We start from the raw sequence: 230,686 nt of genomic DNA, 5'->3' as shown, positions 1-230,686 counted from the left end.
CCACCGCCACGCGACGCGGGTTGGACAGGTGCGAGGTATCCACCAGCGCCTGCAGCTCCACCAGCAGCGGCCGGGTACCTTCCCAGACCACCATCACCACGCTGCCGGCACTGGGCTCGGCGCCGCGGCTGAGGAAGATCGAGCTGGGGTTTTTCACCTCTTTCAGGCCCGCTTCCATCATCGCAAACACACCCAGCTCGTTGACCGCACCGAAGCGGTTCTTGTGGCTGCGCAGGGTACGGAAACGGCTGTCGGAGGAGCCCTCAAGCTGCAGCGAGCAGTCGATCATATGCTCCAGCACCTTGGGACCCGCCAGGGAGCCATCCTTGGTGACATGCCCCACCAGGAACAGCACCGTGCCGGTCTGCTTGGCGTAACGGGTCAGAAAGGCCGCGCTTTCACGCACCTGGGACACCGAGCCCGGCGCCGACTGCACATCGGAGACGTGCATCACCTGGATGGAATCGATCACCAGGATCTTCGGCTTCAGCGTGTCGGCCACATCGCAGATCGTCTCCACCGATGTTTCCGACAGCATCTTCAGCTGGTCCGCCTTCAGCCCCAGTCGGGACGCACGCATCGCCACCTGTTGCAGGGATTCCTCACCGGTGACATAGAGTGCCGGCATCTGCGCCGCCAGATAACAGGTGGTCTGCAGCAGCAGGGTACTCTTGCCGGCGCCGGGATGACCGCCGATAAGCACCGCCGACCCTGGCACCAGACCACCGCCGAGCACCCGATCCAGCTCGCCGACGCTGGTGGGAATGCGCGGCATCTCCTCCAGATTCACATCACTGAGACTGACCACCCGATCCTTGCCGGCGCCACCGGCATAGCCTTCAAACCGGGCGTTACGCACACCCGCCTGGGCGCCACCGGCCGGGGCCTGGGAGATACGTACCTCGGTAATCGTGTTCCAGGCCTTGCACGCGGTGCACTGCCCCTGCCACTTGCTGTAGTCGGCGCCGCAGTCATTGCAGACATAGGCGGTTTTTGCCTTGGCCATAAACTCTCCTGATTTCGCTGAGGCGATTGTAACGGAAACCGGCGCCCCACCGAACCAGACATGATTGCTGCATCCTGATGACACATATTGCCGAAGCCCTGTCACCCAGTGCCAAGCCTGGCGCGAAAACGGAGTAGTTAAATGAAGTTGTCTTTCAATTACGAACCCAACACTCAGACATTCGATCGAGGGATACTGATGCCCACTCAGGAATACGACTACATTATCGCGGGAGCAGGCTCGGCTGGCTGTGTCGTCGCCGCCCGTTTGATTGAAAACGGCGCCGGAAGCGTGCTGCTGCTTGAGGCCGGCAGCAAGGACTCAAGCATGTTCCATAAGATACCGGCCACCGTGGTCAAGGTGTTCCAGCAGAAGTCCTGGCCCTATATGACCCTGCCGCAGAAAGAGGCGAACAACCGCTCCATGCTGATCGCCCAGGGTAAGGTCCTCGGCGGCGGCAGCTCCGTAAACGGCATGATCTATATCCGCGGCCAGCACCAGGACTATGACGACTGGAAAGAGAAATGGGGCTGCGAGGGCTGGGGCTACGAAGACGTACTGCCCTTTTTCCGCCGCGCCGAATCCAATGAAAGCCTCGGCGACCGCTACCACGGTGAAGATGGCCCGGTACCGGTGGGCGAGAACCGTTTCCGCCACCCGCTGACCCAGGCCTGCATCCGCGCCTGTGAACAGATGGGCCTGCCTTACACCAACGATTTCAACGGCGCCACTCAGGAGGGCACCGGCTTCTACCAGACCACCATCCATAAGGGTGAACGTGCCAGCACCTCGCAGACCTACCTGAAAAGCGTGGCCGGCGATTCGCGCCTGACCGTGATGACTGACGCCCTGGTGCACCGGGTGGAGGTCGACGGCAACCGTGCCACCGGCGTCACCTACTCGGTCAAGGGCGGCGCTCCCGTCACTGCAAAGGCGCGCAAGGAAGTGGTCGTCAGTTCCGGCACCTTCGGTTCGGCCAAGATCCTGATGCTCTCCGGTATCGGTCCGAAAGCGCACCTGGAATCCCTGGGCGTCAAAACCAAGCTGGATCTGCCGGTGGGCAAGAACTTCCACGACCACCTGCACATGTCTATTAACGCCACAATTAACGAAGATATCAGCATTTTTGAAGAGGATAAGGGTCTCAGCGCGGTCAAGCATATGCTGCAGTGGCAGCTGTTCCGCTCTGGCCTGATGACCAGCAACATCCTTGAGGGCGGGGCCTTTATCGACAGCGAGGGCGTGGGCCGCCCCGATATCCAGTTCCACTTCCTGCCGCTGCTGGACAACTTCGACAACACCCCGGGTGAAAAGCCGGAGGCAGAAGCCCATGGCGTCTCGATCAAGGTCGGCCACCTGCGCTCCAAATCCCGCGGAGAAGTACGTCTGAAGAGCAGCGACCCCTCCGAGTTGGTCGAAATCGATGCCAACTTCCTCTCCGACCCCGAAGACCTGGAAAACCAGATCCGCGCCGTTCAGACCGGCCTGAAGGCGTTGGAGATGCCGGCGCTGAAGCGGATCGTCAAGCGCGTGATCGAACCGGACAACATCGCCATCGATGACAAAGAGGGGCTGGAAGCGTTCGTGCGCCAGAACATCAAGACCGTCTATCACCCGGGCGGCACCTGCAAGCTGGGCAGCTCCAGCGAAGACTCGGTGGTCGATCTCGATCTGCGCGTTCACGGTGTGGATAACCTGCGCGTGGTGGATATGTCGATCTGCCCACAGGTCCCCAGCGGCAACACCAACGCCGTCGCCATGATGATCGGCGAGCGCGGTGCCGACCTGATGCTGCAAGCCCAGTAATCGCTCCGGTTCAAACTAATAAGCAACGAATTCGAGAGAGAAAACGGATATGCCACAGATAGAGATTCTCGACAGCGTCAAAGCCTACCTGCAGCGTGAACACGGACAGTTCATCGCCGGGGAAGCCAGCCGCAACAACGATACCGCCAGGATCGAATTGATCGATCCCGCCACCGAACAGCCGCTGGCCCAGGTGGCCAGCGCCAGCGCCGAAGAGCTGGATGCCGCCGTCAGCACCGCCAAACGCGCCTTCAAGGGTGACTGGGCGCAGAAGACCCCGTACGAGCGTGCCCAGCTGATCAACCGCTTTGCCGATCTGATCGAAGCCAATGGCGAAGAGCTGGCCCAGCTTGAAACCCTCTGCAGCGGTAAATCGATCCACCTGTCGCGTATGCTCGACGTGCAGCAGAGCGCCATGTCGCTGCGCTACTACGCCGGCTGGGCGACCAAGATCGCCGGTGAAACCCTCACCCCCTCCTTCCCGTCGATGCAAGGCGAGCGCTACAGCGCCATGACCCGCCGTGAACCGGTGGGCGTGGTCGCAGGCATCATTCCTTGGAACTTCTCGGTAATGATCGCCATCTGGAAGATCGGTGCGGCGCTGGCCACCGGCTGCACCATCGTGCTCAAGCCCAGCGAGTTCACCCCGCTGACGCTGCTGCGCCTGGCGGAACTGGCCATCGAAGCGGGCCTGCCCGCCGGCGTGATCAACGTGGTTAACGGTGAAGGTGCTGTGGGTCAGCAGCTGATCGAACACCCGGATGTGGCCAAAGTGTCCTTCACCGGCTCAGCACCCACCGGCATGAAGGTGGGCCAGAGCGCCATGGCTGCCAACCTGACCCGTTGTACCCTGGAACTGGGCGGCAAGAACGCCGCGGCGCTGCTGGCCGATGCGGATATCGACCGCGCCGTCGGCGGCCTGCTACAGACCGGTTACGTGCACCAGGGCCAGGTCTGTGCGGCCCCTGAACGAGTCTTCGTGCACCGCTCCCGTATCGATGAGCTGACCAGCAAGCTGGCCGCGGGCCTGGGCCAGGCAAAGATCGGCTCACCGCTGGATGAATCGGTGATGTTCGGCCCGGTTTCCAACAAACCACAGTTCGACAGGGTCTGCCACTACCTGGAGCAAGCGAAGCGGGAGAGCCGCATAGTCTGCGGTGGTAACGCCCTGGACGGCGCCGGCTACTTCGTGGAACCCACCATCGTTCAGGCCAGCTCGCCCAGCGAGACCCTGATGCGGGAAGAGACCTTCGGCCCGGTGATCTCGTTCATGCCCTACGACGATGAAAGCGAGCTGCTGAGCCTGATCAACGACTCCCCCTTTGGCCTCAGCGCCAGCGTCTGGACCAACAATCTGAGCAAGGCGATGCGGATGATCCCGGAGATCGAAGCGGGCACCGTCTGGGTCAACATGCACACTTTCGTCGATCCCGCCGTGCCCTTTGGCGGCCTGAAAAGCTCAGGCCTGGGCCGCGAGTTCGGCAGCGCCTTCATCGAGGACTACACCGAGCTGAAATCGGTCATGCTCTGCTACTGATATCGGACCGATAGCGCCAGCGATGACGCTATCACTCCCTGCCGAGGCGTCTCGGAAGCTCAGAGCCGGAGGCGGGTCGAACTGGAATAATAATTGCTTATTCAAGTGAATATTACTCCAATATTTCGACCAGTTTCCGGCCTTCTGCCGGCCAAGCAGGGAGATTTACCCGATGTCGATCAATACTGATCTCCATCAGTGGGACCATGCTGTACGGGAGATCTGCGGTGACTTCACCACCACGCCCAACCCTTCCGCACCGTTTATCGGCCAGATCAAACTGAAAAACCTCGGTGGCCTTGGCGTTGCCCATATCGAAACCAACGCCCAGCGTGTCGAGCGCCGTATCAGCGACCGACAGAACGACGAGCACTGTTTTTTAATCCTTCAAACTCAGGGAGTTATGGGGTTCGATAACAAGCACGACTCTGAGTTCGAACTGCACCCCGGCGAGATGGCGCTGATGGACTCAGCCCTGGCGTTCGATATGATTCCCCGCGGCCTGGTGCGCCAGATCTCCGTTCACCTCTCCCGCGACAGACTGCAGCAAAGCCTTGGCAGGCTCGCCAGTTTCGGCAAGATCTCCCAGAGCAGCCTCAGTGGTCAGCTGCTACACAATATGCTGCTGCAGTTAAGCTTCGAAAATGCACCATTTAGTGCGAGTACGCCTGATGGCTGTGCACTGCAGGAGGCGATCACCGCACTGCTGAAACCGGCGCTGGAAAACCAGGATGCGGATGCGGCCGAACTGCCGCTGAGGCTGCTGGCAGAGCGCTATATCCGCCGCTATCTGAATGATTATCGCCTGTCCCCGGAGTTCCTCGCCAGGGAGATGAATATCTCCAAGCGCAAGCTGTACCGGGCGTTTGAACATAACGGCGAGAGCGTGGCCCGCTACATTCTCAACCTGAGACTGAAGCAGAGCAGAATGGACCTGATAAGAACCGATCAGGAGCCGCAAACCATTACGGATATTGCGTTCAAGTGGGGCTTTTCGGATGTGTCCCAGTACTCCCGGGCATTCAAGCGCCAGACGGGACTATCTCCCAGTGAGTACCGCCAATCCCGCGAGTACCGGCTCTAGGCGGCCGGCACTCGGGATCAATCGAGCTCAGAGAGTTCAGACCGAGGCCAGAACGCCCTCAAACCAGCGGGCCAGCGCCAGCAGACTATCGTCATCGTGGGCACGCCCGATCAACTGCACACCCAGCGGCAGCCCTGCTTCATCGACCAGGCCCGGCAGCGAAATCACCGGCAGACCCATCGCCTGCCAGGGGCGGCTCATATGCGGCGCGCCGGTCTTCTCATGACCCAGGGGCGCCACACCGGGAGCCGCTGGCGCCAGAATCGCGTCTACATCCGCATAGCGCTGCCAGAGTTTTTCGCCACCGACTGCAGCTGCGTTGAGGGATTCAAGATAGAGCGCACGATCCATCTCCAAACCTGAGCTGATAAGCTCCTGTAGCGGTTCGCTAAGCAGCTCCGACTGCTGGGACTCAACGACCAGATTGCGGGCCACTTCGTAACCCATAATCTGCTGGTGGTGCTGCACCATCTGTGGCAGAAACTCGCCATCGTCAAACTGCACAACTTCAACGCCCTGAGCCTCCAGCAGCACTGCGGCCTGATTGATAGCCGCCGCCATGGCAGGATCGGTTTCACCCACCTTTTCTCCCTGACAGATCAGCACCCTGCGGGGCTTCACCGCTTCGGCCTGCGCCAGTGGATCGCTCTGACGCAGCAGAACAGCGCGCAGCAGCTCAATATCCTCGACCGAGCGCGACAGCAGCCCCAGCGAATCCAGCGACTGCGCCAGCGGCTGAGCACCGCGCAGGGAAAACTCACCGCGACTGCCCACATAACCCACCGCGCCGCAGTAGGCCGCCGGGCGAATCACTGAAGCCGCCGTCTGGGAGCCCAGCGCCAGCGGCACCATGGCATCAGCCACCGCCGCGGCGGAACCGCTGGAAGAACCACCGGGAGTACGCTCAAGATCCGCCGGGTTTTTGGTTTTACCCGGTTTGAAGTAGGCAAACTCGGTGGTGACGGTTTTGCCCAGCACTATACCGCCGGCTGCACGGATCAGGGTGACGCAGCTGGCGTCATCCGCAGGCATACGCCCCTTGTGGATAGGCGAGCCCATTTCGGTGGGCATATCCTTGGTGTCGATAATGTCCTTGATCCCCACCGGCAGGCCTTTCAGCGGACTCTGCTGATAGAACGCCTCATTGCTCAGGTACTGATCGAGAAAGGCCTCACGGCTCAGGCTGTATTGCCAGGCGCCGACTTGCTGCTCGCGCGCCTCGATACGGTCAAAGCAGGCGTTAATCACATCGACGGCCGTGCATTCACCATTTTCTATCGCCAGCAACGACTGACGCAGGCCCAAGGTATTCAGGTTAGGGTTGGGTTTAGGAGTAGCCATAATCACCTTCTCATTAAAGCTCAGCGGCCCCGGCGCTATAAGCCCAATCGGAGCCTGTTCAATTCGTTGCTGTGGAACCTGTCAGATGCGCGGGGTATGTTGCTCGTCCAGCAGCCACTCAGGCCCCAGATCATCGATACCGGGGCAGCCCATCAGGTTGAGACAGCGCTTGAGCTCCTCGTCGAGGATATCCAGCACCCGTGCCGCACCCTGACTGCCGCCAGCGGCAACGCCATAGAGCGTGGAGCGGCCCAGCAGCACGCCGTTGGCACCCAGCGCCAGTGCCTTGACCACGTCGGAGCCGCGACGGATGCCGCTATCCATCAGCAGTTCGATGCGCCCGTTCACCCGCCCGGCGATACGTGCCAGCGCCTGCAGACCGGACATGGCGCCATCCAGCTGACGCCCGCCGTGGTTGGTCACCACCAGTGCATCGATTCCGAGGCTGATAGCACGTTCGGCATCATCGGGGTGCAGTACGCCCTTGAGCACCAACCTGCCGGACCATTGGTCGCGGATCCGCGCCAGCTTGTCCCAGTCGAGCAGGGTGTCCATCTGTTCAGCGATAAACTTCATCGACCCCAGCGCACTGCGCTCGGACTCGGGAATATAGGGTCCGAGGTTGCCCATCATCGGCAGGCCCGAGGGGATCATCACCCGACGGATCCAGCCCGGATGGCGCAGCACATCGAGCTTGTTGCGCAAGCTAAGCTGACGTGGCCTGGCAAAGTTTCGCCTGTCCCATTCACGGTTACCCAGCAACGTGGCATCACTGGTCACCAGCAGCGCAGACGCTTCAACCGCCTGTGCCCGTCTGATCAGATCTTCCTGCACCTGAGCGTCGCGCATGGGGTAAAGCTGAAACCAGAACGCCAGATCCGGCGCTGCGGCACGCACCTGCTCCATGGTCGCGTTGGAGACGGTACTCAGGGCAAGTGGAATGCCCTTGCGGGCTGCCGCCCTGGCCAGTTCAAGATCAGCCTGTGGATAAAGCATGGCGTTAAAACCGGTGGGCGCTATCGCCAGGGGCAGCGAGGATGAGCAACCCAGCAGCTGCCGCGATACCGCTGGCGGATGACAGGGCTGCAGCGTTTTTACCTCGAGCCCATAGCGGTCGAAGACGGTGCGGTTGGCGGCCAGCGTAATCTCGTTTTCGGCGCCTCCAGCCAGATACTCCCAGGCAAAATGGGGCAGCTTACGCTGCGCCAGAGCCGCCATCTCCGCAACGCTTTGAACCCGCTCCATATCGCCGCCGCTGTAGAATCGACGCATGCCTTACTCCTGTGACTGAAACGCAAAAAGGGAGAGCCGGGCTCTCCCAAGAAAACTGCCGCTGTTCAAAATAGAAGGGGGGATATTCTTCCACGGCAGTTTCAGTGGCTTCAATGCGCCGTTCGTGCCGCTCCGGGCGGAAACAAACGCCAGCATCGAAGCCGGGAGCCAGCCAGAAATCAGCCGGCCCGGGGTTTAACAAAAGTTTTAAAAATTGAACGCGTAGGTAGTGATGAAACGGTATTCCTCGTAATCATCGGTCCAGCTACGGTCGATGGAGATGTTGCGCAGGTCGAACTTCAGCCCTTTCAGCGCTTTGTTCTGCATCTCGTAGCTCAGGTAGATATCACGCTCGGACTGCTCTTCATCGGAGCCGCCGGCGATATCGATATCGGTACCCTTGATGTAACGGGTGAACAGCTTCATGCCCGGCAGGCCCAGATCCTTGAAGTTGTACCCGTAACGCACACCCCAGGAGCGCTCATCGGGCATGATGAAGGCGGCAGATGACCAGTGCACGGTGTACGGCTGCGGCACATAGCCGTTCAGCGTCGGCACCGGGCGGTCGCCCTTCACGTTCTGGTAGCTCAGCGCAAACATGTGGTTGCCGGACAGCAGCGTGGCCATGGTGCTGACCACATCCACATCCATGTCACCCTGATACTCCTTGCCCTCGCTTTCGTAATCGAAGTAGCGCAGGTCGGTCTTCAGCTTCATACCGTTATCGAAGCCTGCCAGGTGCTCCAGCCCGTAGTAGTGCTGATCGTAGAAGTCGTTCAGGCGACCGAAGAAGTAGGTTCCCTTGATGTTCTTCGGGAAGGCGTAGGTCGCACCGGCAAAGTCCAGGCCGTCGGAGCGGTTTTCATCCTGGCCGCGGTAGATGTAGAACTTCTCCTTGTCGCTGGAATCACGGGTCACCGCTTCCCAGTAACGACCGGCGGTGAATTCCAGGTTCTTGATCGCTGTCGAGTGCAGCACCGCACCCTCGTAGATGGTGTCGAGCACGCGACTGGTGTCGTCCCAGGCCACCGGCAGATGCGGACGGTGGTCACCGATGGTCAGTTCGGTTTCGCCATATTTGAACTTCAGCGTAGCGCCGGCACGGCCGTAGCTTTCAGTGGTTTCATCTGCAACGGGGTCATACGGCAGGGAGCCGTCGTTGCTCTCGGAGTCGAATACGTAGGCACCGGTTGCAGACATATCGACCCCGAACTGGATCGGCGTATCCGTATAACCGGAGAAGAACTGCAGGTCCGCAGCCTGTGACCAGTTTCCCGCATCCGGGGTATTGCCATCGTAGTTACGGTCCAGGTAGAAGTTACGCAGATCCAGCCTAACCTTGCTGTCCTCCACAAAGCCTGCCTGAGCAGCCAGAGGAGACAGCAGCGCTGCCGCTACCGCCAGGGAGATCCCGGTCTTTCGCGAGTGATGCTTCAACATGTTCTAATCCTTCGATATATGTCGATGCGCTTTGCGCATTCATTGGGTTACAACTTTTAACCACCCATCAGATGGATTTAAAAAGCCGACATCGGCATTTCTCGACACGTTGGGGCGCTGCGCATGCGGTTGAGCAAGCAGCGTTTTTATAGGTATGTTGAATCTTTAACCGGATCAGCCAGCGGCGACGGAACGCTCGCCCAGGCAGTGATAGGCGCGGTTGAAATAGACCAGCGCTTCATCGCTGCCACTCTGACGGGCATCGACGATCTGGCAGTAAAACACCGTGTGGGAACCCACCTCGTGCATGTCGGCGATACGACAGTCGAAGTTCACCAGCGCCTCATCCAGTGCCGGTGAGCCGGTGGTCAGGTTGGTCCAGCCGTGGCTGGAGAAGCGTTCTTCGCTGGTCAGCTTCGGGTTGGCAAAATCGCCGGACAGCTTCTGCTGATTGCCCGAGAGCACGTTGACGCAGAGCACCCCGTTTTTCTTGAAATGCTCATTTGCGTAGGAGTTACGGTTCATGCAGACCAGCAGCGTCGGCGGCTCAGCTGTAACACTGGTGACGGCGGTAGCGGTAAAACCGAACTTACCGGCCTCTCCGTCGGTGGAAATAACCGATACAGCACCGCCGAGCAGCGCCATACCGTTACGGAATGCTTCGAGATCAATCATTGCTCTCTCCTAAATTCGATTGCGGGTGGTTTAAAGGTCCAGCACCAGACGCGGGGTTTTCGCCCGTGAACAGCAGATCAGCATCTGATCGTTGTCCTCTTTCTCCTCCTCGGTGAGAAAGACATCGCGATGATCGGGAATGCCCTCGTTCACATCGCACAGGCAGGTGCCGCAGGTCCCCTGTTCGCAAGACACCTTGATCTTCATTCCGGCCCGGTTCAGCGCCTGGGCGATGCTCTCGTCCGGCTGCACGGTCACGGTGACGTCGCTAATCTCGGCATAAACCTCGAACGCCTCGCCGCCGGTCTCGACCTCCACCTGGAAGAACTCCTTGTGGATATGGTCTTCGGCAAATCCCTTGTCGCGGGCACTCTGCATCACCCACTCCATGAAGCCGTTGGGGCCGCAGGTGTACATATGGGTGTTGTCATCGGCGCCATCGAAAGCGCTGTCCAGATCGATGCGCCCGCCATCCTGCTCATCGTCGAAGTGAAACTGCACCTGCCCGGCAAAGGCACTGGCGGCCAGATCATCGACAAAGGCGCAGGTGGAGCGCGAGCGACCGCAGTAATGCAGCTCGAACGCCTTGCCTGCCGCATGCAGCGCATACGCCATGGCGATCATCGGTGTGATACCGATACCGCCGCCGATCAGGATGGAGCGTTCGGCCGTTTCGGACAGCGGGAACAGGTTGCGCGGTGCGCTGATTTGCAGCTCGGTGCCTTCGTGCAGTTTTTCGTGCACCGCCACAGAACCACCACGGGAGTTGGGATCACGCAGGATACCGACACGATAGGCGCTGGTGTCGGCCGGATCGTTGCACAGGGAGTACTGACGGATCATCTCGTCGCCGAGATGCAGATCGATATGAGCCCCCGCCTCGAAGGCAGGCAGCGCTTTACCGCTGGGATCCACCAGCTCCAGAGCCACTATCCCTTCGGCCTGCGTTTCACGTTTGCGGACTACCACACTCAGCAGCTCGTCAGTCATCATCTCTCTCCACCCGACACCCTTGGTCGGCACATCCATCGCGCGGCTCAGCCACTCGCGATACGGTTTTTCAATTGTTTCCAGACGGGCTTTCAGCGCCTCAGCGCATAAACAGACCGCCGTTCACATCCCAGGTGGTACCGGTGGTGAAATAGGCTTCCGGACGCGCCAGCTGCACCACCATGTCACCGATAAAGTCGGCATCACCGAGACGCCCGGCAGGAATAGCCGAGAGCAGCGTGGGCAGGCGCTCTTCCGGCACCAGCGCTTTCACCATCGGCGAGTCGATCGGCCCCGGCGCGATGGCGTTCACGGTGACACCGTCGCTGGCCAGCTCTTTCGCAAACACCTTGGTCAGCGTCAGGATGCCGCCCTTGGACGCCGCATAATGCGCACCGGTCGAAGTACCGCCATTCTGGCCCGCCAGGGACGCCATGTTGATGATGCGGCCGTAGCCCTTGGAGGCCAGATAACCACCAATCACCTGACAGCCGGCGAAGATGCCGCCCAGGTTGATATTCACCACCTCGTTGAACTCTTCGAGGGAGATCTTCATCACCGGCGTGGCGCGGGTTACGGCGGCGTTGTTCACCAGCACATGCAGCTCGCCCCAACGTTCCAACACCGCAGCCAGCGCTGTTTCGTAATCGGTTTTGCTGGCCACGTTGAGCGCAACCGCCATGGCGCTTTCACCACTGGCATCCAGCTGATCGGCCGCTTTCTGGGCCGCTTCGACGTTGATATCGCTGACCACTACTTTGTAGCCGGCCAGATGCAAACGCTGAGCGATGTGGAAACCCACTCCCTGGGCGGCGCCGGTCACCAGCGCCACCTGTGCTTGTGCTGTAGACATAAACGCCCCTTAGAAGATGAAACTGACGGTACGCAGGAAGCCATCGGCGTGCAGCAGCTTCACCACCTTGCGATCCAGCTTGAAGCCGCCATCGACCGGCTTCAGGGTGTATTCCACGTTGGCCGGGTAGGTCACCAGCTTGCCGTGACGCAGTTCGTTCAGGGTCATGGCGCAACGAGCGATCACGACATCGTCACCGGCTTCCAGCACGCGAATGCGGGACATCATGCGCACGGTGCTGCCCACGGAGTTAGCGGACACGGACTCGCCGTTTTCCAGGCGGGCCACACGCATGCGGCGCATATCGGCATCGTCCAGCGCCAGGTTCACGGTGTTCAGGTAGTCGGTTTCATTCAGGTCGGTCGGCACTATATACAGGCCGCCATCGGTCCACAGAGACAGCCAGTCCTGGTAGCCCTTGTGGTCCAGCAGGTCGGCTTCGTAGCCGATGAACTCGGTGACCTGAGCGAGCAGTTGGGTATTGGATTTCATGCTTACTTCTCCTCGGCGTTAGCAGCGGCGGCCATAACCTGCTTGTACTTACTGTAGGCGCCGCGCATACCGGTTTCGGAACACACCGCACCCTGGGGATTGCCATCTTCAGAGGTGCGCAGCTTGGTCATGCCGCGGTTGACCAGAATCCAGCCATCCTTGCCAGCCATGGAGCCTTTCTGAACGCGTTCCCAGGCTTCGCCGTCATCCGGCGTACCGAAGCCCATCGGGCCCTGGAAGTGCTCGTGCAGACGCATACGCTTCTGGTTGAACGCCGCCGGCGCACCGTCGCCACCCAGTGCCACGTGCTGGATCTCGGTTTCGTTAACCGATACCGGACGCAGAACACGGAAGAACGCCATGGAGCAGGACACGTTCGGGAACAGGTTGAGGTTGAAGCCTGTACCGTGGGCGGCACGCACCAGTTTCTTCACTTCGTCTTCGTCTTTGCCCTCGTCACGCAGCGCCTGGGCCAGTTCGTTGAAACGCTCGGGGATCGGCTGATCCAGATCCGCTTCCAGATCTACCAGCTCCGGGATCATCACCATGACGCTGTGACCGTGACCCAGGTCTTCGACAAAGCCTTCGCCATCGAGGAAGTCGAAGATGTCAGCAGTGGCTTCGTCCAAAGAGGTCACAAAGGACTTGTGCACGATCGGGAAGTGGTAGGCGTCGGTGGTGTTCTCGAGCTGGATCTTCCAGTTCCCCGGGAAGTTAAAGCGATGCTCGCCCAGTACCTTCACCGGGTAACCACCGCCCTGCTTCATGAACAGGTCGATCCACTTCTTGGCACCGCCGAGGAACTCTTCCAGCGGTTCGATATCGTCGTTGAAGGTGGCGAACACCATGCCCTGGTAGGATTCCCAGCGCAGGCTTTCCAGCGGCATCTCTTCCTTGTCGAAGACGTTGTCATACTCTTCCGGCTTCGGCAGCGCACGCAGGGAACCATCCAGGCCGTAACCCCAGCCGTGGTAAGGACAGGTGAACGCCTTGGTCTTGCCCTTGCGGCCTTCACAGACGGTAGCGCCACGGTGGCGGCAGCGGTTCTGCAGCACGTGGATGTTCATCTTGCGGTCACGGCTCAGGATCACCGGATGACGACCCACCCAGCTGGTTTTGAAGCTACCCTTCTCCGGCACTTCACTCTCATGGCCAACAAAGACCCAGGTCTTGTTGAACACCAGATCCAGCTCTTCCTCGAAGATCTCCGGATCTGAGTAGAGAGCTTTCTTAACGCGGCCGTTTTCTTCATCAACCATGTCGGCTGCGCGCTGACCGATGCATACGGCATCGACGTCTTTCATATCAATCAGGTCACTCATCGATCTGTCTCACGTTAAATTCGGGTTGTCTGTCCGGGATGGGTGCCGGCCTATTTTTCCGGTACCGGCAGATGCGCTTCACTGTTCCAGTGGTCCACCGGACGGCTGAACAGGTTTTCGGTCTGGAAGTGCGCCATGCGCCACACCTCGCCCCGCGGTCCCTGTTGCCTGCGAAAATCGATCTCCAGTCGGGCGCTGTTCAGGTGCGAACCACCGGCACTGAAGGTGGATACCTGCAGCATGTTCCAGCTGCCGTGGGCGCTGTCGCCATCTACCGCGATCACTTCAGAGGTCAGGTAGTGGACGTTCACCGCGAAATGGGCGGGCTCTACACAGTACTTGCCCAGCATCGCCACGATGGCGTCACGCCCCTGGTGACCGCCAAAGCTGTCGGCATAGCGGGCGCCCTTGCCTTCCCACACCGCGTCCTCGGTAAACAGGCCACCCAGCTCATCCATCGGCGTACTGGCGTCCAGGTGATCGCACAGATCCATGTAGCGGTTGATGCAGCGGCGGATCGCATTTTCGCTTTCCAGTGCATCCAGACGCTTCAACATCTCTGCCAGCTGCTTGGTATCTATCTCGCTCATACCGACCTGCCTCAGGCGCGCTGAACGATCAGTTCACGCCCGATGCGGGCTTCCACCTTGGCGTAGCGCCACAGCTTGTAGGGGGTCTCACCCACCGCAGTGCTGCGGAACAGGTTGCAGCAGGCAACCACGGTGTCGTAATCAGCCACGTCGGCCAGCAGGTAGGTGGTCCAGGGGTAACCGGGGGACGGACCGACCATGCTCTGATCGTCATCCATGTTGCCGATTACGCTGACGCCTTCCATGTCGTGGATGCCGTTCCACATTTCGCCAAAGGCAGCCCAGACATCGAGCTGCTCTTCGCGGGCTGCGTCCATGAAATTCTGGTTGATGCCCATACAGAACAGGACTCGCAGGGGTTTCTTCTCGCTCATGTGTGTATCTCCTGTTAATTGATTCGAAACCGACTGTTAGAGGTAACCGGGCAGTGGGTCGTGGCCGAAAAACATCGCACCGGCATTTTTCAGCGTGATGCGGCCCATAAAGGCGTGTTGGGTCACCATGCTGGCGTCGCGCAAAATGCGGGACAGCGGGTGGCTGCTGAAGGCACCGGTCATGCCGGTGACCTCGTAGGTGAGGCGGATCGCCTCGGCACATTCGTGTGCCAGGTTTGTGGTCGCCAGGCGCACCAGGTTGATCTGCTCGGGGGTCGGCTTGCCGCCGGCCAGCACCGCCTCCCAGGCCTCTTCGGTACTCTGGTAGAAGAAGGCACGGGAAGAGCGCAGCTTGGCTTCCGCCTGGGCGATCTCGATCTGGACATATTCACGCTCACCCAGGTTGGGTGCCCCGGTGACCGACTTACGGCCAGCCGCTTCGCCCTGAACCACATCCAGCGCTTCACGGGCCAGGCCCGCCGCAGTGATCGCCAGTACCTGAGCCGCGAACGAGAGGCTCGGGTAGCGGAAGAAATCGGAATCCAGGTTGGGCTCGCCGCCGCGTACAAAGGTCCACTCCTCCGGCACGAACTGATTTTCCACCACCAGATCGTGGGAGCCGGTACCGACCATGCCGATCACATCCCAGTTGGGTTTGATGCTGACTTTTTCAGCCGGCAGCACCGCCATACGCGGCAACTTCTCGTTTTCATCCTTGATACCCACACCGATCAGCGACGCACCCATGCTGCCGCTGCCAAATTTCCAGGTACCGCTGACCATGAAGCCGCCTTCGACACGTTCGGCCTGCTGCGGCGGGAAGATTCCTCCGGCGAATACCACATCGGGACCCTTGGCCCAGACCTTGTCGATGGTTTCTAGCGGCAGCGCTGCCAGGTAGGCCGGGTTCATGCCGAAACTGGCCACCCAACCGGCAGAACCATCCGCCGCAGCGATCGCTTCGACCATTTGCAGGAACTCCATCGGGCTACGCTCATCACCGCCCAACGCTTTCGGAACCATGGCGCGATAAACACCGATCTTCCGAAAACGTTCAATGATGTCTTGGGAAATATACTGTTGATCTTCAAATTCCTGACGGCGCTTGCGCACCTCTGCAAGCAGGTCATCGAACTCTGATCCACCCCAGAGCGATTTATCGATCTGATATCCAGACATGGTCTCTGGTCTCCTGTTACTCATCTTCTGTTCTGGTACTGATCCGGCTGGCTATTGCGGACGCCACTGCACACAGCAGTTCATCGGCACCTCGTGCCGCTACCAGCTGAAGCCCTACGGGCAAGCCCGCAGCACTGACCAGAGGAATGGTGATGGCCGGATGGCCGCTAAGATTGAAAGGTCGAACAAACCGGGTCATGCCCAGCAAGGCGCAGGTATCACCCGCTTCGGAAAGCTGTGCCGGATAATCCGGCATGGTTGGCAACGCCAGCACTTCACAGTCCTGCAGGACGGTATCCACCTCAGCGCTAAACGCCTGGCGTACCGCTTCCGCCTGCTGCAGTTCTTCGTCGGTGGTCTGGCTGGCTGCCAGCAGGCGCTGAGCCACATCCTCAGCCACAAGACCTGTGTCGACGCAGTCACGATTGGCGTTCCAGGACTCGCGGTTGATCACCGTCATACCGGCATCGTAAGCGACCTCCATTGTCCGAAGATCAACGCTTTTAATACCCATATCGACACATGAAATCGCATTTTCCAAGGTAGCCAACACTTCCGGATTGACCCCTTCCGGGGCGACGTTGACGACACCGATGCGAGCATTTTCGACGGCGGGCAACTCCCCAAAATCGCTACAGAGCACTCGCATAACGTTGACCAGTGTCCCCATGTCGCGGGCAAAAGGACCGACACAATCAAGACTGGTCTGCGCCGGCATCACACCCTCGCGGCTGACACGACCAAAGCTGGGCTTGAGGCCAAACACACCGCAGCAGGCCGCCGGGGTACGGATCGAGCCGCCGGTATCGGTACCGAGCGCAGCGCGACAGAGCCCTGCTGCAACAGCAGCGGCAGAGCCACTGGACGAGCCGCCCGGAACACGGCCGGGATAGTTAGGATTTTCCGGCGTTCCGGTCCAGTTGTTGATACCGGTAGTACCGAAGGCAAGCTCATGCAGGTTGGTCTTGCCGTTGATATGCCAACCGGCATCCAACAGCCGACGCACAACCGCGGCATGGGACTGAGCCGGCTCTACCTGGTCCAGCGCCCGGCTACCGGCACGGGTCTGATAGCCAGCCACATCAATGGTGTCTTTCACCATGATGTCTGGACCTTCACCACCTAATGCCAGGGACTGAACCACGATAGTCATCGACTTACCTGTAACTAGAATCTCGAATTAAAAGCCTCTGCGTCAGAGCCTTTTTCCTGAAGCGCAATACCCTGCGCTCTTTTCTAAAATCCTAATTATTACTTGAATTGTCAATTGATTAATCCAAAAAAATAAAGGCATCCTTTCGGTGCAAAAAAACTTAAATCGCCCGTGTTTGGTGCACTACAAATACACCTTAGAACACCCAAAAAACCTGCTTTAAATGTCTGTTTTTATTTAGTTATTTAAATTTTTATAGGCATATACAGGGAGAAAAACAAAGACAGAAAGATGATTCGGACAGGAAAAAACAAAGACAAAAACAAACTATTTTTTTGGAGTTTCAATAGGATTTTTTTGGCACAAAATAACGCTTATAAAACCTCTAAGAACAGGCAAAATCCGCAATCTCAGTAGGTTGATTTTTCAACCAAAAATCGGTTTTTTTAGCGTCATAAAACGGCAACAGGAACTACTTCCCCGGGAAACTTTTACAACCATATTTCAAGCACCCTTACGATGATCCAGATCTGGTGCATGCCACGCTTCTGGCACGACACCTGCTAAGTCACTGATGTCAGGCACGAAAACAGGCCGGACCAAAACCAAGTTGTTTTACCCCCCTGGAGAACGTCATGCTGTTGAAGAAAACTCTATCTGCACTGATACTCGGATCCGCTTTGACCGCCACTGCCGCCCAGGCAGAGATCAAGGTCGGCGTCGTCACTTCATCGACCGGTCCCATCGCCCTGGTGGGTATTCCGCAGAAGAACAGTGTTCCTCTACTCCCCACGTCTGTGGGCGGCGAAACCATCAGTTATATCTCTCTGGATGACAGCAGCGACCCGACTGCGGCCGCCAAGGCGTTCAAAAAGCTGATCGATGAAGAACAGGTGGATGCCATCATTGGCCCGAGTGGCTCCGGCGCGGCAATGGGCGTCATCCAGTATGCTGCGGAGTCCGGCACTCCCATGCTTGCTCCGGTTGGCACGGCTGCCGTCATCCTGCCGATGACGGAGCAGAAGAAGTGGGTCTTCAAGACCACTCAGAACGACGATCTGATCGCATCGGCCCTGGTTGATCACATGAAGGACGCCGGGGTGAAAACCGTCGGGCTGATCGGCACAGCAGATCCTTACGGGGAAAACTGGGCAAAAGTGATGGCCGAGCTGACCGAAAAGGCCGGCATCGAAATCGTCGCCTCGGAAAGCTTCCAGCGCCAGGACACCTCTATCACCGGACAGAGTCTCAAGGTGATGATGTCCAGTCCGGATGCCGTACTGATTGCAGCGCCAGGCTCATCTTCGGTGATGCCGCAGACCACCCTGAAAGAGCAGGGCTACGCCGGCCAGATCTACCAGACTCACGGCGCTGCGCTTGATCCCTTCCTGAAGCTTGGCGGCAAAGCCGTTGAAGGCACTATTCTCGCGGCCAGCCTGATGCTGGTACTGGATGAAGTCCCCGATAGCCCGTCCAAGCAGATCGCCACCGACTACGTGAACGCTTACAAAGAAAAGTATGGCGAAACGCCCGCCACCTTCGGCGGTAATGTTTACGATGCCGGCCTGCTGCTCAATAACGCGATTCCGGCCGCTCTGGAAAAAGCCAAGCCTGGTACAGCCGAGTTTCGCGCTGCGCTGCGTGATGCTATCGAACAGACCACTGAGATGCCTGGCACCCAGGGCGTTTACAACATGACTCCAGCAGACCACAGCGGTTTCGATGAGCGTGGTCGTGAACTGATCAAGGTTGAAAACGGCGCCTGGACGCTGCTGAAGTAATTCGGACCTGAGCCGGGCGGAACCCGCGCCCGGCTGCCGTTCGAACAACAGCCCGTCGAACATACACGTAGCCACCCAACACCCAAAAACACCCGTGCGCACCAAGAAACGGGGACAGGTTCGACCGTGGCTGGGCGACAATGTTGAGGACATCGCACAATGAATTTTCAAATAGCCATGCTGCTGGGCCAGGATGGCATTACCAACGGCGCCATTTACGCGTTACTGGCGCTGTCGATCATCCTGGTGTTTACCGTCACCCGTATTCTGCTGATCCCGCTGGGAGAGTTTGTTACCTTCGGCGCACTGACCATGTACGCCTTCCAATCCGGTCAGGACAGCTCCATCGTCTGGCTGCTGATGGGCATGATGGCACTCGACGTCGGCCTGGACCTGAAACAGCTGGTCAGCAATGGCGTGGAGGCACGCAAGGCGCAGTGGATGGGTCTTAAGCTCGCCTATGCACTGATCATGGTTATCCTGATTGAAACCCTGCCGATGCAGGAGATACATATGGCGGGCCAGGTGCTGCTGACTCTGCTTATTCTGGTGCCGCTAGGTCCCATCATGTATCGAATCTTTTTCCAGCCTATCGCCTCGGCACAACCGCTGGTGCTGCTGATCGTATCGATCGCCGTACACGTGGCCATGGTCGGCGTAGGCCTGTTGATGTTCGGGCCGGAGGGCGGCCGCACCGCACCGTTCAGCGATGCCACCTTCCAGATCGGCAACGTCATGTTCAAGAGCCAGACCCTCTGGGTGATCCTGGTGTCTATCTTCCTGATCGTATCCCTGTTCCTGGCGTTTGAACGCACCCTTTATGGCAAAGCGCTGCGCGCTACCGCGGTTAACCGCATGGGCGCCCGACTGATGGGTATCTCGCCCGATTTCGCCGGCAAGGCGACCTTTGCCCTAGCCGCCTTTATCGGTGTGGCCTCCGGCATTCTGATCGCGCCGATCACCACGCTCTACTACGACTCAGGCTTCATTATCAGCCTTAAAGGCTTTGTCGGCGCCATCATCGGCGGCCTGATCAGCTACCCGCTGGCGGCAATAGGTGCAGTGGCAGTCGGGCTGATCGAGGCCTTCTCCATGTTCTGGGCCAGCAACTACAAGGAGATCATCGTTTTCACGCTGATTATTCCTTTCCTGCTGTGGCGCTCTCTTAAAAGCAACCATGTGGAGGACGAAGAATGAAATCTCGTCACGTCCTGACCATTTTTGTGGTGCTGGTCGCACTGGCTCCACTGGTTTTACCGACCTTTCAGGTCACCCTGTTGAACTATATCGGCCTGTATGCCCTGGTAGTGCTGGGGCTGGTGCTTCTCACCGGTGTCGGCGGCATGACCAGCTTCGGGCAGGCCGCCTTTGTGGGCCTGGGTTCCTATACCAGCGCTTACCTGACCGCTACCCAGCAACTGCCCTCCTGGCTTGAATGGGCTGCCGGTTCTCCCTGGCTCTCACTGCTGATCGGCGTACTGCTGACCGCTGCCGTCGCACTGATTCTGGGTGCTTTGACACTGCGCCTGTCCGGTCACTACCTGCCACTGGGTACCATCGCCTGGGGTATCTCGCTGTACTACCTGTTCGGCACGGTAAAAAGCCTGGGCGGACATTCCGGTATCAGCGGTCTGCCACCGATCGAGATTTTCGGCTTTTCACTGGATAAGGGTGAGAAGATGTTCTATCTCATCTGGGCGATTCTGCTGGTGGCCATGCTGGTGACGCAGAACCTGCTTAACTCCCGTGAAGGTCGTGCTATCCGTGCGCTGAAAGGCGGACAGCTGATGGCGGAATCCATGGGCGTCAACACCTTCCGCTCCAAGCTCGTGGTGTTCCTGATTTCTGCCCTGTTTGCCGCCGTATCCGGTTGGCTCTACGCGCACAACCAGCGTTTTGTCAGCCCTACCCCCTTCGGTCTGAGCATGGGCATCGACTACCTGTTTATGGCGCTGATCGGCGGTGTCGCCAATGTCTGGGGCGCGCTGTTGGGAGCCGGCATTCTGACCATGGCCAAGCAATGGTTCCAGGACTGGCTGCCGATCCTGTTCGGTAACGACGGTAACTACGAGCACATCGTATTCGGCCTGCTGATCATCCTGATCATGCACAAAGCGCCGGGCGGCCTCTGGCCGCTGCTGATGAAGGCCGTTCCTGCCCGCCTGCGCCAGCGCAAGAAACTGATCCCGGAATCAGCTGGCCCCAGCGCTCCCGAGCTGCCGCGTCGACAGCTCCCGGAGAAAGGTGAACTGATCCTGGAAGCCAGGGAAGTCACCCGCAAATTCGGTGGACTGGTCGCCAACAAGGAGATGAACCTGCAGGTCCATGCCGGTGAAATCCTGGCCCTGATCGGCCCCAACGGCGCCGGCAAGAGCACCATGTTTAACCAGCTGTCGGCCGTGGATACCCCGACTTCCGGTGAAGTGCTGTTCCGCGGTGAAAGCCTGAAAGGCAAAAGCTCCCGAGCCGTTGCCACCCTGGGCATGAGCCGTACCTTCCAGCACGTAAAGCTACTGCCCACCATGACCGTCCTTGAGAATGTGGCGATCGGCGCTCACCTGCGCGGCAGCAAGGGCGTGATCAGCTCGGCACTGCACCTGGAGCGCCTGGAGGAAACCAGCCTGCTGGAAGAGGCCGCCCGCCAGCTGCACCGCGTTGGCCTCGGTGATTATCTCTACGAGGAGGCAGGCAGCCTGGCACTTGGCCAGCAGCGCATCCTCGAGATCGCCCGCGCACTCTGCGCCGATCCCTGCCTGCTGCTGCTGGACGAACCGGCCGCCGGTCTGCGTCATAAAGAGAAACAGGCGCTGGCGGACCTGCTTAACAAGCTGCGCAGCGAAGGCATGGCGATTCTGCTGGTCGAGCACGACATGGACTTCGTCATGGGGCTGGTGGATCGCATCGTGGTGATGGAGTTCGGTGAAAAGATCGCCGAGGGCCTGCCGGAGGAGATCCAGACCAACCCGGCCGTACTTGAAGCCTACCTGGGAGGTGCCGACTGATGAGCAATACTGCAACCAACGCAAAAACCAGCTCCGACGAGCTGCTGCTGGACGTAAAACAGCTGCACGTCTCCTACGGCATGGTCGAGGCCGTCACAGGTATCGACCTGCAGGTGCGCGAAGGTCAGATCGTCACCGTAATCGGCCCCAACGGGGCCGGTAAAACCACCCTGCTGTCCGCCATTATCGGCATGCTGAAATCGAAAGGCGACGTCCACTTCGATGGCAACTTCTACAAGGTGCCGGATGTGGAAAAAATGGTTGGCAAAGGTCTCGGCCTGGTACCGGAAAAACGCGAGCTGTTTACCAGCATGAGCGTTGAGGACAACCTTCAGCTGGGCGCCTTCCAGCGCTATCGCAGCGGCGACCGCGGCTATGAGACTACCCTGGCCGAGGTGTACAGCCTGTTCCCGAGACTCTGGGAGCGGCGCAAGCAGATGGCAGGCACCCTTTCAGGGGGTGAACGTCAGATGCTGGCCATCGGCCGCGCCCTGATGGGCAAGCCGCGTCTGCTGATGCTCGATGAGCCAAGCCTGGGTCTGGCACCGCTGATCACCCGCGAGATCTTCCGTATCTTCGCCGATCTGCGCCGCCAGGGGGTATCTATCCTGCTGGTCGAGCAGAACGCGCGCGCGGCGCTGAAAGTGGCCGACTACGCCTATGTGCTCGAGGGGGGACAGGTCGCCATGCAGGGCGAAGCTGCCGATTTGGCCAATGATCCGCGTGTGATCGAGGCCTACCTGGGCCTGGCCAGCAAGCACCAGGACCTGCTCTCCAGCTAAACAACCGGCGCCCCTGCTTCGGGGGCGCCTCTATTGGAAACACTCGATGGAAAAGATTGGAATGCGCATCTGTATCGCCGGTGCCGGCGCGATCGGCTGTACACTCGCAGCCCGTCTGGCCGCTTCGGGACAGAGCGTGAGTGTGCTGGCTCGGGGTGAAACCCTGAACAGCCTGCAACGGGACGGTGTCTGTCTCATCGATCTGGAGGGCGAACACCGGGCCTCGGTGAACGCCAGCGATTCAGCCGAGGCACTCGGCCCCCAGGATCTGATCTTCGTCTGCACCAAGGTGCCCGCGCTGACCAGTATTCTGCAGCAGATCCAGCCAATGCTGCATGAAGAAACCGTCGTGATCCCGGTGGTGAACGGTGTGCCCTGGTGGTATTTCCAGGGTGCCGAAGGCCGCTTTGCAGATACTCGGGTAAAAGCCGTTGATCCGGATGGCGAACTGTCGCGTCTGATTCCGGCGCAACACCTGATCGGCGCGGTGGTGTTTATCACTGCCGTACGCAAAGCGCCGGGCGTGGTGGAATCCACCAACCCGCACCTGATCATTCTCGGTGAGATCAACAACCAGCTCACCGAGCGGCTGGAACAGATTCGCGGCCTCATCGAGAGCAGCGGCATTGAAGCACGCGCCAGCGACTATATCCGCGATCAGATCTGGACCAAGATCACCGCCAACCTGACCTCGAATCCGCTTTCTGTGGTGACCGAGGCCACACTGGAGCAGATCTACAGCGACGCTCGCCTGAGCCCGCTGGTGCGGCAGATTTTCGACGAGGTTATCCAGGTCGCCGCCGCCCATGGCGCCCGCATCCGCTTTGATCCGCAAACCTTTATGGAGCTCGGCGCCGGTATGGGTGCCGTGAAAACATCGATGCTGCAGGACCACGAGCAGGGCAGCCCGTTGGAACTCGCGGCTATTGGCCATGCCGTTCTTGAGCTGGCCGCGCTGGTGGGGCTTAACATGCCGACCACCCGCCACGTACTGGCGCTGACCGATTTTCTGGCGAGCAAACGCCGGTCGGCACAGGCCGCCTGATCAGCCACCTATCGATAAGTGATATAGCCTTACTAAACAAGGAGATAACCGTGAGCGAGTCAATTACCCGTCCAGAGCATATCAGCGAAACTGAGTGGGAACTGCGCGTCAAACTGGCCCATTGCTACCACCTGGTGGATTACTTCGGCTGGACCGAGACCATTTTCAACCATATTTCCGCTCGCCTGATGGATCAGGAAGGCTGCTATCTGGTCAACCCTTTCGGCCTCAACTACACCGAAATCACCCCCGCCAACCTGATCAAGGTGGACGTTGATGGCAACAAGCTGGATGACTCCCCCTATGACGGTAACCCGGCGGGGTTTGCCCTGCACGGCGCAATCCACGCCGCTCGTGACGACATCCATTGTGTGATTCACACTCACACCAATGCAGTGTCTGCCGTCGCAGCCAAGAAAGATGGCTTCAGCCTGAACAACTTCTACGGTGCGCAGATGTATGGCCGCGTCGGTTTCCACGCATTCGAAGGTATCACCCTGTTCCAGGACGAAAAGAGCCGCATGCTGGAAAGCCTGGGTGACAAGCACGTGCTGATTCTGCGCAACCACGGTATCGCTGTGGGTGAAATGGACATCGAGCGCACCTTCTTCCTGCTGTGGACCGCACAGCGCGCCGCTGAAATCCAGGTCGCAGCTGGTGCCGCTGGCGGTGAAGACGTGATTATGGATGAGGCGATCGGCCAGAAGTGCGCTGACCTGACGCAGATGCTGATCAAGGAAAGCGGCTTTGCCGACAAGTTCTTTAATGCCATGGTACGCAAGATGGAAGCGGAACGCGGCGCCAGCTGGTGATCCAACGGCCCGGGCGCGAAAGGGCCCACACCGCCCTCGCTACCCGGGCTGGATCCCGGTTTATTTGCCCCCTACACCGGGTTTCCCTATAGTCTAGGCTTCAAGAGAGTTATCCAGTCACCATGAGAGCTTCAGGTTCCCGCTTGCGTCGCTACAACCCAACCAGTGACGATTTCAAAAAAGAGGAATTCCCCCTTTATTGGCTTGCCCGAGTACATGGACGCTACACCCTGGCCATGGAAAAGACGCTGAAAAAGATCGGAATGGATATCCCTCGCTACCGCATCCTGTTCATCCTCAAAGAACAGGGGATGTCGAGCATCTCCGAAATTGCGGAGCATGCCGTGGCCAAGCTGCCCACCATCACCAAGACCATCTACCGGATGAAAGATGATGGTCTGGTGGATACAGCCCCGAGTCCCGACGACGGCCGCGTCACCCAGGTCACCCTGACCGCCAAGGGACAGGAAGCGATTATCGATATCGAGGCAGCCACCACCAAGCTCTTCAACCAGAGTTTCAAGGGGATGACCGAAGCCCAGCTCAAGCGCCTAAACCGGATGCTGGAGACGATCTTCAACAACCTTCCCGAACACTGACCGGCATTATCAGAGCTTCAGCCTGAACATCCACTGACCTTCGTCTGCTACCGCTTTAACTCCGGGGTGCTAGACTCAGCTGCTACCCCTACAGCGTTTTATAACGCTCTGATAACAACAGCAGACAGGATGTTCTCATGAAGCTCGAAACCCTCGCGGTCCACGCCGGTTACAGCCCCGATCCCACCACCAAGGCGGTGGCGGTGCCGATCTACCAGACCACCTCCTACGCCTTTGACGATGCCCAGCACGGTGCCGACCTGTTCGATCTGAAGGTAGCGGGCAATATCTACACCCGCATCATGAACCCCACCAACGATGTGCTGGAGCAGCGCATGGCGGCGCTGGAAGGCGGTATCGCAGGACTCGCGGTGGCTTCCGGCATGGCGGCGATCACCTATGCGATCCAGACGCTGTGTGAGACCGGCGATAACATCATCTCCACCAGTGAGCTTTATGGCGGCACCTACAACCTGTTTGCCCACACCCTGCCGCGCCAGGGAATCGAGGTGCGGTTTGTTAACAAGCACGACCTGGCTCAGATCGAGTCATTGATCGACGACCGCACCAAGGCGGTGTTCTGTGAAACCGTGGGCAACCCCTCCGGCGGCATTATCGATATGGAGAAGGTGGCCGAACTAGCCCACCGCCACGGCGTGCCGGTGATCGCCGATAACACCGTGCCGAGCCCGGTGCTCTGGCGCCCCATCGAGCAGGGCGCCGATATCGTCGTGATCTCGGCCACCAAGTACGCCGGCGGCCACGGTAACTCGGTGGGCGGCGTGATTGTCGATTCCGGCAAATTCCCCTGGGATCAGCATAAACAGCGCTTTGCCCTGCTGAACCAGCCGGACCCCTCCTACCACGGCGTGGTCTATACCGAAGCGTTCGGACCCGCCGCATTTATCGGCCGCGCCCGCGTGGTGCCGCTGCGTAACATGGGCGCGGCGATCTCGCCGATGAACGTGTTCCTGATTCTGCAGGGGATCGAAACCCTGCCGCTGCGGATGGAGCGGATCTGCGACAGCACCCAGGCGATCGCCGAGTACCTGGAAAACCATCCCGCCGTCACCTGGGTGAAGTATGCGGGCCTCAAAAGCCACCCGGATTATCACCTGGCGCAGAAATACATGAACGGCAAAGCCTCCGGCATTCTCAGCTTTGGCCTGAAGAGCGGCCGCGAGGGCACCCGCCGCTTCTACGATGCGCTGGAGGTGTTCACCCGTCTGGTGAATATCGGCGACTGCAAGTCTCTGGCGGCGATCCCGGCGGAAACCACTCATCGTCAGCTCAACGACGAGGAGCTGGCCTCCGCCGGCGTCTCACCGGAGATGGTGCGCCTGTCGATCGGTATCGAGCATATCGACGACCTGATTGCCGACCTGGATCAGGCCCTGGCCAAGGCCTGACAAACTCAGGCGCTGCCGGCGGACTCCTGTTCCGCGAAGCGCCGGCAGCGCTCGACAAACTGCCTTAGCGGTGCCGTAAGGCGTCGCTGGCGGTGCTCAACGATATAGAACCAGCGCTCGATGCGGTACTCGGGTGCCAGCTCCACCAGCTCACCGCTGGCCAGCGCGCGAGCCACCACCTGCCGCGACAGACAACTCACCCCCAGCCCCGCCAGCAGCGCACTGCGGATCGCCTCCGAACTGCCCAGTTCCAGCGCGATATTGACCCGGTCCAGTCCGGCCAGCAGCTGCTGCTCCACCACGCTGCGGGTACCCGAGCCGGACTCACGCATGATCCAGGGCAGGGTCGCCAGCAGATCCTCATCCATCGCCAGGCGCGCCCAGGGCGAATCGCTGGCGGTAACAATCAGCATCTCGTCACGGCACCAGGGCGATACGCTCAGCTCGGTGTGCTGCACGCCGCCCTCCACCAGCCCCAGTTCGAGCTCACAACGGGCCACCTGTTCGGCGATCTCATGGGTGTTGGCAATCCCCACATGCGCCCTGACCCGCGCTCCGGGTAGCTGCGCCAGCAGCCGCGGCAGCAAGTAGTTGCCGATGGTGGTACTGGCGCCGATCTGCAGCCGGCTGCCGCCTGCATCGAACAGCTTCTCCATCTGCTCCGCCTGAGCCAGCAGTTGTCGCGCCTCCGGATAGAAACGGCGGCCATTGCCGTTGAGTACCAAGCGACGGCCGACACGGTCGAACAGCTCGACGCCCAGACGCTGTTCCAGCTCCTGCAGCGCGGCGCTGGTGGCCGATTGCGAAAGCGCTATAGCCTCTCCCGCTGCTGAGGTGGAGCCCTGACTCGCCACCGCCAGAAACACCTGAACCTGACGCAATGAAATCAACTTTTCATCCTTCTAGCTTCCATCCTCTATTCACTACACTCATCCGGCCATCCTATGCCTGCTAAGAGTTACCTGTTTTTCAGGTTATTTGTACTTATTTAAACTGTTTTACCACTTATAGACCATTCCCTAGACTCGCTCTCATGCCATCGAACGGACGGGAGAGCTCCATGAACCTTCAACTGACGCAGCCCTACCGGATCCGCCGCAGCCTCAGTATTAGCGGCGGCCTTCTGCCCGGCCTGCTGCTCAGTGCAGGTATTGCGGCGCTGGCGATGCTTATCTCCCGCCTGCCCCTGCCTCTGCTCGCCACCCTGGGGCCGCTGACCCTGGCTATGCTGCTGGGTTTGCTGCTCGGCCAACGCCTGCCGGTTTCTGTAAGCAATCACAGTGCCGCCGGCACGACGCTGGCCCGTACCCGTCTGCTGCGCCTGGGGATCATTCTGTACGGCCTGCGGATCAGCTTTGCCGACCTGCTCAATGTGGGCGCGGCCGCACTGGTGATCGATCTCTGCGTGGTGGTCGGTATTTTTTTGCTGGCAGGCTGGGTCGGCACCCGCTTTCTCAAGCTGGAAGCGAAAACCGCCTTGCTGGTTGGCGCCGGCAGTGCGGTTTGCGGTGCCGCGGCGATACTGGCGATAGCGCCGGCACTGCGGGCCCGCGCCCAGGACATCCCGGTGGCGATCGCCACGGTGGTGCTCTTCGGCACCGCCTCGATGCTGCTCTATCCCTGGCTGTGGACACTGCCGGCGGTACAGCAGCTGTTTGGCGGCTCGGAGCTGGACTTTGGCCGCTATCTTGGCGCGACGGTTCACGAGGTTGCCCAGGTTGCTGCCGCAGCCGGCGCCCTGAACGATGAAGCCGGTCAGGCGGCGGTGATCACCAAGCTGATCCGCGTGATGCTGCTGGTGCCGCTGATTCTGGTGGTTTCCAGTTATTTCAGCCGAAAGGAGAATGATGCCGATGGCGAAAAAGCGAAGGTAAGCCTGCCCTGGTTTGCGCTGATCTTTCTGCTGATGCCGCTGGTGAACGCCAGTGGTGTGTTGAGCGCGGAGCTGCTGGCGCAGATCGAGCAGATCGATACCTTTATTCTGGCGATGGCGATGGCGGCACTGGGCGTAGAAACCCGGTTTGCGGCACTGAAAAGCAGCGGCACGCGGCCACTGCTTCTCGGCGGGATACTCTTTGTCGTGCTGATCGCCGGCGGTGCGGCGATCAGTGTCATCAGCGGCTACTACTTCTGAGACAGGCCCCGAACACGGGCCACCGCCGCTTCCTGCTGGGCATCTATCCCGTCAGCTCCTTCCCGACCACTGACACAGAAATCCAGATCGGTGAGCTGGCCGTTGGTCAGACTGTAGACCCAACCATGCACGGTCAGCGGCTGGCCACGATCCCAGGCATCCTGCACGATGGTGGTATTGCAGACGTTGTGTGCCTGATCGACCACGTTGAGCTCACACAGACGGTCGTTCTGCTCAACAGTATCCTGCCAGGGCCCCACCAGATCACGATAGGTGTCATACACGTCACGAATATGGCTGAGCCAGTTATCGATCAGTCCGTGGCGGGTGCTGTCCATCGCCGCGCGCACACCACCGCAGCCGTAGTGGCCGACTACCATGATGTGCTTGACCTTGAGCACCTCCACCGCGAACTGCAGCACGGAGAGGCAGTTCATATCGGAGTGCACCACCAGGTTGGAGACGTTACGGTGAACGAACAGCTCGCCCGGCAGCAGATCGACGATCTCATTGGCCGGTACGCGACTGTCGGAGCAGCCGATCCAGAGATACTCCGGCGCCTGCTGGGCTGCCAAAGTGGGAAAGAAATCGGGATCCTGTTCGCTGATTCGCTCCGACCAGCTGCGGTTCTTTTCAAACAGATCAGTGAGTCTGTTCATAGGCGTTCAGGGTATTCCTGTGGCGGGTTTGACAGATAGCGACCCCGGCGACACTGCCGCCGGGATCAGCCGCTTCAGTAAGAAGCATATAACAAGATATTACTTATGGTAGGGAACACTCAGTTCGTGCACTGCGTCGACAAAGACACCGGCCTGCTCGGGATCGACAAACTGGTGGATACCGTGGCCCAGGTTGAAGACATGGCCGTTACCTGCGCCAAAGCTTGCCAGAATACGTGAAACCTCGTCACGGATACGGTCGGCCGGCGCATACAGGACGCTGGGGTCCATGTTGCCCTGCAGCGCCACACGATCACCCACACGACGACGCGCATCGCCGATATCGGTGGTCCAGTCCAGACCCAGCGCATCGGCATCCGCTTCCAGCATGGTTTCCAGCCACTGGCCGCCATTCTTGGTGAACAGAATCACCGGCACACGACGTCCGTCATATTCGCGAATCAGGCCGGAGACGATCTGTTTCATATAGGCCAGGGAGAATTCGGCATACATCGGGCCGCTCAGCGCACCGCCCCAGGTATCGAAGATCTGCACGGCCTGGGCGCCGGCGCGGATCTGTTCGTTCAGGTAGACGGTGACCGCGTCCGCCAGTTTGCCCAGCAGCGCATGCATCACCTCCGGACGGGCGTACATCATCTCCTTGATATGGCGGAAATCCTTGCTGGAGCCGCCCTCAACCATGTAGGTCGCCAGGGTCCAGGGGCTGCCGGAGAAGCCGATCAACGGTACCCGGCCGGCCAGCGCCGAGCGGATCTCGCGCACCGCATCCATAACGTAATCCAGATCGGTCGCCGCATCCGGTACCGGCAGTGCCGCCACATCATCCGCGGTGCGGACAATCTTCTTGAAGCGCGGACCCTCACCGGCTTCAAAGTAGAGGCCCAGGCCCATGGCATCCGGGATGGTGAGGATATCGGAGAACAGGATCGCCGCGTCCAGGTCATAGCGCTCCAGCGGCTGCAGGGTGACCTCACAGGCCAGTTTCGGGTTTTTGCAGAGACTCATGAAGTCCCCCGCCTGGGCGCGTGTTGCCCGGTATTCCGGCAGGTAACGCCCCGCCTGACGCATCATCCACACCGGAGTGCAGTCCACCGGCTCGCGCAGCAGCGCGCGCAGAAAGCGGTCGTTCTTCAGCTCAGCCATATCGATATCCTGTAGTAGCTGTATATAAATGGGTAGCCGTAAAATCAGTGGGCGACATTGTACCGGTTTAACCGGGGCGGGCGTACACCCGTATGTATACTATCCGAGTGCGGGCATCGCTGGGTATTTGACCTACAGCAGTCAACCCTGTGCTATGCTTGCTCCCTTACACCCGATAAAGACTCAACCTAAGACCTCTAACCTTGGCTATGCGCAAAGAGACCAGCGTCATCTCTCTGCCCGACCGTGCGGACCAGCATGATCACGGCTATCACCAGATGGTATTCGGCCTGGAAGGCGACACCGAATTCGACCTGGCGGGATACTGCCGTCCGGTGCATTTCGGCTGGGGCTGCCTGATGCCCTCTGCTACCGGGCATGCCTTCCACGGCCTGGGTGAAAACCGCATTGTTGTGGTCAACCTGCCAACGGCCAGCGATGACCCGCAGCTTCAGGAGCGGGTCGAGTCCCTGTTCATCCGTGCAGACTATTTTACCTGCACGCCGCAGATGCAGATGCTGGTCCAGGCTTTGAGCCACGAGATGCAGCAAAACCCTGGGGATACCCTGCTGCAGGAGGCCTGCGCCAGTACGCTGACCTGCGCACTGCAGCGCCAGCAGCAACACCGACGCCAGAGTCCCCGCCGCTTCGGGCAGATCAACATGGAGCTGCTCGACGCCTACATCGACGCCCATATCCAGCGCCGCATCAACGTCTCGGAACTGGCCGGCCATGCCTGCCTCAGTGACAGCCAGTTCTACAACCTGTTCAGGGATCAGACCGGGCAGACACCCCAGCGCTATGTCATGGAACGCCGTCTGCAGGCCGTGGCCTGTGCACTGACCCGCTCCGACCAGCCGATCTCCGATCTGGCCTCCGCCTTCGGCTTTGCCAGCCAGAGCGCCCTGACCCGCGCTTTCACCCGCCGCTTCGAACTGCCGCCGGCACGCTATCGTGCCGTCAACCAGCACTGATCAGCACGACCCTGCCGGATCTGGGCAGATCGGAGAAAATGACAAAAAACCCGGAGTCTCGGGCAAGACCTGCTACATCCTCTGTCTCTAATCTGCAGCTAGGCTGGGTAGCTTCTACAGTGTAACCAGGGCCTCCCATTCTCAGCGCCAATCAGGAGACCGATATGTTCAGGGCGATCGACGTACTCGAGCCGGACTTTATCCGGCAACCGCTGGCCAATATCTGGCAACTGATTAAACCGCTGTATGCAATGGATAAGGACAGGGGCCTGCGTGCGCTGATGCCACTGGCCGAGTGCGACCCGGCGGGCTGCTCAACCCTGCTGCAGCCGGCCCCTACCCACCGTTTCGTGTCAGGGAAAGCACGCACCATCAACACCACGGCTGTCGGCAGCAATGCCAGGCTGCTGGAGCTGGGTAGCGCTGAGCGCTAAAAGCTCCCCTACCCAGGCAAACCCAACAAGAAAGAGACATGAGCATATGAACGATAGCAACCTGGCCATATACGGCACCTTTATCGTCTACCTGATACTGATGCTGGCGATCGGCTACTACGCCTATATTCGCACGGTAAACTCGTCGGACTATTTTCTTGGCGGCCGCTCCCTGGGCCCCTGGCCCGCCGCCCTATCCGCCGGTGCCTCCGATATGAGTGGCTGGCTGCTGCTCGGTCTGCCCGGCTATGCCTACGCCGCCGGGCTTGAGTCCATCTGGCTTGGGGGTGGCCTGCTGCTGGGCACCTGGGCGAACTGGCTGATCACCGCCAAGCGCCTGCGCACCTACAGTATCGTCGCCAATGACTCGCTGACCCTGCCGGAGTTCTTTGCCAACCGCTTCAAGGACAACTCCCGCCTGCTGCAGGTGATCTCGGCGTTTTTCATCCTGCTGTTCTTCCTGTTCTACACCAGCTCCGGCCTGGTGGCTGGCGGCAAGCTGTTTGAAGAGGTGTTCGGTCTGAACTATCAGTATGCCGTGATCATCGGCACTGTCTGCGTGGTCTCTTACACCCTGTTCGGCGGCTTCCTGGCCGTCTCCTGGACCGACCTGGTACAAGGGCTGCTGATGGCCGCAGCGCTGCTGATCGTGCCGGTTATCGTCATGCAGGTAGATGGCGGCTGGGGCTCGATGTTCGACTCCATCCGGGATATGAACCCGGAGCTACTGACCATCTTCAGGGACACCAATGGTGAAGCGCTTAGCCTGATCTCTATCGTTTCCCTGGCTGCCTGGGGCCTGGGCTACTTTGGTCAGCCGCACATTCTGGCCCGTTTCAAGGCGTCGCGCAGCAATGAGGATATTCCCACCGCCCGTCGCATCGCGGTGATCTGGAGCGGCCTGTCCATGGCCGGTGCCATCTTTGTCGGCTTGGCCGGCCTGGTCTACGTCAGCGGCCATATGCCGGGCGACGTGGCCGACGGCGAGAAGATCTTCATGGTACTGGTGAACGCCGTGTTCCACCCGGTCATTGCCGGCATCCTGCTGGCCGCAATCCTGGCCGCAATCATGAGTACGGCAGACTCTCAGCTGCTGGTATCGTCTTCCGCGCTGGCAGAGGACTTCTACAAGAAACTGTTCCGCCCGGATGCCAGTGCCAAAGAGATTGTGATGGTGGGTCGTATCGCGGTCCTGGCGCTGTCGTTCGTCGCCCTGCTGCTGGCGTTCAACCCGGATTCCACCGTCCTTGGGCTGGTGTCCTACGCCTGGGCGGGCTTTGGTGCCGCGTTCGGTCCAGCCCTGCTGTTCAGCCTGTACTGGTCGCGCATGAACCGTAACGGCGCGCTGGCCGGTATCCTGGTAGGTGCCATCACCGTCGTGGTCTGGAAACAGCTCTCCGGCGGTATTTTCGATCTGTACGAGATCGTTCCGGGTATCATCTTCGCCACGATCGCCATCCTGGTGGTGACCCTGATGGGTAGCGAGCCCGGTGATGAGCTCAAGGCCCAGCATCAGGAGATGCTGAACAAGCTCTGATCCCACCCAGCCTACAGGGCTCAACCCGTCGCCACCGCCCTGCTGCGGTGGCGCCTCCATTCGATGAACTCCGATTACAGCGCCGGTCGTCCGGCGCTTTTTTTGGCCTGCTCATTTGCCACCTGAGCCACCGCGGCATCAATCTGTGGTTTTAGACCAGCCAAACTGTCAACCTTGGGTTTGCCGCTATGATGGTGGTTATTTTTAACACAAGGGAAAGGCTGACATGTGTGAAGCAAACGCAAACTCCACCGCTATCGCCCAGATCGATGTGGATAACGACGATGTGCGGGTCACCCGCTGGAGTTTTGAGCCCGGTACAGAAACCGGTCATCACCGCCACGAATACGATTATGTGATTACCCCGATCACCAACAGCACCATGCAGATCGAGGACGCCGAAGGCAGCCGCCAGGTCGATATCAAGGCCGGTGTCAGCTATTACCGCCAGGCGGGCGTGGAGCACAATGTGACCAATGTCAGCGACACACCGATGATCTTTGTGGAGACCGAGATCAAGCGCTGACTGACCTTTCCGATAACCGGGATTCAGATAATGGGAACAAAGGGCACGCAGCCAGCGATCAGCGCCGTGGCGGCCAGTGCCAGAAAGAGTTTCATTAGTTCAGGTCCACTGTTGCAAACTAAAAAGGCCACCGCTATGGGTGGCCTTTTACGATAACCCCTTGAGGTTACACCTCGAGGAAATCCAGAATGCCTTCGGCAGCTTCACGACCCTCGTAGATCGCGGTAACCACCAGGTCGGAGCCGCGCACCATATCGCCACCGGCAAAGACCTTGTCGTTGCTGGTCTGGAACGGGAAGCGGCCCGCTTCCGGCTCTTTGGAGGCGATCACGCGACCGTCCTTGTGCAGGTCGATCTTAAACGGTTCAAACCAGGGTGCCGGGCTCGGACGGAAACCGAAAGCGACCAGCACGACGTCGGCGTCGATCACTTCTTCGGAGCCTTCAACCACTTCGGCACGGCGGCGGCCGTTTTCGTCCGGCTCACCCATGCGGGTGGTCACCAGCTTCAGACCGGTAACGCGACCTTCTTCACCGACCACTTCCACAGGCTGGCGGTTGAACAGGAACTGCACACCCTCTTCACGGGCGTTCTCCACCTCACGCTTGGAGCCAGGCATATTGGCTTCGTCACGACGGTAGGCGCAGGTCACGCTGTCGGCGTTCTGACGGATAGAGGTACGGTTACAGTCCATCGCGGTATCACCACCACCGAGCACGACAACTTTCTTGCCGGCCACGCTGATGAAATCCTCCGCTGCCTGGTCGTAGCCAAGGCAATGGTTCACGTTGGAGATCAGGAACGGCAGTGCGTCGTAGACACCGTCCAGGTCTTCACCGGGGAAGCCACCTTTCATGTAGGTGTAGGTACCCATGCCGAGGAAGATCGCATCGTATTCCTTGTCCAGCTCTTCGATGCTGATGTCCTTGCCCACCTCGGTGTTGAGGCGGAACTCGACGCCCATCTCTTCAAAGATCGCGCGGCGTTTAACCATCACGTCCTTCTCAAGCTTGAACTCGGGGATACCGAAGGTCAGCAGACCACCGATCTCCGGATTACGGTCGAACACTACCGGCTTGACGCCGTTACGTACCAGGATATCGGCACAACCGAGGCCCGCGGGACCGGCACCGATGACGGCAACTTTCTTGTCGGTCCAGACCACCTTGGACATGTCCGGCTTCCAGCCCATGGCGAAAGCGGTGTCGCTGATATATTTCTCAACCGGACCGATGGTGACGGCTCCGAAGCCATCGTTCAGCGTACAGGCGCCTTCACAGAGGCGGTCCTGCGGACAAACGCGGCCGCAGACTTCCGGCAGGGAATTGGTCTGGTGGCTCAGTTCGGCAGCTTCGAGGATGTTGCCTTCGGAAACGAGCTGCAGCCAGTTCGGAATATGGTTGTGCACCGGGCACTTCCAGGAGCAGTAAGGGTTACCGCAGTCGAGACAGCGGTGCGCCTGCTCGGAGGCATCTTCGGAGCGAAACGGTTCATAGATTTCGGCAAATTCGCGCTTGCGCACTTCAGCCTGGATTTTGCTCGGCCCTTCACGGGACACATCGAGGAACTGAAAATCGTTACTCGGACGGTTAGGCATAGTCCCACCTCTTTCGGGTCACCCGGGCCTCGGCCCGGGCGATCAATATTACGGAAAACCAGATCGTTACAGCGCCGGCACTTATTCCGGACGCTTACGCATGCTGTCGAGCAGCTGATTCAGGCTCGCGGCCTTGGGTTTGACCAGCCAGAACAGACCGATGTAATCGATAAAGTTCTCGACCAGCTCCTGTCCCCAGGCACTGCCAGTTTCCCGGGTATACTCAATGATCACCGACCGCAGATGGTTCTTGTACTGCTCCATCTGTTCCGTATGGATGCGGTGGATCTCGACCAGCTCGTGGTTGTAGCGATCCACGAAGGTCCGATCCAGATCGAGTACGTAAGCGAAACCACCGGTCATACCAGCACCGAAGTTGTAACCGGTCTCACCCAGCACAGTGACCAGACCGCCGGTCATGTATTCACAGCAGTGGTCGCCAGCACCTTCGATGACCGCATGTACACCGGAGTTACGTACACCGAAACGCTCGCCGGCACGGCCTGCAGCGAACAGCTTGCCGCCGGTGGCCCCGTACAGACAGGTGTTACCGATGATCGCTGTCTCGTTGGACTTGAAGGTGACCTCCTTGAACGGGCGGATCACGATCTTGCCGCCGGCCATGCCCTTACCGACATAGTCGTTGGCGTCGCCTTCGAGATAGAGGTTCTGACCACCAGCGTTCCAGACACCGAAGGACTGACCGGCGTGACCGCGGAAGTTGAACTCCAGCGGCGTATCGATCATGCCCAGGTTGCCATGTACCTTGGCAATGGCACCTGAGGTACGTGCACCCACGGAACGGTCACAGTTACCGATCTCCAGCTCCCAGCTACCGCCGGACTTGTGCTGGATGGCGTCGCCGACCAGTTCGATCATGCGGCTGTTAAGCGCGCCCGGATCGTAGGGTTCGTTGCGGTGCTGCTGCACGGTCTGCGGGTATTCCGCCGGGATACCGGCGTCGCTGATCAGACCGGACAGGTCCAGACCTTTCTGGCGCTCGGTCTGGCCTTCGATCGCTTCCAGCAGATCAACGCGACCCACCAGCTCTTCCAGCGTGCGCACGCCGAGCTTGGCCATCCATTCGCGGGTTTCTTCAGCCACGAAGCGGAAGTAATTCTTGACCATTTCCACGGTACCGCGGAAGTGGTCACGACGCAGGTCGTCATTCTGGGTAGCGACACCGGTGGCACAGTTGTTCAGGTGACAGATACGCAGGTATTTACAGCCCAGCGCCACCATCGGCATGGTACCGAAGCCGAAGCTCTCCGCACCCAGGATCGCCGCCTTGACCACGTCCAGACCGGTCTTCAGACCGCCGTCTGTCTGCAGGCGGATCTTGCCGCGCAGGTGGTTGGCACGCAGTGACTGGTGCGCATCCACCAGGCCCAGCTCCCAGGGGGAACCCGCATAGTGAATAGAGGTCATCGGCGATGCAGCTGTACCGCCATCGTAACCGGAGATGGTGATCAGGTCGGCATAAGCCTTGGCCACACCACAGGCGATGGTGCCAACGCCAGGACGCGATACCAGCTTCACCGATACCTGACCTTCAGGGTTAACCTGCTTAAGGTCGAAGATCAGCTGCGCCAGGTCCTCGATAGAGTAGATATCGTGGTGCGGCGGCGGTGAAATCAGGGTCACGCCGGGTACGGAGTAACGCAGGCGGGCGATCAGGTCATTGACCTTGCCACCCGGCAGCTGGCCACCCTCACCGGGCTTGGCGCCCTGAGCGACCTTGATCTGCATGACATCGGCGTTGACCAGGTATTCCGGCGTGACACCGAAACGACCGGAGGCGACCTGCTTGATCTTGGAACGCTTGTTGGTGCCGTGACGGGCCGGATCTTCACCGCCCTCGCCGGAGTTGGAACGTCCGCCCAGCTCGTTCATCGCCATCGCCAGCGCTTCGTGCGCCTCCGGTGACAGTGCGCCGAGAGACATCGCCGCCGAGTCAAAGCGCGGGAACAGTGCGTCTGCCGGTTCCACCTCATCGATGGAGATCGACTTAACATCCTTACGCAGCGCAAGCATGTCACGCAGGGTAGCGATACCACGGTTGTTCACCAGTTCGGCGTAGCGGTTGTAGGCGCTCTTGTCGCCGGTGGTGACCGCCTCATGGATCGTCTTGACCACATCCGGGTTGTAGGCGTGGTATTCGCCCTCAAACTTGTACTTCAGCAGGCCACCCGGGCGGATCGACTTGCGCGCGCTCCAGGCTTCTTTCGCCAGTACTTCCTGCTCGCTCTGGAAGTGCTCGAAACGGGCACCTTCGATACGGCTGGTGACGCCCTTGAAGCAGAGATCAACGATCTCGGTGCTCAGGCCGACTGCTTCGAACAGCTGCGCGCCACGGTATGAAGTGATCGCCGAGATCCCCATTTTGGAGAGGATCTTGAACAGGCCCTTGTCGATGCCCTTGCGGTACTTCTCATGGCTTTCCAGCGGTGCCGACTGGATCTCGCCGCTAGCACAGAGATCGTTGAGAACGCGGTACGCTAGGTACGGATAAACAGCCGTGGCACCGAAGCCGAACAGAACCGCGAAGTGGTGCGGATCGCGCGCGGTGCCGGTTTCAACAATGATGTTGGCATCGGTACGCAGACCCTTTTCGATCAAGTAGTGGTGTACCGCGCCAGTCGCCATGGCCGCATGAATGGGCACTAAGCCCTGACGGATATTGGCATCTGACAGGATGATCAGAACCTTGCCGTCTCGCACTGCTGACTCAACGGTGCTGCACAGGGCCTCGATCGCCTGTTTCAGCGAAACGCTGCTCGGATCGTAATTCAGATCCAGCACGATCGGCTCGAACCCTTCTTCGGTGTTGTCACGCAGGCGGTTGAACTTGCTCGCAGACAGCACCGGCATGGTCAGGATTACGCGGCGCGCGTGTTCCGGCGTCTCCTCGAAGACGTTGCGTTCACGGCCGATACAGGTTTCCAGCGACATGACTATCGATTCACGCAGCGGATCGATCGGCGGGTTGGTCACCTGCGCGAACTGCTGACGGAAGTAGTCATACGGGGAACGGATCTGCTTCGACAGCACCGCCATCGGCTTGTCGTCGCCCATGGAACCGACCGCTTCCATACCGGACTCGCCCAGCGGACGAATAATCTGCTCACGTTCCTCGTAGGTGACGTTGAACATCTTCATATGAGTGCGAACTTCATCAGCACTCATTTCCGGGAAGGAGCGGGACTCCTCGGTCAGGTTCATGGTGTTCTCAAGGCGAAGTGCGTTCTCCTTGAGCCAAGTTTTATAGGGCTTCGCCTTCTTCAGGCGGTTATCCACATCGGCGGTGTGCATCACTTCGCCGGTATCGGTGTCGATCGCCAGAATCTGGCCCGGTCCGACACGGCCCTGGGCGACGATATCCGCCGGCTGGTAGTCGAACACTCCGATCTCGGATGCCGTGCAGATCATGTTGTCGCGGGTCATCACCCAACGGGACGGACGCAGACCGTTGCGGTCGAGCATGCACACAGCATAACGACCATCGGTCATGACCATGCCGGCCGGACCGTCCCACGGCTCCATGTGCATGGAGTTGTATTCGTAGAACGCGCGCAGTTCTGAGTCCATGGTATCCACGTTCTGCCAGGCCGGCGGAACGATCATGCGCACGGCACGGTACAGATCCATACCGCCCACCAGCAGGAACTCCAGCATGTTATCCATGCTGGACGAGTCGGAACCGGTGGTGTTGACGATCGGCTGCAGCTCATTCAGGTGCGGCAGCTCAGGCGTCACGAACTTGGGCGCACGGGCGCGGGCCCAGTTGCGGTTACCCTCGATCGTATTGATCTCACCGTTATGCGCCAGGAAGCGGAACGGCTGAGCCAGCGGCCAGCGCGGCGCGGTATTGGTGGAGAAACGCTGATGGTAGGTACACACCGCTGTTTCAAGACGCGGGTCAGCCAGATCCTTGAAGAAGACCGGCAGATCCACCGGCATGGTCAGACCCTTGTAGCTGACTACGCGGTGAGACAGTGTACAGATATAGAAATCAGGATCGGCCTGGAGCGCCAGTTCTGCTTTCCGACGCGCAGTGAACAGCGCTACAGCAAGCTCGCGCTCGGTCTGGCTGGGTGCGTTGATGATAACCTGCTCGATCTGCGGCAGGGTATCACGCGCGATCGGGCCGAGACAGGAGGGATCGGTAGGCACGACTCGCCAGCCAACCACATCAAGTCCCTGAGCCTTCAGCTCGGCATCCAGAGTGTCGCGGGCAGCCTGCGCGGCGCTCGCCTCTCTAGACAGAAATACCATGCCCACTGCAAAGTTTTCTGCCAATTCTGCGCCCAGCTCGTCGCGGACAACCTCCCGCATGAAGCCTTTAGGCATCTGCATCAGCAGACCACAACCATCTCCGGTTTTACCGTCGGCAGCGATGCCGCCGCGGTGAGTCATGCAGGCGAGCGCCTCTATGGCTTTTTCAAGCACGCTGTGGCTCGCTTCACCCTGCATGTGCGCCATCAGGCCAAAGCCACAGTTGTCCTTGAATTCACCGGGGCGGTACAGACCTTTGCTCATAAGCCAATCCCACTAAAAACGAATTAAATCAATAATTTAAACTATATCTCTTTTCCCGACTTGAGGTTTTGCGGACGAAAAGGGACAGCAATATTACACTTCGCCCCCCGTCGGGACAAATTGTGAACAAACCGCAGGAAAACATAAGCTCCGGAATAACCGAGCTCAAAAGGGGTATTTTATTGTAGAAGCGCGCGAATTCAGCGATTTTCTATTGATTACCGAAAATAAACCGTCCTTTACTCTTTGGACAAATGTTATTTCTGAATATCTGATTTCACACCTGCAATGGAACGCGCCCAAGGCCTCAACTTACGCAGTGCTTGAGGCAGGGTTTCGACAGCAGCCATGGCAGAGCCCCGACTGGCAAACTGCCCATAGACCACTACATGCCAGGGCGCGCCTTTATACATGGTGCGGAAATAGTAGAACCGCTCAGGCTGCGCCTGTGCGTTGATAAAGCGCTCTACACTATCCACCGAACGCGCACCCAACAATTGCAGAGTATAGCCCTCATCCGGCCATTCGAGCAGCTCGTCGGCACGAAGTAATGAATGAGATTCTTTCACTGAAGCCTTTACCGGTTCCTGCTGTACTTCATTGACCTCAGGCTTATCAGCCTCTGCCACCTGGGTTTTAACGCTTTCCGCCTCAGTGGTGGCTATCTCGCCAGCCGCATCGCTCTGCTCCGCTATCGCGTCAGTGGAGGCCTGAGGTTCTACCTCCTGCGCTACTGCAGGTTCCGTCGTTAGCTCAGCCTCGGAAGGTTCCGGTGCGTTAACCCCGGCCTCTTCCGGTTGAGGTTCTACTGCAACCTCTGCCGTCGCCGGACTGCTTTCGGCAGGAGCGGCAGCGACCTCAGGCTCACCCAACCGGGCTTCCTGCTCTGCCAGACGCTGCTGCAGCTCGGAGCGCACTTCGATAACCTCGGGCTCTTCATCCTGATTGGCCGCGGTAATATTGAGCGGCAGTTCAACCCTTGCGACCTCTTCAACTTGATCAGTTTCCGTGTCGGAATCCGGCATAAACAACCACAAAGCACCACCGAAAATAACCAGCAGCACTGCACCAATAGCCAACAGATGGGTAAACGGAAATGGGAAAGCGCGACGCGATGCACGTTGCACCTTGCCGTCACGAAGCTCACTTTGCACCAGGGCATATAAGCGCCCCGGGTAAGCATCGCTTTGCTCGATTAACACTTTCATTCGGCGAGGTAACAGCACCGCCCCTTTGGGCAGCAGGGACTCGATAAATTCTTCAGCCTCATCCTCCTCGAAACTACCGAGAAGCTGCACATGCAGGCGGCCATCCAGCAATTGATCCAGCTCGTTGGCAAGGAAACGCTGTTCAAACTCAGGTGTGCCTGTCAGCACCACCCGCGGAGCGGCATCCTCCAGGAGTGCAAAGTTGGTGAGCAGTTCCAGCGCGTTATTGGTGAGGTAATCGGCATCATCGATAAGCAAAACCAGCGGAATGCCCGACTCGTGCAAGGTGCGGCTCAACAGATGCAGCTCTTTCAACCGCTGCCGGTTGTCCGCATCGGCAGGGCAATCGATATCTAAGGCATCAACAAGCAACTGCAGCAGACGGGTCACATCCACCGTTGCGTCACACTGAAGCACCCCCTGCCTGATCTCACCTTCCTGAGACGACACCTCCAGCTGATTCAAAACGGTGCTGCGACCGCTGCCATCCTCCCCGACGATCAGCATCATCAGATCGGAAAAGCGCAGAAGGTGACGCAGTTTGGATGCGAGCTGTACCCGGGAGGCTGGTTCGAAATAGCGTGTATCGGTATCCATTGACGGGTGCAGCTCCTTAGTCTCTAGATCAGCCCAAGTTTCGATCCTGCGATGAGGGTATGGTTCAACAGGTTGGGGTCGATCTGATCAGTGACCACCGCCTCACCAATCGATTTCATCAGCACCAGTCTCAACTGGCCATCAAGCACTTTCTTATCAACAGCCATCAGGCTGATAAATTCGTCAGGCGTCATGGACTCCGGAGCCACCACAGGCAGCCCTGCAGCGATAAGCAGCTTGCGTATTCTTTCAAGATCAGAGGTTTCGATCCATCCCATACGGGCCGACAGATCCGCCGCCATCAACATACCTGTCCCCACTGCTTCGCCATGCAGCCAGGTGCCGTAACCCTGAGAGGTTTCAATGGCATGACCAAAGGTATGTCCCAGGTTCAGCAACGCCCGAATACCGGATTCACGTTCATCCTGGGCGACAACTTCAGCCTTGATTTCACAGGACCGGTAAATCGCATAACTCAAGGCGTCACTGTCCCGTTGGCGGAGGGCATCGATATTGTTTTCCAGCCAATCGAAAAACGCCCGATCATAGATAAGGCCGTACTTGATCACTTCCGCCAGACCGGCCGACAACTCCCTTTCCGGCAGGGTCAACAGCGCATCGGTATCGGCGACCACCGCGACAGGCTGATGGAAGGCACCGATCATATTCTTGCCAAGCCGGTGATTGACGCCGGTCTTGCCACCGACCGACGAATCAACCTGGGACAGCAACGTAGTCGGCACCTGAATAAAGCTGACACCGCGCTGATAGCAGGCTGCGGCGAAACCCGTCATATCACCGACAACGCCTCCACCCAGCGCGATCAGCGTTGTCGTGCGGTTGTGGCGCTTTTCCAGCAGCGCATCGAAAATCAGATTGAGATGTTCCAGATCCTTGAACCGTTCGCCATCCGGCAGCACGACAACATCGGCAGCGGCCTCAAACTGAGACACCAGCCGCTCCAGATACAGGGGGGCAACCGTTTCGTTGCTGACGATCATGACCTGCCGCCCCTTGAGGTGTTTCTCCAACAGCGGCTGTTCAATCAGCTTTTTACCGATATAGATCGGATAACTGCGGTCACCTAAGTCAACGGTCAACATCTGCATGAAGGATACTCTCGGGGAAATGCGATTAGACAGGGTTCGATAACGAACTCTGCTTTTTCAAATTACGGACGATCTCTGCAACGACGCTGCGAGGGTGGCGCCGGTCAGTCTTGACCAGAAGATCACAACAGTCGCGGTAAAGTGGGTCCCGTTCCGCCATCAGTTTGGCCAGAACCCCTTGAGGGTCGTCATTTTGCAATAATGGCCGGTTCTTATCCCGGGCGGTTCTTTCCATCTGCTGTTCCACTGAGGTTTTCAGATAAACAACAAAGCCCCGGGCCTGAAGGTGGGCACGATTCTCTTGCCTTAATACCGCTCCACCACCTGTAGCCAGAACGATATTTTCCCGTTGTGTGAGCTGATCGATCACCGCCTCTTCCCGACTACGGAAGCCCGCCTCACCCTCGACATCAAAAATCCAGGGAATATTGGCGCCAGCACGCTCTTCGATCTCTCGATCAGAGTCAATAAACTCCTGACCCAGTTCACCAGAAAGCAAACGCCCTATGGTGCTCTTTCCAGAGCCCATAGGGCCAATTAAAAACACGTTCAACGACAGTTTTACCTTAGTACTACCTGACTGTCAGAGATTCACGTACCAGTTTTGGAGTAATGAATATCAGCAGCTCTTGCTTATCTTGCGAGGTCCGACGCGACTTGAACAAGTTACCCAGCACCGGGATATCACCCAACACCGGCGTCTTGTTCTCAGAATTTATATCTGAGGTAACGAAGATACCACCAAGCACTACTGTTTCGCCATCCGGTACGCTGATAGACGTCTGCAAAGAATTGGTATCGATAATCAACTCGCCATTCGGAGCTGCTCCCGCTACGGAGTCTTTGTTGATATCGATATCCAGACTGATGCGATCCCCTGGGTTGATCTGCGGCGTAACACTCAGGCTCAATTCAACATCTTCAAACTCGGTATCAGACCCTCCATCACCGTCTGTTGTCTGGTATGGAACCCTCTGACCTGAGGAGATCTCCGCCGGACTGCCGTTGGTGGTAATCACCTTGGGCTGGGATACGATATTGGCTCGACCATCACTCTCCAGTGCCGATAGTTCAGCCGCCAGAAGCACACTGCTGCTGGCATAACCGATCGCCAGAGTAGTTGATGTATCCACGCCGTAATCAATGGCAAGCGCAGTGTCGAACGGGTTGCCGTTTATACTGCCGGAATCGTCAGCGTTACTTAAGCCCCAACGAATTCCAAGTTCACGGCTATCCGTCTCGGACGCCTCGACGATGCGGGCCTCAATCAGGATCTGCGCGACCTCGACATCGAACTGGCGCAAAGTCCGGCGGATGTCCTCGATCTGACTTGCCGTCTCACGAATCATCAGCACGTTGGTCTGATCGTCGGCCAGGACAAAACCGCGCTCGGATATCAGCTGCGCTTCTTCAATATGAGTTTTCAGGTCTGAGGCACGGCGAAAGTCGATCTGGACAAACTCAGTTACCAGGGGCGCCAGCTCTTCTACCTGCTTCTGGCTCTCGAGTTCCTGCTGTTCGCGCTGAGCGATCTCCTGGGCAGTGCCGATCATCAGCACGTTACCCACTTCGCGCTTATCCAGGCCCTTGGTTTTGAGGATGATATCCAGCGCCTGATCCCAGGGCACATTTTTCAGACGCAGGGTGATATTGCCCGCGCTGCTGTCGACCAGATCACTGATCACCAGGTTCATCTCCGCCACTTCAGCAATAATCTGCAGGATTGAACGGACAGACACATCCTGGAAGTTCAGGTCGATTTTTTCACCGTTGTACGGAAAGGCGTCACGCGCATTTTTCTCTTCTTCAGCGGCTATCGGCTTGAAATCCACATAAAGCTGATTGCCGGTCTGGTAAGCCATGTAGTCATACGGCTCAGCAGACGGCTTGATCAGAAGAGATGTATTTTGACCGTTAACCATAGTGTCGATGAACATCACCGGAGTGGCAAAGTCCTGAACATCCAGACGCTGCTCCAGATTCGGGGCAACACCCGCACCGATCAGGTTAACAACGACGTTGTTACCCTCTTCGATGATATCGAGACCAGCCTCGTCGTCGCTCAGGGTCACGACCACACGCCCCTCTCCACCGGCGACACGCTCGAAATCGATACCCTGAACGCGGGTACGATCATCGCGGGCAACTGGCATGGCGGATGAGTAGGTCTGGGACGTTTTGGCTATCGGCTGCTTGGCTGCCGCCGCTGAAGAACCTGAAGTACCGGAAAACTCGACAAACAGACTGTTATCTTCGCTGTATGTCCGGTATTCAACCGGCTCGTTAAGATTGGCTACGATACGCAGGCGACCTTCCGCCTGAGCAAAGTTGAGGCTGTCTACCTGACCTGTCTCTATATCCTGAAGACGGGTACCGATTTCATTACTAACGCCCCAGAAGTCCATCACCAAACGGGGCGGGCTGTCGATCATATACGCCTTAGGCGCAGGAGGAGCCGCATCGAAGTCCAGACGAATTTCGATTTTACCGCCGGGCAAAGCGACGAATGACGAATCGGTCAACCGGGCATCCTGCGCGGAAGCCTGAATGGAAAATGACAACGCCAGGATCCCAAAGACAAAACCTTTGAGCCAAGTGCCAGCTCCAGAAAGCAACCGACTTTTGTAATTACCTTTAATTCTATTCACAGTCAGCATCCTTCGTTATTCCTGCTCCGGCAAGGCCAGGTTTCGCGGCCGTTTCATCCAGCCTCCCCGCCCGTTCGATATAATCTCGATCAGTTTCACGGTCTGGTCGTTAACCTCGACCACTTCACCGTAATCCAGCCCCATGTGATCTCCGACGGTCACACGATGGATCTCACCCTGGTTATCCCGCACCAGCGCGTACAGCCCGCCCATGTCCAAGGGGGTAATCGTCCCAACCATCCTCAGCTGATCAATGGCAAAGCTTTCCAGATAGTCCTTGGGCCGCTCTTCATCCGGTTTGATACCGGAGTCTGGCCCGGCCACCTCATCCGCCTCAGAGGTCGGCAGCAGTGGCTGGAACGGGTCACGAAGGCTGGAGCCTTCATAGACAAAACTCTCGTAGGGCTTGAACTCCGGCAGAGGCTCTATCTTCCCTCCCGGTTTAGCCATGGTGGTCGAGACGAACTGACGCAGATCAGTCGTATCCTCTACCCACAGGCAACCCGTGCTCATAATCGTCGCCAGGGACAAGACAAGCCAAGTTCGGCGCGGCGCTCCCTGTGCGCTAACTGTTTCAGTTCTCATCATCATAGCGATAGGTCTTGGCACTGATAGACATAGACAGCTGGTTGCCGCCCCCCGGTCGAATCGAATAATCATGCAACGTCACGATACGCTTGATAGCTGCAACGCCGCTGACGAACTCGCCCATCTGGTGATAAGTCCCTGCCACCTGAATGCTAATGGGCAACTCGACATAGAACTGGGATTTACGCTCTGCCTGCAAGGCGATGCTGTTGATATCCAGCCCGGCGTTCTTGCCGATGGCAGTGATATCCTCAAGCAGACCAGGCACCTCTTTATCCGTCGGCAACTGACGCAGCAATTCTGCGAAGCGCCCTTCCACATCCGCCATCTGCTTGCGCAACGCGGGTAGGTTAGCCACCTGAAAAGCTTTGGATTCGAACTGCTGCTTCAGGTCGGTCTCGTTCCTGATTTCCCGCTCAACAGCCTTGTGCTTGTCAACGATCAGGAAATAGATACCGGCACCAACAATCGCCGAAAACAGCAGGAGATAGACAATCGCCTTGATTCCCACCGGCCAGGTGCCGGCGGAGTTGATATCCAGGTTATTCGGGTCAAACCCTCGAAAGGCGTTTTTCAACCCATCAAGACTCGTACTCACTTGCTGGCCTCCTCTGCCTTGGGTTTGGTCAGCGGCACCGACAGATTGAAATTACGCATCTGATTGGCCGCCTGCACTCTGGAGAGGCTTGGCTCACCGAACCAGATTGAGCTTTGCAGATTACGCATCAGGCTGGAAACATCGTTATTGTTCCCGGCCAGGCCATTGATGCTGATCCGGTCTCCCTTGCGGCTGATCGCGCTATAGTAGAGATCGTCAGGCAGCACCCTGACCAGCTCGTCGAAGTTCCGTACGATAACCGGGCGGTTACCCTGTAGTTCCTGGATCGCATTAAGGCGCTCCAGCAGACGCTCACGCTTGCGTCGCAACTCACGGATTTCGGCAATTTTCTTATCGAGCTTGGAGATTTCGGTGCGCAGGTAATTATTACGAGCCTGCTGCCGGTCCATCTGCATATCGTAGTAGTAGCTGATCGCAAAGACCGTTAACGCCCCGAGTACTGCGGCCGCAACCAGGTTGCCCAGAAACCGCTTCTGCAGAAGGGCGTTGCGTTCCTCTCGCCAGGGTCTGAGGTTAATACGCGCCATAATTTATATCCCTATCTGTCAAAGCTTCTCAGGGCCAAACCGCAGGCCTTGGCCAGCATTGGCGCATCTTTCATCAGCCGATCCCGATTCAGGCGAGAGCCGATACGAATATGTTCGAAGGGGTTCAATACTCTAGAGGGCACTCCGATCTCCTCTTGCATCAACTCAACCAGCCCATCGATTCCGGCCGTTCCGCCAGCCACATAGAGTTCAGCAAGCTGGCTCTGAGCCCCAGACGAGTAGAAAAACTGCAATGCGCGGGAAACTTGCTGAACCACAGACTGTCTGAAGGGCATGACCAGCATTTCGATGATCTCTTCATCCAGTCCGCCGCCACGCAGTTTCTGCTCGATGTCGGATATTTCGAGCCCATACTGCTGGTGGATTGCGTTGCTCAGCTCATTGCCACCAAACGCCTGTTCGCGGTTGTAAATGATTTTGCCATCGCGAAACACATTGAGGGTAAGGGTTGCAGCACCGATATCGACCATGCCAACCAGCGCTCCAGGATCGGCAGCGTCGAGAACAGACAGGAGCCGTTCAACGGCAAAGGTATCAACATCGACGATATCGCAATTCAGCTGTGCAGCGTTGACCGCATCTTCACGATTGGAGACGTCATCACGCCGGCAGGCGACAAGAAGAATTTCGTTCAGATTGGGATGATTATCGACAGGACCGAGAACTTCAAAGTCCAGCGCGACCTCGTCGAGAGCATAGGGAATAAACTGGTCCGCTTCGATCTTGACCTGTTCTTCAAGCTCCATCTCGGCGAACGCGTTACTGATTTCGAGGCGTTTGGTAATGACCGCTGAAGAAGGTACGGCGACCACGGCATGCTTGAGTTTGGAACCACAGATTTTGAGCCCGCGCTCAATCGCCTCCGAAACCTCCGCCTGATTTTCCACGCTGCCATCAACGACAGCCGAGGGTGGCAAAGAAACAATCGCGTAGGAGTCGACCTGGCAGTCGCGCCCCTGCTGCGAGAGGGAGACCAGCTTGACGGATGAGGAGCCTATATCCACTCCCACCCAGCCAGCATTTTTGTTACCGAACAAGCTGACCACGACATCTTCCTTATATCTCTGAGTAACAATCCAAGTGTCACTATCTGTGTCACTTTAGTCTCAATGATGCAGAATTTAAACTGTTGTTCACTAGAGGCCAAGCTTTAGGTGCCGATATAATGCTCAGGCTCAAATTTTACTTCACGCATCAGGGGTAGCATGCGAATTTTTTACAAACTATTCAAATGGCTGTGCGTACTTGCTCTTACAGGCATAGTAGCCGGTGTTATCGCAGCAGCAAGCATCTACTACTATTTTTCTCCGCAGCTGCCCGATGTCGAAACACTGCGGGAAGTTCGCTTCCAGACCCCTCTCAGGGTCTATTCAGCGGACAAAAAACTGATCGCCGAGTTTGGCGAAAAGCGCCGCACGCCCGTCAATTACGAACAGATTCCTACGGACTTTGTGCACGCCCTTCAGGCTGCCGAAGACTCTCGTTTCTTTGAACATTTCGGTATAGATATCAAGGGCTTAACCCGCGCCGCCTACCAGCTCGCCAGCACTGGCCACATCCAGAGCGGCGGCTCCACCATCACCATGCAGGTGGCGAAAAACTTCTTCCTCACCCGTGAACGCACCTTCTCCCGCAAGTTCATGGAGATCCTGCTAGCACTGCGTATCGAACGCGCGCTAAGCAAGGAGGAGATCCTCGAACTCTATGTCAACAAGATCTACCTCGGGCATCGCTCCTACGGAATTCAGGCAGCCTCTACCGTATATTACGGCCAGTCCATTGAAGACTTGAGCCTCGCTCAACTGGCGATGATCGCCGGCCTGCCAAAAGCGCCGTCGGCCAATAACCCGATCTCCAACCCGGAAAACGCCATGCACCGCCGCAACTGGATCCTCGGCCGCATGCTTGATCTGGGTTACATTACCGAGACCCGTTACGACGACGCGGTGAGCCAGCCGATCACGGCACGCTATCACGGCAGCGACATTGAACTATCAGCCCCTTATATCGCGGAGATGGTCCGCGCCGACCTGTACGCACAGTATGGCGATGACCTGTACACCGAGGGCCTGAAGGTCTATACCACTATCGACAGCCGCCTGCAGCAGAGCGCAGACCGCTCCCTGCGCACCGGACTGCTGGCATACACCGAGCGCCACGGCTACCGCGGCCCGGAACAGCAGCTGGACCTCGACAGCCTGTCTGAGCAGGAACTGCTCGAACAGCTGGACGACATGCCGGCATTTGGTGACCTCATTCCCGCCATTGTCACTGAGACAGGTGACAAAAGCGCGAAGCTGATAACCGCCGATCATGGCAATATCGAGCTGAACTGGGATGGCATCAGCTGGGCCAAGCCTTTCAAAACCGTTAACTACACCGGTCCCGCACCCAAAACCGCTGCCGACGTGCTCAACAAAGGCGATCTGGTACGTATAACCCAGGACGAAGAAGGCAACTGGATGCTGCGCCAGATCCCGAAGGTACAGGGCGCCATCGTCTCGCTTAATCCCAAAGATGGTGCGATCCGGGCATTAAGCGGTGGTTTCAGCTTCACCCTGAACAAATTCAACCGCGTCACTCAGGCATACCGCCAGCCGGGCTCCAACATCAAGCCGTTCCTGTACACAGCGGCACTGGAGAACGGTTTTACACCCGCCTCAATCATCAATGATGCGCCGGTGGTGTTCCATGACGTCAGCCTGGAGAGCAACTGGCGCCCCGAAAACGACAACGGCAAATTCGGCGGCCCAACCCGACTCCGCGAAGCGCTTTACCGCTCACGCAACCTGGTATCGATCCGCCTGATGCGCTCACTGGGTATCGAAACAGCCCGCGACTTCATGCTCCAGTTCGGCTTCGAACCCGAGCGCTTCCCCGCCAACCTGTCGCTGGCACTGGGCAGCGCCGACGTAACGCCGCTGCAGATTGTCTCCGGCTACGCCACATTTGCGAATGGCGGCTTCAAGATCTCACCTTACCTGATCTCCCGTATTGAAACGGCCAGCGGAGACCCCGTATTCGAAGCCAGACCGAAACAAGCCTGCCCGGTATGCGAGATCGCTGAAGACAGCTCTCCTGCCAATGACGGCGAGGAAACCGGTGCCAGCGAGGCGTCCTATGCCGCACCGCGCATCATTTCACCGGATGGCGCTTTCCTGATCTATAACGTCATGCAGGATGTGATCAAGCGCGGTACGGGGCGTCGCGCACTGGTGCTTAATCGCGGTGATATCGCTGGCAAAACCGGTACCACCAACGACCAGAAGGACTCCTGGTTCAGCGGCTTCAACCAGGAAGTCGTTACCACGGCCTGGGTAGGTTACGACCAGCCGACAACGCTTGGCCGCCGTGAATACGGCAGCACAGCGGCGCTGCCGATCTGGATCGATTTCATGCGCGACGCACTCGAGGGCACCCCGGAAAGCGCGCCCAGCGCCCCCCGAGGGCGTCACCAGTGCGCTGATTGATCCGGGCACCGGAAAACTGGCCTATCCCAATCAATCCAACGCCATTCGCGAGTACTTCCGCCAGGACCAACTACCCAAGGAGCATGCGCGCAGCCCTGAGGAACAGATGGCCCCGCCGACAACGGAGCAGATTTTCGGCTTCGGTAATTAAAAACAGACAAAAAAAGCGGGCTTAAAAGCCCGCTTTTTTATCGACCGATAGCTGTTGATAGCTATTAGCCCTTGTACTTCTCCGGCAGCGGCAGGCGCGCAACACCGGTATCTACCGCCGCATTGGCAACCGCACTTGCGATTGCATTCAGCAGACGGGAATCGGTGGCTTTCGGCAGGATGTATTCGCGACCGAACTCCAGGGAGTCCAGACCGTAAGCATCCAGCACCTCCTGGGTGACCGGCTGTTTGGCCAGCTCAGCCAGGGCGATAACCGCAGCGGCCTTCATCTCTTCGTTGATCGCGGTAGCACGGACATCCAGAGCGCCACGGAAGATGAACGGGAAGCCCAGCACGTTGTTGACCTGGTTCGGGAAGTCGGAACGGCCGGTCGCCATGATCACGTCGGAGCGTGTTTCACGGGCCAGGTCCGGCAGGATTTCCGGATCCGGGTTGGCGCAGGCGAAGACAACCGGGCTCTCTGCCATTTTCAGCAGATTTTCCGGAGACAGCAGGTTCGGGCCAGACAGGCCGACAAACACATCGGCGCCTTCGATAGCATCTTCCAGAGTGCGCTTCTCGGTTTCGGTGGCGAAAGCCGCCTTTTCCGGGGTCAGATCATCGCGACCGGAGTGAATCACACCCTTACGGTCGAGCATGAAGATGTTTTCCACCTTCGCGCCCATGTTGATCAGCAGCTTCATGCAGGCGCTGGCAGCAGCACCGGCACCCAGACATACGATCTGCGCTTCTTCCAGCTTCTTGCCGGCCAGTTCAAGAGCGTTGATCATGCCTGCCGCGGTTACGATCGCAGTACCGTGCTGGTCATCGTGGAAGACCGGAATTTCGCAGCGCTCAATCAGCGCACGCTCGATTTCGAAGCACTCGGGCGCCTTGATATCTTCCAGATTGATACCACCAAAGGTATCGGCGATACGGGCGACAGTATCGATAAATGCCTGCGGGCTTTCCGCATCAACTTCGATGTCGATGGAGTCGATACCGGCGAATCGCTTGAACAGCAGCGCCTTGCCTTCCATAACCGGCTTCGAAGCCAGCGGGCCCAGGTCACCCAGACCCAGGATCGCGCTACCATTGGAAATGACCGCAACCAGGTTGCCCTTGGCTGTGTAACGGTATGCGGCATCCGGATCTTTTGCTATTTCACGAACGGGTTCTGCGACACCTGGAGAGTAGGCCAAAGAAAGATCTTTTGAGGTCTCAGCGGGAGTCGTCAGTTCAACACTGATCTTACCGGGGCGAGGAAACTCATGGTAATCCAGTGCAGCTTGTTTGAAGTCTTGAGACATTATTGATTTATCCGACTAAGGTTGCATATGGAGAAATTGCATCATATAGAATGCTCAGAAGAGCCACAACTGCGGCCCCGATCGTCAATTCGAGGGGAACCGAAGGTGCCGCCAGTCAGAAAGACTGATCAACCAGCGCTTTCGCCCCGGTTGGCTAATACTGCCGCGATCAACAATCCAGCCGCGAATTTGCACCCTTTTACCTGCCAACCTTTCCAGTTCAACGCCAGTCCTGGCAAGGCCATGGCTGACCCTCAGAACCAGATGATCATCTATCTCTACATAGGCTGCCCGTCGGGTCTGATCCACCCTTGTGACCCGGCCTTCCAGTAGCGCGAAACCACTTTTGCGCACCTGAGCAGCGGCCTGCACCGGCCCCCGCTGCCATAGCCCAATCTCCCTGGCGCTGGCCCTCTGCTCCGCCGCAAAAAAGCAATCCGACAGGCGGATATTCGGCGGCACCGCGACAGCGAACCCCAGCCCCCGCGCCAGCAGATGCTCACTGACAGACTCCCCATCCACGAAAAGATGCGCCAGCCGCCGCCCATAGCGGTCACGGGATTCCAGACCCGGTATCAGCTCAACACGGCGCCCCTCCAGCCAGCGTCTCAGATAGCGCGCAGCGGCCCGGGCGCCCGGCTCGTCGGCGACGCCATCCCGGCCCACTTCCGGTGTATTGATACCGATAAGCCTTACCGATTCGCCACTGGCCAGCCTCAGGGTATCGCCATCGACTACCCGGACCACACGCACATGGCTGCCGGTTTCGGCTAAAGAGCAGGCCGCATGAACTGCGCCCCCAGGCAAACAGGCAATAAAAAAGGCACCCCAATGGAGTGCCTTTCTTAGCGTGCGACGCATCACGTCCAGAAGAATTACTTCTTCAGGGAACGCGCACCGAAACGCTTGTTGAAGCGGTCTACGCGACCACCGGACTGAGCTTCTTTCTGCTTACCGGTGTAGAACGGGTGGCACTGGCTGCAAACGTCGACCAGCATATCTGCGTCACCCAGGGTAGAGCGGGTGTTCATCACGTTACCGCAGGAACAGGTAACTTTGATCTCATTGTATTCCGGATGGATACCAGCTTTCATGTCAAACCTCGAATCGTTGTTTAATGTGCCGCCACCCGTCACGTCTATCTTTCAACAACCGATAGCGCCGGGCACCGCACGTTCGACAAAAGCAGCGTCGTAGCGACTGTCAGGATGACGTGCTGCTCAAGTAGTAAAATCTAGCCTGATCTGCAACGCAGATAGGATAAGGCGGCGAATTATACGCACCGACAGAAACCACGGCAAGCAACTTTCATACTTTACCCACCTATATATAGTTTAATCCCTATACAAACTTCCCTAGACTAGAGCGTTCTGCCACGTCGACCCGCTGGATCCGAATCCCTTGATAGTTCGTGCCGCCCTGCCCACGCCATTGCACCGTCTGTTCGACTACCTGCTGCCGCTGAGCGAGCCGGAGCCGCAACCGGGCTGCCGCGTGCGCGTACCCTTTGGCAATCGGGAACTGGTTGGACTGGTCATTGAGGTCAGCGAAACCAGCGATCTGCCGCGTAACAAGCTCAAACCGTTACTCGAGATTCTCGATCGCAAGCCGGTGTTAGACCCCGGCATGTTCAAACTCGGGCAGTGGGCGGCGCGCTACTATCAGCATCCGGTGGGCGACGCACTCAGCCACCTGCTGCCGGTGCTACTGCGCCAGGGTAAAGCGGCAGAGTTCGCCCACGCAGAGCTCTGGCGCGCGACAGAGGGAGCGTCTGTGGATAGACTCAGCAGCAGCGCCCATCGCCAGCGCGAACTGCTCGAACTGTTGCTGCAACACCCGACTGGCATCAGCGCCGATGCCCTGAGAGCCGAAGGCGGGCAGACCCAGCTACTCAAGACACTGGCCGAGAAAAGCCTGGCCGAATCCTTTGAGCACCGACCGACGCCCCTGCATGCCGACCTCACCGAGGATCTGCTAAACGAGCCGGCACTGCCGGTGCACGGCGAACAGGCCGCCGCGCTGGATGCGATCCATGCCGCCAGTGGATTTACACCCTTCCTTCTATACGGCGTCACCGGTTCGGGCAAAACCGAGATTTATCTCCAAGCCATCGAAAAGACCCTGGCCGCCGGCAAACAGGCCCTGGTACTGGTGCCGGAAATCGGCCTGACACCACAGACACTGGGACGTTTCCGTGCCCGCTTCCGGGTGCCTGTGCATGCACTGCACTCCAACCTCAGCGACCGTGAACGCCTGGATACCTGGCTGCATGCCCGCGCCGGCAGCGCCCGCATCATCATCGGCACCCGCTCGGCAATCTTCACGCCGATGAAAACCCCCGGGCTGATCATCGTCGATGAGGAACACGACGGCTCGTTCAAGCAGCAGGACGGCTTCCGTTACCACGCCCGCGATCTGGCCCTGGTGCGCGCCAGCCGCGAAAATGTGCCGGTTATTCTCGGCAGTGCCACTCCAGCGCTGGAATCCCTGCACAACGCAACCCTCGGGCGTTACCAGTTGCTGAAACTGACCCGACGCGCAGGTAATGCCCAGACACCCCGCTTCGAACTGCTCGATATCCGCCAGCAGCCGCTGGATGCGGGTCTCTCCGATGAACTGATCCGGCGTATCCATCAGCATCTCGGCTGCGGCACCCAGGTGATGCTGTTCCTGAACCGGCGCGGCTTTTCGCCTTCGCTGATCTGTAACAACTGCGGCGGCGTGGTCGATTGCACCCGCTGCGATGCGCATATGACGCTACACCGTAATCCGCCGCATCTGCACTGCCACCACTGCGACCGCCAGACACCGATTCCCCGCGCCTGCAGCCACTGCGGCAGCACGGAGCTCAAACCCCTGGGAATTGGCACCGAGCGCGCCGAAGACGCATTGCAGAAACACTTCCCGGATGTGCCGATCCTGCGCGTCGACCGCGACAGCACCTCACGTAAAAGCGCGCTGGAAAAGATGATGCGCGTGGTGCACAGCGGCGAGCCCTGCATCCTGGTGGGCACCCAAATGCTGGCCAAGGGGCACCACTTTCCCAAGGTGACGCTGGTAGCGATTCTCGATGCCGATGCGGGCCTGTTCAGCGCCGATTTCCGCGGCATGGAGAAAACTGCCCAGCTGATTCTGCAGGTGGCGGGCCGCGCCGGTCGTGCAGATCATCCCGGCGAAGTGGTACTGCAGACCCTGCATGCCGAACACCCGATGCTGCAGACCCTGATCGGCAGCGATTATCTGCACTTTGCCCGACAAGAGATGGGCCTGCGTCAGGCTGCTGCCCTGCCACCCTTTGCCCATCACGCCATCGTACGCGGCGAAGCTTCGCGCCAGGGTTGGGCCGAGCAGTTCCTGCAGGCGCTTAACGAGAGCGCCCGCGCCCAGGTACAACTGCCAGAAGGGGTTCAGGTGATCGGGCCTTTTCCCTCACCGATGGAAAAACGCGGCGGCCTGTTTCGCGCCCAGCTACTGATCTCAGCCAGGAGCCGTCCCGCCCTGCACGCCTGGCTCGACGCACTGATCCGCCAGGCCGAGGCCGATCCGCAGGGGCGCAGAGTGCGCTGGACCCTGGATGTGGACCCGATCGACAACTATTGATTTCCGCGGCCGAGGACCTGACCCAGTACCTGATAACGGCACCTGATCAGCTCTTCTGATAAAGCAGCGCCTGATCGATTGGCAATCAACCCGTATCGGGCGATATAATGCCCGGTTTCTCAAAGCCTCGGCCTTCTGAAAGCGGATTCCACTTCGTTCCCTCGCCGGGCAATACGCACATTCACCCTCAGGGTAGGTTAATGAAAGAACTTATCGCACAGCTGATCGACTCTGCGCTGCAGACACTGGTCGCCGACGGTACGCTGCCGGCGGACATTCAACCGAAAATCATGGTTGAGAACACCCGCGACAAAGCGCACGGCGACTTCGCCTCCAACATCGCCCTGACTTTGGCGAAGCCGGCCCGATGCAATCCGCGTGAACTGGCGCAAAAGCTGTGCGACGCCCTGCCCGCTTCCGACAATCTGGAAAAAACCGAGATTGCAGGCCCCGGCTTTATCAACTTTTTCATCACCCAGGCCTCCGCCTACGCCGTGATCGGCGACATCCTGGAGCAGGGCGAGCAGTTTGGCCGCGCTGAAGCCGGCAAGGGCCCGCGCGTCCAGGTGGAGTTTGTCTCCGCCAACCCCACCGGCCCGCTGCACGTGGGTCACGGTCGCGGTGCAGCCTACGGCGCCACCGTGTCTGACCTGCTCGAAGCCGCCGGTGTTAACGTGGAGCGTGAATACTACGTCAACGACGCCGGCCGTCAGATGAACATCCTCGCGGTCAGCGTCTGGCTGCGCTACCTGGAGCTGGTCAACGGCGAGCTGACCTTCCCGGCTAACGGTTACCAGGGCTACTACATCCGCGATATCGCCCACGACCTGGAGAAGAGCCATGGCGATCGCCTGCAGCGCCCGGTGGCAGAGGTTTTCGCCGACATCCCGGCCGACGAACCCGCCGGTGGTGACAAAGAGAAGCATATCGACGCTCTGATCGATCGCGCCCGCGAACTGCTGGGCGACGATTACAACCTGGTGTTCGATGCCGGCCTCAACGCCATCCTCAGTGATATCCGCGAAGATCTGGGCGAATTCGGCGCTGATTACCAGGAGTGGTTCTCCGAGCGCTCCCTGACCAGCAACGGCGACGTGGAAAAAGCGCTGCAGATGCTGGAGGAGAAAGGCTTCCTGTACGAGCAGGAGGGCAACATCTGGTTCCGCTCCACCGAATTCGGCGATGACAAGGACCGCGTGGTCAAGCGTGCCAACGGCCAGACCACCTACTTCGCCTCCGATATCGCCTACCACATGAACAAGTTCGAGCGTGGCTTCGAGCAGGTGATCAACATCTGGGGCGCCGACCACCACGGCTACATCACCCGCGTCAAAGCGGCGATCCAGGCCCTGGGTTACGACCCGGAGCGCCTGATCGTCAAGCTGGTGCAGTTCGCGATCCTGTATCGCGGCGGCGAGCGCGTGCAGATGTCCACCCGTTCCGGCTCCTTCGTCACCCTGCGCGAGCTGCGTGAAGAGGTGGGCGCCGACGCCTGCCGTTTCTTCTACGTCACCCGCAAGGCCGACCAGCACATGGATTTCGACCTGGATCTGGCCAAGTCCGAAACCAAGGACAACCCGGTGTTCTACATCCAGTACGCCCACGCCCGTGTCTGTTCGGTGCTGCGCAAGCTGGAGGAACAGGGCAGCGCCTGGATTCCAGATGCTGGTCTGAAGAACCTGACCCGCCTGGATACCGAAGCGGAGAAGGATCTGGTCACCACGCTGGGCAAGTACCCCGAACTGCTGCAGAACGCCGCCCTGAACTACGAGCCGCACGTGCTGGCCAATTACCTGCGCGATCTGGCCGGTGACTTCCACACCTACTACAACGCCCACAAGATGCTGATCGACGATGCCGAGCTGCGTAATGCCCGCCTGACCCTGAGCGCTGCCGTGCGCCAGGTGCTGGCCAACGGCCTCAAGCTACTTGGCGTCAGCGCACCGGAGCAGATGTAACGCGTTATGGCACGACAGGACTACGCGCAGAAACGCCGCGGTAACAACTCGGCCAGCCGCAAACCGGCGCCACGCAAGAAAGCGGCGCCACCGCCTCCGCCGCGCCGCCCCTGGGGGCTGGCGCTGCTGTCGCTGATCGGTCTCGGCGGTCTGGGTGTGCTGATCTTTCTGCTGGTGCAAAACCCGGCCGGTGCGCCCAGGGACAGTAAACCGGCGCCGGCGCCCACCGCCCAGGTGGAAAAGCCGACACCGGCCAAGCCCGCACCGGCACCGGCGCCAACGCCGGACACGGAGAAGGACCGCTTCGAGTTCTACGAGATGCTGCCCAAGAGCAAGGTGGAGCCGCCGGAGGAATCCGCCTACCACTCGACGCCGAAGACGGCCAAGCTGGAGACCCGGATTCTGCTTCAGGCCGGTTCCTTCCGTAGCGCTCAGGATGCCGAAAAGATGCGCGCCGAGATGATCCTGGCCGGTCTGCCCAACGTCAAAACCAGCCGTACCGAAGGCAGCAACGGCACCTGGTATCGCGTGCGTACCGGTCCCTTCGAAACCCGCGCCGATGTCAACGCCGCGTCCAACAAGCTCTACAAGCTGAACATCAACCCGCTGGAGATCCGGCTGAAATAAAGCCGGACCGCCCAGCGGGGGCTTTTCCCCGCCCAATCGCCCCTGCCGCCCTTGAAATCCCCGCCGCCAGAACCATATCTAGGGGAACTATGAACTACCTTCATGTCACGCTGAGACGCTACACAGCCTCCCTAGTGGCAATACAAACTGGCAAACAGGGTATCCTCTGTCATGACAACAATCGTTTCTGTTCGCCGCGGCGATCAAGTCGTCGTCGGCGGCGACGGCCAGGTGTCTTTGGGCAACACTGTAATGAAGGGCAGCGCCCGCAAGGTCAACGTCCTGCCCAAGCACAAAGTTATCACCGGTTTTGCCGGCAGCACCGCCGATGCCATCACCCTGCGCGACCTGTTCGAACAGCAGCTGGACAAACACCAGGGCAACATCGTTACTTCCGTTATCCAGCTCGCCCGCGAGTGGCGCTCCGACCGGGTTCTGCGTCGCCTCGAAGCACTGATGCTGGTGGCCAACCGCGAAAAGACCTTCCTGATCTCCGGCAGTGGCGACATCATCGAGCCGGAAGACGGCGTGATCGCCATCGGTTCCGGCGGCAACTATGCGCTGTCCGCCGCCCGCGCCCTGGTCGACAACACCGACCTCAGCGCCCGTGATATCGTCGAGAAAAGCCTGAACATTGCGGCAGGCATCTGCGTATTTACCAACGACAACCTGACCATCGAACAGCTCGAATCCGTCAGCTGAGGAGCGCTCCATGTCCAACATGACACCCCGCGAAATCGTACACGAGCTGAACCGCCATATCGTCGGTCAGGATGAAGCCAAGAAATCGGTGGCCAACGCCCTGCGCAACCGCTGGCGCCGCATGCAGATCGATGAAGAGCTGCGCGCCGAAGTCACGCCGAAAAACATTCTGATGATCGGTCCCACCGGTGTCGGTAAAACCGAGATCGCCCGCCGTCTGGCCAAGCTGGCCAACGCCCCGTTCATCAAGGTGGAAGCGACCAAGTTCACCGAAGTGGGCTATGTCGGCCGCGATGTGGAAACCATCATCCGCGACCTGATCGAGATGTCGCTGAAGATGGTGCGCGAACAGGCGATGGAACAACACCGTTTCCGTGCCGAAGAACTGGCCGAAGAGCGCATCCTCGATGCCCTGCTGCCCCAGGCCCGCTCAAGCGGTTTCGAGCAGGAGGCTCCGAGCAAGAGCGACTCCGCCACCCGCCAGATCTTCCGCAAGAAACTGCGTGAAGGCCAGCTGGATGACAAGGAGATCGATATCGAACTGGCCGAGCCGCAGATGGGCGTTGAGATCATGTCCCCGCCCGGTATGGAGGAGATGACCAGCCAGTTGCAGAACCTGTTCTCCAACATGGGTCAGAACAAGAAAAAGTCGCGCCGTATCAAGGTGAAAGAAGCGTTTAAGCTGCTCACCGACGAAGAAGCCGCGGGCCTCGTTAAAGAGGACGAGATCAAGCAGCAGGCGGTTGAGCGTGTCGAGCAGAACGGTATCGTCTTCCTCGACGAGATCGACAAGGTCTGCAAGCGCGCAGACAACACCGGCGGTGACGTTTCCCGCGAAGGTGTACAGCGCGACCTGCTGCCGCTGATCGAGGGCTGCAGTGTCAGCACCAAGTACGGCGTGGTCCGCACCGATCACATCCTGTTTATCGCCTCCGGGGCCTTCCACCTGGCACGTCCGTCAGACCTGATCCCTGAACTCCAGGGCCGTCTGCCGATCCGTGTCGAGCTGCAGGCACTGACACCGGACGATTTCCGCCGCATACTGACCGAGCCCAAGGCGTCACTGACCGAGCAGTACCGCGCCCTTCTGGCGACCGAAGGTGTTGATGTCACGTTCACTGAAGAGGGGATCAGCCGCATTGCGGAACTGGCCTACCAGGTCAACGAGACCACCGAGAATATCGGTGCCCGTCGCCTGCACACCATGATGGAGCGCCTGCTGGAGGAGCTCTCCTTCTCCGCTGCCGACCGCAGCGGCGATACCATCAGCATCGACCGTGCCTTCGTCGATGAGCAGCTCGGCGAAGTCAGCCGCGACGAGGATCTGAGTCACTACATCCTCTGATCGAATCCGCGCCGGCAGCGTTCAGCTTCGCCGGCGTTTTTACACAGGAGGGGCCGAGATGGCCGACGAAGTACCTCTACCGACGGATATCCGTCTGCATATGAAATCGCGCACCCTGGAGCTGGTATACGCCGATGGCAGCTTCGAGCTCACCGCCGAGTTCCTGCGTGTCCACTCGCCATCCGCCGAAGTGCGCGGCCACGGCATCGGCCAGGGCGTACTGCAGACCGGCAAGAAGCACGTCGGCATCAAGGGCGTGGAGCCCTCGGGCAACTACGCGCTGAAGATCATCTTCGATGACGGCCACGATTCCGGCCTCTACACCTGGGAGTACCTGCACGACCTGGCCCACGACCAGAAAACCTACTGGGACAAATACCTGGCCGAACTCGAAGCGGCAGGCGCCAGCCGCGATGGCGGTCTTATCGCCCGGGGCTGAGGTCACTCAGCCCCTTGATCAGCCCCGTCGCATCGAACGGGACAAACGCCCCCGCCGGGCGCTACAATGCAGCCATCTTTCACTGGGCGATTGAGCGGACGATGAGCGAGAAAAAGCAGGGCACCACCGATTTCGGTTATCAGGAAGTACCCGTAGATGAGAAGGTCAAACGGGTTGCCGACGTATTTCACTCGGTAGCAGGCAAGTATGACCTGATGAACGACCTGATGTCCGGCGGCATCCATCGCCTATGGAAGCGCCTGACCATCGAGCAGAGCGGCGCCCGCGCCGGTATGAAGGTGCTCGATATCGCCGGTGGTACCGGTGATCTGACACTGAAATTTTCCCGCATCGTCGGTCCCACCGGCGGCGTCGTGCTGGCTGATATCAACGATTCGATGCTCAAGGTTGGCCGCGACAAACTGATCAACCTGGGCGCCGCCGGCAACATCGAATATGTGCAGGCCAATGCGGAATGCCTGCCGTTCGAAGACAACACCTTCGATATCATCACCATCGCCTTCGGCCTGCGTAACGTCACCGACAAGGACGCGGCGCTGGCATCGATGAACCGGGTACTCAAGCCGGGCGGCAAACTGATGGTGCTGGAGTTCTCCAAGACCAATAACCCGCTGATGACCAAGGCCTACGACTTCTATTCGTTCAACATCCTGCCGCAGATGGGCCGCCTGATCGCCAACGATGCCGAGAGCTACCGCTACCTGGCGGAATCGATCCGTATGCACCCGGACCAGGAAACCCTGAAGCAGATGATGGCCAACGCAGGCTTCGTCAACTGCCGCTACCAGAACATGACCGGCGGGGTCGTCGCCCTGCACACCGGCATCAAGCCCTGATTACCAGGGCGCGGAGGAGATCATGCCGTTCGAGTTGCTAAGCGCCAGCTTCCTCTCCCTGGCTGAGCCTAGTCTCAACCGCATACTGGCGCTGGACCCGGCCACGCTGAACCGTCTCGGCGAACTGACCGGCAAGGTGATCGCCATCGAATCCACCTCGCCCCACTTTCAGCTCTACCTGGTCCCCCATGGCGCAGGTATCGACCTGCTACATCACTACGACGGCTCCGCCGATGTCACCATCAGTGGCAGCGCCCTGCTGCTGGGGCGCCTGCCGCTGGCCGGTAACGCGGTATTGTTTGGCAAGGGCGTGAACCTGCGCGGTGACTCCGCCATCGCGCACCGTCTGCAGGCGATACTGGCGGATACCCGCATCGACTGGGAAGCCTGGCTTGGCGACCTGATCGGTGACGCTGCCGGTCATGAAGCGGCGAAGTTCCTGCGCACTATCGGCGGCTACAGCCGGGATACCGCAAGCTCATTCACGCTCAGCACCCGCGAGTACCTGCAGGAGGAAGCCCGCATGCTGCCTACACGGGTGGAGATCGAGATTTTCATGGATGAGGTGGATGAGCTGCGCGAGCGCGCCGAACGCCTCGAAGCGCGGGTTCGGCAGCTCGGTTAGCAGCCTGATTTAGAAAGGTTTAACGACTACAAAGATCAGAATCGGAATAAAAATCAGCAGCGGCACTTCGTTGAAAAGCCGGAAAAAGCGCCCGCTGCGATTCAACTCACCGCGCTGCATCCGCTTCAGATAGATCCAGCAGGCGTGGTGATAACCAAGCAGCAGCACCACGAACAGCAGCTTCGCGTGCAGCCAGCCACCACTGATTCCCCAGCCGAACCAGAGCCAGAGCCCGAACCCCAGGGTGAACAGCGCCATAATGGTCATGAAGCCGAACAGTTTGCGCGCCATGATCTCCAGCCGGGTCACATCCTGACCGGCAGCACGCCCTTCCACGTAATGCACATAAATACGCGGCAGGTAGAAAATCCCCGCCATCCAGCTGGTCATTGCCAGGATATGAAACACCTTGACCCAGAGCATCGCCTCTCCTTGTGGATAATTCAGTGAAACCGCCGGCAGTATGCCAGCATCGGACTCAGTAGCCCATCAATCGATACATGGCGCCCTCACGCACCTTTGCATCGGCAGTATCGACCACGCCGGCGTCGATCAGTTCTGTCAAAACCTTTCCCGCCCGCGAACGAAGCTCTGCCGGTCCAATTCCCGGCGCGAGCCTGGGGTCGTAAAGCAGACGCAGCAGTACCAGGTCCAGCCCGCTCAGCAGTTGATCGGTGGATTTGTCATTGAAGATAGAGGGAAAGACCTTTTCGGAATCGTTGGGCAGGCCGAGAATCTGCGTCAGCTCCTCAACGATACAGCTGACAAGCCGACCCCGTTCCCGCGCACGATCCACCGGAATCGCGATCAGCGCCCGCCGGATGCGGCCGCCATCATCGGACCAGATCCGCGCGACGCAGAGCGCACCGCGAGGCACCGTCCCGACGGCCTGGTGTCGCCAGAAACCGTCGAGCACCTGCTGTTGCAGCAGCACCAGCTCCACGTTGGCGCTGGCGGCCGCATTAACCCGGCTGATCGGATGGCCGGTGATATCGGCCAGCTGGGACAGTTGTGCATCCACAAGCTCGTTATGCAGCCTCGGATCACCGACCCGATGATCGACGTGGACCCTTACGGGATCGATCCACTTGCGCAGTTGCATCGGGTCGCGGCCGTGCTCGGAACGCAGCGCGATCTCTACCAGGCTGTCGATAATAAACGCCGGCCGCTGCCACTCCTGGGCCAGTGCCAGCAGCGGGCAGAACAGCAGAGCCAGCAGCCAGCCGCCGCGCCGGCTCATTTGGCTTCGGTATCGATCCGCAGCAGGTCGACGATCTCGACACTGAGTTTGTTACCGGCCTTGAGCTCGCCCACACCGGCCGGGGTACCGGTCAGTACCACGTCGCCCGGCTCCAGGGTAAACCAGTGGCTGATATGACTGATCAGCTTAAGGACAGGGGTCAGCATCTGCGAGGAATTACCCTCCTGGCGTACCTCGCCATCCACCGTGAGACGGATCTGCACGTCATTAAGATCCCCAACGCTGGCCGGCGTCAGGAAAGGCGACAGCGGGCAGGAACCATCAAACGCCTTGGCCCGCTCCCAGGGATGACCCTTGGCTTTGAGCTCGCTCTGCAGGTCGCGCAGAGTCAGATCCAGCGCCAGGCCGATACCCGCGATGCCGTGCTGGGCCGCCTGCTCATCCACCTGCGTCATCCGATCACCGATCAGAATCGCCAGCTCGGTTTCAAAGTGCACCTGACCACGGTCACGCGGCACCAAAACCGGCTCGTCCATCGCGACCAGGGCGCTGGCCGGCTTGATGAACAGCAGCGGCTCGGTGGGCACCTCGTTGTTCAGCTCCTTCGCATGCTCGGCATAGTTGCGACCGATGCAGACGACCTTACCCACTGGGAGGCTCAGGGCAGAGCCGTCCACCAGGCTATGTTGATAACTCATTAACTGCTCCCGTCAGAACGTGATCTGTTCGCGCATCATACTCCAGAATCAGGCCGCGGCCAGCACCGGGCGACGGCGGGTCGCCAGCCAGCAGGCGCAGGCCAGAGTAACAGCCAGCACCAACAGCGACCCGAACACGACCCCTGACCAGCCCGCACGCTCCCAGAAGGGGTGCAGATAAAAGCCGCCGCTGCTCGCCCCGATATAATAGAACACCAGGTAGAGCGACGAGGCACTGGCCTTGGCGTGAGTTGCATTATGGCTGACCCAGCTGCTGGCACTGGAGTGGGCAAAGAAAAAACCGAAGCTGTTGATAAAGAACCCCGCAATAATCAGTTCGATGCTGTGCGACAGCGTCAGCAGGGAGCCGGCGATCAGAATCAGAATGCCCAGCGCCATGCACCAGGGCTGGGCCAGCTTCATCGCCACCCTGCCGGAGATCGCCGAACCGAAGGTGCCCGTCAGGTAGGTCAGGAACAGCAAACCGAGAAACGCTGTGGACAGGTTATAGGGCGCCTCGGACAGCACGAAAGTGATGTAGCTGTACTGGTTCACGAAGATAAAAAAGTTGAGACCGCCGATAATATAGGCCACCACCAGCAGCGGATTGCGCAGATGCGCCCCCAGATCACGCAGCATACGGGCCGGATGCAGGCTTTGCGCCTTGAAATGCTCGGACTTCGGCAACGCCAGCGCGAATACCACCAGGCAGACCAGACTGACCCCGCTCATCACCGCAAAGGCGCTGCTCCAGCCCATCCACTCACCGACGAAACCACCGATCAGACGTCCGCCTATGCCGCCCAGGCTGTTGCCCGAGATATAAAGACCTACGGCCACCGCCACCGCTTTACGGCTGAACTCGTCGCCCATGTAGGCGATGGCGATGGCCGGCAGGCCGCCCAGGAAAAACCCCTGCACCGCCCGGAGGATCACCAGCGTCGTAAAGTTATCCACAAATGCCAGGGCAGTGGTGGTCAGGGTGGTACCGGCCATGGTCAGCAACATTATGCCGCGACGTCCGAGCGCATCGGAGAGCGGGCCGTAGAGCAGCAGCGACAACCCCAGTGTCAGCGTGGTCACCGTGAAACTCCACCCTGCCTGCAGCGCCGAGACCTGAAAATCCTGCGCCAGCATCGGCAGCAGCGGCTGAGTCACATAGACGTTGGCGAAAATCATGAACGAGCCTAAGCAGAGTGCCAGCGTAGCGCGCCAGAATGTGGGATGGCCCAGATCGATCATGCGGGTACCTCGGGAAGAGTGAGTAACCAGAGGAATGATAGGGAGGCCAGATCAATAATAGAAATATATAATTATTATTGTATTCATAAGGACTCGTTATGCTTGACATCAAAGCGCTGCGCTACTTTCTCGCCGTCGTCGACACCCAGGGGTTTACCGCCGCAGCGCGCCGGCTGCACGTGGCTCAACCCGCCGTCAGCATGGCGATCCGCAAGCTTGAGCAAAACCTGGAGCTGGAACTCTTCCATCGCCGCGACCGGGGTATCGAGCTCACCGACGAGGGCCGGGTACTGCTGCAGCACGCCCGCCGCATCGTCCAGGCCACCTCGGATGCGGAGCTGGAGATGCGGGAGATCCACGGCCTGCGCCGGGGCGAAGTGCGTATCGGCGTACCCAGCATGCTCGGCTCCTACTATTTCCCGCCGATCCTGATGGCGTTTCGCCACCGCCACCCGAACCTGCAACTGACAGTGGTGGAATCCGGCACCCGCAAGATCCAGCAGATGCTTTCCGAAGGAGAAATCGACATGGGCGTAATCGTCAGCGATACGCCCCCGGCCGATCTGGCCACCCATGTTTTTCTGCGCGAGCAGATGATGGCCATTCTTCCGGCCGACCACCCACTGGCGGCACAGGATCACATCACCTACGACCAGTTTTTCAATGAAGATCTGGTGGTGTTCAAGGAGGGGTACTTTCACCGCGAGGTGCTGGACAAGCTCGCGGCCGAATCCGACTACCGCTTGAAAATCGGTTTCGAGACCAATCTGCTGCCGCTGATCAAGCAGATCATCCGCCAGGGGTTTGCGATCTCCACGCTGCTTGAGATGGCGATCTCGGACGCCACCGACCTGGTCGCCCGGCCATTCGAGGACCCGGTCTGGCTCGACCTTTCTATCGCCTGGCGCCGCGAGGGTTACCTCTCCCGCGCCAACCGTGCCTTCGTCGATTTCCTGATCGAGCAGTCAAAGACATGACATGCGCCCGTTATCACTCTATGATGCCTTTTTTTTCAGGAGATAGCGGCAATGCTGAGTGTAAACGAGTATTTCGACGGCAAGGTTAAGTCGATCGCATTTGAAGGCCCGGATGGCCCGGTTACTTCCGGTGTGATGGCACCCGGAGAATACACGTTCGGCACCAGCCAGAACGAACTGATGAAAGTCAGCTGCGGTGAAATGGTCGTGCGCCTGCCCGGCAGCACTGACTGGCAGTCTTTCCCGGCCGGCACCGAGTTCAGCATCGCGGCCGATCAGTCCTTCGACGTCAAGGTCAGCAAGACCACTGCCTACCTCTGCTTCTACAGCTGATTGCCCGGGCCGGCGTTCAGGCGCCGGCCTCCCCTCTGTAATATCCTTCAAGACCAGCTGAGAAATTTTCCGCAACACTGCCTTGCCTATACCACCTATATTCAAGGGCTTGTGTTACAATGCGACGCATTCTTGCCACCGGCCGACATGCTCGGCGAAAGTTAGGAACCCGTTGCAGATGATGAGCAAACCCACCTCCCTCGATAAAAGCAAGATCAAAATCCTGCTGCTAGAGGGCGTGCACCAGTCCGCGGTCGATACACTCAATGCCCAGGGCTACACCAACATCGAGTTTCACACCGGCTCGCTGCCCGAAGAAGAACTGCTGGAACGTATCAAGGATGTCCATTTCATCGGCATCCGTTCACGCACCCAGCTGACCGAAAAAATCTTTCAGGCTGCTGAGAAACTGGTCGCCGTCGGCTGCTTCTGCATCGGTACCAACCAGGTGGATCTGGATGCGGCTACCCGCTGCGGTATCGCCGTATTCAACGCGCCCTACTCCAACACCCGCTCAGTAGCCGAGCTGGTGCTTGCCGAGGCGATCATCCTGCTGCGTGGCGTCGCTGAAAAAAGCGCCAAAGCTCACCGTGGCGTCTGGCAGAAAAGCGCGAAGAACTCCTTCGAAATCCGCGGCAAGAAGCTGGGTATCGTCGGCTACGGCAGCATCGGCTCCCAGTTGAGTGTCCTCGCTGAAGGCCTGGGCATGCATGTTTACTTCTACGACGTCATCACCAAGCTGCCGCTCGGTAACGCCACCCAGGTCAGCTCCATGGCCGAGCTGCTGGGCATGTGCGATGTCATCACCCTGCATGTGCCGGAAACCGCCGCCACCAAGGATATGATGAGCCAGGTGCAGTTCGACCAGATGAAAGATGGCGCGGTATTCCTCAACGCCGCCCGCGGCACCGTGGTCGACATCGATGCGCTCTGCAACGCTCTCTCCAGCGGCAAACTGCTGGGTGCCGCCGTGGATGTATTCCCGGTTGAACCGCGCAGCAACGATGACGAGTTCATCAGCCCGCTGCGCGAATTCGACAATGTCATTCTGACTCCGCATGTGGGCGGCTCCACCATGGAAGCCCAGGAAAACATCGGTTATGAAGTGGCAGAAAAGCTGGCCAAGTACAGCGACAACGGCTCTTCCATCACCTCCGTCAACTTCCCGGAGGTTGCGCTGCCGGAGCACCCCAATGCGCACCGACTGCTGCACGTTCACAAAAACGTTCCGGGCGTACTTTCGAAGATCAACAACATCTTCTCCGAGAACGATATCAACATCTCCGGTCAGTACCTGCAGACCAACGAGAGCGTGGGTTATGTAGTGATCGATGTGGATGCCGATTACTCTCACCTGGCGCTGGAAAAACTGAGCCAGATCGACGGTACCATCCGCTGCCGCCGACTGTTCTGATCCGCCAGCTCCAGTAAGCAAACGCCCGGCCTGAATGCTTAACAGGCCGGGCGTTTTACGTTTCAGACGCCAGTAACGCCTCTATCTGCTGAAACACCTGCTCCCGCCAATAGGGCGCCTCATTGACCAGGTTGTGGCGTGCTTCGTCGATAACCCGCTGCTCTCCGTGAGGAAACAGCCGGGCCAGTACCGCCAGGTTATGCCGCCACTCCACGGTGTCATCCTCACTGCCCTGAATCACCAATGGACGCCAGTCACCGGGGCGCTGCTGTTCAATCCAGTCGATCCAGGTAAGCATCGCGCCCACCCAGCGCACCGACAGCCAGGGGTGCTGCAGCGGATCAACCTGTTGTACAAACCTGAGGAACTCCGGGTCATGGGAGTTACTCTTATAGAATCGCTTAACACGTTTGAGCCAGCGCCTGAGCCAACGGTATTTGAAACGGATACTGCGCCAGTGGGTCGGTCTGACCAGCGGTGCGAGCAGTATCGGGCGCGCCAGATCGGCTGCGCTGAAGGCGGTTTCACGCAACAGCAGCGTGGTGATAATTGCGCCACCGGTACTGTGACCGATCAGTGTCAGCGGTTGCGAAAGGCCGGCACGCAGTTGCCGCACCAGAGCGGTCAGCTGATCGGTATAGCGAAAAAAATCATCCACATCATGGGGCTCACCTGCGGAGAGACCATGTCCGGGAAGATCGTAGATCACCACGCTCCAGCCCCGCTCGAACAACCACTCCACCAGAGGCCGTGTCAGCCCGGCATGATCCGTATAACCGTGTACCAGCAGCGCGGTCCCGGCGCTGGCATCAGGCTGAGCAAACTGCTGTACCACCAGATCGACCCCGGCCAGCTCAAGGCAGGCAAGGCTGTATTCAGCCCGTGCAGCCAGCTTGGTAAAGCCGTAGCAGGCCAGGTACGCCGCCAGCGACTCATTGACCGGCACGGGATCGCTCAGCTTCTGCGGCAACTGACGTCTAAGCCCGGCGGCATCAAAACCCGGCACCGGGATATTCCGGCTATAGTCGCTCATGGCTACTTCCCAATCCCTAAAGGTTTAACCACAATATACAACGGTACTCTTCTGGTACGGCGTCTCAAGGGAGCTCTTACTCATATGGTTAACTCTTCACGCCCCGGCCACGGGCTTGCACTGCTGCTCGGGCTATTGCTGTTCACCCTTGCCGGCACCAACAGCGCTGTCCAGGCTGCACTTCCCGCCAGCGGTGCTATCGCCTCCCAGCTGGAGAAGCTGAACCCGGATGATACCAGCCCCGCCACCCAGGCTCTGCGTGAAGCCTATGAAAAAACCCAGAGCGCGCTGGAGTCACTAACTAACCTGGAGCAGCGCACCCAGACACTCAATGAGCAGATCGCCCGCCAGCCGGAACAGCTGCAACAGCTGCGTGACCAGCTGGCCCTGCCGCCGCAAGAGCTCGATATCAGCGCAGCGATCAATGATATAGACCGGCTTGAACAGCAGGTTACCCAGACCAAGGCGGAACTGGTTCAGCAGGAACAGCTGCGCGATGAGCTGGACAAGGCCGTACAGAAGAACGACGAGCAACTGATCAACCTGCGTGCCGAACTGGCACACCTGAAGCAGAGCCCCCCACCCTCGGAAAACCTGGGTTCAGACCTGCCGGATAACCTGCGCGAAGCGCGCCGCACTCTGGAGGAGGTGCTCACTCAGGAGCAGGCCCGTCGCGCCCAGACGCTTGAGCTGGAGCTGCTGGTCCTGCCCGGCGAGAACGAGCTGAGCCAGCTCAGGCTGGCCCTGGCGCGACGTAAAGTCAGCCAGCTTTCCAGCGCCCTCGACGAGATGCAGAGCGTCCTGGGTAAGCAGAGACGCAGTGAACTGGAAAGCACGCTGGCCAGCGTTCAGCCGGCACCGGATAACCTGCCGAAGCCACTGGCGACGGTCAGCGACCAGAACCGCACCGACAGTGACACGCTGCGTCAGCTGGTGCGCGAGCTTGAAACGAGCAACAACCGCCAGCGGGAGCTGGAAAACCGGCTGTCACAGATTGGCGAGCGCTACCGGCTGGTCAAACAGCAGCTGGAGCTGGATATCCCTCAGCTCAGTGCCGATCTGCACCGTTTTGCGCGCCAGTTGATCCGCCCCATCGATCTGGAGAAAACCCGCGCCGATATCAGCCGCCTGCGACTGGCCAAGCTGAACGACGACCGCGATCTGCTTAACACCAAACAACTCAAGGCCGACCCGCCCGTCGAGGTCAAAGCGCTGGGCCAGGATGCACTGGATCAGTATGACCAGATCATGGAAAACCGCGTACGTCTGCTGGAGCAGATTCAGCAGACGCGCCAGCAACTGATCAACCTGCGCTCGCAGATGCTCAGCACCCAGCAGCAGATCAACGAGCAGCTGCAGCAGGCGCGCGCACTGGTGGACCAGCACCTGCTCTGGCAACCCACCATTGCACCGATCAGTACCCAGTGGCCGAGCGACCTGATTGAAGGCCTGAGCCACCTCAGCGACCGACTGCACGACTTCAACACTGATACCTCCCTGCTGCGCGGTCAGATCCCGCTGTGGATGATTATCGCCGTAACCCTTCTGTTCACAGCCCTGTCGGTGTCACTGCGCCGCCACCTCAAGGCGAACCGTGAGCGCTGGCATGAAAGCATCGGCCGTGTCACCCAGGACCGCTTCAGCCGCACCCTGAAACTGCTGGTCGGCGCGCCGATCATTGCCGCACCGATCCCGGTGCTGGCGCTGCTGCTGGAGCACGATCTCAACCCCGCGCACCCTTTGCACGACCCGTTAAGCCCGCTGCTCTTCCTGATCGCATCCTTTGTGTTTATCGCCCAGTCCATTCGCGGCTGGCTGGTCACGCCGTACGGGCTGCTTAGCGGCCACCTGGAGCTGCCAGCCAGACTCTGCCACATACTTAACCGGGAACTGCAGATACTCTGCTTCGTCAGTGTCCCGCTGCTGGCCGGCCTGATTATTGCCGATGGCATCGAGGAACAGGCTCTGCTCTCCTCCGGTGGCCGCCTGCTGTTTCTGCTGCTGACCCTGGCGCTGACAAGGTTCTGGTGGGTGATGTGGAAAACCAGCAGCGCTTTCAACCAACTCTCGGCGGAACCCAGGTGGTGGCAGGATTCGCGCCTCTGGATCGGCAGCATGATCGGCTTCAACCTGGTGATGTTCGGCCTGGGACTCGCCGGCTTCCTGTTTGGCGCCCTGTTCCTGATGTTGATCTTCGCAGCCGTCATTTTGCAGATCGCCCTGGTCTTTATGTTCTACCGCCTCGGTGTGCGCTGGCTGCAGATCGAAGAGCGCCAGCTGGCATTTAAACAGGCGCTGGAAAAACGCGCCGAGCTGCTGGCGGCACGGGAAAATCCGGAGGAGGAAACCCCGGTCGAGGAGAACTACTACGACCTCAAGACCATCTCGCTGCAAACCCGTACGCTGTTGAAAATCAGCAGCATCGCCCTGCTGGTTCTCGGCCTCTGGCTAACCATGGGCGATTTCCTGCCCACGCTGCATATTCTCGATCGAGTGCCGCTGTGGAACACCTACCAGAGCACGCCGGATGGCCAGGTGCTTGAAGCGATCACCCTGGCCGATATTGCCGGCGGTCTGCTGATACTCGGCCTGACCCTGCTTGCCGCCTACAACCTGCCAGGCCTGGTCGAGCTGCTGATACTGCGCCATATCAACCTGACCCCCGGCAGTAACTTCGCCATCACCACGCTGTTGAAATACTCGTTGATACTGTTCGGCACCATGTCCGGCGTAAGCCAATTCGGCCTGGAGTGGAGCAAACTGCAGTGGCTGGTCGCTGCCCTGGGTGTAGGTCTTGGCTTTGGTCTGCAGGAGATCGTGGCGAACTTCGTTTCCGGCATCATCCTGCTGTTCGAAAAGCCGATCCGAATCGGTGATACAGTCACCATCGGTGATGTCACCGGCAATGTCTCGCGCATCCAGATCCGTGCTACCACGCTGGTAGACTGGGACAACAAGGAAGTGATCATCCCCAACAAGACCTTTATCACCGAGCGGCTGATCAACTGGTCACTGACCGACGCCACTACCCGTATCGTCCTGACGGTGGGCGCCGCCTACGGCAGCGATACCGAAAAGGTGAAAGAGCTGCTGGTACAGGCCGCTGAAGAACACCCGGATGTGCTGGACGAGCCCGCGCCCAGCGCCTATTTCCGCGCCTTTGGCGCAAGTTCACTGGACTTTGACCTGCGTGTTTATGTCAGCCGCATGGAGGACCGGATCCCGGTGACAGACGGCCTCAACCACCGCATCGACCGGCTGTTCAAGGACGCAGGTATAGAGATCGCTTTCCCTCAGCTGGATGTGCACCTGTTCTCCAACCCGAAGCAACCGCCTGAAGCGCCGGAGCAACGCTGATCATCGCCGCCGGCGCCGCGCCAGAGTGCCGGCCCGGCTCGCGTCGAAAACAGCCGCAGAACAGCTGGGGGTGTTGCTTAATACGAAAATGAATCATTTGTTTCAGGAATGCATTTATAGGATTATATGGAACACCACCTCCCGCTATCGAGGCTGAACAGCGGCTTCCCCCTAGTAAAAAAACAACAAAAACACGCGCTAAAATCTGAAAAAAGCTGGTAATCGTGTTGCCAAATAACACGAAAATACTTCTTTTTCATACTTTAGGCCAAGAGGGGTTACATCTGCGCTGAATTGCGCTATTTTCGCATTGCACAATGCAAACGCGCATTGCTAACCCAAAGTTCTGGCCACGCAGCCTCGCAGGAGCCGGGAGACAAAAACACGAAAAAGAGGCAGTCCTCATGAGTCAACGCGTACAGGTTGGCGGCCTTCAGGTCGCTGAAGATCTTTATAACTTCATCAACAATGAAGCCCTGCCGGGCACAGGCGTGGATGTGGACGCCTATTGGGCCGCATTCGATGCCATCGTGCATGACATGGCGCCGCGTAACCGTGAGCTGCTGGCCAAACGCGACGAGCTCCAGGCCAAGATCGATGACTGGCACCGCCAGAATCGCGGTGAGTTCGATTTCACCGCCTACACCCGTTTTCTGACCGAGATCGGCTACCTGCTGCCGGAAGGTGAAGACTTCAAGGCCACCACCAGCAACGTGGATCCGGAGATGGCGACCATGGCCGGCCCACAGCTGGTGGTGCCGGTGATGAACGCCCGTTACGCGCTGAACGCCGCCAACGCCCGCTGGGGCAGCCTCTACAACGCCCTGTACGGCACCGATGCCATCGCCAATGATGGTGGCGCTGAAGCCGGCAAGGAGTACAACCCGGTACGCGGCGCCAAGGTTATCGCCTTTGCGCGCAAATTCCTCGACGATTACGCTCCGCTGGAACAGGGCTCCCACAAGGATTCTACCGGCTACAGTATCGAGAACGGCAAACTGAGCGTCAGCCTGGCTGACGGCAGCGCATCCGGGCTGAAAGATCCGTCACAACTGTTTGGCTTCAACGGCGATGCCGCCCGTCCCAGCGCCATCGCGCTGGAGCATAACGGTCTGCACTTTGAAATTCAGATCGACGCCGACGACATGATCGGCAAGACCGACGCGGCCAACGTCAAGGATATCCTGATGGAATCCGCGCTCAGCACCATCATGGACTGCGAAGACTCCATCGCTGCCGTCGATGCCGAAGACAAGGTACTGGTTTACCGCAACTGGCTCGGCCTGATGAAGGGCGACCTGACCGAAGAGGTCAGCAAGGGCGGCAAGACCTTCACCCGCCGCATGAACCCGGACCGCACCTACGCCGCGCCGCACGGTGGCGAAGTGGCGCTGAAGGGGCGCAGCCTGATGTTCGTGCGTAACGTGGGTCACCTGATGACCAACCCGGCGATCCTCGACAAAGAGGGCAACGAGATTCCGGAAGGGATCATGGACGGCCTGGTCACCACCCTGATCTCGGTCCACGACCTGAAGGCCAACGGCCCGTTCCGCAACACCGTCACCGGCTCCATCTACATCGTCAAGCCGAAGATGCACGGTCCGGAAGAGGTCGCCTTCACCAACGAACTGTTCGAACGTATCGAAGATGCGCTGAGCCTTGATCGCTACACCATGAAGGTGGGCATCATGGACGAGGAGCGCCGTACCACGGTAAACCTGAAAGAGTGTATCCGTGCCGCCAAGGAGCGCGTGGTGTTCATCAACACCGGCTTCCTCGACCGCACCGGCGACGAGATCCACACCTCCATGGAAGCGGGCCCGATGATCCGCAAGGGTGACATGAAAGGCGCCGCCTGGATCAAGGCTTACGAAGACTGGAACGTGGACACCGGCCTCGCCTGCAACCTCAGCGGCCGCGCCCAGATCGGCAAGGGCATGTGGGCGATGCCGGACCTGATGGCCGGCATGCTGGAAGCCAAGATCGGCCACCCGCTGGCTGGTGCCAACACCGCCTGGGTACCCTCACCGACCGCCGCCACCCTGCACGCGCTGCACTACCACAAGGTGGATGTGTTCGCCCGTCAGGAGGAGCTCAAGTCCCGTCCGCGCGCGGCACTGGAAGATATCCTCACCATTCCGGTGGCGCAGAACCCGGACTGGAGTGCCGAGCAGATCCAGGAAGAGCTCGACAACAACGCCCAGGGTATCCTCGGCTATGTCGTGCGCTGGATCGACCAGGGCGTAGGCTGCTCCAAGGTACCGGATATCAACGATATCGGCCTGATGGAAGACCGCGCCACCCTGCGTATCTCCAGCCAGCACCTCGCCAACTGGCTCTACCACGGCGTCTGCTCCGAGGCACAGGTGATGGAAACCATGCAGCGCATGGCCGCGGTGGTGGACCGTCAGAACGAGGGCGATCCGGAATACCGCCCGATGGCTGCGGACTTCGACGGTTCCGTCGCTTTCCAGGCCGCCTGCGACCTGGTCTTCAAGGGCCGCGAGCAGCCCAACGGCTACACCGAACCGGTACTGCATCGCCGTCGTCGCGAAGCCAAAGAGAAGTACGGCGCCTGATCACTGAATCAGCCGCGTAAACGAAGGCCCCTTCCTGATCCGGACGGGGCCTTTTTTCTTCAACTCCCGCATTGATGACGCCCCTCTCCCTCGCTGCCTCCATACGTCATGGCAAGGGCTCGCGGCTGCCATCCTTCATCCATAGCAGGGCGCCAAACCCCGCAAACGCCGCCAACGCCAGCAATCCCGCCGGTGCAGACGACAGCCCGGTCTGATGGATCAGCCAGGTGGCGGTCATCGGCGTCAGCCCGCCTATCACACCCAGCCCGAGGTTATATGCCACCGAGTAACCGGAAAGACGGTCACTGGCCGGGAACAGCTCCACAAACATCGCCGGCGCCGATCCCAGCGGCACCGCAATCAACGCCACCAGACTCACCTGCACCAGCAGCGCACGCCAGATATCACCGCTGCCAAGCAGTTCATACAGCGGGATCGCAGCCAGCGCCATCACCAGCATCGCCGCGGCAATAAAGTGGGTCCGTCGGATGTAGCGATCGCCCAGCCAGCCGCTCAGCGGGATCAGCGCCAGCAGCAGCGCGGTCGCGCCGGTATTGATCATCAACGCCAGATGCCGCGGCATGCCGGTCTGACTGTGCAGCCACTCAGGCAGATACACCAGCGGCAGGTAGAACACCACGCCATAGGCGGAGGCAAACAGAATCGCCTGAAACATCTCCCGGCGGTTAGTTGCAAACGCCTGCAACAGCGGGGAGGTTTCACAGCGCTCACGATGGTGACGCTTAAAGTGCTCAGAATGTGGCAGGTTGCGGCGCAGCAGGATCGAAATGCCGCCAATTACGCCACCCAGCAGAAAAGGCAGCCGCCAGCCCCAGGCATCCAGCGATTGAGGATCCAGCAGACTGGTCGTGGCAGCTGCAGCGCCCGAGCCCAGCAGCATACCCACAATGCTGCCGGTATTGGCCCAGCTACCGGATATTCCGCGTCGCTTATCCTCCGCGGTCTCGACCAGATAGGTGACCGAACTGCTGAACTCGCCACCCACCGACAGTCCCTGCACCAGCCGTATCGCCACCAGCAGGACCGGCGCCCAGATCCCGATGGTATCGTAGGTGGGCAGACACCCCAGCAATACCGTGGGCAGCGCCATCAGCGTCACCGAGATCAGCATGGTCGTGCTGCGCCCGATCGTATCGCCAAGCCAGCCAAACACCCCGGAGCCCAGTGGCCGCATCAGGAAACCGGCGGCAAATACGCCGTAGGTTGCGATCAGTGAAGCGGTACTGTCTTCACCGGGAAAAAACAGGCCGGACAGAACGCCGGCCATGTAACCGTAAAGGGCAAAGTCGTACCACTCCACCACATTGCCGATAAATCCGGCCAGCAGCGCCGTGTGCCTTTTACTTACATCCATCCCGAACCATCCATTCATCAACGCAGACAGGCCCGCTCCCGTACAGGGCAAGGCGCGTCAGCACCTTCAGTCTAGACAAGGAAACAGTCAGGCTGGGGAATACCGGGAAAACCGTTCAACATCCCGTTCGATGCCATCATTTAGCGACAAAAATGAGATTAGGCACTTAAGGTTCATTTAAGCCTGCCCGCCTACATTGGTTCCCTGAAATCACCTCAACAGCATAGGAACACGCAATGAAAAAATTCCTCGCTTTATCCGCTATCGCCTTTGGCGCCGTTTCAGGTACCGCCTTCGCCGAGGATCTCTGCAATGTCCCTGAAGAGCAGTGGCAGAGCATGGACGCCTTTGAACAGGCGATCACCGACAAGGGCTGGAAGATCAAGAAAACCAAGGTCGACGACGGCTGCTACGAAGTTTACGGCTGGAATGAAGAGGGTGAAAAAGTAGAAGCCTACTTCAATCCGAAAACCTTCGAACTGGTGAAAATGGACGACTAAACAGAGGCGTTACGCATGAAAACCACCGTTAAAGTCTGGGATCCGCTGGTCCGCATCTTTCACTGGTCACTGGTGACCTGCTTTGCGGTGGCCTGGCTCAGTGCGGATGAATGGCAGGACCTGCATGAAGTGGCCGGCTACAGCGTGATGGGCCTGCTCGCCTTCCGCATACTCTGGGGGCTGGCGGGACCCCGCTACGCGCGGTTCCGGCATTTCCTGCGCTCACCGTCCCAGGTGATCGATTATCTCAGGGATATCTGGCAAGGGCGTGAAGCTCGCCATATCGGCCATAACCCGGCCGGCGGCATGATGGTGCTGGCATTGATACTGGGCTTGTCACTGCTGACCTTTACCGGCTGGCTCTACACCACCGACCAGTTCTGGGGCGAAGATTGGGTGGAAGAAACCCACGAGCTCCTCGCCAACCTGCTGCTGATGCTGGTGGGCCTGCACCTGGCCGGCGTCATACTGGCAAGCCTCAGACACAGGGAAAGCCTGGTCAAGGCGATGCTGACCGGCCGAAAGCGGGCGCCTTCAGAGCACGATATCAGCTGACACCCGGCAGGTTCCGGCTTGGCCAATCCAGGCCGGCCTGTTTACACTCGGGGATCAGATTTCTGGATGGATCCCCGACGTGAAAATCACCTTCCTGGGCACCTCGTCCGGCGCACCGACCAAACAACGCAACCTGAGCGCCACCGCCGTACAGCCGGAAAAGGGCAAACCCTGGATACTGATCGATTGCGGCGAGGCCACCCAGCACCAGCTGCTGCGCACCCCGCTGTCAGCGCAGAAGCTTGAAGCGATCCTGATCACCCATATCCATGGCGATCACTGTTATGGTCTGCCGGGCCTGCTCGCCTCCTGCCAGCTTGGTGGACGCAAGCAGCCGCTGACCCTGGTTGGGCCTGCGGCCGTGCGTGATTTTATCGAGGCGGTCATCAGCACGACGCAGCTGTACCTGGAGTATCCGCTCCACTTTATCGAAGTATCACAAGAGCTGTCGGTCAGCGCAGCGGGATTTGCTATCAGCGCCGTCCCACTGAGTCATCGCACAGAGTGCTGGGGCTACCGTATTGAGGAACAGGATGTGCCACTCCAGCTCGATGTGGAGCGCTTGCGCCGGGAAGGTATCGAGGCTGGCCCGACCTACGCCCGCCTGCAGAGTGGGCAGGATGTCCAGCTGGCCGATGGTCGGCTGTTACGCAGCGGCGATTACACCCAGCTATCGCGCAAGCCCCGTGTGGCCGTTATTGCCGGCGATAACGACACGCCTGAGTGTCTGGCGGCCGCCTGCGAGCGCGCGGACCTGCTGGTCCATGAAGCCACCTATACCGAAGCCGTACTCAAGCAGGTGGGACCCGAGCCTCAGCACTCCAGCGCCGCCCGGGTCGCCCGTTTTGCCGAACAGGCCGGTATCCCGAACCTGATTCTGACCCATTTCAGCCCCCGCTACGCCCGCACGACCAGGCGCCCGGGCGATCACAGCATCCGCGAGATCCACGATGAAGCCGGCCAGTATTATTCAGGGCAACTGGCACTGGCCGAGGATCTCGGAGGCTGGCTGCTGAGTCGTCAGGGGCTGCTGTTGCCGCTGTAACAAGGCTCAGATCGCCCGATCGAAGTAGAGGTCCAGCCGGGTCAGATCAGCCACCTCGTTGAGATAGTTCTGTACCTGTTCCGGCCACACCAGGCCCTTTATCAAGGTCAGGCTGCGCAGCGTCGGAAAGACCTGCACGTCATCCCAGCTCAGTTTGCCCGCACGTTCGGACGGCAACGTCAGTGCGGGCAGCTGAGCCAGCGCTTCATTCACAGCGGGCAGGTACTCTTCAGTTCTGGCGAGGGCCGCGTCGAAACTCTCGTCGATGATCGCCTCTTTCTTGCCACGGAAGTATTCCCGTGCGCTTTCGGTGGCAAACTCTGGCAGACCTAGACGCGTGATCCGGGCAAAGTTGAGCGCCAGCCGGGCATGCTGTGTCGGCGCGAGAATCTCCGCCACCTGTGCCGCCAGCCCCGTTTCGGGCAGTATTTCCTGTTCAGGCTTACCGATCTCATCCAGCTTGCGACAGATATCCAGGCTTTCCCCGATCACCAGACCGTCTTGCTGCAGCACCGGCAGCATCTTTTTGCCGATCAGGTCGAAGCAGCTTTTTTCATCATCGTTGAGCAGTACCACCCGCTCAAAGGCCACTCTTTTGTAGCCGGCGACCATCGTCGCACGCACACAGAAGGGACAGTGGTCATAGATGTAGATTCGGGTCATGACACATCCTTTTTTTGATAATGACTATTACACTCATTCTAAACACGACCGCAGCCGCGGTTTCCAGTGGTACCAGGGCTGCAAACAAAATCTGTAAGAAAAAATCCAAATCCGGTCTGTTAAAGTAAAACCATAAAGCCGCCCAGCCGGAGGAATCAGAGTGAGCAAGTCAGCGCAGGCCCTGTTCGAATTTATTCAGCAGCATCCCCGGTTGCTGGTGCTGACCGGCGCCGGTATCAGCACCGATTCAGGCATCCCCGATTACCGCGATCGCAACGGCGAGTGGAAGCGCAAGCAGCCGGTGCAGCATGGCGAGTTTATGCACAGCCACACCACCCGGCAGCGCTACTGGGGGCGCAGCCTGATCGGCTGGCCGGTGATCCAGCAAGCCCGCCCCAACAATGCCCACCACGCGCTGTCAGCGCTGGAGCAGCGCGGTCACATCGAGCTGCTGGTAACCCAGAACGTGGACGGCCTGCACCAGCGTGCTGGCTCCAGCGCCGTCATCGACCTGCACGGCCGCGCCGGCGATGTGATCTGCATGAGCTGCGACTACCGCTGCAGCCGCGATGACGTGCACCGTCGCTCGGCGCTAATGAACCCGGCATTCATGCAGTACACGGCGACCTCGGCACCGGATGGCGATGCCGATCTGGAGGTGGATTTCAGCCACTTCGAGGTACCCGGGTGCCCCGGCTGCGGCGGCATCCTCAAACCCGATGTGGTGTTCTTCGGCGATAACGTACCGAAAACCCGGGTCCAGGAAGCCCTGGGCGCATTGGCACGGGCTGATGCCCTGCTGGTGATCGGCTCGTCACTGATGGTTTACTCCGGCTTTCGTTTCTGTCGCCGGGCAAAGGAGCAGAACAAACCGATGGCCGCACTGACCCTGGGCCGCACCCGCGCCGATGAACTGCTGGACCTGAAGCTCGATGATCCGATTGCGCCGACACTGGAGCAGTTGTTGCTGCTACTGGGTCCATTGACACCTCAGAGCTGCCCCTGCACAGGAACCATGCTGGCCAAGTAACTATTGGAGATCAGGGTTGCGGGCGTGACCTGCTTTAGCGCTGAAGCCCGAACCCCGGTCCTGGGATCAGGACGAAGAACAGGTTGCACTGCAGGTTCAGAGAACTCGGTATCAGTGCCGGATCGGCGTAGCAGGCCAGGGCCATTGTGACCCAGGCCTTAACGACCAGCCAGACAGTCGGCAGCAGGGGCGGACAGCAGGTGCAGACCCGAGCATCCACACCTTAACGCCCTCCTCCCTCAGCGACGAACGCGATGCCCGGTGCTGAACATGCGGGATAACCCGCCGTTTAAAGCTGCGGGGTCCAGGTCAACGACAGCAGCGCTGTGCGGCCAGGTTCGTTGTACGGATAGTTCGAGACTGTCCAGTCCGGGTTGTAGACGCTGTACAGCGCTGTCGCGTACTCCCGATCCAGCAGGTTATCCACCTTCAGTGCCAGTTTCAGATCGGGACGCACCTGCCAGCTGGAGCGCAGGTTGACGATACCGTGACCATCGATCTCCTGGGTGTTGGCAGCATCATTCCAGGCCCGGCTCACCAGCAGCCAGTTACCCCCAACGGAGAATTCGCCGAACTGGCGGTCCAGATCCAGGCTCAGCGTGCGCTTGGCGCGACGTGCCAGTGTGGCGCCGGTATCACGATCTTCCGGATCGATAAGGCTCAATGCCAGGCTGGCGTCCCAGCCCTGCCATTGCTGCTGCAATGCCAGTTCAAAACCATCGATACGGGCAGACCCGATGTTCTGTGGCGTGTAGCTGGCATCGAGGACAATGGCGTCATCGAGATCGGTACGGAACAGCGACGCCTGCAACTGAGTCGACGGCGTCAGTTCACTACGCCACTTCAGCTCATAGCTCTGTGAGGTTTCCGGCTGAAGGTCCGGGTTGTCATAGCCCGGATAGTAGAGGTCGACAAAGCTCGGCGCGCGGAACCCTTCACTATAGGATAGGGTTAGCGCATTGCGGGTAGTAACCGGCAACGTCAGCGCCGCACTCCAGCTGTCCTCGCTGCCGTAGATTTCGTTATCGTCCACGCGCACACCGACTTCGGTACTGAACTGCTCGCCTTCATAACGGTGCTGGATGAAGCCAGCCCGGTTCCAGCGTGATGTTTTTGCGAAGCTGTCGTCGTAGCCGTTTAGGCGCTCATCGTACCAGTCCGCACCCAACGTCAGTTGCTGACTATCGCTGAGCTCAATGCGGTTGATCGACGCCAGCGAATCGCGATAGGTGTTGAACGCACTGCTGCCAGGCACATCATCGAATTTGGAGAAGCGGCGGTTTTCGGCATGGCCCAGTTCCAGGCGGCTGTGCCAGCGCTCTGTCACCTGGGCGTTCACAAAACCCGACAGGGTGCTGAGCTGGAACTCGTCGTAGGGATAGGCACCGAGCCAGCCCTGATCGTATTCACTCTCGCCCTGCTGATCGAGCAGGCTGACGCCCGCTTCGACCCGATCGTTAAAGCGGTGGCTCAGGCTCGCGCTGAGAGCATTGTTGCGATAAGCATCCTTATCGCTATCAGCCGGATTCGCCGGCACGGTGGAACGGTCAGTGTCCTGAGTTTCATCAGAACTCAGGTTCAGGCTGAAACGGGTGGCATCGTTACCACCGGACAACCCCAGGCTGCGCTCCCAGGTACCATAGTTGCCGTACCCCAGATGCACACGCCCCTGCAGACCTGGACCATGACTGCGACGGGTAAAGATCTGCACCACACCACCAATGGCGTCGGAGCCATAGATCACCGAACGGGCCCCGCGCAGCACTTCGACACGTTCGACCTGGTCCACGCTCAGAGCTTCCAGCGCGGCGGTGCCACTGTCAGCGCCATTGATACGCACCCCGTCGATCAGAACCAGGGTCTGTGCGGATTTGGTGCCACGGATAAACAGGCCACTGAGGCTGCCACGGCCACCGGACTGGTTGACCTGCACGCCGGGAACGCGCTGGAACAGCTCCTGTACGCTGGAAGGCTGCAGGCGATCGATATCAGCACGGGTAAATACAGTAGTGGTGGAGGTTTCCTGCGCTTCCGGCTGTACCTGCCGTGAAGAGGTCACCACGATGGTCGTCAATTTCAACTGTTCGTCGAAGGTTTCGCTTTCAGCAGCAAAAACGGATACGGGCGCCAGCGCTACGGCCACCGCCAATGGAGTCAGTTTGTTCATGTGTCGAGTTCCTTGACGTGCCGCCCGCACGCTTACAGGGTTGGGTGGATTCTGGCCGGTCTCCGGACTCGCAGGTGAGAGCATGAACTCCCTAACACGACGCCTTCCCATGCCTGGGCACAGTGGCTGCCTGCCGTGTATCGCCTGCTTACCGTTGCGGGGGCAGTGTCGGGTTTGTCTGCAGCGGGGATTACCGCTCGACGCACCGACTTCCCGTTTAAATCCATGCGCCGTCAGCGCTGGATACCAGATGCTGGCGGCGATTCTACGCAGCCGCTACCAAGGGGGCAACCCGGGCGCTAACCGGGACGAGCGCAAAGCGTTGATTGCCAACACCCTGTGAATAGATCCATTACCAAGGGGGGCCGCTGCTGAACTGATCCACCAGGTAATCACACAAGAGTTTCAGACGCGGCAGCTGCTGGCGTACCTTGGGATAGACCAGCCAGACACCGGAGTGGCGGTAACGGTTGTTCTCCAGCAGCGGCAGCAACTCGCCACTCTTCAGCAGCGGCGCCACGTAATAGTCCGGCAACTGGGCGATACCGAGCCCCGCCCGCGCTGCGGCCAGCACCGCGGGGCCGGAGTTACTGTGCCAGTTGCCGCTGACCCGCAGCTCACGCCGCTGGCCCCGGTCCTGGAACAGCCAGGTGGAGTTGGTGCCCTGCAGACAGTTGTGGTGCGCCAGCTCACTGAGCGTATGCGGCGCACCGTAGCGCTCCAGATAATCCGGCGAGGCGCAGAGATACTCGCGGCGATCGCAGAGACGGCGTGCCAGCAGGCTGGAATCCTCCAGCGTGCCCAGACGGATCGCAAGGTCAAAGCCTTCCCTGATCAGGTCTACCCGGCGGTTACTCAGGTGAAGATCGATTTCCAGGCGCGGATAGCGACGCATAAAGGTGGGCAATAGCGGCGCGATGAAGCGTTCACCGAAGGTGGCAGCACAGGTCAGCTTAAGACGGCCGCTGGGCTCCTCCTGCTGGCGGCTGATCTGCTCCTCGGCGCTGATAAAGCCTTCCAGCAGGCGGTGGCACTCCTCGAAATACTGTTCCCCGGCCTCACTAAGCCGAATCGAGCGTGTGGTGCGGTAGATCAGCGGCGTGCCCAGGTGGTTTTCAAGCTCCGCCACACGGCGGCTGATATGGGATGCGGATACGCCGAGGCGCTCCGCCGCCGCCGAAAAACTGCCCTCACGTACCACCGCCACAAAGGCTTCAACCGCATCCCAACGCCGCACCGCCTGCCCCTCTCTCTAGTGCCTGGAAATCTGTGTGCCAGCATTATTGTTACACAGCAAAAATCATTTGCCATCTGTGCAGGGATGAAATCACCGCGCTGAACTACACTAGCGTCTGTTATCAACCCATCCTGAACAGGAGTTAATCATGAAATCACGCGCTGCCGTGGCCTGGAAAGCAGGCGACCCGCTTACTATCGAAGAAGTAGATGTTCAGGGCCCGAAGGCCGGTGAAGTACTGGTCCGCATCGTTGCGACCGGTGTCTGCCACACTGACGCTTTCACACTGTCCGGCGCTGACCCGGAAGGTATTTTCCCGTCGATCCTGGGCCACGAAGGCGCGGGTATCGTTGAAGAAGTCGGCCCTGGCGTTACGACCCTGAAGCCGGGCGACCACGTTATTCCTCTGTACACCGCCGAGTGCGGCAAGTGTAAGTTCTGCCTGTCTGGCAAAACCAACCTGTGTCAGGCGGTTCGCGCGACTCAGGGCAAGGGCCTGATGCCGGATGGCACCAGCCGCTTCTCCCTGAACGGCGAAACCATCTACCACTACATGGGTACTTCCACTTTCTCCGAGTACACCGTTGTTCCGGAGATCTCCCTGGCGAAGATCCAGATCGATGCGCCGCTGGAAAAGGTCTGCCTGCTGGGTTGTGGTATCACCACCGGTATCGGTGCGGTACTGAACACCGCCAAGGTTGAGCCGGGCTCCACCGTTGCCATCTTCGGTATGGGCGGCATCGGCCTGTCCTGCATCCAGGGTGCGCGCATGGCCGGTGCCGAGCGCATCATCGCCATCGACATCAACGAAGAGAAGTTCGAGATGGCACGCCAGTTCGGTGCTACCGACTGCATCAACCCGAAAGACTTCTCCGACCCGATCCAGCAGGTGATCGTCGACATGACCGACGGCGGTGTTGATTACTCCTTCGAGTGTATCGGCAACGTAGACGTTATGCGTTCTGCACTGGAGTGCTGCCACAAGGGCTGGGGTGAGTCTGTCATCATCGGTGTTGCCGGTGCCGGTCAGGAGATCTCTACCCGTCCGTTCCAGCTGGTTACCGGTCGCGTCTGGAAAGGCTCCGCTTTCGGTGGCGTCAAGGGCCGCAGCCAGCTGCCGGGCTACGTTGAAGACTACATGAACGGCAAGATCGAAATCGATCCGTTCATCACCCACACCATGGGTCTGGAAGACATCAACAAGGCGTTCGATCTGATGCACGAAGGCAAGAGCATCCGCTCCGTCATCCTGTTCTGATCCCCTGCCCCCGTCCGTCGGGCGGGGGCTTCGCCTTATCTGGCATGAACCCGTTTCATACCCGAGATCTGGGAGTCTTTCTCCATGTCCGAGTTATCCACAACACCCGAACTGATCGCCAGCAACAAATGCTTCGGCGGTTGGCTCAAGCGCTACAAGCACCAGTCTGCCAGCACAGGCACCGAGATGGTGTTTGCGATCTACCTGCCGCCGCAGGCACAGAGCAAGCCGGTGCCGGTGCTTTACTGGCTGTCGGGCCTGACCTGCACCGACGAGAACTTCACCCAGAAAGCGGGCGCCCAGCGTCTGGCCGCCGAGCTGGGTATGGCGATCGTCTGCCCGGATACGAGCCCCCGCGGCACCAACCATCCCGGCGAACATGACAGCTACGACTTCGGGTCCGCCGCTGGTTTCTACGTCAATGCCACCCAGGCACCCTGGGCCGAAAACTACCGCATGTACGACTATGTGGTGGACGAGCTGCCGGCACTGATCGAGGAAAACTTCCCGGTCACCGACCAGCGCTCCATCAGCGGCCACTCCATGGGCGGCCACGGCGCACTGATCTGTGCACTGAAGAACCCGGGCCGGTACCAGTCCGTTTCCGCCTTCGCGCCGATCAGCAACCCGATCAACTGCCCCTGGGGCGAGAAAGCCCTGGGTGGTTACCTGGGTAACGACCGTGAAAGCTGGAAGGCCTGGGACAGCTGCGAACTGATCGCCACTGCCGAGGAGCGTCTGCCGCTGCTGGTTGATCAGGGCGAAGCCGATAACTTCCTTAGCGAACAGCTGAAACCGGAAGCGCTGCAGCAGGCCTGCGAGTCTGCCGGTCACCCGCTGGAGCTGCGCATGCAGCCGGGCTACGACCACAGCTACTTCTTTATCGCCACCTTTATCGGCGATCACCTTGAGCACCACGCCAAGGCGTTAGGCCTTAAATAAAGAGCCGTTGGGCCTCAAGTAAGCGACGAGAAGCCTAAACGCAAAAAGGGCGGGAAAAACACCCGCCCTTTTCTGTATCTGGCGCTGCTTTATCTAGCCAGCGCGACCTGAACTGCTTAGAGCGCAGCCAGGATGGTCTCTGCACTGCTCTTGTCGATACCCTTGTCATCGATATTCAGCAATTCAACGGTACCGTCGTTGACGATCATCGCGTAACGCTTGCTGCGCATGCCAAGACCGCCAGCAGTCAGATCCAGCTCCAGACCGGTCGCCTTGGCGAACTCGCCGCTACCGTCACCGGCCATGATGATCTCTTCAGCGTTCTGCGCCTTACCCCAGGCATCCATAACGAAGGCATCGTTCACCGCGGTGCAGATAATGCTGTCCACGCCCTTGGCCTTGATCTCGTCCGCCTTGACGACGAAACCCGGCAGGTGAGTCATGGAGCAGCCCGGCGTAAACGCGCCCGGTACCGCAAATAAAACCACCTTCTTGCCTGCAAACAGATCATCGGTGCTGAAAGACTCGGGGCCCTTTTCACCCATCACCTTGAATTCAACGGATGGAAGCTTGTCACCAACCTGAATAGCCATGCTTTTTCTCCCTGTCGTCGATCGAATGGTTGACCATATTACTCAGGATTCTAGCACTGCCGGATTGAAACTGTATATCGGGGAAGGAAAGGAGGACGGGAACAGAGAAACTCAGCTTTCGGCGGCCGGCGCCTGCCAGGTGATGGTGACTTCGCGCACTCCCCAGTTCAGGGCGGCTTCCACATTTTCACCCATGTAGATATCGATCTTGCGGGACCAGCGCTTATTCATCTTGTCCATCACCACGTAGCGTCCCTTCAGGCCCTCGATTCTGACCTCGGTACCATAGGTCAGCCCGTGGTGGCGCAGCAGATCGCGGGAGACAGCCACCACTTTCATGCCCGGACGCAACTCGTCACCCCAGGCGGCGATGGAAGGCTGGTCGTTGGTCTGTTCCGGCACCGAGTTATACGCCGAAGCTTTGACCTGCAACTTAACCTGGCCGGACTCAGTGCTGTGCGCAGGCGAAGACGCCAGCAGCCACGTAAGTGACACTGCACAAGCAAGCCTGACTAGAACCGAATTCTTGATAACCTGTCTCCGGACATGGCGAATAATTGATCAAATGATACCCAACAGATGCGGGGTTAATCAATCTCTGAATTTCGCCATTTTTAGTGCCCAATAACAACATTTACCGTGACTAAGAACGAAAATCGGTTTATATAGTGGCTCCCCTTCCGGAGAACCCCGATGACCAGCATTCTGACCGCAGCCACCGAAGCGACTTTCGACCGCATCGCCGATGCTCTGGTGGAAGAGGGTTATATACTGCTCAGCGACGGGCCGGACGCTGCGATTACCCGGGCGCTCTTCGAGCGCACCCAGGAACTGACACACGCTTTCCGCCGCGCCGGCGTGGGCAGAGAACAGAATCAACATCTTAACAGTCAGATACGGCAGGATGAGATCCACTGGCTGAGTCTCAGCGACGCCACCGAGACCGCCTACCTGGAGTGGATGGAAGCCCTGCGCGAAGCGATCAACCGCCGCCTGTTCATGGGGCTGTTCGACTACGAATGTCACTTTGCCCATTACGCGCCGGGGGCCTTCTACAAGCGCCACCTGGACGCCTTTCGCGGCCAGACCAACCGCGTTCTGACCACGGTGTATTACCTGAATGAGGGGTGGAAACAGGATGATGGTGGCGAGCTGCTGATCTATCCCGAGTCCGGCGACGAGCCGATCGAGAAGGTCGCCCCGGAAGCGGGCACGCTGGTGATCTTTCTCAGCGACCGCTTTCCCCATGAGGTATTGCCGGCGAAGGCGGATCGTTACAGCATCGCTGGCTGGTTCCGCGTTAACGCCAGCCTTGGCAACCAGATCGACCCACCCCGCTAAAACGGCGTTTAATCCCGGGCACGGTACTCGTCGTGGCAGCTTTTGCAGCTTTTCGCCAGCTGCCCGAAGGCAGGTCTCAGCGCCTCGCGATCCTTGCCTTCTCCGACCTGGCGTGAGAAATCCTCGGCTTTCTCGATCATCTGTGTCATCAGTTTGTTGAAGTGATCCTGCTGATACCAGTATTCGTCCCGCAAACGGGTATCGAAACCGTCTTGTATCCCCGTGCCCTCGACAAACCCTTCCGGCGCCATGCTTGCCAGCAGCGCCACGCGCTCTGCACCTTGGGCAAAGGCCTCGGCATCGAAGGGTTTGCGGCCCTGAATCATCGCCCCCATCGGGCCGAAGTTCCATCCCATGGCACGAAACACGCCCTGGCGAAACGCCACCGCGTCTTCCGGATCGGCGGCATGCAACAGCGGTGAAGCGCTGCCGAGCAGCAGCGTAACGGCCAACAGGTACTTTTTCATCGATGACTCCTTACTGCCTGAAAAAGCGATTACCTTAGCACGGAGATCGGCGCTAAAGGACAGGTTCAACGGGACAGCGGGTTGTCTGAATCGCGCCCTTGCTCTGCTATACTGGCCGCTTTCAACTCGTAATTTCGCCAACCTCATCCCCCGACGGACCCGCCCGTGACCGATACCCGTTTCAGCAGCCTCAGCCTGCCCAAAGCGCAGCTCAATAACCTTGCCAGCATCGGCTACGCCGAGATGACACCGATTCAGGCCCTGAGCCTGCCGGTGGCACTGAACGGCCAGGACCTGATCGCCCAGGCGAAAACCGGCAGCGGCAAGACCGCCGCCTTCGGCATCGGCCTGCTGAACAAACTCAAGCCGCGGCTTTTCGCCGTGCAGGGCCTGGTGCTCTGCCCCACGCGGGAGCTGGCCACCCAGGTTGCCAAGGAACTGCGTCGGCTGGCCCGCTACCAGGACAACATCAAGATCATCACCCTGTGTGGCGGCACACCGATCGGACCGCAGATCGGCTCGCTGGAACACGGCGCCCATGTGGTGGTTGGTACCCCCGGCCGGATCAAGGATCACCTGCGCAAGCGCACACTGACGCTGGATAGGGTTGAAACCCTGGTGCTGGATGAGGCGGACCGGATGCTCGATATGGGCTTTGCCGAGGATATCGGCGCGATCATCGACACTACACCGGACAGCCGCCAGACCCTGCTGTTCTCCGCCACCTATCCGAAGGATATCGAGCAGCTCTCGTCAAAATACCAGCGCACTCCGGCACGGGTGACGGCACCGGATCGCGAAGCGCCAGCGGATATCACCCAGCGCGCCTACCTGTGCGACGAACCACTTAAGGCCAATACGCTGATCGCCCTGCTGCAACAGCAGACCCCTGATGCGGCGGTGATCTTCTGCAACACCCGCGCCCGCTGCGAAGAGTACGCCCAGGCAGTGAAAAGCGCCGGTTACTCCGTTGGCGTGCTGCACGGCGATATGGAACAGCGGGAACGCGACCAGCGCATCACCCTGTTCAGCAACCGCAGCCTGACGCTGCTGGTCGCCACCGACGTGGCCGCTCGTGGTCTGGATATCGATGCCGTGGACATGGTTATCAACATCGACCTGCCGCGTGATCCTGCCGTCTATACCCACCGTATCGGACGCACCGGCCGCGCCGGCCGCAGCGGCACGGCACTGAGCCTGGTCGGCCCGAAAGAGACACTCAAGCTGGAGCGGGTCAACAGCGACCAGCACAGGCCGATCGAGGTGATCGAGCAGCTGCCCACGCCCAACCCGTCTATCAAACCGCCGCGGGCACCGATGCGCACCCTGGCGATCGCCGGCGGTCGCAAGAACAAGCTGCGTCCGGGCGATATCGTTGGCACCCTGACCGCCGGTGGTCAGCTGAAAGGTGATGACATAGGTGATATCGAGGTGCACGATTTCGTGACCTATGTCGCGGTGAAGCGTGAGGTTTCAGAAATCGCTCTGGAGAAGATCAAATCGCGCACCATCAAGGGCAAGAACTACCGCGTGCGCAAACTTTAAAACGTCTCGGCACCGGGCGGCACTGAAACGCGAAAACCGATCCTGCGCCAGCACAGGCTCCCGTGACAGCGCTGCTCCGGACACTATTTCAACAACGACCCCAACAGGCCGCGCAGTAATCGACGCCCGACGGAACTGCCGGCGCTGCGCGCCAGACTTTTCAAAAACGCCTCGCCCGCCGATTCCCTGCTACGGCCAGTTCTGCCAGCCGCGCTGTTCCGCCTGCGGGACTCCTCTGCCTGGACCCTCTGCTCGTTTTGCTCCTGCCGCTCTACCCGGCGCAGCAACTCTTCGTGTGCCGATTCGGGATCGAAGCTTTCTCCGTAGCGTCGCTGCAAAGGGCTATCACCCAGCACCTGATCACGCTCCTGCTGCTGGGCGGGGCCGATCCGGGATGCCGGTGGCGCGATCAACAGGCGCTGAACAGGAGTAGGCACGCCGCCCTCGGACAACACCGAGACCAGCGCTTCGCCGACACCAAGCACGGAGATCGCCGCTTCCGTATCCAGCTCAGGGTTGGGCCGGAACGACTGGGCCGCCACCCTGACCGCCTTCTGTTCCTTCGGCGTATAGGCGCGCAGGGCGTGTTGAATCCTGTTGCCAAGCTGGCCCAGCACGCTGTCCGGAATATCCGCCGGCGATTGGGTGATGAAGTAGACGCCCACCCCCTTGGATCGGATCAGCCTGACCAACTGCTCGATCTTTTCCAGCAGCGCTTTCGGCGCACTGTTGAACAACAGATGCGCCTCGTCGAAGAAGAACACCAGCTCCGGCTGTTCCGGATCACCAATCTCCGGCAGTTGCTCGAACAACTCAGACAACAGCCAGAGCAGGAAGGTGGAATAGAGACGGGGGGACTGGATCAGGCGTTCGGCACTGAGAATATTGATCACGCCACGCCCCTGTCGATCGGTTCGCAGCAGATCATTCAACGACAGCGCCGGTTCGCCGAAGAACAGATCGCCGCCCTCGCGCTCGATCATCAGCAGACGGCGCAGAATCGCATTCACCGACGCCTTTGAAACCGCAAACTGGGAGCCCAGCTCACGTCCATGCTCCGCCAGGTAGCTGAGCGTGGTGCGCAGGTCGTTGAGATCGACCAGCAGCAGGCCCTCATCATCGGCAAATTCGAACGCCAGTATGAGGATGCTCTCCTGGGTTTCGTTCAGCTCAAGCAGGGCCGCCAGCAGCTGCGGCCCCATCTCAGAGATCGTGCTGCGCACCGGGATGCCACGCTCACCAAACAGATCCCAGAATGCCACCGGGCTCGAGGCCTGCTGGAAGTCAGTAATGCCGATACTCTGCAGCCGCTCGTCGATCTTGTGGTGGGGAGTGCCGGCGCAGCAAAGACCGGAGAGATCGCCCTTCACATCGGCCAGGAACACCGGCACACCCAGGCGTGAGAAGCCCTCTGCCAACACCTGCAGGGTAACGGTTTTACCGGTCCCGGTGGCGCCGGCAATCAGCCCGTGGCGATTGGCATAGCCCGCCTTCAGTGACAGTTGCTGACCCGCTGTGCCACCAATCAAGATATCGCCTGACATCCTTCCTCCTTGTGACGCTGCCTGTGTCCATGATGGTGGCCGCCACTTCAACTTGATTGGGCTAAACCGCCGATGATCGCTCTAGAGCAACTCTAGCACCGGCTCGCGCAACTTGGCGAACTGCTCGCGCAGCTGCAGCAGGTGTTCACCCCAGTAGCGCTCGGTATTGAACCAGGAGAAGTTGTGCGGAAACGCCGGGTCGTCCCAGCGGCGGCCCAGCCAGGCACTGTAGTGCAGCATCCGCAGCGTGCGCAGCGCCTCCACCAGGTGCAGCTCGCGCGGATCGAATTCGGCAAACTCGTTGTAGCCCTCGACGATCTCGTTCAGTTGCAGCTGTAGCTCATTGCGGTCATCGCCGGTGAGCAGCATCCACAGATCCTGAATCGCCGGCGCCATGCGTGAGTCGTCGAAGTCGACGAAGTTGGGGGTATCGTCACGCCAGAGAATGTTACCGCCGTGGCAGTCACCATGAGCCCGGATCATCCGCACCTTACCAGCCTGCTTGAAGGCAGCCTCCACCTCCTGCAGCAGGTCCCGGGTCAGGCTGGTGTATGCCTCTTTCAGCGCGGCCGGGATAAACGACGCCGCGATCAGCTCAACGCTGTCATATCCGTAGCTCTGGATCGTCAGCGCCGGGCGGTACTGAAAATCCCTGGCAGCACCGATCAGGTGAATCCGCCCCAGTGTCTGCCCGAGTCGGTAGAGATGGTCCGGGTCAGACAGTTCCGGCGCTCGCCCGCCACGACGGGGATAAAGTGAAAAGCGGTAATCACCGAAGCGAAACAGGCTGTCGCCGTTATCATCCCGCAGCGGTGCCACCACCGGCAGCTCCTGCTCCGCCATCTCGAAGCAGAACTCATGCTCCTCAAGAATCTGCTCATCGCTCCAGCGCGCCGGGCGATAAAACTTGGCGATCAGCGGCTCCGCTTCATCGATGCCGACCTGGTATACGCGGTTCTCGTAGCTGTTTAGCGCAAGTATGCGGCCGTCACTGAGATAACCACGGGATTCCACCGCATCGATCACGGTATCGGGCATTAGCTGATAAAAGGGCTGGCTGAGATTCTCTGTCATAACACATCGCTGCTTGGATTCAGCAGGCATTGTAGCGCCTGGCATCACACCCAAGCGAGAGATACCCGTGTGCAACGGACACAGACGCTGCGACAGCGCCTGGTTAACGGCTGATGCAATGCCAACCCGCGTCTGACCGCCTATGCTTTTTGTCCAACAGGAGTGACTATTTTATGCACAGCGACCAAAACCGATGCTTTTGGCGCAAATAGGCAGGTTATAACCGGAGACAGACAGATGTAGCGCGAGTAAATAGTTTTTCCTATACGTATATTCCAAGTACCACCTACCTTCCAAGCTCCGATAACCTGATCAGGAGATCCAAATGTCGAACACCTACAAAATTCTGGCTGCCGCTTCACTGGGCGTATCCATGCTCGGCAACGCCGCAACCCTGGACTTTTCCAACGAGTACAACGACAAATCGATCCATGCTCAGGGTGATGCCTACTTCATCGACCAGGTCAACGAGCTGACCGGTGGCAGCGTCGATATCGCGCTGCATACCAGCGGTTCCCTGGGCTTCAAGTCTGCCGACCACTTCTACGCGGTGGCCGATAACGCCGTACAGATCGCCGATACCCTGGCCGGCACCATCGGCGGTATCGACCCGATCTTCCTGCTCTCATCACTGCCTTTTGTGGCCGACAGTGTCGATGAAGCGCAGAAGCTGTACGAAATTGCCCGCCCGGAATACGCGAAGGTCTTTGAGGAGAACGATCAGATTCTGCTCTACGCCTCTCCCTGGCCGGCCAGTGGTATCTGGTCCGAAGAGATGGTCAACTCCACCGATGCTCTGACCAACCTGAAGATCCGCACCTACGACAAAAACGGCACCATCGCCTTCAAGGAAGCGGGCGCTGCGCCGGTACTGCTCTCCTGGGCGGACGTGGTGCCACAGCTCTCCACCGGCGGTATCTCCGCGGTGCTGACCTCCGCTGAATCCGGCGCCAACGGCAGCTTCTGGGAACATCTGAACCATTACACCGAGATCCGCTACGCGGTGCCGCTGAACATGGTCCATATGAACCGCGATGCGTTTGAAGACCTCTCCGAAGAGGAGCAGGCAGCGATCCTGGAAGCTGCCAAGCGCACCGACGCCCACAACTGGGAAACCGTGCGCTCACGCCTGGAACAGAACTACGCCGAGCTGCAGAGCCACGACGTCAACATCTACACCGATGTTGACCCGGACATGGCTGCCGCGCTGAAAGCCGCTGCAGAACCGGCCGTGCAGGAGTGGCTGGAAAACACCGGCAGCACCGGTCAGGAGATTCTCGACGCACTGAAGGCGGAATAAGCCGATGCTGTTGGCCCGTCTCTATATTGGGTTGGTCAAACGTCTGAATCAGGGGGCCGGCATTCTCTGCGGCACCCTGATCGTCTACATGGCGGCCCATATTCTGCTCGAGATCCTGTTGCGCCTGTTCAACACCTCCACCTACGTGCTCAACGAGTTCATCGGCTACGCCGTCGCCACCACGACCTTTATGGGTCTGGGCTTTGCCCTGGAGCGAGGCGGCCTGATCCGCGTCGGCCTGGTGATCAACCGGCTCAGCAAGAATGCGGCGATGATTCTGGACCTGGCGATATCAAGTGTCATGTTCGCCCTGTTTGGCTGGCTCAGCTGGTACTGGGGTATCAACGTCAGCCGCAGCTACTCCCGCGGCATCACCAGCGAATCCCTGGCCGATACACCGCTGTGGATACCCGAGGGCGCAGTGCTGCTGGGCCTGGTGCTGCTTTGCCTGACTCTCTCCTCGCGGGTGTTGAGTCTTATTGTTTTTCGTAAAACCCCGATCGATCTGGAGCCGCGCTGATGGAGATCCTGTTAACGACCCTCGGCGTCATCGCGATGGTGTTTATCGTGCTGGGGCTTGGCACCTGGGTGTTTGCCGGCCTGGTCACCGTGTCCGTGCTGTCGCTGCTGCTGATGGCGGACTTCAGCCTGCATCGCGTTGGCGTGACCCTGAGCCGGATTCTGTTTCGTGCCGGCAGCTCCTGGGAGCTTTCCGCGATACCGATGTTTATCCTGATGGGGGAGATGATTTTCCGCTCGGATATATCGGAACGCCTGTTCCGTGGCCTGGAGCCGATCACCGCGCGCATTCCCGGCGGCATCCTGCACACCAATATTTTCGGCTGTACGCTGTTCGCAGCGGTCAGCGGCTCCAGCTCCGCCACCACGGCAACTGTGGGCAAGATCACCACCCGTGAACTGGAGATCCGAGGCTATGACCGTGGTCTGTCGATCGGCTCCCTGGCCGGTGCCGGCAGTCTTGGCCTGCTGATTCCGCCGTCTATCGTGATGATCGTCTACGGCGTTCAGTCCGAGGTATCGATCAGCAAGCTGTTCATGGCCGGCGTGCTGCCAGGCCTTTTGATCGCCCTGCTCTACTCCGGCTACCTGTTTTACCAGGCGCTGCGGTTTCCGCAGAAGGCGCCGCGGGAGTACAACTCCAAGGTCAGCATGAAAGAAAGCGCAGCGCTGCTCGCGCCGGTCCTGACGCTGATCTTTATCGTCATCGGCTCGATCTACAGCGGTATCGCCACGCCCTCCGAGGCAGCGGCCGTGGGTGTCGGCGCCGTGGTGCTGATGCTGCTGTTCGAGCGCCAGCTGAGCTGGAAGCTGTTCACCGATGCGGTGCAGGCGACCATTCTCAGCAGCGTCATGGTGTGCTCGATTCTGGTCTGCGCTGCGCTGCTCTCCACCGCGGTGGGCTATCTGCATATCCCGCGGGATCTGGCGGAGTTCATCGGCTCGCTTGAGCTTTCGGCGCCGGCACTGCTGCTGATTCTTGCGCTCTTCTACGTGATTCTCGGGCTGTTCCTGGACGGTATCTCGATCACCGTGATGAGCCTGCCGATCACCCTGCCGCTGGTGGTTCAGGCTGGTTTCGATCCGCTCTGGTTCGGCGTGTTCCTGGTGATCATGGTGGAACTGGGGCAGATTACGCCGCCGGTCGGGTTTAACCTGTTCGTACTCCAGGGACTGACTGGCGAGAAGCTCGGTACAATCGCACTGGCCGCTTTCCCCTTCTTCATCCTCATGTGTGTCGCAGCACTGCTGATCTCGATTTTCCCGCAAATCGTGCTCTGGCTGCCGCAGCTGGGCGGCTGATAGTCAGCCGTCCAGCTACCCAAAACCATGCATAGTGCGCACTAAAACAGTGCGCACACCCTTCCGGTCAGAACCGATGCTGGTATAGGCTCTGAGATTAAGCATTGAATCAAGATGCACTTTACCTACAACTAATATAAAAACGCATCCCGATTCCTCCGATACCCGTGGCATGAATAGTGCTTCGTCACTACAAACAGCCTCCGGATGCCCTAATCGCTGGAATCAGCCTTGTAGCCTATGAAAAACATACTACCCACCGGCCCTGCTTTCTCACCCCATTTTCAAAACGTTAACCGCGCATTCCTGCAGCAGAAACCCTCACCGCGGCTTGAGCAGCCAGCGCGGAAGGTGGTGTTTCTGCTGCTGGACCATTTTTCCATGTCGACATTTTCTGTGGCGCTGGATGCCTGTGTAACGGCCAACCTGATCTACTCACGCAAGCTGTACCAGATGCAGACATGCAGCATCGATCGCCCCAAGGCCTTATCGGACCTGGGTATCGAAATTCCGACCGAGGGTACGCTGGATGATCTTGAGCTGGATGCGAACTCGATTCTGGTGATTTGCGGCGGCTATCGCAACGAACTCAAGCCGCTGCCCAGACTGACCGCCAAGCTTCACGAGGCCGCTCAGCGCGGGGTAACCCTCTGCGGCATCTGGAATGGCAGTTATTATCTGACGGCCGCCGGCACCGTGGATGATCTGCCGATCGCGATTCACCAGGATAACCGCGCGCTGATGCGTGAATGCTTTCCCGAGCAGGAGCTCTCTTACGCGTCTTACAGTGCCGGGCCAGGTCGTTATACCTGCGCAGGTCCCAACAGTGTTCTCGATATGATGCTGGACCTGATCAGCGACCAGCATGGCGGTGCCTGCGCACAGTCCATCGAAGAGGTGATCGGCAGGGACAGAACCAGCGGCGACGGAGAGTGCTCCAGTTCGCTGATGCTGTCTGATCCCCAGGCTCCCCAGGCGCTGAAAGACTCTATCCTGCTGATGGAAAAAAATATCGATGAGCCCCTGCCGGTGAACGAGATTGCCAAACTGGTCGGCATCTCCCGGCGCCAGATCGAGCGTCTGTTCAATCGCCATGTGGGCTCATCACCGGCACGTTACTATCTGGAGTGCCGGCTGACCCAGGCCCGGCAACTGTTACTGCAGTCGAACCTGAGCATCACCGACGTATCCGTCGCCTGCGGTTTTGTCAGTTCAACCCACTTCAGTCGCAGTTACCGCCGCCTGTTTGGCCACCCGCCCACCGATGTACGTCGCGGACGCGAATAATCTGTCATAGAAACGCCCCTCCCCAAACACAAAAAACCCCGGAAGATTGCTCGACCGGGGTGTTTTGTCTGCAGACTCAGGAGAACAGATCGGGCAGCAGGAGCGCAATCTGCGGGAATAACGTCAACAGCCCGACTGCGGCCAGCAGGATCACCCAATAAGGCATGGCGGCATAGGCTGCACTGGGCACTCCCACCTCACCCTTGGTGATCGAACTGAGCACAAAGAGGTTCAATCCCACCGGCGGTGTGATCATACCGACCTCCATCAGCAGCGTGACGACGATACCGAACCAGACCGGGTCGAAGCCAAGGCTGACCACCATCGGGAAGGTGATCGGCAGGGTCATCAACAGCAGTGAGATACCGTCGAAGAAGCAGCCCAGCACCAGGTAGACCAGCACCACCATCAGCAGCACGCCATAGCGTCCCAGGCCCAGCTCAGCGATCATATCCACGGCACCGCGCGGCAGGCCCAGCAGGCTCACCGCCTGCGCCAGGATCACCGTACCCACCAGGATCATCGCGATACAGCTGAACATGATCGAGGAGCGCTTGAACGCGTTCCACAGCTCACGCCAGGTCAGGTCGCCCCAGAGGAAACCGATCAGGATAGATACGCCCACACCCATGGCTGCCGCTTCGGTTGGCGTGGCGATCCCCATGTAGATGGTACCGAGCACGAAGAAGATCAGAATCGGCAGCGGCCAGATCTGCAGCAACCCGGCGCCGGTATCGCGCCAGCTGAAGCCTTCGCCATGTTCGGGGGCGATATGCGACGAACCAAAACGGGAGCGCAGGTAGATCCACAGCAGGAAGCCGGCCGAGATCATCAGGCCCGGCAGAAGCCCCGCCAGGAACAGACGACCGATGGAGACATCCTGGGTCGCACCGTAGATCAGCAGCGACAGACTCGGCGGAATCAACAGACCCAGGGTACCGCCGGCGGCCAGAGAGCCAACAACGGCAGCCGGATCATAGCCGCGCTTCTTCAGCTCCGGATAACTCACCGAGCCGATCGCGGCAGCGGTAGAGGTGCTAGATCCGCTGACAGCGCCAAACAGCGTGCACACGGCGATATTGGTATGCAGCAGCTGACCCGGCATGCAGCGGAACAGCGGCGTCAGACCGTTATAGACGCGGGTAGAGACGCCGCTGGCCAGCAGGATATCACCGAGCATGATGAACAGCGGCACCGCACTCAGGGTGAACTCGGTCAGCAGGTTCCAGGCGGAATTGATCGCCAGCGCGGTAGCGCCATTGGCCTGAAAGTGCAGCAGGATAAATCCGGTCAGGCCCAGGGCGGCACCCAGCAGCGCTCCGGTACCCAGTAATACGATGAGCGAACCGCTCAGAATCAGCCAGCTCATTGCTCAACTCCCATCAGTCCGACCCAGTCTCCGCGCAGGCCGCGGAATAAAACACGCAGCTCAATCAGCAGGCACAGCGCAAGGGAAGCCGGCATCAGCGCCATCCAGGGCCAGAGCAGCAGGCCGCTGACATCCGTACGTGAGTTAATCTGCCGGGAAAAGTCGGCAAAGTTCCAGGACTCGTAGATAAATACCACCGAGAAGGTGATAAAGATGATACCGGCGGCAAACCGGCAGACACGCTGCAGAACCGGGCCGAAGCGGTCGGTCAGTACCGACAGCTTGATATGCTCGGACCTGAGCATGACCTCAGGAAACGTGGTGAACGCCAGGGTTACAAAGAGCAACCCTGCCAGTTCATCCGAAAATGAGAGGGGTGCCCCGGCCAGGTACCGCAGCAACGCACTGCTCAAAATCATCAACGCCATAAGAATACCGGCGCAGACACCAATGAAGAACAGTGCATGCGCGACCCGATCCAAGGTTTTGGATAGCAGCAAGGCCATCATCCCCTCCTAATGTTGCCGACGGCAAAAGCGCCGTCGATGGTTACTTCTGCTGCTCGCGAGCCAGCGTGGAAACGGTTTCGTAATAGCCAACGCCCTCTTCACCGGCGCCTTCAGCCATCTCTTTCCAGGCTGCCATGGCGGCGTCGACGAAGGTGTTCACGTCCTCTTCACTGAACGGATCCAGTACGGTGATACCCAGTTCCTTGCGCTCTTCGCGAGCAGCTTCCTCGCGGGCCGGATCGACTGCCAGTTCACGGGTTTCAGCCCAGGTCTCTTCACCGGCTTCAGCCAGCGCGGCCTGCTGCTCTTCGGTCAGAGAATCCCAGGTCTTGTCGCTGACACCGAACATCCAGGGTGAAGCAGCCCAGGGGTGCAGATAGGCTTCGTAATCGGTCACTTCCTGCAGCGACACGGTCTTGGCCACGGTGGACAGGTAGTAAGCACAATCCACAACACCGGTCTGCAGGGCCAGGTACATATCATTCTGGCCGATCACCTGTGCGGAGATATCCAGTTTCTTGAAGGTATCGACCAGGTGGCCGGACCAGACGCGGACCTTCTTGTCTTTCAGGTCTTCCAGGGTATTGACCGGCTCCTTGCAGTGCAGACCCACGTCGAATACCGGGGCAACCACGCCACCGATGGTGTGGATATCCCAGTTGGCATAGGCATCTTTGTAGATGCTGCGCAGGGTCGGCAGCAGATCCAGGTGCTGGGAAGATTCGGTGATCGCACCCTGGGCATAAACAGACGCCAGTGCCGGTGCATCACGCTTGTAGTACTCACCGTACATCAGCGCCATGTCGACCATGCCGCCCTTGAGGATGCGCAGCATGTCGGCCTCTTTCAGGCCCAGGGAACCGGCGTGGTAGACATCAACCTGCAGGCTGCCACCACTCTTTTCCTTCACCCGCTCGGCGAACTTTTCGATATGTGCGGCTTCAGGACGGGACTGTGCCAGACCGCTGTGAAACTTGAGCACACGGACATCATCAGCCAGGACGCTGCCTGCCATGAATGCACCTGCCATAACGACAGCGCTTGAAATCATTGTCTTGCGAAAATTCATACTCTTGTCGCTCCTAGCCAATCAACAAAGTCCGGGCTACACACTGCAGCTCCAGGGACGGTCGATCCATCATAGGAAGCGGCCGGGGACGGCGACCGACTGCTCGCGACATCAAGTTGTCGCAATCAGTCTTATGCGGTCGTAAATCTGAAACAAATCCCGCCCCCAGTCAGAGGACTGGTCGCAAGAGCCTCAGCTATCCACAGCGCCAAACACAGCCCCTTCCTGGGCGGTGTTAAGCGCGCGGATCGGATAGGGAATGCAGATCCCCTCCTCCCGGTAGCGGGCATGCAGCGCCTTGATGAAAAGATGCTTGAGTTGAAAGCTGTCGGTGAACTGGTGCCCGCGCAGGATTACCGTGAAGTTGATGCTGGAGCTGTCGAAGGAGTGATAGACCATGAACGTACCGAACTCGGACACGCCGTACTCGCTGTCGTGCAGTACCTGCCTGGCCACCTCGGTGGTCACCTGCTCCACATGTTCGAGATCGGAATCGTAGTGAACGCCCACCTCGACCAGCACCGAGAGCTCTTTCTGTGGATAGTCGTAGTTGATCAGCTTGGACGCTGAGATGCGGCTGTTCGGCATGATCACGGTGTTGTTGGGCAGCATCTTGATCCAGGTGGAGCGCCAGCCGATCTTTTCCACAAAGCCCTGTTCGCCGGATTCAAGCTCGATGTAATCCCCCACCTGGATCGGTTTATCGATCAGGATCTGCACGCCGGAAAAGAAGTTCTCCAGCGTCGGTTGCAGCGCCAGCGCCACAGCCAGGGAGGTGATACCGAGGGAGGCGATCAGCGGTGTGATCGAGATACCCAGGGTGCCCAGCAAAATCAGTACGCCGATACCGAGCACCAGCGCCCGGGTCAGGATCATGGTGATGCCACGGCTGTTGCGCAGCACCGGCAGGGTGCGCGAATAATGATCAATGCACCCTTTGGCGATACCGTCGAACAGGATCACCAGGGCCAGAATCAGCAGGATACGCGCGCCGTTATCGATGGCAGGCCCCAGCATCTCGGGAGCCATCTCGTAGTAGCGCAGCAGGCGCTCCATGAAAATCAGGTTCAGCGCCAGTATCAGTACGCCAAGCGGCAGCCGCAGGGCAGAGACCATCAGGCTGTCAAAGAAGAAGGAGGTGCGCCCGGCGATCCGCCCCAGGTGCCTCAGTAGCAGCTGAGAAACCATCCACATCAGCAGCATCGACAGCAGCGGCAGACCCGTCGCAATTACCCAGTCCGGCAGCAGCAGGCCACTCAGTTCATCGAGGTTTTCCATTCCCATCCCCTTGATTTCCGATCATGCAGGGGATCGAAGCAACTTCTATTCCGTTTGAGGCCCGGGCAGCGGTTTCCGGTTAGCCACGCCAGAATACTGGGGACAGCAGCACCATCACCGTCAGCAGCTCAAGACGACCCAGAATCATCGCCAGGCTGAGCACCCACTTCGCCGTGTCCGGCAGGGTATAAAAGTTGCCCGCCGGACCGATGGTGTCGCCAAGGCCTGGCCCCACGTTGGTCAGCGCGGTGATAGCGCCGGTGAAGGCGGTGATAAACTCCACGTCCAGCGCCGTCAGGATCAGCGTTGTTGCCGCCAGCACGATAAAGAACAGGAAGGAGAACGCCACCGCCGAGGCGATAATATCGTCCGGAATCGGTTTGCCATTGAACCGGATCGCCGTAACGCTGCGCGGGTGCACCAGCTTGTGCATCTGGTCCGCCAGAAACTGGTAGGAGAGCTGGAAGCGGAACACCTTCATCCCGCCGCTGGTGGAGCCGGAGCAGCCACCGATAAAGGTGGCGATAAAGAACAGGCCGATGCTGAACTCACCCCAGAGGGTATAGTCGGTGGAGGCATAGCCCGTCGTGGTAATGATCGACACGATATTGAAGGCCGCATGGGTCAGCGTATCCATCAGCGGCTCACCATCAAACACCACCTGCTCAAACGTCAGTACCGCGATCAGGAACAGTACTATGCCGATAAACCCCTTCGCCTGCTGATCCGAGAGTACCGACCATCGCCGCTGGGAAAGTAGGCGGATATAGAGCATAAACGGCATGCCGCCGATCATCATAAATACCACCGAGATCCACAGGATGCTGTCGCTGAAACGCCCCATGGAGGCATCATCGGTGGCGTAGCCTCCGGTGGAGACCGTTGTCATGGCGTGGTTCACGGCATCGAACGGCCCCATACCGGCGACCCAGTAACAGAGTCCGCAGACCAGCGTGATCATCAGATAGATAAACAGCAGCCGCTGCGCCATCTCGTGGAAACGTGGCAGGGATTTTTCCGACCAGTCGGATGATTCGGTCTGGAACAGGCGCATACCACCGACCCGCAGAAACGGCAGTATCGTCACCGCCATGCCGATAACCCCCAAACCGCCAACCCACTGCAGCAGCGAGCGCCACAGCAGGATTGAGGGCGGCAGGTCACCGATGCCGGACACCACGGTAGAGCCTGTGGTGGTAATACCGGACACCGCTTCAAACACCGCATCGGACAGGCTGAGGGGGTGATCGGTCAGCATCAACGGCAGCGCACCGATGAACGAAAGCAGCAGCCAGCTCATGCTGGTCAGCAGATAGAGCTGGCGTGAGTTGAGATTAAAGCGCCGCTGACGACCCAGGCCGATCATCAGCGCACCGCCCGGCAGCGACAAACCGGCCGCAATCAGAAATGCCCTGTATTCCGGATCCTGGACAACGTAGCCGTACAGCATCGGCACCAGCAGCAGCCCTGTCATGATCAGGGCGAGGATCCCGCAGACAAAAAAGATCGGTCGAAACAGCCTGAGCATGGCTTAGGGTACCTTGTCACTTATCCCGGGGGGATGTTGCCATCGGGTGGTGTTTCACAGCATCAACAACTCGTAGGCTTCACGCACACGCCGGAATTGATCGGCATCACCGCCCCGGTCCGGGTGATGGCGCGCAGCCATACGCCGGTAGGCAATACGAATCTGCGCGTCACTGGCGTCGGACTCAAGTGCCAGGGTGGATAAGGCGTCGCTGCGCCGGTCATCGTTCATGTAGCGCTGCCAAAAGCCATCAAGCAGTCGGCGCACGTAGTCGCTGCTGCTATTCTCGAATTCCTGCCAGTCCAGATAATAGTCACGCAGGGGCTGATCATCCGCCAGCAAACCGGTTGCCCCCGATGACGGCGTGGCGACCCGCGGATGCAACTGGATATGCAGCGCCGAAATACTCAGCTCAAAACCCTCTTCCGCCAACACCGGACGCAGGCGGTAAAGGGCATTCATGATCAGGAAATGCTTGCGAAACAGCAGCAGCTCGGCACTGACGTCCGCCTCCTTGTCCAGAGACAGGCCTTCGAACTCGAGCTGTTTCATCAGCGCGTATTCGCTCAAGCCCTCCGGGTGGGCGTGCAACAGTCTGGCAATGGGGGCCAGCAGCGGGTTGTCCGGCATAGCGCTCTCCCCTCAGTGTCCGGTGTAAAAATCAGGCCAGCCCCGCCAACGTCAGCAGCTGACGCCGATCCACCTTGTCTATCTGTTCCGGTTTCAGGAATTTTTCAGCGTAGCGAAGATAGGTACCGGACTCCAGAAACAGGCGGAACAGGTCGCCGTCCAGATGCCGGTCCTTCACCATGAAGGCGAGAATACGCAAGGATTCCGACAGGGTCTTGGCATCCTTATAGGGCCTGTCCGCTGCGGTAAGCGCTTCGAACACATCGGCAACCGCCATGATCCGCTCCTCGACACTGAGCTTGCCCGCTTCCAGCCCGCGCGGATAGCCGGTGCCGTCGACTTTTTCATGGTGGTTGCCGGCAATATCGGGCACCCGTCTCAGCTCCTTGGGCAGTGGCAGCGCAGTGAGCATCCGGATGGTCTGTACGATATGGTCGTTGATAATAAAACGATCCTCATCGGTCAGGGTGCCCTTCTGAATAGACAGATTGTAGAGCTCGCCCAGGTTGCGGGCATTCTCCGGCAGGGTCATATCAAAGCCCCAGACATTCTCCGGGTTACCAGCCTCAACCGGTGGCCGGCGTTCTCCCCAGGGGATCTTATGCTCGGGCCGGTCCGCCAACAGGTACTCGGTGACCGGCAGTTCCTCGGCCTCAGCGGGAAGCCGTGTCAGCTCATCCCGTGACAGCCCCAGGCGCATATCAAAGTGGCGCCTCCAGCGCCGCTGACCAATCTTGTGCAGCCTTTCGATATCCTCATCCGGCATGAACTCTCCACCGGCATTGGAACGTGCTACCAGCGCAAACTCCTGCTGCAGGGATTTTTTCAGGCGGTCCCGCTTGGCACGCAGATCGGCCTCCACGCCACCCTGGAGTACACCGCGCAGATAGGCAATATCGGCATCGCGCCAGAGTACCTCGAAGCGGGTGCGGATCTCGTGGATACGGTTGTACAGGCTCTCCAGCTTGGTGGCCTTGTCAACCACATACTCCGGGCTGGTGACCTTGCCGCAGTCATGCAGCCAGGCCGCAATCCGAAACTCCCGGCGCTGCTGTGCATTCATGGCAAAGCTGGCAAAGGCTTTATCGTCCGATGCCTCGACTGCATCCACCAGCATATCGGCCAGCTGGGGCACGCGGTCGCAATGGCCACTGGTATAGGGTGACTTGGCGTCGATCGCATCGGCCAACAAACGGATGATCGATTCGATCAATGCATTTTGCGCTGCCACCTGGCGCTGAGTATCGATCGCGGTGGCGGCGGAGCCCGATACCTCTTCGACAAATTTACTGTAGCTGGACTCGTAGTCGACTCGTTCGGGGGGTAATACCAGCGCCAGTATCCCCAGCAGATCACCGTTGCGGTCCCGCAACAGGGTGGTCATCACCGACTCTCCCTGCCGCGCCAGCCGCTCGCGCAACCGCGCGCGCTGTTCATCGTCGCTGCCATCGGTTACCGGGAACTGTTCCGGCGCACTGCGCAGGCCGCTGTTTGTGGCGCGCCTGAGCAGCTTTGCCTCTTCATCGTAAAGGTAAATCGCACCGGAGGTCGCGGAGGTAATCGTGACCAGCTCCGCGGTCACCCGATGCAGCATCCGGTCGAGATCACGCTCATGCGCCAGCAGATGGGATATTTTCTGGAATCCGTTGATCGCACCCGACATCTGGCCGATCAACTCGGACAGGCGCGTTACTTCGTGGACCCGCGAGTTACCGTTTACCTCTTGACTGAAATTAAACTGCATCAGTGCACTGACCTGATCCGACAACCGCCGCAACGGCTTGGATACCATACGCCCGGCCCAGACACCGAGCAGCAACAGTATCACCATTACCACGACCGACCAGATAATCAGCTGCAGGCCGCGTTTTTTTGCATCAGCCAGCAAGGTATCGGTGGGAATCGCAAACAGCAGGCGAGTGACCCCGGAACCACCGGTACGCATCTCCTCGACAAAACCCAGCCAGTTTCTGCCATCGATCTCCAGTCGTTGCATCCCGTCGCCGAAACCGTAATCGGACAGGCGGGTCAGTACCGGAACGTCCAGCTCGTTGATATAGGCCAGCCGTAGCCCCTCATCGGCATCCTCGCGGACTACAAGACTGAGGTCGGAGTAGGCCACCACCTGATCCGTTGGCGTGACCACCGCCATCTCCACCTCACTCTTACCCCTGAGCAGACCGATGACTGAGGAAAAATCGTTAACCGAGGCATCAACGCCGATCACGGCCGCGCCGGTGGCACTGCGCTGCGCCAGCGTCACGCCGATTTCAGCGGTGGTGAAAAAGATATAAGGACTGGTCAGAACGGTATCGTCGGTGCTTTCCGCGCCGGTATACCAGGGACGCACCCGGGGGTCGTAGTCGTACTCCGGCTTATCGCGGGTTTCAACGAGATTCAGCTCGGCATCGTAAAACTCCCAGCGGCCGCGAAAGCTGTTATCCCCTGCATTCCGCTCCACACTCTGCAGCAGATAACCGGCAGCGTCCGGTGCCGATACCGACTCTTTGACCTCCGGGTAGCGCAGACGCCGCAGCAGCACAAAACTGCCATCTTCATAGCCCACATACACGGAGCTGAGCAGGGAACTTGTTCCCAGTGCAGTGACCAGCGTCGGCAAACGCGCTTTACGTCCAGCAAGATCCTGTGCCTCGGTAATCGGGTCCCGGGACAGCATCTGCACGGTACTTTTCACCGGGCTGATCAGGGAATTGATATGCGTATCCAGACTGTCGGCCAGTTGACTGGCGCGAACCCCGGACTCATTGATCAGTGTTTCGCGCTGGCCGTAGTAGGTGCTGCCGATAAGTACCAGTGCCAGCACCAGCATACTGACGACGATGGCGCCACTGACAAGCACCTGAAGGGGAAAGTGTAAACGTCGACCATCCATGCCTGATTCTCGGTACTTTTAGAAAGTGTTAGCCCAAAGCACAGCGAAGATGTGCCCTGCCGCCTGAGCGGCCAGGATCCATGGGCCCGTAATAAAGATGACGGGCCCCAACAGCCCGACGCAATGTCGTTCAATGCCGGCAGCGGCAGAGCTCAGTCAATCCTGCTCTGTGTCTTTGCCGTGTGATCCGCGATATCACTTTGCATCTCTTCCATGATCCAGTCACGAAACGCGCGCATCCCGTAGGTGAGCGCACGTTTCTGCTTGTATACCAGATAGAATGCGTTCTGGGTATCAAACGCCAGATCAAAGGGTGCCGCCAGTTTGCCGGTTTCTATTTCACGTTCCACCAGCACCCGGTCGGCCAGGGCGATGCCTATGCCCTCAATGGCGGCAGATACAGCCAGCGAGGTGCTGGAGAAGGACATGGTACGCGTTGCAGCCGCCAGACTAACGCCGATCTCCCGCAGGGCACGGTTCCATTCATGGCGCCGCCCAGAAATATAGATCAACGTATGGTTCACCATATCTTCCGGGCTTTGGACGGCGTTATCGCCCTCCAGAAAGGAGGGTGCGAACACCGGCGTCTGCACGATATTACGTAGCAGGTGCGCCTCGACACCCTCCCAGTTACCGCGACCGTAATACACCGCCATATCGGTATCCGAATGCTCGAAGTCGATATACCCCATGGTGGAACTGAAGCGCAGCTCCACATCGGGGAAGCGCTGCTGGAAGCGGGTGATACGGGGCACCAGCCAGCGGGTCAGGAAGAATGGCGCCACGCTGATGTTGACCGCCGTGGTGTTGGTGGCAGTCATCAGACGCCGGGTGGCACTTTCCACTTCATCCAGCGCGAGCTGCACCGAGCCGAGATAGCGCTCACCGGCGCCGGTCAGATAAACCTGGCGCTTTTCACGACGGAAAAGCTTCTGGCCCAAAAATTCCTCAAGCGATTTGAGCTGGTGACTGACCGCTGACGGCGTCACGCACAGCTCCTCCGCCGCCTTGTTGAAACTCCCGTGGCGGGCTGCGGCCTCGAAAACACGCAGGGCATTGAGTGGTGGCAGGCGTCTGATAACCCTATCCTCGATAAAGTTAGATTTTCTCAACTATAGACTGAAAAAGGGTCGTTTGCCCATAGTCCGCTTCGACTTTAGTATTGTGCCCATAAAGTGATCAACAACGGAGACAAACCATGAGCAACTCAATTACTGAAATCGAAGTAAAATACAACGAACTCGACATGATCGACGTGGACTACTACATCGAACAGGCCCGCGCCGAACGTGCCAGCTACGTTGCAAACCTGTTCCGCAAAGCGTTTTTCAAAACCTCTGAAAAAAGCGGCAAGGCACGCGTTTCTTACAACCTGCAGCAGTCAGCGGCTCACTAAGAGCGTGATTGCGAGAGTGGTTAACTGAACAACCACTGCATCGCAACACCCCCACCCGGCAGGTCCTCTGCCAGACAGAAAAGAACAGGCGACTAACACTAAAAACTCTGGGGTTACCCAGGCGCCCTTTCTGTGCCTTTTTCAAGGTCTTCCTGTTTACTGTCCACACGTCCCAGCAGCACGTAGTTCACCGGCACCAGCAGCAGTACCACCAGCATCGAAAAACTCAAGCCACAGACGATGGTTACCGCCAGGGGCTGGAGCATCTCCGCACCCTCGCCAAAACCGATCGCCAACGGCAGCATGCCCACTACCGTCGTCAGCGTCGTCATCAGGATCGGCCGTAATCTCAGCCGCGCCGCCTCGGTAATCGCCTGATTTCGCGCCAGCCCCCGGTCACGGCCAAGTTCAATATATTCAACCAGCACTATGGCATTATTGACGACGATCCCGGCCAGCATGATGATGCCGAGCCAGATCGGCATCGACAGCGGTAACTCCAGCAGCGTAATGCCCAGGGCAACACCGATCAGGCTGAACGGTACACTGGCCATGATGACCAGCGGGTTACGCAGAGACTCATACTGCACCGCCATCACCACGAACACCAGGAACAGGGCCAGCAGCAACAGAATGCGACTGGTCTGCTGCCCGGCCTGAAGCGCTTCCAGGCCGCCGCCATCGTAGAAGGTATAGCCGTCCGGCAGATTCAGCCCCGCAGAGACACGATCAATCTCCTGGTACACACCACCCAGCGTCGCCCCTTCCGCCAGGCTGGCACTGATCTCAACGATGCGCATCTGGCGGTCACGCAGGATCTCGCCCAGCGCCTGGGTCAGGGCGATATCGGCAATGCTGCCAAGATAGACCGGCGGCGAGTCGCTGTTGCCCGGGAACAGCACGATCGACTCCAGGTCCGCCGGCGTCGACGCCTCTTCCCGCGGCAGCCGCAACAGCACGTCGTAACTGGTGTCACCATCGATAAAGTCGGTCACCACCCGCCCCTCCAGTGCGATCGACAGCGCATCGGACAGGTCTTCGACATCGTATCCCAGCGCGGCGGCGCGCTCCCGGTCGATACGTATATCCAGCTCCTGGTTGCGACTTTCGCTGGACCAGCCCAGGTTACGCAGCCCCGGTATGGTGCTCAGCTGCTCCACCGTCTGTCGCGCCAGCCGGTCCAGTTCATCCAGGTCCGGTCCCTGGATGCGCAGGCTGAGATCGTCATCGCCGCCACTGGTGCGCAGGCCGCGGATACCACGCTGGCGCATGCGTACCTGGAAGCCGGGTATTTTCAGTGCCTTGATTTCGGCATCCACCCGCCGGATCCACTCCCCGGAGCTGATATCCCGCTGATCCAGCGGCAGCAGCTGGGCGCGGATAGTGGCGCGGTTGGAGATTGTCCGTGAGGAACTGCCAAATACCCAGCCCCCGGCGATAGTGAAGATAGACGCGGTTTCCGGCTGCTCGCGGAGCACCGCCTCGACACGGCTGACCTGGGCATCCAGCTCATCGATTCTAATACCCGCGTCGGCGGTTATACGGATGTAGATATCACCGTTATCCAGATCAGGCAGGAAAGTCTGCTGGCCACTGAGGAAAGTAGGCACTGCCAGTGCCAGCGCCGCTATAAAGCCTGCCAGTACCAGCCAGCGGGCACGCAAAACCCAGCCGACCAGCACCGCGTAGGCCTCACCAAGACGCTCCATACCGCCATCGACCAGGCGGCGCAGGCGCCCCTCTTTCACCGTATGCACCCGGGCCGCCAGCGCCGGTACCAGGGTCAGCGCGATGATCATCGAGGCCAGAATCGCGGCCGAAATGGTAAAGATCAGCTCACGAAACAGCAGGCCGATCAGACCGCCGATAAACAGGAACGGCAGGACCGCGGCCAGGTTGGTCGAGGTGGAGGCTATGATGGCCGAGTTCACCTCAGCCGCCGCCACCGCCGCATCCTTTTCACGCTGTTCGCCCTTCCGCTGATGGCGGTAGATGTTTTCCAGCATGACGATGGTGTTATCCACCAGCATCCCCACCCCCAGCGCCAGACCACCCAGCGTCATCACGTTGAGTGTCAGGTTGCCAAGCCCCATCAGTACGAAGGTCACCATCACCGCGATCGGAATGGCACTGCCGATGATCAGGGTACGCCTGAGGTTGCCAAGGAAGATGTAGACCACCGCCATCGACAGCAGCGCGCCACTGATCACGGCCAGGGTGGAATTACTCAGCGCCTGACGGACGAATATCGACTGGTCCGATACCGGCGTGATCGAAATATCCCCGGGCAGCAGATTGTTCTGTCTGAGCCAGTCCAGCTGTGCCTGCACCGCATCGGCCACGGCTACCGTGTTGGCGGTAGGCTGCTTCTGGATCGACAACTGCACCGAGGGCACACCGTCGGCACGGATTCGCAGCAGCTCCTCCTGGTGGGTATCGAGTACCTGCGCCACCTCGGCCAGTGCCACGGTGGAACCGTCATCGAGACGCAGCGGCAGGTTTGCCAGCGCTTCCACGCTCTCAAAGCGACCATTGATCTGCCCCGCCAGCTCCTGGCGGTTCATCCGCAGCCGCCCGGCAGGGTCCTGGCGGTTACCGCGTTCCAGGGCATCGATCAGGTCATCCATGCTCAGCCCCAGCCCCGCCAGGCGGCGCTGGTCCGGCAGGATGTGGATCTCCCGCACCAGACCACCGCCCACCTCGGCCGCGGCGACACCGGGCAGATTGATAAACCAGTTGGAGAGGTTATCCTCGACCCAGCTGCGCAGCTCCACCGGATCACGCAGAGGCGAGCTGACGGCGAACTCCATGGCAGGAATCTGTGACGGGTCGAGCTTGTAGATGGTGGGGTTGTCTATACTGTCCGGCAGCTGCCGGCGCGCCCGGTCCAGGCGCGTGCTGGCATCGCGCAGGGCGAGATCGATATCCTTGCCGTAGGGGAAGGTCAGATCGACTTCGGAGCGTCCCTCGCTGGTTTCCGACTGCACCGAGATCGCATCCTCGGTAATCGCCAGCTGCTCCTCCAGCGCCTTGGTGACCCGGTCCTCCATCACCCTCGCAGGCACACCGCTGTCACTGATACGAACACGCACTTCCGGGTAGATGATATGGGGCAGCAGATCCACCGACAGGCGCCCCAGGGCGAACAGCCCCAGCACGATCACTGCCAGCGCAATCATCGTCACACCGATCGGGTTGCGGATCGACCATCCGGCCAGGCCGCCGCCGTGACGCAGTACCGGTGTTTTATCCGCGTTCATCCTGCGCCCCCCACCAGATTGACCACTTCCACCGCCTTGCCCGGCGTCAGGCCGAGGAAACCGCGGGTCACCACCCGCTCACCGGAAACAAGCCCCTCCAGCACCTCGATGCTGCCGCCGAGCCGGCTACCGGTGCGGATCACACGCCGCTCGGCCTGCTCCTCGTCGTTGATCACGTAAAGGAAGGCTTCGTTGTCGTAACGCAGTGCGCTGAAAGGCACCGTCAGCCGCTGCCGCACCGCGGTCTTCAGCTCAACGCGCACAAACTGCCCTGCGCGGGCACCAGCCGGAGCCGGGGCCAGGCGGATCTCCAGCGTACCGCGGCGGGTTACCGGGTCGATCTGCGGATAGATACGGCTGACCAGCGCCGGTTGAGGTTGCTGCCCAAGCGCGTCGATCAGCACCGCCACCGGATCACCGACCTGGAGCTGAGCCAGCACCAGTTCCGACAGGTTCACATCAACCACCAGGGATGACGGGTCCGCCAGCGTCAGCAGGTGATCGTAGCGCTCGGCCACATTGCCTGGCTCGCTGAGGCGCTCCGTCACCACGGCGTCGAAGGGCGCCTCCATGCGGGTGTAAGAGAGCCGGGTTTCCAAAAGGCTTACATCAGCGGCGGCCACATCCGCCGCGGTCTCCCGCCCAAGCAGCTCTTCGCGGGACACCAGCCCCTTGCCGGCCAGATCCCTGAGTCGCTGCAGGTTCTGCTGCGCCTCTCTCCGCTCAGCCCGCGCCCTGGTCAGCTCAGCGCGCAGCAGCTGATCATCCAGACTGGCCACCAGCTCTCCACGGCGGACAGTATCACCGGGGTAGTAGGGCAGCTCGGTGATCCTTCCCTCCTCCTGGGTATGGATCTCCACGCGGCGCTCGCTCCTCAGAGTGCCTGGACGGCTGCGCTCCAGCGCCAGCTGCTGCGGGTGAACCTGCACCACCTCAACCAGGTGAGCCCGGGGCGCCTGCTTTTTCTGGACCGCCGGTGCCTCCTTCTGCTCACAGCCGGCCAGTACCAACGCTGCCATCAGCGCCCCAAGGCGCCAGAATTTCCATCTCATTACGCCACTCAACCTCGCTCATTTTCTGCTCAGGGCGGATCTCCAGTAATCCAACCGCGCCCATCCCCGCGTCAGGGGCAGTGGCTCCAGGCGCTGGAACTATCTCCTTAATCGCCTGATCGACTCCCCAATCTTACTTTTACACTAAGCTGCGCCTATTGGATGACTGTCATGTAAAAAATACCCCAGATCCAAGAGCCGCTCAGGCAATCCCCGGCGCCGGTATGCGTCGCTGCCACCAGCGATTAACCCAGAGCGAAAACAGGATCACGGCGCCGCCGACCGCCAGGCGTCCCAAGTCCGCATCGCGGTTCCAGATCAGCAGATTCACCAGCAGCCCCGCCGGGATCAGTGCATTGTTCATGATACCCAGCGTACCGCCGTCCACCAGGGTCGCGCCCTTGTTCCAGAGGTAGAAACCCAGCCCCGAGGCCAGCAGTCCCAGCCAGGCCAGAACGCCCCACTGCAGCGATGTCTGTGGCAGTTTGTCGGGGTTACCCAGCGCCAGAAATGCCGGTAGCACAACGATCAGCGCACCCACGAAGAACAGGCCGAAACTCCGGTACAGCGGCCCCTCCGGGGTGTAATGTTTCACCAGGTGCGCATAACCCACCTGCCCGGCGGCAAACGCCAGGTTGGCCAGCTGCAGAATCAGGAAGCCGGAGAGGAATTCGCTGGAGATATTGTCGTAGCGGATGATCGCCGCACCGACCACCGCCAGGGCGGTTGAAACCAAGGGCCCCAGCGTAAAGCGCCCCTTCAGCCCCTCATCGATCAGCGCCACATAGAGCGGCGTGGTGATGGTGAACAGCAGCACCTCCGGCACCGTCAGGTATTCGAACGACAGGTAGAGGCAGACATAGGTCACACCGAACTGCAGCGCGCCACAGGCCGCAATACCGGCGATCAGACCCCGCGGCAGCCCTTTCAGCCGCAGCAGCGGCAGGAACAGCGCGCCCGCCAGCAAAATACGGGTCAACACCGCGAAATAGCTGTCCACCCGCCCGGCGAGATATTCACCGATCAGGCTGAATGAGAACGCCCAGAGCAGGGTCACGAACACCAGGTAGCGCACGGTTATTTCCTTGACTGTTTTATAACTGAGAGTACGAAAAAGGGCGGCCTGAGGCCGCCCTTGAGATCATCCGTCGATCAACGATCAGTTGATCTTGGCGTCCAGTTTGCCAGCATCGTAATGCTCAGCCATGGTTTCCAGCGGGATCGCTTTGATCTTGTCAGCGTGACCGGCGGTACCGAAGGCTTCATAGCGGTCGATACAGATATCGCGCATGGCGCCGATGGTTTCCTTGAGGAATTTACGCGGGTCGAACTCGGACGGGTTCTGCGCCATGAAGCGACGCACCGCACCGGTGGAGGCCAGACGCAGGTCGGTATCGATGTTGACCTTGCGCACACCGTGCTTGATGCCTTCGACGATCTGCTCAACCGGCACACCGTAGGTCTCCGGAATCTCGCCGCCGTATTCGTTGATGATCGCCAGCCACTCCTGCGGTACAGAAGAGGAGCCGTGCATCACCAGGTGGGTGTTCGGGATACGGGCGTGGATCTCTTTGATACGGCCGATAGACAGGGTATCGCCGGTGGGCGGCTTGGTGAACTTGTAGGCACCGTGGGAGGTACCACAGGCGATCGCCAGGGCGTCCACGTTGGTGGCCTTGACGAACTCGGCCGCTTCGTCCGGATCGGTCAGCATCTGGTCGTGGGACAGTACGCCCTCGGCACCGATACCGTCCTCTTCACCGGCCATACCTGTTTCCAGGGAGCCGAGGCAGCCCAGCTCACCCTCAACGGACACGCCGCAGGCGTGCGCCATCTCAACGGTACGGCGGGTCACGTCCACGTTGTACTCATAGGAGGTCGGGGTCTTGCCGTCGGTACCCAGGGAGCCGTCCATCATCACGGAGGAGAAGCCCAGGGCGATGGAGCGCTGGCAGACTGCCGGGCTGGTGCCGTGATCCTGGTGCATGCAGACCGGCACATCGGGAAACTCTTCGATGGCCGCCAGGATCATGTGCTTGAGGAAGTTGGACCCGGCGTACTTACGCGCACCGGCAGATGCCTGCACGATCACCGGAGAGTTGGTCTTGGATGCGGCTTCCATGATGGCACGCATCTGTTCCAGGTTGTTGACGTTAAAGGCCGGAATGCCATAGCCGTACTCGGCGGCATGGTCCAGCAGCTGACGCATAGAGATCAGTGCCATGTTGTTTCACCCTTAGATTTAAGTCGTGTAATCCGTTTGCGGGCCGTGCGAAACGACCCGTTTAATTACTGCGCCGCACGCTGCTCGAGCATCGCTACCGCCGGCAGCACCTTGCCCTCGACAAACTCGAGGAATGCACCGCCGCCGGTGGAAATATAGGACACCTGCTCGGCAATACCGTATTTATCAACAGCCGCCAGCGTATCGCCACCGCCGGCGATGGAGAAGCCGGCACTGTCAGCGATCGCCAGAGACAGGGTCTTGGTGCCTTCGCCAAACTGGTCGAACTCGAACACGCCGACCGGGCCGTTCCAGATAATGGTGCCCGCATCCTTTAGCAGCGCTGCCAGGTTCGCGGCAGACTGCGGACCGATATCAAGAATCATATCGTCCTCGGCCACGTCATCAACCGCCTTGATGGTCGCGGTGGCGGTTTCGGCAAACTCGGTGGCAACTACCACGTCCACCGGAAGCGGGATACTGACCTTTTCCATCAACGCCTTGGCGGTGTCGATCAGGTCATGCTCGCAGAGTGATTTGCCCACCGGCTTGCCAGCCGCCGCCAGGAAGGTGTTGGCGATGCCGCCACCGACGATCAGCTGATCGCACTTCTCGGACAGTGCATTGAGCACTTCCAGCTTGGTGGACACCTTGGAACCACCGACGATAGCCGCCATCGGACGCGCCGGCTTATCCAGTGCCTTACCCAGCGCATCCAGCTCGTTGGCCAGCAGCGGCCCCGCACAGGCGATCGGGGCAAATTTGCCGACGCCGTGGGTGGAAGCCTGGGCGCGGTGTGCGGTACCGAACGCGTCCATCACGTAGATGTCGCACAGCGCCGCCATCTTCTGGCTCAGCTCCATGTTGTCTTTCTTTTCGCCGTTATTGAAACGGACATTTTCCAGCAGTACCAGTTCGCCCTCATTCAGGTCGAAATCACCGTCGAGCCACTCTTTAACCAGCGGCACTTCACGGCCCAGCAGCTTGCCGATGTGGCTGGCAACCGGTGCCAGGGAGTACTGTTCTTCGTACTGACCTTCGGTGGGACGCCCCAGGTGGGACATCACCATCACCTTGGCACCCGCTTTCAACGCCATCTCGATGGTCGGCAGTGAGGCGCGGATACGCGCATCCGAGGTAACCTGTCCATCCTTGACCGGTACGTTGAGATCTTCACGGATCAGCACGCGCTTGCCTGCCAGATCCAGATCCGCCATTTTCAGTACGCTCATTGCAGATTCCTGTAGTTTTCGTCAGTTAAGTCTTGTTTGTTAGTGTCTTTATGGCCGAACCCGTTCCCGGTTCAACGCAGATCCATCCAGTGCTGCGCCACATCCAGCATGCGGTTGGCAAACGCCCACTCATTGTCGAACCAGCATAGCAGCTTCAGCATCCGCCCTCCGGCGATGCTGGTCTGGGTGCTGTCGACCACGCCGGAGCGCGGATCACGGTTGAAGTCCACCGAGGCGTGAGGCTCATCGGTATAACCGAGAATCCCCGCCAGCGGCCCTTCCCGGGTGGCGCTGCGCAGCATGGCGTTGACCTCTTCCACGCTGGTGTCCCGCTTCAGATTGATCGACATATCCATCAGCGACACATTGATCGTCGGCACCCGCACATGACGGCACTTGAAGCGCCCGGCCAGGTGCGGCAGCAGACGGTCGATACCGCGATCGAGCCCCGTATCCACCGGAATGATCGACTGCAGCGCACTGCGCGTCAGGCGCAGGTCGGTGCGGTGATAGGCATCGATCACCGGCTGGTCGTTCATGGCGGAATGGATCGTGGTGGTCAGGCCATGCTCGATACCGAAGTGGCGATCCAGCAGATCCAGCACCGGGATCACGCAGTTGGTGGTGCAGGACGCCGCCGAGATGATGCGGTGTTCCGCCTTCAGCGTGCCCTGGTTCACCCCAAACACCACGGTGGCATCCACCTCCGGCAGTGCCGGCTGGGAGAACAGCAGACGACCGGCACCGGCCGACAGATGCTGTTCCGCCACTTCACGGCTCTTGAAGGAGCCGGAGCACTCGAAGATCAGGTCGATCCCCAGTTCATCCCAGGGCAGCTGCTGCGGATCTTCCTGGCTGATGACACGGATACGGTCTTCGCCAATCAGCAGGTAATCACCGTCCCGATCCACCGGCAGCGGAAAACGCCCATGGGTGGTGTCGTAGCGGGTCAGGTAGGTCAGGGTCTCGATATCGGACAGTTCGTTCAGCGCAACCACCTCGAAACGGTCGGTCATACCACGCTCATATAACGCGCGCAGTACACACTGCCCGATTCGACCATAGCCGTTAATCGCTACCCGATATGCCATCGATACCTTTACCGAATGAATTGAAACAGAATGCAAACGGGATGACCCATCCATCTAGGTATGGGCCATCCCGCGCAGGGATCAGATCAGGGCCTTGGCCTTGCCGATCACTTTTTCAACAGTGAAGCCGAAGTGCTTGAACAGTTCGCCGGCGGGCGCCGACTCACCGAAGCTGCGCATGCCGATGATGGCACCGTCGAGGCCCACGTACTTGTACCAGAAGTCGGCGTGAGCCGCTTCGATGGCGATACGGGCGGTGACTGACGGCGGCAGCACGCTGTCGCGGTAGCTCTTGTCCTGGGCGTCGAAACGCTCGGTGCAGGGCATGGAAACCACGCGTACGCGGCGTTTTTCCGCGCGCAGCGCTTCGGCGGAGTCCATCGCCAGGCCCACTTCGGAGCCGGTGGCGATCAGGATCACTTCCGGTTCACCTTCGCAGTCGCTGAGCACGTAACCGCCACGCAGGACGTCGTCGAACTGCTCTTCAGTGCGCGGCTGGGCCGGCAGTCCCTGACGGGAGAAGATCAGCGCACTCGGACCATCTTCACGCAACAGCGCGGCTTTCCAGGCGATAGCGGACTCGACCGCATCGCAGGGACGCCAGGTGTTCATGTTCGGCGTAGAGCGCAGGTTGGCGATCTGCTCGATCGGCTGGTGAGTCGGGCCGTCTTCGCCCAGGCCGATGGAGTCGTGGGTGTAAACGAAGATCGCACGCTGCTTCATCAGCGCAGCCATGCGCACCGCGTTACGGGCGTATTCCATGAACACCAGGAAGGTGGCGCCGTAAGGAATAAAGCCGCCGTGCAGGGCGAGACCGTTCATGATCGCGCTCATGCCAAATTCGCGCACCCCGTAGAACAGGTAGTTGCCGCTGGCATCTTCGCGGGTCACACCCTTGGCACCGGACCAGAGAGTCAGGTTGGAGCCAGCCAGGTCGGCGGAGCCGCCCAGCAGTTCCGGCAGCATCGGGCCGTAGGCGTTTAGAGCGTTCTGGGAGGCCTTGCGGGAGGCGACGTTCTCGCCCTTGTCGGCCACTTCCTTGATCCAGGCATCAGCCTTCTCAACGAAATCGTGCGGCAGATCGCCGGACAGGCGACGCAGCAGCTCGTCAGCCAGCTCAGGGAAAGCTGCGCGGTAAGCCGCCAGGCGCTCGTTCCACTCGTTTTCCGCGTGGGAGCCGGCTTCTGCCGCATTCCACTCGGCGTAGATATCTTCCGGTACTTCGAACGCCGGGTAATCCCAGTTCAGTTCCTTGCGTGCCAGCGCGATCTCGTCCTCGCCCAGCGGCGCACCGTGGCAATCTTCCTTACCCTGCTTGTTCGGAGAGCCGAAACCGATGATGGTCTTGCAGCAGATCAGGGTCGGTTTGTCGCTCTCGGCGCGGGCCTGCTCGATCGCATCGCGGATCTGATCCGGGTTGTGGCCGTCGATGCCACGTACCACGTGCCAGCCGTAGGCTTCGAAACGGGCCGGGGTGTCGTCGGTGAACCAGCCTTCAACTTCGCCATCGATGGAGATGCCGTTGTCATCCCAGAACGCGATCAGCTTGCCCAGGCCCAGGGTACCGGCCAGGGAGCAGGCTTCGTGGGAGATGCCTTCCATCAGACAGCCGTCGCCCATGAACGCGTAGGTGTGGTGATCGATGATGTCGTGACCGTCACGGTTGAACTGACCAGCCAGCACTTTCTCGGCGATCGCCATGCCGACGGCATTGGTGATGCCCTGGCCCAGCGGGCCGGTGGTGGTCTCAACGCCCGGGCAGTAACCCAGTTCCGGGTGACCGGCGGTTTTGCTGTCGAGCTGACGGAAGTTCTTGATGTCGTCGATGGAGACATCGTAGCCGGTCAGGTGCAGCAGGGAGTAGAGCAGCATCGAACCGTGACCGTTGGACAGCACGAAGCGGTCGCGGTCGAACCAGTGCGGATTACTCGGGTTGTGCTTGAGAAAGTCGTTCCATAGCACTTCGGCGATATCCGCCATGCCCATCGGGGCGCCGGGGTGACCGGACTTGGCTTTCTGAACGGCATCCATGCTCAACGCACGGATTGCGTTGGCAAGTTCTCGACGAGAGGACATTCACTCTACTCCTGGGCCTGGCCCAATTTGCATATTAGCGGGTAAGAAGCTCGATTTTTTGAGAGCGCAATTTTCGCGCAGATAACTCTGCGCTTCAAACCCAATTGCGTCGATTTGAACCAAATTCACGGCGAAAGGGTAAAATTTTCACCTGCCCGTACCGCTCAAACCATGCATTCAGGGCGCCGGACCGCTAAAATGTGGCCTTTGAGATTCCGCAGGAAAACGCTTTACCTGCTTCAAACTATGCCTTGAGGATTGCGCGTACCGATGAGCGAATACAGCCTGTTTACCTCCGAGTCCGTCTCTGAGGGTCACCCGGACAAAATCGCCGACCAGATTTCAGATGCGGTGCTCGATGCGATTATCGCCGAGGACAAGCTGGCCCGCGTGGCCTGCGAAACCATGGTCAAAACCGGCGTTGCCATCGTCTCCGGCGAGATCAGCACCAGCGCCTGGATCGACCTGGAAACCCTGGTCCGCGATGTGATCTGCGATATCGGCTACACCTCCTCCGATGTGGGCTATGACGGCGAAACCTGCGGTGTGATCAACATCATCGGCAAGCAGTCGGTGGATATCGCCCAGGGTGTCGACCGCAGCAAGCCGGAAGACCAGGGTGCCGGCGACCAGGGTCTGATGTTCGGCTACGCCTCCAACGAGACCGAAGTGCTGATGCCGGCACCGATCACCTTTTCCCACCGTCTGGTGGAGCGTCAGGCCGAAGCGCGCCGTTCCGGCCTGCTGCCCTGGCTGCGCCCGGACGCCAAGTCCCAGGTGACCTGCCGCTACGAAAACGGCAAGCCTGTGGCGATCGATGCCGTGGTGCTGTCGACCCAGCACAACCCGGATGTTTCCCAGGCGGACCTGCATGAAGCGGTACAGGAGCTGATCATCAAGCACGTGCTGCCGGCGGAACTGCTGCACAAGGACACCCAGTACCACATCAACCCCACCGGCACCTTCGTCATCGGCGGTCCGGTCGGTGACTGTGGTCTGACCGGCCGCAAGATCATCGTCGACACTTACGGTGGCATGGCCCGTCACGGCGGTGGTGCATTCTCCGGCAAGGATCCGTCCAAGGTGGACCGCTCCGCTGCCTACGCCGGTCGTTACGTGGCCAAGAACATCGTCGCCGCTGGCCTGGCCGATCGTTGCGAAATCCAGGTCTCCTACGCCATCGGTGTGGCCGAGCCGACCTCCGTGTCGATCAACACCTTCGGCACCGGCAAGATCGCCGAGCACAAGATCATTGAACTGGTACGCGAGAATTTCGACCTGCGTCCCTACGCGATCACCCGCATGCTCGACCTGCTGCACCCGATGTACAAGCAGACCGCCGCCTATGGCCACTTTGGTCGCCAACCCTATGAAATGACAGTCGGTGACGACACTTTCACCGCCTTCCCCTGGGAAAAGACCGACAAGGCCGACGCATTGCGCGAAGCCGCTGGTCTCTAAGCGCAATTCGCTCTAGACTGCAAAATCGAAGCCCGGCTAAATGCCGGGCTTTTTCATCTGAGAACAACAAGATAGCCATGCATTGGAGCACCACTCCAGAAGGAACCGGGACCCGACAGAGATGCAACCACAGGAGCCGACATCAAGACTGAGCAACCTCAGTATTCACCGCAAGCTGCTGCTGTTGGTTACCCTTTCCCTGTTCTGCATTCTCGCTACTGCTCTCCTCGCCGCCTTTCTCCATCATGACGACCTGATCGATGCCCGCAAACGCGAAGTCCGCAGCATCGTAGAAGTGGTCGGCGGCCAGTTGAACGAGGCGTACACCGAGTACCAGAACGGTTATATCGACAAACCGCAACTGCTTGAGCGCGCCCGCCAACTGCTTGAGCCTGCCCGCTACCGCCGCACCAATTACCTTTTCCTGCTCACCGATGACGGCGACATGCTGATCAACGTGGGACGCCCTTCACTGGAAGGGCAAAACTTCGCGGTTCTACGGGACACCAGCGACCGGCCGTTACTGCCGGCATTGCTAAAAGTGATCGCCGAAAGCAACGAGACTTTCTGGCGCTACCGCTGGGCCCAGCTGGATCAATCCGGCAACCTGACCGCCGAAAGCGACAAGCTCAGCTACTTCATGCGCATCAGCGACAGTGACTGGCTGCTGGGGTCGGGCGTGCACCTGGACGATATCCAGTCACAGCTGTTCGCCCGGCTGCTCAGCCTCGCCGTGCTGACCCTGGCGCTGCTTCTCGTCACTCTGCTTGCCGCCCTGACCATCGGGCGTAACATCGCCAACCCCCTGCGTCGTCTGGCCCAGGCAACGCTGGAGATCACCAATGCCCGGTTTGAGATAGAGCTCGGAGACACCAACCGCCGGGATGAGATCGGCGCCCTGGCCAGGGCGCTTCAGCAATTAAGGGATCACGCCCTGGAAAACCGGCGCCTGCGCCATCTCAGCGAACATGCCCGTTTTCTCGAGGAGTTCGATCCGGTGACCCGACTCTACAACCGCCAGTCGCTGGGCCAGGCTCTGCAGCGGGAGATCACCCGTCAGCAGCGCGAAGGCAGCTACCTGGCCGTGCTCGTTATCCGTCTGGTCCTGCTGCGCGAGATCACCACCCGCTGGGGACCGGAGTGTGGCAATCAGATACTGCGCACCATTGTCGAGCGGCTGCGTAACCAGCTGCGCGTTGACGACCTTCTTGGGCGCCTCGGCGAAGACACTCTGATTCTGGTCCGCCCCGAGGCGGGCGACGATGAAGCGATCCGCAGCCTGATGCGCGAACTGCTGGAGACAGTTTCCGCACCGATCAGCATCGACGGACAACCGTTCAGCCTGCAGGGCCGTATCGGTATCAGCCTCTACCCGGAGGACGGTGAGCAGGAGTTCCAGCTGATCGGGCGGGCCGAAGAAGCACTGCGCGCCGCACGACGCATGGAAAGGGACTGGTACTGGTTCAACAGGCTCTCGGGCGCCCCGGTAGATCAACGCCTGGGACTCTGGCAGGAGATCCAGCAGGCCCTGGACGAGGATCAGTTTTTCCTCGTGTTTCAGCCGATTTTCGACCTGAAGAGCAACCAGCCGGTGTCGGCCGAAGTACTGCTGCGCTGGCGCCATCCCGAAAAAGGGATGATCTCGCCCGCCATATTCATCCCATTCGCGGAACAGACAGGGCTGGTCAAACGGATCGACCTCTGGGTACTTCAGGCCGTGGCGCGTCAACTGCGCGACTGGTCGGACAAGGGGCTGTCGATGCCGATGCTGGCGATCAACCTGTCCGGCATCAGCTTTCTACGCGCCGACCTGGTGACACAGCTCAGAGCGATCTTTAACGGCGACCCGCAGCTGCTTTCACACCTGGTACTGGAGCTGACCGAGGGGGTGCTGATCGAGGATATGGACAGCATTCTGCGGCAGGTTAAACAGGTACGCCAGCTCGGACCGAAGGTCGCCATCGACGATTTCGGCACCGGCTACTCCTCCCTGAGCCGGATTCGTAACCTGCCGATCGATCACATCAAAATCGACCACAGCTTTATCGACGACATCGAATCCACGCCCCAGTCCGCCAAGATCATCGAGGCGATTCTGCTGATGGCGCATGGCCTGCACCTCAAGGTGGTGGCCGAGGGCGTGGAGAGCGAGGGCCAGCTGCACCTGCTGCGGCAGATGAACTGCGACCAGGTACAGGGCTACCTGCTCAGCCGCCCTCTGGTGAAGACCGACTTTGAGGCGATGCTGGCACAGGATATCGAGATTGATCTGGATATCGATTAGGGGGCCTATCCACTTGGGCGCGGCTTCCCCGGTGCCGCTCTGTCTATGGCATAATTCTACTTTTTGCAGGTAAAGAAGTCGCTATGCGAGTCCCTCGCGTCTACCTTGATATGCCGCTCAGCGAAGGCGCCAGAATCGAACTGGACGACAACGCTTTCAACCATTGCGTAAAGGTGCTCCGCCTTGCTGAAGGCGCCCCCCTGACCCTGTTCAACGGCGATGGCCTGGAGTACCCGGCCGAGCTCTGCGAAGTGGCCAAGAAACGTGCATCAGCCCAGCTCGGCAGCCCGACAGACACCGGCAGCGAGTCACCGCTCAGCATTCAGGTCGGTCAGGCGATCTCCCGAGGTGAGCGGATGGATTTCGCCATCCAGAAAAGCACCGAGCTGGGTATCCAGCGGATCACCCCACTGTTTACCGAGCGTTGCGAAGTACGGCTCAACCAGGAGCGCCAGGAGAAACGCCAGCGCCACTGGCAGCAGGTGGCGATCAGTGCCTGCGAGCAGAGTCAGAGGAGCCGGGTGCCGGTTATCGAAGAGCCGGTCACACTCAGCGACTGGATCACGCAGGTAGACGCGGATCTCAAACTGGTGCTGCACCACCATACCGCCCGGCCGCTGGCATCGCTCGAACGCCCCGCCTCTATCGCACTGCTGATCGGTCCGGAAGGCGGCCTGACCGAGACAGAGGTCGAACTGGCGACCCAGGCCGGCTTCCAGCCGGTAGCCTTTGGACCACGGGTGATGCGTACCGAAACAGCACCCGTTGCCGCCGCTGCCGTATTGCAGTATCTATGGGGCGACTTCGGCTAAACACCCTTGTGCACCTTCGGACAGACAGGAATTTCAGATGACCATAAAAGTCGGCATCGTGATGGACCCGATCGAGTCGATCACTTTCAAAAAAGATACCTCCCTGGGACTGCTGCACGCTGCGCAGCGCAAGGGTTGGGAGCTCTACTACATGGAGCAGTCCCACCTGTTCTCCCGTGACGGCAGGGTGCAGGCGAAAATGGCACCGCTGAAGGTCGCCATGGATCCGGACAACTGGTTTGAGCGCGGCGAGTACGCTATTCAGCCGCTGGCTGACCTGGACGTCATTCTGATGCGCCAGGACCCGCCATTCACCAACGAGTTCCTCTATACCACCCACCTACTGGCGATGGCCGAGCGCGAAGGTGTGCTGGTGGTCAACCGCACCCAGTCGGTGCGTGACTGCAACGAAAAGCTGTTCGCCACCCAGTTCCCGCAGTGCTGCCCACCGGTCCTGGTCACCCGCGATGCCCAGCTGCTGCGCGACTTCCATGCCGAGCATGGGAACGTGATCTTCAAACCGCTGGATGGCATGGGTGGCGCGTCAATCTTCCACATCAGGGAAGATGGCGTGAACCTGGGTGTGATTATCGAGACGCTGACCCAGCATGGCAGCCAGACGATCATGGCGCAGAAATACCTGCCCGAGATCAAGGATGGGGACAAACGCATTCTCATGATCAACGGCGAGCCTGTACCCTATGCACTGGCTCGCATTCCCTCGGCCGGTGAAACCCGCGGCAACCTGGCGGCCGGCGGTCGTGGCGAAGGGCGTCCACTGTCTGACCGCGACCGCTGGATCTGCGAGCAGGTGGGACCCACGCTCAGGGAAAAGGGGCTGCTGTTTGTCGGTCTGGACGTGATTGGTGATTATCTTACCGAGATCAACGTCACCAGCCCGACCTGCCTGCGCGAGCTGGACAGCCAGTTCGGCCTGGATATCGGAATGCAGCTGATGGATTGCATCGAACAGACAATGGACCAGAAGTAACGCAATGAAGCTGCGGCGGGGAGTGACTGAAGATAGCGACTGGCGCCATGTCAGCATGGAGCGCTTCGGCCTTATGGTGTTTCTGGCCGCCGCGTTGCATGGCATTCTGCTGCTGGCGCTGAGCTTCGACTTGCCCGATCCACCGCCACCGCCGCAGACGCTTGATATCACCCTAGCCCAGTACGAGCAGAAAGAGGCACCGAAAGAGGCCGACTTCATCGCCCAGTCCAATCAGCAGGGCAGCGGTACCAGCGACGAAAAAAAGCTGCCCTCTACCAGGGAAGCGGCCAACTTCAGCAGCGAAACACCCGCGCCACAGTCGGCCCAGGCGGCACCGACACCGCCCTCGCCCAAGCCCGAACCGGTCGAACCGACCCCGCCCGCGCCGGAACCGCCGACGGATAACGCGCAAGCCCCGCAGCAAAGCGGTGACCGCAAGGTCGTCACCACCCTGCGCGAAGCGAATGAAAAAGCGGCCGTGGACCAGGTTCAGGAGGCTGCCGCCAAACCTCAGCCCAAGCGCGGCACGTCGACGTCGCTGCTGGCTCGCAGCCTAGAGATCGCCAGCCTGGAAGCGCAGCTCGACCAGGAGCGTGAAGCCTACGCCAAACGCCCGCGCGTGCTGAGGCTCACCGCCGCCTCGACCCTGTCCCACGAGGATGCCCAGTATCTGGATAACTGGCGCCGCAAAATCGAAAAGGTCGGTAACCTGAACTACCCGGAACAGGCGCGCCGTGACAAGACGTACGGCGTGCTGCGCCTGCTGGTGGAGATTCTCCCGGATGGCAGCGTCGAGCGCGTACAGATTCTGGAATCCTCGGGACACGCCATTCTTGATGATGCCGCCGTGCGTATCGTTCAGCTGGCCGCCCCGTTCCAGCCGTTCCCGGTGGAGATCCGCAAACGCGCCGACAAACTGGTGGTAATCCGCACCTGGAAATTTGAGAAACAGGCCCGGGTGTACTAAGCCTTAATTGAGCGTGCGGTATCCATCCACCCAAACCGGTAGCCCGCCATATGGCCGTTCCTACCCGACTACGTAACCAGTTTCTGCTGTCCATGCCCCACCTGGACGATCCCCATTTTGCCCAGACGCTGACCTATATCTGCGAGCACGGCGATTACGGAGCGATGGGGCTGGTGATCAATCGCAGCACCGGCCTCAACCTGCCTGACCTGCTGTCCCATCTGGATCTGCCCCCCTGCTCTCCGACTCTGACGCCACACCCGATCTACGACGGCGGCCCGGTACACCAGGACCGCGGCTTCGTTCTGCACGGCCGCTGCGATGACAGCTGGCTCAACACCCAGGACATTACCCCCGAGATCAGCGTCACCAGCTCCATGGACATTCTCGAGGCGATCGCCAGCGGTCAGGGACCCGAAGACTTCCTCATCACCCTGGGGTACGCCGGATGGGGCCCAGGTCAACTGGAAGAGGAATTGAGCAACAACCTCTGGTTAAGCTGCCCCTTCAATTTCGATATAATGTTCCGGATGCCAGCCGAGGAGCGGCTAAACGCTGCGGCATCCATGCTCGGAATCAATCTGAATCTACTGACCGCACACGCCGGTCACGCCTGAGCACTACAGCATTCATGAGCACAGACAACCAGCAGGTGATGGGGTTTGACTTTGGCACCGGCCGTATCGGCGTGGCTATCGGCCAGTCGATCACCGCCACCGCCTCTCCGCTGGAACCTGTTTCCGCCCGCGACGGCAAGCCCGACTGGACCTCCCTGGACGCACTGATCGCCGACTGGCAGCCCGCCACCCTAGTGGTTGGCCTGCCTCTCAACATGGACGGCAGCATCAGCGATATGGCCCGCCGCGCCCGCAAGTTCGCCAACCGCATTCAGGATCGTTACCAGCTCCCCTGTTTTCTGATCGATGAGCGCCTGACCACCGCCGAAGCCAAACGTATCCACCTGGAAGCCGGCGGCGGCACCAATTTCAAACAGGAGTCGGTGGATGGCATCGCCGCCCGCCTGCTGCTGGAAGACTGGTTCGCCAGTGATACCCGCATACCGAGTCATACCCGACTGGAGGATCTCTATGCTATCGGGAACCCTTAGCGTTGAGGCGCTGCTGGAAAAGATCAGCAGCGAAACGCGTGCACAGATTATTCAACGTGAAATAGAAAACCCGCTGATGATCGGCATCCGCACCGGCGGTGCCTGGATCGCCGAGCGGTTGCACCAGGATCTCGACATCGAAACCCCGCTGGGCGTACTGGATATCTCCTTCTACCGTGATGACTTCACCCAGGTGGGCCTGAATCCCAAGGTGCAGCCCTCTCAGCTGCCCTGCCCGGTGGAGGGCCGCCATATTCTGCTGGTGGATGATGTGGTGATGACCGGCCGCACCATCCGTGCCGCGCTGAACGAGCTGTTCGACTACGGCCGCCCCGCTTCGGTGATGCTGATCACGCTGCTCGACCTGCAGCGCCGCGAACTGCCGATCCAGGCCGATGTCGTTGGTGGCACCCTGGCGCTGGGTCCGGATCAGTCGATCAAACTGAGCGGCCCCGATCCCCTGACCCTGACCATTCGCCAGCGCGACTGACTTAAAGCCGGGAAGAGACCATGTCCGAACCGATAAACCGATGCCCGATCCAGCTGACCGAGAGCGGCCAGCTACGCCACTTTCTTACCACCGAGGGGCTGCCCAGGGAGCTGCTGACGGAGATTCTCGACACCGCCGACTCCTTCGTCGACATGAGCGCCCAGCAGGTCAAAAAAGTCCCGTTGCTGCGCGGCAAGACCGTGGTGAACCTGTTTTTCGAGGCCAGCACCCGCACCCTCTCCACGTTCGAGCTGGCGGCCAAGCGTCTGTCTGCCGACGTCCTTAACCTGAACATCAGCACCTCCTCCACCAAGAAGGGCGAGACCCTGAAGGATACGCTGATGACCATGCGCGCCATGCACTCGGACATGTTCGTGGTGCGCCACTCCGACTCCGGCGCGGCGCACTTTATCGCCGAACAGGTCACCCCTGACGTGGCGGTGATCAATGCCGGTGACGGCCGTCATGCCCACCCCACCCAGGCGATGCTCGATATGCTGACCATCCGCCGCCACAAGGGTGATTTCGAAAACCTGAAGGTCGCCATTGTCGGCGATATCCTGCACTCCCGCGTGGCCCGCTCGCAGATCCACGCACTGCGCATTCTCGGCGCCGAGGAGATCCGCGTTATCGCCCCACAGACACTGATTCCGCGCAGTATCGAGACCCTCGGTGCCAAGGTCTACACCGACATGACGGCGGGCCTGCGTGACGTGGACGTGGTGATGATGCTGCGTCTGCAAAAGGAGCGCATGGACAGCGCCCTGCTGCCGAGCGAATCTGAGTTCTACAAGCTCTACGGTCTGACCGGCGACAAGCTGGCGTTCGCCAAGCCGGACGCTATCGTCATGCATCCCGGCCCGATCAACCGCGGCGTGGAGATCGAATCCGCCGTGGCGGACGGTGAGCGCTCGGTGATTCTGGATCAGGTCACCAACGGCATCGCCGTGCGCATGGCGGTCATGTCGATGGCGATGAGCGGTCAGCTCGCCGAGAAGAACCGCCCGCAGCCGGATAGCGACAACCTCAACCTCTAAGGACCGAACAGCGCATGAACATTCTTATTCGGGGTGGCCGGCTGATCGATCCGGCCCAGCAGATGGACCAGGTCACTGACCTCTATATCCGCGGCGAAGAGATCCTCGCCATCGGCGACGCACCGGACGGTTTTGAAGCCGATGAAATCATCGACGCCCAAGGCCTGGTGGTCTGCCCCGGCTTTATCGATCTGTGCGCCCATGTGCGCGAGCCTGGCTATACCCAGAAAGGCAGTATCGCCAGCGAAACCGCCGCCGCCGCGGCTGGCGGTATTACTACCCTGGTGACGCCTCCGACCACCAAACCGGTGGTTGATACCCCCGCCGTGGCGGAAATGATCCAGGACCGCGCCGCCGAACAGGGGCTGGCCCGTGTCCTGCCGATGGGCGCCCTGACCCAGGGCCTGGCCGGTGAACAGCTGGCACCGATGCACGCCCTGGCGAGCTCCGGCTGCATCGCCTTCACCAACACCCGCAAGCCGGTGGCCAGCACCCTGGTGCTGCTGCGAGCACTGGAGTACGCCTCAACCCACGATCTGCTGGTGGTGTTCCAGGCGCAGGATCCCTCGCTCAGCGTCAACGGCTGCATGCATGAAGGTGCCACCAGCACCCGCCTGGGCCTGAACGGCATCTCGGAAGCCGCCGAGACCATCGAGGTCTCCCGCTGCCTGATGCTGGTGGAGCAGACCGGCGTGCGCGCGCACTTCGGCCAGCTCTCCTGTGAACGCTCGGTACGACTGATCGAGGCGGCCCGGGAACGGGGCCTGAGGGTCAGCGCCGATGTGTCGATCCAGAACCTGCTGCTGACAGACGAGTCGGTCAGCGGCTTCGATGCCGACTACCACCTGCTGCCGCCGCTACGCGGCCAGCTGGACCGGGCCGGCCTGCGCCAGGGCCTGGTCACCGACACCCTGCAGGCGATCTGCTCCGATCACCAGCCCCATGAGGCGATCGCCAAACAGGCGCCGTTTGCGGCCACCGAGCCGGGCATGAGCAACCTGGAAACCCTGCTGCCGCTGGCGCTGCAGCTGGTCGAAGAGCAGCTGCTGGAGCTGCCGCAGATGATCGAAAAGCTGACCCTCGGTCCGGCCCGCATCCTCGGCCTCGACGATGGCACGCTGGAAGTGGGTACCCAGGCGGATATCTGTATCTTTGATCCGCACGAAACCTGGGCACTGGACACGACGCAGATGCGCTCCGGTGGGCGTAACACCCCGTTTGCCGGCCAGACACTGACCGGCCGGGTCCAAACCACGCTGCTCGGTGGCGAGATCGTGTTCAGACGCTAAAGTCCGCCCGCCGGTTCCGGCAACCGCCTGAGCATAAAAAAGGCCGCTGACATTACTGTTCAGCGGCCTTTTTCTTGGTCCGGGGTAACGCGCGTTTACATCCCTCTGACGTCTATATCACCCTTGATGTTCATATCGTCATCCTCATCCTGCAGCGTGAACGACGGCATCTCGTCGGTCTCCAGATCCGGGTTGGTATCGGAGTTCAGCTTGATCATCAGGCGCAGATCGTTGGCCGAGTCGGCATGGGACAGCGCGGTCTCGTAAGTGATGATGCCATCCTTGTAGAGGGTGTATAGCGCCTGGTCGAAGGTCTGCATCCCCAGGTTGGTGGACTTCTTCACCACATCCTTGATCTCGTGAACCTCTGCCTTGCGGATCAGGTCCTGGATCAGCGGGGTGTTGATCAGCACTTCGATCGCGGCACGGCGCCCCTTGCCATCCACAGTCGGCAGCAGCTGCTGCGCCACGATCGCTTTCAGGTTGAGCGACATGTCCATCCAGATCTGGTCATGATGCTCGGGACCGAAGAAGGAGATGATACGGTCCAGCGCCTGGTTGGCGTTGTTGGCGTGCAGGGTTGCCAGACAGAGGTGGCCGGTTTCGGCGAACTGCAGGGCGTACTTCATGGTGTCCGCAGAGCGGATCTCACCCATCAGAATGACGTCCGGTGCCTGACGCAGGGTGTTTTTCAGTGCCACGGCAAAGGATTCGGTATCGATACCCACTTCACGCTGGGTGATGATGCTCTTCTTGTGCTGGTGGATGTACTCGATCGGATCCTCGATGGTGATGATGTGACCCGCATGATGGGTGTTGCGGTAGTCGATCATCGATGCCAGCGAGGTGGATTTACCGGTGGAGGTACCACCCACGAACAGGATCAGACCACGCTTGGTCATCGCCAGATCCTTCAGCACCGGCGGCAGGTTCAGCTCTTCCAGTGAGGGGATATAGTCGTTGATCGCACGCAGCACCATCGCCGGCGAGTTGCGCTGCATATAGGCGCTGACACGGTAACGGCCGATGCCGGGGGCACTGATCGCAAAGTTACACTCGCTGGTGCCTTCAAACTCCGCCAGCTGCTTGTCGTTCATGGTGCTGTAGACCAGTGCCCGAGACTGCGCAGGCTTAAGCGTTTCGCGCGTCAGCGGCTTGATGGTGCCATCCACCTTGATCGACGGCGCCGCGCCGGCGGTGACAAACAGGTCCGATGCCTTGCGTTCCGACATCACTTTCAGCAGTTGTGTAAAATCCACGCGTTTTCTCCTTCAGCGCGTCAGAACGAGCTCGGGTTTTTGGCCTTTTCACGCGCGGTATCGCGTGAGATCAGCCCTTTCTGCGCCAGCTCGAGCAGCGACTGGTCCAGGGTTTTCATGCCGTAGGCGGCACCGGTCTGGATCGCCGAATACATCTGCGCAACTTTGTCTTCACGAATCAGGTTACGGATCGCCGGGGTACCGATCATAATCTCATGGGCCGCCACTCGTCCGCCCTTGGGCTTTTTCAACAGCGTCTGGGAGATAACCCCCTGCAGCGACTCCGATAACATGGAGCGCACCATGTCCTTCTCCTGCGCCGGGAACACGTCGATGATACGGTCGATCGTCTTCGCCGCCGAGGTGGTGTGCAGTGTACCGAACACCAAGTGACCGGTTTCCGCCGCGGTCAGCGCCAGGCGGATGGTTTCCAGATCTCGCATCTCACCCACCAGTATAACATCAGGGTCTTCACGCAGTGCCGAGCGCAGGGCGTTGGCAAAACTGTGCGTGTCCCTGTGGACCTCGCGCTGGTTGATCAGACACTTTTTACTTTCGTGGACGAATTCGATCGGGTCTTCGATGGTCAGGATGTGGTCGGTACGGGTGTCGTTGACATAATCCATCATCGCTGCCAGTGTCGTACTCTTACCGGAACCGGTCGGGCCGGTGACCAGCACCAGGCCACGAGCCTGATCCGACAGATCACGGAACACCTTGCCCATCCCCAGATCATCCAGCGTCAGTACCTTATTGGGAACGGTACGGAACACCGCCGCCGCACCGCGGTGCTGGTTGAACGCGTTGACACGAAAACGGGACAGCTTGGGGACTTCAAAGGAGAAATCGGTTTCGTAGTTTTCCTCGTACTCCTTGCGCTGCTTGTCATTCATAATATCGTAGACAAGCGTATGGACCTGCTTGTGGTCCATGGCCGGCAGTTTGATGCGGCGCACATCACCATCAACACGGATCAGCGGTGGCATCCCTGCGGTTATATGTAAGTCAGAAGCGCCCTGCTGTACGGCAAAGGCAAGAAGTTCGGTAATATCCATAATGCTAAGACCCGGCTCGTATCTTTAGAGTCCTGTTCTAGCAGAATAGCCCCAACATGCCAATCGGATTGGTCAAAGCCCAGATGAATAGTGATATTTCTGATCGAATTCTAAGCGTCAATCAACAGATCGACAGCGCCTGTGCCCAGGCCGGCCGTCCCCGCGACAGCGTCCAGTTGCTGGCGGTCAGCAAGACCCGCTCCGCCGACGAGGTACGCAGCGCCGTTAATCAGGGGCTGACCCATTTCGGCGAGAACTACCTGCAGGAAGCGCTGGATAAAATCGAGGCACTCAGCGATCTGGCGCTTGAATGGCATTTCATCGGCCCCATTCAATCCAACAAGACACGCCCGATTGCCGAGCATTTTGACTGGGTACACAGCGTCGACCGGCTGAAGATCGGCCAGCGCCTGTCGGACCAGCGCCCGGATGGCAAACCGCCGCTCAACATCTGCCTGCAGGTGAATATCTCCCGCGAGGAGAGCAAGTCCGGCTGCAGCCCGGACGAGGCCCCTGCGCTGGCCAGGGCACTTGGCGAGCTACCCGGTATCCGCCTGCGCGGCCTGATGGCGATTCCGGCGGCGACGGACGACCCCGACACCCAGCACCGCGCCTTTGCCGATCTGCGCCGCCTGCTCGACGCTATCCGCGTCGACCTACCGGAGCTGGACACCCTGTCGATGGGGATGTCCGCTGATCTGGTACCGGCGATCGAAGAGGGCGCCACCATCGTGCGTGTGGGGACGGCGCTGTTCGGCCCGCGCGCAGCGAAGACAGAACCGAAACCCGAATAACGACCAGGATTTTACTGTGACACAGACCGCAAAAATCGCATTTATCGGTGCCGGCAACATGGCCAGCGCCATCTTCGAGGGCCTGCTGGCCAACGGTTACCCGGCGGACCAGATCTGGGTTACCGACCCCAGTGACGAGAAGCTGGCCCCCTACGCCGAGCGCGGCCTGAACGCCACGCGCAATAATGACGAAGCGCTGGCCGCTTGCGATATCGCCGTACTGGCGGTCAAACCCCAGGTGATGAAAAGCGTGGCTGAAGCTCACCGCGACACGGTGCAGCAGCATAAGCCGCTGTTGGTATCTGTGGCTGCCGGTATCGATGCGGAATCCCTGTCACGCTGGTTTGGCGGCGATGTCGCGATCGTGCGCTGCATGCCCAACACGCCGGCGCTGGTGCAGACCGGTGCCAGCGGTCTGTACGCCAACGCTCTGGTCAGCGAACAGCAGCGCGAGCAGACCGAAGCGATCCTCGCGGCGGTGGGCATCACCCTCTGGGTCGAAAACGAAGCAGAGATTGACGCGGTCACCGCCGTATCCGGCTCAGGTCCTGCGTACTATTTCCTGTTTATGGAAGCGATGGCCAAGGCCGGCGAGCAGCTCGGACTGGACCCGGAAACGGCAAAACAGCTGACCCTGCAGACGGCGCTGGGAGCGGCCCGCATGGCCACCGAAAGCCCGCTGTCACCGGCCGAACTGCGCCGCAACGTGACGTCGCCCAACGGCACCACCGAACAGGCGATTCTGAGCTTCCAGCAGCAGGGCATCGACGCCATGGTACTGCAGGCGATGACCGCCTGCCGTGACCGCGCCGAATCGCTGAGCGACGAACTCTGCAAGGATTAAAATGCCCTGGAGAAGCGGCGATTCACTCACCGCTTCTCCAGGTTCAACCACTTAGCTGAAACCTCTATACTGAGCGCCCAACCCAGCAACAGGACTCGACATGGGACAGGATCCGATCCTTCTGATCATTCACACTATCGGCCAGCTGTACGCTTTCATCCTCACCCTGCGCTTTCTGTTGCAGGTTGCCGGTGCCGACTATTACAACCCGATCTCCCAGGCGGTGGTGCGGCTGACCCGCGTACCGCTGGCGCCGCTGCAGAAGCTGCTGCCCCGGGCGGGCCGTTTCGACGTTTCACCGCTGCTGCTGGCCCTGGGGGTGTACTTTCTTACCCTGCTGGCCGTGGTCGCCTACCAGGGCGCCAGCGCACCGATCATCACGATGCTGCTGCTCTCGGCCGGCACACTGATCGACGGCATCCTGTTGATCTATTTCTGGGCCGTGATCGGTGCCGTGATCATCAGCTGGATCGCGCCGGACAGCTACCACCCGGCGCCGCAGATGATTCTGCAGTTGACCGAGCCGCTGTTCTCGCTGGCACGAAAGGTGATTCCGTCGATCGGCGGCCTGGACCTGTCGCCGATCCTGATCTTCCTGGTGATCCAGATCGTGCGTTCCCAGCTGGCCCCGTTTACCTTCTGAGACGATGGCCGAAGAACCGTTTTACCGCTGGGACGGTGACCGCCTGATCCTGAGCTGTCACCTCCAGCCGAAAGCATCAAAAGATGAAATTTCGGGTCTGCACGGCGAGAGTGTTAAGATCCGCATCACCGCACCGCCGATCGAAGGACGCGCCAACGCGCAGCTGGTAAAATTCCTGGCCAAAACCTTCGGCGTCCCCAAAAGTGCGGTGACTATTCTCAGTGGCGAACTGGGTCGCCAGAAGCGGGTCGCTATCGACCAGCCGAGCAAACTACCGGGCAGTGTTCCGATTAAGAGAGACTAAGGTGAATACGAGCTTGTTCCTGATCCATTGTCGCGGGCTGTATTACGAGATGTGATGCTGCCGGTCATCTACATCCTGCCAACGTTTTGCCCGACAACCTGATCGAGAGCCGTTCCATGCCCAGTGACATTCCCGCCGACTCTGTCGGCCTGGTAACCCCCGAGACCCTGCATTTCGACACCCCGCTGGCACTCAGCTGCGGTCGCGTGCTGGAAAGCTACGACCTGATTATCGAGACCTACGGCAAGCTCAACGACGACGCCTCCAACGCCGTCCTGATCTGCCATGCGCTCTCCGGCCATCAGCACGCCGCCGGCTATCTCAGCATGGAAGACCGCAAGCCCGGCTGGTGGGATTCCGCCATTGGCCCCGGCAAGCCGATCGATACCAACCGTTTTTTTGTCGTCGCACTGAATAACCTGGGGGGCTGTCACGGCTCCACCGGCCCCAAGAGCATCAACCCCGAGACCGGCAAACCCTACGGCCCCGACTTCCCGATCATGACCGTCAAGGACTGGGTCAACTCCCAGGTGCGCCTGTCGGACCGGCTCGGTATTTCCCAGTGGGCCGCGGTGATCGGTGGCAGTCTCGGCGGCATGCAGGCGATGCAGTGGGCGATCGATTACCCGGACCGCCTGCGCAACTGCCTGGTGATCGCCGCAGCGCCGAAGCTGTCGGCGCAGAACATCGCCTTCAACGAGGTGGCCCGCCAGGCGATCAGCAAGGACCCGATGTTCCACAGCGGCCACTACTACGAACACGGCGTGGTGCCGAAAACAGGCCTGGCGCTGGCACGGATGGTCGGGCATATCACCTACCTGTCCGATGACGGCATGCGCGAGAAGTTCGGCCGTGAACTGCGCGCCGGCAAGCTCAGCTTCGACTTCAACAACCCGCAGTTCGAGGTGGAGTCCTACCTGCAGTACCAGGGTGAGCGGTTCTCCACCAGCTTCGATGCCAACACCTATCTGCTGATGACCAAGGCGCTGGATTACTTCGACCCGGCGGCGGACTACGGCCATGACCTGGTAGCTGCACTGAGTCACGCCACCTGTCGCTTCCTGGTGGTTTCGTTCACCACCGACTGGCGTTTTTCGCCGGAGCGCTCACGGGAAACGGTGGACGCCTTGGTCGCCGCACAGAAAGAGGTCAGCTACGCCGAAATCGAGTCTGCCCACGGCCACGATGCCTTCCTGATACCCAACCCGCGCTACATGGCGATATTCGCCGCTTACATGAACCGGGTCGACGCTGAAAGCCGGGCTGTTAACAACAAGGAGAGCATCGATGCGCGCTGATCTGGAAATCATTCAGGAGTGGATCCGCCCGGACTCCCGGGTGCTCGACCTGGCCTGTGGCGACGGCGAACTGCTGGCGCACCTGCGCAGTGAAAAAAATGTCGGTGGCTATGGCCTGGAGATCGACCAGGAAAACATCACCGCCTGCATTGAAAAAGGCGTCAGCGTGGTGGAACAGGATATCGACCGGGGCCTCGCCTCGATCCGCGATAACAGTTTCGACACCGTGGTGATGACCCAGGCGCTGCAGACCATGCACCGGCCCGACCTGATCGTCGATGAAATGCTGCGTATCGGCAAGGAGTGCATCGTCACCTTTCCGAACTTTGCCCACTGGCGGGCACGCTTCTACCTCGCCTTCAGGGGCAGAATGCCGGTATCCAAGTTCCTGCCCTATACTTGGTACAACACGCCCAACATCCACTTCTGCACGTTCGACGATTTTGAGCGGCTATGCGTGGAGCGCAACATCAGGATCCTCGACCGCACCGTGGTGGACCACAAGCTGCGTGATCGCTGGTGGATCCGGCTCTGGCCCAACATGCTGGGCGAAATCGCCATCTACCGCATCACGCGTTAACCCGGGCGCCCAACCTAGAACAAGGAGACTCCCATGGTTTCGTTTCACATGGCCCCGTTTCGCAGTCTGTCCCGATTGATCGGCATGCTGAGCCTGTTGATGGTCGCGGGTTTCACACAGGCCGAACAGAAGATCGCCGACGGCAAGTACGAGATCCACTACAACGCCTTTAACTCCAGCTTCATCACCCCGGACGTGGCACAGCAGTACGACCTGACCCGCAGTAAATACCGTGCGCTGGTTAATGTGGCGGTACTGAAACTGGAAGCGGATGGCAGCAAAACACCGGTTCGCGCTCAGCTGAGCGGCGAAGCCTCCAATCTGCTGCAGCAGGCCCAGCAGCTGGAGTTCAAACAGGTCGACGAGGGTAATGCGATCTATTACCTCGGCAGCTTCCGTTTCACCGAGGACGAGAAGCTCACCATCCGCCTGCAGGTGCGGCCCGACGCCAACGCCGATCCGTACAACATCGAATTCGAACAGACCTTTTACGTAGACTGAGGCCCCATGATTAACCGGATCGTCCTCGCCAGCGGTAACCGCGGCAAACTGGAAGAGTTTAACCAGATCCTGGCACCGCTGAATTTCAGCGTCGTTCCGCAGCACGACTTCTCGGTGCGTGACGTGGAGGAAACCGGCCTCAGCTTCGTCGAGAACGCAATTCTGAAAGCCCGTAACGCCTGCCGGGCCACCGGACTGCCGGCACTGGCCGATGATTCAGGGCTGGAAGTGGATGCGCTGCGTGGCGCGCCGGGTATCTACTCGGCCCGCTACGCCGGCGAAGGCGCCAGCGACGAGGAGAACAACCGCAAGCTGCTGACGGCGCTGGCGGATGTACCGGACGCCGAGCGTACCGCCCGCTTCCAGTGTGTTCTCGTCTTCATGCGTCACGCCGAAGACCCGACACCGCTGATCTGTCAGGGCAGCTGGGAAGGAAGCATCCTGCATGAGCCCCAGGGAAAGAACGGTTTCGGTTACGATCCGCTGTTTCTGGTACCTGAGCTCGGTTGCGCCAGCGCCGAGCTGTCGGCGGAGGAAAAACACGCCCGCAGCCATCGCGGCAAAGCGGTCAAACAGCTGGTTGCCTCGATCGCGCCCTACCTGGCCAAAGTATAAACAGCTTGATGACACTGCCCCCTCTCAGCCTTTACGTGCACATCCCCTGGTGTGTGCGTAAATGCCCCTACTGCGATTTCAACTCCCACGCCCAGCGCGGCGAGCTGCCGGAAACAGCCTATGTTGATGCCCTGCTCGACGATCTCGACGCGGAGCTGTGCGATGCATACGAGCGCCCACTGCAATCGATCTTTATCGGCGGCGGCACGCCCAGCCTGTTCAGCCCGGAGGCGATCGAACGCCTGCTGCGCGGGATAGAGCAGCGTATTTCCTTTGTGGACGATATAGAGATCACCATGGAGGCCAACCCCGGCACCTTCGAGCAGGCGAGATTCCGAGGCTACCGCGAGGCCGGCGTCAATCGCCTGTCGATCGGCGTGCAGAGCTTCAACAGCGATGCCCTGCAGGCGCTGGGTCGTATTCATAACGGCGACGAGGCGATCGCCGCCGCCCGCTACGCCCGCGAACTTTTCCCGCGGCTCAACCTGGACCTGATGCACGGACTGCCGGGGCAAAGCCCTGAACAGGCGCTGGCCGATCTGAAACAGGCGGTCGACCTTAACCCGGACCACCTCTCCTGGTATCAGCTCACCATCGAGCCCAATACCGAGTTTCACGCCCGCCCGCCCAGCCTGCCCCTGGACGAGGCGCTCTGGGAGATCCAGGAGCGCGGCCAGACACTGCTGGAACAATCCGGCTACCAGCAGTACGAGGTTTCAGCCTACTGCCAGCCCGGCAACCAGGCACGCCACAACCTGAACTACTGGCAGTTTGGTGACTACATCGGTATCGGCGCGGGCGCCCACGGTAAACTGTCACGCATCGATAACGGCAGTCTGGTTATCCTGCGTCGACACAAGATACGCCAGCCCGCCGCCTACCTGGATCCGGCCCGGCGTATCGCAGGCAGCGCAGTGATCGACCCGGAGGATCTGCCGTTCGAGTTTATGCTCAATGCCCTGCGCCTGAGCGATGGCGTCGACACGCGTTTATTCAGTGAACGCACAGGACTGAACTTTTCCGCCATCGAGCCGATAACTGATCAGGCGCGCAGCCAGGGCCTGCTACAGGAAAGTCCGGAAAGGCTTGCGCCCACCCCCCAGGGCAAGCTGTTTCTGAATGATCTGCTCGCTCTGTTCATGGATTGAACGCTCTACTGCACACTAACCTGATAATTTCCGTGAAGGAGTAGTTCCCACATGCTCACCATCAAATCCAAGCTCGCCATGCTGGGAGCGATTATCTTGGTCGGCATCCTCGGCTTTGTCGGTTTTCAGTACTATTCGATCAATCAGCTGAATCAATTGATGCATACGGAAAATACTCTGACCCGGCTGGAGGGTAAAAAGCAGCAGATCCGCGGCTTCGCCAAGGATTTTGTGCTCTACAAAAATCTCAACTCCGTGGAGCAGTTTAATGCGGCTTTTGCAGAAGGCGGCGAATCCGCCAAGCAGCTGTTCAGCCAGCTGGAAAGCCTGGATATCGATGCCAGCTCTCTGGCCACCCTGGTATCCCACATGGAAAGGTACAAGGAGCTGTTCGGCCAGTCGGTTGAGCTGCATTCCCGCATCGGCCTGTCGCCGACTGATGGCCTGCGTGGTTCCCTGAGAGCATCCATCCACGCCTTCGAAGAGGCGATCGACCGTTATAGCACTCAGCAGCTGGTCGATATGCTGCAGCTGCGCCGCGCCGAGAAGGACTTCTTCCTGCGCCTGGATCTCAAATACCGGGACAAATGGCTCGCTCAGTATGAAGAGACGCGGGCCAACCTGGAAGACTCCATGACCCTGACACCCCAGCAGCGGGAGACCCTGGAAGCCAGGCTTAATGCCTACCGTACCGACTTCCTCGCGGTTGTCGGCGTCTATGAGCAACTGGGTTTCTCTGCGAACGAGGGGCTGACCAGGGAAATTATTGCCGCGGTTGAGGCCACCAACAGCAACTTCGCTGAGATGGACCGGCTGATCACCGAAGCGCTGCAGAAGCGCACCGCCAGCATCAATCTGGTGATGGTGATAGCCGCCATCCTGTTCACGCTGGTTGCGCTGATACCTACCTTCCTGATCGCACGCAGCATCCTGGTGCCGATCAAGACCCTGGCCAGAACCATGCAGCTGGCGCAGGAGAATCGCGATCTAACCCTGCGCTTCCCGCATGACCGCAAGGATGAAGTGGGCCAGATGGCCATGGACTTCAACCAGATGATGGATGCCTTCCAGAGCGTGATCGAACGCGTCGCCGGCACCTCCACCCAGCTGGCCGCCGCGGCGGAACAGCTGTCAGCCACCACAAAAGACACCACCAGCGGGCTCACCACTCAGCAGTCCCAGGTGATGCAGGTAGCCGCCGCAATTCAGGAGATGGAAAGCGCCATGCAGGAGATCGCCGGCAATACCGAACGTACCGCCGATACGGCACAACACTCGCTGGCCGGGGCTCAGGAGAGCAGCCAGCGTGTCGGCCAGAACATGGAAGGCCTGCAAAGGGTAGCGCAAAAAGCCCGCAACACCGCCGCTGTTGTCTCGCAGCTGCGCAGCGACAGTGACGAGATCGGCACCATGCTCGATGTGATCAAGGATATCGCCGAGCAGACCAACCTGCTGGCCCTGAACGCCTCCATCGAAGCTGCCCGTGCCGGCGAACAGGGACGCGGCTTCTCCGTGGTAGCGGATGAAGTGCGTAACCTGGCCTCACGCTCGCAACAGTCCGCCGAGCAGATCGCGACGCTGGTGACCCAGCTGCAGACACGCACCCGCGACGTGGAAACGCTGATGCAGGAAAGTGTCGAGGAGAGCGAACAGGGCGCCGCCAGCGCCAACGAGACCATCGATGCGCTTAACACCATCACCGAAGGCGCCCGCAGCATTGTCGACATGACAACCCAGGTCGCCTCCGCCACCGAGGAGCAGGCGTCGGTGGCAGCGGAGGTTACCCGCAATGTGGAGGTGATCAGCTCGATCATCGAGCAGGCGGTACAGCAGACCGAGCAGAATGCTGATGCGAGCCACTCGGTATCCCAGCAGGCGCATGGGCTTGAGGATCTGATGTCGAGGTTTAAGCACTGAAGTTAGAGGGTGCGGCAGGCACCCTTTAAAAGAAAAAGCCTGTTAGCAACGTTAGTGTTGCGGCCATATAGATTGATGCTTTTCCAATGCAGGTTTCGCCTGCTGGCGAATTAGGAGCCTTGGACGGCCAAGGCCCCTAATAACCCCAAACCGCCCCTACGACTTGATCGGCTGCGCCGATTACCATGCGCTTCTCATCTGAAAGAGCGGGAAGGGCTTACTTTTTCAGAATAAGTCGGCTTCGCTCAAACAGCCCTTCCCTTGTTTCTCTTTCAGCCTGCGATGCTCGGCTGCGCCGAAGGGGAGAGATTGGTGCGCTCAGAGAGATGGGGGAAAATAGAGCCCCGTTTTCACGCTATTTATTCGAAAGTCTCAAAGCGTGGCACGATGCTTTGCCTTCTCTGCGATCCGTTTAACCGCGGCGGGGATCTGATCCAGTGAGGTCACCTTCTCGTCCGCTTTCGCCTCTTCCGGCCACTCCTGGCCCGGCAGGTTCACCCAGATGGTCCAGCAGCCCACATCCCGTGCCGCCTGTACATCGTTGATCGGGTGATCGCCGATATGCACCACCTGTTCCGGTCGCAGACCGGTATGCTCCAGCGCGCGCTCAAACATCAGCGGATGCGGTTTGGCGGTACCCACCTTGTCGGCGTTGTACTGGAAATCAAACAGCTCGCTGGCACCGGTGAGCCCCACATCGGCGTTGCCGTTACTGAGCGCACCGATGGTCAGCCCCTCACTGCGCAGGGTTTTAAGCATCTCCAGCGCATGCTCGAAGAACTCCACCTCGTGACGGGCACGCATGAACACCTCGAACGCCTTCACCGCCAGCGTCTCGGCTTCCTGGGGATCAAAGCCGCAGTTTTCCAACCCCTTTTCCAGCAGGCGCAGGCGCACCAGTGACATGCTGTGGGCGATCTCCGGCTGTTCCGCCAGCAGTTCGGCACGGAGCTTGGAGCCTTCCACCAGGTCTGCCGGCTTGTGCAGCTGGGTAAAGGTCCCGGCATTATCTTCAAGCCACTGCCAGAGGGTCTGGTTCGCCTGGCGGATGACGGGATCCACTTCCCAGAGTGTATCGTCGAGATCGAAAGTGACGCACTTCAGCATGGTCGACTCCTGTTGGTTTAAAGCGGCAATTTACGGCTCTTTCTTGCGTTTGGCCCGGGGATGCGACTGCTCGTAGACCTCCATCAGATGCTGGAAATCCAGATGCGTGTAGATCTGCGTGGTGGCGATGTCAGCATGGCCGAGCAACTCCTGTACTGCACGCAGATCGGCGCTGGATTCCAGCATATGGCTGGCAAAGCTGTGCCTGAGCCGGTGCGGGTAGACACGCCCGTTCACTCCAGCCTGTTCACCCTGCAGCTTGAGACGCTGCTCGATCGAGCGCACGCCCAGACGGCGCCCCTTCTTGCCGACAAACAGGGCGCTCTCGTCGAGCAAGGCGATAGCGTTACGTTCACGGATCCAGCGCATCAGTGCCTCGACCGCCTTGCGGCCGATGGGCACCTCCCGCACCTTGTTGCCTTTACCGGTGACACGGACACTGCCATCGCGCAGGTCCGGATCGGTCAGATCCAGCGAAGCCAGTTCAGAGACACGCAGACCCGAGGAGTAAAGCAGCTCCATCATCGCCAGGTCGCGGATCACCAGCGGGTCATCGCTATGCTGATCCAGCAGACTGTCCAACTGATCCACATCCAGCGTCTGCGGCAGACGACGGGACGCCTTGGGCGCCTGCACGGCCAGCGCGGGGTTCTGGGTCACCTCGCCTTCACGGCTGAGAAATCGATAGAAGCTGCGCACGGCGGAGAGCAGTCGTGCCAGCGAGCGGCCGGAGAGTCCATTGCCGTGCAACTGCGCTACGGCGCGGCGCAGGCGGCGCTCATCCAGTTCACGCCAGCCAGCCAGGCCAAGCAGCTGCAACTGCTCATCGAGCCGTTCCAGGTCACGCCGGTAGTTTTTCAGGGTATGGGGGGAGAGCTGTCGCTCCCCCTGAAGGTAGCGCAGGAATGCCGACAGCAGGCGCTCATCCCCGGCGTGCATCTCAGAGCTGCCCTTGCTGGCGCAGGATACGGGCGACCACGCGGCTGAGCACCTCGCCGACGTAGCTCAGGAACAGGGTGCCCTGGCTGCTCTGGAAGTAGTTGGCGTCATGGCTGCCGATCGCCAGCAGGCCGAGGGTATCGCCCTTGACCAGCGGTACCACGGCCGAGGACTGTACCCGCACCGCCGCGTCCTGGAACAGGAAACGGTTCATCGCCTCGGACAGCTGCCCACAGCTGGGCAGGTTGGTGTCGATCAGCGGCTGCACGATGCTGCATTCGCCGCGGGAGAGTACCCGCAGGTCGTTGGTGTCCAGCGGCTCTTCGCTGAACAGCAGCAGCACGGTTTCATCGCCGTAGAAGTCACGGCACAGACTCTCTTCCACCGCCACGGCGACTTCGTCTAGCGTCTCCGCTTCCAGCAGCCCCAGCACCATGCGCTTGGTCTTCTCGAACTGGCCATCGTTGAAACGGGCCGCATCGATCAGCTCGGACAGGCGGCCGTGCAGCTGCTCGTTACGGGAGCGTAGCAGCGAGGTCTGGCGCTCCACCAGGGATACGGCAGTACCACGCTGGTGCGGCACGTAGAGCTTTTCCAGCAGATGGGTATGCTCGGTAAAAAAGTCCGGATGCTGCTTCAGGTACTCCGCCACCTGTTCTGCCGTGAGTCCCGCGACTTCGCCGCCGGCCAGCTGGTCCGTGTCACTCATAGGTAGATCTGCCCTTCAAAAACTGTGGTCGCAGGACCGGTCATTTTCACCGCTTCACCCTCGCCCGCCCAGCTGATCTTCAGATCGCCACCGGGCAGGTGTACCAGAACCTGCTCGTCCAACAGGCCACGCAGGCGCCCTGCCACCACCGCCGCACAGGCACCGGTACCACAAGCCTGGGTTTCACCGGCGCCACGCTCGTAGACACGCAGGCGGATCTCGTTGCGCGACACCACTTCCATAAAACCGATATTGGCTTTGCGCGGGAAACGCGGATGCGCCTCCAGTGCCGGCCCCAGGGTTTCCACCGGAGCGGTAGCAACGGAATCAACCAGCAATACGCCGTGGGGATTACCCATGGAAACGGTGCTCAGCTCGACGCTGTCACCGTTCACATCGACAGCGTAGGTGGCGCTTTTTTCCGCCGCCTCGAACGGGATCTCCGCCGGTATCAGCTCCGGTGCGCCCATATCGACCTCGACCAGCTTGTCCGCGTGGATCTGCAGAATCGCTTCACCGCGTGCGGTCTGCACGGCGATGCGGTCACGCATGATCAGGCGTTTGTCACGCACGAAGCGGGCAAAGCAGCGCGCACCGTTGCCGCAGTGCTCAACCTCGGAACCATCCGCGTTGTAGATGCGGTAACGGAAATCCATTTCCGGCCGGGTCGGCGGCTCCACCAGCAACAGCTGGTCAAAGCCGATCCCGAAATTGCGGTCCGCCAGCTGACGGACCTGATCGGCATTGAGACGGATACGCTGGGAGATGGCGTCAATGACCATGAAGTCATTGCCCAGGCCATGCATTTTGGTGAATCGCACCAGCATCTTCAGGCGTCCTTCGGCAATAGGTGCTCGCCGTGCATCAGATCCGCAACACGTTCACGTTCGCGCACGACGACAAACTGGTTGTCATCGACCACTACTTCCGCCGGACGACCGCGGGTGTTGTAGTTGGATGCCATGACAAAACCGTAGGCGCCGGCGGAGCAGACCGCCAGCAGATCGCCGGCTTGCAGATTCAGCTCGCGATCCTTGCCAAGGAAATCACCGGTCTCACAGACAGGACCCACCAGGTCCCAGGCCTTGGCTTCGCCCTCTTCGCGCAGCTCCACCGGCACAATCTCCTGGTAGGCGCCGTACAGTGACGGACGGATCAGATCGTTCATGGCGCCATCGATGATGGCGAAGTTCTTCTCGCCGGTCTGCTTGAGGAACTCAACGCGGGTCAGCATGACACCGGCGTTGGCGGCGATGGAGCGGCCCGGCTCGAACACCAGTCCAAGCTCACGGTCACCGAGACGCTCGCTGATCGCTTCGATATATTCGCCCGGCGTCGGCGGTACTTCGTCGGTGTAGCAGACACCCAGGCCGCCGCCCAGATCGAGATGCTTGAGCTTGATGCCCTCGTCGGCCAGCTGATCGATCAGCACCAGCAGGCGGTCGAGCGCATCCAGGAAGGGGCTCAGCTCGGTGAGCTGGCTGCCGATATGGCAGTCGATACCCACCACTTCCACGTTATCCATGGCAGCCGCACGGCGATACACAGCCAGCGCCGAGTCGATATCGATACCGAACTTGTTCTCTTTCAGGCCTGTGGAGATGTAGGGATGCGTCTTGGCATCCACATCTGGATTGACGCGGAAGGAGATGCGCGCTGTCTGCCCCATTTCGGCGGCCACGGCGTTGACTCGGTCCAGCTCGGCGTCGGATTCCAGATTGAAGCAGTGAATACCCACTTCCAGCGCACGCTTGATCTCATCCGCTTTTTTGGCGACACCGGAGAACACCACCTTGGCGGGATCGCCGCCGGCGCGCAGCACACGCTCAAGCTCTCCGAGAGAGACGATATCAAACCCGGCACCGAGACGCGCCAGGATGTTAAGTACCGCGATATTGGAGTTGGCCTTGACCGCATAGCAGACCAGCGCATCACGCCCTGCCAGGGCTTCGGCGTAGGCCAGGTAGGCGCGCTCAAGTGCATCGCGTGAATAAACATAGGTCGGGGTGCCGACTTCGTTGGCGATGCGGTTTAACGGCACCTCTTCACAGTTCAGAGTGCCGTTCTGGTATTCAAAGTTGTCCATCATCTCTCTCATTACTGTTGCGTGGTCTCAGCGTCAGCGCTCGGCGGCGGTAGTGTCAGCGGTCCTTTCTGACCGCAGCCGACCAGCAGCAGCGTTCCCAGCAACAGTATCGGCCAGCAGCGTTTCATGGCGACGTATCCTCACGCAGAACCGGCAGCGCCGGTAAAATTCAAACCCGGGATTATACCCCGAGAGAGGCCCCATTGAGTACCTCGCGACCAGCCCGCAAGCAGGAAAATACGCGGGATTTTCCGGGTGTTTCGACCCGGACTAAGGCTTATACTGCGCAGAAAACCTGCCCTGCTGGAGAGCCCCATGACCGAATCGGAATTTATGGTACGGGTCGATGAGACCCTGGAGCGGATCGAAGAGATCCTTGATGAAGCGGAATCCGATCTGGACTACGAGACCAACGGCGGCATGATGACCGTCAAATGTGAAAACGGCAGCCAGATCATCTTTACCCGTCAGCCGCCGCTGAAGCAGCTCTGGCTCGCCCTGCCCGGAGGCGGTTTCCACTTCGATTACGACGCGGACGCAGGACAGTGGAAACGCGATACCGACGGAGCCAGCCTCAACGACCTGCTGGTGCAGGCGTTCGCCGACCAGGCTGGCGAGCAGTTCGACTTCAGCGCTATCTAAACCGCGTTAGCCGCGGGTTTCGAGGCGTTCGGCGATAAGCGCCTCGAGCCGGTCCAGCGCGCCCTGATTGGCTTTGACGAACGCCTCTCCGGCGCTACCTGCGAGGCTGCGCTGCGCCGGCTTATCCAGCCAGTCTGCCAGCTGCGCCGTCAAAGCCGTATCATCCGCCGTGCGACTCAGCCCACCGGCCCCTTCCAGCGCATCACAGATCGCCGCAAAGTTGAAGGTATCCGGCCCCATCACCACCGGCAGGCCCAGTGCCGCCGGCTCCAGCGGATTATGCCCGCCGGTGCCACTGAAGCTGCCGCCGACAAAGGCGATATCCGCCGCGGCGTACAGCATCATCAGCTCGCCCATGGTATCGCCAATGTAAATATCGGTCGCGCTGTTTGGCTGCTTACCGGCGGAACGGGCACAGACCTGCTCGCTGAACTGACGCGCCAGCGCGGTAACACTGGCAAAACGCTCGGGATGACGCGGCACCAGCATCAATGCCAGATCCGGGCGCAGCTCCCTGAGTGAGCGCCAGCAGCGCAACAGCAACTCGTCTTCACCTTCATGGGTGCTGGCGGCGATGATTACCGGTCGCTGTGCACCGAGCTGCTGACGCAGCTCCGCCCCCGCCGCACGCAGCGACAGGTCCGGCGCTATATCGAACTTGATGCTGCCGGTCACGCTGACACGCTCAGCCGGCGCGCCCAGTTCACGAAAGCGCTCCGCGTCTGCTTCATGCTGTGCAGCGATCAGGCTCAGGCGCTGCAACATGGGGCCGGTCAGCGCGGAGAAACGGCGATAGCCCCGGGCCGAGCGCTCGGACAGACGCGCATTGGCCAGTACCACCGGTACCCCGCTACGGCTACAGCAGGCAACCATATTGGGCCAGAGTTCGGTTTCAACCACGATGCAGAGCGAGGGGCGGGTGCGGCGAAGGAAAGCGCCCCAGGCCAGCGGCAGATCCCAGGGGCAGAAGCGCTGCACCACCCGGTCACCGAACAGCTTACGTACCTGGTCCGCGCCGGTTGGCGTCATATTGGTCATCAGGATGCGATAACCGGGATAGTGCGCCAGCAGCCGCTCCACCAGCGGTGCCACCGCCAGGGTTTCACCCACTGAGACCGCGTGTACCCATATAACCGGGCCTTCGAGCCGCGCCCCAAGGCCGAGACGCTGCCAGCTATTTTTGCGATACCCAGGCGCCTTGCGACCACGCCACCAGAGGCGCGCCAGCAGCAGCGGGGTCAGCAGGTAAAAGACGAGGGTATAGAGCAAACGCATCAGTCGGCACACCAGCAGGATTTAACGCTGGAGTGTAACACGCCTCATCTGATCGCAGGCGCTGGCACCAACCTGACCGATCAGCGACAATGCCCTGAAAAGTATCAGGCTGAATGGACCCGCCATGCCAAACAGTGATCTTTCAACCCTGTCCCCCCGCAGTGGCCGCCCCAGCGTCACCTGCGTGCTGCCCGCCTATAACGAGGCCGGCAACCTGCGCCACCTGATTCCCGAGCTGAGCGAGTACCTGAAAAAATTCTCTGATCGTGTGGAGCTGCTGGTAGTGGATGATGGCAGTAGCGATGATACGGCGCCCTACGTTTGCTCTCTGGTGGACGAATATCCGGTGACACTGCTGCAGCTGTCGCGCAACTTCGGCAAGGAGGCCGCGCTCAGCGCGGGTATCGACCATGCCGACGGTGATGTGGTGCTTTTGATGGACTCCGATGGCCAGCACCCGCTCGATGTGATCGACCGGTTTTTCCAGCACTGGCATGAGGGCTGGGATATGGTGTTTGGTGTCCGTGAGAATCGTGCTGACGAGTCCCACGCCAAGCGTTTTCTATCCAACCTGTTCTACAGTCTGCTCAGCCGCAGCGCCGACATAGAGATACACCCCGATGCGGGTGACTTTCGACTGCTGGACCGTCGGGTTGTCCTGGCACTGCGTCAGTTACCCGAGCGCTCAAGGATGATGAAGGGCCTCTACTCCTGGGTCGGTTTTTCCAGCAAGGCGGTCAGCTTCCAGCCGGCCGAACGCATGACCGGCACCTCGCACTTTCACCTGCGCGCCCTGTCATCCCTAGCCCTGACCGGTTTTACCAGCTTTAGCAGCGCGCCTCTGCGCATCTGGATGCTGATGGGCGCCTCCATCTCGATTCTGTCGCTGCTCTACGCCTTTTTCATCGTCATCCGCACACTGATGTTCGGCTCGGATGTGCCCGGCTGGCCGAGCATCGCTGCCGGCATCGCATTCCTGGGCGGGATGCAGCTGTTCTCCGTCGGCATCCTTGGCGAATACATTGCCCGCATCTTCTCCGAGGTCAAAGCCCGGCCGCTCTACCTGGTCAGCAACCAGGTTTCCTTCCGGAAAAACCGATCGGCGAGTACAGCGAACACTCAGGACGATAAACATGACACGTGAGGCGCTGAGTTTTATCGCCGTCGGCGTTTCGGCACTGCTGATCCACTGGCTGGTGGTATTCCTGCTGGTGCCCCTGGCCAGCCTGCATCCACTGATCGCCAACGTGATCGCTTTCCTGGTCGCGTTCAACGTCAGCTACTTCGGCCACCGCCACCTGACCTTTCGTGCCCATCATCGCAGCCACCGGCAGACGTTGCCGCGCTTTGCCACGGTCGCCTGCGGCAGCTTTCTGCTTAACGAGGCGATGTACTGGGCGCTGCTGAGCCTGACGCATCTGCGCTATGACATCGCCATGTTTATCGTGCTCGGTACGGTGGCCTTACTGACCTACGTGCTCGGCAAGTTCTGGGCCTTCGCATGAGCCGGTCAGTCGTGATCTGCGCCGACGACTTCGGCATGTCCAGTGACATCAACGCCGCCATCCTTGAGCTGATCGACAACGGCCGGCTATCCGCCACCAGTTGCATGACGACGATGCCGCACTGGACAGTGGATGCTGCGCGGGAGCTGGTCGCCCGGCGGAGCAAGGCGGCTTTGGGGCTGCACTTCAATCTCACCGAGGGTGAAGATTCGATTTCACTGGGCAAACTGATGCTGCACAGTCTGAGTGGCACTCTGGATCGATACCGGGTGCGGACACAGCTGGAGCTGCAGCTGGATAACTTCGAGTCACTCGTCGGCTCTGCACCCGATTTTGTCGACGGCCATCAGCACATCCAGATGTTCCCGGTGATCCGCACTATCTTCCTGGATACGCTGCAGAAGCGTTACGGCCAGAGCATGCCCTGGGTGCGCGTTTCAACGCCGGCGCTGTCCGGCCATGATTCGGGGTTCAAGGCACTGATCCTGCGGTTGATCGGCCTGGGGTTTGACAGAGCCCGCCGCCGGGCCGGTATTCCGGGTAACACCGCCTTTGCTGGTATGTACTCACTTACCCCAGAGGCTGATTTTGGCGGGATGATGCGCCGCTGGCTTGCCAGCGAGCCGGACGGTGTACTGATCATGTGCCATCCAGCCAGAAAAGAGGCTGGATCAGCTCTCTCGCGCGCCCGCCAACGGGAGTACCACTGGCTTGCCGGTAACTATTTCACAGAGGGTTTAATTGATAGTAAACGCTTACTTTCAACAAAACCTGCCCTGGATTAAGGCCTCCGCCTAGAGCTCAGTTTCCACACTGTTCCTGCGGCAACCAGAGTCGCCAGCTGACCGTCAGCGGTCTATGCTCGGGCAGCCGCGGCCAGGGGATGCTAACCTGGCCTTGCACATCCCACTGACCAAGCTCAGACAGCCTTGCCCCCCAACGCACCTCATCACCCTGCGCCAGCTCGATCATCCCCTGAGCGTGCACCCGCTGACTGTCCGCCCAGGGCGCCAGCCTCAGGTCAGATTCGGGTACCGCGGAAGCGCCCGGCAGTTCCAGTGCAACCAGCTCCGCCAGCCAGTAATCCCCGGCCACCAGTTGCAGCGGGCAGTCGCTGTATCGGCTCCATTCACTGGCAAGGCTCTGTGCCAGTGCCTTATCGGGCCAGCCGGTGCGCGAAGGCTTATCACGGAGCTGATCTTTAAAACCCACGAACAGCAACATACATAGCGTCAGTAGTAGCAGGAAGCCGCCAAAGGCGCTCAATAGCGGTCGCTGATACCGGCGCAGCACCTCCGCGGGAATCAGCGTCGCCAGCATCAGGCCCGACAGGTTCCACATCGGCGTGCCCCACATATCCCGGGTGCCAGCACCGGTAATGATCGCACCCAGCGTGGTCAGCAGCGCCGGCGCCAACCCCATGAACAGGATAAATGCGGCACCCGCCGCAGGCCTCTGCCAGCGCCCGGGACGCCAGAACCCGGCCAATATGAGCAGCAGAAACAGTGGCAGGTGGTCGACCAGCTGAACCAGAAGAAACCTCAGCGGCCCCCAGATACGCGAGCTGTCCGCCGCCGCATCCGCGGTACGGTCCTCGAAATAGGTGAACGGCAGGAAATCATGCTGCACCAACCAGAGCAGATGGGGCAGAAACACCAGCACCATGACCAGCGCCGCCAGCCAGGGCTGGGGGCGCAGGAAAGCGCGGCGCAACTCGGGCCTCAGCAGCCAGAGGAACATGGCCGCCAGCAGCACAACCACCGAGTACTTGGTCAGGAGCCCAAGGCCTGCCACCAAGCCCAACAGCAGCCAGTCCCGGTAACGCCAGTCACTGATCCCACGATGAAACAGCAGGACCGCCGCTGCCCAGAGCGGCATCTGGGCGATATTGTGATTGAACTCGATGGTCGGCCAGGTGAAGTAGTAGACGCCGAACAGCGCCAGAACGCCGAACGCCGACTGCTCGTGCGTCAACATCCGCCGCCCCAGGCGCCAGACACAAAACAGGGTCAGGCCAATGCAAAGTTGGCTCAGCAGAAAGGGGCCGATATCCCCCAGGGAGGACTGAAACAGATGCAGCACCCAGGCCGGAAACGGCGGGTGCTTATAGTAGCCCCACTGCCACTCCCGCCCCCAGTAGGCGCCTTCCACCACATCCAGCGGCAGGCTTTCGACCAGAAGGCCCGGCAGCAACCCCCAAAGCAGCAGCTGCGCCAACACCAGATAACACCACCCCTTGGAAAGACTTCCCTGTTGCGGCACGGTCAGACGCCTCCGGCCTCCTGCTGTAAACGGAACCGGGCGTATGCGCCATCCTGCTCGATTAACTGCTGGTGTGAGCCCTGCTCAATGATCACGCCGTCTTGCATTACGACGATGATATCCGCCTTTTCGATAGTGGAGAGTCGGTGAGCGATCACCAACGTGGTACGCCCCTTGAACACGGACTCCAGCGCCGCCTGAATATGACGCTCGGACTCGGTATCCAGTGCCGAGGTGGCCTCATCCAGTATCAGCAGGGGAGCGTTCTTCAGAATCGCACGGGCGATGGCGATACGCTGGCGCTGACCACCGGAGAGCATGACGCCATCTTCGCCGATCATCGTATCCAGGCCGTGCTCGAGACGATCGATAAATTCGGTGACGTGAGCTGCCTCTGCCGCCGCCATAATCGCGTCACGGCTTGCCCCCGCCATGGCTCCGTAGGCGATGTTGTCAGCCAGAGTGCCGTTGAACAGCACCACATGCTGATTCACCAGGGCGATCTGCTCACGCAGCGAGGGTAACGAATAGTCGTTCAGAGGCACACCATCCAGCAGGATGCGGCCCTCCCAGCCATCGTTGAACCGGGGCAGCATCGCCGCCATGGTTGACTTGCCGCTGCCCGAACGCCCCACCAGCGCTACCGTTGAGCCCGAGGGTATATCCAGATCGATCCCTTTCAATGCTGGTGCTTCCTGCCCGGGATAAGTAAAGCGCACCTGCTCAAATGTCAGATTACCCCTGACCCCCTGAGCATCCCGATCGCCGGAGTCACGCTCTGCAGGCTGGTCCATCACCTCGAAAATTGACTCCGCCGCCGCGACGCCCTTCTGAATGATGGAGCTGATTTCGGTCAGCTGACGCAGCGGCTTGGTGATCAGGCCGGCTGCGGTCAAAAAGGCGACAAAACCACCGGTCGTCATGGTCCCCATGACCGAAGGGTGCATGGCGATAAACAACAGGCCCGCCAGTGCCATGGCGATAATGAACTGAACAATCGGGGTATTCAGCGACTGGGTGACCACCATCTTCATCATCTGGCGACGGTTGTTATCACTGGCCTTGTGGAAACGTTCCCGCTCCTGCTCGGTGCCGCCAAAGATACGCACCACCTGGTATCCCTTGATCGACTCCGAAGCAGAGGTGGTGATATCGCCCACCGATTTCTGCAGCCGACGGCTGAGCATCCGCATCCGTTTTGACGCGATGGTCACAACAATCCCGATAAAGGGCGCGGCCAGTACGAACACCAGCGTGAGTTTCCAGTTCAGGTAGAGCAGATAGCCCATCAGGCCGACCACTGTCAGCCCTTCCCGCAAACCGGTTTTGATGGCGTTGGTGACGGCCCCGGTCACCTGCTCCACGTTGTAGGTCAGCTTGGCCAGCAGATCGCCACTCGCCGTGCGCTGGTAGTAACTGCTGGGCAGTGTCAGCATGCGATCGAAAAGGTCGGTACGCAGCGCATGCACCACCTGGCGCGCCACATGACTGATGGTATAGGTGCCGATGAAGGTACCGATGCCACGCAGTGCGAAAATCACCAGCACGGTCAGCGCCAGAACACCGCGCTGATCCAGATCGCCTCGCTCTACGGTATTAACCACCTGCTCCAGCCAGCGCGCGGACCAGGCCTGGGTCACGCCATACAGGGCATAGCCCAGAAAGCTGACGAGGAAAACAACCCAGTACGGCCTTGCATAGGTCAGAAGCCGCTTGTACAGCTGCCAGGTACTCTGGTCCGCCCCTTCAGGGTTCTGCTCAATCGTATTACGACTCATAAACCTCTCTATCATCATGCTCGGCAAGCAGGCCAACATTATACACAGCTACCGCCAGACTTCTGCGGTAACCATTTGCCGGTCACCGACGTGAGACTTAGAATAGCCGCGAACCCTGGGACAGATGCTATGGCACGTAAAAAAAGAGAACGACTTCAAGGCAAGCCCTTCTGGCACCCCCTCTTCTGGCCCAACTGGATCAGTACCGGGCTGCTCTGGTTACTAAACCGACTGCCCTATAGTGGCCAACTCGCGTTGGGCCGTCTGCTTGGATCCGCTCTCTACCACCTGGTCCCCGCGCGCCGCCACATCGTCGAGGTGAATACGCGGCTCTGCTTCCCCGAGATGAGCGAGAATGAGCAGAAGCACTTCGTACGCGACGTATTTATCAATAATGGCATCGGCGTGTTCGAGACCGCCATGGCCTGGTGGACACCGCGCAAACAGTTTCAGGGGCGTATCGAACTGAAAGGGCGCGAGCATCTGGATGCGGCCCTCTCCCAGGGCAAGGGCGTACTGCTGCTTGGCGCCCACTTCTCCACCCTGGACCTCGGTGGCCTGCTGTTCTCCGAATTCTACCCCGTGGACGCGATGTACAGACGGCACAATAACCCATTGATGGAGGAGATCATCAAGAAGGGGCGCAGCCGGTACTTCGGCCAGTCGATCGAACGGGCTGATATACGTTCAGTGATACGGGCGCTGCGCAAAAACCACATTATCTGGTACGCCCCGGACCAGGATTTCGGCCCCAAGCAATCGGTATTCGTCCCCTTTTTCGGCGTCTCTGCAGCTACAATAACCGCCACGGCCCGCCTCGCCAAACTCAACGGTTCCCCGGTTATGATGCTGGCTCAGCACCGTCTGCCCGACGGCAGCTATGAGCTGGAGCTCTACCCGCCGATCAGTGATTACCCCACCGGTGACGAAGAAAAAGACGCAGCCCTGGTCAACGCAGAGATAGAACGTGCCATTCGCAAGGATCCCAGCCAGTACATGTGGGTTCATCGGCGCTTTAAAACACAACCGGATGGGAAAAATCACCTGTATAGCCAGTAGCCATCAGAGTGGAAAAGCCCTAAGTTACACTTCCGTCAAGCTAACCCGCCACGGGAGCGGAAGGCTAATTCAAGAGCGGCCAGGTCTGAGGTTTGGGCAGGGTCATCAGGTTAGTGCCGTCAGGACAGGTAACAAATGTTCAAAAAATTCAGGGAAATTCGAAGAAAGAATCGTCAAAAAGCAGAGCGGGCACGACTGATGAAAGACCGCTCGCTGCTGCAGACAGTTTTTTTCCAGGATTGCGTGGTCAATCGCCGCAGCAGTGGTGTCAGAACGTCCTCGCCGGGCCCTGAAGTCATCGTCTCATTGACCACCTTCGACAAGCGAATCAATGACGTCTGCCTTACCGTTGAAAGCCTTTTTCAGCAAACGATGCAGGCCGATCGCGTCGTCTTATGCATCTGCGAAAAAGATTTCAGCTGGGACACCCTGCCTGAAAGCCTTATTGCTCAAACCCAGCGCGGTCTTGAAATCCTATTCTGCCCGGAAGACCTGGGACCCTATACCAAGTTCTTTTACACATTGAGCAAATACCCTGATGCCCTCTTGATCACTGTGGATGACGATATTTTGTATCCGATCGACATGATCGATCAACTGGTCAAAGCCTACAGGCGTGAGCCGGATGTCATACATTGTCACAGAGCCCATAAGATGCTCAGAGATGCGAATGGCAACCTCCTGTCGTATCGTAAATGGCCCAAAACCCAGCGCGGTGATAAGGCAGCTCTGGACCTGTTTCCCACAGGTGTAGGGGGCGTTTTGTATTTTCCCGGATGCTTTGACGATGAGATCCTTAATAAAGAGGCTTTCAAACGGCTTGCGCCGAAAGCAGATGACGTGTGGCTGAAAGCGATGAGTTTAAAGCGGGGCACCAAGTGTAAAGCCGTTGATGATTCCCGTGACTGGAAACTGCGCAACGTAGCAATTGAAGGATCACAGCAGTTCACTCTGAAAAGACAGAACAAACGGTCGGTAGGTGGAAATGATGACCAGATACGTCAGGTATTTTCGGAGTATCAGCTGGACGGCCTCTTTTAGCCTTTTGACTGCTGACACCGAACTAAACCATTACTGGCTCTAGGTGTAGGTGCAGACGGCTTCCCCGTTTCCCGGGGCAGCCGCAACCAAGTCTCGGCTCAGCGCACACTCTGAGGCCTTCAAGGCGCCGTTTTTTAAGAAGCCGAATCCTTAATCCGTTTGTATTCGAAGTAGTCCATACAGCGAAATATCGATATACCCAGCACTAACAGGTAGAACAACCGACTGCTTCTTAATACCACTTCTGTCAGCCCCCCGATTGCCAACGTGGTAACTATAATTATTACCGCGTACCTGTATTTTGTTTTCAATCCAATCAGAGCTGCAACAAGCAGAAAACACCAAGCCAGCACACCGATAACACCGTCTTTAGCGAAGGCGTCAAGATACTGATTATGGAAGTGGTTGTACTCCGTCAGTATGTTTGGATTATAGCCATTATCTTGAATAAACCCGCTGGACTCAGCAATAATTTTATCCTGATCATGGCCCACACCTAATACAGGATGTTTACTACCGAGATAAAGGGCCGTATCCCACATCATCAGTCTGAAGCCAATACTGGTATTAAAGTTCCCGCTTTCTATAAACTCGAATTCCCTGACAGTAGAATCTATATAGCGGTTTAGTACATTTGTTTGGCTGGCTAATGTGACAACCAGCAACGCGAAACAACCCACCGCCAGCGCCACTTTCTTCCAGGACAGATAATTCAAGACTTTTCGATTCAAACAAAGTAACAGAAGCAGAAACCCAGTTATAATAACCAGTCCACGGGTACCGGTGGTGAACGCACCCACAATGCCAATCATCCCGACAATGTAAAATGCATACCTTTCCTGTTTTTTTTCAGCAAACCAGGCAAAGAAACAGCTCAACACAGCCAGAGTAAATACCAGATAGCCGTACCGGATCGGATGGCTCAACGAGCCCGCTCTCTCCAGACCCAGGTAAAATTTTTCGTAAATTGCATAGCCTCCGGCAGCGAGGGTCGATAGTGCTATCGCATATCCGACCATATACACACTAAACCCATACTTCATCAAATAACCAAAGATCAGTATGGCAGCAATAGCTTTGGCTGGCGTCTCATAATCCTCTGAAGTCTCAACGCCTTCCATGAAAAGATGGACTATATGATAAGCACCAAAAACGGCCAGCGCCGCAATCCAAAGTTTTTGACCCTTCCATAAAGCCGGGAAATATCGGCATACAGGGACGATAAAAATGATAGCTAGCGCAGCCAGAAGCGAGGTCGCAGGGCTTGTATTGCCCACGATACTGTTTGAAAAATACCAGAAAACTAAAACGCTGTTTAAAAAAAACACAGCATTATAAAACCTATCCTTCCTTGATGGAGTTATAAAACTCATAACATTTCCAATAAACAATTATTATGATTTAGTAACTGTCGATACTCTTTTTAAAGCATCCTACAAAAACACCAGCCGATCTGGCTGACTTTAAGATGCATTCATTTCGTTTTAATCCTTTGAAAATAAAAAAATAGATTACTGCCATCAACATGTAAGCGGCCGCCTGAATTAGGGCCGAACTCATAACAGACCAACCACTTCTGCCATGCTGTCTTTTTCGCCAGGCGCCCGTCATCCCAGATCTGAACTTTCGTTTCACCAGCCATTTCAAGCTGCACCGACCAGGTGGAACCTCCTCATATACTACCGCTGTATTAGTTTGATATATACTAAGTCCTTGCGCATGCGCCTCGGTAAAAAAGATTGTATCGGTTCCGCCAGCAAGAGGCCTACTTTCGTCAAACCTTAAGCCCTGTTCAGTAACAAACTGCATAGGGATAGACACATTATCAGTTGCACAGGCAGTCAGTGCTTTACCTTCTGGACGTTTCTTCACCCTAAAGAGACCGGCAATACTCTCCGGAATGTCGTCAACCAATTGTGGAATAACAAGTCCATGTACTGCAGCCTGGTGGTTATATTTTTTACTCACTTCATATAGTGCAGCCAACCAGCCTTTTCCCGCGATCTCATCATCATCGATAAAGATCAAAAGGTCGGCACCTATCTCTTTTGAAACGTCCAGGGCTTTATTGCGGGCACAGGGAATACCTCGCCTTTCTTCCACAGAATAATTTATTTTTTTATCAGTAGTCCTATCCAGGCTTCGCACAACACTTTCCGCTGACCGGTTCAGGTCATTATCGATGACGGTTATGCAGAAGGTCACATTATCTGGGATCGTTTGAGAGAGCAGGCTTTCAATGCATCTTTGCAAAAGTTTTAAGCGACCATAGGTGCAAACACAAAGGTTCAATAACATTTAAAGCACCACTAAAACTTGTATAAAATTAAATTCCCAAGTGCATGGCAATAACGTGAATATGCACTTATGCTCTCATGAAAATTTGCTACAATCGTCTATTTAACAAGCCATAACGACCATGCAATCGAGCGAAGATCCGGGACGCAAAGTCCGAGTCATACAACTTTTGCCCGCACTTGATGCCGGCGGCGTCGAACGCGGCACCGTCGAATTCGCTCGAGAGCTGGTTAAACTGGGGCACGAGTCTATCGTCATCTCCAATGGCGGTCGACAGGTGGAAACCCTGGAAGCTGAAGGCTCCCGGCATATCTGTATGCCTATTCATCGTAAATCGCTGCGCTCCCTTGCTCTGGTTCGCCCCATGCGTCGTCTGCTGGCCGAGCTGAAACCCGATGTCATCCATGTTCGCTCCCGAGCGCCGGCCTGGATCACCTGGCTGGCCTGGCGCAAGCTACCTGTCGCTACCCGCCCCCGGCTGGTGAGCACCGTCCATGGCATGTACTCGGTCAACGCCTACAGCGCGATTATGACAAAGGCTGAACATATAATCGCCATCTCCGATTGCGTGCACGACTACATCACCTCGAATTACGGCATCGACCCCAAGCATATCACCCGTATCTACCGCGGATTGGACCCCTCTATTTTCAAGCAAAACAGCGATAACCCGGACTGGCGCAACAGGCTCTACCAGGCCTACCCGCAATTCAAGAATAAGCGCCTGCTTGTGATGCCGGGCCGGCTTTCACGCTGGAAAGGCCAGGAGGCGTTCCTGGACGTGATGCATCACCTTTGTGACCTGCGCCAGGACTGTCACGGGATCGTTGTCGGCGATGCCGAAGAAAACAAGCAGCACTATCTGCAGGAGCTACTGGACAAGCGTAAAGCGCTGGGACTGGATGACAAGGTCACCTTTGTCGGTCACCGCGCCGATATCCAGTCCTTCTATTCACTGGCGGATATCACCTGCCACCTGTCCAACAAGGCGGAGCCCTTCGGCCGCACAGTGCCTGAGGCACTGGCCTGTGGCTGTCCCGTCATCGCCTATGACCGCGGCGGTGCCGCCGAGTCACTGCACCAAGCCTTTCCCGACGGACTGGTCGAAGCAGACAACCCTGAGGCCTTCGCCCGGCGCGCCCACGAGCTGCTGGAAAGAGAAGCGATCGATATCCAGCTGCCGGAAGAGTTCTACCTGCGGCACCAGGTCGATGCCACTCTGGATGTCTACCGCCGCCTGCTGGACGCACCGCGCGGCGGATGACGAAAGCTGCACCTGGGTGCGGGGATCAGCTACACTTCGCGCTATTGACTCTTACCCCCGACTAGACGGATTCGCATGCGAGTACTCCATATTGCCTACCAGCAGCTCAAGCGCTACGGCCATACCCGGGTCAGCTGGGCTCAGAAGCTTACCTATGGCCTGATCAAGAATGATCACCTGGTACAAGGGTTCAGTGACCGTGACGTGGCCTCTTTTGAGGCACCGCTGGGCATCCGCGACCTGGGCGTCAAGAAAGCCAACAAGCGACTGCTGGAAACCGTGGAGTCATTCGAGCCGGATCTGGTGATCGCCGGCCATTGCGACATGATCCCCAACGAGACGCTGGCCGAGATCCGCAGGATGATGCCGGGCTGCGCCATCGCCCACTGCAATAACGACCCGCTGTTCGTCCCCTCCAACGTTGACCGGCTGAAGTACCGCGCCGAAGTGGCCGACGCGATCTTTGTATCGACCGGTCGCCGGGAACTGACTCAGTTTGAAGGCTCCCGGGCACGGGTGTATCACATGCCCAACCCGGTCGAGCCCTCGGTGGAGTGTTTCAACAACTCGGTCAAACCTGATGCTGAGCTGCCGATCGACCTGATCTTCTGCAGCAATAGCCAGAACTTCACCAAGCGCCTGGAGATGATCAGCCGCATGAAGGAGCAGCTCGACCCCATCATGCAGTTCAAGACGTTCGGCAGTTTTGGCGAGCCACCGGTCTGGGGGCGCGACTACGACCGCGCTCTGGAGCAGAGCAAGATGGGGCTCAACTTCAACCGCCAGGAAGGGGATTACTGGTACGCCTCGGCCCGCATGGCGCAACTGGGCGGCAACGGCATACTGCAGTTCACCCATTCGGCCAACCGGTTCGACGAACTGTTCCCGGCGGAGTCGATCGTCTATTTCGACGACGAAGCCACACTGATCGATCGTATCCGTGAATTCCACGGCGACGACGCCAAACGCCAGGACTGGGCCGCAAGAACCCGTGACTTCTTCCACACGGAGATCAACTCGACGCTCTACGCCCAATACATCGCCGAAGCGACCACGCTGACACCGTTCAGCCACGACTACGTCTGGGCCCGGGATATCAACCTGGACGGCACGCTGAAATGACGCTGTCGCTGAACACCGAGGACGCCTTTGCCCAGGGTGGCAACCGGCTCTGTTTTGAATACCCGGGGGATCCCCGGCGCTGTATCAAGGTGCGCCGACCAGACTTTACGCTGGCCGATCTGCGTCGCAAGAAAGGCTTTCCAAAAAGCCTCCTGCCGCTGAGTCATTTCGATGACAACCGCGAGGAGTACGCCGTCATCAGTGGCCTGGAACAGCGCAAGGGCGAGGCTGTTTTTAACGTGATCGGCCGCTGCTACGGCTTTGAAAACAGCAACCTGGGGCCAGGATTGGTGCTGGAGTTGGTGCGTGATGCCGATGGCCGCATCTCCCAAACGCTGAAGGCCCAGATCTGGTTTGACGGTTATACCGAAGACTGCAAAGCAGCGGTGGGCGCCTTTTGTCAGCAATGGCAGCAGCTGCAGGTGCCTTCGCGCGACCTGTTGCTGCATAACCTGCTGGTCCAGAAAGGCGCCGACGGAAAGATACAGCGCCTGGTCGCGATCGATGGCCTGGGCAGCCCCAACATTATACCCTTTCACTGGCTGCCCTTTTCCCTGCGCGAGGCCAAGGTGAAACGCAAGCTGGCCAACCTGCACCAGCGAATCGACGATCTGCTGGCGAAAAAACGCCAGGGCGATGACCCCGGCTTCCACGGTATGGCCACCGCCCACCGTTCCTAACACGAGACTGATGCAAAAAGGTTGAACACTATGACCGACACCCCCATTCGCACCGCACAGGTTCTGGCGGGCGCTGCCCAGGGCGGCGCCGAGAACTTTTTCGTGCGCCTGGTTACCGGCATGCACGAACACCCGGGTATGGAGGTCAAAGCCTTTATCCGCAACCACGCCCACCGGGTCGAAGCGCTGCGCCAGGGCGGCGTGGAAACCGAGGGATTCCGCTTCGGTTCCGCCATCGATATGCTCGACCGGCACCACTATCGCAAGGCGCTGAACGCCTTCGAACCCGAGGTGGTGATGACCTGGATGGGCCGTGCCAGTGCCTATACGCCCAACTCGCGCAGCTACACGCTGGTTAATCGCCTCGGTCACTACTACAAGCTGAAATACTACAGCCACTCGGACTACTGGGTCGGCATCAGCAAGGGGATCTGCAAGCACATGATCGACGGAGGCTTCCCGGCCGATCGCATCGTGCATATCCCCAACTTCGCCGATGAAACACCGGTAATACCGATTCCGCGCGATAGCTTCAACACCCCCGGGGATAAGCCGATCATCCTGTCCGCTGGCCGTCTGCATGAGAACAAGGCGTTCGATGTAGTGCTGCACAGCCTGACCGAGCTGCCTGACGTAACGCTCTGGCTGGCAGGCTCCGGCCCCGAGGAGGCAAACCTCAAGGCGCTGTGCAAACAGCTGGGACTGGAGTCGCGGGTCCGCTTCCTTGGCTGGCGTACCGATGTAACCACGCTGATGGCCAGCGTCGACCTGTTCGTCTGCCCGTCACGCCATGAAGGTCTGGGATCGATCGTGATGGAATCCTGGGCACACCGCTGCCCGATCGTCGCCACCAACTCCCAGGGTCCAGGCGAAGCGATCACCGACGGTCTCAGTGGACTGATCACGCCGGTGGATGATGCGCCGGCACTGACCAAAGCGATCAACCGGGTGCTGCAAAGCGATGATCTGCGCCAGCAACTGATAGAAGGTGCCAGCAGGGTCTACGCAGAAGGCTACAGCAAGGCCTACATCGTGCAGCGCTATGCCGACTTCTATCAGGAGATCCGCGGCAAGCGCGGTTAACCGGGCAACAGGCCGCGGGCCAGCAGCTCTTTTGCGCAGCGGCCCGCCTCATCGAGGGGCCCGGCATCCGGGCTCAGGGTCTCTCCCTGCCAGCGCGCCAGCGGCACAACTCGCTGTGCCTCCACCAGCAGATCCAGACCGGCCTGCAGGCGATTGGGCTTCAGTTGCGGCACCGGCAGAATACCCACTGCACAACCGGCACTGAGCGCCTCATACACCATGGATACGCTGTCTGCGGTGACCCAGCAGCACTCGGTCTGTGCCAGCTGCTCGGGCAGCCAGCCGGAAGGGGTTTGCGACGCGGGAATAAACTCCAGACCCGGGAGCCCGGCGAGCCTCGCTTCCGTCTCTGCCGGTGTGCGCCTGGAGCTGGTTACACGCCAGCTCCGACTATCCTGCGCCAGCACACGCTCAACGGCACTGATTAATGCCGCCTCATCCCAGCCGCTGTGTTTTGACGGGCCGCCGACCAGAATCATGCCGCTGCCCGCAACCTTCGCCCCCGGGCGCATTCGGTTCAGCGCGCCGCGCGTAGCGATCACATTACGCCGCGGTTTGGGTGCATCGTGCTCGGGGATGAGGCAGAGGTCGAACAGCGACAGCGGCAGACTGGGCTTCATCAGCACCACCGCGGGGGCCCGCCAGCAGCGCTTCAGCGCCAGCAGGGTCAAGTGCGTAGCATGCCCTGCCCCGATCACCAGATCCGCTTTTGCCGGTGCCTCAGGACCGCCAAACAGCAGTGCCTTGAGAGCTTGAGAACGTGACAACGGCGCCAGCGTCTCGATCTGCACAGCGGGATTGATCCGTGCTATCGCCTCTGCCAATCCCAGCGACTGGTTCAGATGTCCCGGTTTGCCATCGCTGACAATTACAATTCGCTTCAAGGCCTCTCCCGCTTATCCAAGGTCAACCGGTTCGAAGAGCAACCATGATAAACAAATCCCCCGGTGCTGGATAATCTGACTAAAAGCAGGATTTCACTGTTCAGCCAATTCCATTTTTCGCCTGAAAGCATACAATCTACACTCTTGCGCAAAAGCCCCGGTGCCCACTAGGCATTCGAAGGCGATTTCCTGTTTACCCGGTCTTTAGGATGGTTTGATATGTCGGCGTTCGGCTCTGTTTTCATGCCTGAAATGGCAATCTCCTGGTTTGATGGTTCGAGCTGGAGCGAAAGCCAGGTGGTGCCGAGCGAGAGCCTGCACCTGCACGCCGGTGCCCACGTCCTGCACTACTCCAGCACCTGCTTTGAGGGCCTCAAGGCGTTCCGCCATGAAGACGGGTCGATCAAAATTTTCCGTATGGACCGTAATATCGACCGCATCGCCCAGAGCTCCGAGCTGCTGGCTCTGCCGGAGGTCAACAAGGAACAGATCGCGCAGATGATCACCTCGATCGTTGCCCAGTTCGCGGCCGAAGTGCCGGAAGCGCCGGGATCCATGTATATCCGTCCGACCCATATCGGAACGGAACCGGCTATCGGCAAGGCGGCCGTGCCGACACTGGAATCCTGCTTCTACGTGCTGCTCTCACCGGTCGGTGACTACTTCTCCGGCGGTGACAGCGCCCTGCGCCTGCTGATCGATGACAAGAACATGCGCTGCCCGCCGCACATGGGTATGGTCAAGAGCGGAGGCAACTACGCCGGTGCGCTGCAGCCGACCATGAAGGCCCGCGCCGAGTTCCAGGCCGACCAGGTCCTGTTCTGCCCCGGCGGTGATGTACAGGAAACCGGCGCCGCCAACTTCCTGCTGATCGACGGCAACGAGATCATCACCAAGGCACTGGACAGCACCTTCCTGCACGGTGTCACCCGCGACTCCATCCTGACCCTGGCGCGCGATATGGGGATGACCGTCTCCGAACGCCAGCTCAGCGTTGATGAGCTGCTCGAGCGCGCCGCCAAACCCGGTTGCGAAGCCGCCCTGTCCGGCACGGCAGCGGTACTGACCTCAGTGGGCACGCTGATCTACAACGGCAAGGAGCACAGCGTCGGTAATGGCGGTATCGGTGAGACCACCGTGAAACTGCGCCGCGCCCTCAACGATATCCAGTGGGGCCGCAGCGAAGACAAGTTCGGCTGGCTGCTCGATATCTAAACGCGGCGCACACAACCCAGATACAGAAAGACCGGGCCAACGCCCGGTCTTTTCGTTTCATACCCGCCCCGTTCAGGACTCCATCAGCTGCGCCCAGTAGTCGCTGATACGTTCGCGGTACTCGCCCAGCTGATCGCCGCTGACCACCGTCGGCTGGTTCTGCATCGTCTGGCGGTGACCGAAGGCGCGATACGCCTTGTAGATTTCGCGCAGCTCCTCCGCCTGCTCGGGTGGCAGCAGCCCCGCTTCCTCGATCGACTCCAGCATGCGGATATTATCGCTCCAGCGCAGCAGCTCCGGATGCTCATGAGCGTTGGCCAGCACCAGGTACTGCACCATGAACTCGATATCGACGATACCGCCCCGATCCTGTTTCAGGTTGAACTCCTGCCCTTCGCGCGATGCCGAGGTGCCCAGCTGCTGACGCATTTTCTCGCGCATCTCGCGGACTTCGGTCTTGAGTGCCTCAGGATCGCGCTGTCGACCCAGCACATCTGCCCGCACTTTATCGAACGCTTGCGCCACCCGTTCGCTACCGCTGACCACGCGGGCCCGCACCAGCGCCTGGTGTTCCCAGGTCCAGGCGTCGTTCTGCTGGTATTGCTCGAATGCCCTCAACGAGGTCACCAGCAGGCCGGAATTGCCCGAGGGACGCAGACGCATGTCCACCTCATACAGCTGACCGGACGGCGTCAGGGTACCGAGGATATGGATGATGCGCTGACCCAGGCGGGTAAAGAACACCGGGTTGGCCAGCTCCCGCTTGCCACCCTGGGTCATCAGATTGGCATCCGCCTCGTTGATAAACACCAGGTCCAGGTCAGAGCCGTAAGAGAGCTCAATACCACCGAGCTTGCCGTAACCAACAATGATGAAGTCCGGATCACAGGGCTCACCCGGGCTCTTCTGGGGCACACCATACTTGGCGGTCATATCGCGCCAGGCGATCTCCAGCACCGCATCGAGCACCACCTCGGCCAGCCAGGTCAGGTAATCACTGACCTTCATCAGCGGCAGTGCACCGGTAATATCGGATGCCGCCACGCGCAGCATATGGGAGTGCTTAAAGTAGCGCAGCGCCTCCATCAGCTGCTCGGTATCGTCCTCCGGGATACGTACCAGCACCTGACGCAGCTCGTCATTCAGTTTCGCCTTGTCCGGTGGCGCAAACAGGGTGCGGGGATCGATTAGCTCATCGAGCAGACCGGGATGATGAGAGAGCTGATCGGCAAACCAGAAGCTGGCAGAACAGAGTCGCACCAGCTGCTGCAGCGCCCCCGGGTTCTCGTTGAGCAGCACCAGGTAGGCGGAGCGACGCAACACCGCCTGAATCAGCAGCAGCACACGCTCAAGAGTCAGCTCCGGGTTGTCAGTAGCGCCCACCGCCTGCAGGAGTTTGGGCAGCACCGCCTGGAGACGCTCCTGACCTACCTGCTGTAGCATTTTCACGGTCCTTTGCTGCTTCAGGTTACGCAGCTGCTGCAGCGCCGCTGCCGGCTCGGAAAAGCCCAGCTGACGCAGGTAGTTCTCGGCCGGCTCGCTTTCGAGCTCCGCATCCCAGAGAGCATGCCAGTGATCGGCGTTGCGGTCGGTCTCCTCCGACGCCTGTTCCGATTCGGCGGGGGCGATCACCTCCGCGAAGTGGGCGGAGACGCGGCGCCGGTAACCATCCAGGCGTTCGCTGAACGCTGCCCAGTCAAGCTCACCCATTACAAACGCCAGTCGCGCCTGGCCCTGCTCGTCCCGGGGCAGCTCCTGCGTCTGTCGGTCTGCCAGTGCCTGCAGCGCGTGTTCGGTATCGCGCAGGTAGCGGTAAGCCTCCAACAACTCGTCGACCACCTGCTTCGGCATGCCGACACATTCCGGCAGCAACGGCAGAATCCGGTTCAACTCACGCTGCTGCAGCCGCTTGTCCCGCCCACCACGGATCAGCTGGAACGCCTGGGCAATAAACTCCACCTCACGGATCCCGCCGGCTCCCAGCTTCACGTTCTGGTCCCGGTTTTTGAGCTTAACCTCCCGGTTAATCAGCGCCTTCATCTCGCGTAGCGACTCAAACGCGCTGAAGTCGATGTACTTGCGGTAAACAAAGGGTCTCAACAAACCGAACAGTATCGCGCCCTGGGCCTGATCGCCGGCGACCACGCGGGCCTTGACCATGGCGTAGCGCTCCCATTCACGCCCCTGGTCCTGGTAGTAGGTTTCCATCGCGTCGAAACTGCAGGCCAGCGGCCCCACGCTGCCAAACGGGCGCAGGCGCATATCGACACGGAACACGAAACCATCCGCCGTGGTGTTATCCAGCGACTGGATCAGCTTTTTGCCCAACCGGGTGAAGAACTCCTGGTTACTCAGGTTCTTGTCCGGCTTATCGGTCTCACCGTTTTCCGGGAAGGCAAAGATCAGGTCGATATCGGAGGACAGGTTCAGTTCATGGGCGCCCAGTTTGCCCATACCGAGCACCACCATCTGCTGCTCTACCAGCTCGCCAGACGCGTCGCGTCCCATGGGACGTCCCCAGCGCTTCACCGCCTGCTGATGCAGCCATGCAAGGCTCTGATCGATCAGCGTGTCCGCCATATCAGTCAGGGTGCCGGTGGTTTCCTCCAGGTCCGCCAGACGGTTCAGATCCCGCCAGATGATACGCACCATCTCGCGACGGCGAATCAGGCGTAGCTGCCTGTGCAGCTCGGTGTCGTTCTCACAGCCGGCGAGTGCAGCCGCAGCCCGGTCACGCAGCTCTCCCGGCGCATAACGGCGCCAGAGGTCGCCAGTCTCGTGCAGCTGCGCCAACAGTTCCGGCTGCCGCTGCAGCTGTTCACAGACATAGTCACTGCCGATCAGAATCCTCGGCAACCCCTCCAGCAGTGATTCGGGTATCTCACCGACCTGCGCCAGCGCAGCCTCAATGCGCTGAAGGTTCGCCTCCAGCAAACCGTGCAGATGCGCGGGTACTCCGGCTTTTAGTCGCTCCAACATCCTGCTGTTCTCCTCAGATTTACGCTGCCCTTACTGTAAACCAGAAAAGCCTGGTGCGAACAGACGCACCATAAACGTGCTTTTCTAAGCACTCTACGGGTGCATGCCTCACCCCGGGCAGCCTCGGCCCTACCGCGTTCTGCGACCAAATCGCGGCTTTATAATAGGCCACTCCCTGGCGACCTAACTCCATGCTTTTGCTGGCATAAGTGTCGATTGACGACTACACATACAGAGACTGTTACACCCATGAAACACAAACCTGTTCCCGGTTCGCTGGGCCGGGCCTTGAGCGCTCGCCTTGGCATCAAACCCTTGGAACAGGAATTGCTAACTGAATGGTCAAGCTTTTAGACACAGAAAAAAGCCTTATCCATTTCTCGCTGTAAAAGATACGTCACCAGAGAGGACTCTACATGTTGAAGAAAGCGCTTATTACGACCGCAACACTTTCCCTGGCCGTTGCCGCCACCGGCGTTCAGGCAGCCGGTACACTCGATGCGGTTAAGGAGCGAGGCTATGTACAGTGCGGAGTAACGTCAGGCGTACCTGGCTTCTCCGTTCCGGACGAGCAGGGTAACTGGGTCGGTCTCGACGTCGATGTCTGCCGCGCGGTTGCCGCCGCATCACTCGGCGATGCCAGCAAAGTTAAGTACACACCGCTCAACGCCAAGGAGCGCTTTACCGCCCTGGCATCCGGTGAGATCGACATGCTGTCCCGCGTTACCACCTGGACCCTGACCCGTGACACCCAGCTGGGCATCAACTTTGCCGGCGTGAACTACTACGACGGCCAGGGCTTCATGGTGAAGAAGGATCTCGGCCTCACCAGCGTCAAGGAGCTGGATGGCGCCACCATCTGTGTCCAGTCCGGTACCACCACCGAGCTGAACATGGCGGACTATTTCCGTACCCACGGTCTGGAACACACCCCGGTAGTGTTCGACACCAACGAGCAGGCAGCCACTGCCTTCGATACCGGCCGTTGTGATGCATTCACCACCGACCTGTCCCAGGCATACGGCCTGCGTACCCGCATGACCGACCCGTCCTCCGTGGTGGCACTGCCGGAAGTGATCTCCAAAGAGCCGCTCGGCCCGTCCGTGCGCCAGGGTGATGACCAGTGGTTCAACATCGTTAAATGGTCCCTGAACGCCATGATCAACGCCGAGGAACTGGGTGTTACCTCTGCCAACGTGGACGAGATGAAGGAATCCAGCACCAATCCGAGCATCAAGCGTCTGCTCGGCGGTGAGTCCGGCCTGGCTGAAGGCATGGGCATCAGCGATGACTGGGGATACCAGATCATCAAGCAGGTGGGTAACTACGGTGAATCCTTCGCCCGTAATGTGGGTGAAGACTCTCCGCAGAATATCGCCCGTGGTATCAACAACCTGTGGAACAACGGCGGCATCATGTATGCCTCGCCGATCCGCTAAGCATCCGTTAGTCACATAAGGCCGCCTTCGGGCGGCCTTATGCATCCGATTAGGCCCGGTAACAGGGCAAGCCCTTAAAGGGCATGGAGAGGCAAACAGATGGCATCGGACACTAACCGAAACAACAGCTCCCCTCCTTCCGAGACGGAGCACGAAATCAAGTTCTGGAACGATCCTGCCAAGCGCGCCCTGCTGTTTCAGGTGCTGCTGGTACTGGTGCTGGGCGGCTTCGTCTGGTTTATCGTTTCGAACACCCTCAGCAACCTGGAGCAGCGCGGTATCACCACCGGTTTCGACTTCCTGTCCCAGGAAGCCGGGTTCGGTATTCCACTGTCACTGGTGGAGTACACCGAAGCCTCCAGTTACGGTCGCACCTTCGTTGTCGGCCTGCTTAATACCGTACTGGTCTCGGTGCTGGGCATCATTGCAGCGACCATCCTCGGCTTTATCCTGGGTGTGGCGCGCCTGTCGGACAACTGGCTGATCTCCAGGCTGTCCGCGCTGTATATCGAGATCTTCCGTAATATCCCGCTGCTGCTGCAGATCTTTTTCTGGTACTTCGCGGTGCTGCGCGCCCTGCCCTCGCCGCGTCAGAGTATCGAATTTCTCGGCAGCTACCTGAATATCCGCGGCCTGTCGATGCCGGCGCCAGTGGCAGAACCCGGCTTCGACCTGGTCTGGATCGCCCTGGCCGTAGCGATCGTGGCCACCTGGCTGATGCGAAAATGGGCGCATAAGCGTCAGGACGCCACCGGCAAGATCTTCCCGGTAGGCTGGGCCTCACTCGGCCTGATTATCGGTCTGCCTCTGCTGGTATTCCTGATCAGTGGCGCACCGATGAGCCTGGATTACCCGGAGCTGAAAGGCTTCAACTTCCGTGGCGGCATGACCATCATCCCCGAGTTTGTCGCCCTCTGGCTGGCACTGACCATCTACACCGCGGCGTTTATCGCCGAGACGGTGCGTGGCGGTATTCTCTCGGTGCCGCACGGACAGCTGGAAGCGGCATCTGCGCTGGGCCTGCCGAAAACCCGTACCCTGCGCCTGATCGTAATCCCGCAGGCGATGCGCGTGATCATTCCACCGCTAACCAACCAGTATCTGAACCTGACCAAGAACTCGTCGCTGGCGACTGCGATCGGCTACCCGGATCTGGTGTCCGTCTTCGCCGGCACAACGCTGAACCAGACCGGTCAGGCGATCGAGGTGATCTCCATGACCATGGCGGTCTACCTGTCGTTGAGCGTGCTCACGTCGCTGTTCATGAACTGGTACAACAAGCGCAAATCGCTGATCGAGCGCTAGGAGGCAAGGTATGAAATACGAACTTCAACCCACGCTGCCGCCTCCCGCCAACACCATCGGTGTGATCGGCTGGGCGCGCAAGCACCTGTTCAACGGGCCACTGAACTCAGTCGCCACAATCCTGCTGGCCTGGCTAGCCTTTACCCTGCTGACGCCGGTGATCGACTGGGCGTTGTTCAGCGCTAACTGGACCGGTACCACCCGAGACGCCTGCACCGATGGCGGCGCCTGCTGGGTGTTTATCGGCCAGCGTATCGACCAGTTCCTGTACGGGTTTTATCCCCGCGAGGAAACCTGGCGCCTGAACCTGTCGTTCTTCCTGATGCTGGCCCTGATCCTCTGGCTGGCGATTCCTAAGCTCCCCGCCAAGGGGATTGCTGCCGTGCTGACGCTGGTGGTGTTCCCGGTGGTGGCGTTCTTCCTGCTCACCGGCGGTATCTTCGGCCTGGAAGCGGTCGATACCCATCAGTGGGGCGGCCTGAGCCTGACACTGGTACTGGCCGTGGTCGGCATGGTGGCCTCGCTGCCGCTGGGTGTACTCCTGGCCCTGGGGCGGCGCTCCGAGATGCCGATCGTGAAATCCCTGTCGGTGGTTTATATCGAGGTGTGGCGCGGCGTACCGCTGATCACCGTGCTGTTCATGGCCTCGGTGATGCTGCCGCTGTTCTTCCCGGAAGGGATGAACTTCGACAAGCTGCTGCGTGCCCTGATCGGTATCACCCTGTTCCAGACCGCCTACATGGCGGAAGTGGTGCGCGGTGGGCTGCAGGCGATTCCGAAAGGCCAATACGAAGCGGCCGATGCCCTGGGCCTCGGCTACTGGCAGAAGATGATCCTGATTATCCTGCCGCAGGCGCTGAAGATGATGATCCCTGGCGTGGTAAACACCTTTATCGCGCTGTTCAAGGACACCAGTCTGGTGCTGATCATCGGTCTGTTTGACCTGCTGGCGATCGTCCAGGCAGCCACCAACGATCCCAAGTGGATCGGTTATGCCACCGAAGGCTATGTCTTCGTCGCGCTGGTGTTCTGGATCTTCTGCTTCAGCATGTCACGCTACAGCCAGTACCTTGAAAAGCGGCTACAAACCGGCCATGGCAACCGGGCCTGAACACGGAGAAAGAGACAATGACAGACGCGGCAAGCAATACCGGTGAGCAGCTGATGATCGAGCTGCGCGACATGAACAAGTGGTACGGCGAGTTCCATGTTCTGAAGAACATCAACCTGAAGGTGAAAAAGGGCGAGCGTATCGTCATCTGCGGGCCTTCCGGCTCTGGCAAGTCAACGATGATCCGCTGCATCAACCGCCTGGAAGAGCACCAGCGCGGCGATATCATCGTTAACGGCGTCCCCCTGACCCAGGATATCAAGAACATCGAAACGATCCGCAAGGACGTGGGCATGGTGTTCCAGCACTTTAACCTGTTCCCGCACCTGACCGTGCTGGAGAACTGCGTGCTGGCCCCGATCTGGGTGAAGAAGATTCCGCGCAAGGAAGCCGAAGCCACGGCGATGAAGTACCTGGAGCGCGTGAAAATTCCGGAGCAGGCGAAAAAGTACCCCGGCCAGCTATCCGGCGGTCAGCAGCAGCGTGTGGCGATCGCCCGTTCCCTGTGTATGAACCCGGACGTGATGCTGTTCGACGAGCCGACCTCGGCGCTGGACCCGGAGATGATCAAGGAGGTGCTCGATGTCATGATCGAGCTGGCCAAGGAGGGGATGACCATGCTCTGCGTAACCCACGAGATGGGCTTCGCGAAAACCGTCGCGGACCGAGTCATCTTTATGGATGGCGGACAGATTATTGAGGAAAACGCACCGCACGAGTTCTTCAACAACCCGCAGCATGAACGTACCCAGCTGTTCCTGAGCCAGATCCTGAACCACTGATCCGGCAGAAGACCTGGCTACCAAGGGTGGCGCTTTAACGGGCGTCGCCCTTTTTTGTCAGCATTGGTAAGAAAAGCGAAATACAGAAACCTGTCTGGCTGAGTTAGTATCTCCTCCCCGCCAGAGTCCGGACCATGGAAACCCGATGAAAAGACGTCAATTTCTTCAGGGCGCACTGGGCCTGTGCTGCGCCCCGCTCTCAGGTTCACTCTTTGCGCAGATCACTGAAGCCCTGCCCAAAACCGACACTTTGCCGGTGGTCTTTCTCGGCCACGGAACACCGATGAACGCCATCGAGGACAACCCCTACAGCCGCGCCTGGCAGGCGATGGGACAGGAGCTTCCCAGACCCGCGGCGATCCTCTGTATCTCGGCCCACTGGCTCAGCCGCGGCAGCTTTGTCGGCGCAGTGCGAACGCCCGAAACCATTCACGACTTTGGCGGCTTCCCCCAGGCCCTGTTTGACGTGCAGTACCCGGCGCCAGGCTCACCGGAAGGCGCCGAGCTGGTACAGACGCTCACCCGGCAGGAGTCGGGAAAAGATCGGGTAAAACTGGATCACGAAAGAGGTCTGGATCACGGCACCTGGTCGGTGCTCAGACAGATGTACCCGGACGCCGATATTCCGGTGTTTCAGCTCAGTATCGATTACCACCGGCCGATGGCCTATCACTACGAACTGGCGCAGCAGCTGTCGGCCCTGCGCGAGCGCGGTGTGCTGATTATCGGCAGTGGCAATATCGTCCATAACCTGCGTGCGGTGCAGGCGGTTGAGGGCGGCTATGACTGGGCGGTCGCTTTTGATGAGCAGATCAAGCAGAAGCTTGTGGACGGCGATCATCAGAGCATTCTTAACTACCAGTGGTACGGCAAGGCGGCTGAGCTGTCGGTGCCTACCCCGGATCACTACATCCCGATGCTCTACAGTATCGGTCTGCAGCGTAGCAGCGACGAGCTTAGCTTCTATAACGAATCGCTGACCCGCGGCGCCATATCGATGCGCTCCTTTGTGCTTTCGCCCGGCTGATCACCGGGCGGCTCTCTCTTCAAGAGCCTCGAAAGCCTCTGCTCGAAAATCTCAGCTCGCCTGTTTCTCGCCGCAGAGCGGCTGACGCATCTGCATCGCCACCTCTGCAGCAGAGAGTTTCTTAGCCAGCAGCCAGTGCAGCTTGGCAAATGCCGCTTCCAGCGTCAGATCTGCGCCAGATATCACACCGATACGTGAAAGCGCCGCCCCGGTAGCATAGGTATCACCGGCCACAGCGCCCCGGCTGCACTGGGTCAGGTTCACAACTGTCGTGCCCTGGGCAATGGCCGATTCCAGAGTTTCCATCAGCGCTGCATCCGAGGTCGGTGCATTACCCACACCGTAGCTCTGCAGAATCACGCCGCCTAAGCCCGGCTGACTCAGCACCGCCTGAATCAGCGTTGCGCTGATACCGGGGAAGAGCCGGATCACCGCCACAGCCGCAGGATCAAACTCGGGAGAGCTGAACGACGGTTTTCCGGGCGCCAGCATCAGGTCAGTGCGCAGCGAAATAGCGATACCCACTTCGCCCAGTGGCGCCAGATTCGGCGACTCAAAGGCGCTCAGCGCGCTGGCATCCATCTTGACGCTCCGGTTGCCACGCAACAGGCGACCGTTGAAGTAGATGCAGACCTCGTTGATCTCGGGCCGCACCGCCAGCTCCAGCGCACCGAGCAGGTTGCTGTCGGCGTCACTTCTGCGCTCGGCCAGGGGAATCTGCGAGCCGGTCAGGATCACCGGCTTGGCCAGCCCCTGCAGCATGAATGAGAGTGCAGAAGCGGTATAGGCCAGGGTATCGGTCCCGTGGAGGACGATAAAACCGGCGTAATCCCCGTAGCGCTCGATAACCGGTGCGGCGATGCTGTTCCACTGGCGGGGAGAGAGCTCCGCACTGTCGATCAGCGGGTCCAGCTCAAGCAGATCGAACGCCGGCAGTGTATCCAGCCGCTCGGCCAGGCGCTGCCTGAGCAACTGCTCAAAACCCGCAGCGGGAGCCAGCCCCTGTTCCGTGGGCAACATACCGATGGTGCCACCAGTATGGATAATCAACACCCTGTCAGTCTGCACGCTGCGACTCCTTGTTGCGACTGGTTAGTTACGACTGATTAGCTGCGACTCGTTAGTTACGACTGGTTACTCTTGATCCTGGCGCCGGGTTAATCCGCGTCATCGTCTATCTGCCAGAGCAGCTCACCGGTGGCCAGCGCCAGCTGACCCGGCAGGGTTTTGCGACTCAGCCCCTGCAATAGCTTGAGTGCTTTCGCCCGCTGCACCTGCTGCCAGGACGCTGGCATCATCTCCAGCAGACGCCAGTCCCAGGCTCGCCCGGTATCGGCCCGCAGCCGCTGGTACTGGGAGATCAGTACCTGGCAGTGCTCGGCGATATCCGGCTGGGATTCCAGCGCGGCCAGCATCAGGTCCAGGGTGCGGTTCAATTCCTGCAGAGCGGACTCATCGCCGGCGATCGCTTTCGCCAGCTGCGCCGGCCAGGCCTTGAGGCAGTCGGAGATCAGTTCAACCAGGGTTTCATCTTCGCTGCCGTTGAACGCCAGCGCCACCCGGAACGGCGGCCGCTGCAGACCCGCCAGCGCATAACCGCGTTGGGCCTTGCTGTCATCCCGTACCTGCACCGGAATCTGGCGGGCGATCTCCAGCGCCAGCTGGAACAGCGCCTCGGTGGGGCCGGATTTCAGCTCAAGTTCCAGCTCCGACAACTCCATGGCCTGCTGACCGGCGCGGATCTCGCCCCGATCCAGGGCCACTTCCACCTGCCAGGCCTCGGCGCCTTCGCCCGCGCCAAGCAACCAGATATGACGTTCGAAATTGGTATCGAACACCGGCTGCAGCTGCGCCAGCAGTGAGTCATCGTTTAACTGCGGCGGCAGGTGCGGCCGGAATTTGTCCAGATCCAGCACCGGCTCGTCCAGCTGCCACTCCCACTCACCGCGCACACTCAGGCCAGCGCGACCTTCGCCGGCGGTTTTCAGCGTCTGGATATACCGCTCGCCATCGCGGCGGATACGCAGGGCTACGCGGGCACCGGTCAACGCATGCTCCGGGGTATCGAAATAGGTGTTATCCAGCTGTCTGCACTCGGGCTCGGCCCTGGAGTACTGTTCCAGTATCGGCAACCCTGCCACGTCGGCGCCATACTCGGGCAACAGCCCGAGCTTGAGTTCTGTTTCCGCTCCCATCATCCGACTCCACTTATTCAATCCCCTCATTTTATGGGCCATCGCCCAAGGAAGCCATGAACAGTGCCAGTTTCACCTGCCGCCGGCGTAACTTTCGGTTTTTACGCTATTTTTAAAAACGGCTCGCGCAATGTGACAATTTCATTGTCGTTTTATTACAAAAACGGCAAATCGATACGTATACTTGCGCCAAATTTAAAACCGTCCCTACAGGTATGCATCGATGGTTAACAGCCCCTTATTTCAGATGTTCGCCCGTTCCCCCTTTCTGCCGATTCAGGAACATATCGCCAAGGCACAGGACTGCGCCGCTGAACTGGTGCCGTTTTTTAATGCGGTGATCAAGGAGGACTGGGCCCAGGTCGCCGAGTGCCAGCAGCGAATCACCTCGCTTGAGCATGAAGCCGACGATATCAAACGCAACATCCGCCAGAACCTGCCCGGCAACCTGTTCCTGCCGGTTGCCCGCACCGATCTGCTCGAGCTGGTCAGAATGCAGGATAAGATCGCCAACAAGGCGAAGGATATCGCAGGACTCATTCTCGGCCGTCAGATGAGGATCCCGAAGGAACTGCAGCAGGGCCTGCTCGATTTTCTCGATACCGCTATTCAGACCACCGATCAGGCGAAAACCGCGCTGAACGAACTCGATGAACTGGTCACCTCCGGCTTCCGCGGCCACGAGATCGACCTGGTGGAGCGTCTGCTGGTGGAACTCGACCGCCTGGAACATGAAACCGACGAGCACGAGCGCAAACTGCGTGCCGCGCTGTTCGCCGTGGAACGCGACCTGTACGCCGTCGATGTCATGTTCCTCTATCAGATCATCACCTGGATTGGCGATCTCGCCAATCGCGCTCAGCAGGTAGGCAGCCGCCTGCAACTGTTACTGGCACGCTAAATCGGTAAAACGAGGATCCAATGGAAATCATCTCTCAGTACGGCGACATCCTGGTCATTCTGGCCTGTGTCTTCGGCTTTTTCATGGCCTGGGGCGTAGGTGCCAACGACGTGGCAAACGCGATGGGTACCTCCGTGGGCTCGCGCGCAATCACACTCAAGCAGGCGATCATCATCGCCATCCTGTTCGAATTTGCCGGCGCCTACCTGGCCGGCGGCGCGGTCACCGCGACTATCCGCAAGGGCATCATTGAACCCGGTATCCTGTCCGGCAGTCCTGAGCTGCTGGTCTACGGTATGCTGGCCTCACTGCTGGCGGCCGGCGTCTGGCTGTTGATCGCCACCCACTTTGGCTGGCCGGTTTCGACCACTCACTCTATCGTCGGCGCCATCGTCGGCTTTGCCGCGGTGGGTGTCTCCGTAGATGCCGTGCACTGGGGCAAGGTGGGCACCATCGTCGCGAGCTGGGTGGTCTCGCCGGTCACCGCCGGAATAATAGGCTTTTTCCTGTTCCGAACCGTTCAGCATCTGATTCTGGACACCACCGATCCGTTCAAAAACGCCAAGCGCTATGTGCCCTTCTACATCTTCCTGGTGGGCTTCATGGTCGCCATGGTGACCTTCACCAAGGGCCTGAAGCATATCGGTCTGCACCTGAGCTTTGGTCAGAGCGCGGCGATCTCCGTGGCCGTTGCCCTGGTCGTCATGGGCATCGGTATCCTGATGCTGCGCAAGGTTAAAGCCGACCCGAAAGCGGACGAGGAGTACCACTTCAGCAGCGTGGAAAAGGTGTTCGGGATTCTGATGCTGTTCACCGCCTGTGCCATGGCATTTGCCCACGGTTCCAATGATGTGGCCAACGCGGTGGGACCGCTGGCAGCCGTGGTTGGCGTGGTTTCCGCCGGCGGTAGCGTGGCACAGCAGTCGGCCATGCCGACCTGGATTCTGCTGCTGGGTGGTGGCGGTATCGTTGCCGGCCTGGTGATGTACGGCCACAAGGTGATCGCCACTGTCGGCACCAATATCACCGAGCTGACGCCGAGCCGCGGCTTTGCCGCCACCCTGGCCGCCGCATCCACCGTGGTATTTGCCTCCGGCACCGGCCTGCCGATCTCCACCACCCACACCCTGGTGGGCGCGGTACTCGGTGTGGGCATCGCCCGTGGCATGGCCGCACTGAACCTGCGCGTGGTCGGCACGATCTTCGTCTCCTGGATCGTTACTCTGCCGGCCGGCGCACTGCTGGCGATCATGTTCTTCTTCATGCTCAAGGGCATGTTCTCCTGATCTGCTCTTTGTAAGCGAACAGACCGGAAAAAGGGGTGCTTATGCGCCCCTTTTTGCTGCTTTTTCTATAATGGACCCTGCAGGGCAAAGTCTGCACAATAAGACTTTGTTTTGCTTACCCCTTAGTTCGAAGCCGAATGCGGAGTCCATCATGTCTCGCACCCCTCCTGACGCTCTGGCGATGCTGCGTGAACTGATCGCGGCTCCCTCTATCAGCTCCACCACCGCTGAGTGGGACCTGAGCAATCTCAAGGTGATCGAACTGCTGCACACCTGGCTTGAAGAACTGGGTTTCAGCTGCGAGGTGATGCCGATCCCGCATCAGCCCACCAAGGCCAACCTGATCGCCACGCTTGGCACAGGCCCTGGAGGCCTGGTGCTGTCCGGACATACCGATACCGTGCCCTGCGACCCGGAACTCTGGCATAGCGACCCGTTCCGGGTGGCCGAGCGCGACCAGCGTTTATACGGCCTGGGCACCTGCGATATGAAAGGGTTTCTGGCGCTGGCGATCGAGGCGGCGAAAAGCTTTGTCGATCAGCCTCTGAAGCAGCCACTGATCATTCTCGCCACGGCGGACGAAGAGAGTGCCATGTCCGGCGCCCGGGCACTGGTGGAAGCGGGCCGACCCAAGGCACGTGCAGCGGTTATCGGCGAGCCGACCAGCCTGAAGCCGGTAAGGATGCACAAGGGGATGATGATGGAAGCGGTGCGGATCGAGGGACGCTCCGGACACTCCTCCGACCCCTCGCTGGGCGCCAATGCGCTGGATGCGATGCACCAGGTGCTTAACGAGCTTTCCGCCTTCCGCAACGAACTCAAGGCGAAGCACCGCAACAGCGACTTCCGCGTCGACTTCCCGAGCATGAACTTCGGCTGCATCCACGGCGGCGATAACCCGAACCGGATCTGTGGTCACTGCGAGCTGGAGTTCGACCTGCGCCCGTTACCCGGCATGTCCGTCGATGGCCTGCGTAACGCCATCGGCGAGCGTCTCGGCCCGCTGGGCGCTCAGTTTGGTGTCGAGCTGACGACCCGCGCCCTGTTCCCGGGTATACCTCCGTTCGAAAACCGGGATACGGACGGGCTGGTGGCACTGGCGGAAAAACTCACCGGCCATCGCGCCCAGGCGGTTGCCTTCGGCACCGAGGCGCCGTTCCTGCAGCAGCTGGGGATGGATACCATCGTCATGGGCCCCGGCTCCATCGACCAGGCACATCAGCCCGACGAATACCTGGCACTGGATCAGATCCAGCCGACCATCGACGTGCTGAAACAGCTGATTACCCGCTATTGCCTCTAAGCTATTGTCTTTAAACAGGGCCCCTGAACAGGTTGACCGCGTGAACGACACGACCCAAGACTTTGTAAACTGGTTTCGCCACTCTTCACCCTATATCCACGCGCATCGCGGCAAAACCTTCGTGGTCATGCTCGGCGGGGAAGCGATCGTCGACTCCCGCCTGGCAAGCATCGTCCACGACATCGCGCTGCTGAACAGCCTGGATGTCCGCCTGGTGCTGGTTCACGGCGCCCGCCCGCAGATCAACGCCCGCATGCAGGAAGCCGGTATCGAGACCCGCCTGCATCATGACCAGCGCGTCACCGACAGCGACACCCTGCACTGCGTGATCGAGGCCGTGGGCCGCGTACGCACGGAGATTGAAGCCCAGCTTTCCATGGGGCTGGCCAACACGCCGATGCACGGCGCACGCATCCGGGTCTGCGGCGGAAATTTTGTCACCGCCCGACCGCTGGGTGTGCTGGACGGTGTCGATATGGGCCATACCGGCGAACTGCGCCGGGTCGACGTCCAGGGGATCAATCAACAGCTGGACCTGGATAACATCGTGCTGATCTCCAACCTGGGCTACTCACCCACCGGCGAGGTGTTCAACCTGTCTGTGGAGGAGGTCGCCACCGGCGTTGCCACGGCACTGAAAGCGGACAAGCTGATTCTGTTCGGCCAGCAGGAGGGGATCCGCGACTCCAACGACGAACTGCGCAGCGAGCTGCTGGCCGAAACCGCCCGCCGGCTGGTACACAAATACTCCGCCACGGTCACCGCCGAGGAGAGCTGGAGCGAGACCGCCTGCCTGCTGCAGGCTGCCGTGGATGCCTGCGACAAGGGCGTACCGCGCTGTCACCTGGTCAGTCATGCCCAGGATGGCGCGCTGCTGCTGGAACTGTTCACCCGCGACGGTACCGGCACCATGATCAGCAAGGAGTCCTACGAGCAGGTGCGTCCGGCCAATATCGAGGATGTGGGCGGCCTGATCGAACTGATCACGCCGTTGGAAGAGAAAGGCATTCTGGTGCGTCGCTCCCGCGAACTGCTGGAGGCAGAGATCGAGCGCTTCCACCTGGTGGTGCGCGATGGCGCGATTATCGGCTGTGCCGCGCTTTATCCGTTCGCGGAAGACAGCATGGGCGAGCTCGCCTGTGTGGCGATCAACAACGAATATCGCGGCGGCAATCGCGGCGATCTGCTGCTGGAACATATCGAGGAAGAGGCCAGGCGCATCGGCCTGAAGAAGCTGTTTGTGCTCACCACACGTACGGCGCACTGGTTCCTGGAGCGGGGTTTCCGCGCCGCACCGCTGGAAGAGCTGCCGGGCCAGCGCAAGGAGCTGTATAACTTCCAGCGCAACTCCAAGGTGTTTATCAAACCCCTGAAAGGTTGAGCTTTCCGGAGCGGTGTCGCGTTCCTAGTCCAGCGTCGGCAGCTGGATCAGGAAGGCTGCCCCCTCAGGGTCGACACTGTCACGGATCTCCAGCGCACCGCCATAGCTGCTGAGGATATCCACTGCCACGGACAGACCGATTCCCTGCCCCGGCGCCGATGAGTCCAGCCGGGCGCCGCGCTCCAGGATCACCTGGCGCATCTCCTTGCTGACCCCCGGACCGTCATCAGCGACCTCTATCCAGAGCATTCCATGGCCGCTGCCCCCCTGCACCCGCACCTGCTGATCTCCGTATTTAAACGCGTTTTCCAGCACGTTGCCGAGCAGTTCCATCAGGTCATGCTCGTCACCGGCAAAACTGAGCCCCGGCGCCAGCTCGATGCGGACGTGAACCGCTTTATCGGCGTACACCTTAGCCAGTGCCGACAGTATCCGCCGGACCACCGGCTCCACGGCGACCGGTGCCGCCAGCGGCGCCCCCGGTGATTTGACCGCCCGGGACAGCTGGTACTGAACAATCTGGTTCATCCTTGCAGTCTGTTCGCTGACCAGTTGGCGGTAGCGCTCGCTATCCATCTGCTCATCGGCGGCACCGTTCATCACCGCCAACGGCGTCTTAAGACTGTGGGCCAGATCACCGAGAGTGTTGCGATAACGCTCGCGCTGGCGACGTTCACTCTCGATCAGCCGGTTCAGGTTATCGGTGACAGCCTGCACCTCCAGCGGGTAGGTACCCTTAAGCTTGTCTGCCTGGCCCTGCTCGATGGAACTGAGATCCTCCGCCAGGCTGTCCAGCGGCTTCAGGCCCCAGCGCATGATCAGGTACTGCATCAGCAGCGCCAGAATATAGACACCGCCGAGCCAGCCCCAGAGCTGGGTGGCAAACGCCTGAATCTCCCGGTTCACATTGTCATCGGTATGCAACACCGACATCAGGAAGTGCCGCTCACCACCCTCGCCCTCCCAGACCACGGGATACTGAAACAGGAACAGGCCGGCTTCGGGCAGGTGGCGGAACAGTGTCTGTCCCGGCTCCAGGTTGGTGCTGGGCAGGCGGTTCATCAGTGCTTCCGGCAGCAGCTCAGCCGACGGCGAACGCCAGAGCAGCTCGCCACCGCGGGAGTGTACTGTCGCGTACAGACCGGATTGAACCTGGCTGAAACGTGGCTCCTGCACACTGTCCGGCAGCCATAAGCGGCCGTCGCGCAACTGCGCCTCACCGAGCAGAAGATATACATGCAGACGCGCCTGGCTGGCCTCCGAGGCCTTCAGGCTGTTATGAAAGGCGCGCTGAAGCGCGGCGCCGGCAAAGAGTGTGACGATCGGCAGCAGTACCACCGACGCCCAGAACAGGCGCGCCTTGAGGGAGCGTGGCAGCAGGGAATTCAGCGTCATCCGGCGTTGTCAGAAGCCTGCAGCACGAAGCGATAGCCCAGGCCACGCACGGTTTCTATCGGCTGCAGCGTCTGTTGCGGATCCAGCTTCTGCCGCAGCCGGCGGATAAACACTTCGAGTACGTTGGAGTCGCGGTCAAAATCCTGATGGTAGAGATGTTCGGTCAGCTCCGCCTTGGAGATCGTTTTGCCGGCATTCACCACTAGGTATTCCAGAGTGCGGTACTCGTAGCTGGTCAGCTTGACCGGCTCGCCCTCAAGGGTAACGACCCGGGCTGTAGTATCCAGCGCCAGCGGGCCATACACCATTTTAGGGCTGGCATGTCCGGCTGCACGCCGCAGTAGCGCATTCAGGCGCGCCACCAGCTCCTCGGTGTGAAAGGGTTTCACCAGGTAATCATCGGCACCGGCCTCGAGTCCCTCGACTTTGTCCTGCCAGTCCCCCCGGGCGGTCAGCACAAGGATAGGGAAGTTGCGATCGGCACTGCGCCAACGGCGGATCACTTCGATACCGGACAGCTTCGGCAAACCAATATCGACCACCGCCAGATCGTAGGGGTACTCACTCCCGAGATAGAGCGCTTCTTCGCCATCTTCCGCTTCTTCGATGGTATAGCCCCGCTCGGTCAGGCCCGAATTGAGCTGGCGGCGCAGGTCCGGATCATCTTCCACGATCAGCAGCTTCATAGCGACACCTCCTTCAGGGGTTCAGAATCTGACCGGACAGAGCGTCCACCAGTACATCCCGCACCCGCCCTTTATTGACGAGCCGGATCTGGAACAGACGCTGGCCATCCCGTACCACTTCTTCAGCCTTGACCACCTCGCCACCAAAAGCCTGGCGGGCAATTTCCACGGCGCGTTTCAGGTCGATGCTGTTCTGCGCCAGCACTGAGGATGCCTGGGCCGCACCGGCCTGCACCGGTGCGATCATCAGCAGGGGCAAACTCAGCATCAAAACCCGTCCCAGCACTCCCGCTGAAACCCGTTTCAGACGCGCCATATGTTCACCCTCCCTTTCGATAACCTGAATCAATTCGTATGTAGCGTCCCGGATGTTTTCGGGTCTTTGTCGTGTAAATGCGGTTGCGATATTCATAACGCACCAGGTAGGCAACCGGCTGATGATGATACTTCAGTTTGTCGTGCTTAACACAATCTTTGCCTCTGCGGTCATCCCGGTGGCTGACGATGAGATCGCCGCCGGCGGCGCCAATAAGAGCGCCGGCCACAGTGCTGAATGTCGCGTTATCGTGGTCGCGGCCAACCAGGTTACCAACGGCAGCGCCGGCAATGGCACCGGCGATACGGGCGCGATCCCGCGTGCCGCTATCAACACCGGAGTAATCGCGTCGGTCACGGCAGTCGTAGCGATCGTGACGCCCCTTATCCCGCCACAGCGGCTTAACGTCAACGACCCGGCCTACGCGCTTGCGGTGATCCTTGCGGTGATCTGAGTCCCGATGGTCGTAGCGGTGACGATCATCAAAATCGGAGTGCCGGCGGCTATCGTAGCGCCGATAATCCTGGTTGTGCTGATAGCCCTGGTAGCGCTGCCGCTCCTGGTAATCCCAGTACGGCTGGTAGGTGCCGGCCAGGGCCGACTGCCCGAGCAAGGCACCGGACAGCGCCAGCCCCAATGTCAATGAAATCGTTTTCAGGTTCATGCTTACCTCCCGGGGACAGCCCCTCTGGTCAGTAACTTCGGGGCATCCCCCGCCAAGTTACGTTCATTCTGGCGCGGGGCAGATGAATCGCGCATGAACCTGAGAGCAGTAAAATCAGGCGTTGTTCACTATTTCCTCCAGATCCGCCAGCGGCAGATCAAAAGCCTCAGCCACACCCTGGCAGTAGATCTCACCACCATGCACGTTAAGGCCGGGCGCCAGTCCCGGTAAGGACGCCAGGGCCTTGCGCCAACCGCGGTTGGCCAGCGCCTCGACATAGGGCAGGGTCGCGTTGGTCAGCGACTGGGTCGCGGTACGCGCCACGGCTCCCGGCATATTGGCCACGCAGTAGTGGACGATGCCGTCCACCACAAAGGTTGGCTCGGCATGGGTGGTGGGGTGGCTGGTCTCGAAACAGCCGCCCTGGTCGATCGCCACATCCACCAGCACCGCGCCCTGGGGCATCAATGCCAGCATCTCGCGGGTGACCAGCTTCGGCGCCTTGGCACCCGGCACCAGCACGGCGCCGATCACCAGGTCGGACTCTGCCAGCTTCTGGCGGATATTCTCAGCGGTGGAATAGAGCGTTTTCACCTGACCATCGAACTGCTCATCAAGCTGACGCAGCCGCGGCAGCGACTTATCCACAACCGTGACTTCGGCGCCCATGCCGTGAGCGATACGAGCTGCCTGGCCGCCAACTACGCCACCGCCTATCACCAGCACCTTGCCGGGGGACACGCCGGGCACACCGGAAAGCAGCACGCCACGTCCACCCTGCTCCCGTTCCAGGCAGTGCGCGCCGGCCTGTACCGACATCCGCCCGGCCACTTCACTCATCGGCGCCAGCAATGGCAACCCGCCATGGGGATCTTCCACCGTCTCGTAGGCGATGGCGGTGCAGCCACTGGTCAGCAGGGCATCGGTCTGGGGCCGGTCAGCCGCCAGATGCAGGTAGGTGAAAAGCAGCTGCCCTTCACTGAGCCAGCCACATTCGTTGAGCTGTGGCTCCTTAACCTTCACCACCATCTCGGCATTGCGGAACACCTGTTCCGCCTCACCGACAATGCTGGCCCCGGCATCGATATAGGCCTGGTCGCTGTAGCCGATGGCGCTGCCGGCGTCTTTCTCGACTTCCACCTCATGGCCCTGGGTGACCAGCTCCCGTACTCCCATCGGGGTAAGCCCTACACGGTACTCGTGGACCTTTATCTCTTTGGGAACGCCAATACGCATACAGACCTCCCGCCTTTTTCAGGCTCACTGGGTAAATTCTCTCGACAACGGCAGTGTAGACGGTCATTTTCGATTTACACCTTTGCCACTTTTCGCCCCGATCAGCGCATGAGAACAGGTCCACTTATCTGCTATAATGTGCGCCTTTAAAACTCTACCCAGTTATCGAGGGTTCCGCAGATGCCAGAGTACCGTTCCAAGACGTCCACAGCGGGTCGTAACATGGCAGGCGCCCGTGCCCTGTGGCGCGCCACCGGCATGAAAGATGACGACTTCCACAAGCCGATCATCGCCGTTGCCAACTCCTTCACCCAGTTTGTACCCGGTCATGTTCACCTCAAGGACATGGGCCAGCTGGTCGCGCGGCAGATCGAAGCCGCCGGCGGCGTTGCCAAGGAGTTCAACACCATCGCCGTGGATGACGGTATCGCCATGGGCCATGACGGCATGCTCTACTCGCTGCCTAGCCGCGACATCATCGCCGACTCAGTCGAGTACATGGTCAACGCGCACTGCGCCGATGCCCTGGTCTGCATCTCCAACTGCGACAAGATCACCCCGGGGATGCTGATGGCCGCCATGCGCCTGAACATCCCGGTTATCTTTGTCTCCGGCGGTCCGATGGAAGCCGGCAAGACCAAGCTGGCCGATCACAAGCTGGACCTGGTTGACGCCATGGTGCTGGCCGCCGACCCGAACGCTTCCGACGAGGAAGTGGAAGCGGTTGAGCGCTCCGCCTGCCCGACCTGCGGCTCCTGCTCCGGCATGTTCACCGCCAACTCCATGAACTGCCTGACCGAGGCTCTGGGTCTGTCCCTGCCGGGTAACGGCACCATGCTGGCCACCCACGCCGACCGTGAGCAGCTGTTCCAGCGCGCCGGTCGCACCATTGTCGAGCTGGCGAAGAAATACTACGAAGGCGGCGACGAGCGCATCCTGCCGCGCGCCGTCGGTATCGAGGCGTTCGAAAACGCCATGACGCTGGATATCGCCATGGGCGGTTCCACCAACACTATCCTGCACCTGCTGGCGATCGCCCAGGAAGCGGAGATCGACTTCACCATGAAGGATATCGATCGCCTCTCCCGTGTTGTGCCCCAGTTGTGCAAGGTGGCGCCGAACACCCAGAAATACCATATCGAAGACGTACACCGCGCCGGCGGCATCATGGCGATCCTCGGTGAGTTGGACCGTGCCGGCAAGCTGCACACCGACGTTCCGACCGTGCACTCCGCCACCCTGGCTGACGCACTGGACGAGTGGGACATCATGCGCAACCCGACCCCGGAAGTGGTCGAGTTCTACAAGGCAGGCCCTGCCGGCATCCCGACGCAGCAGGCGTTCAGCCAGGCAACCCGCTGGCCGACCCTGGACGGCGACCGTGAAAACGGCTGCATCCGCTCGCTGGAAAACGCCTTCTCCCTGGAAGGTGGTCTGGCCGTGCTGTACGGCAACATCGCGCTGAATGGCTGCGTGGTTAAATCCGCCGGTGTCGACGAGTCGATCCTGGTGTTTGAGGGCCCGGCCCACGTGACCGAGTCCCAGGACGAAGCCGTTGCCAACATTCTTGGTGACAAGGTACAGGCCGGCGATGTCGTCATCGTCCGCTACGAAGGCCCAAAAGGTGGCCCGGGTATGCAGGAGATGCTCTACCCGACCTCCTACATCAAGTCCAAGGGTCTGGGCAAAGCCTGCGCGCTGCTCACCGACGGTCGTTTCTCCGGCGGTACCTCCGGTCTGTCCATCGGTCACGCCTCTCCGGAAGCGGCCGCTGGCGGTGCTATCGGTCTGGTGCAGAACGGCGATCGCATCCGCATCGACATCCCCAACCGCACCATCGATGTGCTGGTATCGGATGAAGAGCTGGCCCTGCGTCGCGCTGAACAGGACAAAAAAGGCTGGAAGCCGGCTGAAGAACGTCCGCGCAAGGTGTCCGCAGCACTCAAGGCCTACGCCAAGCTGGTCACCTCCGCCGACACAGGCGCGGTGCGAGACCTGGATCAGCTCGACTGAGCTAGGCTTCTGGCATGAAAAGAGCGGCTCCGGCCGCTCTTTTTGTATCTAACGTCTTACGCTTACTCCTGACCTGACCAGCGATACAAGCGCCCACCGCCACGCTTGATGCCAGTATCGACCACGCCGGGAAACTCCCCTTTGCGCACCGCGTTCAGAAAGGCGTGGCCCAGCTTTACCCGATCTCCGATCCACAGCTGCTTCCAACCGGCGCCGTAGATCTCGGAAAAATGAAATTCTCCCGCTTCACACGTATTCAGCTGGTGTTGCAGATGCCTGCGCAAAGCTTCATCCATAGAGCCTTCGGACCCTTCGACAGGGAATTTCAGGTGCTTATATGAGGCCAGTCACCGCCAGCCAGATAAGCCGCAGCGCCAGCAGTGTCACCAGCGTTTTGAAGATCAGGCTGAAACGCTCGGCGGGGATTTTTTTCAACAGGTTCAAGCCGATCCAGGTGCCCAATGCACCGCTGGCTACCATCAACAGTGACAGCCCGAGCCAGTCGATAAAACTGAAGCCGATAAAGCTGAACACCGCGGCCTTCAGCAGATGCTGGACCGACAGACAGGTGGCGAAAGTCCCCACGGTGCGGAAGCGGTCAAAGCTGTTGCGGTGAATAAAGGCGCCCACCAGCGGGCCGGTCGCGCCGACGAAGACGGTGATTACCGTGGTCAGCCCGCCCATCAGTACAAAGCTGGCACGGGAAAGCTCATGCTTACTGAGCTTGGGTCCCCACACCAGCCAGAGAATAAACAGGCCGATGCAGAGCTGGATAGTGACCAGCGGCAGCTGCACCACCACCATCGACGCCAGCAGTGCGCCAGGTATGGCACCGGCAGCAAACAGGCCGGCCATGCGCCAGTCGATATGCCTGCGCATCATCAGCGCGCGATTGGCGTTGGAGCCAAGCTGCACCAGGCCGTGTACCGGAATCAGCGCGTTGAGCGGCACAATCTGCCCCATCACTGCCAGCAGAAGCAGGCCGCCACCTATTCCCATGGCGGCGGTCATCATCGAGGTAAAACCAGCGGTAACTATCAGTAGCAGTGCGTCGAAAAGGGCCAGGTCCGGTGGCAGCAGCCCACTCACGCCGCCTCCTGCATCGCCTGCATCACCTGGGTAGCCCAGCCGACACTGTGGCGATAAGACACCTCGTAGTACTGGCGATCCAGCATTTTACGCAGATGTTCAAACTCACCGCGCTCGTAATACTCGACCTCCTGCAGAACCTCGCCATAGCTGCCCTGGCGGCTGATCAGCGCATCCTTGATATCCTGGCGCAGCGGCACCTGATCCATCAGCTCGCTCATGTCGATATCAAGCATCACGTCGAGCTGCGACAACAGCCCGACGATAAAGTGGTTGATCGGTTCCTCACGCCCCGTCATCTCTGCCAGCAGCTCACACATCCGGCCACGCTGGAGCATGTTGCGGGTCAGGTCATCCGGCTTGTCCTGGTCATTGTTGGCCAGGAACAGCATCACCCAGCGGCGGATCTGCTCCATGCCCAACAACGCGATGGCGTGGGACAGGGAGGTGATCTCTTTACGCAGGTTGAAGGCAGCCGAATTCACCACCCGCAGGATACGGTAGGTCAGCGCCGGGTCGTTGAGGGCGATCTCCTCCACAGACTCGGCGGTTGCGCTGGGGCGCTGCAGTTCGGTGAGCAGCTGAATCAACAGCACCTTGTTGCCGGAGAGCTTTTTGCCACGCACAGGTTCCGGCTTGCTGAGGAAGTACCCCATGTACTTCTCGAAACCCATCTCCAGGCACTGTCGGAACTCTTCCTTGGTTTCCACCTTATCGGCCAGCAGCTCCAGCTGAAACGGCTTGAGCTTCTGCACCAGCGTCTGAACGTTTTTCAGTCCCAGTCGCTGGATATCCAGCTTGAGCACATGGACGATATTGAGGACGGCGCCAAAGCGGGGATCCCGCGGGTCATAGTCGGCCAGTGCCAGGCGATAACCATCATTGGCCAGGCTCTTGATCCGTTCGATAAAGGCGGGGGTAAATTTGGAGTGGCCGAGAATTTCGATCACAAAGCTGTGACGGGGCAGCTCGGGCATATCGTTATCAAGCAGGAAGCTGTCGGTCACCTTCAGGAAGCAGGGCAGGCTCTGTATCTGGCCACCCTTGCTGATACTGGAATAGGTGCCCAGCAAGACACCCAGCGTCGCATCCTTGTCTTTCAGTCCCTCGATGAAGTTTCCGTCCGGATCACGGAACAGCAGCTCGAAGGCGGCGACATCCTGGCTTTTGGTGTAGATCGGTTGACGCGCCATCAAGACCGACAACGTTTCTGTACCCTCGATCTCCTTGCTAGTGCCCACAGGCTCACCTCTTGCTATCACTGGCGTTCGCTAGAAAGTCCCTAGTATACCCAAGCTGGCGTACTTGTCTTCCTGGAAGCTGTGCAGCAGCGTTTCGCCGTGCCCCGCCCGTTTATGGCCGGCGCATCGCTCGGTTCAGTGCTGCCTGGCGCCATGCTGAAGCACCGCCAGCACCGATGCGACAAACTGATCAGCCCGCTCACTCAGCGAGAAGCACTCCGGCTTCTGCAGCCAGGTCATGATCAAGCCCTCGAGCATCACTTTCATCATCAGCGAACCGGTTTCGGCATCAAGATCCTGAGGCAGCTGACCCTTGGATTTTGCATTTTCGATGGCGCGGACCCGACGTTGATGCAGAGATTCAAGCAGCGCCTGCATCGGCTCGGGAATATCCTGGGCGCGTGTCAGCATACTTTCGTGAATGCAGATGATAATCATGCGGCGGAAGTTTTCGTCCTGCTCGACACTGTTCAGCAGGAGCTTGATCAGTTCACTGAGTTTGCCCAGGGGGTCGCGTTCATCCGCGGATTCGCTGGCATCACCAACCACGATGACCGGCGCCGAATAATGCTCCCAGATCGCGTCAAACAGATCCCACTTGTTTTTAAAGTGCCAATAGATCGCACCCCGGGTAACGCCGGCAGCCCGGGCCACTTCGGTCAAACTGGTGTTAGCGATGCCCTTGTCGGAAAACAGCACTACGGCTTTGGACATGATTTCGAGACGAGTAGCTTCAGCTTCTTCTTTTGTTCTTCGCACTTTGTAGATCACTTAACCATTTTTATGATGCTGACAGTTTACATACAAACATGAATGTATGTAAAATTCTTATCTTAAATGATCCATATCAGTACATTTTGCGGATACCCCCTTTTCGCGGATCGCAAAACTACCAGCTTCTACTACGAGGACATCATGGAAAGAGCTTTCAACTTATCTCGTCGCTGGCCGCTGCTTCTCGTCAGCAGCCTGTTGCTTGCCCTTGCTGGGTGTCAGGATTCAAGCGAACAACAGAACGCCGGGGCTCAACAGCCGCCCGCCCAGGTCGAGGTCGTCACCCTGACCGAACAGCCGGTCGATATTACCGATACCTATGCCGCCAGGGTTTCAGCCTACCGTACCGCTGAGATTCGTCCTCAGGTAGATGGCATTATCCTGAAGCGGGCCTTCGAGGAAGGCTCCCAGGTAGAAGCTGGCGACCTGCTTTACCAGATCGACCCTGCGGTGTACGAAGCCGAACTGGCCAGCGCCAAAGCGCAGCTGGCGGTCGCCCAGGCCAATGCCCAGAGCAGCAAGCTGCTGGCAGAGCGCTATGGCAAGCTGGTTGAAAGCTCCGCGGTCAGCCGCCAGGAAGCCGACAACGCTGCCGCCAGCTGGAAGCAGGCTCAGGCACAGATCCAGTCAGCCCGGGCCGCCGTGCAGAGCGCCCAGATCAACCTGGACTACACCCGTATCACCGCGCCGATCTCCGGCATTATCAGCCGCTCCAACATTACCGAAGGCGCGCTGGTATCCGTGGGCCAGAGCGAAGCTCTCGCCACCGTACGCCAGTTCTCTCCTGCCTATGTGGATATCCGCCAGCCCGCCACTACCGCGCTGAAAATGAAGCGTGACAGCAACGATCGCAGTGTGCATCTGACGCTGGAAGACGGTACCCGACTGGACGAGGTCGGTACGCTCAAATTCTCTGAAAGAAGCGTCGATGAGGGCACAGGTACCGTTAACGTACGTGCGCTGTTCGACAACAACGACAGCCTGCTGCTGCCGGGTATGTTCGTCCGCGCCACCGTGGTACTCAAGCATCTGGACAACGCGCTGCTTGCCCCCCAGGAAGGGATCATCCGCCAGCCCAACGGCTCTGTAACCACGCTGGTGGTTAACGCCGACAATGTCGTGGAAACACGTCCGGTTGAAGTCGGCAACGCCATCGGCGCCCAGTGGCTGGTCACCTCCGGCCTTCAGCCCGGCGACCGCATCGTTGTGGCTGGACTGCAGAAGATCCAGCCCGGTGCTGAAGTGGCTCCCCAGGAGCGTGGCGCAGCCGCTGCTCAAAATGGCAACGGCCAGTAAGGAGCGCTGATTCATGGCTAGATTTTTCATCAACAGACCGATATTCGCCTGGGTCATCGCCATCGTTGTCATGCTGGCGGGCGCCCTGTCGATCGTTACGCTGCCGATTCAGCAATACCCGACGATAGCTCCACCCGAAGTGCGGATCTCCGCCAGCTACCCGGGTGCATCGGCGGAAACGCTGGAAGAGAGTGTTACCCAGGTTATTGAGCAGAACCTGACCGGACTCGATAACCTGCTGTACATGTCGTCCAACAGCAGCAACTCCGGCAGTGCGACTATCTCGCTCACCTTTGCACCGGGAACAGACCCGGATATCGCCCAGGTGCAGACGCAGAACAAGCTGTCACTGGCCGAGACGCTGTTGCCGGAAGCGGTGCAGGCGCAGGGGATCTCCGTTACCAAGTCCAGCACCTCCTTCCTGATGGTGGTGGGGCTTTACTCACCGGACAGCTCCTACAGCAAGGCTGACCTGTCTGACTTTGCCGAAAGCACCCTGAAGGATCCGCTGTCGCGCACCACCGGCGTCGGCGAGATCCGCGTGTTCGGTGCCCAGTACGCCATGCGCATCTGGCTGAACCCGGATCAGCTCACCTCCTACGGCCTGACGCCGACGGATGTGACCTCGGCGATCTCCGCGCAGAATGCGCAGATCACTGCCGGTCAGCTCGGTGGACTGCCGGCGGTATCCAACCAGCAGTTGAACGCGCCGATCATCGCCCAGACCCGTCTGGAAAACGTGGATGCGTTCAAGAACATCCTGATCAAGGTCGAGCAGGACGGCTCCCAGGTTAAACTGAGCGATGTGGCCCGGGTTGAGCTGGGTGCCGAAAGCTACGCCGTCGACAGCCGTTACAAAGGCCTGCCGGCCACCGGTATTGCTATCCAGCTGGCCACCGGCGCCAACGCACTGGATACCGCCGAGGCGGTGCGCGCCACCGTCGAAGAGCTGCAGCCCTTCGTGCCCGATGGCATCGATATCATCTACCCCTACGACACCACGCCGTTCGTGCAGATCTCCATCCAGGAGGTGGTTAACACCCTGTTCGAAGCGATCCTGCTGGTGTTCCTGGTCATGTACCTGTTCCTGGGTAACTTCCGCGCCACCCTGATCCCGACCATTGCGGTGCCGGTGGTACTGCTCGGTACCTTCGGCGTCATGGCCGCGTTCGGATACAGCATCAATACACTGACCATGTTCGGCATGGTGCTGGCGATAGGCCTGCTGGTGGACGATGCCATCGTCGTGGTCGAGAACGTCGAGCGTGTGATGCACGAGGACGGGCTGCCGCCCAGGGAAGCCACACGCAAGTCGATGGATCAGATCACCAGCGCGCTGGTCGGTATCGCACTGGTACTGTCCGCGGTCTTCGTGCCGATGGCGTTCTTCCCCGGCTCCACCGGCGCCATCTATCGCCAGTTCTCGCTGACGATCGTATCCGCCATGGCACTGTCCGTACTGACCGCGTTGATCCTGACGCCGGCACTCTGTGCAACCCTGCTCAAGCCGCCCAAGGAAGGACACGGTGAAAAGGGCTTCTTCGGCGTATTCAACCGCTTCTTCAACCGCTCCAACGAGCAATACGTCCAGGGTGTACGTAAGACGATCAGCCGACCGAAACGGATCGTTGCGGTCTTCCTGGCGATGCTGATCGGCCTGGGCTACCTCTATAACCGCCTGCCGAGCTCCTTCCTGCCGGAAGAGGACCAGGGCCTGTTCCTGACGCTGGTGCAGCTGCCTTCAGGCGCGACCCAGGAGCGCACTATCGAGGTCATGAAGCAGATCGAGGCGTACCTGGAAACGGAAGAAAATGCGCAGGAGTATTTCACCGTATCCGGCTTCAGCTTTGCCGGTCAGGGACAAAACATGGGTCTGGCCTTCATCAACCTGAAGCCCTGGGATGAACGTACCGATCCGAGCCAGTCGGCTCAGGCGATCATTGGCCGCGCCTACGGTGCGTTCAGCCAGATCAAGGATGCGCAGATCTTCCCGATCAACCTGCCGCCGATTCCTGAGCTGGGTACAGCATCCGGCTTCAACATGATGCTGGTAGACCGTAACAACCTGGGCCATGACGCACTGCTGCAGGCACGTAACCAGATGCTGGGCATGGCGGCACAGGATCCGCGTCTGACCGCTGTACGTCCGAACGGCATGGAGGATGTGCCCACCTTCCATATCGATATCGATTACCAGAAGGTACAGGCGCTCGGCCTCAGCATCAGCGATGTTAACAGCACGCTGAGTACTGCCTGGGCCTCCAACTACGTCAACGATTTTGTCGATCGCGGCCGTATCAAGAAGGTCTATGTTCAGGCCGACGCGCCCTACCGCATGCTGCCTGACGACCTGAACGACTGGTACGTGCGTAACGATCAGGGTGAGATGGTGCCGTTCTCGGCCTTCGCCTCCTCATCCTGGGATTACGCACCCTCTCGTCTGGAGCGCTACAACGGTGTGCCATCAATGAATATCCAGGGCCAGGCTGCACCCGGTTACAGTACCGGTGATGCCATGCAGGCGATGGAAGAGATGCTGCCGAATCTGCCTCAGGGCCTGGGTATCGAATGGACCGGCATGTCCTACCAGGAACGCCAGGCCGGCAACCAGGCACCGGCGCTGTACGCGCTGTCGATCCTGATCGTATTCCTCTGCCTGGCAGCACTGTACGAGAGCTGGAGCGTACCTTTCGCGGTCATGCTGGTTGTGCCTCTGGGCGTATTGGGTGCCCTGGTCGCTGCGACCCTGCGCGGACTGGATAACGACGTCTACTTCCAGGTAGGCCTGCTGACCACCATCGGCATATCGGCGAAAAACGCCATACTGATCGTCGAGTTTGCCAAGTCGATGTATGACCAGGGGATGGACCTGACCAAGGCAACGCTGGAAGCTGCCCGCATGCGTCTGCGCCCGATCCTGATGACATCGCTGGCATTTATGCTGGGTGTAACACCGCTGGCGATCAGCTCCGGTGCCGGCGCGCAGAGCCGCCACGCCATCGGTACCGGCGTGATCGGCGGTATGCTGGCAGCCACCTTCCTGGCCATCTTCTTCGTACCGCTGTTCTACATTCTCGTAATGAAGCTGACGGGCGCCAAGCGGGCAACACATGTCGAGGAGCAAACAGCAGAATGATGACGATTAAACCCCTACCGGTGATACTGGCCGCCGCCCTGCTGGGCGGCTGCTCCCTGGCCCCGGATTACCTGCGCCCGGACGCGCAAGGCGTCAATGAGTGGCAGACCGAACAGCAGGACCAGGTCTCCTCCGCCGATACCGGCTGGCGCGACCTGTTCGCCGATCCTGCCCTGCAGCAGGTGGTCGGCCTGGCACTGGAAAACAACCAGGACCTGCGTATTGCCCTGCTTAACGTGGAACGTTACCAGGCCCAGTACCGCATCCAGCGCTCTGAGCTGTTCCCGTCGATCTCCGCGGACGGCGGCGGCAGCCGCCAGCGTATCCCGACCACTTACTCCGGCGCGGGTGAATCCAGCATCTCCAGTCAGTACAGCGCCACCGTGGGACTGACCTCCTACGAGCTGGACCTGTTCGGCCGTGTACGCAGCCTGAAGCAGCAGGCGCTGGAACAGTTCCTTGCCCAGGAACAGGCCCGGATCAGCACCCAGCTGACCCTGGTAGCCAACGTGGCCAATGCCTACCTCAACCTCGTCGCGGATAACGACCAGTTGAAACTGGCCAGTGAGACCCGTGATATCGAGGCCGACAACCTGAGTCTGGTCGAGAAACGCTACAACCTCGGTGTCGCATCTGAGCTGGAACTGTCCCAGGCCCGCGCCTCCTATGAGGATGCCGAGGTAAGGCTCGCCCAGTACAAGCGCCTGACCCGGCTGGACCGCAACGCCCTGACCCAGCTGGTCGGCACTCAGCTTCCCGAGAGCTGGACGCCGGCCGAATCGCTGCAGGCTGTCGCCATCGGTGAGGTGCAGGCAGGTCTGACCTCCGAACTGATCAACCGCCGCCCGGATATCCTGGCAGCGGAGTACCAGCTGCGAGGCGCCAATGCCAATATCGGCGCGGCCAAGGCGGCATTCTTCCCCAGCATCAGCCTGACAGCCAATGCGGGCACCCTGAGCAGCGACCTGGATAACCTGTTCGACCACGGCAGCGATACCTGGCTGTTCGCGCCGAGCATCAGCCTGCCGATCTTCAACGCCGGCCGCCTGAACGCTCAGCTCGATACCGCCGAGATCGACCGCGATATCGCACTGGCACAGTACCAGCAGAGCATCCAGACCGCCTTCACCGAGGTGTCCGATGCCCTGGCCCAACGCGACGGCTATGCCCAGCAACTGGCCAGCCAGCAGCGTGCCGAAGCCGCCTACCAGCGCTACTTCGAAATCGCCGAACAGCGTTACCGCAACGGTGTGGACAGCATGCTGACACGCCTGGACGCCCAGCGAAACCTGGTGACCAGCCAGCAGGCCAGCATCAGTGCACAGCTCTCCCTGATGCAGTCCAAAATAGACCTGTACCGGGCACTGGGTGGTGGCTGGAAGGAAAACAGCACCACAGAGAATGCCGCTGCGGCAGCGGAGTAATTCCCTGCGGCGCCCCTGCCCTGCCGCGTCCCTGCGGGCAGGGCGGGTTTCTAACTTGCCTGGATCATCTCCCGGATGGTCTGGGCCTCTTCTTCGCTGGCACCACTGAGCAGTCCCTCTTCGATCAAGCTGTTGATGCGTTGCTTGTGCAGCTCAAATAGCTCGTGCAGCGAGTGTGTGATCGCCATGCGGTGTTCCGGATACAGGTCCACCAGCTGCTTCATCAGATCGCCGGACTGTTTCGGCAATGTCAGAACCATCTGCGTGGCGACATCCTCCGGCTGCAAGGCTGCACTATCCAGCGCCGTACGGATCAGTTCTCCCGGGTCGTCCGGATGCTGACGCAGAGCCACAAGCAGGAGTTTCAGCGCCGGATCATTGATCTCGGCCAGGCTGTACTCCATACGCGGATCCAGCTGAGAGGCACCGATTGAACTCGCCTGCGTGGTCAGCTGGTATGGGCTGGTGGATTCAAGCCGCTCGGTGCGGATAAACAGGCGGCGAACCATCAGGAAAACAACCACGGCAGCGTGCACTGCGATCAGGTAGTAATAGAGCCAGATAATCTCAAAAGAGCTCATCAAGAAGCCCGCAATCAGCGGCCCCAACACACCACCAATGCCGAGCAAAATCTGCAGGGTGCTGGTGGCCGGCATCGCCTCCTCCCACTCGATATGATCGAACACCTGGGTAACCGCCAGCGGGAACAGCGCCACCCCGGCACCGCCGGAAACCAGAAACATCCCCACCAGCATAGGCACCGGCAGTGCATAGAAGTAGTCGAAGACGATCAGCAGGTTGCTAATAACACCCAGCACCATAAGACCGGACGCCACTGTGCGCTTATCAAAACGGTCAGCAAGCCAGCCCGTGGGATACTGCGTCAGCAGACCGCCCAGCTGATAGGAGCCAAGGATCAGGGCCAGCCAGATACCACTGAAGCCGCGCTCATAGGCATAGAGCGAAATCAAAGACAGGCTGGCGGCGCTGATCATACCCGCGCAGAAAGATGACAAAGTCCCGGACGGTGAGTAATACCAGAGCTTTTTCAGCGACATTGGCCGGGCGCTGTCCGGCACCTCCGGTACCGGGATCCGGCTCATCGCCATAATAATCAGCGACAGCGAGAGGAACAGGCCGATCAAACCGAATAGCCGTGGATCACTGTCGACCGATAAATTGAGCAGAAATGGTGCACTGCCGAACCCAATTGCGACGCAGATCTGGTAGATACTGAAGATCCGCCCGCGGTTGCTCTTGTCACTGAGCACGTTAAGCCAGCTTTCCAGGGTAATGAACCCGGTGACGAAACAGAACCCGGATAGCAGTCGCAGAAAACCAGTCACCCAGACGTTATCGACGTAGCTGTGGCATATGGCGATGATCGCCAGCGTGGCCGCCATACTGGCGAAAGCCCTGATGTGGCCAACCCTTTGTACCGTGCGGGATCCAAGCAAGCCCGCCAGTATCGCACCGGCAGAGAACATACTCATCGCCAGGCCGATATTGGAGGTGCTAATCCCCTGCTCACTCATACGGATCGGCAGGAGAACGAAGAACAGATTGAGACTGACGGCGTAGGCGCTGATCGCCAGCAGGATAGGACTGATACGTTGAATAAGTTTTTGCTGCATGCTTCTGGTCCGGTCGCGTTGCTAAGGAACACCGGCCTGTTTCGGCGGCACTTATCTTATGCGAGCAAAAACCGGACCTGCAGCAGAAGTAGAAGCTTGGAAGCGTTATTCGATGTTCTGGATCTGTACACTTAATTTGACACCATAAATCCAATAATTACGAGGCATGCAGGGCAGAATTGATAACAAATTCAACCTATTGGTTACCGGTTTGGTTACCACTCAGCATGACTCCTCTCATTTCTCCACATATCGACTACCCTTAGCCTACTCTTCAGAGCGGAACCTGTGGCATCACAAGATTTTGTCCTTAACTGGTCATATTCTGCCGCGTGACAAACAATACTTCGCCGAGGATAATCCAGTTCGATGTCGCGCTCCCTATAGATTGAATGGAACCGAAATCACCAGCTAGTTAAGGAGGACATTCTGGCCGAGCTTCGTGCTATTTCAGATAACTATGATGACGTTAGTACTCATGTCATCTTCGTTCACGGTCTATCTGGGCATATTGAGAACACCTGGTCTATCGGCCGACGCGGTGCGTCGATACTTTGGCCAGAATGGCTAGCCGAAGATGTCCCTGGAATCGGGCTGTGGCTGGTAGGGTACCCTGCCGCTAAGACCAATTGGCGCGGCCATGGCATGCCACTATCTGATCGCGCAGATAATATTCTGGCCCTTCTTCTCGCAGAACCAATACTTGAGCACGGAAATATCATTTTCGTTGCACACAGCCTTGGTGGCCTTGTCGTCGAACAAATCCTTCGCAGCGCAGATCGGGACTCCGGCCATAGTGCCCAGGCTGAGAGTTTACTTTCTCGTGTTAGGCGAGTTGCCTTTCTGGGCACACCACATCGGGGAGCGTTATTAGCTAATCTATCAAAGTTGCTTAAATTGGTCGTCCGGCCGTCATCTTCAACCCGCGATCTAGTACTCAACAACCCCCAACTTAGAGACCTTAATCACTGGTATCGCAAATACTGTCAACAAAATAACCTACAAAACCTAGTTCTCGCCGAAGGGAGATCTGAGAGCATTTGGGGCTTTTCTCTCCCCGAAGCCGCCGGGAAGATTGTTTGGTCATGCAGTTCCGACCCCGGCGTTGCCGAGCTTCCCATCGTTGTTGACGAAAGTCACATGACTATATGCACACCCTCCAGCCGAGACGCTGAAGTATACAGACACCTGAAGAACTTCATTAGCAGCCCTTTTGGCCCCCCCTCTCAGGTAGCCCAGACTGTAGAGGCACTCGATAGAACCAATACCCAACTGGCAGAATTAACCGCTAGTAGCCAATCTCAATCTTCAGCTATTAATGAGCTGACCCGCTCAGTTGCTCAAGGCATGTCAGTGTCAGCCTTTAACACTGATCTTATAGATCTTGAAGTAGAGCGTCGCCGGGAGCATTTGCGTAAGAGCCGGTTATTCGCAACTTTCAACATCGAAGAACAAACCCAGAGCCTCGTTGAAGACCTCAGAAGCGGCAGCCTAGCTTCAGCCAGCAAACAAGCTAAGGATACTGCCTTCGCATGTTGTGCAAGATTTCTATCTGTTGTAGCACCTGAAGATGCTCGATCAATATTGGACTCTATTACATCTCCTGAAACTGAGCTGGCAGTTATTGCACGGAGCCTTCTAGAAGCCAATTCCGGCCAACTCGACAAAGCTCTGGGCTCTCTAGCTGGAAGCAATTCTGCAATCAGTCGCGGAGCCGCGTATATCTGTGTCCTAAAAGCAAGGGGGTTTCATGAGGCCTGTGACTGGCTTCAACAGGCCCAGCTTTCAGTTTCCGACCTCGATAGCGACGCTAAGCTGTTTTATCTCCAAGCGGCTCTCGATAGTGGTGAGTGGAGCGCAGCACTTGAAGTTGCAGAGACGGTAAGTAGCGAAGACCTTGATCGTACTCCAGCATTAATCTTTGGATCTGCAAATGCATTTCTTATGCAGGCAGTACCAGACGAACTGCGTATATCTCTTTTGCAGTACCTTCCGATCGATACTGCGAGTTTTCCGCTACGCAGCGAGCCAGAGAACCTTACTTATCGTCGCACAGCTGCAAGGCTCTTCGAGCATATGCGAGAGGTTGCTGACGCTCTAGAGTTGCCGTCAATTGCTGGGCTTACCGACGACCGGGGGCTATGGCTTCGCCTCATGGACCCCGATACAACACAGGAAGCACAACAAGAGTTGGCTGCTAGCATAAAGGATCCAGCTACACTCCTTAGACGCCTAAACCTTGCAATTCAATTTGGTGTCGAGATTGATCTGTTGCAAGCGGAAAAAGAGGTCGATCGCCAGACTGCCCTTAGCGGGGGAACCTCTCTTCATGCAGCTACTGCGCGCTTCGCCCTTGCTTTCACACGAAAAAGCCACGCGGACGCCGCAGCCTACATTGATCAACACCGAAACCAACTTTTGGAGCACCTGCACTGGAAGGGTATCTACTTTTTCGAAATTGAGATGCTCTCGAGATCCGGCCAAACCGCAAAGGCTCAGGTACGCCTTCAGGAATCTATAGAACGCGGTCTTACCGACGATGAATCGCGCCGTCTTCGAAACCAACTGGCGAAGGCTGAAGGGCACGATCCTATCGCTGAACTGCTTGCTATTTATGAGCAAAGCAAATCCATTACCGATCTGCGTCTCCTAGTGGACACATACGAAGAGACGAAGAACTGGGCGAGGGTAGCCGAATACGGAAGGCTCTTACTTGACCAGACCGGTGATATTGCCAACGCTCGTCGCTGTGTAATTGCGTTATACAAAGAAGAACTCCTCGATGACGCACTAGCAGTTTTTGCCTCATACCCGACCCTTATTAGCCAGTATCCTGAACTTCACCTTCTTCAAGCCGAGATATTTTTCGAGAAAGGCACCCTCGATCAAGCACGTTCAGAACTAGACACACTGCGCCAGGCAAATGACTCGGCAGAGGCTCGGCAATTACAGGTCAATCTAAGTATCGTTTCAGGTGACTGGGAATCACTCCAGAGTTTCGTAGAAAGCGAGTGGAGCAACCGTGCAGATCGATCGGCGCATGAACTAATAAGGGATGCTTCCATCGCCCAGCTTATTGGCGCCGCCCGCGGAGAAGTGCTTATTCGCGAAGCAGCGATTAAGGCACCTGACGATCCTGTAGTCCTAATGAACTGTTATGAGCAGGCCTCAAAAGCTGGATGGGAACATCGCCCCGAGGTCTGCAATTGGCTTGGAAGAGCGGCTTCCCTCTCACAGGAGAACGGCGAAGGTCCAGTTCAAACAATGTCAATAGAGGATCTAATCGAACAAAAGCCCAGCTGGCAGGAGCGAGAAATAAATACCAGCAGTCAGCTTGCCCAAGGCCTCATGCCAATTTTTATGGCAGGCAGGCTCCTGAACCGCACCCTCCTAAGCCTATTTCTGCGACCAGCCATATGCAATTTGAGCGAAATGGATGTCCGCAGACGCCCACTAATCTATGGATTCAGCGGCACGCGCAAAACGTACGACATCGATCCACAGGTCATCGCCATGGATCCAACAGCCCTCATGACCACCGAATTCCTCGGCATCTTGGATCTTTGTATCGAAAAGTTCGAAAGAATTGTTATTCCTCATGAGACCTTAGGCTGGTTGCTCCAAGAAAAGGCACAACTCCTGTTCCATCAACCCAGTCGGGTAGAAGCCGCCAGAGACCTCAGGCGCATGATATCTGAAAAGCAGCTATACCCCTTCGAGGGAAATGCCACACCACCGGAACACCTTGTTCATGAAATTGGTGAAGAACTGGCTACTTTGCTTGCCGAAGCCTCATCCCATGTAGACGAGAGACAACGATTGGTGGTTCGAGGAGGACCAGTTTATAAGGTCAGCACCTTTATGAAAGAGGAGGCTGACCTTTCCTCATACGAGGCATTCCTTTGCAGTTGCACTGATGTGGTAGACAAACTTGTTCAGAAAGGGGTTCTTACTTCATCGGAGTCCGAGAAGGCATATTCAGCCCTCAACGTTAGGGAGAAACCCTGGCCGACCCAACATGAAATCAGCGATGGGGCTATTCTCTATCTAGACGATCTCGCAGTCTCGCATCTCGACTTTCTTGACCTTTTACCCAAATTGCATCGCGCTAATATCACGGTCGTAATATCTCGTAATGAAATACAGGAGGCCGATGCCCTCATCGCGTACGACGCGAAAGGAGCAGACGTTGTCGCTATTGTCGATCGTCTCCGCTCCCATGTGCGCAGTGGCCTAGAAAGTGGCAAAGTTAAACTCGCTCGGGCGGTAAGAGGGGATCATAAGGACCAATACCAAGACGTAATGACGCACCCCACACTAGCCATGTTAAAGCTGATGGATGAAGCTGAAGCTGGCGTCATCGACGATCGTTACGTAAATCAGCACAAAACACTTTCGTCTGAAACCGCATACAGGCCCATTCTCTCAACGCTGGATGTTCTAGCCATTTTGCTTGCTCGCGGAGAAATATCAAAGCAACAGGTACGAGACGCAAGGACAACCTTGCGCCAAGCAAACTTTGCTCTAATACCGCTAGACGTTGCGGAACTTACTGAGATCCTTTCAGCAACACCTGTAACGAATAGCTTCCCTACAGAAACTGCTGAGTTCAGAGCCGTACGGGAAAACATTCTTAGTATCCGTATGAGTGAAACTCTACAGTTACCAAGAGAGCTAGCTTGGCTAAATGCCACCTTGAGGGCCTGCTTACTAGCAATAAGAGATCAGTGGAAAAGCGGCCCAGGCTTTGACGAACAAGCGGCCGCGACTAGGTCAGACTGGCTGCTAGAGCTCAGCGATATTAGAGGATGGGCACACCTTGCGAACATAGATACAGCGCGGCTAATAGAACAGTATCGCGCCTGGCTCTCGTGTTTAATGTTACTCCCCGTAGAACAACCCGCCTCAGTGCGAGAAGCTTACTGGCGCTGGTTTGAAGGCCGTGTACTTAACCCGCTTGCTGAGAAAGACCCACAGAGCTACGCCACCTTAGTAGAGCGGGCGAAAGAATTTGTTAAGCGAGGTTCTGAGATTTCGGTAAAATACCAGAGAGCTGAAGATGACTAATCACTCAATGACACCCGAACTTTTCAGCCAAGTACTTGAAATGTTACCTCCTCGTATAAGGAAGAATCTTTTCGAGGACGATACCTTCCTTGCGCAATTTGCTCTCTCGACTGTAACAAATATCACCTTGGGTGAGGACGGTCCGTCTTTCCGGCGCGATTCGCTCTATGACAGTATCCGCAATGCCTTACAAACCCAGCATCAAACGGCTACCGTCCACGATGAAAAAAATAATCTTTGGGAGGTGTTTGTAAAGCAGGAAGGGGAAACGCTCAAGTTCTACTGTCGCTCTGACGATCAGTCCTATACTCTCAAAGATCACTCAGGTCTGGCTGATGACGTTATAACCAGAACAGACTGGTTCGAGAGGGTCGCTAAAAAGGTCTATTTAGAAGACCCTATCTATCAAAATTGGCAAAGCCATCTTAGGGAACGTCCTCTTACAGACCAGGAGTTTACAGAGCTCTTGGCCGAAATAGAGCAGTCTCCAGTCAGCACAGAACTTTCTATCAAAAATAACTTAGCGCATAGCAAAGTAGATCTTGGAATATTAGTCCCGCGTAATCGTAATTATTATGGCAAATTAGTGGGTCACCTCGGGTCAGCCAAAACTGTTGCTGAGTACATTGAGATCGGCGCGAAGCCACTAATTGCAGGCTTGAAGGGCTGGAGTGCCTCCGATGGCTTTCTGTACGCCCTTTTTTTATGCTCGATAGGTTTAATTTCAGAAAGCATAGACATTGATGACCTAAGCAGCGAGGCGCTACAAGAAATTTACCAGTGGTTAATAAATTATGGTGACCCCATGTCACTTACAGGCGCGGTGGAAATAGCACTCAGTCATTTGGATAATCATCCCGAGCTTGCTCCATTCATTGAACAAATCGTCAAAAAAATTACCGCGGAAGATCCCGAGAGTGATGAAAACAGCTTCTCGCTACTCTCCACTATGATTGTCTTGATAGCCTCAGAATTGGCAGAAACTCGACTGCTCGAAGACGTCCCGCCCTTTTATCGGAGGCAAGCCGCTATTGCACAAGCATCAATGGCCGTCCGTGCAAGCAATCTATCGCACACTTCCCCAAAGAGCATGATTGAATGGGCAGAGACCTCAGGTTTATGTCATACATACTATCCTCAAGCACTCATCGATCTGCGCCTTGAACCACGCTGGCTTCCAGACTTCGTTATTGCTACGCAACTCCGCGCCGAATCAATTGGGCGGATCTCAAATGCAGCCAGAAAAAACGAAGCTAAGATTCAAAGCGAATCTTTGAGAGCTCTCCTGCTTGGACCTGACTCAAGTCTTGCCGGGGCTGCCCCGTGGCCACTCCCCAGCCTTCCGGGCCCTCTAGAAGGTGGGGAACACCCTCAGAATCCTATACCTGAGCACATACTCAAGGAGGTCACTGAAGCTTTAGAGAAGACTCACCTGGAAGCTGATTCTTTCAATGGATTAGTTAACACGTCTCTACTATTCGACCTGCCTGAGGGGCAGTCTAACCTTGCTGCATCGGCTCTCCACCGAGTCAAATTCTTAGTTGAGAAAGTGGAAGATGATGACACAACTCTCAATCTGATATATGGGCTCGCGATCGTAGCTGCAGCGACTAGAGGCTCTGAGCTCGCCGATGCGCTGCGAATCTTAATTCGCGTTTTGCGTCGTAGGCAAAATCTATCAATTAGAATAGACCACGAACTCCGAACCCTAATGATCGCTGCAGCAGCAATAGAAAGTCTTGAAGACTGGGCTCGATTTGCCGGAGAGTGGATAACTGAGATTGCCTTTGAAATCGACGAGAAAAATGCAGCAAAATCGCTCCTCGCCAATATCCGCAAGCTGGTTCAGCTTGAGCCGACACTAATGCCCCACTGCGCAGCGGCTGATGCAGCTCTGACCGCATTCGTGCACTAGAAAGTGCACGCGGCAACAATGAACTCCGTAATTTGTGGTTACGCCTACCGTCTACCTTCGAGCTGTAGCATTACTCTCGATGTCCGTTTTGGATCCAGGCTGCAGCGCATATTCATACTGAGCGAAAAGGTTAAAGAACTTAAATGCCATTTAATCTAGTTCCTCTGACATATTAATTCCTTATTTGGTGGCCTAAAAATAAAAATCATTAAAGGAGTGATACCCCATTTCATACTAGTTATCTGACTTTATAACCAACTCAACAACCTTAGGTATATATAGATGCTCCATTGCAGCAACTAGCATCCTCTGGTTTTCGGTAAAACGGGAGTCAAAATTATGTTCAAATGATATTAGTCTTCTATATAACTTAGTTCTAACACCCTGAATAAACTCTATTCTATTTTTTAATGGAATCGTTTCCTTAGGATAGACCTTATAATTATTCAACAAATCAACAATTCCCTTTGTTGCTGTATCTAACGCATGATGGTCTATCGATTTCAAAAATATTTTTGTCGAAGGTTTCTCAATTCCTATCCCTCTCGACACAAAATCATAGTCCCCTCTCCTATTTGAAAGACTATGCTTTTTCAATGTTTCGTTCAGTTTATTGAGGTAAGAATTTCTATATTTCGAGTAGGTATTCCAGCATGGGTGTAGAGGCCATGGCTTTCCTAAGTTATCAAATAGGGCCATTCCTCCATTATCTGCTCGATAGAAATATACGATATCACCACAAAACCAACAATTAGTTCTAATTGTTAATGGTCCGTCTATATATTCAATATCACTTTTATTTCCCTGGCCACATTCGTGTAATAAACCGGTATCAACTTCGTATATAAACCAACCATCACTTGGTGACTCTGTAATTCTTAATAAGACACCACACTCATCACAAATTTTCTCAAAAGACTTACCCACTTATTCAACCCTCCTGGTCTAACTAGAAATCTTTTAAATCTTCTGTGATTATTAGATGACTTATTAAAAACCTACTATATCATCCATAAGATGGATAAAATTATACATTCACATTGGAAAAATAAGATTCAAAGTTTTAAGAATTTTCTTCATTTTTTCAGAATCTTTACTGTAACAAAAAAAATCTGATGCGACGTTTCCATTTTTTTCAAGGATGCTGTCCACAGATCTGACATGATCAAACACAGAAAAATATTTTACGCCATCCAACTCAAAAACCCGATCAGGATGACCCACATAAACATTCTTTAACTCTGGAACTAACAACCAAAAATAATCTTTTTCTGATCCAAGAACCTGTCCAAGATATTTATTTCTATTCTCTATAAAAGTCACACTCTCTAAATCTTTAAACATATATTCCAAACAATCCAATTTATACTCGTTGTATAAGCTTACGTTTTAAAAAATCTTCACAAACAACAATTGAAATTTTAATCTGCTTTAAAGATATCGACCTTAGTCTCCAAGCATTTCCTCAACGTAAGATCCGTAACCCCTATACCAAACCAGCTATCAGGCTTTTGGAAGAAATCCAGGCCACGGCCAATCTTGATAACCCAACCGTTATCAATTCGGATTTCTCGATCATGGAGGTTCTCATTGATCTTCACCTGGAGCTCGATGTCTAACTCAACGAGGCTCTGCTTCAGGTCTTCGAGCCGCTCAGATAGCTCTTTGATATCCGTTTCATCGTCATAGCTGGTTGTGAGTACGATTTTCCTAACCGTCGGCGCTTTGAGAACAGCCTCACAGAAACGCACTAAGTTCTGCACCTGATGTGTGGCGCGGATATAAGGGTCTTCTATCTCGACGGCTTTTGCGCCGACCAGGTAGGGGCCAATGATGGACTCATAGCTCTGCCCCGTATCGCCGTAATGAATAGTGAAATGCTTTTCCTGCAGCTCATCAGTAACTAAAGCTCCACTATCGCCATCCGCTGGAGGAGCAACCACTTCTACCTCAGCAGGCTCAGGAGCTACAGGAGCTTCTTCGACCTCAGCAACATCTATATCTGTCAGCTCGTCGGGGTTGTGGATATTTTTGCGAGAAGGCTCTTGAGTTGCACTGGCATTCTTCGACTCAGGGCAATGAACGATGACTTCGCGGCCCTCAGTGTTGAAGTAGGACAGGTTAATACGCGCAAACTCATCATCTGTTTTGCGCTTATTCATTTGCTCTTTTACCCGGCGACGACACTCAACGGCATAAGTGACGTATTCTTCAAACTCCTCATCACTAGGAGGAGTTGATGGGTGCAGAATTTTAACCAGGGCAGCAACGGTCTTTTTGATTCCCTTCTCATCACGTCCTTCAACGGCGGCTCCCAAGCGGATCCTCTTGGATACCTCTTCGTAGCGATTCGTATGCTTCAGTTGGTAATGGAAGGCTTCTGCCAGGTAATCAGTAATAAACCCATAGTTGCCGGTTAGGAACTCGCTGCTGTTTTTAGGCATTTCCCAGCCGGGCAAGTAGCAGGCAAAGCGATCCATCACTGCCAGGTCGAACTCTTTGGGGAGTGGCTGGAAAAGGTCGTAGACCTCTGAATTAACAATTTGGCTAACTGACAGGTCCAGGTTACCCACAAAGGCCATAGACGCATCAGCTATGACCTCAACGCCACGCGAGAAGCGGCCGTTGGCCATGAAGTCTTTCATGATCTGAATGGTATCGGGATCTTTGACCTTGATACCGCCCACTTCATCGAAGGCGACCGTATCCCAGAAACCGACCAAGCCGATCTTCTTACGCTGATTGTTATAGAACAGCGTTGCTTTGGTGGCTTGGCCACCACTGATCAGCGTCGAGTATGGGGAGAATTCACTGAAGAAATAGGACTTACCGGTACCGCGAGGCCCGAGCTCAATGAAGTTAAAGTTGGGTTCCACAAGTGGCAGCAGTCGGGCGATAAAGTGCATTTTCACCCGATGCGTAAGCTTTGTTGGCTCTAGTCCAACGGAGCGGAGAACAACATCCATCCAGTCATCACGGCTGAACTGCTCACGGCCCTCGCAGTATTGCTCATAACTGAAGCGGCTTAGCTGAATGGGGCGTAGGTCTTCAATGTAAAATGCGTAATCATCATCTTCAATTTCGTTGTAGGCGATGGTCACCTCGCACCACAGACCGCCCTGCAACAACCGGTCATTATCGCGGTAAAACTTCTCACTGATGGCAACCTTACGTGAATCGAAGTTTTCCAGCGCAGCCCAATGACGGCGATCTTTCTCGACATAGTTCACATGAACCTTGTCGATAAAACGGTGCTTACCTTTGGTCGCTACGAATGATTGCGCCTTATTTGCCTCATTGGGGCGCACGTAGTTGTCCTGCAGGGTCTCCAGCACCGCTTCCATACCCGCGGTGATTTCTGCCTCGTCATCGCTGGCGCAATACCGCGCCAGCAGAAACTCCAAGACGAAGGTGGGGACGTTTGTCCCCTTCTTGATGCGGTGAACGAGATCCTTACGAACGACTTTACCGTCAAAGGCTTGGGTAATCTTTTGGTCCAGAGCATCCATGAGTTACACCGCGTAGTCAGTTTCCAATTCAAGTTGAGCGTATACCGCCAACGTCGTCGGGTTAAGCGCTTTTACTTTGAACTTGCCTTCAAAATCCATCTGCATGCGCAGCGTCACCTGGGCATTATTGCCAGGCTCCAGCGTAATCGTACCGGTAGCCGCGTTGACGGTACCGCCCGGCTTGGCTTCGCCTACGACTTCGCCCTTTTTATCCTGAGCTTCCAACAGCACCTCAAACGACTGCCCCACAGAGAACATATCCTGTGTTTCTACACTCAGATCAATAACAGGCATCCGCGTAGTAATTCGCTTGGCGCCATTCTTGTAGTTCAAGACCACGCTTGCTTTCTGCATGGCCGGTTGCTCAGCGTCTTTGAGCTTAATGTCCAGTACCGGCACCACACACTCCTGCAAAGATGCGCCACCGTGATAGTAAAGTAACCCAGAACGATAAGCGGCCATCGAGCGCGGGCCTGCCAGCTTGTTGAAGTCACCACGTATCCCAGCTTTCTCCGCACTGATCTCATAATGGTGAGAATCGCCGGCGCCATCCCCCAAGAGACAACGTTCGTGGATATTGAGCCAGTTACCGGGCAGCTTCTTACAGGTATCTCCAGCCCCTGCATGGGTGTTCATGAAGAACCCATGGTCAGTCGCGATGATTACCTGGTTGAACCCTTTAGACTGCAGTTTGTGAACGGCGACGCGAATGCGCTTAAGCGCACTAAGAATTTCATTAGGTGCTGTATCAGGCGTGTTCTCAAATAGCTCGTCAATCTCCACTGAACGCAGAATCAAAAGCTCTGTCGTCTCATCCACATCGAACTTGTTACGGACAAACGCTTCCAAACGCCCTTCTTGGAAACGCTGACCATAGCGTTTGCGTACACAATCCATACGCTGCTGTACGGTGCTCACGTCCTGCTCCCCTATCATGGGAACCAGACCGGAATCTGTTTTCTTAAGCTCGAGACTCGACGAAGCTCCCGGCAGCAGGCTGGCCATTCCCACCAGCGTGATGCTGGGTAACTGAACCAAAGCCGGTGTTAACTCAACCTTGCCGTCTTCTTTGAGCTGCTGCTCCAGCGCGACGCCCAGCTCATAGCGCAACGCATCAACCATGAGGTAGGCGACTTTCTGACCGCTCTGCTGCAACCTCGGTGCTACGAGTTTATCGAACACTTCATTATTCGATAGGTAACCCGCTACCGGCCAACCACTCTGCTCCAGGTGCTTGGTGAACGGAATTTGTACCTTCTCGATCAAGCGGCCGTAGCTTTGACGTATCCGATGCTTAACCGGCTCCATGACGCCATGAGTGTCTTGCCATTCATAGTCACTGACCGCTTGTTCAAACTCCCGATGTAGGCGGTCCACATCCCGTAACTGGCAAACGTAAAACTCCAGCAAGGACTCCATACTGCGGGCATAATTAGGGAGCTCCAGCTCCCTGACCTCACAAGCTTCCATTAGCATCAAAGCGGAGCGCAGCAGATCCCATTGCGCCTGGCTTTCGCCCTTACCGGTCCAAACTGATTGCGCATGGCGACTAAGAATGTCCCTGACCCGATCAGTATCATCAGCTTCCATCGCCTGTACGGCCTGATGCATGAACGTACGTTCTTCAAATGGGAAGGTATCCTTGCGACCGAGTTCAGTAATCGCCTGGCAGTGCTGAACCAACTCCAGTTCAGCCTCAACTCGCTCAGCCCGATCTATATAGGTTGGCTTAGTACGTCCGTCATTACGCAGACGTTCGCAGATATCTTCGATAAGTGGCTCCGCCTCGACCGACGCACGGGGCATGCTTGCCAATGCATCGGGCAACGCGGTAGGCAGGTCTAACGCAAACTCACTGAACAGTAGATAGCTCCACAGCTCGTCTGCAATGACTCCCCAGCTCTTAGCTCGAGTCCGCAATTTCAAGCCAATGGTGGCTTCAAGCAGTATTTTGACCTCTGCAACCCAAGCATCGCTTCCTTTGAGTGCTGCCTGCTGCTGATCACTGGGCGCCAGAAGCGCAAACAGAATATCTCGACTAGATTCCACCTCTAGCAGCGCACGCAGGTTAGGCCACTCTAATCCGCCACCAACGGCATCAATGACAGCAAAACTAGGGTTTGGATCTTGCTCGAAAATGCTGCGGATTTGTGTCGTGTGATCAGGTTTGGCTTTAAGGCACAGGTTACGATACTCATCGCCGTCGCCATCAGGAAAAACAGCACCACAGGCGGCATATAACGCGAAGGGGTCCTTCTGCCGGACTTCATCTTCCAGCGGCTTTTCAATCGGCACATACACAACCAGATGCTCGAGCTGCTGGCTGCCAAGGCTCTGCAGTGCCTCTAGCGCCTCAGCTCGGCTCTGAAGACTTGACTCCGTAGCATCCACAACACCGCAACGATCATCAGCCATATCAAGACAGATCTTGCGGTAGCGCTGGTCTGGGTCATACACAACCAGAATCTGATGCGACTCAGAACTGGCCAAGCGGCGGGCAAAAACCTCTTGCTGAATAAAAGCCGCAATACTCATAGGTGACGTTCCTGTCGAATTTTTCCAATTAATGCCTGTAGTTCAGATTCACCCAACGCTCTTTGTTGCCATTCCAGCTTAGTTTCACCGGTATCCTTACCCCGGCGAAGCACTGGTACATCTACTTCTTCCCAGAACAGCTCTTCCACGTCATGGGCGATAGCTAGGCTGCGGTCTTCATGGCATTTCCGCAGTACACGATCAGGCCAATAATTCAGTGCTAGGTGCGCCCAGTCATAGTCACCTTTTTCCAGCTGCTTCCAAGTATCTTTGAGCACCTTTTGCCAGGGTTTATGGCGGAACAGCGACCACAGGGGTGCCGCGGTGATCTGCACGCCATCATCTTGGTTTGGCCGATAGCTGGGTGCGATATCGAGCAGCGTGTCACGCAGATCCGCCAATTCCTGTTCCAGATCTTCAAGCCTTTCGAGCGCTTTTTCTTCTTGCTTGCTACGGCCACCAGCTTTCGTAAGTAGGCCATTAAGATCATCGCGCACAGAGTTAAGTTTGGGCTCGACAAAATCATTCACTGCGGTGAACAACGTCTGATTCGTAAGCTCAGGGTAATAGATCCATAGGGTGTAACTACCAGAGGCGGTCGAGAGCGGCCAATAGATCGGTGCTTTTCGGCGGCTCTTTGAGTATCGCTGCAAATGGAAGGGGAAGAAATCCTTACGCAACCAGCGACGGATGTCCTGGCTCACTGAGGTATCAACGGTTACCAGCACCTGCTCGATCAAACGTGGCAAATCATGCTGATGACCTTCGTCATCGACTAGGATAGCGGCATTATGATGGAAAGGAACAGCACCATCAGGCAGCATACCAGGGCTTTTGGCTGGCAGTGGGTCGAAGGGACTCAATACAGTGATCGGCTTGCTTTCATCGGTCGCCAAACGGCAATCAAAGCGGCCAAACGCCACGCCCGCGCACCAGGAAATGAGATTATCTACAGCAGTATGTATTTCGCTGTTATCATCGCAGTGTTCTTGTTCCAGATCGTCTTCGTCCTGACCTTGTCTACTTTTAGAATCAGCCCCCTTACTCAGAGCCTCACTGTGATCTCGTAAAAGACTCGTATAATCATCGCTGCTCAGTCTAGCCAGATTGGCAATATGTTTATCCAGATCGGAACCAATCAAGGTCTCACGATTAATTTTTTCTTTTATTCGCTTAGAATCATCAAATGAAGGAAGTGTAAAGAGTATTTCAGACTCATCAGATTTAAAGTTATTTGACACCTTCTGCCTAATATCTGCGATCACATTTTCAGCCCAACTAATATCCCCTTCTCCCGGCTGCACAAATGGTATTGCTGAGACCATCGAATTTTGAAACTTCGGCTGCCAAAAAGCTTCGCCCCGAAAACGAGCTACAGCAGTCCCTATGTTAGAAGCCAAGAGAGTTGTAACCCAGATCTCAGCCCCATCTTTAGGATAAACCTGGCTTCTTCCGGCGGTCGGGATAACACCTGCTGGTACAAGATAAGGTACTATCCGGCTGGAACGAAGCATATAGCTAATACCGGGTCGAAAATACATTGATTCCGACATGACGTATTTGGATGCGGAGTGTCCATTTCCTATATGGTAGGCTTTTATTTCCTTACCATTATCACGCCAATTAACATGCAGATGAATTGATGACAAAAAAGGAGAGGCCGCCTCCGTTTTAGAATACCACGCCCACTTTTTTTGATGACTCAATGCGATTGCCTGAGCACACAAAACTGTGTTTTCCTCGCCAGAATTTGGAATAATCACATCTGAAGCTCTAGTTTCCCACCATAACCTCAAGAATCGGAAATCATCCCCTGTCTGCAACCCCACTCTAATATCACAAAATTCAGGTTCAATTTTTTTCTGTCCAGCTATTTTTTTTGCTACAGATTCACCAACCCAATATATATATGGCCTATCATCGAAAATTGAGAACTGTTTCAATTTTCTTACGAAAAAATTTGAACCCGACAGCCCATTCCTCAGTAAATCTATTGACTCTAGTAAGCCCTTATTTTTATCAACTCTGTTCAGTTCTCTAAAAAAAACAGCGTTACTCTCTTGGTTTGTCGCTCGTGTCCAAGTCACCGCAGCGGTTTCCACCATCGCATCAAGAACGCCAAGCCCCAGATCTGCAAAACTTTCCAGCTGTAGATCATCTTCAAGAACTGTCTTTCTAAAATTTGCAAAGCTCTGTAGGTAAAAGCAGGTTCGGCTCACGATTGCTCCAGTCCGACCACCTACACGGAGAAGGTTGACAGAGCGCTCTATAAAATTCGCCAAAACATTGCCCTTGGATCTTGGCATACTTTCTTCGAGATTCTTTTTGGTTGATCGAACGGGTTCCCCAAATGGTGGGTTCATTACGACCACATCAAAGACTTCACGGGTCAGATCTACTAGCCGCAGCCCTTGGAGTGCATCCGCTGCAAATAACCGGCACTGGTAACTACTGCTCACTTGCTCCATGAAGGTACTCAACGCCTGCCGCAAACGCTGCTCCGCCTGCTCCCAGGTTTCCTGTTCTTGTGCTGCAAACATATCATTACCACTGCCGCCATAGACCTGCTTAATCAGCTTGGGCAGTTCCTGCTCCACCTGCAGCAACACACCCAATTCAGGCAAGTTATGCAGCAGTTGCAGGGTTTTCCCGAATAGCTCGGCATCCTTGGTATCCAGCTGCTCGGCAAACTGCTGGCGCAGCTCTTTTTCGGCCGGTGGGGCGATCGCCGCGATCACATGGCCCTGACCAATGATCGGACGTTGAGGCGCTTTAACGCCTGCCTCATACCAGGCGCGCTGAGCACGCAGCCAGAGCGCCAGGGTCGCGATCTGGGCGGCACGGGGGTCAATATCCACCCCGTAGACGTTGTGTTCAATGATCAGGCGCGGCACATCGCGCAGGTAGTCCGCTTCATCTGCGTAGGTCTGACTTAACGGCTTAAAACCTGCCTCAGGCTGAGTGGATACGTCCAAACTGCCGGGGCCTTGCTGTTGCTCCCAGGCCCAGGCTTCGCGGTAGATCTCCAGGAAGAGGTCAAAGGCATAAAGGCCAAAGTGCATGGAGCCGCAGGCCGGATCCAGCAGTTTGAGAGTACGTGGGTCACGCAGGGTGCGCGGTATAGGTTCCACACGTTTGGCTTCCAACTCTTCCGGCTTGACCAGCAGGTATTGGCAGCGGTCATAGAGACTGGTGTTGCCCTGGGTGGCATCAAACCAGATCCGCCCCAAGGTGTTGTCCACCAGAAACTCCACCACATAGCGCGGGGTAAAGAACTGGTTACGTACTGCCAACTCTCGGCTGTTACGCGGCGCCTGGGACTCTTTGCGCATTTTTTTGCGCTCTTCCTGGGAATTAAAATACTGGTAAATCCAGCCGATGGTTTCGTCTTCTGCCCAGAGGTGTTCGATCTCCGGGTGGTTGATCTGCTCCAACAGCTCCAAGAGGGCTGATTCCCTGGGGAAAAGTCGGCCCTGGGCACCATGGCGATCGAACAATAGCTCCAGATCGACATTGAACTCGTCAAACAGGCTGAACAGGTAGTTACGGTAGGCATCACCGGTTTCACCCTGACTGGTGCCCGCCAGCATCTTATACAGCTCAAAACCCCTGGAGTTGTAGCCCTTAGCAATGGACTCCATCAGTACGCCACGGGCTTCCATCATGCGCAGTGCCGCCATACGGTTCAGCACCGTAAACGCCTGCTCGCGTACCAACCGGTCCAGAGCTTGGAGTGTTTGCTCCTTGGTATTTTTACCCGGTGTAGTTGCAATATAGTGCTGCAGAATCTCCCGCAAAAGCTGAGCGGTTTGACGCTCGACGTTATCTAGGTGCTTTAGTTCGCTCAGGTCAGCAACGGTGCCAGTTTTAGGGTCGAGGCCATAAGTCGCCTGGAGCTGGCGGGTCAGTTCTTCACTGAGCAGTTCTCGGCTGGCATTAACGAACTTTTGCAACCGGCCACGGGTGGTCTGATCAAACGCCATCAGTTAATCCTCGTCCTGAAGGTTTAGTATCAGCTCAAACTCATGGGCGTAGTTCAACTCACCACGCAGTCGATTCAGTTCGCTGATCAGAGCATCCAGCTCGCTCATACTGGTGATACGGGGCTTGGACGAGAGCTTGCGTTGCGTGAGTTTGGGCTTACCTTCCTGCACCGCTTTTTCCTGCTCTTGCCTAACCTTTTCCTGTATGCGTTCACGGCCAATACGCTGAATACGAATCTTCAGGTCTTGGATAGCGTTGTTAATGCTGTAATCCTGATTGACCAAAGTTTGCAGACCACTGAGGTCTTCATTGGCTTCAACCGATAGCTTTTCCAAATCAGCCAACAGGCTGTTCTGTTCCTGTTGGGTCAGCTCGGTCCACTCTGGCAAGCGGCGCAGATCGGGTTCAGCCGTTTTAATTCGCTCGGCCTGCTCTGCCTTCATGGCGATCACGGCATCCCGCACACGGGACTTCAATGCGGTCAACGTGCTGGCAAAGTCGGTGCTGTATTTAAAGAAATCCGCCTGTTGCAGCCTTGCCTGGGCCTCCTGGATTTCTTCTTCCAGCTCCCCTTTTAGAGCGCCGGGTGTGCCGCTTGATGGCAGCGCAATGATCCCTTTAATGTGAGCCTGCAGATCTCGCAGGATCTCTTCTAGCCCATGCTCCAGTTTGATCTTTAGGTCCGAAGCCCACTTCAGGCTATTGAACAGATCTGAATCTTCACCACCCAAACGCTGGGGGGCATCAGAGGCATCGGTGAACAGGATGTCACGCATATCCTGAGACAGTGCATCCAGACGGTCACTGCCCGGCAGTCCCATAGCCTTGAGCTTTTCAGCCAGAGGACCGTATTCATGCTGCAGACGTGGCAGCAGTTTGACCGTAGTCTTACTGATCTCGTCTTCCAGGGGAACGACAATATCGCCTGTAAGCTCTGTGAGACGCTCAGCAGCCCGCGCCTGAACCTCAATGGAGGGGCGTTCCTCCCTCAGAGAGATCCCCACCGACTTGAAGGTGTTGTTGGTTTTAAGCGCATCTATCGCTTGCTGGCCGTTAACGGTTACTTCTCGGCCACCGGTTTTAAGCTTGATCTCGCTGGCGATCAACATGGCAGCAATCAGGTAGCGCAAAGTATCTGGCGACCAACCAAAGGGCGGGCTGGTAAACAGGTCGGTTAGCCGTTTGCCTTCGATCGTTCCCTGACGGTCGATCATATCGCGGATGCTAGTGATCGCTTTATGCTGGGTATTGATGCTTGGTGTACTGCCACTGGTTTGCACCAAATTCAGTGGGTCGATTGGGTGCGTAACGCCAGACAGGTTACCCAAGCGCAGGAATTTCTCAGCCAGATCGGTACTGGCCCGTACGGGTGCTTCTGCGTAGCGATCGAACACCTGTTCGGCAACATCAACCATATGTTTACGAGCTGCTTCGATTAGTTCTTGGCTCTGGCTGTCCACCGCCGTCAATGTTCCGCGAAACAGAAAAGATCCTTGCTGCAGGCTGCGACGGATTTGGCGCTCCAGGTCATTCAACAGACGATTGGCTCGATCAGCCTGAGCTGCACAGTAGTCCTTTACTTCCTGATCGGGTTCGTTGCGGTATCGGGTGGCCACTTCGCGACAGCGGAAGATCTCAGTAGTTAGCTCATCCATTTCCGGGGTCGTCCGCCCCAACAGGTAGATATTCTGAAGCTCCGCCTTCTGACGACTGTCATTGGTCAGCCTCGATTTGGCACTGTCGTATTCGACCGGATCGACCAGCTCAATAATGGTCTGTACCGGGTTTCGATCGCCTGCCAGAGCGGTGGGTACCGCGCCAGCAGTTGAGAGTACTTTCAGACCTGTTTGGACAGAAAGGTTGCCGTGGAGCTGAGCCGCAGGCAGCGGTGAATAGACCTCTTTTAGGGCATCACTGATGATGCGGCGTAACTCGATGGAGCGAGTCGCTATGTTGGCTCGCTCCTGCTCAATCTCATTGAGTTTTTCACTGAAGAAGCAGAGATTTCCGTCCTGCTCACCAAAGGGCACGATGGGGTCTGAGATCAACTCTTCGATAGCAGTGGCAATGCTGTCTGCTGCTGACGCTTGCGCAATGCCCGAGTGCAGCAGGCTGGCGACGTTTTGGCGAGAGACCGGCAGGTTGTTGAGCACCTGCAGGATACACACGGTTTTGGCGACATTCTGATGCAACGCCGAATCAGGGAAACGTAGCTTCGCTTTATCCACCGATGCGTACAGGGAGGCAAAGGCGCGGCGAATGTCTTTTTCCAATGCGTCAAATAGGGTGACGGTATTTACCAGCCAACCCACCGGCTGCTTGGCGATAGGCGTGCGGTTATCCGACTCATCCACCAGAATGTCCTGCACCACCTTGATAGCGGAACGCAAACCGTAACCACCTGTAGACTTCGCCAGCGCTCCCAGCAGGTGCAGCAGGATATCGAAGTGGGCAGGTAGGAACGGGTACAGATCGATAAAGGTCTGGCGGTTAAAGTCGGCTCCGTAAGCACGCGCATCGACCAATTTGGTGTTATGGCGTAACGCCTGGCCATGCTGATCAAACAGCTGGCCGAGCTCAGTTTCACCGACCGAGGATTTACCCAACAGTCGGGTGTAGCAGATCTCTTTGATGTCGTTGGCTTCAAGATCGATCTGAATCGGGAAGCGGTCTTTCAGCTTGTAGAGCTCAGCAGAGTTGAGCGCTGCTTTGCTGTCATCTTCAGTGAGTGTTTGCTGGGCGGTACCGATAATCCAGACTTTACCATCTCCGATGTTCTTCAGGTTTTTGGCGAGTCCATCCAGGTTAAGGATCAGGTTCGAACGAGAGCCCACATACTGACCGACTTCATCGATAATGAAGATGATGTACTCTTTTCCGGTCGCTTCACGGGCGATATCTAGCATCTCGATTACGCGGTCATCTTCAAACCGGATGACTTCACTCGTTTCAGTATTGAATGATGAGGCAGTCTTAAATACCTGAGGGTAAAGTTGATGCGCGAGCTCAGGAATCACGCTATCGACAACCAGGTCATCGTTGCGGTAATCGCTCCAGTCTGCGCCCATGTAGTCGCGGAACAGCTGCAGGAACTCTGCATGGCGACCATCATGTTTTAATCTACGCTCAAAGGCGGCCACTTTCAGGTTGCGGGAGTACCCGGCCCACTGCAGCACCTTGTAGTAGAGAACAGTTGATACCTCTTCCATGGTAGCGCCAGCAACCTGTTCACTAGCCAGGTCAAGCATCAACACCGCAGCCGGAAAACGGCTAGCCACTTTGGTCAGCAGTGCTTTGGTGGTGTTCTTTTTCAGCCGATCCTTGAGATGCTGGATAAACGGCACGCCGTCGATCTGTACACGATCATCAAATGCCAGGCCCAAGTATTTGGTGAGGGAGCTCTTACCCGAGCCGTAGAAGCCCGACACCCAGACTCCCACTTCGTTCTGACCACCGGCATCCATGGCCGCATCCATCTTCTGCAGGAGGCTTTCCAGCTGCTCTTCAATACTGTCGGTGACAACATATTCTGAGATCTCCGCCTTGAGACGTTCCTCTTGAGAGGCGCCATAGGTGATCACCTTTTCAATGGTGCGGTAGATGTCTTTGTTGCTGTCGAAGAGGGATTTAATTTCCATTGTTATATCCTGTGACCTGTCCCTTAGCCGCCTACGTGATCAGAGCGGTAGTTGCCGTCTTCCGGGTAGAAGCCCAAAAATTTAAGTCGTGTTTTGCCAGTGCGAATACCGGGATAGAAAAAGACCGTCGGCACGCAGAACTTGCCCTGCAGCTCACCTTCGATCACACCGATGCGCGTATATGGATGCAAGGCCTCCAAGTCAGTAACCAGCAGGATGGCGTTGTCATTACCATCAAGTGAGGCTAGTTTTTCCGCCAGTTTTGCTGTCAGGGCGCCCTGCTCTAGCCGGTTTGCCAATGCTTTATTGGTCTTATCCCAATTCAACGGTGCGGCAGCATCCTGCTTCTGCCATATGGTTTTCACCATGGCAGGCACTTCATCAAAGATCTCTTGAATCGCAGTGGCGATAGAAAAGGTATGCACTTCCCAACCATCATTAGACAGACGGGCTTCCCAGGCTTTCATCTGCCGCTTCACATCCAGGATGGAGCGCGGGGAAAACACCAGGTAATAGATGGGCTCATAGCTGGCATGGCCAAACTCGCGACCACGTTTCATCCTTTCCATCAATTCGTTGAAGTCAGCATTCAGCGATGGCATCGACGACATCCTCCATTGATTTGAGTGGCCAGCTGATGCGAGTGACATCTCCGGCGGCTTGTACGATCAGCCAGTTATTGAGAGAGAGACGCTTAAACTCCGCCCTGACGTCTGAAGGCTCCAGCCCAAACATCGCCCAGGCTGTATGTCCGATGACGGCGTTGTCGCCCAATCCATCGAAGTGCAGTTTGTACGCCAGATAGAGAACGGTGGCCTGTTCTATCCGCAAGGGTTGAATGCTGCGTTCAGAGGTGCGCCTTGACGACAACAGCCCATAATCGGCACAACACCCCACCAGATAGGATGAGATGCGTTTGATTGTGGTGTCTGACCAGAGCTTTTGCGTCTTACCATCTCGAACAGCCTGCTCAACAAACTGACGAGAATCCTCTAAAGACACTGTTTGTCCGCCACCGGCATAGCGCGCCCAGTAAACATTACGAATGAAGTCCGCCAGGATCAGGTTTGCTGTAGCTGTGTAGTACAGAAACAGCTGGCTCATCACCGATGAACCCGCACGTCCCTGCAACGTCTGCAGATAGGACGCCGAGCCAGTTTTTATATAACGTGGGTTAAAACATTCGACCACGATGTTGCGTAGACGTCGGGCGGACACATTGGGAAACATGCCGGAATCAAGCGCTTTGTCATATAGAGACGTAGCACTCTGGCCAGGCTCATACAGCGACAGCAGCAGCTTCGTTTCTTCAATCAAACCCAACCCAGCCTGGAGCTGGGTGGTGTAATAGGGAGTGGAACTCACGCAATCTCTCTCATGAACGGGTAACAGCGGGTATCCTGCTGGAAGGCTGACAGGTATTGCCCGGCAACCTGCTGGATCAAGCCAGGAAGATTATCCGCATCATAATCTCCTACTATGACAGGCCCTTCTTGAGAGGTTTGCTCACCACCCGCCATCGCTTGCAATCGCTCCAAAGCACTCTGCTCATCTGTTAATACAGCGGTGTACTGATCTGGCTGTGCGGATTGAAAAAGGCGATCCAACTCTAATTCGATGGACTCTGGCATGCGGAAAAGGTGGTAGGTCGCTCCCACGCCGATCACATCATCATGCACCAGCGTCGCTGCTGCGGTGACGCCACGGTGCTGAGCCTGGACCAAGGTGCGAGGGAAGATCGGTGTCAAAAAATTCTTGGCCTGTGGGGCTAGAAAGCTGCAGGACCACCAGCCACGCTGGCTCTTTTCACCTAAGAAACCGACCACTATTCTCAGATCAGCGATTTGCTTGATCACGTCCTTATTCATAACTCGTCCTCAGGTGGGAAGCTCTGCGCGAGCAGCGCACAAAAAACGTATCTGCGATGGTACAACATATAGGGAATGGAATAGAACGCGTATAGTCGGTGCCAACTTGATCCCAAGACTGAGCCTGAACAGCAGATTAGCCTGGGTAGTCTTCTCGTCCAGTCGAACTGCGCAGCGTGCCGCTAAGTCCTGTGCGAGAGCCTCACCAAGCTGACGCAACTTGATCAATATTGTATTTGGATCGCTGGCAAAAGAACGTTCCGCTGCTACCGCCAGCTGCACAAAGATAGGGTCGTGCTAACGAAGAAATTCGAAGTTGCTGCTTTCCGCCATAGATCTCTCTCCAGCTACTCAGACAAGCAGTGCTCATCGCTAATATTTTTCCTTGGTGGATGCACTGTGTAGAAGGATTTTCAGGAAGACGGCCAAAGCGGCCAACCATCGATAGAAGTGAACTTTTATCAGGTCTCCATGGGGTTCGTTTTTGAGCTATTCCGAGACGAGCGCTTCCGACCCTCTGGTGTACGTGGTCCGGTACTAGCCCCGCCATGGAATTTGCACCGACCATTAGGATAAGCCGTGCCGTCATTGCTACACGGAGTTCCCTTTCGTGTTTTTGCTCCACACTTCATGCCGCGGCATTCGTCTGGAAACTTCGGCATACCGGGTGGCGGGTATCGGTACCCTCGAGAGCGCCACTGGTCAGACGCAATGCGCGACTTCCGATAGTACTCTCGCAACAATTTGACCTTTTGGGATCGATCCATACGCCATCTTCCATAGTTAATTACTCGTATATCAACATCATTGATTTCGGTACTGTGTGGTAAATATATAAAGGTGCCCACTATGGGGGCGTACGTTATATCGAAATTGATGCTTAATGGCCTACTATTAGGGACATAAAAGCCTGGTATGTAGGCCGGCACTGTTACTTACCGGCCCCATATGCAGGCGTTCTCGGCCCCCTATTTAGGCTCGCGCATTTTCTTCCTTTAACGATCTGGTCCGAGGTTTCTATAAGCCGTCGTTGTCGGCTTCAAGTCATGCTTCCCTTTACACTCATGGATCGGCTGCCATGTAATGGCATACAACGATGGCCCCATCCCCAGCCCTCCCTGTCTAGTCTGGACAAGCCAACCTCTTTCGACCAACTCGCGTGTTGCCAGATCAAGCCCCTTGTTGGATGACCAGCCTCTTTCTCGCATTATCGTTCTACTGCAACACAGATCCCCGTTATTTTTTCCGTTATACTGACATCCGACGTCAACCAAAAGTTTTATGGCCTTACCACTTAATGCAATAAAATCTGGGTGGCTCACCACCAAATTCGGCAAGTGGAGATATCCTTTGTAGTTTATGTTAGGAAATTTTTTCCTAGCTTTCTTAGCCTGCAAGCTGTGAACGGTAGATGCCATGGTTTATTCCATTTTTCAGTGCAGAGAATTCTTACCTTTGAAATAAAAATATTGATCAGTCAGTGGATTCTCGCTCATCTCCGGAACCTGATAGACTGACTTGATCCTAGCACTGACAAATTCACGGTTCATATCTTTCATGTGGAGCGATTTGTTCAGCTCCACAAACTCTCTAGCCTCTGCTTTACTATTAGCTTCAATTGTTACTGTGTACTTAACACTTTTTACCAACTCAACTTCATATTTTTTCATATCTATAATCTCTTGAATTCATGATCTTTGCTTGGAAAGACTTTTTCCAAAGGTAAACGTGTGTCACATCGCTTTAATCTTCTAGGACTCTTTAGCACCTCGCTCTCTACCAGATGAATGATTCAAACTGCTAAAGCAGACTGGAGACCCTGTCAGACTTAATCGGTGTACTGCTGTTCGAGCCAACACAGAAGATCAGATTTGCGCCAAGCAACAGAGGCAGGGCCAAGCGATACCCGCCGAGGATGCTTGCCTTCGCGCTCAAGCTGCCACGTACGGGTACGACTTAAAGATGTGATGGAGTGCCGCTCTTTGTCACGGCAGAGTCCTTCATGCACACCAGCTGCGTTGAGTGTAGCCTGGCGCTGTTCGGGGGTGGGTGTTACGAATGTTTTCAATTTAGCCTCCGTCTGTGGGTTACTCAAGCTGTCGGAGGCATTCTGAATCGTACTACTTGTTTTATCAGTGGATTTTTGAAATTATTTTTTTCCCCAAAATTGCTGCTGGAAAGAAGAGGAGAGCCTCTCTTTAAGAAAAGACCCCCTATTCTAAATTCCCCAACTAAATAATATCCTTCATTGTCAGATCTCTTAGTGAGGGCTCCTTTCGAACTAAACCTTGTAAATCTTGCCAACTTTCCCATGTCGCGATGTTATACACGAACGGCATGATAGTATCTCTTAAGTGATCTACAGTCTTGATAACTCCATCCGCGCCATCCCAAACAACCCGAGATAGCAACGCCGGCCAAACTTTAACTTTGCGATATCGTGCCCAGAGCAATATATCCAGGATGGGAATCACTCGGTAGTTAACCAGTTTCTTTATTGTGACCATACTCGAGCGCATCGCAATATCTCCAGCCCGATTAGGCATACCCTTTTGCCTCCTCCATTTAGGAAGTGTTTGCCGAATACCTTCGATAATTTCATCATCTGTATATTCTAAAATATTTACAGACAACCAAACATCATCGGAAAAGTAGCCAACGTTGATTGTCGAAACACTCGGGGCGCCAATTGAGATAGAATTTTCTGCTCTTTCGCCATCATAGTAACCAGCGCTTTTTAACGTCTCATATGCAAGCGATAAATCATTAAGATTAAGAGTTTTCAAGGCAGCCGTAGAAGCCAAGTGCTGGTCGCAATTACCATCGGGATACTGCCCTAACTTAAGACCACAACATGCTGTCCAAGGCGTAGGATCAAACTCTATACCAGCCAAAATAGTTGTACCTGTTACTATGCAGTCATAGTGTTTTTGAGCCTCGTACTCATCCCAGTCATCCCAATCACCTTCTGATGTAAAGTTCACTGCCCTCCAGTAGAACTGATCCAGAAAATCAGGTAACTGCAGATCCATTAATGGTTCATAGTTGGTGATGTCAAACCAACTCAAAGCCCGCAAGATTTCTTTACGTTTCATTGTTAGGTCGCGTCTGGAGGGAGTGGTATCAATGCCACTCGTCAATTTGGATTTATAGAAACCGGCTGGAGATTACCCAACTCGGTTAAAAGGTAAAACGTTCTTCGAATCATTAACGAAAGGAGAGATCATAGATGCCACCTTCTCAAGCGACTCTCGCCGCTCATTCAGGTAATCATAGCGATCATAAATACCCTCAACGCCCGGTATCTTGTGATTCAGGCAGCGCTCGGCTACGTGTGGGGGCGTACCGATGCTGGACAGCAATGAGCGCAGCGAGCGCCTAAGATCATGAACCGTAAACTCTTCCATCTTGCCTTGGTCAACAAGCTTCTTCAGTGCTGCATTCAGTGTATCCGGCCCAACGTGCCCATATCTTTTGCTAGCTCGCCTGCGCGGAAACACATAGACACTGCCGCAGGCTCGTATGCGCAGCTCTTCAAGCCAAGCACAAGCGGCCCGAGGTAGTGGAATCGTAATCGAAGCTTTTGTCTTGTTATTGGGCGACAGCCTCCACAATCCAGCTTCTAGATCAAACTCCTGCCACTGTGCTGCCAGAAGTTCCATCTTTCGGACTCCCAATACCAACAGCAACGCACAAGCTAGGTAGTTCTCACGAGTGAACTGGTCGCTATTTGCCCGGAAGACCTCGAAGACAGAACGCAACTCTTTGATATCCAGAATTCGGTCCCGGCTTTTCTCTATGCCACCTGCATCTTTCACGGAAAAAGCGGCTGCTGGGTTTCCGTTCATAACATCCAGTTTGATGCCATGATTGAAGAGTTGCTTCAGCATCGCCAAAACATCATTAGCGATTGTTGGCCGCTTGCTGGCCACAATTTTCTGGATGACGGCCCGAACGTCCCGTGGAGTAACCACCTCGAGAGTGAGGCCACCAATCATTGACTGAACCTCACGCTGGTACTGCCGCAGCGGGATTTTCGGATACTTTAGTCGAGGAGCCCGCTCTCCATGCCAATCATGGAAGAGGTCATCAACCGTCTTGATAGGAGCCTGCTTGGCACGGCGTCGCTCGACGACAGGGTCGCAACCATCTTTCGCGATCTGAGCTCGTACCGCTCCTGCTTCAATTCGGGCGTCTGCCAGGGTTACGTGCTCCAGGTGACCGACAGTATAGAGCTTACGTTTGTTGTTCAGAGTGTAGCGTAGCGCCCAGTACGGCTTACCACTTCCCCTGACACAAAGGTAAAGCCCATCACCATCCGCATATCGGCCGGGCTCTCCGGACTTGATGATGGCCTTGATACCTTTATCGGTCAGCTTGCCCATGGTGAGAACTTTCCTGCAGTTGCCCAAGATGAATTTTGGTTACCACTATGGTTACCGTTTTGGTTACCACAAGTATAAGAACAACCACGACCATCTGTGAACAGCAGAAAACAATAAATCCTTATAAAAAGGTAACTTAGGCGTTTTATTGATCAGGCAAAAACAGTAAAAAACGTCACTCGATATTCTGGATCTGTTCCCTCATCTGCTCAATCAGCACCTTGAGCTCCACCGCTCTCTGCGTTGTGCCGGCCACGATGGATTTGGAAGACAGGGTATTGGCCTCGCGGTTCAGCTCCTGCATCAGGAAGTCCAGTCGGCGCCCTATCGGGCCTTTCTGACCCAGAACCCTGCGCACCTCCTGAACATGGGTATCGAGTCGGTCCATCTCTTCGTCCACATCGGCACGCTGGGCGATCATCACCAGCTCCTGCTCCAGCCGTGACGGATCAACCTCGACTTCGAGATCCGCTACCCGGGCGCGGATCGCTTCACGCTGGGCTTCCAGAATCTGAGGCATTAATACACGCACTTCCGCGACAATCTCGGAGATACTGTCGAGACGCTGGCCGACCAGCTGACTCAGCTCCTGCCCCTCCCGCTCACGCCCCGTGGCCAGGTCCTTGAGGGCACTGTCAAACAGGTTCAGCGCCGCCTTCCTGATTTCAGCCATATCCAGCTCGGTCTCACGCAGTACGCCGGGCCAGCCAAGCACCTGAAATGTATCCAGTGGCGCAGAATCGGGCATCAGGCCTCGCACCTGGCTTGCCGCCGCGATCAGGTCCCGTGCCCGCTCCTCATCCACACTCAGGGTCTGTGCACCGGCTTCCGGCACAAAGCGCAGCGTGCACTCCACTTTGCCCCGGCTCAGTCCGTTGCGAAGCTTTTCGCGAACCTTACCTTCCAGGTCCCGCAAGGCTTCAGGCAGACGCAGGTGCGGTTCGAGGTAACGATGGTTGACCGAACGAATCTCCCAGGTCAGCGTTCCCCATTCACGATGTACTTCCTGTCGCGCGAACGCGGTCATGCTACGTGTCATATTCAGCCGATCTCGATTAAAATTAGGGATCAAGTTTCGAGTCATATTAACAGTCCCGGCAGCAAGCCTCTATCAACCGGGAACAACTCCAACTAAGGTATTTTCATGTCCTCCACGCTTTCCGAACAGCTGCAGAACCTTGGTCTGAAAAAACTGCGTCCCAGTGGCCGGGAACCGGATCAGATGCGCGATGTTCGCATCACCCGTAACTTCACCAAGCATGCAGAAGGCTCGGTACTGGTCGAATTCGGCGATACCAAAGTGCTCTGTACCGCCAGCGTGGATCGAGGAGTCCCGCGCTTTCTCCGCGGTTCCGGATCCGGCTGGGTTACCGCCGAGTACGGTATGTTGCCACGATCAACCAATACCCGTTCCGACCGGGAAGCCGCACGCGGCAAGCAGGGTGGCCGCACCGTCGAGATCCAGCGCCTGATAGGCCGTTCTCTGCGCGCCGCGATGGACCTTAAGAAGCTGGGCGAAAACACCATCACCATCGATTGCGACGTCCTCCAGGCCGACGGCGGTACCCGCACCGCGTCAATCACCGGCGCTTTCGTGGCACTGCAGGACGCCATCAATGTGCTGAAAAAGGACAAGAACGGTGCCATGAAAGGCGACCCGATCAAGCATCAGCTAGCCGCTGTATCGGTGGGCATCTATGAGGGCCACCCGGTACTGGACCTGGATTATGCTGAAGACTCCAGAGCCCATACCGATATGAACGTGATCATGACAGCCAGCGGTGGTTTTGTGGAAGTTCAGGGTACCGCAGAAGGCGAGCCTTACACCCAGGAAGAGCTCAACGCCATGTTGAACCTGGCGTCGAAAGGTATCGGTGAGCTGATCGAGATTCAGAGCGAAGCGCTCAAGGACTGAAAGCCTGGCGCGAGGATTAAAAAAGGAGCCGATGGCTCCTTTTTAGTGTCTGCTCGTCTCAGAGATCAACGGCGTAATCGATAATCAGCGGGCAGTGTTCCGAGAAACGCTGATCCCGGTCGATGCGGGCAGATTTGATACTTTTGCGCAGGTTGGCCGTGGTCATCTGGTAATCGAGACGGGCACCCTCGTTCAGGGTCCAGGCCCGGTTGTAGTCGGGCCACCAGGTATACTGGCGCTCCGCCTTGTTCACCTCGCGGAAAGCGTCCACGAAGCCCATTTCGTCAAACACTTCATCCATCCAGGCACGTTCCTCTGCCAGGAAGCCCGAAACCTTCTGGTTGACGTACCAGTTGCTCAGATCCACCGCTTTATGTGCAATGTTGAACGTACCGGCGAAGATGAAATCACGACGCTTACGCAAAGTCTTCTTCAGGTGGTTTTTGAAGTGCTCAAGGTATGCCAGCTTCTCGGCCTGATCCTCGGCACTCTTGAGGCCTGACGGGATCGTCATCGACGATACGCTGACCTTGTCGAAGTCTGCCTGAATAAAGCGCCCCTGGTAATCGCACTGCTCAAACCCGAGGCCCGTCATAATCGCCTTGGGCAAATGACGGGTGTAGATCGCAACGCCGCTGTAGCCATCTTCGAAGGCATCGAAGAAGTAAGCATGGTAGCCCTCAGGATGATAGCGATCGCCATCAAGCTGATACTCGCGCGCTTTCAGGTTTTGCAGACAGATGACATCAGCGTCCTGCGCTACCATCCAGTCAAAAAAGCCCTTGTCAGCGGCCTGTTCAATACCCTGAGTATTGAATGTGATCACGCGCATAATCAGTTGTGCCTCACACCAGCGAGAATCCAGAAATTTAAGAGGATAATTGTATCGGTAAGGGCCGGAAAATTAAAATCTTTCCCGAGATTAAGCCGTTATTTCGCCGTGTTAATCAGGCCTTGAGAAGCCCTTAACGCTCAATCAAGGTATGATTAGCGACCCTAATTGCCAACCGATCCAGTGGAGAGAGCTATGCAGGACTACCAGCGCGACTTTATCGAATTTGCCATTGAGCAGGAGGTGCTTAAATTTGGTGAATTTACGCTGAAGTCAGGCCGTAAGAGCCCCTATTTTTTCAACGCGGGCCTGTTTAACACCGGCAAAGCCCTGGCCAAACTCGGACAGTTCTACGCGGCGGCGATTGTCGACTCAGGCGTAGAGTTCGATGTCATGCTTGGTCCTGCTTACAAAGGCATCCCCCTTGCAGCCGCAACGACTGTCGCTCTGGCTATAGGCCACGATCGCGACGTTCCTTATGTTTTCAACCGTAAGGAAGCCAAGGATCATGGCGAAGGCGGAACACTGGTGGGCGCCCCGCTGGAAGGACGGGTGATGATCATCGACGACGTGATCACCGCAGGTACTGCAATCCGAGAAGTCATGGCGATCATCGAGCAGGCTGGAGCGACCCCCGCAGCTGTGGCCATTGCGCTTAACCGCATGGAAAAAGGCCGAGGCGAACTCTCCGCCATTCAGGAGGTTGAGCGCGACTACAACATGCCGGTTATCAGCATCGTCTCACTCGATGACCTGATCGAATTCCTGGAAGAGAAAGGCGACATGCACGAGCAGCTCGATGCTATTCGCCAATATCGCGAAGAGTTTGGCATTAAAAGCTGATTCGGACTTGACCCGGAATCACCTAAGTGGTTGAATAGCTTACCGATTGCCCGGATAGCTCAGTCGGTAGAGCAGGGGATTGAAAATCCCCGTGTCGGTGGTTCGATTCCGCCTCCGGGCACCACTACTTAAGAGGCTTGCACTAGATGCAGGCCTTTTTTGTGTCTGTCGTTCAGAGCTTGTTTCCGTTGCTGGCCCCTAAAGATCAAGGGTCCGTACATATCCGCTTCCCCGCTTATATCACACCTATTGACGGTCATCGCATCGATAGCAGCCGAATGACCATGCCGAAGCTTAATTTCAACCTGGCGCTGCCGATTGAAACCGAGGAGGCACTTCGGCCTCTCTACTGTAAGGGTCTGTCTGGCGATGTCTGAGGCTGCGGCGAACTTCAGTGGAGTGGGGCTGACCTACAGTGATCAGAAGCGTTAGTTCTGGACCTTCAGGCCATGTATGCCTGCTGGTATGAGCCGCTTTAATCAGGGGAGACTGCGGGTATACGTTAGCGGGGTTGGGCGTTCTGGCTGGGGGGCGATGACTTACTTTAGGTCGCAAGCGGTGCTTGCGATCCTTCGGACGCCTGCGGCGCCTGCGCTTCTCTCAAGCTCGGGAAGTAGCGGGGGTATGACCTACAATGATCAGGCGCAGTGCGCCTGACCCTGCGGGCGCCGTCGCAGACGGCGTCCAAAGCCCGTTCCTTCGGAACAGGGCTTAGTCACATGGGCCTGGTAGTGCACAGAAGTTCACACCACCCCAATACGAAAAAACCCCGATACCTTTCGGTACCGGGGTTATTTCATATTAGGTGCCTGGCGATGACCTACTCTCACATGGGGAATCCCCACACTACCATCGGCGATGACGCGTTTCACGACTGAGTTCGGCATGGGATCAGGTGGTTCCACGTCTCTATTGTCACCAGGCAAAACTGGAACAAACTGAGATCTAAAAGCTTTTAGTAGAAGACCCGCTTTCGCTTATCTCCTATCTGATGTCTTGTCGTTCGCTACAAGCTACAACCGCGATACGATCTATATATTCGTGCTCAAACGCCTTTGGCGTTATATGGTCAAGCCTCACGAGCAATTAGTACTGGTTAGCTCAACGCCTCACAGCGCTTACACACCCAGCCTATCAACGTCCTGGTCTTGAACGGCTCTTTAGGGACCTCAAGGGTCCAGTGAGATCTCATCTTGAAGGAGGCTTCCCGCTTAGATGCTTTCAGCGGTTATCCCGTCCGAACGTAGCTACCGGGCAATGCCATTGGCATGACAACCCGAACACCAGAGGTTCGTTCACTCCGGTCCTCTCGTACTAGGAGCAACTCTTCTCAAATCTCAAACGCCCACGGCAGATAGGGACCGAACTGTCTCACGACGTTCTAAACCCAGCTCGCGTACCACTTTAAATGGCGAACAGCCATACCCTTGGGACCGGCTTCAGCCCCAGGATGTGATGAGCCGACATCGAGGTGCCAAACACCGCCGTCGATGTGAACTCTTGGGCGGTATCAGCCTGTTATCCCCGGAGTACCTTTTATCCGTTGAGCGATGGCCCTTCCATACAGAACCACCGGATCACTAGAACCTACTTTCGTACCTGCTCGACGTGTCTGTCTCGCAGTCAAGCACCCTTATACTCTTACGCTCAATGCATGATTTCCGACCATGCTGAGGGTACCTTCGTGCTCCTCCGTTACACTTTGGGAGGAGACCGCCCCAGTCAAACTACCCACCACACAATGTCCCTGATCCGGATTACGGACCTAGGTTAGAACCTCAACAGTACCAGGCTGGTATTTCAAGGTCGGCTCCACTCTAACTGGCGTCAGAGTTTCAAAGCCTCCCAGCTATCCTACACAAGTAATGTCAAAGTCCACTGTGAAGCTATAGTAAAGGTTCACGGGGTCTTTCCGTCTAGCCGCGGGGACGCTGCATCTTCACAGCGAGTTCAATTTCACTGAGTCTCGGGTGGAGACAGTGTGGCCATCGTTACGCCATTCGTGCAGGTCGGAACTTACCCGACAAGGAATTTCGCTACCTTAGGACCGTTATAGTTACGGCCGCCGTTTACCGGGGCTTCGATCAAGAGCTTCGCTTGCGCTAACCCCATCAATTAACCTTCCGGCACCGGGCAGGCGTCACACCCTATACGTCCACTTTCGTGTTTGCAGAGTGCTATGTTTTTAATAAACAGTCGCAGCCACCTGGTATCTTCGACCGGTGTCAGCTTAGGGAGTAAATCCCATCACCAACGCCGGCGTGCCTTCTCCCGAAGTTACGGCACCATTTTGCCTAGTTCCTTCACCCGAGTTCTCTCAAGCGCCTTGGTATTCTCAACCTGACCACCTGTGTCGGTTTCGGGTACGGTCACACATAACCTGAAGCTTAGAGGATTTTCCTGGAAGCTTGGCATCAACCACTTCACTCCACATGGGAGCTCGTCATCAGGTCTCGATCTTAAGGAACCGGATTTGCCTAGTTCCTCAATCTACACCCTTAAACACGGACAACCAACGCCGTGCTGGCCTAGCCTTCTCCGTCCCCCCCGTCGCAGTTATGCGCGGTACAGGAATATTAACCTGTTTCCCATCGACTACGCTTTTCAGCCTCGCCTTAGGGGCCGACTCACCCTACCCCGATTAACGTTGGATAGGAACCCTTGGTCTTCCGGCGAGGGGGTTTTTCACCCCCTTTATCGTTACTTATGTCAACATTCGCACTTCTGATACCTCCACGGTGCCTTACAGCTTCCGCTTCAACGGCTTACAGAACGCTCCTCTACCATGCGTAAAAACGCATCCGCAGCTTCGGTGTCTAGTTTGAGCCCCGTTATATCTTCCGCGCAGGCCGACTCGACTAGTGAGCTATTACGCTTTCTTTAAAGGGTGGCTGCTTCTAAGCCAACCTCCTAGCTGTCTAAGCCTTCCCACATCGTTTCCCACTTAACTAGAACTTTGGGACCTTAGCTGGCGGTCTGGGTTGTTTCCCTTTTCACGACGGACGTTAGCACCCGCCGTGTGTCTCCCATGATTGCACTCTTGGGTATTCGGAGTTTGCATCGGGTTGGTAAGTCGGGATGACCCCCTAGCCGAAACAGTGCTCTACCCCCCAAGGTGAGACATGAGGCGCTACCTAAATAGCTTTCGAGGAGAACCAGCTATCTCCGGGCTTGATTAGCCTTTCACTCCGATCCACAGGTCATCCGCTAACTTTTCAACGGTAGTCGGTTCGGTCCTCCAGTTGATGTTACTCAACCTTCAACCTGCCCATGGATAGATCGCCCGGTTTCGGGTCTACTCCCAGCAACTAAACGCCCTATTAAGACTCGGTTTCCCTACGGCTCCCCTAGACGGTTAACCTTGCTACTGAAAGTAAGTCGTTGACCCATTATACAAAAGGTACGCAGTCACCGTCCGAAAACGGCTCCCACTGCTTGTACGTACACGGTTTCAGGGTCTATTTCACTCCCCTCACAGGGGTTCTTTTCGCCTTTCCCTCACGGTACTGGTTCACTATCGGTCAGTCAGGAGTATTTAGCCTTGGAGGATGGCCCCCCCATATTCAGTCAAGATAACACGTGTCCCGACCTACTCGATTTCACTGTAAACGCACTTTCGCATACGGGGCTTTCACCCACTATGGCCACACTTTCCAGAGTGTTCTGCTAACACGTAAACAGCTTAAGGGCTGTTCCCCGTTCGCTCGCCGCTACTGAGGGAATCTCAATTGATTTCTTTTCCTCCGGGTACTTAGATGTTTCAGTTCCCCGGGTTCGCCTCTCTAAACCTATGTATTCAGTTAAGAGATACCCGCAAGCGGGTGGGTTTCCCCATTCGGACATGTCCGGATCAAAGTCTGTTTGCCGACTCCCCGAACCTTTTCGCAGGCTACAACGTCCTTCATCGCCTCTGACTGCCAAGGCATCCACCGTGCACGCTTATTCACTTGACCATATAACCCGAAGGCGTCTGATCACTTGAATATATAGTAACGATCGATTTCGCCGGTTGGCGCTTGTATCAAACAATACAAGACAATCTTTTAGATCCAATTTGTTAAAGAGCGTTTAAAGCATGAAGCTTTAAAAGATAAACTCAGACGAGTGTATGTTTTAAAACTCTAAGAGCTTTAATGACCAGGCAATCTGGTGAAGCGTATTCTGTTTAGGTCTCTACCATTCAGGATGAATGGTGGAGCTATGCGGGATCGAACCGCAGACCTCCTGCGTGCAAAGCAGGCGCTCTCCCAGCTGAGCTATAGCCCCATTCAGGTCAATCGCGTTGAATTTTGTGTCAATCAAGGCAAATCCGGAGGAAGCATAGCCTGCTATGCGACGAGGGATTTAACGCAGAGTGACGCAAAATTGGTAGGCCTGAGTGGACTTGAACCACCGACCTCACCCTTATCAGGGGTGCGCTCTAACCAGCTGAGCTACAAGCCTATTTCTCGGCATCTTTTCGCTCTGCTCTTCGTTGCATCCCTCGCTCATTCGGTCATGTACTCATGTACATTCCCTCACTCACTCAGTCTACGCCTCGATC

At 58.2% G+C, this 230,686-nt stretch carries 193 protein-coding genes, 3 tRNA genes, 2 rRNA genes and 1 riboswitch (1 of these 199 running past the window's edge); of the genes, 92 read left to right on the top strand and 106 right to left on the bottom strand.

The features are described 5' to 3' along the window. Positions 1-1,006, bottom strand: the 5' portion of a protein-coding gene (radA, locus tag ACQUQP_RS03135; RefSeq protein ID WP_432697360.1) for a DNA repair protein RadA. It extends 380 nt beyond the left edge of the window; only the first 1,006 of its 1,386 coding nucleotides appear in the window; its start codon is at positions 1,004-1,006; the stop codon falls past the left edge of the window. A 198-nt stretch (positions 1,007-1,204) separates the two neighbouring features. Between radA and ACQUQP_RS03130 the strand changes: the two genes are divergently transcribed. The 3 genes from ACQUQP_RS03130 (at position 1,205) to feaR (ending at position 5,433) form a co-directional block, all read left to right on the top strand. Beyond that, on the top strand, positions 1,205-2,812 hold the full coding sequence (locus ACQUQP_RS03130) for a GMC family oxidoreductase (protein ID WP_432697359.1): 1,608 nt from the start codon (positions 1,205-1,207) through the stop codon (positions 2,810-2,812). A 49-nt stretch (positions 2,813-2,861) separates the two neighbouring features. Further along, positions 2,862-4,349, top strand: a complete 1,488-nt coding sequence (locus tag ACQUQP_RS03125) for an aldehyde dehydrogenase family protein (protein WP_432697358.1) — start codon at positions 2,862-2,864, stop codon at positions 4,347-4,349. Positions 4,350-4,521: 172 nt separating this feature from the next. After that, positions 4,522-5,433 (top strand): transcriptional regulator FeaR, encoded by a 912-nt coding sequence (gene feaR, locus ACQUQP_RS03120; RefSeq protein ID WP_432697357.1) that lies wholly within the window; start codon positions 4,522-4,524, stop codon positions 5,431-5,433. A 36-nt stretch (positions 5,434-5,469) separates the two neighbouring features. Here feaR and ACQUQP_RS03115 read toward each other — a convergent pair whose 3' ends face one another. The 12 genes from ACQUQP_RS03115 to ACQUQP_RS03060 all read right to left on the bottom strand — a co-directional run bounded on the left by ACQUQP_RS03115 (position 5,470) and on the right by ACQUQP_RS03060 (position 17,114). Continuing rightward, positions 5,470-6,774 carry an amidase gene (locus ACQUQP_RS03115; protein ID WP_432697356.1) on the bottom strand — a complete coding sequence of 435 codons (1,305 nt, stop codon included), beginning with the start codon at positions 6,772-6,774 and terminating at the stop codon, positions 5,470-5,472. A gap of 81 nt (positions 6,775-6,855) precedes the next feature. After that, a complete protein-coding gene (locus tag ACQUQP_RS03110) occupies positions 6,856-8,046 on the bottom strand; it encodes an alpha-hydroxy acid oxidase (RefSeq protein ID WP_432697355.1) in 1,191 nt (396 codons plus the stop codon). A gap of 207 nt (positions 8,047-8,253) precedes the next feature. Next, the gene (locus ACQUQP_RS03105) at positions 8,254-9,486 is read right to left on the bottom strand and encodes an OprD family outer membrane porin (protein ID WP_432697354.1); all 1,233 of its coding nucleotides are present in this window, start codon (positions 9,484-9,486) and stop codon (positions 8,254-8,256) included. 174 nt (positions 9,487-9,660) lie between these two features. Continuing rightward, complete coding sequence (locus ACQUQP_RS03100) at positions 9,661-10,161, bottom strand: flavin reductase (RefSeq protein WP_432697353.1); 501 nt, start codon at positions 10,159-10,161, stop codon at positions 9,661-9,663. A gap of 30 nt (positions 10,162-10,191) precedes the next feature. Beyond that, entirely contained in the window at positions 10,192-11,151 is a 960-nt protein-coding gene (locus ACQUQP_RS03095; protein WP_432697352.1) for a PDR/VanB family oxidoreductase, read from the bottom strand. A 100-nt stretch (positions 11,152-11,251) separates the two neighbouring features. Then, positions 11,252-12,004 carry an SDR family NAD(P)-dependent oxidoreductase gene (locus ACQUQP_RS03090; protein WP_432697351.1) on the bottom strand — a complete coding sequence of 251 codons (753 nt, stop codon included), beginning with the start codon at positions 12,002-12,004 and terminating at the stop codon, positions 11,252-11,254. Between the two features lie 9 nt (positions 12,005-12,013). Further along, a complete protein-coding gene (locus tag ACQUQP_RS03085) occupies positions 12,014-12,496 on the bottom strand; it encodes an aromatic-ring-hydroxylating dioxygenase subunit beta (RefSeq protein ID WP_432697350.1) in 483 nt (160 codons plus the stop codon). Between the two features lie 2 nt (positions 12,497-12,498). Continuing rightward, a complete protein-coding gene (locus ACQUQP_RS03080; protein WP_432697349.1) occupies positions 12,499-13,818 on the bottom strand; it encodes an aromatic ring-hydroxylating oxygenase subunit alpha in 1,320 nt (439 codons plus the stop codon). Positions 13,819-13,868: 50 nt separating this feature from the next. Beyond that, positions 13,869-14,408 carry a nuclear transport factor 2 family protein gene (locus ACQUQP_RS03075; protein ID WP_432697348.1) on the bottom strand — a complete coding sequence of 180 codons (540 nt, stop codon included), beginning with the start codon at positions 14,406-14,408 and terminating at the stop codon, positions 13,869-13,871. A gap of 11 nt (positions 14,409-14,419) precedes the next feature. Beyond that, positions 14,420-14,782, bottom strand: coding sequence for an IacB protein (locus ACQUQP_RS03070; protein WP_432697347.1), 363 nt, complete (start codon positions 14,780-14,782; stop codon positions 14,420-14,422). A gap of 36 nt (positions 14,783-14,818) precedes the next feature. Further along, entirely contained in the window at positions 14,819-15,961 is a 1,143-nt protein-coding gene (locus ACQUQP_RS03065; RefSeq protein WP_432697346.1) for an acyl-CoA dehydrogenase family protein, read from the bottom strand. 16 nt (positions 15,962-15,977) lie between these two features. Beyond that, positions 15,978-17,114 (bottom strand): amidase, encoded by a 1,137-nt coding sequence (locus ACQUQP_RS03060; protein ID WP_432697345.1) that lies wholly within the window; start codon positions 17,112-17,114, stop codon positions 15,978-15,980. Positions 17,115-17,749: 635 nt separating this feature from the next. Between ACQUQP_RS03060 and ACQUQP_RS03055 the strand changes: the two genes are divergently transcribed. The 8 genes from ACQUQP_RS03055 to ACQUQP_RS03020 all read left to right on the top strand — a co-directional run bounded on the left by ACQUQP_RS03055 (position 17,750) and on the right by ACQUQP_RS03020 (position 26,544). Further along, the gene (locus tag ACQUQP_RS03055) at positions 17,750-18,895 is read left to right on the top strand and encodes an ABC transporter substrate-binding protein (protein ID WP_432697344.1); all 1,146 of its coding nucleotides are present in this window, start codon (positions 17,750-17,752) and stop codon (positions 18,893-18,895) included. A 159-nt stretch (positions 18,896-19,054) separates the two neighbouring features. Next, a complete protein-coding gene (locus ACQUQP_RS03050; protein ID WP_432697343.1) occupies positions 19,055-20,092 on the top strand; it encodes a branched-chain amino acid ABC transporter permease in 1,038 nt (345 codons plus the stop codon). Beyond that, positions 20,089-21,897, top strand: coding sequence for a branched-chain amino acid ABC transporter ATP-binding protein/permease (locus ACQUQP_RS03045; RefSeq protein ID WP_432697342.1), 1,809 nt, complete (start codon positions 20,089-20,091; stop codon positions 21,895-21,897). The genes ACQUQP_RS03050 and ACQUQP_RS03045 overlap by 4 nt, the downstream gene beginning before the upstream one ends. Beyond that, the gene (locus tag ACQUQP_RS03040) at positions 21,897-22,679 is read left to right on the top strand and encodes an ABC transporter ATP-binding protein (protein ID WP_432697341.1); all 783 of its coding nucleotides are present in this window, start codon (positions 21,897-21,899) and stop codon (positions 22,677-22,679) included. The genes ACQUQP_RS03045 and ACQUQP_RS03040 overlap by 1 nt, the downstream gene beginning before the upstream one ends. A 46-nt stretch (positions 22,680-22,725) precedes the next feature. Continuing rightward, on the top strand, positions 22,726-23,724 hold the full coding sequence (locus tag ACQUQP_RS03035; RefSeq protein ID WP_432697340.1) for a ketopantoate reductase family protein: 999 nt from the start codon (positions 22,726-22,728) through the stop codon (positions 23,722-23,724). Between the two features lie 50 nt (positions 23,725-23,774). Next, positions 23,775-24,536, top strand: a complete 762-nt coding sequence (locus ACQUQP_RS03030) for a class II aldolase/adducin family protein (protein ID WP_432697339.1) — start codon at positions 23,775-23,777, stop codon at positions 24,534-24,536. A gap of 122 nt (positions 24,537-24,658) precedes the next feature. After that, positions 24,659-25,135 carry a MarR family winged helix-turn-helix transcriptional regulator gene (locus tag ACQUQP_RS03025; RefSeq protein ID WP_432697338.1) on the top strand — a complete coding sequence of 159 codons (477 nt, stop codon included), beginning with the start codon at positions 24,659-24,661 and terminating at the stop codon, positions 25,133-25,135. Between the two features lie 137 nt (positions 25,136-25,272). Further along, positions 25,273-26,544, top strand: coding sequence for an O-acetylhomoserine aminocarboxypropyltransferase/cysteine synthase family protein (locus ACQUQP_RS03020; RefSeq protein WP_432697337.1), 1,272 nt, complete (start codon positions 25,273-25,275; stop codon positions 26,542-26,544). Positions 26,545-26,549: 5 nt separating this feature from the next. On the opposite strand, the gene ACQUQP_RS03015 is transcribed toward ACQUQP_RS03020, so the two are convergent. Further along, positions 26,550-27,434 (bottom strand): LysR family transcriptional regulator, encoded by an 885-nt coding sequence (locus tag ACQUQP_RS03015; RefSeq protein WP_432697336.1) that lies wholly within the window; start codon positions 27,432-27,434, stop codon positions 26,550-26,552. A 170-nt stretch (positions 27,435-27,604) separates the two neighbouring features. Between ACQUQP_RS03015 and ACQUQP_RS03010 the strand changes: the two genes are divergently transcribed. Further along, on the top strand, positions 27,605-28,678 hold the full coding sequence (locus ACQUQP_RS03010; protein ID WP_432697335.1) for a YeiH family protein: 1,074 nt from the start codon (positions 27,605-27,607) through the stop codon (positions 28,676-28,678). Here ACQUQP_RS03010 and can read toward each other — a convergent pair. Then, a complete protein-coding gene (gene can / locus ACQUQP_RS03005) occupies positions 28,669-29,337 on the bottom strand; it encodes a carbonate dehydratase (protein WP_432697334.1) in 669 nt (222 codons plus the stop codon). The genes ACQUQP_RS03010 and can overlap by 10 nt on opposite strands. Positions 29,338-29,436: 99 nt before the next feature. Beyond that, positions 29,437-30,501, bottom strand: a complete 1,065-nt coding sequence (hemE, locus tag ACQUQP_RS03000) for a uroporphyrinogen decarboxylase (protein WP_432697333.1) — start codon at positions 30,499-30,501, stop codon at positions 29,437-29,439. A gap of 209 nt (positions 30,502-30,710) precedes the next feature. Between hemE and ACQUQP_RS02995 the strand changes: the two genes are divergently transcribed. The 4 genes from ACQUQP_RS02995 to ACQUQP_RS02980 all read left to right on the top strand — a co-directional run bounded on the left by ACQUQP_RS02995 (position 30,711) and on the right by ACQUQP_RS02980 (position 33,972). Further along, complete coding sequence (locus ACQUQP_RS02995) at positions 30,711-31,475, top strand: helix-turn-helix domain-containing protein (RefSeq protein ID WP_432698666.1); 765 nt, start codon at positions 30,711-30,713, stop codon at positions 31,473-31,475. A 164-nt stretch (positions 31,476-31,639) separates the two neighbouring features. Continuing rightward, positions 31,640-31,909 carry a hypothetical protein gene (locus ACQUQP_RS02990; RefSeq protein WP_432697332.1) on the top strand — a complete coding sequence of 90 codons (270 nt, stop codon included), beginning with the start codon at positions 31,640-31,642 and terminating at the stop codon, positions 31,907-31,909. Positions 31,910-31,955: 46 nt separating this feature from the next. Continuing rightward, a complete protein-coding gene (putP, locus tag ACQUQP_RS02985; RefSeq protein ID WP_432697331.1) occupies positions 31,956-33,446 on the top strand; it encodes a sodium/proline symporter PutP in 1,491 nt (496 codons plus the stop codon). A gap of 226 nt (positions 33,447-33,672) precedes the next feature. Continuing rightward, positions 33,673-33,972, top strand: coding sequence for a cupin domain-containing protein (locus tag ACQUQP_RS02980; protein WP_432697330.1), 300 nt, complete (start codon positions 33,673-33,675; stop codon positions 33,970-33,972). 166 nt (positions 33,973-34,138) lie between these two features. On the opposite strand, the gene ACQUQP_RS02975 is transcribed toward ACQUQP_RS02980, so the two are convergent. From ACQUQP_RS02975 to pilM, 10 genes are all read right to left on the bottom strand, one after another. Further along, positions 34,139-35,569: an FAD-dependent oxidoreductase gene (locus tag ACQUQP_RS02975; protein WP_432697329.1), complete on the bottom strand. Its 1,431-nt coding sequence runs from the start codon at positions 35,567-35,569 to the stop codon at positions 34,139-34,141. Positions 35,570-35,650: 81 nt separating this feature from the next. Continuing rightward, a complete protein-coding gene (gene gltB, locus ACQUQP_RS02970; RefSeq protein ID WP_432697328.1) occupies positions 35,651-40,108 on the bottom strand; it encodes a glutamate synthase large subunit in 4,458 nt (1,485 codons plus the stop codon). 257 nt (positions 40,109-40,365) lie between these two features. Next, positions 40,366-41,913 (bottom strand): AAA family ATPase, encoded by a 1,548-nt coding sequence (locus ACQUQP_RS02965; RefSeq protein ID WP_432697327.1) that lies wholly within the window; start codon positions 41,911-41,913, stop codon positions 40,366-40,368. Between the two features lie 23 nt (positions 41,914-41,936). Continuing rightward, a complete protein-coding gene (aroB, locus tag ACQUQP_RS02960; RefSeq protein WP_432697326.1) occupies positions 41,937-43,022 on the bottom strand; it encodes a 3-dehydroquinate synthase in 1,086 nt (361 codons plus the stop codon). 25 nt (positions 43,023-43,047) lie between these two features. Continuing rightward, positions 43,048-43,551: a shikimate kinase AroK gene (aroK, locus tag ACQUQP_RS02955; protein WP_432698665.1), complete on the bottom strand. Its 504-nt coding sequence runs from the start codon at positions 43,549-43,551 to the stop codon at positions 43,048-43,050. A 43-nt stretch (positions 43,552-43,594) separates the two neighbouring features. Further along, positions 43,595-45,583: a type IV pilus secretin PilQ gene (gene pilQ / locus ACQUQP_RS02950; RefSeq protein WP_432697325.1), complete on the bottom strand. Its 1,989-nt coding sequence runs from the start codon at positions 45,581-45,583 to the stop codon at positions 43,595-43,597. Positions 45,584-45,685: 102 nt separating this feature from the next. Further along, positions 45,686-46,183 carry a pilus assembly protein PilP gene (locus ACQUQP_RS02945; protein ID WP_432697324.1) on the bottom strand — a complete coding sequence of 166 codons (498 nt, stop codon included), beginning with the start codon at positions 46,181-46,183 and terminating at the stop codon, positions 45,686-45,688. 61 nt (positions 46,184-46,244) lie between these two features. After that, complete coding sequence (locus tag ACQUQP_RS02940) at positions 46,245-46,856, bottom strand: type 4a pilus biogenesis protein PilO (protein ID WP_432697323.1); 612 nt, start codon at positions 46,854-46,856, stop codon at positions 46,245-46,247. Further along, on the bottom strand, positions 46,853-47,404 hold the full coding sequence (locus ACQUQP_RS02935) for a PilN domain-containing protein (RefSeq protein ID WP_432697322.1): 552 nt from the start codon (positions 47,402-47,404) through the stop codon (positions 46,853-46,855). Before ACQUQP_RS02935 ends, ACQUQP_RS02940 begins: the two co-directional genes overlap by 4 nt. A gap of 11 nt (positions 47,405-47,415) precedes the next feature. Then, complete coding sequence (gene pilM / locus ACQUQP_RS02930; RefSeq protein ID WP_432697321.1) at positions 47,416-48,471, bottom strand: type IV pilus assembly protein PilM; 1,056 nt, start codon at positions 48,469-48,471, stop codon at positions 47,416-47,418. A 159-nt stretch (positions 48,472-48,630) separates the two neighbouring features. On the opposite strand from pilM, the gene ACQUQP_RS02925 reads away from it, so the two are divergent. Beyond that, the gene (locus ACQUQP_RS02925) at positions 48,631-50,895 is read left to right on the top strand and encodes a penicillin-binding protein 1A (protein ID WP_432697320.1); all 2,265 of its coding nucleotides are present in this window, start codon (positions 48,631-48,633) and stop codon (positions 50,893-50,895) included. A gap of 215 nt (positions 50,896-51,110) precedes the next feature. Here ACQUQP_RS02925 and ACQUQP_RS02920 read toward each other — a convergent pair whose 3' ends face one another. From ACQUQP_RS02920 to rpmE, 3 genes are all read right to left on the bottom strand, one after another. After that, on the bottom strand, positions 51,111-52,355 hold the full coding sequence (locus ACQUQP_RS02920; RefSeq protein WP_432697319.1) for a malic enzyme-like NAD(P)-binding protein: 1,245 nt from the start codon (positions 52,353-52,355) through the stop codon (positions 51,111-51,113). Positions 52,356-52,439: 84 nt separating this feature from the next. Then, positions 52,440-53,108, bottom strand: coding sequence for a thermonuclease family protein (locus ACQUQP_RS02915; protein WP_432697318.1), 669 nt, complete (start codon positions 53,106-53,108; stop codon positions 52,440-52,442). Positions 53,109-53,230: 122 nt separating this feature from the next. Next, on the bottom strand, positions 53,231-53,449 hold the full coding sequence (gene rpmE, locus ACQUQP_RS02910; RefSeq protein WP_432697317.1) for a 50S ribosomal protein L31: 219 nt from the start codon (positions 53,447-53,449) through the stop codon (positions 53,231-53,233). Between the two features lie 307 nt (positions 53,450-53,756). On the opposite strand from rpmE, the gene ACQUQP_RS02905 reads away from it, so the two are divergent. From ACQUQP_RS02905 to ACQUQP_RS02870, 8 genes are all read left to right on the top strand, one after another. Continuing rightward, a complete protein-coding gene (locus tag ACQUQP_RS02905; RefSeq protein ID WP_432697316.1) occupies positions 53,757-55,955 on the top strand; it encodes a primosomal protein N' in 2,199 nt (732 codons plus the stop codon). Positions 55,956-56,155: 200 nt separating this feature from the next. Continuing rightward, entirely contained in the window at positions 56,156-57,913 is a 1,758-nt protein-coding gene (gene argS / locus ACQUQP_RS02900; protein ID WP_432697315.1) for an arginine--tRNA ligase, read from the top strand. Between the two features lie 6 nt (positions 57,914-57,919). Then, positions 57,920-58,540: an SPOR domain-containing protein gene (locus ACQUQP_RS02895; protein WP_432697314.1), complete on the top strand. Its 621-nt coding sequence runs from the start codon at positions 57,920-57,922 to the stop codon at positions 58,538-58,540. Positions 58,541-58,711: 171 nt separating this feature from the next. Then, a complete protein-coding gene (gene hslV / locus ACQUQP_RS02890; protein ID WP_432697313.1) occupies positions 58,712-59,242 on the top strand; it encodes an ATP-dependent protease subunit HslV in 531 nt (176 codons plus the stop codon). Positions 59,243-59,252: 10 nt separating this feature from the next. Then, a complete protein-coding gene (hslU, locus tag ACQUQP_RS02885) occupies positions 59,253-60,587 on the top strand; it encodes an ATP-dependent protease ATPase subunit HslU (protein ID WP_432697312.1) in 1,335 nt (444 codons plus the stop codon). 58 nt (positions 60,588-60,645) lie between these two features. Further along, on the top strand, positions 60,646-61,026 hold the full coding sequence (locus ACQUQP_RS02880) for a gamma-butyrobetaine hydroxylase-like domain-containing protein (protein ID WP_432697311.1): 381 nt from the start codon (positions 60,646-60,648) through the stop codon (positions 61,024-61,026). Positions 61,027-61,127: 101 nt separating this feature from the next. Then, positions 61,128-61,883, top strand: coding sequence for a bifunctional demethylmenaquinone methyltransferase/2-methoxy-6-polyprenyl-1,4-benzoquinol methylase UbiE (gene ubiE / locus ACQUQP_RS02875; RefSeq protein ID WP_432697310.1), 756 nt, complete (start codon positions 61,128-61,130; stop codon positions 61,881-61,883). 22 nt (positions 61,884-61,905) lie between these two features. Next, positions 61,906-62,508 (top strand): ubiquinone biosynthesis accessory factor UbiJ, encoded by a 603-nt coding sequence (locus ACQUQP_RS02870; protein ID WP_432697309.1) that lies wholly within the window; start codon positions 61,906-61,908, stop codon positions 62,506-62,508. Positions 62,509-62,517: 9 nt separating this feature from the next. On the opposite strand, the gene ACQUQP_RS02865 is transcribed toward ACQUQP_RS02870, so the two are convergent. From ACQUQP_RS02865 to ACQUQP_RS02850, 4 genes are read right to left on the bottom strand one after another with little or no spacing between them, the layout of a single operon-like run. Beyond that, positions 62,518-62,931: a CopD family protein gene (locus ACQUQP_RS02865; protein WP_432697308.1), complete on the bottom strand. Its 414-nt coding sequence runs from the start codon at positions 62,929-62,931 to the stop codon at positions 62,518-62,520. A gap of 55 nt (positions 62,932-62,986) precedes the next feature. Further along, positions 62,987-63,748, bottom strand: coding sequence for a DUF2927 domain-containing protein (locus ACQUQP_RS02860; protein ID WP_432697307.1), 762 nt, complete (start codon positions 63,746-63,748; stop codon positions 62,987-62,989). Continuing rightward, a complete protein-coding gene (locus tag ACQUQP_RS02855; protein ID WP_432697306.1) occupies positions 63,745-64,407 on the bottom strand; it encodes a fumarylacetoacetate hydrolase family protein in 663 nt (220 codons plus the stop codon). The genes ACQUQP_RS02860 and ACQUQP_RS02855 overlap by 4 nt, the downstream gene beginning before the upstream one ends. Before the next feature lie 48 nt (positions 64,408-64,455). Then, positions 64,456-65,649 (bottom strand): MFS transporter, encoded by a 1,194-nt coding sequence (locus ACQUQP_RS02850; protein WP_432697305.1) that lies wholly within the window; start codon positions 65,647-65,649, stop codon positions 64,456-64,458. Positions 65,650-65,747: 98 nt separating this feature from the next. Here ACQUQP_RS02850 and ACQUQP_RS02845 point away from each other — a divergent pair, with 98 nt between their 5' ends. The 3 genes from ACQUQP_RS02845 to serA all read left to right on the top strand — a co-directional run bounded on the left by ACQUQP_RS02845 (position 65,748) and on the right by serA (position 68,373). Next, complete coding sequence (locus ACQUQP_RS02845) at positions 65,748-66,626, top strand: LysR family transcriptional regulator (protein ID WP_432697304.1); 879 nt, start codon at positions 65,748-65,750, stop codon at positions 66,624-66,626. 51 nt (positions 66,627-66,677) lie between these two features. Beyond that, positions 66,678-66,959 carry a pyrimidine/purine nucleoside phosphorylase gene (locus ACQUQP_RS02840; RefSeq protein WP_432697303.1) on the top strand — a complete coding sequence of 94 codons (282 nt, stop codon included), beginning with the start codon at positions 66,678-66,680 and terminating at the stop codon, positions 66,957-66,959. A gap of 181 nt (positions 66,960-67,140) precedes the next feature. After that, the gene (serA, locus tag ACQUQP_RS02835) at positions 67,141-68,373 is read left to right on the top strand and encodes a phosphoglycerate dehydrogenase (RefSeq protein ID WP_432698664.1); all 1,233 of its coding nucleotides are present in this window, start codon (positions 67,141-67,143) and stop codon (positions 68,371-68,373) included. Positions 68,374-68,428: 55 nt separating this feature from the next. On the opposite strand, the gene ACQUQP_RS02830 is transcribed toward serA, so the two are convergent. Further along, positions 68,429-69,406 carry an alpha/beta hydrolase gene (locus tag ACQUQP_RS02830; protein ID WP_432697302.1) on the bottom strand — a complete coding sequence of 326 codons (978 nt, stop codon included), beginning with the start codon at positions 69,404-69,406 and terminating at the stop codon, positions 68,429-68,431. Between the two features lie 84 nt (positions 69,407-69,490). On the opposite strand from ACQUQP_RS02830, the gene ACQUQP_RS02825 reads away from it, so the two are divergent. Together ACQUQP_RS02825 and ACQUQP_RS02820 are read left to right on the top strand one after the other, a co-directional pair. Then, a complete protein-coding gene (locus ACQUQP_RS02825) occupies positions 69,491-72,763 on the top strand; it encodes a mechanosensitive ion channel domain-containing protein (RefSeq protein ID WP_432697301.1) in 3,273 nt (1,090 codons plus the stop codon). A 404-nt stretch (positions 72,764-73,167) separates the two neighbouring features. Further along, positions 73,168-75,342 carry a malate synthase G gene (locus ACQUQP_RS02820; RefSeq protein ID WP_432697300.1) on the top strand — a complete coding sequence of 725 codons (2,175 nt, stop codon included), beginning with the start codon at positions 73,168-73,170 and terminating at the stop codon, positions 75,340-75,342. Between the two features lie 106 nt (positions 75,343-75,448). On the opposite strand, the gene ACQUQP_RS02815 is transcribed toward ACQUQP_RS02820, so the two are convergent. Beyond that, the gene (locus ACQUQP_RS02815; RefSeq protein WP_432697299.1) at positions 75,449-76,717 is read right to left on the bottom strand and encodes an MFS transporter; all 1,269 of its coding nucleotides are present in this window, start codon (positions 76,715-76,717) and stop codon (positions 75,449-75,451) included. 236 nt (positions 76,718-76,953) lie between these two features. Here ACQUQP_RS02815 and ACQUQP_RS02810 point away from each other — a divergent pair, with 236 nt between their 5' ends. From ACQUQP_RS02810 to ACQUQP_RS02800, 3 genes are all read left to right on the top strand, one after another. Next, positions 76,954-77,217: a PepSY domain-containing protein gene (locus ACQUQP_RS02810; RefSeq protein ID WP_432697298.1), complete on the top strand. Its 264-nt coding sequence runs from the start codon at positions 76,954-76,956 to the stop codon at positions 77,215-77,217. 15 nt (positions 77,218-77,232) lie between these two features. Further along, positions 77,233-77,772: a cytochrome b/b6 domain-containing protein gene (locus tag ACQUQP_RS02805; protein WP_432697297.1), complete on the top strand. Its 540-nt coding sequence runs from the start codon at positions 77,233-77,235 to the stop codon at positions 77,770-77,772. Between the two features lie 79 nt (positions 77,773-77,851). Next, positions 77,852-78,817: a ribonuclease Z gene (locus tag ACQUQP_RS02800; RefSeq protein WP_432697296.1), complete on the top strand. Its 966-nt coding sequence runs from the start codon at positions 77,852-77,854 to the stop codon at positions 78,815-78,817. Positions 78,818-78,823: 6 nt separating this feature from the next. Here the strand turns inward: ACQUQP_RS02800 and grxB are convergent, their stop codons facing one another. Further along, positions 78,824-79,480 carry a glutaredoxin 2 gene (grxB, locus tag ACQUQP_RS02795; RefSeq protein WP_432697295.1) on the bottom strand — a complete coding sequence of 219 codons (657 nt, stop codon included), beginning with the start codon at positions 79,478-79,480 and terminating at the stop codon, positions 78,824-78,826. A 160-nt stretch (positions 79,481-79,640) separates the two neighbouring features. On the opposite strand from grxB, the gene ACQUQP_RS02790 reads away from it, so the two are divergent. Next, the gene (locus ACQUQP_RS02790; protein ID WP_432697294.1) at positions 79,641-80,510 is read left to right on the top strand and encodes an NAD-dependent protein deacetylase; all 870 of its coding nucleotides are present in this window, start codon (positions 79,641-79,643) and stop codon (positions 80,508-80,510) included. Between the two features lie 34 nt (positions 80,511-80,544). On the opposite strand, the gene ACQUQP_RS02785 is transcribed toward ACQUQP_RS02790, so the two are convergent. The 3 genes from ACQUQP_RS02785 to ACQUQP_RS02775 all read right to left on the bottom strand — a co-directional run bounded on the left by ACQUQP_RS02785 (position 80,545) and on the right by ACQUQP_RS02775 (position 83,914). After that, positions 80,545-80,730, bottom strand: a complete 186-nt coding sequence (locus ACQUQP_RS02785) for a hypothetical protein (RefSeq protein ID WP_432697293.1) — start codon at positions 80,728-80,730, stop codon at positions 80,545-80,547. Positions 80,731-80,799: 69 nt separating this feature from the next. Then, positions 80,800-82,677, bottom strand: coding sequence for a TonB-dependent receptor plug domain-containing protein (locus tag ACQUQP_RS02780; protein ID WP_432697292.1), 1,878 nt, complete (start codon positions 82,675-82,677; stop codon positions 80,800-80,802). Positions 82,678-82,713: 36 nt separating this feature from the next. Further along, positions 82,714-82,943, bottom strand: a riboswitch (cobalamin riboswitch). An 86-nt stretch (positions 82,944-83,029) separates the two neighbouring features. After that, entirely contained in the window at positions 83,030-83,914 is an 885-nt protein-coding gene (locus ACQUQP_RS02775; protein ID WP_432697291.1) for a LysR family transcriptional regulator, read from the bottom strand. Positions 83,915-84,062: 148 nt separating this feature from the next. Between ACQUQP_RS02775 and ACQUQP_RS02770 the strand changes: the two genes are divergently transcribed. Together ACQUQP_RS02770 and fghA are read left to right on the top strand one after the other, a co-directional pair. Beyond that, positions 84,063-85,172, top strand: coding sequence for an S-(hydroxymethyl)glutathione dehydrogenase/class III alcohol dehydrogenase (locus ACQUQP_RS02770; protein WP_432697290.1), 1,110 nt, complete (start codon positions 84,063-84,065; stop codon positions 85,170-85,172). Positions 85,173-85,256: 84 nt separating this feature from the next. After that, on the top strand, positions 85,257-86,114 hold the full coding sequence (gene fghA, locus ACQUQP_RS02765) for an S-formylglutathione hydrolase (protein ID WP_432697289.1): 858 nt from the start codon (positions 85,257-85,259) through the stop codon (positions 86,112-86,114). 116 nt (positions 86,115-86,230) lie between these two features. On the opposite strand, the gene ACQUQP_RS02760 is transcribed toward fghA, so the two are convergent. After that, positions 86,231-86,707 (bottom strand): peroxiredoxin, encoded by a 477-nt coding sequence (locus ACQUQP_RS02760; RefSeq protein ID WP_432697288.1) that lies wholly within the window; start codon positions 86,705-86,707, stop codon positions 86,231-86,233. A 111-nt stretch (positions 86,708-86,818) separates the two neighbouring features. Further along, a complete protein-coding gene (locus tag ACQUQP_RS02755; RefSeq protein WP_432697287.1) occupies positions 86,819-87,202 on the bottom strand; it encodes a 3D domain-containing protein in 384 nt (127 codons plus the stop codon). A gap of 198 nt (positions 87,203-87,400) precedes the next feature. Here ACQUQP_RS02755 and ACQUQP_RS02750 point away from each other — a divergent pair, with 198 nt between their 5' ends. Next, positions 87,401-88,048 carry a 2OG-Fe(II) oxygenase gene (locus ACQUQP_RS02750; RefSeq protein WP_432697286.1) on the top strand — a complete coding sequence of 216 codons (648 nt, stop codon included), beginning with the start codon at positions 87,401-87,403 and terminating at the stop codon, positions 88,046-88,048. A gap of 8 nt (positions 88,049-88,056) precedes the next feature. Here ACQUQP_RS02750 and ACQUQP_RS02745 read toward each other — a convergent pair whose 3' ends face one another. Beyond that, positions 88,057-88,515 (bottom strand): c-type cytochrome, encoded by a 459-nt coding sequence (locus tag ACQUQP_RS02745; protein WP_432697285.1) that lies wholly within the window; start codon positions 88,513-88,515, stop codon positions 88,057-88,059. Positions 88,516-88,680: 165 nt separating this feature from the next. Between ACQUQP_RS02745 and dbpA the strand changes: the two genes are divergently transcribed. Beyond that, positions 88,681-90,060 carry an ATP-dependent RNA helicase DbpA gene (gene dbpA, locus ACQUQP_RS02740; RefSeq protein ID WP_432697284.1) on the top strand — a complete coding sequence of 460 codons (1,380 nt, stop codon included), beginning with the start codon at positions 88,681-88,683 and terminating at the stop codon, positions 90,058-90,060. Between the two features lie 83 nt (positions 90,061-90,143). Here dbpA and ACQUQP_RS02735 read toward each other — a convergent pair whose 3' ends face one another. Beyond that, entirely contained in the window at positions 90,144-91,604 is a 1,461-nt protein-coding gene (locus ACQUQP_RS02735) for a helicase HerA-like domain-containing protein (protein ID WP_432697283.1), read from the bottom strand. Between the two features lie 81 nt (positions 91,605-91,685). Next, positions 91,686-92,678: a serine/threonine protein kinase gene (locus ACQUQP_RS02730; RefSeq protein ID WP_432697282.1), complete on the bottom strand. Its 993-nt coding sequence runs from the start codon at positions 92,676-92,678 to the stop codon at positions 91,686-91,688. A gap of 325 nt (positions 92,679-93,003) precedes the next feature. Between ACQUQP_RS02730 and ACQUQP_RS02725 the strand changes: the two genes are divergently transcribed. The 4 genes from ACQUQP_RS02725 to ACQUQP_RS02710 all read left to right on the top strand — a co-directional run bounded on the left by ACQUQP_RS02725 (position 93,004) and on the right by ACQUQP_RS02710 (position 97,086). Further along, complete coding sequence (locus tag ACQUQP_RS02725) at positions 93,004-93,978, top strand: TRAP transporter substrate-binding protein (protein WP_432697281.1); 975 nt, start codon at positions 93,004-93,006, stop codon at positions 93,976-93,978. 4 nt (positions 93,979-93,982) lie between these two features. Beyond that, on the top strand, positions 93,983-94,498 hold the full coding sequence (locus ACQUQP_RS02720) for a TRAP transporter small permease (RefSeq protein ID WP_432697280.1): 516 nt from the start codon (positions 93,983-93,985) through the stop codon (positions 94,496-94,498). Beyond that, a complete protein-coding gene (locus ACQUQP_RS02715; RefSeq protein WP_432697279.1) occupies positions 94,498-95,799 on the top strand; it encodes a TRAP transporter large permease in 1,302 nt (433 codons plus the stop codon). Before ACQUQP_RS02720 ends, ACQUQP_RS02715 begins: the two co-directional genes overlap by 1 nt. A 381-nt stretch (positions 95,800-96,180) precedes the next feature. Then, on the top strand, positions 96,181-97,086 hold the full coding sequence (locus ACQUQP_RS02710; RefSeq protein WP_432697278.1) for a GlxA family transcriptional regulator: 906 nt from the start codon (positions 96,181-96,183) through the stop codon (positions 97,084-97,086). A gap of 76 nt (positions 97,087-97,162) precedes the next feature. Here ACQUQP_RS02710 and ACQUQP_RS02705 read toward each other — a convergent pair whose 3' ends face one another. The 8 genes from ACQUQP_RS02705 to gcvA all read right to left on the bottom strand — a co-directional run bounded on the left by ACQUQP_RS02705 (position 97,163) and on the right by gcvA (position 107,474). Continuing rightward, positions 97,163-98,455 (bottom strand): TRAP transporter large permease, encoded by a 1,293-nt coding sequence (locus ACQUQP_RS02705; RefSeq protein WP_432697277.1) that lies wholly within the window; start codon positions 98,453-98,455, stop codon positions 97,163-97,165. Continuing rightward, on the bottom strand, positions 98,452-98,961 hold the full coding sequence (locus tag ACQUQP_RS02700) for a TRAP transporter small permease (protein WP_432697276.1): 510 nt from the start codon (positions 98,959-98,961) through the stop codon (positions 98,452-98,454). Before ACQUQP_RS02700 ends, ACQUQP_RS02705 begins: the two co-directional genes overlap by 4 nt. A gap of 43 nt (positions 98,962-99,004) precedes the next feature. Continuing rightward, the gene (locus ACQUQP_RS02695; RefSeq protein ID WP_432697275.1) at positions 99,005-99,979 is read right to left on the bottom strand and encodes a TRAP transporter substrate-binding protein; all 975 of its coding nucleotides are present in this window, start codon (positions 99,977-99,979) and stop codon (positions 99,005-99,007) included. 246 nt (positions 99,980-100,225) lie between these two features. Beyond that, positions 100,226-101,311, bottom strand: coding sequence for a mechanosensitive ion channel family protein (locus ACQUQP_RS02690; RefSeq protein WP_432697274.1), 1,086 nt, complete (start codon positions 101,309-101,311; stop codon positions 100,226-100,228). A 79-nt stretch (positions 101,312-101,390) separates the two neighbouring features. Then, on the bottom strand, positions 101,391-102,839 hold the full coding sequence (locus ACQUQP_RS02685; protein WP_432697273.1) for a TrkH family potassium uptake protein: 1,449 nt from the start codon (positions 102,837-102,839) through the stop codon (positions 101,391-101,393). A 54-nt stretch (positions 102,840-102,893) separates the two neighbouring features. Continuing rightward, on the bottom strand, positions 102,894-103,469 hold the full coding sequence (locus tag ACQUQP_RS02680; protein WP_432697272.1) for a DNA-J related domain-containing protein: 576 nt from the start codon (positions 103,467-103,469) through the stop codon (positions 102,894-102,896). Between the two features lie 31 nt (positions 103,470-103,500). Continuing rightward, positions 103,501-106,362, bottom strand: coding sequence for an HD domain-containing phosphohydrolase (locus ACQUQP_RS02675; RefSeq protein ID WP_432697271.1), 2,862 nt, complete (start codon positions 106,360-106,362; stop codon positions 103,501-103,503). A 152-nt stretch (positions 106,363-106,514) separates the two neighbouring features. Beyond that, positions 106,515-107,474, bottom strand: a complete 960-nt coding sequence (gene gcvA / locus ACQUQP_RS02670) for a transcriptional regulator GcvA (protein ID WP_432697270.1) — start codon at positions 107,472-107,474, stop codon at positions 106,515-106,517. A gap of 86 nt (positions 107,475-107,560) precedes the next feature. On the opposite strand from gcvA, the gene ACQUQP_RS02665 reads away from it, so the two are divergent. Continuing rightward, positions 107,561-107,758, top strand: a complete 198-nt coding sequence (locus tag ACQUQP_RS02665) for an RSP_7527 family protein (RefSeq protein WP_432697269.1) — start codon at positions 107,561-107,563, stop codon at positions 107,756-107,758. A 113-nt stretch (positions 107,759-107,871) separates the two neighbouring features. Here the strand turns inward: ACQUQP_RS02665 and ACQUQP_RS02660 are convergent, their stop codons facing one another. The 7 genes from ACQUQP_RS02660 to tkt form a co-directional block, all read right to left on the bottom strand. Continuing rightward, positions 107,872-111,018 carry an efflux RND transporter permease subunit gene (locus ACQUQP_RS02660; protein ID WP_432697268.1) on the bottom strand — a complete coding sequence of 1,049 codons (3,147 nt, stop codon included), beginning with the start codon at positions 111,016-111,018 and terminating at the stop codon, positions 107,872-107,874. After that, a complete protein-coding gene (locus ACQUQP_RS02655; protein WP_432697267.1) occupies positions 111,015-112,070 on the bottom strand; it encodes an efflux RND transporter periplasmic adaptor subunit in 1,056 nt (351 codons plus the stop codon). Before ACQUQP_RS02655 ends, ACQUQP_RS02660 begins: the two co-directional genes overlap by 4 nt. 202 nt (positions 112,071-112,272) lie before the next feature. Next, entirely contained in the window at positions 112,273-113,145 is an 873-nt protein-coding gene (locus ACQUQP_RS02650; RefSeq protein WP_432697266.1) for a carboxylate/amino acid/amine transporter, read from the bottom strand. An 84-nt stretch (positions 113,146-113,229) separates the two neighbouring features. Further along, the gene (gene fba / locus ACQUQP_RS02645) at positions 113,230-114,294 is read right to left on the bottom strand and encodes a class II fructose-bisphosphate aldolase (protein WP_104005152.1); all 1,065 of its coding nucleotides are present in this window, start codon (positions 114,292-114,294) and stop codon (positions 113,230-113,232) included. Positions 114,295-114,359: 65 nt separating this feature from the next. Then, positions 114,360-115,526 (bottom strand): phosphoglycerate kinase, encoded by a 1,167-nt coding sequence (locus ACQUQP_RS02640; protein WP_432697265.1) that lies wholly within the window; start codon positions 115,524-115,526, stop codon positions 114,360-114,362. Between the two features lie 71 nt (positions 115,527-115,597). After that, positions 115,598-116,617, bottom strand: a complete 1,020-nt coding sequence (locus ACQUQP_RS02635) for a type I glyceraldehyde-3-phosphate dehydrogenase (protein WP_432697264.1) — start codon at positions 116,615-116,617, stop codon at positions 115,598-115,600. Positions 116,618-116,698: 81 nt separating this feature from the next. Then, positions 116,699-118,693 carry a transketolase gene (gene tkt / locus ACQUQP_RS02630; protein WP_432697263.1) on the bottom strand — a complete coding sequence of 665 codons (1,995 nt, stop codon included), beginning with the start codon at positions 118,691-118,693 and terminating at the stop codon, positions 116,699-116,701. 270 nt (positions 118,694-118,963) lie between these two features. Here tkt and metK point away from each other — a divergent pair, with 270 nt between their 5' ends. The 10 genes from metK to ACQUQP_RS02580 all read left to right on the top strand — a co-directional run bounded on the left by metK (position 118,964) and on the right by ACQUQP_RS02580 (position 129,132). Next, a complete protein-coding gene (gene metK, locus ACQUQP_RS02625; RefSeq protein WP_432697262.1) occupies positions 118,964-120,154 on the top strand; it encodes a methionine adenosyltransferase in 1,191 nt (396 codons plus the stop codon). A 121-nt stretch (positions 120,155-120,275) separates the two neighbouring features. Continuing rightward, positions 120,276-122,438, top strand: a complete 2,163-nt coding sequence (locus tag ACQUQP_RS02620; RefSeq protein ID WP_432697261.1) for a putative bifunctional diguanylate cyclase/phosphodiesterase — start codon at positions 120,276-120,278, stop codon at positions 122,436-122,438. A gap of 83 nt (positions 122,439-122,521) precedes the next feature. Continuing rightward, positions 122,522-123,250, top strand: coding sequence for a 16S rRNA (uracil(1498)-N(3))-methyltransferase (locus ACQUQP_RS02615; RefSeq protein WP_432697260.1), 729 nt, complete (start codon positions 122,522-122,524; stop codon positions 123,248-123,250). Positions 123,251-123,287: 37 nt separating this feature from the next. After that, a complete protein-coding gene (gene gshB / locus ACQUQP_RS02610; protein WP_432697259.1) occupies positions 123,288-124,241 on the top strand; it encodes a glutathione synthase in 954 nt (317 codons plus the stop codon). Positions 124,242-124,245: 4 nt separating this feature from the next. Then, entirely contained in the window at positions 124,246-125,208 is a 963-nt protein-coding gene (locus ACQUQP_RS02605) for an energy transducer TonB (protein ID WP_432697258.1), read from the top strand. A 50-nt stretch (positions 125,209-125,258) separates the two neighbouring features. Then, positions 125,259-125,825, top strand: a complete 567-nt coding sequence (locus tag ACQUQP_RS02600; RefSeq protein ID WP_432697257.1) for a YqgE/AlgH family protein — start codon at positions 125,259-125,261, stop codon at positions 125,823-125,825. A gap of 14 nt (positions 125,826-125,839) precedes the next feature. Next, positions 125,840-126,316: a Holliday junction resolvase RuvX gene (gene ruvX / locus ACQUQP_RS02595; RefSeq protein WP_432697256.1), complete on the top strand. Its 477-nt coding sequence runs from the start codon at positions 125,840-125,842 to the stop codon at positions 126,314-126,316. Then, complete coding sequence (gene pyrR, locus ACQUQP_RS02590; protein WP_432697255.1) at positions 126,297-126,806, top strand: bifunctional pyr operon transcriptional regulator/uracil phosphoribosyltransferase PyrR; 510 nt, start codon at positions 126,297-126,299, stop codon at positions 126,804-126,806. Before ruvX ends, pyrR begins: the two co-directional genes overlap by 20 nt. 20 nt (positions 126,807-126,826) lie before the next feature. Beyond that, entirely contained in the window at positions 126,827-127,843 is a 1,017-nt protein-coding gene (locus ACQUQP_RS02585; RefSeq protein ID WP_432697254.1) for an aspartate carbamoyltransferase catalytic subunit, read from the top strand. 14 nt (positions 127,844-127,857) lie between these two features. Continuing rightward, on the top strand, positions 127,858-129,132 hold the full coding sequence (locus ACQUQP_RS02580; RefSeq protein ID WP_432697253.1) for a dihydroorotase: 1,275 nt from the start codon (positions 127,858-127,860) through the stop codon (positions 129,130-129,132). Between the two features lie 95 nt (positions 129,133-129,227). On the opposite strand, the gene ACQUQP_RS02575 is transcribed toward ACQUQP_RS02580, so the two are convergent. Beyond that, the gene (locus ACQUQP_RS02575; protein WP_432697252.1) at positions 129,228-130,391 is read right to left on the bottom strand and encodes a PilT/PilU family type 4a pilus ATPase; all 1,164 of its coding nucleotides are present in this window, start codon (positions 130,389-130,391) and stop codon (positions 129,228-129,230) included. A gap of 20 nt (positions 130,392-130,411) precedes the next feature. After that, positions 130,412-131,446: a type IV pilus twitching motility protein PilT gene (locus tag ACQUQP_RS02570; protein WP_432697251.1), complete on the bottom strand. Its 1,035-nt coding sequence runs from the start codon at positions 131,444-131,446 to the stop codon at positions 130,412-130,414. A gap of 83 nt (positions 131,447-131,529) precedes the next feature. Between ACQUQP_RS02570 and ACQUQP_RS02565 the strand changes: the two genes are divergently transcribed. The 10 genes from ACQUQP_RS02565 (at position 131,530) to ACQUQP_RS02520 (ending at position 140,090) form a co-directional block, all read left to right on the top strand. Next, the gene (locus ACQUQP_RS02565; protein WP_432697250.1) at positions 131,530-132,240 is read left to right on the top strand and encodes a YggS family pyridoxal phosphate-dependent enzyme; all 711 of its coding nucleotides are present in this window, start codon (positions 131,530-131,532) and stop codon (positions 132,238-132,240) included. A 16-nt stretch (positions 132,241-132,256) separates the two neighbouring features. Next, positions 132,257-133,084: a pyrroline-5-carboxylate reductase gene (proC, locus tag ACQUQP_RS02560; RefSeq protein WP_432697249.1), complete on the top strand. Its 828-nt coding sequence runs from the start codon at positions 132,257-132,259 to the stop codon at positions 133,082-133,084. 100 nt (positions 133,085-133,184) lie between these two features. Beyond that, entirely contained in the window at positions 133,185-133,727 is a 543-nt protein-coding gene (locus ACQUQP_RS02555) for a YggT family protein (RefSeq protein ID WP_432697248.1), read from the top strand. A 4-nt stretch (positions 133,728-133,731) separates the two neighbouring features. Next, the gene (locus ACQUQP_RS02550; protein WP_432697247.1) at positions 133,732-134,031 is read left to right on the top strand and encodes a DUF167 family protein; all 300 of its coding nucleotides are present in this window, start codon (positions 133,732-133,734) and stop codon (positions 134,029-134,031) included. Between the two features lie 116 nt (positions 134,032-134,147). Next, positions 134,148-135,329 carry a homoserine O-succinyltransferase MetX gene (metX, locus tag ACQUQP_RS02545; RefSeq protein ID WP_432697246.1) on the top strand — a complete coding sequence of 394 codons (1,182 nt, stop codon included), beginning with the start codon at positions 134,148-134,150 and terminating at the stop codon, positions 135,327-135,329. Beyond that, positions 135,319-135,909, top strand: coding sequence for a methionine biosynthesis protein MetW (gene metW / locus ACQUQP_RS02540; RefSeq protein ID WP_432697245.1), 591 nt, complete (start codon positions 135,319-135,321; stop codon positions 135,907-135,909). Before metX ends, metW begins: the two co-directional genes overlap by 11 nt. 33 nt (positions 135,910-135,942) lie before the next feature. After that, positions 135,943-136,410, top strand: a complete 468-nt coding sequence (locus ACQUQP_RS02535; protein ID WP_432697244.1) for a DUF4426 domain-containing protein — start codon at positions 135,943-135,945, stop codon at positions 136,408-136,410. Positions 136,411-136,416: 6 nt separating this feature from the next. Next, positions 136,417-137,025 (top strand): RdgB/HAM1 family non-canonical purine NTP pyrophosphatase, encoded by a 609-nt coding sequence (gene rdgB / locus ACQUQP_RS02530; protein ID WP_432697243.1) that lies wholly within the window; start codon positions 136,417-136,419, stop codon positions 137,023-137,025. A gap of 8 nt (positions 137,026-137,033) precedes the next feature. Next, positions 137,034-138,173, top strand: coding sequence for a radical SAM family heme chaperone HemW (gene hemW, locus ACQUQP_RS02525; RefSeq protein ID WP_432697242.1), 1,140 nt, complete (start codon positions 137,034-137,036; stop codon positions 138,171-138,173). 51 nt (positions 138,174-138,224) lie between these two features. Further along, positions 138,225-140,090, top strand: a complete 1,866-nt coding sequence (locus ACQUQP_RS02520) for a methyl-accepting chemotaxis protein (RefSeq protein WP_432697241.1) — start codon at positions 138,225-138,227, stop codon at positions 140,088-140,090. A gap of 372 nt (positions 140,091-140,462) precedes the next feature. On the opposite strand, the gene ACQUQP_RS02515 is transcribed toward ACQUQP_RS02520, so the two are convergent. From ACQUQP_RS02515 to lptM, 6 genes are read right to left on the bottom strand one after another with little or no spacing between them, the layout of a single operon-like run. Continuing rightward, positions 140,463-141,197: an HAD family hydrolase gene (locus ACQUQP_RS02515; RefSeq protein WP_432697240.1), complete on the bottom strand. Its 735-nt coding sequence runs from the start codon at positions 141,195-141,197 to the stop codon at positions 140,463-140,465. A 30-nt stretch (positions 141,198-141,227) separates the two neighbouring features. Next, a complete protein-coding gene (gene xerC / locus ACQUQP_RS02510) occupies positions 141,228-142,136 on the bottom strand; it encodes a tyrosine recombinase XerC (protein WP_432697239.1) in 909 nt (302 codons plus the stop codon). Position 142,137: 1 nt separating this feature from the next. Then, on the bottom strand, positions 142,138-142,845 hold the full coding sequence (locus ACQUQP_RS02505) for a DUF484 family protein (RefSeq protein ID WP_432697238.1): 708 nt from the start codon (positions 142,843-142,845) through the stop codon (positions 142,138-142,140). Then, positions 142,842-143,672, bottom strand: a complete 831-nt coding sequence (gene dapF / locus ACQUQP_RS02500) for a diaminopimelate epimerase (protein ID WP_432697237.1) — start codon at positions 143,670-143,672, stop codon at positions 142,842-142,844. The genes ACQUQP_RS02505 and dapF overlap by 4 nt, the downstream gene beginning before the upstream one ends. Before the next feature lie 2 nt (positions 143,673-143,674). Next, positions 143,675-144,931 carry a diaminopimelate decarboxylase gene (gene lysA, locus ACQUQP_RS02495; protein WP_432698663.1) on the bottom strand — a complete coding sequence of 419 codons (1,257 nt, stop codon included), beginning with the start codon at positions 144,929-144,931 and terminating at the stop codon, positions 143,675-143,677. An 11-nt stretch (positions 144,932-144,942) separates the two neighbouring features. After that, the gene (gene lptM, locus ACQUQP_RS02490; RefSeq protein WP_432697236.1) at positions 144,943-145,059 is read right to left on the bottom strand and encodes an LPS translocon maturation chaperone LptM; all 117 of its coding nucleotides are present in this window, start codon (positions 145,057-145,059) and stop codon (positions 144,943-144,945) included. Positions 145,060-145,246: 187 nt separating this feature from the next. On the opposite strand from lptM, the gene cyaY reads away from it, so the two are divergent. Then, on the top strand, positions 145,247-145,573 hold the full coding sequence (gene cyaY, locus ACQUQP_RS02485; RefSeq protein ID WP_432697235.1) for an iron donor protein CyaY: 327 nt from the start codon (positions 145,247-145,249) through the stop codon (positions 145,571-145,573). A 6-nt stretch (positions 145,574-145,579) separates the two neighbouring features. On the opposite strand, the gene waaA is transcribed toward cyaY, so the two are convergent. Continuing rightward, positions 145,580-146,848 carry a lipid IV(A) 3-deoxy-D-manno-octulosonic acid transferase gene (gene waaA, locus ACQUQP_RS02480; protein ID WP_432697234.1) on the bottom strand — a complete coding sequence of 423 codons (1,269 nt, stop codon included), beginning with the start codon at positions 146,846-146,848 and terminating at the stop codon, positions 145,580-145,582. Positions 146,849-146,972: 124 nt separating this feature from the next. Between waaA and ACQUQP_RS02475 the strand changes: the two genes are divergently transcribed. Genes ACQUQP_RS02475 through ACQUQP_RS02465 form a run of 3 tightly spaced genes read left to right on the top strand, consistent with a single transcriptional unit; the run spans position 146,973 to position 149,138 of the window. Continuing rightward, entirely contained in the window at positions 146,973-147,992 is a 1,020-nt protein-coding gene (locus ACQUQP_RS02475; RefSeq protein ID WP_432697233.1) for a glycosyltransferase family 2 protein, read from the top strand. Continuing rightward, entirely contained in the window at positions 147,982-148,353 is a 372-nt protein-coding gene (locus ACQUQP_RS02470) for a GtrA family protein (protein ID WP_432697232.1), read from the top strand. Before ACQUQP_RS02475 ends, ACQUQP_RS02470 begins: the two co-directional genes overlap by 11 nt. Beyond that, complete coding sequence (locus tag ACQUQP_RS02465; protein WP_432697231.1) at positions 148,350-149,138, top strand: ChbG/HpnK family deacetylase; 789 nt, start codon at positions 148,350-148,352, stop codon at positions 149,136-149,138. The genes ACQUQP_RS02470 and ACQUQP_RS02465 overlap by 4 nt, the downstream gene beginning before the upstream one ends. A 16-nt stretch (positions 149,139-149,154) precedes the next feature. Here ACQUQP_RS02465 and ACQUQP_RS02460 read toward each other — a convergent pair whose 3' ends face one another. Together ACQUQP_RS02460 and msbA are read right to left on the bottom strand one after the other, a co-directional pair. After that, positions 149,155-150,615, bottom strand: coding sequence for a glycosyltransferase family 39 protein (locus tag ACQUQP_RS02460; RefSeq protein WP_432697230.1), 1,461 nt, complete (start codon positions 150,613-150,615; stop codon positions 149,155-149,157). Between the two features lie 2 nt (positions 150,616-150,617). Continuing rightward, positions 150,618-152,393 carry a lipid A export permease/ATP-binding protein MsbA gene (gene msbA / locus ACQUQP_RS02455; RefSeq protein WP_432697229.1) on the bottom strand — a complete coding sequence of 592 codons (1,776 nt, stop codon included), beginning with the start codon at positions 152,391-152,393 and terminating at the stop codon, positions 150,618-150,620. Positions 152,394-152,522: 129 nt separating this feature from the next. On the opposite strand from msbA, the gene lpxL reads away from it, so the two are divergent. Then, entirely contained in the window at positions 152,523-153,452 is a 930-nt protein-coding gene (lpxL, locus tag ACQUQP_RS02450; RefSeq protein WP_432697228.1) for an LpxL/LpxP family Kdo(2)-lipid IV(A) lauroyl/palmitoleoyl acyltransferase, read from the top strand. A gap of 135 nt (positions 153,453-153,587) precedes the next feature. Continuing rightward, positions 153,588-154,493 (top strand): hypothetical protein, encoded by a 906-nt coding sequence (locus ACQUQP_RS02445; RefSeq protein WP_432697227.1) that lies wholly within the window; start codon positions 153,588-153,590, stop codon positions 154,491-154,493. Positions 154,494-154,627: 134 nt separating this feature from the next. Here the strand turns inward: ACQUQP_RS02445 and ACQUQP_RS02440 are convergent, their stop codons facing one another. Continuing rightward, positions 154,628-155,866 carry an O-antigen ligase family protein gene (locus tag ACQUQP_RS02440; protein ID WP_432697226.1) on the bottom strand — a complete coding sequence of 413 codons (1,239 nt, stop codon included), beginning with the start codon at positions 155,864-155,866 and terminating at the stop codon, positions 154,628-154,630. 28 nt (positions 155,867-155,894) lie between these two features. Further along, complete coding sequence (locus ACQUQP_RS02435; protein ID WP_432697225.1) at positions 155,895-156,791, bottom strand: glycosyltransferase family 2 protein; 897 nt, start codon at positions 156,789-156,791, stop codon at positions 155,895-155,897. Positions 156,792-156,960: 169 nt separating this feature from the next. Here ACQUQP_RS02435 and ACQUQP_RS02430 point away from each other — a divergent pair, with 169 nt between their 5' ends. The 4 genes from ACQUQP_RS02430 to ACQUQP_RS02415 all read left to right on the top strand — a co-directional run bounded on the left by ACQUQP_RS02430 (position 156,961) and on the right by ACQUQP_RS02415 (position 160,940). Continuing rightward, positions 156,961-158,055 (top strand): glycosyltransferase family 4 protein, encoded by a 1,095-nt coding sequence (locus ACQUQP_RS02430; protein ID WP_432697224.1) that lies wholly within the window; start codon positions 156,961-156,963, stop codon positions 158,053-158,055. Between the two features lie 75 nt (positions 158,056-158,130). Then, positions 158,131-159,177: a glycosyltransferase family protein gene (locus tag ACQUQP_RS02425; protein ID WP_432697223.1), complete on the top strand. Its 1,047-nt coding sequence runs from the start codon at positions 158,131-158,133 to the stop codon at positions 159,175-159,177. Continuing rightward, a complete protein-coding gene (locus ACQUQP_RS02420) occupies positions 159,174-159,857 on the top strand; it encodes a YrbL family protein (protein WP_432697222.1) in 684 nt (227 codons plus the stop codon). The genes ACQUQP_RS02425 and ACQUQP_RS02420 overlap by 4 nt, the downstream gene beginning before the upstream one ends. Positions 159,858-159,887: 30 nt before the next feature. After that, positions 159,888-160,940 carry a glycosyltransferase gene (locus tag ACQUQP_RS02415; RefSeq protein ID WP_432697221.1) on the top strand — a complete coding sequence of 351 codons (1,053 nt, stop codon included), beginning with the start codon at positions 159,888-159,890 and terminating at the stop codon, positions 160,938-160,940. On the opposite strand, the gene ACQUQP_RS02410 is transcribed toward ACQUQP_RS02415, so the two are convergent. After that, positions 160,937-161,824 (bottom strand): mitochondrial fission ELM1 family protein, encoded by an 888-nt coding sequence (locus ACQUQP_RS02410; protein ID WP_432697220.1) that lies wholly within the window; start codon positions 161,822-161,824, stop codon positions 160,937-160,939. The genes ACQUQP_RS02415 and ACQUQP_RS02410 overlap by 4 nt on opposite strands. Positions 161,825-162,043: 219 nt before the next feature. On the opposite strand from ACQUQP_RS02410, the gene ACQUQP_RS02405 reads away from it, so the two are divergent. Next, positions 162,044-163,039, top strand: coding sequence for a branched-chain amino acid aminotransferase (locus ACQUQP_RS02405; RefSeq protein ID WP_432697219.1), 996 nt, complete (start codon positions 162,044-162,046; stop codon positions 163,037-163,039). A 72-nt stretch (positions 163,040-163,111) separates the two neighbouring features. On the opposite strand, the gene glnE is transcribed toward ACQUQP_RS02405, so the two are convergent. Further along, entirely contained in the window at positions 163,112-166,018 is a 2,907-nt protein-coding gene (gene glnE, locus ACQUQP_RS02400; protein ID WP_432697218.1) for a bifunctional [glutamate--ammonia ligase]-adenylyl-L-tyrosine phosphorylase/[glutamate--ammonia-ligase] adenylyltransferase, read from the bottom strand. A gap of 416 nt (positions 166,019-166,434) precedes the next feature. On the opposite strand from glnE, the gene ACQUQP_RS02395 reads away from it, so the two are divergent. From ACQUQP_RS02395 to ygiD, 5 genes are all read left to right on the top strand, one after another. Further along, on the top strand, positions 166,435-167,457 hold the full coding sequence (locus ACQUQP_RS02395) for an amino acid ABC transporter substrate-binding protein (RefSeq protein ID WP_432697217.1): 1,023 nt from the start codon (positions 166,435-166,437) through the stop codon (positions 167,455-167,457). A gap of 99 nt (positions 167,458-167,556) precedes the next feature. After that, entirely contained in the window at positions 167,557-168,762 is a 1,206-nt protein-coding gene (locus ACQUQP_RS02390) for an amino acid ABC transporter permease (protein ID WP_432697216.1), read from the top strand. A 10-nt stretch (positions 168,763-168,772) separates the two neighbouring features. Beyond that, positions 168,773-169,873: an amino acid ABC transporter permease gene (locus tag ACQUQP_RS02385; protein WP_432697215.1), complete on the top strand. Its 1,101-nt coding sequence runs from the start codon at positions 168,773-168,775 to the stop codon at positions 169,871-169,873. Between the two features lie 53 nt (positions 169,874-169,926). Then, positions 169,927-170,655 carry an amino acid ABC transporter ATP-binding protein gene (locus ACQUQP_RS02380; protein ID WP_432698662.1) on the top strand — a complete coding sequence of 243 codons (729 nt, stop codon included), beginning with the start codon at positions 169,927-169,929 and terminating at the stop codon, positions 170,653-170,655. Positions 170,656-170,800: 145 nt separating this feature from the next. Continuing rightward, positions 170,801-171,682, top strand: a complete 882-nt coding sequence (gene ygiD / locus ACQUQP_RS02375; RefSeq protein WP_432697214.1) for a 4,5-DOPA dioxygenase extradiol — start codon at positions 170,801-170,803, stop codon at positions 171,680-171,682. A 51-nt stretch (positions 171,683-171,733) separates the two neighbouring features. Here the strand turns inward: ygiD and ACQUQP_RS02370 are convergent, their stop codons facing one another. Then, positions 171,734-172,750: a type I asparaginase gene (locus tag ACQUQP_RS02370; RefSeq protein ID WP_432697213.1), complete on the bottom strand. Its 1,017-nt coding sequence runs from the start codon at positions 172,748-172,750 to the stop codon at positions 171,734-171,736. 89 nt (positions 172,751-172,839) lie between these two features. Next, complete coding sequence (locus ACQUQP_RS02365; protein WP_432697212.1) at positions 172,840-173,877, bottom strand: inorganic triphosphatase; 1,038 nt, start codon at positions 173,875-173,877, stop codon at positions 172,840-172,842. A 223-nt stretch (positions 173,878-174,100) separates the two neighbouring features. Between ACQUQP_RS02365 and ACQUQP_RS02360 the strand changes: the two genes are divergently transcribed. From ACQUQP_RS02360 to argA, 4 genes are all read left to right on the top strand, one after another. After that, positions 174,101-174,778 carry a TIGR00153 family protein gene (locus tag ACQUQP_RS02360; protein WP_432697211.1) on the top strand — a complete coding sequence of 226 codons (678 nt, stop codon included), beginning with the start codon at positions 174,101-174,103 and terminating at the stop codon, positions 174,776-174,778. Between the two features lie 20 nt (positions 174,779-174,798). Next, complete coding sequence (locus ACQUQP_RS02355; protein WP_432697210.1) at positions 174,799-176,064, top strand: inorganic phosphate transporter; 1,266 nt, start codon at positions 174,799-174,801, stop codon at positions 176,062-176,064. 151 nt (positions 176,065-176,215) lie between these two features. After that, positions 176,216-177,367, top strand: coding sequence for an acetylornithine deacetylase (argE, locus tag ACQUQP_RS02350; protein ID WP_432697209.1), 1,152 nt, complete (start codon positions 176,216-176,218; stop codon positions 177,365-177,367). 40 nt (positions 177,368-177,407) lie between these two features. Further along, the gene (gene argA, locus ACQUQP_RS02345; RefSeq protein WP_432697208.1) at positions 177,408-178,748 is read left to right on the top strand and encodes an amino-acid N-acetyltransferase; all 1,341 of its coding nucleotides are present in this window, start codon (positions 177,408-177,410) and stop codon (positions 178,746-178,748) included. A gap of 24 nt (positions 178,749-178,772) precedes the next feature. Here the strand turns inward: argA and ACQUQP_RS02340 are convergent, their stop codons facing one another. The 5 genes from ACQUQP_RS02340 to ald form a co-directional block, all read right to left on the bottom strand. Continuing rightward, positions 178,773-180,143 carry an ATP-binding protein gene (locus tag ACQUQP_RS02340; RefSeq protein ID WP_432697207.1) on the bottom strand — a complete coding sequence of 457 codons (1,371 nt, stop codon included), beginning with the start codon at positions 180,141-180,143 and terminating at the stop codon, positions 178,773-178,775. Next, positions 180,140-180,829 (bottom strand): response regulator transcription factor, encoded by a 690-nt coding sequence (locus ACQUQP_RS02335; protein WP_432697206.1) that lies wholly within the window; start codon positions 180,827-180,829, stop codon positions 180,140-180,142. Before ACQUQP_RS02335 ends, ACQUQP_RS02340 begins: the two co-directional genes overlap by 4 nt. Before the next feature lie 13 nt (positions 180,830-180,842). Beyond that, positions 180,843-181,145 carry a PepSY domain-containing protein gene (locus ACQUQP_RS02330; protein WP_432697205.1) on the bottom strand — a complete coding sequence of 101 codons (303 nt, stop codon included), beginning with the start codon at positions 181,143-181,145 and terminating at the stop codon, positions 180,843-180,845. 4 nt (positions 181,146-181,149) lie between these two features. Then, a complete protein-coding gene (locus tag ACQUQP_RS02325) occupies positions 181,150-181,809 on the bottom strand; it encodes a glycine zipper 2TM domain-containing protein (protein WP_432697204.1) in 660 nt (219 codons plus the stop codon). Positions 181,810-181,923: 114 nt separating this feature from the next. Then, positions 181,924-183,045, bottom strand: coding sequence for an alanine dehydrogenase (ald, locus tag ACQUQP_RS02320; protein ID WP_432697203.1), 1,122 nt, complete (start codon positions 183,043-183,045; stop codon positions 181,924-181,926). 180 nt (positions 183,046-183,225) lie between these two features. On the opposite strand from ald, the gene ilvD reads away from it, so the two are divergent. Further along, complete coding sequence (gene ilvD, locus ACQUQP_RS02315) at positions 183,226-185,058, top strand: dihydroxy-acid dehydratase (protein WP_432697202.1); 1,833 nt, start codon at positions 183,226-183,228, stop codon at positions 185,056-185,058. Positions 185,059-185,120: 62 nt separating this feature from the next. Here the strand turns inward: ilvD and ACQUQP_RS02310 are convergent, their stop codons facing one another. From ACQUQP_RS02310 to ACQUQP_RS02295, 4 genes are all read right to left on the bottom strand, one after another. Further along, the gene (locus ACQUQP_RS02310) at positions 185,121-185,354 is read right to left on the bottom strand and encodes a DUF1413 domain-containing protein (protein WP_432697201.1); all 234 of its coding nucleotides are present in this window, start codon (positions 185,352-185,354) and stop codon (positions 185,121-185,123) included. 37 nt (positions 185,355-185,391) lie between these two features. Further along, on the bottom strand, positions 185,392-186,147 hold the full coding sequence (locus ACQUQP_RS02305; RefSeq protein WP_432697200.1) for a sulfite exporter TauE/SafE family protein: 756 nt from the start codon (positions 186,145-186,147) through the stop codon (positions 185,392-185,394). Further along, a complete protein-coding gene (locus ACQUQP_RS02300; RefSeq protein ID WP_432697199.1) occupies positions 186,144-187,388 on the bottom strand; it encodes an EAL and HDOD domain-containing protein in 1,245 nt (414 codons plus the stop codon). Before ACQUQP_RS02300 ends, ACQUQP_RS02305 begins: the two co-directional genes overlap by 4 nt. A 135-nt stretch (positions 187,389-187,523) precedes the next feature. Then, positions 187,524-188,147: a TetR family transcriptional regulator gene (locus tag ACQUQP_RS02295; RefSeq protein WP_432697198.1), complete on the bottom strand. Its 624-nt coding sequence runs from the start codon at positions 188,145-188,147 to the stop codon at positions 187,524-187,526. A 156-nt stretch (positions 188,148-188,303) separates the two neighbouring features. Between ACQUQP_RS02295 and ACQUQP_RS02290 the strand changes: the two genes are divergently transcribed. Genes ACQUQP_RS02290 through ACQUQP_RS02280 form a run of 3 tightly spaced genes read left to right on the top strand, consistent with a single transcriptional unit; the run spans position 188,304 to position 194,018 of the window. Further along, positions 188,304-189,458 carry an efflux RND transporter periplasmic adaptor subunit gene (locus tag ACQUQP_RS02290; RefSeq protein ID WP_432697197.1) on the top strand — a complete coding sequence of 385 codons (1,155 nt, stop codon included), beginning with the start codon at positions 188,304-188,306 and terminating at the stop codon, positions 189,456-189,458. Between the two features lie 13 nt (positions 189,459-189,471). Next, on the top strand, positions 189,472-192,594 hold the full coding sequence (locus tag ACQUQP_RS02285) for an efflux RND transporter permease subunit (RefSeq protein WP_432697196.1): 3,123 nt from the start codon (positions 189,472-189,474) through the stop codon (positions 192,592-192,594). After that, a complete protein-coding gene (locus tag ACQUQP_RS02280) occupies positions 192,591-194,018 on the top strand; it encodes an efflux transporter outer membrane subunit (protein ID WP_432697195.1) in 1,428 nt (475 codons plus the stop codon). Before ACQUQP_RS02285 ends, ACQUQP_RS02280 begins: the two co-directional genes overlap by 4 nt. A gap of 50 nt (positions 194,019-194,068) precedes the next feature. Here ACQUQP_RS02280 and ACQUQP_RS02275 read toward each other — a convergent pair whose 3' ends face one another. Further along, positions 194,069-195,652, bottom strand: a complete 1,584-nt coding sequence (locus ACQUQP_RS02275) for an MFS transporter (protein ID WP_432697194.1) — start codon at positions 195,650-195,652, stop codon at positions 194,069-194,071. A gap of 645 nt (positions 195,653-196,297) precedes the next feature. Between ACQUQP_RS02275 and ACQUQP_RS02270 the strand changes: the two genes are divergently transcribed. Continuing rightward, a complete protein-coding gene (locus tag ACQUQP_RS02270; protein ID WP_432697193.1) occupies positions 196,298-200,719 on the top strand; it encodes a hypothetical protein in 4,422 nt (1,473 codons plus the stop codon). Then, positions 200,712-202,634: a hypothetical protein gene (locus ACQUQP_RS02265; protein WP_432697192.1), complete on the top strand. Its 1,923-nt coding sequence runs from the start codon at positions 200,712-200,714 to the stop codon at positions 202,632-202,634. The genes ACQUQP_RS02270 and ACQUQP_RS02265 overlap by 8 nt, the downstream gene beginning before the upstream one ends. A 234-nt stretch (positions 202,635-202,868) precedes the next feature. Here the strand turns inward: ACQUQP_RS02265 and ACQUQP_RS02260 are convergent, their stop codons facing one another. The 15 genes from ACQUQP_RS02260 to ACQUQP_RS02190 all read right to left on the bottom strand — a co-directional run bounded on the left by ACQUQP_RS02260 (position 202,869) and on the right by ACQUQP_RS02190 (position 223,592). Beyond that, entirely contained in the window at positions 202,869-203,561 is a 693-nt protein-coding gene (locus ACQUQP_RS02260) for a hypothetical protein (protein ID WP_432697191.1), read from the bottom strand. A gap of 108 nt (positions 203,562-203,669) precedes the next feature. Beyond that, on the bottom strand, positions 203,670-203,978 hold the full coding sequence (locus ACQUQP_RS02255) for a hypothetical protein (RefSeq protein WP_432697190.1): 309 nt from the start codon (positions 203,976-203,978) through the stop codon (positions 203,670-203,672). Between the two features lie 77 nt (positions 203,979-204,055). Further along, entirely contained in the window at positions 204,056-206,143 is a 2,088-nt protein-coding gene (gene brxL / locus ACQUQP_RS02250; protein WP_432697189.1) for a BREX system Lon protease-like protein BrxL, read from the bottom strand. Positions 206,144-206,146: 3 nt separating this feature from the next. Then, on the bottom strand, positions 206,147-208,678 hold the full coding sequence (locus ACQUQP_RS02245) for a PglZ domain-containing protein (RefSeq protein WP_432697188.1): 2,532 nt from the start codon (positions 208,676-208,678) through the stop codon (positions 206,147-206,149). Further along, positions 208,675-212,661, bottom strand: coding sequence for a BREX-1 system adenine-specific DNA-methyltransferase PglX (pglX, locus tag ACQUQP_RS02240; protein ID WP_432697187.1), 3,987 nt, complete (start codon positions 212,659-212,661; stop codon positions 208,675-208,677). Before pglX ends, ACQUQP_RS02245 begins: the two co-directional genes overlap by 4 nt. 3 nt (positions 212,662-212,664) lie before the next feature. Beyond that, entirely contained in the window at positions 212,665-216,300 is a 3,636-nt protein-coding gene (gene brxC / locus ACQUQP_RS02235; protein ID WP_432697186.1) for a BREX system P-loop protein BrxC, read from the bottom strand. A 23-nt stretch (positions 216,301-216,323) separates the two neighbouring features. Beyond that, on the bottom strand, positions 216,324-216,902 hold the full coding sequence (locus ACQUQP_RS02230; RefSeq protein ID WP_432697185.1) for a BREX protein BrxB domain-containing protein: 579 nt from the start codon (positions 216,900-216,902) through the stop codon (positions 216,324-216,326). Then, complete coding sequence (locus ACQUQP_RS02225) at positions 216,883-217,665, bottom strand: BrxA family protein (protein ID WP_432697184.1); 783 nt, start codon at positions 217,663-217,665, stop codon at positions 216,883-216,885. Before ACQUQP_RS02225 ends, ACQUQP_RS02230 begins: the two co-directional genes overlap by 20 nt. After that, complete coding sequence (locus ACQUQP_RS02220; protein ID WP_432697183.1) at positions 217,662-218,168, bottom strand: BrxE family protein; 507 nt, start codon at positions 218,166-218,168, stop codon at positions 217,662-217,664. The genes ACQUQP_RS02225 and ACQUQP_RS02220 overlap by 4 nt, the downstream gene beginning before the upstream one ends. A gap of 461 nt (positions 218,169-218,629) precedes the next feature. After that, on the bottom strand, positions 218,630-218,800 hold the full coding sequence (locus ACQUQP_RS02215) for an HGGxSTG domain-containing protein (RefSeq protein ID WP_432698661.1): 171 nt from the start codon (positions 218,798-218,800) through the stop codon (positions 218,630-218,632). Between the two features lie 801 nt (positions 218,801-219,601). Beyond that, positions 219,602-219,838, bottom strand: a complete 237-nt coding sequence (locus ACQUQP_RS02210) for a hypothetical protein (RefSeq protein ID WP_432697182.1) — start codon at positions 219,836-219,838, stop codon at positions 219,602-219,604. 158 nt (positions 219,839-219,996) lie between these two features. Further along, complete coding sequence (locus ACQUQP_RS02205) at positions 219,997-220,176, bottom strand: AlpA family phage regulatory protein (RefSeq protein WP_432698660.1); 180 nt, start codon at positions 220,174-220,176, stop codon at positions 219,997-219,999. Positions 220,177-220,399: 223 nt separating this feature from the next. Next, positions 220,400-221,263: a DUF6387 family protein gene (locus ACQUQP_RS02200; RefSeq protein ID WP_432697181.1), complete on the bottom strand. Its 864-nt coding sequence runs from the start codon at positions 221,261-221,263 to the stop codon at positions 220,400-220,402. Positions 221,264-221,335: 72 nt separating this feature from the next. Beyond that, positions 221,336-222,553, bottom strand: a complete 1,218-nt coding sequence (locus ACQUQP_RS02195) for a tyrosine-type recombinase/integrase (protein ID WP_432697180.1) — start codon at positions 222,551-222,553, stop codon at positions 221,336-221,338. 175 nt (positions 222,554-222,728) lie between these two features. After that, the gene (locus ACQUQP_RS02190; protein WP_432697179.1) at positions 222,729-223,592 is read right to left on the bottom strand and encodes a YicC/YloC family endoribonuclease; all 864 of its coding nucleotides are present in this window, start codon (positions 223,590-223,592) and stop codon (positions 222,729-222,731) included. A 105-nt stretch (positions 223,593-223,697) separates the two neighbouring features. Here ACQUQP_RS02190 and rph point away from each other — a divergent pair, with 105 nt between their 5' ends. Next, positions 223,698-224,468: a ribonuclease PH gene (gene rph, locus ACQUQP_RS02185; RefSeq protein ID WP_432697178.1), complete on the top strand. Its 771-nt coding sequence runs from the start codon at positions 223,698-223,700 to the stop codon at positions 224,466-224,468. A gap of 58 nt (positions 224,469-224,526) precedes the next feature. Here the strand turns inward: rph and ACQUQP_RS02180 are convergent, their stop codons facing one another. Continuing rightward, positions 224,527-225,300: an exodeoxyribonuclease III gene (locus tag ACQUQP_RS02180; RefSeq protein WP_432697177.1), complete on the bottom strand. Its 774-nt coding sequence runs from the start codon at positions 225,298-225,300 to the stop codon at positions 224,527-224,529. Between the two features lie 195 nt (positions 225,301-225,495). On the opposite strand from ACQUQP_RS02180, the gene pyrE reads away from it, so the two are divergent. Together pyrE and ACQUQP_RS02170 are read left to right on the top strand one after the other, a co-directional pair. Then, on the top strand, positions 225,496-226,143 hold the full coding sequence (pyrE, locus tag ACQUQP_RS02175; protein ID WP_432697176.1) for an orotate phosphoribosyltransferase: 648 nt from the start codon (positions 225,496-225,498) through the stop codon (positions 226,141-226,143). Between the two features lie 48 nt (positions 226,144-226,191). Continuing rightward, positions 226,192-226,267 (top strand) — tRNA-Phe (locus ACQUQP_RS02170). A 683-nt stretch (positions 226,268-226,950) separates the two neighbouring features. Here the strand turns inward: ACQUQP_RS02170 and rrf are convergent. The 4 genes from rrf to ACQUQP_RS02150 form a co-directional block, all read right to left on the bottom strand. Then, positions 226,951-227,066: ribosomal RNA gene (gene rrf, locus ACQUQP_RS02165) — 5S ribosomal RNA — on the bottom strand. A gap of 142 nt (positions 227,067-227,208) precedes the next feature. Further along, positions 227,209-230,096: ribosomal RNA gene (locus tag ACQUQP_RS02160) — 23S ribosomal RNA — on the bottom strand. A 237-nt stretch (positions 230,097-230,333) separates the two neighbouring features. Next, positions 230,334-230,409: transfer RNA gene (locus ACQUQP_RS02155), tRNA-Ala, on the bottom strand. A 100-nt stretch (positions 230,410-230,509) separates the two neighbouring features. Beyond that, positions 230,510-230,586, bottom strand: a tRNA-Ile gene (locus ACQUQP_RS02150). Positions 230,587-230,686: the final 100 nt, after the last annotated feature.

The sequence above is a fragment of the Marinobacterium sp. YM272 genome (assembly GCF_050908845.1).
GTDB lineage: Bacteria > Pseudomonadota > Gammaproteobacteria > Pseudomonadales > Balneatricaceae > Marinobacterium_D.
This window is presented reverse-complemented; position numbering and strand designations above follow the sequence as displayed.

What these genes read in the sequence shown, in the direction of transcription:
- rph (WP_432697178.1), top strand. Translation starts at nt 223,698, where the DNA reads ATGTCCTCCACGCTTTCCGAACAGCTGCAGAACCTTGGTCTGAAAAAA.
- ACQUQP_RS02860 (WP_432697307.1), bottom strand. Translation starts at nt 63,748, where the DNA reads ATGAGCCGGCGCGGCGGCTGGCTGCTGGCTCTGCTGTTCTGCCCGCTG.
- ACQUQP_RS02180 (WP_432697177.1), bottom strand. Translation starts at nt 225,300, where the DNA reads ATGCGCGTGATCACATTCAATACTCAGGGTATTGAACAGGCCGCTGAC.
- ACQUQP_RS02565 (WP_432697250.1), top strand. Translation starts at nt 131,530, where the DNA reads ATGAATAGTGATATTTCTGATCGAATTCTAAGCGTCAATCAACAGATC.
- ACQUQP_RS02340 (WP_432697207.1), bottom strand. Translation starts at nt 180,143, where the DNA reads ATGACGCTGAATTCCCTGCTGCCACGCTCCCTCAAGGCGCGCCTGTTC.
- putP (WP_432697331.1), top strand. Translation starts at nt 31,956, where the DNA reads ATGAACGATAGCAACCTGGCCATATACGGCACCTTTATCGTCTACCTG.
- ACQUQP_RS02355 (WP_432697210.1), top strand. Translation starts at nt 174,799, where the DNA reads ATGGAAATCATCTCTCAGTACGGCGACATCCTGGTCATTCTGGCCTGT.
- ubiE (WP_432697310.1), top strand. Translation starts at nt 61,128, where the DNA reads ATGAGCGAGAAAAAGCAGGGCACCACCGATTTCGGTTATCAGGAAGTA.
- ACQUQP_RS02640 (WP_432697265.1), bottom strand. Translation starts at nt 115,526, where the DNA reads ATGAGCGTACTGAAAATGGCGGATCTGGATCTGGCAGGCAAGCGCGTG.
- ACQUQP_RS02675 (WP_432697271.1), bottom strand. Translation starts at nt 106,362, where the DNA reads ATGGATGGTCGACGTTTACACTTTCCCCTTCAGGTGCTTGTCAGTGGC.
- ACQUQP_RS03040 (WP_432697341.1), top strand. Translation starts at nt 21,897, where the DNA reads ATGAGCAATACTGCAACCAACGCAAAAACCAGCTCCGACGAGCTGCTG.
- ACQUQP_RS02425 (WP_432697223.1), top strand. Translation starts at nt 158,131, where the DNA reads ATGCGAGTACTCCATATTGCCTACCAGCAGCTCAAGCGCTACGGCCAT.
- ACQUQP_RS02505 (WP_432697238.1), bottom strand. Translation starts at nt 142,845, where the DNA reads ATGAGTGACACGGACCAGCTGGCCGGCGGCGAAGTCGCGGGACTCACG.
- ACQUQP_RS02655 (WP_432697267.1), bottom strand. Translation starts at nt 112,070, where the DNA reads ATGAGATGGAAATTCTGGCGCCTTGGGGCGCTGATGGCAGCGTTGGTA.
- argE (WP_432697209.1), top strand. Translation starts at nt 176,216, where the DNA reads ATGTCTCGCACCCCTCCTGACGCTCTGGCGATGCTGCGTGAACTGATC.
- ACQUQP_RS02935 (WP_432697322.1), bottom strand. Translation starts at nt 47,404, where the DNA reads ATGGCGCGTATTAACCTCAGACCCTGGCGAGAGGAACGCAACGCCCTT.
- ACQUQP_RS02555 (WP_432697248.1), top strand. Translation starts at nt 133,185, where the DNA reads ATGGGACAGGATCCGATCCTTCTGATCATTCACACTATCGGCCAGCTG.
- gltB (WP_432697328.1), bottom strand. Translation starts at nt 40,108, where the DNA reads ATGAGCAAAGGTCTGTACCGCCCCGGTGAATTCAAGGACAACTGTGGC.
- ACQUQP_RS02830 (WP_432697302.1), bottom strand. Translation starts at nt 69,406, where the DNA reads ATGAGCGACTATAGCCGGAATATCCCGGTGCCGGGTTTTGATGCCGCC.
- ACQUQP_RS02440 (WP_432697226.1), bottom strand. Translation starts at nt 155,866, where the DNA reads ATGAGTTTTATAACTCCATCAAGGAAGGATAGGTTTTATAATGCTGTG.
- ACQUQP_RS02995 (WP_432698666.1), top strand. Translation starts at nt 30,711, where the DNA reads ATGCGCAAAGAGACCAGCGTCATCTCTCTGCCCGACCGTGCGGACCAG.
- ACQUQP_RS02195 (WP_432697180.1), bottom strand. Translation starts at nt 222,553, where the DNA reads ATGGGCAAGCTGACCGATAAAGGTATCAAGGCCATCATCAAGTCCGGA.
- ACQUQP_RS02200 (WP_432697181.1), bottom strand. Translation starts at nt 221,263, where the DNA reads ATGAAACGTAAAGAAATCTTGCGGGCTTTGAGTTGGTTTGACATCACC.
- ACQUQP_RS02420 (WP_432697222.1), top strand. Translation starts at nt 159,174, where the DNA reads ATGACGCTGTCGCTGAACACCGAGGACGCCTTTGCCCAGGGTGGCAAC.
- ACQUQP_RS02280 (WP_432697195.1), top strand. Translation starts at nt 192,591, where the DNA reads ATGATGACGATTAAACCCCTACCGGTGATACTGGCCGCCGCCCTGCTG.
- ACQUQP_RS02850 (WP_432697305.1), bottom strand. Translation starts at nt 65,649, where the DNA reads ATGATCGATCTGGGCCATCCCACATTCTGGCGCGCTACGCTGGCACTC.
- ACQUQP_RS02920 (WP_432697319.1), bottom strand. Translation starts at nt 52,355, where the DNA reads ATGTCTCAAGACTTCAAACAAGCTGCACTGGATTACCATGAGTTTCCT.
- ACQUQP_RS03080 (WP_432697349.1), bottom strand. Translation starts at nt 13,818, where the DNA reads ATGAGTGACCTGATTGATATGAAAGACGTCGATGCCGTATGCATCGGT.
- ACQUQP_RS02520 (WP_432697241.1), top strand. Translation starts at nt 138,225, where the DNA reads ATGCTCACCATCAAATCCAAGCTCGCCATGCTGGGAGCGATTATCTTG.
- ACQUQP_RS03010 (WP_432697335.1), top strand. Translation starts at nt 27,605, where the DNA reads ATGAACCTTCAACTGACGCAGCCCTACCGGATCCGCCGCAGCCTCAGT.
- ACQUQP_RS03035 (WP_432697340.1), top strand. Translation starts at nt 22,726, where the DNA reads ATGGAAAAGATTGGAATGCGCATCTGTATCGCCGGTGCCGGCGCGATC.
- ACQUQP_RS02465 (WP_432697231.1), top strand. Translation starts at nt 148,350, where the DNA reads ATGAGCCGGTCAGTCGTGATCTGCGCCGACGACTTCGGCATGTCCAGT.
- hslV (WP_432697313.1), top strand. Translation starts at nt 58,712, where the DNA reads ATGACAACAATCGTTTCTGTTCGCCGCGGCGATCAAGTCGTCGTCGGC.
- ald (WP_432697203.1), bottom strand. Translation starts at nt 183,045, where the DNA reads ATGCGTATTGGCGTTCCCAAAGAGATAAAGGTCCACGAGTACCGTGTA.
- glnE (WP_432697218.1), bottom strand. Translation starts at nt 166,018, where the DNA reads ATGTTGGAGCGACTAAAAGCCGGAGTACCCGCGCATCTGCACGGTTTG.
- ACQUQP_RS02270 (WP_432697193.1), top strand. Translation starts at nt 196,298, where the DNA reads ATGCCACTATCTGATCGCGCAGATAATATTCTGGCCCTTCTTCTCGCA.
- ACQUQP_RS02685 (WP_432697273.1), bottom strand. Translation starts at nt 102,839, where the DNA reads ATGCTCAGGCTGTTTCGACCGATCTTTTTTGTCTGCGGGATCCTCGCC.
- lpxL (WP_432697228.1), top strand. Translation starts at nt 152,523, where the DNA reads ATGGCACGTAAAAAAAGAGAACGACTTCAAGGCAAGCCCTTCTGGCAC.
- rdgB (WP_432697243.1), top strand. Translation starts at nt 136,417, where the DNA reads ATGATTAACCGGATCGTCCTCGCCAGCGGTAACCGCGGCAAACTGGAA.
- serA (WP_432698664.1), top strand. Translation starts at nt 67,141, where the DNA reads ATGAGCAAACCCACCTCCCTCGATAAAAGCAAGATCAAAATCCTGCTG.
- ACQUQP_RS03050 (WP_432697343.1), top strand. Translation starts at nt 19,055, where the DNA reads ATGAATTTTCAAATAGCCATGCTGCTGGGCCAGGATGGCATTACCAAC.
- ACQUQP_RS02325 (WP_432697204.1), bottom strand. Translation starts at nt 181,809, where the DNA reads ATGAACCTGAAAACGATTTCATTGACATTGGGGCTGGCGCTGTCCGGT.
- ACQUQP_RS02580 (WP_432697253.1), top strand. Translation starts at nt 127,858, where the DNA reads ATGAACATTCTTATTCGGGGTGGCCGGCTGATCGATCCGGCCCAGCAG.
- ACQUQP_RS02405 (WP_432697219.1), top strand. Translation starts at nt 162,044, where the DNA reads ATGTCGGCGTTCGGCTCTGTTTTCATGCCTGAAATGGCAATCTCCTGG.
- ACQUQP_RS02880 (WP_432697311.1), top strand. Translation starts at nt 60,646, where the DNA reads ATGGCCGACGAAGTACCTCTACCGACGGATATCCGTCTGCATATGAAA.
- ygiD (WP_432697214.1), top strand. Translation starts at nt 170,801, where the DNA reads ATGAAAAGACGTCAATTTCTTCAGGGCGCACTGGGCCTGTGCTGCGCC.
- ACQUQP_RS03045 (WP_432697342.1), top strand. Translation starts at nt 20,089, where the DNA reads ATGAAATCTCGTCACGTCCTGACCATTTTTGTGGTGCTGGTCGCACTG.
- ACQUQP_RS02975 (WP_432697329.1), bottom strand. Translation starts at nt 35,569, where the DNA reads ATGCCTAACCGTCCGAGTAACGATTTTCAGTTCCTCGATGTGTCCCGT.
- ACQUQP_RS02840 (WP_432697303.1), top strand. Translation starts at nt 66,678, where the DNA reads ATGCTGAGTGTAAACGAGTATTTCGACGGCAAGGTTAAGTCGATCGCA.
- ACQUQP_RS02990 (WP_432697332.1), top strand. Translation starts at nt 31,640, where the DNA reads ATGTTCAGGGCGATCGACGTACTCGAGCCGGACTTTATCCGGCAACCG.
- ACQUQP_RS02845 (WP_432697304.1), top strand. Translation starts at nt 65,748, where the DNA reads ATGCTTGACATCAAAGCGCTGCGCTACTTTCTCGCCGTCGTCGACACC.
- hslU (WP_432697312.1), top strand. Translation starts at nt 59,253, where the DNA reads ATGTCCAACATGACACCCCGCGAAATCGTACACGAGCTGAACCGCCAT.
- xerC (WP_432697239.1), bottom strand. Translation starts at nt 142,136, where the DNA reads ATGCACGCCGGGGATGAGCGCCTGCTGTCGGCATTCCTGCGCTACCTT.
- ACQUQP_RS02615 (WP_432697260.1), top strand. Translation starts at nt 122,522, where the DNA reads ATGCGAGTCCCTCGCGTCTACCTTGATATGCCGCTCAGCGAAGGCGCC.
- ACQUQP_RS02385 (WP_432697215.1), top strand. Translation starts at nt 168,773, where the DNA reads ATGAAATACGAACTTCAACCCACGCTGCCGCCTCCCGCCAACACCATC.
- ACQUQP_RS02285 (WP_432697196.1), top strand. Translation starts at nt 189,472, where the DNA reads ATGGCTAGATTTTTCATCAACAGACCGATATTCGCCTGGGTCATCGCC.
- ACQUQP_RS02720 (WP_432697280.1), top strand. Translation starts at nt 93,983, where the DNA reads ATGCTGTTGGCCCGTCTCTATATTGGGTTGGTCAAACGTCTGAATCAG.
- metW (WP_432697245.1), top strand. Translation starts at nt 135,319, where the DNA reads ATGCGCGCTGATCTGGAAATCATTCAGGAGTGGATCCGCCCGGACTCC.
- ACQUQP_RS02365 (WP_432697212.1), bottom strand. Translation starts at nt 173,877, where the DNA reads ATGGGAGCGGAAACAGAACTCAAGCTCGGGCTGTTGCCCGAGTATGGC.
- msbA (WP_432697229.1), bottom strand. Translation starts at nt 152,393, where the DNA reads ATGAGTCGTAATACGATTGAGCAGAACCCTGAAGGGGCGGACCAGAGT.
- ACQUQP_RS03125 (WP_432697358.1), top strand. Translation starts at nt 2,862, where the DNA reads ATGCCACAGATAGAGATTCTCGACAGCGTCAAAGCCTACCTGCAGCGT.
- ACQUQP_RS02730 (WP_432697282.1), bottom strand. Translation starts at nt 92,678, where the DNA reads ATGACAGAGAATCTCAGCCAGCCCTTTTATCAGCTAATGCCCGATACC.
- ACQUQP_RS02690 (WP_432697274.1), bottom strand. Translation starts at nt 101,311, where the DNA reads ATGGAAAACCTCGATGAACTGAGTGGCCTGCTGCTGCCGGACTGGGTA.
- ACQUQP_RS02695 (WP_432697275.1), bottom strand. Translation starts at nt 99,979, where the DNA reads ATGGCAGGCAGCGTCCTGGCTGATGATGTCCGTGTGCTCAAGTTTCAC.
- brxC (WP_432697186.1), bottom strand. Translation starts at nt 216,300, where the DNA reads ATGGAAATTAAATCCCTCTTCGACAGCAACAAAGACATCTACCGCACC.
- metX (WP_432697246.1), top strand. Translation starts at nt 134,148, where the DNA reads ATGCCCAGTGACATTCCCGCCGACTCTGTCGGCCTGGTAACCCCCGAG.
- ACQUQP_RS02475 (WP_432697233.1), top strand. Translation starts at nt 146,973, where the DNA reads ATGCCAAACAGTGATCTTTCAACCCTGTCCCCCCGCAGTGGCCGCCCC.
- ACQUQP_RS02515 (WP_432697240.1), bottom strand. Translation starts at nt 141,197, where the DNA reads ATGCTGAAGTGCGTCACTTTCGATCTCGACGATACACTCTGGGAAGTG.
- ACQUQP_RS02700 (WP_432697276.1), bottom strand. Translation starts at nt 98,961, where the DNA reads ATGGCCTTGCTGCTATCCAAAACCTTGGATCGGGTCGCGCATGCACTG.
- waaA (WP_432697234.1), bottom strand. Translation starts at nt 146,848, where the DNA reads ATGCGTTTGCTCTATACCCTCGTCTTTTACCTGCTGACCCCGCTGCTG.
- rpmE (WP_432697317.1), bottom strand. Translation starts at nt 53,449, where the DNA reads ATGAAAGCTGGTATCCATCCGGAATACAATGAGATCAAAGTTACCTGT.
- fghA (WP_432697289.1), top strand. Translation starts at nt 85,257, where the DNA reads ATGTCCGAGTTATCCACAACACCCGAACTGATCGCCAGCAACAAATGC.
- ACQUQP_RS02770 (WP_432697290.1), top strand. Translation starts at nt 84,063, where the DNA reads ATGAAATCACGCGCTGCCGTGGCCTGGAAAGCAGGCGACCCGCTTACT.
- ACQUQP_RS03025 (WP_432697338.1), top strand. Translation starts at nt 24,659, where the DNA reads ATGAGAGCTTCAGGTTCCCGCTTGCGTCGCTACAACCCAACCAGTGAC.
- ACQUQP_RS02435 (WP_432697225.1), bottom strand. Translation starts at nt 156,791, where the DNA reads ATGTTATTGAACCTTTGTGTTTGCACCTATGGTCGCTTAAAACTTTTG.
- ACQUQP_RS03085 (WP_432697350.1), bottom strand. Translation starts at nt 12,496, where the DNA reads ATGAAATCCAATACCCAACTGCTCGCTCAGGTCACCGAGTTCATCGGC.
- fba (WP_104005152.1), bottom strand. Translation starts at nt 114,294, where the DNA reads ATGGCACTGATCTCTATGCGTCAGCTGCTGGACCATGCCGCCGAGTAC.
- hemW (WP_432697242.1), top strand. Translation starts at nt 137,034, where the DNA reads ATGACACTGCCCCCTCTCAGCCTTTACGTGCACATCCCCTGGTGTGTG.
- ACQUQP_RS02470 (WP_432697232.1), top strand. Translation starts at nt 147,982, where the DNA reads ATGACACGTGAGGCGCTGAGTTTTATCGCCGTCGGCGTTTCGGCACTG.
- ACQUQP_RS03110 (WP_432697355.1), bottom strand. Translation starts at nt 8,046, where the DNA reads ATGCGTCGATTCTACAGCGGCGGCGATATGGAGCGGGTTCAAAGCGTT.
- pyrE (WP_432697176.1), top strand. Translation starts at nt 225,496, where the DNA reads ATGCAGGACTACCAGCGCGACTTTATCGAATTTGCCATTGAGCAGGAG.
- ACQUQP_RS02665 (WP_432697269.1), top strand. Translation starts at nt 107,561, where the DNA reads ATGAGCAACTCAATTACTGAAATCGAAGTAAAATACAACGAACTCGAC.
- ACQUQP_RS03095 (WP_432697352.1), bottom strand. Translation starts at nt 11,151, where the DNA reads ATGACTGACGAGCTGCTGAGTGTGGTAGTCCGCAAACGTGAAACGCAG.
- ACQUQP_RS02825 (WP_432697301.1), top strand. Translation starts at nt 69,491, where the DNA reads ATGGTTAACTCTTCACGCCCCGGCCACGGGCTTGCACTGCTGCTCGGG.
- ACQUQP_RS03060 (WP_432697345.1), bottom strand. Translation starts at nt 17,114, where the DNA reads ATGACTATCGTGGTTCAGTCCCTGGCATTAGGTGGTGAAGGTCCAGAC.
- ACQUQP_RS02390 (WP_432697216.1), top strand. Translation starts at nt 167,557, where the DNA reads ATGGCATCGGACACTAACCGAAACAACAGCTCCCCTCCTTCCGAGACG.
- ACQUQP_RS02445 (WP_432697227.1), top strand. Translation starts at nt 153,588, where the DNA reads ATGTTCAAAAAATTCAGGGAAATTCGAAGAAAGAATCGTCAAAAAGCA.
- ilvD (WP_432697202.1), top strand. Translation starts at nt 183,226, where the DNA reads ATGCCAGAGTACCGTTCCAAGACGTCCACAGCGGGTCGTAACATGGCA.
- ACQUQP_RS03055 (WP_432697344.1), top strand. Translation starts at nt 17,750, where the DNA reads ATGCTGTTGAAGAAAACTCTATCTGCACTGATACTCGGATCCGCTTTG.
- ACQUQP_RS03070 (WP_432697347.1), bottom strand. Translation starts at nt 14,782, where the DNA reads ATGAGCGAGAAGAAACCCCTGCGAGTCCTGTTCTGTATGGGCATCAAC.
- ACQUQP_RS02265 (WP_432697192.1), top strand. Translation starts at nt 200,712, where the DNA reads ATGACTAATCACTCAATGACACCCGAACTTTTCAGCCAAGTACTTGAA.
- ACQUQP_RS02415 (WP_432697221.1), top strand. Translation starts at nt 159,888, where the DNA reads ATGACCGACACCCCCATTCGCACCGCACAGGTTCTGGCGGGCGCTGCC.
- ACQUQP_RS02600 (WP_432697257.1), top strand. Translation starts at nt 125,259, where the DNA reads ATGGCCGTTCCTACCCGACTACGTAACCAGTTTCTGCTGTCCATGCCC.
- ACQUQP_RS02310 (WP_432697201.1), bottom strand. Translation starts at nt 185,354, where the DNA reads ATGGATGAAGCTTTGCGCAGGCATCTGCAACACCAGCTGAATACGTGT.
- ACQUQP_RS02965 (WP_432697327.1), bottom strand. Translation starts at nt 41,913, where the DNA reads ATGGATACCGATACACGCTATTTCGAACCAGCCTCCCGGGTACAGCTC.
- ACQUQP_RS02220 (WP_432697183.1), bottom strand. Translation starts at nt 218,168, where the DNA reads ATGAATAAGGACGTGATCAAGCAAATCGCTGATCTGAGAATAGTGGTC.
- ACQUQP_RS02190 (WP_432697179.1), bottom strand. Translation starts at nt 223,592, where the DNA reads ATGACACGTAGCATGACCGCGTTCGCGCGACAGGAAGTACATCGTGAA.
- ACQUQP_RS02715 (WP_432697279.1), top strand. Translation starts at nt 94,498, where the DNA reads ATGGAGATCCTGTTAACGACCCTCGGCGTCATCGCGATGGTGTTTATC.
- ACQUQP_RS02980 (WP_432697330.1), top strand. Translation starts at nt 33,673, where the DNA reads ATGTGTGAAGCAAACGCAAACTCCACCGCTATCGCCCAGATCGATGTG.
- ACQUQP_RS03075 (WP_432697348.1), bottom strand. Translation starts at nt 14,408, where the DNA reads ATGAGCGAGATAGATACCAAGCAGCTGGCAGAGATGTTGAAGCGTCTG.
- ACQUQP_RS03020 (WP_432697337.1), top strand. Translation starts at nt 25,273, where the DNA reads ATGAAGCTCGAAACCCTCGCGGTCCACGCCGGTTACAGCCCCGATCCC.
- ACQUQP_RS02335 (WP_432697206.1), bottom strand. Translation starts at nt 180,829, where the DNA reads ATGAAGCTGCTGATCGTGGAAGATGATCCGGACCTGCGCCGCCAGCTC.
- argS (WP_432697315.1), top strand. Translation starts at nt 56,156, where the DNA reads ATGAAAGAACTTATCGCACAGCTGATCGACTCTGCGCTGCAGACACTG.
- tkt (WP_432697263.1), bottom strand. Translation starts at nt 118,693, where the DNA reads ATGTCCTCTCGTCGAGAACTTGCCAACGCAATCCGTGCGTTGAGCATG.
- ACQUQP_RS03130 (WP_432697359.1), top strand. Translation starts at nt 1,205, where the DNA reads ATGCCCACTCAGGAATACGACTACATTATCGCGGGAGCAGGCTCGGCT.
- ACQUQP_RS02780 (WP_432697292.1), bottom strand. Translation starts at nt 82,677, where the DNA reads ATGAACAAACTGACTCCATTGGCGGTGGCCGTAGCGCTGGCGCCCGTA.
- metK (WP_432697262.1), top strand. Translation starts at nt 118,964, where the DNA reads ATGAGCGAATACAGCCTGTTTACCTCCGAGTCCGTCTCTGAGGGTCAC.
- ACQUQP_RS02535 (WP_432697244.1), top strand. Translation starts at nt 135,943, where the DNA reads ATGGTTTCGTTTCACATGGCCCCGTTTCGCAGTCTGTCCCGATTGATC.
- ACQUQP_RS02380 (WP_432698662.1), top strand. Translation starts at nt 169,927, where the DNA reads ATGATCGAGCTGCGCGACATGAACAAGTGGTACGGCGAGTTCCATGTT.
- ACQUQP_RS02605 (WP_432697258.1), top strand. Translation starts at nt 124,246, where the DNA reads ATGAAGCTGCGGCGGGGAGTGACTGAAGATAGCGACTGGCGCCATGTC.
- ACQUQP_RS02855 (WP_432697306.1), bottom strand. Translation starts at nt 64,407, where the DNA reads ATGAGTTATCAACATAGCCTGGTGGACGGCTCTGCCCTGAGCCTCCCA.
- ACQUQP_RS02660 (WP_432697268.1), bottom strand. Translation starts at nt 111,018, where the DNA reads ATGAACGCGGATAAAACACCGGTACTGCGTCACGGCGGCGGCCTGGCC.
- ACQUQP_RS03100 (WP_432697353.1), bottom strand. Translation starts at nt 10,161, where the DNA reads ATGATTGATCTCGAAGCATTCCGTAACGGTATGGCGCTGCTCGGCGGT.
- ACQUQP_RS03115 (WP_432697356.1), bottom strand. Translation starts at nt 6,774, where the DNA reads ATGGCTACTCCTAAACCCAACCCTAACCTGAATACCTTGGGCCTGCGT.
- gshB (WP_432697259.1), top strand. Translation starts at nt 123,288, where the DNA reads ATGACCATAAAAGTCGGCATCGTGATGGACCCGATCGAGTCGATCACT.
- ACQUQP_RS02360 (WP_432697211.1), top strand. Translation starts at nt 174,101, where the DNA reads ATGGTTAACAGCCCCTTATTTCAGATGTTCGCCCGTTCCCCCTTTCTG.
- ACQUQP_RS02725 (WP_432697281.1), top strand. Translation starts at nt 93,004, where the DNA reads ATGTCGAACACCTACAAAATTCTGGCTGCCGCTTCACTGGGCGTATCC.
- ACQUQP_RS02290 (WP_432697197.1), top strand. Translation starts at nt 188,304, where the DNA reads ATGGAAAGAGCTTTCAACTTATCTCGTCGCTGGCCGCTGCTTCTCGTC.
- ACQUQP_RS02550 (WP_432697247.1), top strand. Translation starts at nt 133,732, where the DNA reads ATGGCCGAAGAACCGTTTTACCGCTGGGACGGTGACCGCCTGATCCTG.
- ACQUQP_RS02230 (WP_432697185.1), bottom strand. Translation starts at nt 216,902, where the DNA reads ATGCCATCGCTGAATGCTGACTTCAACGAATTGATGGAAAGGATGAAA.
- ACQUQP_RS03065 (WP_432697346.1), bottom strand. Translation starts at nt 15,961, where the DNA reads ATGTCTGGATATCAGATCGATAAATCGCTCTGGGGTGGATCAGAGTTC.
- ACQUQP_RS02245 (WP_432697188.1), bottom strand. Translation starts at nt 208,678, where the DNA reads ATGAGTATTGCGGCTTTTATTCAGCAAGAGGTTTTTGCCCGCCGCTTG.
- ACQUQP_RS02705 (WP_432697277.1), bottom strand. Translation starts at nt 98,455, where the DNA reads ATGAGCTGGCTGATTCTGAGCGGTTCGCTCATCGTATTACTGGGTACC.
- ACQUQP_RS02570 (WP_432697251.1), bottom strand. Translation starts at nt 131,446, where the DNA reads ATGGATATTACCGAACTTCTTGCCTTTGCCGTACAGCAGGGCGCTTCT.
- ACQUQP_RS02255 (WP_432697190.1), bottom strand. Translation starts at nt 203,978, where the DNA reads ATGTTTAAAGATTTAGAGAGTGTGACTTTTATAGAGAATAGAAATAAA.
- ACQUQP_RS02870 (WP_432697309.1), top strand. Translation starts at nt 61,906, where the DNA reads ATGCCGTTCGAGTTGCTAAGCGCCAGCTTCCTCTCCCTGGCTGAGCCT.
- ACQUQP_RS02710 (WP_432697278.1), top strand. Translation starts at nt 96,181, where the DNA reads ATGTCGACATTTTCTGTGGCGCTGGATGCCTGTGTAACGGCCAACCTG.
- ACQUQP_RS02735 (WP_432697283.1), bottom strand. Translation starts at nt 91,604, where the DNA reads ATGTCAGGCGATATCTTGATTGGTGGCACAGCGGGTCAGCAACTGTCA.
- ACQUQP_RS03090 (WP_432697351.1), bottom strand. Translation starts at nt 12,004, where the DNA reads ATGTCTACAGCACAAGCACAGGTGGCGCTGGTGACCGGCGCCGCCCAG.
- aroK (WP_432698665.1), bottom strand. Translation starts at nt 43,551, where the DNA reads ATGGGCTCTGGAAAGAGCACCATAGGGCGTTTGCTTTCTGGTGAACTG.
- ACQUQP_RS02275 (WP_432697194.1), bottom strand. Translation starts at nt 195,652, where the DNA reads ATGCAGCAAAAACTTATTCAACGTATCAGTCCTATCCTGCTGGCGATC.
- brxL (WP_432697189.1), bottom strand. Translation starts at nt 206,143, where the DNA reads ATGGATGCTCTGGACCAAAAGATTACCCAAGCCTTTGACGGTAAAGTC.
- ACQUQP_RS02210 (WP_432697182.1), bottom strand. Translation starts at nt 219,838, where the DNA reads ATGAAAAAATATGAAGTTGAGTTGGTAAAAAGTGTTAAGTACACAGTA.
- pyrR (WP_432697255.1), top strand. Translation starts at nt 126,297, where the DNA reads ATGCTATCGGGAACCCTTAGCGTTGAGGCGCTGCTGGAAAAGATCAGC.
- ACQUQP_RS03105 (WP_432697354.1), bottom strand. Translation starts at nt 9,486, where the DNA reads ATGTTGAAGCATCACTCGCGAAAGACCGGGATCTCCCTGGCGGTAGCG.
- ACQUQP_RS02680 (WP_432697272.1), bottom strand. Translation starts at nt 103,469, where the DNA reads ATGCCGGACAACCCGCTGCTGGCCCCCATTGCCAGACTGTTGCACGCC.
- lysA (WP_432698663.1), bottom strand. Translation starts at nt 144,931, where the DNA reads ATGGACAACTTTGAATACCAGAACGGCACTCTGAACTGTGAAGAGGTG.
- can (WP_432697334.1), bottom strand. Translation starts at nt 29,337, where the DNA reads ATGAACAGACTCACTGATCTGTTTGAAAAGAACCGCAGCTGGTCGGAG.
- ACQUQP_RS02395 (WP_432697217.1), top strand. Translation starts at nt 166,435, where the DNA reads ATGTTGAAGAAAGCGCTTATTACGACCGCAACACTTTCCCTGGCCGTT.
- grxB (WP_432697295.1), bottom strand. Translation starts at nt 79,480, where the DNA reads ATGACCCGAATCTACATCTATGACCACTGTCCCTTCTGTGTGCGTGCG.
- ACQUQP_RS02945 (WP_432697324.1), bottom strand. Translation starts at nt 46,183, where the DNA reads ATGAGCACGGGTTGCCTGTGGGTAGAGGATACGACTGATCTGCGTCAG.
- ACQUQP_RS02635 (WP_432697264.1), bottom strand. Translation starts at nt 116,617, where the DNA reads ATGGCATATCGGGTAGCGATTAACGGCTATGGTCGAATCGGGCAGTGT.
- ACQUQP_RS02895 (WP_432697314.1), top strand. Translation starts at nt 57,920, where the DNA reads ATGGCACGACAGGACTACGCGCAGAAACGCCGCGGTAACAACTCGGCC.
- ACQUQP_RS02925 (WP_432697320.1), top strand. Translation starts at nt 48,631, where the DNA reads ATGCGAATTTTTTACAAACTATTCAAATGGCTGTGCGTACTTGCTCTT.
- ACQUQP_RS02745 (WP_432697285.1), bottom strand. Translation starts at nt 88,515, where the DNA reads ATGAAAAAGTACCTGTTGGCCGTTACGCTGCTGCTCGGCAGCGCTTCA.
- pglX (WP_432697187.1), bottom strand. Translation starts at nt 212,661, where the DNA reads ATGGCGTTTGATCAGACCACCCGTGGCCGGTTGCAAAAGTTCGTTAAT.
- ACQUQP_RS02620 (WP_432697261.1), top strand. Translation starts at nt 120,276, where the DNA reads ATGCAACCACAGGAGCCGACATCAAGACTGAGCAACCTCAGTATTCAC.
- ACQUQP_RS02815 (WP_432697299.1), bottom strand. Translation starts at nt 76,717, where the DNA reads ATGGATGTAAGTAAAAGGCACACGGCGCTGCTGGCCGGATTTATCGGC.
- hemE (WP_432697333.1), bottom strand. Translation starts at nt 30,501, where the DNA reads ATGGCTGAGCTGAAGAACGACCGCTTTCTGCGCGCGCTGCTGCGCGAG.
- ACQUQP_RS02215 (WP_432698661.1), bottom strand. Translation starts at nt 218,800, where the DNA reads ATGAAGTGTGGAGCAAAAACACGAAAGGGAACTCCGTGTAGCAATGAC.
- aroB (WP_432697326.1), bottom strand. Translation starts at nt 43,022, where the DNA reads ATGCAGATGTTGACCGTTGACTTAGGTGACCGCAGTTATCCGATCTAT.
- ACQUQP_RS02585 (WP_432697254.1), top strand. Translation starts at nt 126,827, where the DNA reads ATGTCCGAACCGATAAACCGATGCCCGATCCAGCTGACCGAGAGCGGC.
- dapF (WP_432697237.1), bottom strand. Translation starts at nt 143,672, where the DNA reads ATGCTGGTGCGATTCACCAAAATGCATGGCCTGGGCAATGACTTCATG.
- ACQUQP_RS02820 (WP_432697300.1), top strand. Translation starts at nt 73,168, where the DNA reads ATGAGTCAACGCGTACAGGTTGGCGGCCTTCAGGTCGCTGAAGATCTT.
- ACQUQP_RS02865 (WP_432697308.1), bottom strand. Translation starts at nt 62,931, where the DNA reads ATGCTCTGGGTCAAGGTGTTTCATATCCTGGCAATGACCAGCTGGATG.
- ACQUQP_RS02805 (WP_432697297.1), top strand. Translation starts at nt 77,233, where the DNA reads ATGAAAACCACCGTTAAAGTCTGGGATCCGCTGGTCCGCATCTTTCAC.
- ACQUQP_RS02810 (WP_432697298.1), top strand. Translation starts at nt 76,954, where the DNA reads ATGAAAAAATTCCTCGCTTTATCCGCTATCGCCTTTGGCGCCGTTTCA.
- ruvX (WP_432697256.1), top strand. Translation starts at nt 125,840, where the DNA reads ATGAGCACAGACAACCAGCAGGTGATGGGGTTTGACTTTGGCACCGGC.
- ACQUQP_RS02750 (WP_432697286.1), top strand. Translation starts at nt 87,401, where the DNA reads ATGACCAGCATTCTGACCGCAGCCACCGAAGCGACTTTCGACCGCATC.
- feaR (WP_432697357.1), top strand. Translation starts at nt 4,522, where the DNA reads ATGTCGATCAATACTGATCTCCATCAGTGGGACCATGCTGTACGGGAG.
- ACQUQP_RS02330 (WP_432697205.1), bottom strand. Translation starts at nt 181,145, where the DNA reads ATGGCGCGTCTGAAACGGGTTTCAGCGGGAGTGCTGGGACGGGTTTTG.
- cyaY (WP_432697235.1), top strand. Translation starts at nt 145,247, where the DNA reads ATGACCGAATCGGAATTTATGGTACGGGTCGATGAGACCCTGGAGCGG.
- ACQUQP_RS02760 (WP_432697288.1), bottom strand. Translation starts at nt 86,707, where the DNA reads ATGGCTATTCAGGTTGGTGACAAGCTTCCATCCGTTGAATTCAAGGTG.
- lptM (WP_432697236.1), bottom strand. Translation starts at nt 145,059, where the DNA reads ATGAAACGCTGCTGGCCGATACTGTTGCTGGGAACGCTGCTGCTGGTC.